The sequence below is a fragment of the Luteitalea sp. TBR-22 genome (assembly GCF_016865485.1).
GTDB lineage: Bacteria > Acidobacteriota > Vicinamibacteria > Vicinamibacterales > Vicinamibacteraceae > Luteitalea.
Genome location: NZ_AP024452.1, coordinates 3,575,051 through 3,801,971, shown reverse-complemented (window position 1 = coordinate 3,801,971; position 226,921 = coordinate 3,575,051). Strand labels below are relative to the sequence as shown.

The 226,921-nt window shown below is 70.6% G+C and carries 215 protein-coding genes and 2 tRNA genes (2 of these 217 cut by a window edge); 131 read left to right on the top strand and 86 right to left on the bottom strand.

What is annotated here, in order from left to right; translation table 11 throughout:
- From TBR22_RS15925 to TBR22_RS26940, 3 genes are all read right to left on the bottom strand, one after another.
- Positions 1–639, bottom strand: the 5' portion of a protein-coding gene (locus TBR22_RS15925; protein WP_239488836.1) for a site-specific integrase. Its footprint begins 312 nt before the window's first position; only the first 639 of its 951 coding nucleotides appear in the window; the start codon lies at positions 637–639; its stop codon lies beyond the left edge, outside the window.
- 198 nt (positions 640–837) lie between these two features.
- Complete coding sequence (locus TBR22_RS15920) at positions 838–1,035, bottom strand: hypothetical protein (RefSeq protein WP_239488835.1); 198 nt, start codon at positions 1,033–1,035, stop codon at positions 838–840.
- Positions 1,032–1,238 (bottom strand): ribbon-helix-helix protein, CopG family, encoded by a 207-nt coding sequence (locus TBR22_RS26940; RefSeq protein WP_370651349.1) that lies wholly within the window; start codon positions 1,236–1,238, stop codon positions 1,032–1,034. The genes TBR22_RS15920 and TBR22_RS26940 overlap by 4 nt, the downstream gene beginning before the upstream one ends.
- Before the next feature lie 180 nt (positions 1,239–1,418).
- Here TBR22_RS26940 and TBR22_RS15915 point away from each other — a divergent pair, with 180 nt between their 5' ends.
- The 3 genes from TBR22_RS15915 (at position 1,419) to TBR22_RS15905 (ending at position 3,116) form a co-directional block, all read left to right on the top strand.
- Positions 1,419–2,147 carry a hypothetical protein gene (locus tag TBR22_RS15915; RefSeq protein WP_239488834.1) on the top strand — a complete coding sequence of 243 codons (729 nt, stop codon included), beginning with the start codon at positions 1,419–1,421 and terminating at the stop codon, positions 2,145–2,147.
- Between the two features lie 8 nt (positions 2,148–2,155).
- Entirely contained in the window at positions 2,156–2,545 is a 390-nt protein-coding gene (locus TBR22_RS15910; protein WP_239488833.1) for a hypothetical protein, read from the top strand.
- Between the two features lie 205 nt (positions 2,546–2,750).
- A complete protein-coding gene (locus TBR22_RS15905) occupies positions 2,751–3,116 on the top strand; it encodes a hypothetical protein (RefSeq protein ID WP_239488832.1) in 366 nt (121 codons plus the stop codon).
- Between the two features lie 27 nt (positions 3,117–3,143).
- On the opposite strand, the gene TBR22_RS15900 is transcribed toward TBR22_RS15905, so the two are convergent.
- The 8 genes from TBR22_RS15900 to TBR22_RS15865 all read right to left on the bottom strand — a co-directional run bounded on the left by TBR22_RS15900 (position 3,144) and on the right by TBR22_RS15865 (position 12,656).
- Positions 3,144–4,889 (bottom strand): terminase large subunit domain-containing protein, encoded by a 1,746-nt coding sequence (locus TBR22_RS15900; RefSeq protein ID WP_239488831.1) that lies wholly within the window; start codon positions 4,887–4,889, stop codon positions 3,144–3,146.
- The gene (locus TBR22_RS15895) at positions 4,886–5,389 is read right to left on the bottom strand and encodes a hypothetical protein (protein ID WP_239488830.1); all 504 of its coding nucleotides are present in this window, start codon (positions 5,387–5,389) and stop codon (positions 4,886–4,888) included. The genes TBR22_RS15900 and TBR22_RS15895 overlap by 4 nt, the downstream gene beginning before the upstream one ends.
- A gap of 2 nt (positions 5,390–5,391) precedes the next feature.
- Positions 5,392–6,381: a hypothetical protein gene (locus tag TBR22_RS15890; RefSeq protein WP_239488829.1), complete on the bottom strand. Its 990-nt coding sequence runs from the start codon at positions 6,379–6,381 to the stop codon at positions 5,392–5,394.
- Positions 6,382–6,448: 67 nt separating this feature from the next.
- Entirely contained in the window at positions 6,449–7,963 is a 1,515-nt protein-coding gene (locus TBR22_RS15885) for a hypothetical protein (protein WP_239488828.1), read from the bottom strand.
- A gap of 622 nt (positions 7,964–8,585) precedes the next feature.
- Positions 8,586–10,808, bottom strand: coding sequence for a VapE domain-containing protein (locus TBR22_RS15880; RefSeq protein WP_239488827.1), 2,223 nt, complete (start codon positions 10,806–10,808; stop codon positions 8,586–8,588).
- Entirely contained in the window at positions 10,805–12,148 is a 1,344-nt protein-coding gene (locus tag TBR22_RS15875) for a DEAD/DEAH box helicase (RefSeq protein WP_239488826.1), read from the bottom strand. Before TBR22_RS15875 ends, TBR22_RS15880 begins: the two co-directional genes overlap by 4 nt.
- Positions 12,145–12,339 (bottom strand): hypothetical protein, encoded by a 195-nt coding sequence (locus tag TBR22_RS15870; RefSeq protein ID WP_239488825.1) that lies wholly within the window; start codon positions 12,337–12,339, stop codon positions 12,145–12,147. The genes TBR22_RS15875 and TBR22_RS15870 overlap by 4 nt, the downstream gene beginning before the upstream one ends.
- 83 nt (positions 12,340–12,422) lie before the next feature.
- Positions 12,423–12,656: a helix-turn-helix domain-containing protein gene (locus TBR22_RS15865; RefSeq protein WP_239488824.1), complete on the bottom strand. Its 234-nt coding sequence runs from the start codon at positions 12,654–12,656 to the stop codon at positions 12,423–12,425.
- A 287-nt stretch (positions 12,657–12,943) separates the two neighbouring features.
- On the opposite strand from TBR22_RS15865, the gene TBR22_RS15860 reads away from it, so the two are divergent.
- Positions 12,944–13,513 (top strand): hypothetical protein, encoded by a 570-nt coding sequence (locus TBR22_RS15860; RefSeq protein ID WP_239488823.1) that lies wholly within the window; start codon positions 12,944–12,946, stop codon positions 13,511–13,513.
- Positions 13,514–14,036: 523 nt separating this feature from the next.
- On the opposite strand, the gene TBR22_RS15855 is transcribed toward TBR22_RS15860, so the two are convergent.
- Both TBR22_RS15855 and TBR22_RS15850 read right to left on the bottom strand, forming a co-directional pair.
- Positions 14,037–14,657 (bottom strand): PEP-CTERM sorting domain-containing protein, encoded by a 621-nt coding sequence (locus TBR22_RS15855; protein ID WP_239488822.1) that lies wholly within the window; start codon positions 14,655–14,657, stop codon positions 14,037–14,039.
- A 466-nt stretch (positions 14,658–15,123) separates the two neighbouring features.
- The gene (locus TBR22_RS15850) at positions 15,124–15,363 is read right to left on the bottom strand and encodes a hypothetical protein (protein WP_239488821.1); all 240 of its coding nucleotides are present in this window, start codon (positions 15,361–15,363) and stop codon (positions 15,124–15,126) included.
- A 198-nt stretch (positions 15,364–15,561) separates the two neighbouring features.
- Here TBR22_RS15850 and TBR22_RS15845 point away from each other — a divergent pair, with 198 nt between their 5' ends.
- Together TBR22_RS15845 and TBR22_RS15840 are read left to right on the top strand one after the other, a co-directional pair.
- On the top strand, positions 15,562–16,827 hold the full coding sequence (locus TBR22_RS15845) for a response regulator (RefSeq protein WP_239488820.1): 1,266 nt from the start codon (positions 15,562–15,564) through the stop codon (positions 16,825–16,827).
- A gap of 150 nt (positions 16,828–16,977) precedes the next feature.
- On the top strand, positions 16,978–17,223 hold the full coding sequence (locus TBR22_RS15840) for a hypothetical protein (RefSeq protein ID WP_239488819.1): 246 nt from the start codon (positions 16,978–16,980) through the stop codon (positions 17,221–17,223).
- A gap of 66 nt (positions 17,224–17,289) precedes the next feature.
- Here the strand turns inward: TBR22_RS15840 and TBR22_RS15835 are convergent, their stop codons facing one another.
- Both TBR22_RS15835 and TBR22_RS15830 read right to left on the bottom strand, forming a co-directional pair.
- A complete protein-coding gene (locus tag TBR22_RS15835) occupies positions 17,290–17,520 on the bottom strand; it encodes a hypothetical protein (protein WP_239488818.1) in 231 nt (76 codons plus the stop codon).
- A complete protein-coding gene (locus TBR22_RS15830; RefSeq protein WP_239488817.1) occupies positions 17,514–17,831 on the bottom strand; it encodes a hypothetical protein in 318 nt (105 codons plus the stop codon). The genes TBR22_RS15835 and TBR22_RS15830 overlap by 7 nt, the downstream gene beginning before the upstream one ends.
- A gap of 171 nt (positions 17,832–18,002) precedes the next feature.
- Here TBR22_RS15830 and malQ point away from each other — a divergent pair, with 171 nt between their 5' ends.
- A complete protein-coding gene (gene malQ / locus TBR22_RS15825; RefSeq protein ID WP_239488816.1) occupies positions 18,003–19,616 on the top strand; it encodes a 4-alpha-glucanotransferase in 1,614 nt (537 codons plus the stop codon).
- A gap of 10 nt (positions 19,617–19,626) precedes the next feature.
- Here the strand turns inward: malQ and TBR22_RS15820 are convergent, their stop codons facing one another.
- Positions 19,627–20,652, bottom strand: a complete 1,026-nt coding sequence (locus tag TBR22_RS15820) for a hypothetical protein (protein WP_239488815.1) — start codon at positions 20,650–20,652, stop codon at positions 19,627–19,629.
- Positions 20,653–20,840: 188 nt separating this feature from the next.
- Here TBR22_RS15820 and TBR22_RS15815 point away from each other — a divergent pair, with 188 nt between their 5' ends.
- From TBR22_RS15815 to ftcD, 4 genes are all read left to right on the top strand, one after another.
- A complete protein-coding gene (locus TBR22_RS15815; protein ID WP_239488814.1) occupies positions 20,841–21,107 on the top strand; it encodes a hypothetical protein in 267 nt (88 codons plus the stop codon).
- Positions 21,108–21,194: 87 nt separating this feature from the next.
- Positions 21,195–22,001, top strand: coding sequence for a YdiY family protein (locus TBR22_RS15810; RefSeq protein WP_239488813.1), 807 nt, complete (start codon positions 21,195–21,197; stop codon positions 21,999–22,001).
- 15 nt (positions 22,002–22,016) lie between these two features.
- Positions 22,017–22,448, top strand: a complete 432-nt coding sequence (mscL, locus tag TBR22_RS15805) for a large conductance mechanosensitive channel protein MscL (protein ID WP_239488812.1) — start codon at positions 22,017–22,019, stop codon at positions 22,446–22,448.
- Positions 22,441–23,490: a glutamate formimidoyltransferase gene (gene ftcD, locus TBR22_RS15800; protein WP_239488811.1), complete on the top strand. Its 1,050-nt coding sequence runs from the start codon at positions 22,441–22,443 to the stop codon at positions 23,488–23,490. Before mscL ends, ftcD begins: the two co-directional genes overlap by 8 nt.
- Positions 23,491–23,532: 42 nt before the next feature.
- Here ftcD and hutH read toward each other — a convergent pair whose 3' ends face one another.
- Together hutH and TBR22_RS15790 are read right to left on the bottom strand one after the other, a co-directional pair.
- On the bottom strand, positions 23,533–25,050 hold the full coding sequence (gene hutH, locus TBR22_RS15795) for a histidine ammonia-lyase (RefSeq protein ID WP_239488810.1): 1,518 nt from the start codon (positions 25,048–25,050) through the stop codon (positions 23,533–23,535).
- A gap of 115 nt (positions 25,051–25,165) precedes the next feature.
- A complete protein-coding gene (locus TBR22_RS15790; RefSeq protein WP_239488809.1) occupies positions 25,166–27,400 on the bottom strand; it encodes a DPP IV N-terminal domain-containing protein in 2,235 nt (744 codons plus the stop codon).
- 95 nt (positions 27,401–27,495) lie between these two features.
- Between TBR22_RS15790 and TBR22_RS15785 the strand changes: the two genes are divergently transcribed.
- The 9 genes from TBR22_RS15785 to TBR22_RS15745 all read left to right on the top strand — a co-directional run bounded on the left by TBR22_RS15785 (position 27,496) and on the right by TBR22_RS15745 (position 35,632).
- Positions 27,496–29,289 carry a TonB-dependent siderophore receptor gene (locus TBR22_RS15785; protein ID WP_239488808.1) on the top strand — a complete coding sequence of 598 codons (1,794 nt, stop codon included), beginning with the start codon at positions 27,496–27,498 and terminating at the stop codon, positions 29,287–29,289.
- Positions 29,290–29,413: 124 nt separating this feature from the next.
- Positions 29,414–29,665 carry a hypothetical protein gene (locus TBR22_RS15780; protein WP_239488807.1) on the top strand — a complete coding sequence of 84 codons (252 nt, stop codon included), beginning with the start codon at positions 29,414–29,416 and terminating at the stop codon, positions 29,663–29,665.
- Between the two features lies 1 nt (position 29,666).
- Positions 29,667–30,362, top strand: a complete 696-nt coding sequence (locus TBR22_RS15775; protein WP_239488806.1) for an arylesterase — start codon at positions 29,667–29,669, stop codon at positions 30,360–30,362.
- A complete protein-coding gene (locus TBR22_RS15770; RefSeq protein ID WP_239488805.1) occupies positions 30,359–31,090 on the top strand; it encodes an ABC transporter ATP-binding protein in 732 nt (243 codons plus the stop codon). The genes TBR22_RS15775 and TBR22_RS15770 overlap by 4 nt, the downstream gene beginning before the upstream one ends.
- Before the next feature lie 3 nt (positions 31,091–31,093).
- Positions 31,094–33,634, top strand: coding sequence for an ABC transporter permease (locus TBR22_RS15765; protein ID WP_239488804.1), 2,541 nt, complete (start codon positions 31,094–31,096; stop codon positions 33,632–33,634).
- An 86-nt stretch (positions 33,635–33,720) separates the two neighbouring features.
- Positions 33,721–34,059, top strand: a complete 339-nt coding sequence (locus TBR22_RS15760) for a TraR/DksA family transcriptional regulator (RefSeq protein ID WP_239488803.1) — start codon at positions 33,721–33,723, stop codon at positions 34,057–34,059.
- The gene (locus TBR22_RS15755; protein WP_239488802.1) at positions 34,056–34,544 is read left to right on the top strand and encodes a hypothetical protein; all 489 of its coding nucleotides are present in this window, start codon (positions 34,056–34,058) and stop codon (positions 34,542–34,544) included. The genes TBR22_RS15760 and TBR22_RS15755 overlap by 4 nt, the downstream gene beginning before the upstream one ends.
- On the top strand, positions 34,532–35,005 hold the full coding sequence (folK, locus tag TBR22_RS15750; RefSeq protein WP_239488801.1) for a 2-amino-4-hydroxy-6-hydroxymethyldihydropteridine diphosphokinase: 474 nt from the start codon (positions 34,532–34,534) through the stop codon (positions 35,003–35,005). The genes TBR22_RS15755 and folK overlap by 13 nt, the downstream gene beginning before the upstream one ends.
- A 138-nt stretch (positions 35,006–35,143) precedes the next feature.
- The gene (locus tag TBR22_RS15745) at positions 35,144–35,632 is read left to right on the top strand and encodes a hypothetical protein (RefSeq protein WP_239488800.1); all 489 of its coding nucleotides are present in this window, start codon (positions 35,144–35,146) and stop codon (positions 35,630–35,632) included.
- A gap of 260 nt (positions 35,633–35,892) precedes the next feature.
- Here the strand turns inward: TBR22_RS15745 and TBR22_RS15740 are convergent, their stop codons facing one another.
- The 7 genes from TBR22_RS15740 to TBR22_RS15710 all read right to left on the bottom strand — a co-directional run bounded on the left by TBR22_RS15740 (position 35,893) and on the right by TBR22_RS15710 (position 45,257).
- Positions 35,893–39,036: an efflux RND transporter permease subunit gene (locus TBR22_RS15740; protein WP_239488799.1), complete on the bottom strand. Its 3,144-nt coding sequence runs from the start codon at positions 39,034–39,036 to the stop codon at positions 35,893–35,895.
- A gap of 39 nt (positions 39,037–39,075) precedes the next feature.
- Complete coding sequence (locus TBR22_RS15735) at positions 39,076–40,362, bottom strand: efflux RND transporter periplasmic adaptor subunit (RefSeq protein WP_239488798.1); 1,287 nt, start codon at positions 40,360–40,362, stop codon at positions 39,076–39,078.
- Positions 40,362–42,110 (bottom strand): TolC family protein, encoded by a 1,749-nt coding sequence (locus tag TBR22_RS15730; RefSeq protein ID WP_239488797.1) that lies wholly within the window; start codon positions 42,108–42,110, stop codon positions 40,362–40,364. Before TBR22_RS15730 ends, TBR22_RS15735 begins: the two co-directional genes overlap by 1 nt.
- A 56-nt stretch (positions 42,111–42,166) precedes the next feature.
- Entirely contained in the window at positions 42,167–42,631 is a 465-nt protein-coding gene (locus TBR22_RS15725; protein ID WP_239488796.1) for a Spy/CpxP family protein refolding chaperone, read from the bottom strand.
- 48 nt (positions 42,632–42,679) lie between these two features.
- Positions 42,680–43,894 carry a 4-hydroxy-3-methylbut-2-enyl diphosphate reductase gene (locus TBR22_RS15720; RefSeq protein WP_239488795.1) on the bottom strand — a complete coding sequence of 405 codons (1,215 nt, stop codon included), beginning with the start codon at positions 43,892–43,894 and terminating at the stop codon, positions 42,680–42,682.
- A 92-nt stretch (positions 43,895–43,986) separates the two neighbouring features.
- Positions 43,987–44,604: a hypothetical protein gene (locus TBR22_RS15715; protein WP_239488794.1), complete on the bottom strand. Its 618-nt coding sequence runs from the start codon at positions 44,602–44,604 to the stop codon at positions 43,987–43,989.
- Positions 44,604–45,257: an RNA polymerase sigma factor gene (locus tag TBR22_RS15710; RefSeq protein ID WP_239488793.1), complete on the bottom strand. Its 654-nt coding sequence runs from the start codon at positions 45,255–45,257 to the stop codon at positions 44,604–44,606. Before TBR22_RS15710 ends, TBR22_RS15715 begins: the two co-directional genes overlap by 1 nt.
- A gap of 109 nt (positions 45,258–45,366) precedes the next feature.
- Between TBR22_RS15710 and TBR22_RS15705 the strand changes: the two genes are divergently transcribed.
- Both TBR22_RS15705 and TBR22_RS15700 read left to right on the top strand, forming a co-directional pair.
- A complete protein-coding gene (locus TBR22_RS15705; protein ID WP_370651533.1) occupies positions 45,367–46,071 on the top strand; it encodes a DUF4159 domain-containing protein in 705 nt (234 codons plus the stop codon).
- A gap of 127 nt (positions 46,072–46,198) precedes the next feature.
- On the top strand, positions 46,199–46,894 hold the full coding sequence (locus TBR22_RS15700; RefSeq protein ID WP_239488791.1) for an HAD family hydrolase: 696 nt from the start codon (positions 46,199–46,201) through the stop codon (positions 46,892–46,894).
- Between the two features lie 130 nt (positions 46,895–47,024).
- Here the strand turns inward: TBR22_RS15700 and TBR22_RS15695 are convergent, their stop codons facing one another.
- Positions 47,025–48,056 (bottom strand): SpoIID/LytB domain-containing protein, encoded by a 1,032-nt coding sequence (locus tag TBR22_RS15695; RefSeq protein WP_239488790.1) that lies wholly within the window; start codon positions 48,054–48,056, stop codon positions 47,025–47,027.
- 218 nt (positions 48,057–48,274) lie between these two features.
- Here TBR22_RS15695 and TBR22_RS15690 point away from each other — a divergent pair, with 218 nt between their 5' ends.
- From TBR22_RS15690 to TBR22_RS15655, 8 genes are all read left to right on the top strand, one after another.
- On the top strand, positions 48,275–49,705 hold the full coding sequence (locus tag TBR22_RS15690; RefSeq protein ID WP_239488789.1) for a sigma-54 dependent transcriptional regulator: 1,431 nt from the start codon (positions 48,275–48,277) through the stop codon (positions 49,703–49,705).
- Positions 49,705–50,787: an HD domain-containing phosphohydrolase gene (locus tag TBR22_RS15685; protein ID WP_239488788.1), complete on the top strand. Its 1,083-nt coding sequence runs from the start codon at positions 49,705–49,707 to the stop codon at positions 50,785–50,787. The genes TBR22_RS15690 and TBR22_RS15685 overlap by 1 nt, the downstream gene beginning before the upstream one ends.
- A gap of 122 nt (positions 50,788–50,909) precedes the next feature.
- On the top strand, positions 50,910–52,343 hold the full coding sequence (gene gatB, locus TBR22_RS15680) for an Asp-tRNA(Asn)/Glu-tRNA(Gln) amidotransferase subunit GatB (protein WP_370651532.1): 1,434 nt from the start codon (positions 50,910–50,912) through the stop codon (positions 52,341–52,343).
- Positions 52,312–54,765 (top strand): DUF3108 domain-containing protein, encoded by a 2,454-nt coding sequence (locus TBR22_RS15675; protein ID WP_239488786.1) that lies wholly within the window; start codon positions 52,312–52,314, stop codon positions 54,763–54,765. Before gatB ends, TBR22_RS15675 begins: the two co-directional genes overlap by 32 nt.
- Complete coding sequence (gene ftsE / locus TBR22_RS15670) at positions 54,762–55,430, top strand: cell division ATP-binding protein FtsE (RefSeq protein WP_239488785.1); 669 nt, start codon at positions 54,762–54,764, stop codon at positions 55,428–55,430. The genes TBR22_RS15675 and ftsE overlap by 4 nt, the downstream gene beginning before the upstream one ends.
- Entirely contained in the window at positions 55,427–56,347 is a 921-nt protein-coding gene (locus TBR22_RS15665) for an ABC transporter permease (protein WP_239488784.1), read from the top strand. Before ftsE ends, TBR22_RS15665 begins: the two co-directional genes overlap by 4 nt.
- A 31-nt stretch (positions 56,348–56,378) precedes the next feature.
- Positions 56,379–56,669, top strand: coding sequence for a hypothetical protein (locus tag TBR22_RS15660; protein ID WP_239488783.1), 291 nt, complete (start codon positions 56,379–56,381; stop codon positions 56,667–56,669).
- Positions 56,669–57,970, top strand: a complete 1,302-nt coding sequence (locus tag TBR22_RS15655) for a glycerate kinase (protein WP_239488782.1) — start codon at positions 56,669–56,671, stop codon at positions 57,968–57,970. Before TBR22_RS15660 ends, TBR22_RS15655 begins: the two co-directional genes overlap by 1 nt.
- A gap of 224 nt (positions 57,971–58,194) precedes the next feature.
- Here TBR22_RS15655 and TBR22_RS15650 read toward each other — a convergent pair whose 3' ends face one another.
- The 4 genes from TBR22_RS15650 to TBR22_RS15635 form a co-directional block, all read right to left on the bottom strand.
- The gene (locus TBR22_RS15650; protein WP_239488781.1) at positions 58,195–58,653 is read right to left on the bottom strand and encodes a hypothetical protein; all 459 of its coding nucleotides are present in this window, start codon (positions 58,651–58,653) and stop codon (positions 58,195–58,197) included.
- A 316-nt stretch (positions 58,654–58,969) separates the two neighbouring features.
- On the bottom strand, positions 58,970–59,659 hold the full coding sequence (locus tag TBR22_RS15645; RefSeq protein WP_239488780.1) for a hypothetical protein: 690 nt from the start codon (positions 59,657–59,659) through the stop codon (positions 58,970–58,972).
- Complete coding sequence (locus TBR22_RS15640; protein WP_239488779.1) at positions 59,656–60,360, bottom strand: hypothetical protein; 705 nt, start codon at positions 60,358–60,360, stop codon at positions 59,656–59,658. The genes TBR22_RS15645 and TBR22_RS15640 overlap by 4 nt, the downstream gene beginning before the upstream one ends.
- A 130-nt stretch (positions 60,361–60,490) precedes the next feature.
- Positions 60,491–61,048 (bottom strand): RNA polymerase sigma factor, encoded by a 558-nt coding sequence (locus tag TBR22_RS15635; RefSeq protein ID WP_239488778.1) that lies wholly within the window; start codon positions 61,046–61,048, stop codon positions 60,491–60,493.
- A gap of 52 nt (positions 61,049–61,100) precedes the next feature.
- On the opposite strand from TBR22_RS15635, the gene rnr reads away from it, so the two are divergent.
- Both rnr and selB read left to right on the top strand, forming a co-directional pair.
- Positions 61,101–63,365 carry a ribonuclease R gene (gene rnr, locus TBR22_RS15630; protein ID WP_239488777.1) on the top strand — a complete coding sequence of 755 codons (2,265 nt, stop codon included), beginning with the start codon at positions 61,101–61,103 and terminating at the stop codon, positions 63,363–63,365.
- Entirely contained in the window at positions 63,365–65,254 is a 1,890-nt protein-coding gene (gene selB, locus TBR22_RS15625) for a selenocysteine-specific translation elongation factor (RefSeq protein WP_239488776.1), read from the top strand. Before rnr ends, selB begins: the two co-directional genes overlap by 1 nt.
- Position 65,255: 1 nt before the next feature.
- Here the strand turns inward: selB and tatA are convergent, their stop codons facing one another.
- Positions 65,256–65,429 carry a twin-arginine translocase TatA/TatE family subunit gene (gene tatA / locus TBR22_RS15620; protein WP_239488775.1) on the bottom strand — a complete coding sequence of 58 codons (174 nt, stop codon included), beginning with the start codon at positions 65,427–65,429 and terminating at the stop codon, positions 65,256–65,258.
- Positions 65,430–65,459: 30 nt separating this feature from the next.
- Here tatA and TBR22_RS15615 point away from each other — a divergent pair, with 30 nt between their 5' ends.
- Positions 65,460–66,335: a VWA domain-containing protein gene (locus tag TBR22_RS15615; protein ID WP_239488774.1), complete on the top strand. Its 876-nt coding sequence runs from the start codon at positions 65,460–65,462 to the stop codon at positions 66,333–66,335.
- Positions 66,336–66,484: 149 nt separating this feature from the next.
- Positions 66,485–67,408: an energy transducer TonB gene (locus TBR22_RS15610; RefSeq protein WP_239488773.1), complete on the top strand. Its 924-nt coding sequence runs from the start codon at positions 66,485–66,487 to the stop codon at positions 67,406–67,408.
- A gap of 234 nt (positions 67,409–67,642) precedes the next feature.
- On the opposite strand, the gene groL is transcribed toward TBR22_RS15610, so the two are convergent.
- The 4 genes from groL to TBR22_RS15590 form a co-directional block, all read right to left on the bottom strand.
- On the bottom strand, positions 67,643–69,265 hold the full coding sequence (gene groL / locus TBR22_RS15605; RefSeq protein ID WP_239488772.1) for a chaperonin GroEL: 1,623 nt from the start codon (positions 69,263–69,265) through the stop codon (positions 67,643–67,645).
- A gap of 18 nt (positions 69,266–69,283) precedes the next feature.
- Complete coding sequence (gene groES, locus TBR22_RS15600) at positions 69,284–69,571, bottom strand: co-chaperone GroES (RefSeq protein WP_239488771.1); 288 nt, start codon at positions 69,569–69,571, stop codon at positions 69,284–69,286.
- Between the two features lie 304 nt (positions 69,572–69,875).
- Positions 69,876–70,082 (bottom strand): helix-turn-helix domain-containing protein, encoded by a 207-nt coding sequence (locus TBR22_RS15595; RefSeq protein WP_239488770.1) that lies wholly within the window; start codon positions 70,080–70,082, stop codon positions 69,876–69,878.
- 15 nt (positions 70,083–70,097) lie between these two features.
- The gene (locus TBR22_RS15590) at positions 70,098–71,006 is read right to left on the bottom strand and encodes a phosphoribosylaminoimidazolesuccinocarboxamide synthase (protein WP_239488769.1); all 909 of its coding nucleotides are present in this window, start codon (positions 71,004–71,006) and stop codon (positions 70,098–70,100) included.
- Positions 71,007–71,269: 263 nt separating this feature from the next.
- Here TBR22_RS15590 and TBR22_RS15585 point away from each other — a divergent pair, with 263 nt between their 5' ends.
- On the top strand, positions 71,270–74,416 hold the full coding sequence (locus TBR22_RS15585) for a TonB-dependent receptor (protein WP_239488768.1): 3,147 nt from the start codon (positions 71,270–71,272) through the stop codon (positions 74,414–74,416).
- A 144-nt stretch (positions 74,417–74,560) separates the two neighbouring features.
- Here TBR22_RS15585 and TBR22_RS15580 read toward each other — a convergent pair whose 3' ends face one another.
- Positions 74,561–75,643: a DUF4097 domain-containing protein gene (locus tag TBR22_RS15580; protein WP_239488767.1), complete on the bottom strand. Its 1,083-nt coding sequence runs from the start codon at positions 75,641–75,643 to the stop codon at positions 74,561–74,563.
- A 77-nt stretch (positions 75,644–75,720) separates the two neighbouring features.
- Here TBR22_RS15580 and TBR22_RS15575 point away from each other — a divergent pair, with 77 nt between their 5' ends.
- From TBR22_RS15575 to TBR22_RS15450, 26 genes are all read left to right on the top strand, one after another.
- The gene (locus tag TBR22_RS15575) at positions 75,721–76,776 is read left to right on the top strand and encodes a lysylphosphatidylglycerol synthase transmembrane domain-containing protein (RefSeq protein ID WP_239488766.1); all 1,056 of its coding nucleotides are present in this window, start codon (positions 75,721–75,723) and stop codon (positions 76,774–76,776) included.
- Positions 76,773–77,231, top strand: a complete 459-nt coding sequence (gene nrdR / locus TBR22_RS15570; protein WP_239488765.1) for a transcriptional regulator NrdR — start codon at positions 76,773–76,775, stop codon at positions 77,229–77,231. The genes TBR22_RS15575 and nrdR overlap by 4 nt, the downstream gene beginning before the upstream one ends.
- A 2-nt stretch (positions 77,232–77,233) precedes the next feature.
- The gene (locus TBR22_RS15565; protein ID WP_239488764.1) at positions 77,234–77,767 is read left to right on the top strand and encodes a DUF4390 domain-containing protein; all 534 of its coding nucleotides are present in this window, start codon (positions 77,234–77,236) and stop codon (positions 77,765–77,767) included.
- A gap of 1 nt (position 77,768) precedes the next feature.
- On the top strand, positions 77,769–80,081 hold the full coding sequence (locus TBR22_RS15560) for an ATP-binding protein (RefSeq protein WP_239488763.1): 2,313 nt from the start codon (positions 77,769–77,771) through the stop codon (positions 80,079–80,081).
- A 2-nt stretch (positions 80,082–80,083) separates the two neighbouring features.
- Positions 80,084–81,496, top strand: coding sequence for a sigma-54 dependent transcriptional regulator (locus TBR22_RS15555; RefSeq protein ID WP_239488762.1), 1,413 nt, complete (start codon positions 80,084–80,086; stop codon positions 81,494–81,496).
- 23 nt (positions 81,497–81,519) lie between these two features.
- Positions 81,520–82,395: an RDD family protein gene (locus TBR22_RS15550; RefSeq protein WP_239488761.1), complete on the top strand. Its 876-nt coding sequence runs from the start codon at positions 81,520–81,522 to the stop codon at positions 82,393–82,395.
- Positions 82,396–82,406: 11 nt separating this feature from the next.
- Positions 82,407–82,889: a phosphatidylglycerophosphatase A gene (locus TBR22_RS15545; RefSeq protein ID WP_239488760.1), complete on the top strand. Its 483-nt coding sequence runs from the start codon at positions 82,407–82,409 to the stop codon at positions 82,887–82,889.
- Positions 82,886–84,175: a competence/damage-inducible protein A gene (locus TBR22_RS15540; RefSeq protein WP_239488759.1), complete on the top strand. Its 1,290-nt coding sequence runs from the start codon at positions 82,886–82,888 to the stop codon at positions 84,173–84,175. Before TBR22_RS15545 ends, TBR22_RS15540 begins: the two co-directional genes overlap by 4 nt.
- Before the next feature lie 22 nt (positions 84,176–84,197).
- Entirely contained in the window at positions 84,198–84,794 is a 597-nt protein-coding gene (gene plsY, locus TBR22_RS15535; protein ID WP_239488758.1) for a glycerol-3-phosphate 1-O-acyltransferase PlsY, read from the top strand.
- On the top strand, positions 84,791–85,786 hold the full coding sequence (locus tag TBR22_RS15530) for an NAD(P)H-dependent glycerol-3-phosphate dehydrogenase (RefSeq protein WP_239488757.1): 996 nt from the start codon (positions 84,791–84,793) through the stop codon (positions 85,784–85,786). The genes plsY and TBR22_RS15530 overlap by 4 nt, the downstream gene beginning before the upstream one ends.
- 156 nt (positions 85,787–85,942) lie before the next feature.
- Positions 85,943–86,869, top strand: coding sequence for a signal recognition particle-docking protein FtsY (gene ftsY, locus TBR22_RS15525; protein WP_239488756.1), 927 nt, complete (start codon positions 85,943–85,945; stop codon positions 86,867–86,869).
- Positions 86,863–87,966, top strand: a complete 1,104-nt coding sequence (gene ribD, locus TBR22_RS15520; RefSeq protein WP_239488755.1) for a bifunctional diaminohydroxyphosphoribosylaminopyrimidine deaminase/5-amino-6-(5-phosphoribosylamino)uracil reductase RibD — start codon at positions 86,863–86,865, stop codon at positions 87,964–87,966. Before ftsY ends, ribD begins: the two co-directional genes overlap by 7 nt.
- A complete protein-coding gene (locus TBR22_RS15515) occupies positions 87,929–88,546 on the top strand; it encodes a riboflavin synthase (RefSeq protein WP_239488754.1) in 618 nt (205 codons plus the stop codon). The genes ribD and TBR22_RS15515 overlap by 38 nt, the downstream gene beginning before the upstream one ends.
- The gene (locus TBR22_RS15510) at positions 88,543–89,787 is read left to right on the top strand and encodes a bifunctional 3,4-dihydroxy-2-butanone-4-phosphate synthase/GTP cyclohydrolase II (RefSeq protein ID WP_239488753.1); all 1,245 of its coding nucleotides are present in this window, start codon (positions 88,543–88,545) and stop codon (positions 89,785–89,787) included. Before TBR22_RS15515 ends, TBR22_RS15510 begins: the two co-directional genes overlap by 4 nt.
- A 216-nt stretch (positions 89,788–90,003) precedes the next feature.
- Positions 90,004–91,380, top strand: a complete 1,377-nt coding sequence (gene ffh / locus TBR22_RS15505) for a signal recognition particle protein (protein WP_239488752.1) — start codon at positions 90,004–90,006, stop codon at positions 91,378–91,380.
- A 44-nt stretch (positions 91,381–91,424) separates the two neighbouring features.
- Positions 91,425–91,694, top strand: a complete 270-nt coding sequence (rpsP, locus tag TBR22_RS15500; RefSeq protein ID WP_239488751.1) for a 30S ribosomal protein S16 — start codon at positions 91,425–91,427, stop codon at positions 91,692–91,694.
- Positions 91,695–91,949, top strand: coding sequence for a KH domain-containing protein (locus TBR22_RS15495; protein WP_239488750.1), 255 nt, complete (start codon positions 91,695–91,697; stop codon positions 91,947–91,949).
- A gap of 2 nt (positions 91,950–91,951) precedes the next feature.
- Positions 91,952–92,617 carry a ribosome maturation factor RimM gene (rimM, locus tag TBR22_RS15490; RefSeq protein WP_239488749.1) on the top strand — a complete coding sequence of 222 codons (666 nt, stop codon included), beginning with the start codon at positions 91,952–91,954 and terminating at the stop codon, positions 92,615–92,617.
- A complete protein-coding gene (gene trmD / locus TBR22_RS15485; protein ID WP_370651348.1) occupies positions 92,523–93,272 on the top strand; it encodes a tRNA (guanosine(37)-N1)-methyltransferase TrmD in 750 nt (249 codons plus the stop codon). Before rimM ends, trmD begins: the two co-directional genes overlap by 95 nt.
- Positions 93,272–93,631, top strand: a complete 360-nt coding sequence (gene rplS, locus TBR22_RS15480) for a 50S ribosomal protein L19 (protein WP_239488747.1) — start codon at positions 93,272–93,274, stop codon at positions 93,629–93,631. Before trmD ends, rplS begins: the two co-directional genes overlap by 1 nt.
- A gap of 121 nt (positions 93,632–93,752) precedes the next feature.
- A complete protein-coding gene (locus TBR22_RS15475; protein WP_239488746.1) occupies positions 93,753–94,421 on the top strand; it encodes a ribonuclease HII in 669 nt (222 codons plus the stop codon).
- Complete coding sequence (locus tag TBR22_RS15470; protein WP_239488745.1) at positions 94,421–97,558, top strand: tetratricopeptide repeat protein; 3,138 nt, start codon at positions 94,421–94,423, stop codon at positions 97,556–97,558. Before TBR22_RS15475 ends, TBR22_RS15470 begins: the two co-directional genes overlap by 1 nt.
- Before the next feature lie 20 nt (positions 97,559–97,578).
- Entirely contained in the window at positions 97,579–97,809 is a 231-nt protein-coding gene (locus TBR22_RS15465; RefSeq protein WP_239488744.1) for a hypothetical protein, read from the top strand.
- 3 nt (positions 97,810–97,812) lie between these two features.
- Positions 97,813–98,478, top strand: coding sequence for a thiamine phosphate synthase (locus tag TBR22_RS15460; protein ID WP_239488743.1), 666 nt, complete (start codon positions 97,813–97,815; stop codon positions 98,476–98,478).
- Entirely contained in the window at positions 98,475–99,293 is an 819-nt protein-coding gene (locus TBR22_RS15455; RefSeq protein ID WP_239488742.1) for a helix-turn-helix domain-containing protein, read from the top strand. The genes TBR22_RS15460 and TBR22_RS15455 overlap by 4 nt, the downstream gene beginning before the upstream one ends.
- An 8-nt stretch (positions 99,294–99,301) precedes the next feature.
- On the top strand, positions 99,302–100,150 hold the full coding sequence (locus tag TBR22_RS15450; protein WP_239488741.1) for a hypothetical protein: 849 nt from the start codon (positions 99,302–99,304) through the stop codon (positions 100,148–100,150).
- A 21-nt stretch (positions 100,151–100,171) separates the two neighbouring features.
- Here TBR22_RS15450 and TBR22_RS15445 read toward each other — a convergent pair whose 3' ends face one another.
- Complete coding sequence (locus TBR22_RS15445; protein ID WP_239488740.1) at positions 100,172–100,390, bottom strand: hypothetical protein; 219 nt, start codon at positions 100,388–100,390, stop codon at positions 100,172–100,174.
- Positions 100,387–102,126, bottom strand: coding sequence for a DNA polymerase/3'-5' exonuclease PolX (gene polX, locus TBR22_RS15440; RefSeq protein WP_239488739.1), 1,740 nt, complete (start codon positions 102,124–102,126; stop codon positions 100,387–100,389). The genes TBR22_RS15445 and polX overlap by 4 nt, the downstream gene beginning before the upstream one ends.
- A 50-nt stretch (positions 102,127–102,176) precedes the next feature.
- Here polX and nagZ point away from each other — a divergent pair, with 50 nt between their 5' ends.
- From nagZ to murA, 7 genes are read left to right on the top strand one after another with little or no spacing between them, the layout of a single operon-like run.
- Positions 102,177–103,271, top strand: a complete 1,095-nt coding sequence (nagZ, locus tag TBR22_RS15435) for a beta-N-acetylhexosaminidase (protein ID WP_239488738.1) — start codon at positions 102,177–102,179, stop codon at positions 103,269–103,271.
- Positions 103,271–104,209 carry an LD-carboxypeptidase gene (locus TBR22_RS15430; protein WP_239488737.1) on the top strand — a complete coding sequence of 313 codons (939 nt, stop codon included), beginning with the start codon at positions 103,271–103,273 and terminating at the stop codon, positions 104,207–104,209. The genes nagZ and TBR22_RS15430 overlap by 1 nt, the downstream gene beginning before the upstream one ends.
- Before the next feature lie 11 nt (positions 104,210–104,220).
- Positions 104,221–105,621, top strand: a complete 1,401-nt coding sequence (gene mpl / locus TBR22_RS15425) for a UDP-N-acetylmuramate:L-alanyl-gamma-D-glutamyl-meso-diaminopimelate ligase (protein ID WP_239488736.1) — start codon at positions 104,221–104,223, stop codon at positions 105,619–105,621.
- A complete protein-coding gene (gene pxpB / locus TBR22_RS15420) occupies positions 105,618–106,274 on the top strand; it encodes a 5-oxoprolinase subunit PxpB (RefSeq protein WP_239488735.1) in 657 nt (218 codons plus the stop codon). The genes mpl and pxpB overlap by 4 nt, the downstream gene beginning before the upstream one ends.
- Positions 106,267–107,163: a biotin-dependent carboxyltransferase family protein gene (locus TBR22_RS15415; RefSeq protein ID WP_239488734.1), complete on the top strand. Its 897-nt coding sequence runs from the start codon at positions 106,267–106,269 to the stop codon at positions 107,161–107,163. The genes pxpB and TBR22_RS15415 overlap by 8 nt, the downstream gene beginning before the upstream one ends.
- A complete protein-coding gene (gene murB / locus TBR22_RS15410; RefSeq protein WP_239488733.1) occupies positions 107,148–108,134 on the top strand; it encodes a UDP-N-acetylmuramate dehydrogenase in 987 nt (328 codons plus the stop codon). The genes TBR22_RS15415 and murB overlap by 16 nt, the downstream gene beginning before the upstream one ends.
- A gap of 1 nt (position 108,135) precedes the next feature.
- Positions 108,136–109,389: a UDP-N-acetylglucosamine 1-carboxyvinyltransferase gene (murA, locus tag TBR22_RS15405; protein WP_239488732.1), complete on the top strand. Its 1,254-nt coding sequence runs from the start codon at positions 108,136–108,138 to the stop codon at positions 109,387–109,389.
- Between the two features lie 47 nt (positions 109,390–109,436).
- Here the strand turns inward: murA and TBR22_RS15400 are convergent, their stop codons facing one another.
- The 4 genes from TBR22_RS15400 to TBR22_RS15385 all read right to left on the bottom strand — a co-directional run bounded on the left by TBR22_RS15400 (position 109,437) and on the right by TBR22_RS15385 (position 113,925).
- Positions 109,437–111,323 carry a secretin N-terminal domain-containing protein gene (locus TBR22_RS15400; RefSeq protein ID WP_239488731.1) on the bottom strand — a complete coding sequence of 629 codons (1,887 nt, stop codon included), beginning with the start codon at positions 111,321–111,323 and terminating at the stop codon, positions 109,437–109,439.
- The gene (gene lolA / locus TBR22_RS15395; protein ID WP_239488730.1) at positions 111,304–111,966 is read right to left on the bottom strand and encodes an outer membrane lipoprotein chaperone LolA; all 663 of its coding nucleotides are present in this window, start codon (positions 111,964–111,966) and stop codon (positions 111,304–111,306) included. Before lolA ends, TBR22_RS15400 begins: the two co-directional genes overlap by 20 nt.
- Before the next feature lie 21 nt (positions 111,967–111,987).
- Complete coding sequence (locus TBR22_RS15390; RefSeq protein WP_239488729.1) at positions 111,988–113,487, bottom strand: PHP domain-containing protein; 1,500 nt, start codon at positions 113,485–113,487, stop codon at positions 111,988–111,990.
- A gap of 213 nt (positions 113,488–113,700) precedes the next feature.
- Positions 113,701–113,925 carry a zinc ribbon domain-containing protein gene (locus TBR22_RS15385; protein WP_239488728.1) on the bottom strand — a complete coding sequence of 75 codons (225 nt, stop codon included), beginning with the start codon at positions 113,923–113,925 and terminating at the stop codon, positions 113,701–113,703.
- Between the two features lie 238 nt (positions 113,926–114,163).
- Here TBR22_RS15385 and TBR22_RS15380 point away from each other — a divergent pair.
- From TBR22_RS15380 to TBR22_RS15365, 4 genes are all read left to right on the top strand, one after another.
- Positions 114,164–114,239, top strand: a tRNA-Ala gene (locus TBR22_RS15380).
- A gap of 275 nt (positions 114,240–114,514) precedes the next feature.
- Positions 114,515–115,165, top strand: a complete 651-nt coding sequence (locus tag TBR22_RS15375; protein WP_239488727.1) for a PEP-CTERM sorting domain-containing protein — start codon at positions 114,515–114,517, stop codon at positions 115,163–115,165.
- Between the two features lie 225 nt (positions 115,166–115,390).
- Complete coding sequence (locus tag TBR22_RS15370; RefSeq protein WP_239488726.1) at positions 115,391–116,008, top strand: hypothetical protein; 618 nt, start codon at positions 115,391–115,393, stop codon at positions 116,006–116,008.
- A gap of 135 nt (positions 116,009–116,143) precedes the next feature.
- Positions 116,144–117,229: a 6-phosphofructokinase gene (locus TBR22_RS15365; protein WP_239488725.1), complete on the top strand. Its 1,086-nt coding sequence runs from the start codon at positions 116,144–116,146 to the stop codon at positions 117,227–117,229.
- Between the two features lie 145 nt (positions 117,230–117,374).
- Here TBR22_RS15365 and TBR22_RS15360 read toward each other — a convergent pair whose 3' ends face one another.
- From TBR22_RS15360 to rplM, 7 genes are all read right to left on the bottom strand, one after another.
- Positions 117,375–118,391 (bottom strand): asparaginase, encoded by a 1,017-nt coding sequence (locus TBR22_RS15360; RefSeq protein ID WP_239488724.1) that lies wholly within the window; start codon positions 118,389–118,391, stop codon positions 117,375–117,377.
- Entirely contained in the window at positions 118,388–118,957 is a 570-nt protein-coding gene (frr, locus tag TBR22_RS15355; RefSeq protein ID WP_239488723.1) for a ribosome recycling factor, read from the bottom strand. The genes TBR22_RS15360 and frr overlap by 4 nt, the downstream gene beginning before the upstream one ends.
- A 22-nt stretch (positions 118,958–118,979) precedes the next feature.
- A complete protein-coding gene (pyrH, locus tag TBR22_RS15350) occupies positions 118,980–119,699 on the bottom strand; it encodes a UMP kinase (protein WP_239488722.1) in 720 nt (239 codons plus the stop codon).
- A gap of 230 nt (positions 119,700–119,929) precedes the next feature.
- Positions 119,930–120,790, bottom strand: a complete 861-nt coding sequence (gene tsf, locus TBR22_RS15345) for a translation elongation factor Ts (protein WP_239488721.1) — start codon at positions 120,788–120,790, stop codon at positions 119,930–119,932.
- Between the two features lie 126 nt (positions 120,791–120,916).
- Positions 120,917–121,747: a 30S ribosomal protein S2 gene (rpsB, locus tag TBR22_RS15340; protein ID WP_370651347.1), complete on the bottom strand. Its 831-nt coding sequence runs from the start codon at positions 121,745–121,747 to the stop codon at positions 120,917–120,919.
- A 115-nt stretch (positions 121,748–121,862) separates the two neighbouring features.
- Positions 121,863–122,255, bottom strand: a complete 393-nt coding sequence (gene rpsI, locus TBR22_RS15335) for a 30S ribosomal protein S9 (protein ID WP_239488720.1) — start codon at positions 122,253–122,255, stop codon at positions 121,863–121,865.
- 5 nt (positions 122,256–122,260) lie between these two features.
- A complete protein-coding gene (gene rplM, locus TBR22_RS15330; RefSeq protein WP_239488719.1) occupies positions 122,261–122,692 on the bottom strand; it encodes a 50S ribosomal protein L13 in 432 nt (143 codons plus the stop codon).
- Positions 122,693–123,110: 418 nt separating this feature from the next.
- Between rplM and pilM the strand changes: the two genes are divergently transcribed.
- The 14 genes from pilM to TBR22_RS15260 all read left to right on the top strand — a co-directional run bounded on the left by pilM (position 123,111) and on the right by TBR22_RS15260 (position 137,274).
- Positions 123,111–124,172, top strand: a complete 1,062-nt coding sequence (gene pilM / locus TBR22_RS15325) for a type IV pilus biogenesis protein PilM (protein ID WP_239488718.1) — start codon at positions 123,111–123,113, stop codon at positions 124,170–124,172.
- Positions 124,169–124,804, top strand: a complete 636-nt coding sequence (locus tag TBR22_RS15320; RefSeq protein ID WP_239488717.1) for a PilN domain-containing protein — start codon at positions 124,169–124,171, stop codon at positions 124,802–124,804. Before pilM ends, TBR22_RS15320 begins: the two co-directional genes overlap by 4 nt.
- A gap of 10 nt (positions 124,805–124,814) precedes the next feature.
- Positions 124,815–125,447 carry a type 4a pilus biogenesis protein PilO gene (locus TBR22_RS15315; RefSeq protein ID WP_239488716.1) on the top strand — a complete coding sequence of 211 codons (633 nt, stop codon included), beginning with the start codon at positions 124,815–124,817 and terminating at the stop codon, positions 125,445–125,447.
- 9 nt (positions 125,448–125,456) lie between these two features.
- Positions 125,457–125,966, top strand: a complete 510-nt coding sequence (locus tag TBR22_RS15310) for a pilus assembly protein PilP (RefSeq protein WP_239488715.1) — start codon at positions 125,457–125,459, stop codon at positions 125,964–125,966.
- Complete coding sequence (gene pilQ, locus TBR22_RS15305) at positions 125,963–128,041, top strand: type IV pilus secretin family protein (RefSeq protein WP_239488714.1); 2,079 nt, start codon at positions 125,963–125,965, stop codon at positions 128,039–128,041. Before TBR22_RS15310 ends, pilQ begins: the two co-directional genes overlap by 4 nt.
- Positions 128,038–128,661 (top strand): hypothetical protein, encoded by a 624-nt coding sequence (locus tag TBR22_RS15300; RefSeq protein ID WP_239488713.1) that lies wholly within the window; start codon positions 128,038–128,040, stop codon positions 128,659–128,661. The genes pilQ and TBR22_RS15300 overlap by 4 nt, the downstream gene beginning before the upstream one ends.
- 13 nt (positions 128,662–128,674) lie before the next feature.
- Positions 128,675–129,457: a PKD domain-containing protein gene (locus tag TBR22_RS15295; RefSeq protein ID WP_239488712.1), complete on the top strand. Its 783-nt coding sequence runs from the start codon at positions 128,675–128,677 to the stop codon at positions 129,455–129,457.
- A 28-nt stretch (positions 129,458–129,485) separates the two neighbouring features.
- Positions 129,486–130,991 carry a tetratricopeptide repeat protein gene (locus TBR22_RS15290; protein ID WP_239488711.1) on the top strand — a complete coding sequence of 502 codons (1,506 nt, stop codon included), beginning with the start codon at positions 129,486–129,488 and terminating at the stop codon, positions 130,989–130,991.
- A 32-nt stretch (positions 130,992–131,023) separates the two neighbouring features.
- Positions 131,024–132,184: a Xaa-Pro peptidase family protein gene (locus tag TBR22_RS15285; RefSeq protein WP_239488710.1), complete on the top strand. Its 1,161-nt coding sequence runs from the start codon at positions 131,024–131,026 to the stop codon at positions 132,182–132,184.
- Positions 132,185–132,186: 2 nt separating this feature from the next.
- Positions 132,187–132,666: an acetyl-CoA carboxylase biotin carboxyl carrier protein gene (accB, locus tag TBR22_RS15280; RefSeq protein WP_239488709.1), complete on the top strand. Its 480-nt coding sequence runs from the start codon at positions 132,187–132,189 to the stop codon at positions 132,664–132,666.
- Between the two features lie 14 nt (positions 132,667–132,680).
- A complete protein-coding gene (gene accC, locus TBR22_RS15275; protein WP_239488708.1) occupies positions 132,681–134,039 on the top strand; it encodes an acetyl-CoA carboxylase biotin carboxylase subunit in 1,359 nt (452 codons plus the stop codon).
- A 6-nt stretch (positions 134,040–134,045) separates the two neighbouring features.
- Positions 134,046–134,720: a thiamine phosphate synthase gene (gene thiE / locus TBR22_RS15270; protein WP_239488707.1), complete on the top strand. Its 675-nt coding sequence runs from the start codon at positions 134,046–134,048 to the stop codon at positions 134,718–134,720.
- A 147-nt stretch (positions 134,721–134,867) separates the two neighbouring features.
- Complete coding sequence (locus tag TBR22_RS15265) at positions 134,868–136,346, top strand: amino acid permease (protein WP_239488706.1); 1,479 nt, start codon at positions 134,868–134,870, stop codon at positions 136,344–136,346.
- A 1-nt stretch (position 136,347) separates the two neighbouring features.
- A complete protein-coding gene (locus TBR22_RS15260) occupies positions 136,348–137,274 on the top strand; it encodes a bifunctional 5,10-methylenetetrahydrofolate dehydrogenase/5,10-methenyltetrahydrofolate cyclohydrolase (protein WP_239488705.1) in 927 nt (308 codons plus the stop codon).
- A gap of 71 nt (positions 137,275–137,345) precedes the next feature.
- Here TBR22_RS15260 and coaE read toward each other — a convergent pair whose 3' ends face one another.
- The 7 genes from coaE to kdsB are packed head-to-tail and all read right to left on the bottom strand — an operon-like array spanning position 137,346 to position 144,008.
- Positions 137,346–137,984 (bottom strand): dephospho-CoA kinase, encoded by a 639-nt coding sequence (gene coaE, locus TBR22_RS15255; protein WP_239488704.1) that lies wholly within the window; start codon positions 137,982–137,984, stop codon positions 137,346–137,348.
- Complete coding sequence (locus TBR22_RS15250; RefSeq protein WP_239488703.1) at positions 137,977–139,203, bottom strand: tetratricopeptide repeat protein; 1,227 nt, start codon at positions 139,201–139,203, stop codon at positions 137,977–137,979. The genes coaE and TBR22_RS15250 overlap by 8 nt, the downstream gene beginning before the upstream one ends.
- Entirely contained in the window at positions 139,200–139,748 is a 549-nt protein-coding gene (locus TBR22_RS15245) for an HAD family hydrolase (RefSeq protein WP_239488702.1), read from the bottom strand. The genes TBR22_RS15250 and TBR22_RS15245 overlap by 4 nt, the downstream gene beginning before the upstream one ends.
- Positions 139,748–140,740, bottom strand: a complete 993-nt coding sequence (locus TBR22_RS15240) for an SIS domain-containing protein (protein ID WP_239488701.1) — start codon at positions 140,738–140,740, stop codon at positions 139,748–139,750. Before TBR22_RS15240 ends, TBR22_RS15245 begins: the two co-directional genes overlap by 1 nt.
- 5 nt (positions 140,741–140,745) lie before the next feature.
- Positions 140,746–141,561: a 3-deoxy-8-phosphooctulonate synthase gene (gene kdsA / locus TBR22_RS15235; RefSeq protein WP_239488700.1), complete on the bottom strand. Its 816-nt coding sequence runs from the start codon at positions 141,559–141,561 to the stop codon at positions 140,746–140,748.
- Positions 141,562–141,612: 51 nt separating this feature from the next.
- Positions 141,613–143,271 carry a CTP synthase gene (locus TBR22_RS15230; RefSeq protein WP_239488699.1) on the bottom strand — a complete coding sequence of 553 codons (1,659 nt, stop codon included), beginning with the start codon at positions 143,269–143,271 and terminating at the stop codon, positions 141,613–141,615.
- Between the two features lie 8 nt (positions 143,272–143,279).
- Positions 143,280–144,008: a 3-deoxy-manno-octulosonate cytidylyltransferase gene (kdsB, locus tag TBR22_RS15225; protein WP_370651531.1), complete on the bottom strand. Its 729-nt coding sequence runs from the start codon at positions 144,006–144,008 to the stop codon at positions 143,280–143,282.
- Between the two features lie 122 nt (positions 144,009–144,130).
- On the opposite strand from kdsB, the gene TBR22_RS15220 reads away from it, so the two are divergent.
- The 3 genes from TBR22_RS15220 (at position 144,131) to mdh (ending at position 147,185) form a co-directional block, all read left to right on the top strand.
- The gene (locus TBR22_RS15220) at positions 144,131–144,652 is read left to right on the top strand and encodes a hypothetical protein (RefSeq protein ID WP_239488697.1); all 522 of its coding nucleotides are present in this window, start codon (positions 144,131–144,133) and stop codon (positions 144,650–144,652) included.
- 193 nt (positions 144,653–144,845) lie between these two features.
- Entirely contained in the window at positions 144,846–146,093 is a 1,248-nt protein-coding gene (gene icd / locus TBR22_RS15215; protein WP_239488696.1) for an NADP-dependent isocitrate dehydrogenase, read from the top strand.
- A 165-nt stretch (positions 146,094–146,258) separates the two neighbouring features.
- Entirely contained in the window at positions 146,259–147,185 is a 927-nt protein-coding gene (gene mdh, locus TBR22_RS15210; RefSeq protein WP_239488695.1) for a malate dehydrogenase, read from the top strand.
- A 79-nt stretch (positions 147,186–147,264) separates the two neighbouring features.
- Here the strand turns inward: mdh and fabF are convergent, their stop codons facing one another.
- The 5 genes from fabF to TBR22_RS15185 all read right to left on the bottom strand — a co-directional run bounded on the left by fabF (position 147,265) and on the right by TBR22_RS15185 (position 152,641).
- Positions 147,265–148,500: a beta-ketoacyl-ACP synthase II gene (fabF, locus tag TBR22_RS15205; RefSeq protein ID WP_239488694.1), complete on the bottom strand. Its 1,236-nt coding sequence runs from the start codon at positions 148,498–148,500 to the stop codon at positions 147,265–147,267.
- Positions 148,497–148,979, bottom strand: a complete 483-nt coding sequence (locus TBR22_RS15200) for a helix-turn-helix domain-containing protein (RefSeq protein ID WP_239488693.1) — start codon at positions 148,977–148,979, stop codon at positions 148,497–148,499. Before TBR22_RS15200 ends, fabF begins: the two co-directional genes overlap by 4 nt.
- A gap of 210 nt (positions 148,980–149,189) precedes the next feature.
- Positions 149,190–149,939, bottom strand: coding sequence for a succinate dehydrogenase/fumarate reductase iron-sulfur subunit (locus TBR22_RS15195; protein WP_370651530.1), 750 nt, complete (start codon positions 149,937–149,939; stop codon positions 149,190–149,192).
- 110 nt (positions 149,940–150,049) lie between these two features.
- Complete coding sequence (locus tag TBR22_RS15190) at positions 150,050–151,963, bottom strand: fumarate reductase/succinate dehydrogenase flavoprotein subunit (protein WP_239488691.1); 1,914 nt, start codon at positions 151,961–151,963, stop codon at positions 150,050–150,052.
- A 9-nt stretch (positions 151,964–151,972) separates the two neighbouring features.
- Complete coding sequence (locus TBR22_RS15185; RefSeq protein WP_239488690.1) at positions 151,973–152,641, bottom strand: succinate dehydrogenase cytochrome b subunit; 669 nt, start codon at positions 152,639–152,641, stop codon at positions 151,973–151,975.
- Between the two features lie 311 nt (positions 152,642–152,952).
- Between TBR22_RS15185 and sucC the strand changes: the two genes are divergently transcribed.
- From sucC to dcd, 7 genes are all read left to right on the top strand, one after another.
- Positions 152,953–154,113 carry an ADP-forming succinate--CoA ligase subunit beta gene (gene sucC, locus TBR22_RS15180; protein ID WP_239488689.1) on the top strand — a complete coding sequence of 387 codons (1,161 nt, stop codon included), beginning with the start codon at positions 152,953–152,955 and terminating at the stop codon, positions 154,111–154,113.
- Between the two features lie 18 nt (positions 154,114–154,131).
- Complete coding sequence (gene sucD, locus TBR22_RS15175) at positions 154,132–154,998, top strand: succinate--CoA ligase subunit alpha (RefSeq protein ID WP_239488688.1); 867 nt, start codon at positions 154,132–154,134, stop codon at positions 154,996–154,998.
- A 146-nt stretch (positions 154,999–155,144) separates the two neighbouring features.
- Positions 155,145–157,034, top strand: coding sequence for a 2-oxoacid:acceptor oxidoreductase subunit alpha (locus TBR22_RS15170; protein ID WP_239488687.1), 1,890 nt, complete (start codon positions 155,145–155,147; stop codon positions 157,032–157,034).
- Positions 157,035–157,036: 2 nt separating this feature from the next.
- Positions 157,037–158,083, top strand: coding sequence for a 2-oxoacid:ferredoxin oxidoreductase subunit beta (locus TBR22_RS15165; protein WP_239488686.1), 1,047 nt, complete (start codon positions 157,037–157,039; stop codon positions 158,081–158,083).
- Positions 158,084–158,233: 150 nt separating this feature from the next.
- Positions 158,234–158,644, top strand: a complete 411-nt coding sequence (ndk, locus tag TBR22_RS15160; RefSeq protein WP_239488685.1) for a nucleoside-diphosphate kinase — start codon at positions 158,234–158,236, stop codon at positions 158,642–158,644.
- Between the two features lie 15 nt (positions 158,645–158,659).
- Positions 158,660–158,854, top strand: a complete 195-nt coding sequence (locus tag TBR22_RS15155) for a DUF2905 domain-containing protein (protein WP_239488684.1) — start codon at positions 158,660–158,662, stop codon at positions 158,852–158,854.
- Positions 158,855–158,870: 16 nt separating this feature from the next.
- A complete protein-coding gene (gene dcd / locus TBR22_RS15150) occupies positions 158,871–159,425 on the top strand; it encodes a dCTP deaminase (RefSeq protein ID WP_239488683.1) in 555 nt (184 codons plus the stop codon).
- A gap of 103 nt (positions 159,426–159,528) precedes the next feature.
- Here dcd and TBR22_RS15145 read toward each other — a convergent pair whose 3' ends face one another.
- The 3 genes from TBR22_RS15145 to TBR22_RS15135 form a co-directional block, all read right to left on the bottom strand.
- Positions 159,529–163,059, bottom strand: coding sequence for a TonB-dependent receptor (locus tag TBR22_RS15145; protein ID WP_239488682.1), 3,531 nt, complete (start codon positions 163,057–163,059; stop codon positions 159,529–159,531).
- Between the two features lie 285 nt (positions 163,060–163,344).
- Positions 163,345–164,022: a hypothetical protein gene (locus tag TBR22_RS15140; RefSeq protein ID WP_239488681.1), complete on the bottom strand. Its 678-nt coding sequence runs from the start codon at positions 164,020–164,022 to the stop codon at positions 163,345–163,347.
- A gap of 61 nt (positions 164,023–164,083) precedes the next feature.
- Positions 164,084–165,451, bottom strand: a complete 1,368-nt coding sequence (locus tag TBR22_RS15135; RefSeq protein WP_239488680.1) for a cystathionine beta-synthase — start codon at positions 165,449–165,451, stop codon at positions 164,084–164,086.
- A 94-nt stretch (positions 165,452–165,545) separates the two neighbouring features.
- Here TBR22_RS15135 and TBR22_RS15130 point away from each other — a divergent pair, with 94 nt between their 5' ends.
- Positions 165,546–166,184: a DedA family protein gene (locus TBR22_RS15130; protein ID WP_239488679.1), complete on the top strand. Its 639-nt coding sequence runs from the start codon at positions 165,546–165,548 to the stop codon at positions 166,182–166,184.
- Between the two features lie 22 nt (positions 166,185–166,206).
- Positions 166,207–166,896 carry a DUF2959 family protein gene (locus TBR22_RS15125; RefSeq protein ID WP_239488678.1) on the top strand — a complete coding sequence of 230 codons (690 nt, stop codon included), beginning with the start codon at positions 166,207–166,209 and terminating at the stop codon, positions 166,894–166,896.
- A 37-nt stretch (positions 166,897–166,933) separates the two neighbouring features.
- Here the strand turns inward: TBR22_RS15125 and TBR22_RS15120 are convergent, their stop codons facing one another.
- The 3 genes from TBR22_RS15120 to TBR22_RS15110 form a co-directional block, all read right to left on the bottom strand.
- The gene (locus tag TBR22_RS15120; RefSeq protein ID WP_370651346.1) at positions 166,934–167,725 is read right to left on the bottom strand and encodes an SDR family NAD(P)-dependent oxidoreductase; all 792 of its coding nucleotides are present in this window, start codon (positions 167,723–167,725) and stop codon (positions 166,934–166,936) included.
- Between the two features lie 116 nt (positions 167,726–167,841).
- The gene (locus TBR22_RS15115) at positions 167,842–168,354 is read right to left on the bottom strand and encodes a DUF1569 domain-containing protein (RefSeq protein WP_239488676.1); all 513 of its coding nucleotides are present in this window, start codon (positions 168,352–168,354) and stop codon (positions 167,842–167,844) included.
- A complete protein-coding gene (locus TBR22_RS15110; protein ID WP_239488675.1) occupies positions 168,351–169,781 on the bottom strand; it encodes a hypothetical protein in 1,431 nt (476 codons plus the stop codon). The genes TBR22_RS15115 and TBR22_RS15110 overlap by 4 nt, the downstream gene beginning before the upstream one ends.
- Before the next feature lie 58 nt (positions 169,782–169,839).
- On the opposite strand from TBR22_RS15110, the gene TBR22_RS15105 reads away from it, so the two are divergent.
- Genes TBR22_RS15105 through TBR22_RS15095 form a run of 3 tightly spaced genes read left to right on the top strand, consistent with a single transcriptional unit; the run spans position 169,840 to position 172,933 of the window.
- Positions 169,840–170,829: a Gfo/Idh/MocA family protein gene (locus TBR22_RS15105; protein ID WP_239488674.1), complete on the top strand. Its 990-nt coding sequence runs from the start codon at positions 169,840–169,842 to the stop codon at positions 170,827–170,829.
- A complete protein-coding gene (locus TBR22_RS15100) occupies positions 170,826–172,415 on the top strand; it encodes an FAD-dependent oxidoreductase (protein WP_239488673.1) in 1,590 nt (529 codons plus the stop codon). Before TBR22_RS15105 ends, TBR22_RS15100 begins: the two co-directional genes overlap by 4 nt.
- Positions 172,412–172,933: a VOC family protein gene (locus TBR22_RS15095; RefSeq protein WP_239488672.1), complete on the top strand. Its 522-nt coding sequence runs from the start codon at positions 172,412–172,414 to the stop codon at positions 172,931–172,933. The genes TBR22_RS15100 and TBR22_RS15095 overlap by 4 nt, the downstream gene beginning before the upstream one ends.
- A 93-nt stretch (positions 172,934–173,026) precedes the next feature.
- On the opposite strand, the gene TBR22_RS15090 is transcribed toward TBR22_RS15095, so the two are convergent.
- Positions 173,027–174,580 carry a reprolysin-like metallopeptidase gene (locus tag TBR22_RS15090; protein ID WP_239488671.1) on the bottom strand — a complete coding sequence of 518 codons (1,554 nt, stop codon included), beginning with the start codon at positions 174,578–174,580 and terminating at the stop codon, positions 173,027–173,029.
- Positions 174,581–174,862: 282 nt separating this feature from the next.
- On the opposite strand from TBR22_RS15090, the gene TBR22_RS15085 reads away from it, so the two are divergent.
- Genes TBR22_RS15085 through TBR22_RS15075 form a run of 3 tightly spaced genes read left to right on the top strand, consistent with a single transcriptional unit; the run spans position 174,863 to position 176,120 of the window.
- Positions 174,863–175,333 (top strand): EVE domain-containing protein, encoded by a 471-nt coding sequence (locus TBR22_RS15085; protein ID WP_239488670.1) that lies wholly within the window; start codon positions 174,863–174,865, stop codon positions 175,331–175,333.
- A 32-nt stretch (positions 175,334–175,365) separates the two neighbouring features.
- Entirely contained in the window at positions 175,366–175,839 is a 474-nt protein-coding gene (locus TBR22_RS15080) for a hypothetical protein (protein WP_239488669.1), read from the top strand.
- The gene (locus TBR22_RS15075; protein WP_239488668.1) at positions 175,836–176,120 is read left to right on the top strand and encodes a hypothetical protein; all 285 of its coding nucleotides are present in this window, start codon (positions 175,836–175,838) and stop codon (positions 176,118–176,120) included. The genes TBR22_RS15080 and TBR22_RS15075 overlap by 4 nt, the downstream gene beginning before the upstream one ends.
- Here TBR22_RS15075 and TBR22_RS15070 read toward each other — a convergent pair.
- The 4 genes from TBR22_RS15070 to TBR22_RS15055 form a co-directional block, all read right to left on the bottom strand.
- Positions 176,086–178,575 carry an ATP-binding protein gene (locus TBR22_RS15070; RefSeq protein WP_239488667.1) on the bottom strand — a complete coding sequence of 830 codons (2,490 nt, stop codon included), beginning with the start codon at positions 178,573–178,575 and terminating at the stop codon, positions 176,086–176,088. The genes TBR22_RS15075 and TBR22_RS15070 overlap by 35 nt on opposite strands.
- Before the next feature lie 427 nt (positions 178,576–179,002).
- Positions 179,003–180,601, bottom strand: a complete 1,599-nt coding sequence (locus TBR22_RS15065; protein WP_239488666.1) for an ABC-F family ATP-binding cassette domain-containing protein — start codon at positions 180,599–180,601, stop codon at positions 179,003–179,005.
- 87 nt (positions 180,602–180,688) lie between these two features.
- Positions 180,689–180,952, bottom strand: coding sequence for an anti-sigma factor (locus tag TBR22_RS15060; RefSeq protein WP_239488665.1), 264 nt, complete (start codon positions 180,950–180,952; stop codon positions 180,689–180,691).
- A complete protein-coding gene (locus TBR22_RS15055; protein WP_239488664.1) occupies positions 180,949–181,551 on the bottom strand; it encodes an RNA polymerase sigma factor in 603 nt (200 codons plus the stop codon). The genes TBR22_RS15060 and TBR22_RS15055 overlap by 4 nt, the downstream gene beginning before the upstream one ends.
- A 7-nt stretch (positions 181,552–181,558) precedes the next feature.
- Between TBR22_RS15055 and TBR22_RS15050 the strand changes: the two genes are divergently transcribed.
- The 4 genes from TBR22_RS15050 (at position 181,559) to TBR22_RS15035 (ending at position 187,557) form a co-directional block, all read left to right on the top strand.
- Positions 181,559–182,893: a TolC family protein gene (locus tag TBR22_RS15050; protein WP_239488663.1), complete on the top strand. Its 1,335-nt coding sequence runs from the start codon at positions 181,559–181,561 to the stop codon at positions 182,891–182,893.
- Between the two features lie 161 nt (positions 182,894–183,054).
- A complete protein-coding gene (locus TBR22_RS15045; RefSeq protein ID WP_239488662.1) occupies positions 183,055–184,110 on the top strand; it encodes an efflux RND transporter periplasmic adaptor subunit in 1,056 nt (351 codons plus the stop codon).
- Positions 184,110–187,301: an efflux RND transporter permease subunit gene (locus TBR22_RS15040; RefSeq protein WP_239488661.1), complete on the top strand. Its 3,192-nt coding sequence runs from the start codon at positions 184,110–184,112 to the stop codon at positions 187,299–187,301. Before TBR22_RS15045 ends, TBR22_RS15040 begins: the two co-directional genes overlap by 1 nt.
- Positions 187,302–187,347: 46 nt before the next feature.
- A complete protein-coding gene (locus TBR22_RS15035) occupies positions 187,348–187,557 on the top strand; it encodes a DUF2892 domain-containing protein (RefSeq protein WP_239488660.1) in 210 nt (69 codons plus the stop codon).
- Between the two features lie 6 nt (positions 187,558–187,563).
- Here the strand turns inward: TBR22_RS15035 and TBR22_RS15030 are convergent, their stop codons facing one another.
- Positions 187,564–189,063, bottom strand: a complete 1,500-nt coding sequence (locus TBR22_RS15030; RefSeq protein WP_239488659.1) for a fibronectin type III domain-containing protein — start codon at positions 189,061–189,063, stop codon at positions 187,564–187,566.
- Positions 189,064–189,090: 27 nt separating this feature from the next.
- On the bottom strand, positions 189,091–190,290 hold the full coding sequence (locus tag TBR22_RS15025; protein ID WP_239488658.1) for a hypothetical protein: 1,200 nt from the start codon (positions 190,288–190,290) through the stop codon (positions 189,091–189,093).
- 150 nt (positions 190,291–190,440) lie between these two features.
- Here TBR22_RS15025 and TBR22_RS15020 point away from each other — a divergent pair, with 150 nt between their 5' ends.
- The 5 genes from TBR22_RS15020 to TBR22_RS15000 all read left to right on the top strand — a co-directional run bounded on the left by TBR22_RS15020 (position 190,441) and on the right by TBR22_RS15000 (position 197,381).
- Positions 190,441–190,881: a DUF3617 family protein gene (locus tag TBR22_RS15020; protein ID WP_239488657.1), complete on the top strand. Its 441-nt coding sequence runs from the start codon at positions 190,441–190,443 to the stop codon at positions 190,879–190,881.
- Between the two features lie 9 nt (positions 190,882–190,890).
- Positions 190,891–191,754 carry a PIG-L deacetylase family protein gene (locus tag TBR22_RS15015; RefSeq protein ID WP_239488656.1) on the top strand — a complete coding sequence of 288 codons (864 nt, stop codon included), beginning with the start codon at positions 190,891–190,893 and terminating at the stop codon, positions 191,752–191,754.
- A 222-nt stretch (positions 191,755–191,976) separates the two neighbouring features.
- Positions 191,977–193,383, top strand: a complete 1,407-nt coding sequence (locus tag TBR22_RS15010; RefSeq protein ID WP_239488655.1) for a hypothetical protein — start codon at positions 191,977–191,979, stop codon at positions 193,381–193,383.
- On the top strand, positions 193,380–194,246 hold the full coding sequence (locus TBR22_RS15005) for a PIG-L deacetylase family protein (protein ID WP_239488654.1): 867 nt from the start codon (positions 193,380–193,382) through the stop codon (positions 194,244–194,246). Before TBR22_RS15010 ends, TBR22_RS15005 begins: the two co-directional genes overlap by 4 nt.
- Positions 194,247–194,387: 141 nt before the next feature.
- Entirely contained in the window at positions 194,388–197,381 is a 2,994-nt protein-coding gene (locus tag TBR22_RS15000; protein WP_239488653.1) for an ATP-binding protein, read from the top strand.
- A 9-nt stretch (positions 197,382–197,390) separates the two neighbouring features.
- On the opposite strand, the gene TBR22_RS14995 is transcribed toward TBR22_RS15000, so the two are convergent.
- The gene (locus tag TBR22_RS14995; protein WP_239488652.1) at positions 197,391–199,154 is read right to left on the bottom strand and encodes a hypothetical protein; all 1,764 of its coding nucleotides are present in this window, start codon (positions 199,152–199,154) and stop codon (positions 197,391–197,393) included.
- Between the two features lie 157 nt (positions 199,155–199,311).
- On the opposite strand from TBR22_RS14995, the gene TBR22_RS14990 reads away from it, so the two are divergent.
- The gene (locus tag TBR22_RS14990; protein ID WP_239488651.1) at positions 199,312–200,235 is read left to right on the top strand and encodes an alpha/beta hydrolase; all 924 of its coding nucleotides are present in this window, start codon (positions 199,312–199,314) and stop codon (positions 200,233–200,235) included.
- A gap of 94 nt (positions 200,236–200,329) precedes the next feature.
- On the opposite strand, the gene TBR22_RS14985 is transcribed toward TBR22_RS14990, so the two are convergent.
- Positions 200,330–201,700, bottom strand: a complete 1,371-nt coding sequence (locus tag TBR22_RS14985) for a cell wall metabolism sensor histidine kinase WalK (RefSeq protein WP_239488650.1) — start codon at positions 201,698–201,700, stop codon at positions 200,330–200,332.
- The gene (locus TBR22_RS14980; protein ID WP_239488649.1) at positions 201,697–202,386 is read right to left on the bottom strand and encodes a response regulator transcription factor; all 690 of its coding nucleotides are present in this window, start codon (positions 202,384–202,386) and stop codon (positions 201,697–201,699) included. The genes TBR22_RS14985 and TBR22_RS14980 overlap by 4 nt, the downstream gene beginning before the upstream one ends.
- Positions 202,387–202,477: 91 nt before the next feature.
- Here TBR22_RS14980 and TBR22_RS14975 point away from each other — a divergent pair, with 91 nt between their 5' ends.
- Genes TBR22_RS14975 through TBR22_RS14965 form a run of 3 tightly spaced genes read left to right on the top strand, consistent with a single transcriptional unit; the run spans position 202,478 to position 204,320 of the window.
- Complete coding sequence (locus TBR22_RS14975) at positions 202,478–203,230, top strand: YHYH protein (RefSeq protein WP_239488648.1); 753 nt, start codon at positions 202,478–202,480, stop codon at positions 203,228–203,230.
- Positions 203,227–203,658, top strand: coding sequence for a toxin-antitoxin system YwqK family antitoxin (locus tag TBR22_RS14970; protein ID WP_239488647.1), 432 nt, complete (start codon positions 203,227–203,229; stop codon positions 203,656–203,658). Before TBR22_RS14975 ends, TBR22_RS14970 begins: the two co-directional genes overlap by 4 nt.
- Positions 203,655–204,320: an SCO family protein gene (locus TBR22_RS14965; protein ID WP_239488646.1), complete on the top strand. Its 666-nt coding sequence runs from the start codon at positions 203,655–203,657 to the stop codon at positions 204,318–204,320. Before TBR22_RS14970 ends, TBR22_RS14965 begins: the two co-directional genes overlap by 4 nt.
- Here the strand turns inward: TBR22_RS14965 and TBR22_RS14960 are convergent.
- Both TBR22_RS14960 and TBR22_RS14955 read right to left on the bottom strand, forming a co-directional pair.
- On the bottom strand, positions 204,317–205,270 hold the full coding sequence (locus TBR22_RS14960) for an L-threonylcarbamoyladenylate synthase (RefSeq protein ID WP_239488645.1): 954 nt from the start codon (positions 205,268–205,270) through the stop codon (positions 204,317–204,319). The two genes, TBR22_RS14965 and TBR22_RS14960, sit on opposite strands and share 4 nt — an antisense overlap.
- A gap of 49 nt (positions 205,271–205,319) precedes the next feature.
- Positions 205,320–206,879: an FAD-dependent oxidoreductase gene (locus TBR22_RS14955; protein WP_239488644.1), complete on the bottom strand. Its 1,560-nt coding sequence runs from the start codon at positions 206,877–206,879 to the stop codon at positions 205,320–205,322.
- Positions 206,880–206,966: 87 nt separating this feature from the next.
- Here TBR22_RS14955 and TBR22_RS14950 point away from each other — a divergent pair, with 87 nt between their 5' ends.
- Positions 206,967–207,947: a hypothetical protein gene (locus TBR22_RS14950; RefSeq protein ID WP_239488643.1), complete on the top strand. Its 981-nt coding sequence runs from the start codon at positions 206,967–206,969 to the stop codon at positions 207,945–207,947.
- A 9-nt stretch (positions 207,948–207,956) separates the two neighbouring features.
- On the opposite strand, the gene TBR22_RS14945 is transcribed toward TBR22_RS14950, so the two are convergent.
- Positions 207,957–209,360: a Gfo/Idh/MocA family protein gene (locus TBR22_RS14945; RefSeq protein WP_239488642.1), complete on the bottom strand. Its 1,404-nt coding sequence runs from the start codon at positions 209,358–209,360 to the stop codon at positions 207,957–207,959.
- A gap of 156 nt (positions 209,361–209,516) precedes the next feature.
- On the opposite strand from TBR22_RS14945, the gene TBR22_RS14940 reads away from it, so the two are divergent.
- Positions 209,517–210,026, top strand: coding sequence for a hypothetical protein (locus TBR22_RS14940; RefSeq protein ID WP_239488641.1), 510 nt, complete (start codon positions 209,517–209,519; stop codon positions 210,024–210,026).
- A gap of 105 nt (positions 210,027–210,131) precedes the next feature.
- On the opposite strand, the gene TBR22_RS14935 is transcribed toward TBR22_RS14940, so the two are convergent.
- Together TBR22_RS14935 and TBR22_RS14930 are read right to left on the bottom strand one after the other, a co-directional pair.
- Complete coding sequence (locus tag TBR22_RS14935; protein WP_239488640.1) at positions 210,132–210,719, bottom strand: hypothetical protein; 588 nt, start codon at positions 210,717–210,719, stop codon at positions 210,132–210,134.
- Between the two features lie 34 nt (positions 210,720–210,753).
- Complete coding sequence (locus TBR22_RS14930) at positions 210,754–211,632, bottom strand: alpha/beta hydrolase (RefSeq protein ID WP_239488639.1); 879 nt, start codon at positions 211,630–211,632, stop codon at positions 210,754–210,756.
- An 87-nt stretch (positions 211,633–211,719) separates the two neighbouring features.
- Between TBR22_RS14930 and TBR22_RS14925 the strand changes: the two genes are divergently transcribed.
- The 6 genes from TBR22_RS14925 (at position 211,720) to TBR22_RS14900 (ending at position 217,421) form a co-directional block, all read left to right on the top strand.
- Positions 211,720–212,991: a hypothetical protein gene (locus TBR22_RS14925; RefSeq protein ID WP_239488638.1), complete on the top strand. Its 1,272-nt coding sequence runs from the start codon at positions 211,720–211,722 to the stop codon at positions 212,989–212,991.
- 143 nt (positions 212,992–213,134) lie between these two features.
- Positions 213,135–214,049 (top strand): sulfite exporter TauE/SafE family protein, encoded by a 915-nt coding sequence (locus TBR22_RS14920; protein ID WP_239488637.1) that lies wholly within the window; start codon positions 213,135–213,137, stop codon positions 214,047–214,049.
- A 107-nt stretch (positions 214,050–214,156) separates the two neighbouring features.
- Complete coding sequence (locus TBR22_RS14915; RefSeq protein ID WP_239488636.1) at positions 214,157–214,864, top strand: hypothetical protein; 708 nt, start codon at positions 214,157–214,159, stop codon at positions 214,862–214,864.
- Positions 214,864–215,262, top strand: a complete 399-nt coding sequence (locus tag TBR22_RS14910; protein ID WP_239488635.1) for a hypothetical protein — start codon at positions 214,864–214,866, stop codon at positions 215,260–215,262. Before TBR22_RS14915 ends, TBR22_RS14910 begins: the two co-directional genes overlap by 1 nt.
- A 253-nt stretch (positions 215,263–215,515) precedes the next feature.
- The gene (locus tag TBR22_RS14905) at positions 215,516–216,322 is read left to right on the top strand and encodes a S8 family serine peptidase (RefSeq protein ID WP_239488634.1); all 807 of its coding nucleotides are present in this window, start codon (positions 215,516–215,518) and stop codon (positions 216,320–216,322) included.
- A 46-nt stretch (positions 216,323–216,368) separates the two neighbouring features.
- On the top strand, positions 216,369–217,421 hold the full coding sequence (locus TBR22_RS14900) for a hypothetical protein (RefSeq protein WP_239488633.1): 1,053 nt from the start codon (positions 216,369–216,371) through the stop codon (positions 217,419–217,421).
- Positions 217,422–217,647: 226 nt separating this feature from the next.
- Here the strand turns inward: TBR22_RS14900 and TBR22_RS14895 are convergent.
- Both TBR22_RS14895 and TBR22_RS14890 read right to left on the bottom strand, forming a co-directional pair.
- Positions 217,648–217,724, bottom strand: a tRNA-Met gene (locus TBR22_RS14895).
- Between the two features lie 84 nt (positions 217,725–217,808).
- Entirely contained in the window at positions 217,809–218,213 is a 405-nt protein-coding gene (locus TBR22_RS14890; protein ID WP_239488632.1) for a septum formation initiator family protein, read from the bottom strand.
- Positions 218,214–218,221: 8 nt separating this feature from the next.
- Here TBR22_RS14890 and cutA point away from each other — a divergent pair, with 8 nt between their 5' ends.
- Positions 218,222–218,602, top strand: coding sequence for a divalent-cation tolerance protein CutA (cutA, locus tag TBR22_RS14885; RefSeq protein WP_239488631.1), 381 nt, complete (start codon positions 218,222–218,224; stop codon positions 218,600–218,602).
- Positions 218,603–218,722: 120 nt separating this feature from the next.
- Here the strand turns inward: cutA and TBR22_RS14880 are convergent, their stop codons facing one another.
- Positions 218,723–219,883, bottom strand: coding sequence for a PLP-dependent aspartate aminotransferase family protein (locus TBR22_RS14880; RefSeq protein ID WP_239488630.1), 1,161 nt, complete (start codon positions 219,881–219,883; stop codon positions 218,723–218,725).
- A 98-nt stretch (positions 219,884–219,981) separates the two neighbouring features.
- Between TBR22_RS14880 and TBR22_RS14875 the strand changes: the two genes are divergently transcribed.
- The gene (locus TBR22_RS14875; RefSeq protein WP_239488629.1) at positions 219,982–222,132 is read left to right on the top strand and encodes a SpoIIE family protein phosphatase; all 2,151 of its coding nucleotides are present in this window, start codon (positions 219,982–219,984) and stop codon (positions 222,130–222,132) included.
- Positions 222,129–223,112 carry a ribonuclease III gene (gene rnc / locus TBR22_RS14870; protein WP_239488628.1) on the top strand — a complete coding sequence of 328 codons (984 nt, stop codon included), beginning with the start codon at positions 222,129–222,131 and terminating at the stop codon, positions 223,110–223,112. The genes TBR22_RS14875 and rnc overlap by 4 nt, the downstream gene beginning before the upstream one ends.
- On the opposite strand, the gene TBR22_RS14865 is transcribed toward rnc, so the two are convergent.
- Positions 223,080–224,189: a hypothetical protein gene (locus TBR22_RS14865; protein ID WP_239488627.1), complete on the bottom strand. Its 1,110-nt coding sequence runs from the start codon at positions 224,187–224,189 to the stop codon at positions 223,080–223,082. The genes rnc and TBR22_RS14865 overlap by 33 nt on opposite strands.
- Before the next feature lie 154 nt (positions 224,190–224,343).
- Here TBR22_RS14865 and TBR22_RS14860 point away from each other — a divergent pair, with 154 nt between their 5' ends.
- The 3 genes in view from TBR22_RS14860 to TBR22_RS14850 are tightly spaced (at most 3 nt apart) and all read left to right on the top strand, a layout consistent with a single transcriptional unit that may run on beyond the window.
- The gene (locus tag TBR22_RS14860; RefSeq protein ID WP_239488626.1) at positions 224,344–225,657 is read left to right on the top strand and encodes an adenylosuccinate synthase; all 1,314 of its coding nucleotides are present in this window, start codon (positions 224,344–224,346) and stop codon (positions 225,655–225,657) included.
- Position 225,658: 1 nt separating this feature from the next.
- Positions 225,659–226,645 carry an ABC transporter ATP-binding protein gene (locus TBR22_RS14855; RefSeq protein ID WP_239488625.1) on the top strand — a complete coding sequence of 329 codons (987 nt, stop codon included), beginning with the start codon at positions 225,659–225,661 and terminating at the stop codon, positions 226,643–226,645.
- Between the two features lie 3 nt (positions 226,646–226,648).
- Positions 226,649–226,921, top strand: partial view of an ABC transporter permease gene (locus TBR22_RS14850; RefSeq protein WP_239488624.1) — the start only. The gene runs 765 nt beyond the window's last position; 273 of the gene's 1,038 nt are visible here — the first part of the coding sequence; its start codon is at positions 226,649–226,651; the stop codon falls past the right edge of the window.

Below are 226,921 nucleotides of genomic sequence, written 5' to 3'. Positions count from 1 at the left end.
GCATAGCACGCCCTTACGTTGCAGGCGGTCGGCCTCGGCGCGCTGGTCTTCCAGCACCTTCCGCAGTTCCGGCAGCACATCAAAGGGGAACGTCCGGCCCTCGTCGTTCTTCGTGGCGCCGACATCGAGCCGGACCGTGCCGGCCTGCCAGTCCACCTGTCGCCATTCGAGCGGGCGGACCTCCGAGGGCACCCGCCAGCCGGTGCAGTAGGCAAACGTGACGAGCGGGCGGATCTCCTCGGGCAGGTGCGCCCGGACGGACTCGAACTGGTCGCGCTCGAAGAACCCGGTGCGGACGTTCCGCTCGCGCAGCATCGGGACGTGCGGCACCTGCTGCACCTTGCCGGCCTGCAGGGCCAGGCGTAGGCCTCGCTTGAGGATCGCCAGTTCCCGATTGACCGTCGCGGCCTTCGCGCCGGGAATGGCCTCGGCGGTCTCGTCGCCTTCGTCGGCCCGGACTTCGGCCTGACGCTTCGCCACGTAGGCGCGCAGGTCCGCGGTCGTCAGGCTACTGACCCGGCGCCCACCGAACGCCGGCTTGAGATGCAGCTTCCATCGGCGCTCGACCTCGGCCCGCGTCCGCTTGCCGTTCGCGACGTAGTCGTTGATCACGTCCTGCACAATGTCGTCGACGAGCACCCGGTGCATCGACGGCGACACGGCGATCCCCTTGGCGACGTCGCCCTCGCGGAGCTTGAGGAGGCGTGCGGCGTCCTGCTTCAACTTGCTGCCCGACGACTCCTCGAACCGGCGCCCATCGCGGTTGTAGCGGATCCACCAGATCCGGCCTCGCAGTTTCAGTTCACCCATGATGCGTTCCCATCCTCGTGGTGGGCGTCAGTGCAGAGTCCCGCGCTCGATGGCGCGCTCGATCAGGAGCGTCAAGGTCTCGCTCATCTCGTCCAGGCGGCGCGCGATGGTGTCGACGTTCGTTCCCTTGCGGAGGTCCTTGGCCAGGTGCGGCAAGGTCGCAGCCACGCGCGACAACTGCTGAGCCTCTGGACCGCTAAAGGTGACGTGCTTCGGGGCGCTCATCTGGTGCGCTCCCCGCGCGTCTGCCATGGGCGAGTGCTCTTCAGTGCTGCTGAACCATGGCGGTGGTACGACCGCACCCACTTGATTAGCGCTTCGCGGATCTGTTCGGAGACGGTGGCGCCCGTCTCATTCCTTATCGCTTCGAGTTCAGCGAGCAGATCCGGATCGATCCGGAAATTAACCAACTTCTTTGCCGTTCGCATTCCGAAGTGTAAAGACAATTGTCTTTACATTCAAGCCGGATCAACGTTGCTGGGTAGGGCTACCTACTTCATTGGCACCATCGAGGGGCGACACTTGAAGAAACGGGTGCGTGACGCCGATGAGTGGCTAGACAGGCGGCAGCGGCCGGGCTATCGTCTACCGGTTCCCTCTACTAGAAGATGACGGCCTACAGAACGCGCTCTAATCCTGCCGGGGCGTATTGGGCCCAACGCCACGTTGGGGCACGGGCTGCGCTGAATCTGCGGTTCGGCGGCATCGATGACGATATCGAGCGGATCTTCCTCGGCCTTCGCGGGCGAGAACTGGGCCTCCTGCTAGCCCGCTATGCGGAGCGTCACGGCCAGAGCGCGGCGCAGTACGCGAGAGCGACCCTGCCGAAGTGGAGAACCGGAGCGGTGAAGCTCAGTGGTCAGACGGCCGCGCGCCTGCTTGACTTGGTGCCGCCCTACCTTGATTTCGAGCTGCGCTTCAAGCTCATCAAGAAGCTTCGCGATGCCCGGCTCCAGAAATTGGAGTTGTATGTCACCTGCACACCTGAAGACTGGCGTGCCATCGTGCGTCCAGCTGTCGCCCAAGTGATCGAGCATTACCGTTCCCAGGAACTGCCCTCCGATGTCAGGAACACGGCCACGTGGCTTGCCGACAACGACTCCAAAGCCGCACAGCAACTGCTGACCCGCGCTGCTGAAGAGCAAGCGCAGATTCGCACCAGCCTCCTAGAGGCTGAGTTCCAGCGCATGCAGGCCTTTGTCGCCGCCCATGAGGGGCGTCGCGTCAACGTGATGCACGTTATCGAACTACCTGTTGGGCGGGTGCATGTCGGATTGCGAAGCAGGCGCCGTCCAGGGCTTGCCGGTGTATGGGACGCCATCGCGGACTTCTTTTAGTGAGAGACATGGCAAACAAGAACGAACAGGATCTGACGTCTTTGGTTCCGAACGCGCCTCAGGCCAAGAGGGCGAACCTAATGGACAAGGATGTCAAGGCGATCTCGACCAGTGACAGCCACGCATTCGGCAAACAGGTCAGGAACGAACAGCTGGCTCTTGACGTGGCTGCGAAGCAGTCGGATCAGAAGTTCGCCGACAGTACGCGGGACATGGCGCGCGACGTCCAGATGGTGCGCGGCCTGGAAGCGGCCACCAAAGGCGACTACACGGTCAACTCTGAGTACCACACCGCCAGTGGTAGGACGACGGTTACTGTCAGAAAGAACAGCAATACCGCCGCGATGGTCATTGCGGTGATTGTTGGAATCGTGATTCTGTTCCTGTTGAACCGCTGACGTCGTGGCCCGCGTTGCGATTGACCCGGCCGGCGCGAAACTGATGCGATACCTCGCGTTGGCAATCGGAATTGCCGTTCTGGCCAGTGCGGCAATGCGCTTCGTTGCTGCACCCACTGCACCCGTAACGCCCCAAGTGCCCACTGCACAGGGAGGGCCGACTCAACAGCCTCAGGGGTCGCCAGTCGCTCAGGTCCCCACCGCCATGACGGCTTTGCTGCTTCCAACTCTTGAGCTGTGCGTTTCGGTAGATGACTTGGAAGCGCGATGGAGTAAGGCACTGGCGAAGGAACTGCGTGGCGAGCAGGAGTTCCAGATCGAAGGCGGTCGCATCGATGTCGTCACTCCTCGATTTGCAATCGAGGTGGACTTCCTTCGAAAGTGGCACGAGGGGATCGGTCAGGCATTGCACTATGCCTCCTCGACTGGAAAGCTCCCGATGGTCGCCCTAATACTGCCGGAGTCGGCACAGTCGATTTCCGCCTCGACGCTTGAAACATTGAGCCTGATTGAGCGTCTCGCGAGTGAGCAACGCATTCGGCTGCTGCTGCTCAGTCCTCGCAATTGCTAAAGCGGACTGCCACAGTCTGCCGCCCGGTCAGCCGTACCCTTCGAGTCGCTGCACGCACCGCTCCATCCGTCTCGCAGCCACGAACGTGCTCGGTTTCATGTAGCGCGCGGTGAACGTGCGCAGGTCGGTCCGCTCGATGTCGCGCCGGTCCTCGTCGGTCGCGGCGGCGTCGAGTTGCCGACGGCGCCACGCCTGGAACTGCGCCTCGCTGGCGACACGGGCCGGGCAGGTATAGCACCCGTCGCCCATCAGTTCGCCACGGCCCCCGAACAGGAAGCATTCGCGCAGCGCGTGCGGGTTGCCTCTTGGCCGGGCCGCTTCCTGGCACACGGTCATCGACGGCATGACGGGCACGCCGATCTGCCCGTGCGCGCCGCCGGCGGCCAGTTGGAGCGCGACGGCGAGGTCGTCATGCTGCGCGGCGCCGCGGCCCTTGCCGGATTGGAACCGGACCAACGTGCGCGACCCGCGCGTGCGGATGTCCTCGGCCTGTAGGCTTTCCAACTGGACGCGCAGGTCGGTGGCCGCCGGCGGGATCGTGATCAACCGGTCGGCGAACAGGGCCTTGAGTTGCGTGGCCGCGGCATCGAGTTGGTGCGGGCCGAACGTCACCAGTTCGCACGGGATGTCGGCGCGCTGGAACCGTTCGACCATGTGCAGCGACTGCCAGGAGTCGGCGCGCAGCACCTTGAGCCGGTACGTCTTCGCCAGCGCGATCACGTCCTGCTCGACGGCATGGAGGCTCACACGCTGCGACGGTGTCGGCACCCACTGCCGGACCACGTCCACCACAAACCGGGTCTGCGCGTCCACATGGCCGATCACGAAGGCCGCCCAATCGCGACTCACGCCGAGGTCGAGGCCGGCATAGTACGTCTGCCGCGGATCCGGCGCGCCGTCGGTGGTGTGCGCTTTGATGGCGTCGAGGATCTCGTCTGGGGCAAGGAACGGATCCTCCGCAATGGCCGGCAGGTTCTGAATCAGCCGGCGGAACTGCGACGGGCGCAACATGCGCCGCTGCGACTCGACGTACTTCTCGGTGATCCACGGCACCTCGCGCCAGGCGTCCGGTCCCGACAGGTGCAACGCATACAGGTGCGGATCGTCGCCCTTGGCGACGCGCTGCATGAGGTCGTACCAGGGCACGCCCTCGCGCTGCTGTGAGAGCAGGCCCGCATAGGACGCGTACACGGTCAACGGCGAGTTGCGGGCCGGACTGACGGCCAGACTTTCCAGAATTTCAGCCGACGCGCCCTCGATTCCCCACGCCTCATCGAAGCACACCAGTGTGTGGTTGGTGCCGTGCAGGCCCTTGATATCGCGGGGCACCGCGCGCAGGACATGCTCGATCTGGAACAAACCGCCGGTACGCTCCTCGCGGACCTCCTCGCGATACACGATCTCGGACCGCAGCACCTGGCACATTTGCGACAGCAACGGATCACGCTCGACGATGCGCTTGCAGGTCTGGAACGTCACGTCGCGGGCCTGCGCGAGGTCGTTGGCAACGAGGATTACCTCGCGGTCGTGCGGATTGAGATCGTCGGCGATCAGGCCCCACAGCAGCAGCACCGCGCAGCTTGAGGACTTGCCGGCCTTCTTCGGCAGACTGATCACGATCTCGCGGAACTGGCGTTGCCCGGTCTCGTCGCGCTGATCGACCGCGTCGAACATGGCGGCCTGCGCCGGGTACAGCTTCATGCGCGCCAGTCGGCCACGCTGCGTCGGGTCGGGCAGGCGCACGAACCGATCAATGAACTCTCGTGGCGTCATGCGTCCTCCGGATCGGGCGCCCGATAGTCGGCCAGCGACGGCAGGACCGGCCGGCGGGGGAGCGCGTCCCGTCCGGCCTTCGGCAGGCCGAGGGCCTGCGCAATGCGCGTCTGCCGCTCGGTGAGCCGGATGTAACTGTCGAGGCACCGCTTCGTCTTGCCGGTGGCGGTCAACGGGCCGGCGCCGTCCATCAGCTTGTCGAACATGCACGCCACCAGGCCGTCGAGTTCACAGAACCGGCGGACGAGGCCGCGCTGCGCCAGCGTGACCTCGAACCCTTGCCGGCGTTGCAGTTCCGCCTCCATGTCGACGCACGCGTCGGCCAGGGCCTGCGTCACGCCGGCCTTCATGAGCAGGGCCTCGCGCTGGCGATCCCGTGCGCGCAACAAGCCGGCATACGCGCCGGTCTTCAGCGAGGCCGTGTTGCCCTTCTGGAACTGCGTGCGCTTGCCGATGCTCGGGTCGAACGGGCGCGCGGGGCCGGTGGGCGTGTCGCGCATGGTCAGCCGCGCCCCTGTGACGGCGCCGCCAGCAGACGGGCCTGCCGCACGTCGGCGAGTACCGGTCGCCAGGCCTCGCGCGCGGCGGTCCGCACGTCCCGCAGCGTCGTCGTGATCTGTTCGGCCAGGGCGGGCGGGATGATGGGCTGGTCCATCGGGACGCCGGCCCGCTCGGCCACCGTGATCTGCCGCAGCAGCCGGCGGGCCTGTTGGGTGTAGGCCTGCCACGCGTCTGCCGTCGCGCGTTCGGCCTCGCGGACGTGCGGCGGGATGCGGCCCTCGACGGCGTCGTGGAAGGCCTGCGCGAGGGCCTGCAGGCGCTTGGCGTCCTCCGGGCGGCCTTGCGCCTTGGCGACGCCGGCATCGGCCCGCAGCGCGGCCAGACGGTCGCCGAGCAGGTCCTGCGCCCGCTGCCGCGCGTGCGCATTCGGGTTCGTCGTCAGGTGCCGCAGCAGCACCTCGGGCGCCGCATCGGCGGGCACGTCCAACGCGGCGAGGATCCGCTGCTGCGTGTCGAGCAGTTGCTGCGTCGTCGGGTCGGCACCCGGCGCGGGCGGTGGAATCGGCACCTGGCGCCGTCGGGTGTACGCGGCGTCGAGGGCGCGCGTGCCTTCGTGCAGCGCGGCGACGACCTGCGTCTTGACTTCCGCCATGCGTGCCGCGCGTCGTTCGGCGACCTCCCGCGACAGCGCGACGCGGGCCTTGGTGCGCATGTCGTCCAGCTTGACGGACGCGGCCCCGCGGAAGTCCTGCAGGTGCTGCGTGACCCGTCGCCCGACTTCGTGCTCGATGGTCTCGGGCGGGACCGCGGCCAGGTCGGCCAGCGCGGCGGCGGTCAGACTCACCACGTTGGAGAACGCCTCGGCGTGCGGCAGGTCAGCATCGGCCGGCAGGGTCGGCCCGAACCCGGCCAGGTGGTCGATCACGTCGGGCGCGTACGTCGGCGGGATGGGCGCCGTCTCGGGCGTCCGGAAGATGTCAGCGGTCAGCATGTCGTCTCCAGTCAGCAGGGGCGGGCCGGCCGGCGTCGTCGCATCGGTCCGGCCCGGTGTGGATGTGTCAGGCGATCTCACGGGCAGATGGCGCATTGGTCGCGCGCGTCAGCCGGTCGGCCAGGGCCTGCCGGTTCGCCAGGCGCATCTCCTCCGCGGTCGGGATCGCGTCCACCTCGGCCGTGATGGCCTCGCGCTGGTCCTCACTCAGGCCGGGCAGGAGCTTCTCGACGAGGCGGGCGCTGTGCTCACGCCGGAACGTGCGGGACTCGCCGAGCGGCAAGGCCAGCGCGGCCTGTGACTGCGCAAGCACGACCGAGAAGTCGTCCATCTCGAACGACGCCGGCCACACGATCTCCAAGCCGGCGCGGTCCCATTCGGCCTGCCAGCGCTCCGGGCCGTACGTCCCGCGGAACCAGAGTTGCGCCAGGGTCAGTTCCGCGCGCTGCAGTTCGTCGGCGTACCCGCCGAGCACGGTCTCGAAGTCAGCCCGCTTCAGCCGGCGCGCCTCGGCCGATTCCGCCTCGCGACTGTCCTGGTCGTATGGCGTGGCGGTCAGCCGGCAGATGTGCCGGATCAACTGCGCGATCACGTCCATGTACGCCGTGACGTTCTTGACGTCCGCGCTGATGTACGCGGCGGGCTGCGTGCTGAACAGGACCGACGTGGTGCCGGCCGACTGGCCGAGCAGAGCCTGCGCCTGTTCCAGCGTCGTGGACGGGCCGCCCTCCGACGACGTGCCCAACGGGACGTTGAGGATGGAGAACGTCTGCTTGCGCAGCAGTTCCCGGACCTCGCTGGTCAGGTTGTACAGGTCGATGTAGAGCATCGGGTCGTACAACGCGGACTGGCCGATCACGGCGTGGCCGGCCCGACGATGCGCGTAGATCGGGACGACAGGCAGCGCACCGAACCCGTGATCGACCTCCACCAGCGAGGCCGGTTCGAGGACATCGCCGGACACGAACCGGCGCGCACCGGTGGGGCGGACCTGCGTCACCAGGCGCAGCGTGCTCTGTGCGGACTGGCCGAACTCGGCGCGCGGGACGGCCTCCTCCAACTGGACGCCGGACAAGGCGCCGGTCTCGTCGGTCAACCAGTCCGTAACGCTCAACGGGTCGAACGTGTGCAACCGAAGCGGCGCCCGGTCCGCACCGGTCGGGCCGTCGTCGGCCGCCCTGTCGATCACGCTGAAGACGTGCCCGAAGATGAGCGCGGACCGGTACGCCTCGCGCAGGTACTCGGTCATGGGCTGGCCGGCCCCGGTCACGTCGCGCACCCATGCCAGGTACGGGTGCCCCTCGACGCGGCACCGACGGACCGGCCCCTGCCGGAACAGCGCGGCCAGCTTCGTCTCGACGATCAGGGTCGCCAGGAAGTCGTACCGCGCGAGTCGCTTCCGTTCGAGCAGCTTGGGCGTCGGGATGCGCGGCGTCTCGGCGTCGTGATCCTTCCACTCGCGCGGATGCGGGATCAGGTAGTCGCCGGACAGGAACCCGCCGGACCCGTCGGCCACGTCGGCCAGTTGCTGCCAGCGCGTGCGGAACAGGGAGTAGTCGGGATGGGTGCTCACGTCGGTCACGGGGGAAGTCTCCTCAGTTCAGTCGGGGAAGGGCTGCGCCTGTCGGGCCGTTGCAGGGCCTCGGCGCCGATAGCGGTTCAGCAGAACGGGCACGGCGGCCAAGTGCGAGGCCCGGCCGCGGCGCCGGATCGGCAGGGCGGTCATGGGACAGCCGTGGGACAGTCCCGTCAGAATGTGCGGAATTTGGGCGGAAAATGCGGGGCAGACGCTGGTACAGGGATTCTTTATCCCGTGCGCCTGCCCGGTCGTCGGGTCGGCCGGCGTCGACGAGTCATGGGGAAGCCAACGACTCGACGTGCATGTCGGGCTGGTACACGCACGGGTCGCCGATGTGCCGGGCGGGATGGCGCCAGGGCGTGGGCCTCGATAGGCGCATTCCAAGCATTCCAACCATCCATTCCGAGCACTTCGCGAAAACAGGCCGGAATTGTCACCATTCCAAGCGTGGCAAGCATTCCGGGCATTCCCTATAGGGCTATAGCGTGTAGTCCCTGCTGTCCCTGTCCTGCCCGTGCTTTCGTACCGTTCCCTTATAGGAATGCTTGGAATGCTTGGAATGGTTGGAACATTGAGCAAATCCATCGATCCGCTTGGCACGGCGGTTGGAATGCTTGGAATGGGATTACTCCGCATCGGCCGCTCCTGTCCGGACCCAGCAGCGCACCCACTGCCCGTCCACGCGGGCCTTGCCCTTCGCGGTGAACCCGTGTCGCTGGACGATGGCGGCGACCCGGTCGGCCGCGCGGTTATCGCGGTGACTGGCCTCCATCTTCAATGCGTCCCAGATCGCGCTCACGGCGACCCGGTCCGGCCGGGTGATGCCGTCGCCTTCGAGCAAGGGCGCGAGGACTTCTTCCCAAGGGTCAGCTGCGCGTCGGCCTTCCTGCTCGGCGGTCGCGGCGTCCCACAGCGTGGCGTCCAGGCGGATGGATGCCCCGGCGGCCTCGCGGGCGGCGGCCTCGGCCCACAACTGATCGCGATCCCGCGCGAGGGCGTCGAGGTCGAACGTGCCGACGGTGACGGGCCAGAACCTGCGGGCGCCGGTCGGATCCTTCAAGTAGGCCGTCCTGGCGTTGGTCGTCCCGACGAGGATGAACTGCCGCGGGACGGTCGTCGGCAGGCGGCCATAGGCGAGGCGCACCGGCCCGTCCACCTGGCGACTGAGGAAGGCCTTCAACGCCTCCGTTTCACGGCCTCGGTGGCCGTGCAGTTCGGCGGCCTCGATCAGCCACCGGCCGGTGGTGCGTTCGATCACCAGTTTGCTGTCGACGCCGAGCGGCAAGTCGTCACTGAACCAGTCCTCGCGCGGGCACAGCGCACGCAGGCCGGACGACTTGCCGGTGCCCTGCGTCGCCTCTAGGATCAGCAGTTCATCGAACTTCGAGCCGGGCTGACGGACACGACGGACTGCGGCGATCAACGGCAAGGCCCCGACGGCCCGCACGTACGGTGTGTCGGCGGCGCCGGCATACGTCACCAGCCACCGGTCCAACCGCGGCGTCCCGTCCCATGCGAGGGCGTCCAGGTACTGCCGCACGGGATGGATGGGCGACGCGTCGGCCTCGGTGACCAACACGGTCCGCAACGTGTCCTTGGACGGCCTGAACCCGAAGGCGTCGTCGAGCCGCACCCAGAGGCGATCTACGTCGGCGTCTTCGAGCGGGACACCATGCAGGCAGGCCTGCCGCTGGAACTGGTCGAACGTGAGGACCACGCCGAGTCGCGCGAGGCCTTGGCGGATGTTCTCCAAGTTGTTGGGCACGATCAGGCCCTTGGCATCGCGCACCCATGCATACGTCTCGTCGACGTTGGCGGTCGCCTTGGCGGCCTTCGTGCGCGAGACCTTCGTGGCCGGCGTGCCGTAGCCCTGCGCTGCCAGGGCGAGCGTCGCCGCGTGGAAGTCGCCGGCATGTTCAAGGTGCGCGTACGCGCCGAACAGGCTGTAGCTCTCGCCGGCTTGGAACGGCGCCGCGCTGGCGCTGAAGACGTGTAGCCGGTTGGTGCCGGTCGCGTTGATCGTGGCCGAGCAGAACCGCACCTTGCCGGGACGGGTCCACTCCTGCACGTCGCCGCGGGTGCGGAAGTGGCGCCAGCCGTGCCGCTCCAGCAACTCAGCCCATGACCCGCGGGCGTTGTAGTCGTCGCCGGGCCGGTCCTTCGACTGGTCGGTCGTGGCGCCACGGATGGGGCGGGGACCGGCCTCGCGGGCGGGCCGCTCGTCGAACTGGCGCGCCAAGCAGCACAGGGCGTCGTACTCGTCGGCGGTGATCGTGGCGAGGGACTCGACGCCTCCGCACAGACTGACGTACGGCTGGCCGGTCTCATGGACGCCACCGAACGACGGCGCCAGCACGGCGTGTGTGGGCTGCTCGATGAGCGTCAGGCCCTTGCCCGTGCCGACTCGCGCGGCGAACACGTCGTCCTTGAACGGCACGTCCGCCGGCACGCGGAACAGCACGCGGCGCCCTCCGCCCGGTGTGGCATCGAGGTAGCCGTTGCAGACGCGGCTGACCACGTCGGCCAGGCCGGCGTCCAGCGCGGCGTCCACGTACCGGTCGAAGATCTCCGGACCATCGAAGTCGAAGGCCCGCAGGCCAGGACTGGCCGGCCCGCAGAGCACGCCGACGCCGTGCGGGTGCTTGTCCACGAACCACGCGCGCAGTTCCTTGTCGGTCGGCGGCTGCGTCTTGAAGGGCGTCCAGACCTCCAGCGCCGGCCGCTTGCTGGCGTCGTTCTTGACGGGCACCGGGACGAACCCGGCGGCCCGCAGGGCACGTGCCTTTGAGCACACGCCGTCGAGGGTCGGCTGCGCATCGGGACGGACAGGGCCGGCGGGTGCGTTCATGCCGCCTCCCGGTACAGGCGGGTGCGTGAGCGGTACGCGGCGACCAGCGCGGGCACCTGCGCGTCGAGGATGTCGACAACAACGGCCTCGGACTTGCCCGGCGCCGGGCGTACGACACGGCCGACGGCCTGCAACGTGCGCGGGCCGCCGGCAAACGGCGTCGCCATGACCAACACGGACCAGCCGGGCGCGTCGACGCCCTCACCGAGCACGCCCGTCGTCGCAATCGTCACGCGGGCGCCATTGCGAACCGCGGCCATGCCGGCGGCCCGGTCCGCGGCGGACTGTTCGCCGTGCAGGACGACGGGCGCAAGGTCGGCCAGGCGGGCGCCGAGTTCGCGGACGTGATCGATCCGGTCACTGAGCACCACGGCCTGGACGCCTGCGCCGAGACGCTGCCGGACTTCACGCTCGATCAGGTCGTTGCGATCCTCGTCGGCGACGAGCGCGGAGATCATGTTCGACCAGTCGCTCGAACTCTCCAGCGGGTACCAGAAGCCGGACGTCACCACGTCGAAGCGCGGCGCGACGGTGGCGCCGGCCTCGCGCACCTCGGCCGGCGTCACGCGTGCCGTGACCGGGCCGAGGTAGTCGTGGATCACGAAGTCCAACCCGTCCTTGCGAAACGGCGTCGCGGTGAACCCGTACTTGTACCGGGCCGGGAACTGGTCGATCACATGCGCCCACTGCCGGGCGGGCGCGTGGTGCGCCTCGTCGACGGCGACGAACCCGAACAGTGGCGCAAGCTCGTGCAAGGGGCGGCGGGCCAATGTCTGGACGGACGCCACGGTGATCTCGCGAATGTCGTTCCTCCCGCTCGCCAGTGCGCCGGCCTCGACGCCGAGCCAGGCGCGGCACCGTTCGCGCGTCTGCGTCACCAACTCGCGGGTGTGCACGACGATCAGGCTCGGCGTCCTCAGTCGGGCAACTGCGGACAACAAGAGGTTGGTCTTGCCGCTGCCGGTGGGCATCTCACACACACCCGTCGGCGCCGCGAGCAGAGCCTCCAAGGCCTGATCCTGATAGCCACGCAGCCGGCCCGGCGCACACGCGACGCTGAGCGGCGGGCAGACGGTCCGGTCCTCGACGGTGTAGGGCACGCGGTGCCGGCGCAGCACGTCGACCAGGCGCCGGCCCACGCCGCGCGGGACCGACAGGCCGCCGGGAACGTGCGTCCACGTCGTGATCCTGGCGTCGGTACCGCCGGTGTACAGGCCGAGGCGTTCGCGCCGGTCGAACTCCGGGTTGGCGGACGTACACAGCCGCATCACGTCGAGTTCGACCTCGACGGGCGCGCCGAGGAGCGCGATGCGGGCGCCGACGATCAGGCGAGCGCTCACGAGCGGACCTCGCGACGCTTGGCGTCGAGTCGGGCCTGGATGTCCTCGCGACGTTCCTGCAGGTCGGCGAGTTCGGCATGGAGAGCACGCTCGCGACGCGCGAGGCTATCGAGTTCGGCGACGAGGTCGCCCTCGATGATCTCGTCCCATACAGCATCAGTTAGAGCGTGGTAACGTTCTGAAGTTGCCATGAGGCCCCCTTCACGGGCTTGGCACTGACGGCGGTCTCCGCTTTCCCGAGCGGGCCGCCGTTTTTTCGTCGGTGGCGAGGGCGTCAGACGACCGACCGCTCGATGAGGCGGTCGAGGTCGTCGCGGCGCAGCCAATAGCGGCTACCCAGTTGCACGGCCGGCAACTTCCCGCGGAGCACGAGATCGCGGAGGCTGTTGGCCGGCGGGCCGTACTCGGTGGACGCCTGCGCGAACGTCAGCAAGCGCTGGCCGGGCCGGGCGGCCTTGGGCCTGCGGTCAGCCTGACGCCTCGGAGGCTGTTGGGTGTGCTCGTTCATGGCGGTTTCCATCGTGAGATTTGGCAGGCGGAGCCGTCATACCGGCCCGGTGATTACGAGCCGCACGACAGGTACGAGAGCCATAGAAACACGCCGGTATGTCACGAGAAATAGAACGTGACAAACTATGTGCAATGGCTGTCACGCGAGGATTGCGACATCACCAAGTACGGGTGTTTCGGGATGTGCCAGGGCGCGAGGAGTACCGCGGTGATCGGGCGTTCCACGACGGTGCTCCTCGTGAACCAGAGAAGGAGAGGGCACGGCGCCTGCCGCGCATCGAGGTCGTGGAGCACTGGCTGGAACAGGTGATCGGCGACTGGCGTGTGGCCTACCGCGTCGGCCTCAGTCAGGCGACGGACACGGCGACGCCAGAGGTGGTGATCTCCGAGATCCGCGTGTTCCCGGCCGTCGAGCAGGACGGGGAGGAGCGCTTACCAGGCGAGTGGAATGGGTCGTGGAACGGGGCCGCGCAGGCGGTAGGCGTCCCGACTGGTGGCATCACCGCGGCACTGCTACGCGCCATCCCCGTCCGAGCAGCTGGCGCCACGGCGCGTTTGCAGCGCTCGATCTCGCACCTGTTCCACGGCCTGGACGCTTGGGACGTGCCACAGCCGCGGAGGCGCACCCGGCGCCCCTCACCGGGCCGGCCAGGTACGTTCAGCGCGAAGCAACAGGCGTGGATCTACCGGCGGGTCGAGGAACTGCGCAGGGCAGGGGAGCACGCGTATGCGGAGCGCATCGCCGTCGAACTGAAGCTAGTCGGCCCGAGCGCATCGCCCGAGGAGCGCGGCCGGGCGGCCAGTCTGATCCGGCAGGTCTACCGTCGGAGCAAGGGCAGGGCGAGGTCGGCGTGACTGTCCCACTGTCCCACCGACTGTCCCACTGCGCCCGTTCTCGAGCGCGTTCCTCGTATTCCTCGTAAGTTGACGCACACGCAGAAATGGCCGGAAAACCCGCGATCATTGGGTATTCCGGCCATTCGCGTGATCCGCTGATTCGGACTTAAAATCCCTTGATCCGTAAGGATCGTGCGGGTTCGATTCCCGCTCCCGGCACCACACTCACTTCGTTCGCGCTCGTACCGGGCCTGGGCCTCAGGCGCACGGCTCCGGCCGCGGGCCTCGCCGTCGCGCTCGGTCCCCGCTCCCGGCACCATTGGAATCATCCAGTTACGGAGCTAATGGAGCACGCGCTGGCGACAGCACAGCCGCCAGCGCTACCCGTAGCGCTGGCACTATTCCGCTACACCACGTCGCGGGTCGTCACCGCGGTTTCGGTCCGAACTCGCTTGCTGCGGCCGAAACCGAGCGTGACGGCCAGGGCAGCACCGCGCCAGTACTCCCCACCCCACGCCCGCGGGCCGACACCCGTCCAGAACTACGCGGTCCTCCGTGAGCGCCGACCACCGAGCGCGGCGAAAGCAAGACCGAGCAGGGTCAGAGAGCCGGGTTCGGGGACGGAAGCGACGCGGGCGAACGTGCTGGTCGTTCTTCGTTCAAAGGCGCTATAGCCTCCGATCGGGTTCTGGATCTGGTCAGAGCCAGTCCTGAGCAACCATACGTAGAAGCCTCCAGGGCCGGGCGGGGGGGTGAGGACTTGGAACTGCGCATTCCCAGTCGACAACGACAACTCTGTTGCAGTGGCGACGACCCCAATGGTGTTCAGGGAATCGATGAACGCGTTCGTGGGCGTGAAAAGAGTGGGGGTGACGCCGTTCGTCACGGTCAAGGAGAAGTCAGTGAAGTTGGCTGAAGTCACAGCCCCAATCGTGCCGTCGGTGGTAAGGGTTCCGGAAATGGACACCCCTCCAATGCTGTCATTGACGGAATAGACGATCGGAGCCGCGTGCGCCGCCATCGGACCCGCAAACAGCGCCACTGCCAACAAACTCAGAAACTTCAATCTCATGTCTTGCCCTTCGTTGCGGATTCCCCGCGCGAACGGCGAGGGGTGGAAGCCAGGGCTGCGGAGAAGCAGGCCGTGGCCGGACAGCACCATCGTGGACTCCCGCGGTCGACCGAGCCGAGAACACACGCGAAGCTGTGCAATTGCAGTGCCGACGTGGTGGCATCCTGCAAAATGGCAAGAAACGGAATGAACTCTGCAATTCGAGCACAGAGCCCAGGTTCCACACGCCGGATGAGTCAGTGCTGATGGCGACTAAAGATCCCGAAATCGGTCCAGCAACAGGTGGCTCCATGCCGCGTCTCGCCTCCTTGTAGACCCTTCAGCCGTCGGTTCAAGCTGGCCTTCAGGTCGCGGTGGTACGCGCGCGGACCCGCACGAACTGCAGAACGTCTTCGACGATCCAGCGCACCAGGGCATGAAGGCGCAGCTGCTGTCGCGGCTCCTCGACTGGCTGGTGTGCACGGCCGAGCGCGCCCTGCCCCCGGTTCCTGGCACGCGCGTGTAAGCGCGCAGCGGCAGATTCGGTCAGCGGGGCCCCAGGCGGGGCGACGCGGACCTATCGTCGCCAGGTCGTGGCATGGTCGTCCGCAGCGCCTTCCTCGGCGCTGGGGTCGATGTCTTCGTGGATCGCCTCGGTGTCGGCGCCGATGGCGGCCACCTCGGCCGCGATGGCGTCGATCTTCCGCGTCGTCAGGGCCTGCAGGATCACCAGCGCCCAGATGCCCGCGGCGATCACGCCCAGCAGCACCCTCGTCCACCGGTCCGGCCCCGCGCCCTGCGTGTGCTCATCTGCCATGTGTCGCGCACAAGCGTAGCCCAGGCTGCGCGCAACGAAGGCCTGATCGGGGCGGCGCTGGCCCCCGAATCTGGCGGGCCAGGCCACCGGCGGCGGGATAACTAAAGTTGGTACGTCGGTGGCCGACTACCAGAGTGTGCCATTTCGCTACACTCGCCGCACGTCGGCCCTGCCCTCGTTCCTGTCGGTGCGCGCCTGATGCGGGCGCTGCTGGTCGACGACGAGCCGACCGTCTGCCTGCTCCTCGGTCGCATCCTGGCGCGCGATTTCGATTGCGTCGCGACCCCGGCCGCCAACGGCCTCGAGGCCCTCGACCTGCTGTCGCGCCACGCGTACGACTTCATGGTCCTCGACCTGCTCATGCCGGTGATGGACGGCCTCGAGGCGCTGCGCGCCATACGCGCCGACCAGCGACTGCGGGAGTTGCCGATCATGGTCATGTCCACGGTGCGCGAGGAACTGCGCGTGCGCGAGGCCATCGACCTGGGCATCGGCACCTACCTCACCAAGCCCCTGCGGCCGACCGACGTCGCCCTGCGGCTGCAGCGCTTCGTTGGCGGACTCGGGCGTCCAGCACTCGCGCCGCGGCAGTGTGCCGGCATCACTCCGGGCAGCCGCATCCTCGTGGTGGACGGTGACCGGGACTTCCGTCACTTCGCGCACGGCGTGCTCGCGCACTCGCACCTGGTGTCCTCGGCGATGAGTGGCGCGCAGGGACTGCGCCTCTGCCTGGAACTCCGTCCGGCACTCGTGCTGCTCGGCGAGGGCCTCGGCGCCATCCCCGCGGCTGCCTTCCTCGAGAAGCTGCGGGCCATCCCCGAGATCGCCGGAACGCCGGTCATCGCCATCCGCGCCGGGCGCGACGCCGCGCCCCTGGCCGCCGACGGCCTGATGATGCGGACCTTCATCCCCGACGCCTTCCTCCAGCAGTTCACCCGACTGACGGCCGACGAGCCCCCGACCGTGCGCTGGCTGCGGTCGCGTCCGTGGTTGCGCCCGCGCCTCATCACCTCCACGGAACAGGTGCTGGGGATGATGCTGGGACTCGAGGTGCTGGCGCAGGAAGCGTCCGAGCCCCCTGCCATGGACCGGATCGGCGTGGCGGTCCCGATCGTGGTGGCCGGCGCCGACCTCGACCTGCGCGTCGGCATTCGTGCCACGCTGCCCGTCGCGCGCCTGCTGGCCACACGCCTGTTGCAGGCCGAGGAGGCCAGCGACGATGACGCGCGGTCGGCGCTCGAGGAACTGGCCAACATGCTCGGCGGTCGAGTGCTCGAGGCGTTGCGCGGGGAAGGCGACGACGCGCGGCTGGGCTTGCCCGATGTCCTGCCAGGACACGCGGCAGCGCCGGGGACCGTGATCACCGTGACGTTCGCGTCAGTAGATGGTGACTTCACCTTCGACGTCGTCTGCCTGGCCATCGACGAGGTCGCGAGCGTGCCTGCGCTTCCAGCTGTACCGTGAGTGATTACGTACGCATCAGTCGGCGTCGTCGCCGGCGCTGGCCCCGCGCCGTGTCGGTGTCACGCACTTTTTGCACTCTTAACATCGAAAGTGCGGCATCCTCGCAGGGCCAGCTCCTGCGGCGCGCGTCCCCCTCGCGCCACGCGGACCATGAACCTCGAACCTCGCCTGCTCGTGTCCTGGATCCGGGATGTCCTCATCGCCTACGCGGGCGGCCTCGTGCTCGGCGCGCCGCTTGCCCTGCTGGGCGTGTGGGTGACGGGGCGCGAGAGCACGGCCACGGTGAGCCTGCTCACCGCCATGGGCGTGCTGCTGGTCGGCTTGCGACGGCGGCGATCGTCGTTGCCCACGGCACCCGTCGTGGTGAGGCCGGTGGCGCAGCGCCGCGTGGCCTGACGTCGCTCCTGGCACCCGCGTCGGCGCGCGATCGCTTCGGCGCGTGCCGTCCGGACCGACGCCCCGTCAGCGGACGAGGCGAAGCGGAGCGCCCTGGAGCGCGGGCACCGTGACGAGCGCCGGATGGGCGTCGCGACAGGCGCGCGCCACGCGAGACACTTCGCGACGGTCCTCCTGGTTCAACCCCGCGAAGCAGTTGAGCAACTGTCGCGCCTGCGGGTCGGCCTGCAGCAGCAGGAGCAGGCGTTCGTCCTCGTCGGTGATGAACGAGGGCATGCGCGATGGCCTGGTCACCATGTGTCCGACCCTCCTTCCACGTACATCGTCGAGACGACCGTGGCGACGGCGACTGCCGTCGCGCCGATGAAGGCAATCGTCTCGTGTTCCTGTCGCAGCGTGTCGAAATGCCCGGGCAGCAGCATCGCCGCGGCGAGCCACACGAGCCCGCCCGTGAGGAAGGCGCTGCCCGCCACGCGTGTGCTGTCGTACCAGTCCTGCTCCGGGCGGTCGAGCTGTTTGCTGCCGGGGCCGAGCGGCCCGTCGGGAGAGACCTTGCCCGCGATCATCGGGACCGCCGCCAGGATGAGCACGATGGGACCGATGACCATGGCAGGTAGCCGGGAGGGCGACGGCCCTCCACCGGCACCCATGTCATCGGCCGGTCCCCGGCAGGGCATGAGGTCGGCAGTCTCGTCTGCCGCGAGGCGTGGTCCGCCAATGACCAGCCCGGTCGCCAGCCCCGCGCCCGTCTCGTCCATTCCCGTGCGCCATACTGCTCCATGGCCTCGTCACGCGTCAGCGGCCTGCTGCTGCATCCGACCTCGTTGCCCTCGCGCTACGGTATCGGCGATCTCGGGCCCGCCGCGCATGCGTTCCTCGACGCATTGGTCACCGCCGGACAACAGGTGTGGCAGGTCCTGCCGCTCGGTCCGACCGGCTACGGCGACTCGCCGTACCAGTGCTTCTCGGCGATGGCCGGCAACCCGCTGCTGGTCAGTCCGGAGCGCCTGTTCGCCGAGGGCTGGCTCACGGCCGACGACCTGGCGCCGCTCGCCGCGCTTCCCACCGAGGTCGCCGACTTCGATCGCCTGATCGCTCCCCGCCGGGCGATGCTCGACGCCGCCTGCTCGGGTTTCCGCCGGCAGGCCACGCCAGCACAGCGCGCCGACTTCGAAGCCTTCCGCGACGCCGAAGCCTGGTGGCTCGACGACTTCGCGACCTTCATGGCACTCAAGGACGCGCACGGCCTTCGGTCGTGGACGACGTGGCCGGCTCCGCTGCGCGACCGCGAGCCACGGGCGCTGGCCGCCGCCCGGCAGGTGCATGCCGGCGTCATCGAGGCGCACGCCTTCGCACAGTGGCAGTTCTGCTCGCAGTGGCAGGCGTTGCGCGCGGCCGCGACGGCGCGCGGCATCGCGATCATGGGCGACATGCCGATCTTCGTCGCCCACGACAGCGCCGACGTGTGGGCGCGACCCGACCTGTTCGACCTGCGCCCCGACGGCATGCCGCGGGTCGTCGCCGGCGTGCCACCCGACTACTTCAGCGCGACGGGGCAGTTGTGGGGCAACCCGCTCTACCGCTGGGATCGCATGGCCGACGAAGGCTTCGCGTGGTGGGTGGCCCGCGTGCGCTCGACCCTCGGGCTTGTCGACCGCGTGCGGCTCGACCACTTCCGCGGCTTCGTCGCGTATTGGGAGGTCGATGGGGCGGCGCCGACGGCGATGCACGGCACGTGGCGTCGCGGTCCCGGTCCGGCCCTGTTCGATGCGCTCGCGGCCGCGCTCGGCCCGCTGCCGATCGTGGCCGAGAACCTCGGCTTCATCACGCCCGACGTCGAGGCCCTGCGCACCGGCTTCGGCTTGCCCGGCATGGCCATCCTGCAGTTCGCCTTCGGCACCGATCCGCAGGCGCCCGACTTCCTGCCGCACAACTACACACCCGACCGGGTGGCCTACACGGGCACCCACGACAACGACACCATGCTCGGCTGGGCGCGGGGCGGCGCCGGCGACAGCACCCGCTCGGTGGAGGACGCACGGCGTGAGCGCGGCTACGCCGAGGCCTACCTGAACGCGGGAGACGAAGGCCTGCACTGGGCGGCGATCCGCGCCGTGCAGGCCTCGGTGGCCAGCACGGCCATCGTCCCGGTGCAGGACGTGCTGGGGCTCGGCAGCGAGAGTCGCATGAACGTCCCGGGGCGGCCGTCGGGCAACTGGCGGTGGCGGATGGCGCCCGGCGCACTCACTCCGGCGCACCTGGAAGCCTTGCGGGATCTCGCGGACCTGTATGGTCGTCTTCCGAGTGGGCAGGCCCGCTGGGCGTCCGGGCCCCGGGAGGAGCAGGCCCCCGACTCCTCCCGCGAGGCCGAGCGGCAGGAGCAGCCCTCCTGACGCGCGACGTTCACTCCGGCTGTCGCCACGCGCTCGACCGGACGCGGTCGGGAATGCCCTGACCGGGTTCGCAACGCCCGGCGGGGCGGAGGAGCAGCAACTCCGGGGCGTCGCCCTCGGGGGCGAGGAAGAGGCCGAAGTTGGCAAAGGTCGGTCGGTACAACTCGAGGAGCCAGGTCGGCCCGCGCGACGTGTGGACGATGACGTGCGGCACGGCGCGCACCACGCTGTCGAGCAGGCACGAGGTGACCGTGCGCTCGACCAGCGTCAGGTCCAGCGCGCCATCCGACCCGCGACGCGCCCAGCCGGCCATGTAGCTGACTTCGTCGCACCATTGCAGGTTGCTCGGCCCGCGGCGCGGATATCGTCGCTCCATCTCGACGAAGTAGATGCGGTCGCCGTGACGACCGGGGCCTTCGTGGATCGACAGCGCCGTCACCGGCATGCCGTCGCGCGCCTCGGCGCTCACCGAGGGCGTGTACCTGCCGAAGAAGTCGCCGGCGAGCATGAGCCGTTCCTGCTGGTTGAAGGGCCGCTGCAGCGCGTCGAGCAGGGTCGCCGCTTCGGGGCTGCCCGGGGCCACCTCGCGCGGGAGTTCGATGGAGGCATCCCCGCCGGTGACGGCGACGGCGTGCTTCGGGGTGCGGAAGCCGTCGGGCAGGCGCAGCAGGGGGCGTGCCGCGGCGCGGCTGTGCAACACGACCTGCTGTTGGCAGTACCAGGGCACCCACGTGATGCGGTCCATCCGGAACGTCCGCGGGGTCTCGCCGGGCACGAACAGCGTCCATGCGGTGGGGGCGGACGGCAGGCCCCACCAGGCGAGCGGGCAGTCCTCGAGACGCACGGGCACTTCCGCTTCCTTGGCGGGTCCCGGCCACGGGGTGCGCCAGCGGCCGCGGTCGTGGGTGGCCACCGGCAGCACGATGCCGTCGTCGCGGACGACGGCGACGGTGAAGGTCGACGGGGCTTGCGCGGCTGCGACCAGTGGCGCAGCCGACAGGGCCAGGGTCAGGACGGAGGCAAGTCGCCTGGGCATCAGCGATCCCGGCAGGGCGGCGCGGTCATCGTAGCACCGGCTGATCCACCAAAGTCCAGTGTCGGCCCGTGTGGTGGCGTTGCTAGAGTTCGTGGAGCGCGTCGTTCGGGCGTTGCGTACAATGGGAGGCTGGCTCGGCCGGGCACGTGCACGGCGGGCCCACACTTTCCGAGCGAGGACGTCCCGACATGAACGCGCAAATCGGCATGGACATCAACGAGCGAGCCCGCCGGGCCCTGACCCGCGTGCCTGCCTCGATCAAGGTCACCGACGAGATGGTCGCCGACGTGGCCGATGCGCTGCGCGGGGCGGTCCGGGCGGCGTACCAGAACGCGTCCAACATCGCGACCAGCCGCACGTACGAGGGCGTCGGCCTGGAGGAGGCGAAGGTCCGCCGGGCCGAGGCGCAGGCGCTGGCCAGGCAGTACGACAAGCTGGCCGACGAGAGCCGCTAGTCCCACCAGGGGCCGTCGGGCCCGGGACACGCGCTTGCCGGCCGGCGATGCACCGCGGGCACCGCCCGCGAAAGGACGGAACGCAGCGTGTCCAACGAGTTGTGCGTGGAGGTGCGCCGGGTGGTGCTCGGCGCGGCGATGGTGATTGGCCTGTCGGTGCCGCCGGTGCTGGCCCAGGCGCCGGCCCCGGCGCCTGCCCAGGCACCCTGTCCCTGCCAGGAGCCGCCCCCGCCGCCGCCCCCGGTCTGGACAGGGTCGATCGGCGCCGGTCTGGCGTTGACGCAGGGCAACAAGGACACGTCGAACTTCAACCTGTCGTTCGACGTCAAGCGCGACCCGAAGACCAGGACGATCTTCAAGGCCGACGGCCTCTACATCCTCGCCACCGAGGACGGCACCGAGAACGTCGACCGCGGACTGGTGAACGGGCGCGTCGAGCACATGGTCTCGGACCGCGCCTACGTGTTCGGGCAGGTCTCCTTCGTCCGCGACCGCTTCAAGGACATCGACTACCTCGTCGCCCCGACGGCCGGCCTCGGCTATCGCGTCATCAAGAGCGACCGCACGGCGCTCGACGTCGACGGCAGCGTCGGCATGGTGTTCGAGAAGAACACCGGCCTGGAGCTCGAGACCGACGGCGCGGTCACCTTCGGCGAGAAGTTCTCGCACAAGATCTCGTCGGGCGCTTCGTTCACCCAGGGCTTCACGGCGCTGTGGAAGATGAACGACTTCAACGACGCGCTCTACACCTTCAGCGCCGGCATCGCCGCGTCGATCACCACGCGCACGCAGTTGAAGCTGGAGTTCCAGGACATCTACAAGACCCGGCCCACGGGCCTGCTCGTCGAGAAGAACGACATCGCGTTCATCACCGCCTTCGTGTACAAGTTCTGACGGGACGGCACTCCGATGCTCAAGGAATTCAAGGAATTCATCGCCCGCGGCAACGTCGTCGACCTCGCGGTCGGCGTGATCATCGGCGGCGCGTTCGGCGCGATCACCAAGTCGGTGGTCGACGACCTCGTCATGCCGGTGCTCGGCCTCATCGTCGGCAAGGTGGACTTCGCCAACCTGTTCGTCACGCTGAGCCCGGGCAAGCTGACCGCCCCGGCGGCGACGCTGGCCGAGGCCAAGGCCGCCGGCGCGGTGACGCTCAACTACGGCCAGTTCATCAACCTCGTCCTGAACTTCTTCCTGATCGCGTTCGCGGTCTTCCTGCTGGTCAAGTTCGTCAACCGCGTACGTGCCCAACTGGTCGGCGCCACCGCCGAGCCGCCGACCAGCGAGGACGTGCTGCTGCTGCGCGAGATCCGCGACGAGCTGAAGAAGGGCCGTGCCTGACGATCCGATCGTCGAGTGCGTGCCGAACGTCTCCGAGGGCCGCGATCGAGCCGTGATCGCGGCCCTTGCCGCATCGATCCGGACCGTCCCCTCCGTGCGCCTGCTGCACGTCGACCCGGGCCACGACGCACACCGGACGGTGTTCACCTTTGCCGGCCCGCCCGAGGCCGTCGCCGACGGGGCCATCGCGCTCGGTCACGCCGTGGCGGCGCACGTCGACATGCGCCGGCAGCACGGCGCCCACCCGCGCGTCGGCGCGCTCGACGTCTGTCCCTTCGTGCCGGTGCGCGGCGTATCGCTGGCGCGCTGCGCCGCACTCGCCCGTCGCGTCGGCGCGACGCTGGCCCACGACCTCGACGTCCCCGTGTTCATGTACGAGGCCGCCGCCTTCGACCCGTCGCGACGGGCGCTGCCCCTGCTGCGCCGCGGCGAGTACGAGGGGCTGTCGGGCAAGCTCGCCGATCCGGCCTTCGTGCCCGACTTCGGCCCGGCCCGCCCGCACCCGCGGCTCGGGGCGGCCATCATCGGTGCGCGGCCGTTCCTCATCGCCTGGAACCTGTCGCTCGACACGGCGGACGTGTCGGTGGCCCGGGCGATCGCCGCGCAGGTACGCGAATCGGGCCGGGTGACCCTCGACGCCGACGGCAGGCCGGTGCGTCAGCCTGGCCGGTTGCGCGCGGTGCGAGCCGTGGGTTGGGGCATGCCCGCCTACGGGCACGCCCAGGTTTCGCTCAACGTCCTCGACTTCCGCGTCACGCCGCTGCACGTGGCCTACCGCGCCGTCGCCGAACAGGCGGCGGTCGTCGGCGCACGGGTGATCGGGTCGGAGTTGATCGGGCTCGTGCCGCTCGAGGCGTTGCGCGAGGCCGGCCGTGCGAGCATCGGCGCCGCCGCCGGCACGCTGCCGGACGCGGCCCTGGTGGACGCGGCCATCGAGGCATTGGGGCTCGGGGCCGTCACCGCGTTCGACCCGTCCACGCGCGTCCTGGAATGGGCGCTTCAGGGGCAGGGCGCGGCGCCTCACCGGGCCGTCGACCGATGACCGCCAGTCGCCCGACGGCGGTCCTGGTGGGGACACGCCGCCCTACCGGTGTGCCGCGAAGGCGCCGTCCTCGATCAGGCCGACGATGGCCTCGATGTCGGCGGTGAGTGGCCGATCGGCCACGAGCGGTGGCACCACCGCCCGGATCCTGGCGAGGGCGGCTTCCACCCGGTCACCGGAGCGCAGCGGCCGGTGACCCTCGATGCCCTGCGCGGCGCAGAGCAGCTCGATTGCCACCACGGTCCGCGTCAGCTGCATCGCCCGGCGGGCCTTGGCCGCCGCCCGTGGCCCGAACGAGTTGTAGTCCTCGATGCCTGCCGACGTCGGCACGTTGATCACCGAGGCCGGCATGCTCAGCCCGGCCAGTTCGTTGCAGCACGCCGCCGCGGTGTACTGCGCCACCATCAGCCCCGAGTTCAGGCCCGGCGCGGGGCTCAGGTAGGGCGGCAGCCCGCTCTCCGGATCCCGCGCCGACAGCAGGAAGAACACGCGCTGCTGCGCGATGCCCGCCACGTGGGTGAGCGCCATCGTCAGCACGTCGAGGGGGAGCGCGATGGGCATGCCGTGGAAGTTGCCGGCCGACACCAGCGAAGGCGCCCCGCCGTCGGCGTCGAGACCGACGAGCAGCGGGTTGTCGGTGACGGCGCCGAGCTCCCGCTCGACCGCTGCCCTGACGTACGCGATCGCATCGAGCGCGGCGCCCAGGACGACGGGCGCGCAGCGGTAGGAGTACGGGTCCTGCACGCGACTGTCGTCGAGGCGGTGGCTCTCGACGATCTCGGTACCGCGCAGCCAGTCGCGGAGGTGGGCAGCAACGGCCTCCTGCCCGGGTTGGCCGCGCAGGGCATGCACGCGCCGGTCGAGGAAGGCGTCGGTGGCCCGCACCGCGTCGATGGCCATGGCGCATGCGCCGACGGCCGCGGGCCACAGCGCGTCCCACTCCTCGAGCAGCAGTGCGGCTTCCGCCGCCATCAGGTGCGTGCCGTTGATCAGCGCCAGGCCTTCCTTGGCCTCGAGCACCAGTGGCGCCAGTCCGGCGCGAGCGAGCGCTTCGGCGGCCGGCCCGCCCTCGACCTCGCCCTCGCCGATCACGACACGCGCGATTGCCGCCAGCGGTGCGAGATCGCCGGAGGCCCCGACGCTGCCGATCGACGGCACGATGGGCGTGATGCGATGGGCGAGGCAGCCGAGGAGTTGCTCGACGAGCTCGGGGCGCACACCCGAGGCGCCGCGCGCCAGCGAGGCGGCGAGCAGCAGCATGGTGGCGCGCACGGTCGGCGTCGGCAGGCGGTCGCCGGTGCCGGCGGCATGCGATCTGACGAGGTTGCGCTGCAGATCCCGCAGCCGATCGGTGGCGATGCGCGTCCGCGCCAGCGATCCGAAGCCCGTGTTCACCCCATAGTGCGCCTCGCCATCGTCGAGCAGGCGCTCGAGCGCGACGCGCGAGGCCACCAGGCGTGTCCGCGCCGCCGGCGCCAGCGTCACCGCCGCCCGCCCGTGGGCGACCGCCTCCACCTGCGCGGGGGTGAGAGGCGAGCCGTCGAGGAGGACATCAGTCATGGCTTGACGCCGAACGCCGAACGCCTGATGGCAGCATGCTTACTGAGCCCTGAGCCCTGAGCCCTGAGCCCTGAGCCCTGAGCCCTGAGCCCACAGCCGCGAGCCGTGAGCCGTCCTAGTGCGTGCCCGCGGCGGCTTTGGTGGTCGGCGCTGCAGGCGGCGTCGGCAGCTTGCCGCCGAGCAGGGTGCGCACCCAGAAGTCGTGGCCCTCGCGGGCCGAGTGCTTGCGCTGGCTGGCTTGCAGCCCGTGCCGTGAATCGGGGTACAGCATCAGCTCGAACGGCTTGTCGTGCTCGGTGAGCCAGTCGATCACCTGCATGGAGTTCTGCATGTGCACGTTGTCGTCGATGGTGCCGTGCGAGAGCCGCAGGCCGCCCCGATACTTCTCGATGTGCGTCAGCACGGCGCCCTGCTTGTAGCCCTCGGGGTTGTCGATCGGCCGGTCCATGTAGCGCTCGGTGTAGACCGAGTCGTACAGCTGCCAGTCGGAGACCGGCGCGCTGGCCAGGCCGTAGTCGAACGCGGGCGCGCCGCTGGTCAGGGCCATCAACGTGGTGTAGCCGCCGTAGCTGCCGCCGGTGATGCCGATGCGGTCCCTGGCGACGAACGGCTGCGCGCGCAGCCACTCGGCGGCCTTGCCGTAGTCGTGCATCTCCCACTTGCCCAGCGCGCGGTGCATCAGGGCGACGCCCTTCTTGCCGTGGTGCCCGCTGCCGCGGTGGTCGACCGCCATCCAGATCACGCCGCGCTGCGCCCAGTAGTGCGCCGCCGTCGACTGCCACGCGTTGCGCACCGTGCCGGCATCGGGGCCGCCGTAGATGCTGATGATGACCGGGTAGGTCTTCTTGCGATCGAAGTCGGGGGGCAGCACCCACAGTGCCGGGAGGTCGTAGCCGTCGCCCGACGGGATGGTGAACACTTCCGTCCTGCCCCACGCGTAGGTGGCCGCAGCCTCGCCACGCGCCGCGCCCACCTGCCGCACCACCGACCCGTCGGTGCGGTACAGCGTCATCACGCTCGGCTCCGACACGCTCGACCTGGTCACCAGAACGTGCCGGCCGTCCGGCGCGACGCGCGCCTGCAGGGTGCCGGGCCCCTTGACGATGGCCTCGCTGCCCGAGCCGTCGAGCCGCACGCGGCGCACTTCGGTGTTCCACGTCTCGCCGATCGTGCCGGGTTGCGCCAGCACGTAGGCCACGCCGGCCGCCTCGTCGACGTGCAGGATGGAGCGCACGCGCCACGCGCCACTGGTCAGCTGTCGCTTGCGCGTCCCGTCAGGGCCGTGCAGGTACAGGTGGTCCCAGCCGTCGGCGTCGCTGCGCACGAGCAGGTCGCCGTCGGCCAGCGTCGTGAGGTCCTCGTACCAGCTGACCCACGACGGCTGCGTCTCCTCCAACACCGTCGTCACCGCGCCGGTCCTCGGGTCGCCGTGCAGCACCCGGATGGTGTCCTGCTCGCGGTTCATCCACTGCACGAACACCTTCTGGCTGTCGCGGGTCCACGACAGCCAGGCCAGGTAGTGATCGGCCTTCGGCGGGAACTGCATCCACGTCGTCGGGCCGCCCGTGGCCGCGACCACGCCGACCTGCACCCACGGATTGGGATCGCCCGCCTTGGGATAGCGCTGCGTCTCGAGGCGACCGTGCTGCCCGTCGGCCCAGTAGATCGGGAACACCGGCACCGGTGCGTCGTCGAAGCGCAGGAACGCCAGTCGCGTGCTGTCGGGCGACCACCAGTAGGCGCGATAGGCCGTGGCGCGGCCGAGGATTTCCTCCATGTAGACCCAGGAGGCGTAGCCGTTGCGGACGGTGTCGCTGCCGTCGTTGGTGAGTTGGCGCTCGAGCCGCGCGGCCAGGTCGTATGTGTAGAGATTGCCGGCGCGGGTATAGGCCACCTGCTTGCCGTCGGGCGACAGGGTCGGGTTCTCCTCGGGTGCCGCGGTCTGCGTGAGCCGGCGGGCGCTGCGGCCGGCCACGTCGATCGCCCAGAGGTCGCCACCCGCCAGGTGGATGCGCACGCTGCCGTCGGCGCTGCGGGCGGCTGCCGGGCCGGTGGCGATGCCCTTCGGGGCGATGTCGACCAGCGCCGCGGGATCCTCGTGCAGCGTGGCCGTGCCGTCGACCGCTCGCACCTTCCAGACCTTGCCCTCGCGCGTCTCGAGCCAGTGCTCGGCGTCGAGCCAGCCCGTCACCGCCGGCAGGGCCTGCAGGCCGGCCTGGCCACCGAAACGGCCCGCGCCGCCGAAGGCCTCGTCATAGGTGAACCATTGCTTGCCCTTGACCTGGGCCTGCGCCGCGAGCGGCACGACGAGGGAGGCGACGAGCAGGGCAGGGACGGCGCGACGCAGCATCGGGCAGGACCTTTCGTGGGCTGGCCGGCGCGCGTGAAGACCGGACCGGGCCAAAAGGCTGAGTGTAGCGCAGGGGCAACGCTACAATCGGAAGAGTGAGATCCGTTGCCGCCGTGCTGGTGGTGCTCGGCGCTGCGGGAGCGACCGGGGCCCTGGCCCAGACACCTGCCCCCGCCTCTCCCGTGCCGGCCCTCGACGAACGGGTGGTGGTCACCGGCACCGCCGCCCCGGTCTCGGCCGGCGCCGTCGGCCGGACGCTCGCCATCGTCACCGCCGACGACCTGCAGCGGTTGCCCGTGGCCTCGGTCACCGACGCGCTCCGCCTGCTGCCCGGCGTGTGGGTGCGTCAGCGCGGGCCGTTCGGCTCGCAGACCGACATCAGCATCCGCGGCGCGTCGTTCGGCCAGACGCTGGTCCTGATCGACGGCGTGCGTGTGAACGATCCCCAGACCGGCCACCACAACGGCGACCTGCCGGTCGCGCTCGAAGACATCGCGCGCATCGAGTTGCTCGCCGGCGCGGGTTCGTCGCTGCACGGCGCCGACGCCGTGGGCGGCGTCATCAACATCATCACCAGACGCGAAGCCTCGGCGCCGACCGCCCGGCTGGCCGCCGGCCAGTACGACCTGGTGCAGGGGGCGGTCGCGTGGCGCCCGGCGACCATGGGGGTGTTCCAGGGGGCGAGCGCCTCGGTGGATCGGTCGTCGGGGTTCGCGCCGGCGCGCGACTTCGTCCACCAGCAGGTGCGGGCCGATTTCCGCTTCGGCCGCACCACGCTGGCGGTCTCGCATCTGGACAAGGACTTCGGCGCGGCCGGCTACTACGGCCCGGCGCCGTCGCAGGAATGGACGACCCAGACGCTGGTGGCCGCCCGCCACCAGCGCCCGCTCACCGGGGCCTGGTCGGTGACCGGCGACGCCTGGTACCGGACGCACGGCGACGAGTTCCTCTACGACCCGCGCGTCCTCGGCGCGCGCGCCAACGAGCACCGCACGCACGTCGTCGGTGGCGGCCTGCGCGTCGGCGGGCGTCTCTCGTCGTCGCTGCGCCTGACGACCGGCGTCGAGGCCACCGGCGACTGGCTCCGGTCGTGGTCGCTCGGCGACCGTGAAGAGGCCCGGGTGAGCGGCTTCGGCGAACTGGAGGCCCGCGTCGGGCGTCTTCTCCTGTACCCGAGCGCGCGCGTCGACGCCTACACGACGTTCGGCTCGGCCTTCAGTCCGTCGCTGGCCGTGGCCCTGCCGGTCAGGCCGCGGGTCAAGTGGCGGGCCAGCGTGGGCAAGGCCTTCCGCGTGCCGACCTTCACCGAGCGCTTCTACACCGACCCCAACCACCGCGCCAACGAGGCGCTGCGGCCCGAGCAGGGCTGGACGGCGGATACGGGCCTGGACACGTACCTCGGTGGGACCTGGGTGGCCACGGTCACCGGCTTCGTGAGGCGCGAGCGCGACGTGATCGACTGGGTGCGGCCCGACGCGACGGTGCGGTGGCGCACCGAGAACATCCGCGATGTCCGCAGCCATGGCTTCGAGGCGTTCGCGCGGGGCCAGGCGGGGCCCCTGGCGCTCGGCGCGCAGTACACGTTCACCCGGGTCGAGACCGATCGGCTCGCCGGGCTGTCGAAGTACGTGGACGACTATGCGCCGCACGGTGTCGGCGGCGACGTGAGCCTGGCGCTGCCGTGGCGCCTGTCGACCGCCGCCCGGCTCGAGCACCGGCGCCCGTACGGTCGCGAGGCGTGGACCACGGTCGACCTGCGTGTCTCGCGCCCGATCCGGCGCGTGACGGCATTCGTCGAGATGGCCAACGTCGGCGATGCGCAGTATCAGGAGATCCGCGGCGTGGCGATGCCGGGCCGATGGGCGAGGGCGGGCATCACGGTGAAGTGATCGGCAATTTGACATTTGAGATTTGAAATACGCGCGCGCCTGCTTCGCCTGGCGCGGCGAAGGCCGGAGGCCAAGCCGCCAGGAATTTCAGATTTCAGATTTCAAATCGCGGGGGAACGAACCAATGGCTCGAGGCTGGGAAAGCAAGTCGGTCGAGGACCAGCAGGACGCCGCGGCCGCCCGGCGGGCGACGGCGGAGAAGCCGTCCCTGTCGGACGACGAGGCGGCCAGGCGCCAGCGACTCGACGCGTTGCGCCTGTCGCGGGCCCGCGTGCTTGCCGACCTGCAGCGTGCCTGCCGGCCCGAGCATCGCGGCATGCTCGAGCAGGCGCTGGCCGACATCGACGCGCGCATCATCGCGGCGCAGGAGGCCTAGCGTGCGGCGTCGCGCCTTCCTCGGGCTGTCCCTCGTCGCGCTGGCCGCCGGGTGCGCGCGTGAGGCCGCGCCCGAACGCACCGCCGAGGCGCCGGCCGCCCCGCCGTCGGCGGCGCCGCCGCCGACCGCCTCCCGCCCGCGCGTCGTCGCGCTCGGCGACAGCCTCACCGCCGGCCTCGGCCTCACCCCCGAGCAGGCCTGGCCGACGCTGGTGCAGCAGAAGATCGACAAGGCCGGCCTCGACGTCGAGGTGGTCAACGCGGGCGTCTCGGGCGACACGACAGCGGGCGGCCTCCGTCGCCTCGACTGGGCCCTCGACGGCGACGTGCGCGTCCTCGTCCTCGAACTCGGCGCCAACGACGGGCTCCGCGGCCTGCCGGTGGGGCAGATGAAGGAGAACCTGTCGCAGATGATCCGCACGGCTCAGGCGCGCCACATCAGCGTGCTGCTCTGCGGCATGGAAGCGCCGCCCAACTTCGGTCCGGCGTACACGCGCGAGTTCAGGCAGGCGTTCCGCGATCTGGCCGACGAGCACGACGTCGCCTTCCTGCCGTTCTTCCTCGACGGCGTCGCCGGCAACGCCGGGCTCAACCAGGCCGACGGCATCCATCCCAACGAGGAGGGCACGCGGCGCGTGGCCGATCTCGTGTGGCGCGCGCTGCAGCCGCTGCTGACCCGCGCCCTGGCAACCTCATGATCGAACTGCGTGGCGTGTCGAAGACGGTGGACAGCGGCGGCTCGCCGCTGACCATCCTCCATCCCCTGGATCTCACCATTCCGGCTGGCCGCACCCTGGCCATCGTCGGCCCCTCGGGCAGCGGCAAGAGCACGCTGCTCGGCCTGATGGCCGGCCTCGACGCGCCGTCGACCGGGGAGATCGTCATCGACGGCACGACGATCACGACGCTCGGCGAGGACGCGCTCGCCCGCCTCCGCGGCCGGCTGATCGGCTTCGTGTTCCAGTTCTTCCACCTGATGCCGTCGCTCACCGCCTTCGAGAACGTGCTGGTGCCGATGGAACTGGCCGGCGTGCGCGATGCCCATGCCCGCGCGACCCGCCTGCTGCACGAGGTCGGCCTCGATGCGCGGGTGCACCACTATCCCTCGCAGCTCTCCGGCGGCGAGCAGCAGCGGGTCGCCCTGGCGCGGGCGCTGGCCAACGAACCGAAGGTGCTCCTGGCCGACGAGCCGACGGGGAACCTCGACTCGGCCAACGGCCAGCACGTCGTGGACCTGTTGCTCGACGTCAACCGCGCGCGTGGGACGACGCTGGTGCTGGTCACGCACGACCGGGAACTCGCCGCGCGCGCCGACGTGCAGATCGTCATGCGCGACGGACGCGTCGTCGAGCGGATCGAACGGGAGGATGGCCGGGCTGCCCTGGTGGGTGCCGGCACGTCCGCGCATCCGGGCGAGGGGCGCTGACCCGTGTTCACCCTCCGCATGGTGTGGCGCGAACTGCGCGCCGCCTGGGGCCGGCTGCTGTTCTTCTTCCTGTGCGTGGCGATCGGCGTCGGCGCGATCGCGGCACTGCGCTCGGTGATCCAGAACGTCCGCGAGGCGCTCGTCCGCGAGGCGCGGACGCTGACCGCCGCCGATGTCGTCTTCTCCACCAACCGACCCTGGCCGGCCGACGTGCGCGCCAAGATCGACGCCGCCATCGCGGCCGCGCCCGTCCGGCAACGCGTCGAGGTGGTCGAGCTGGCCACGATGGTGCGGCCGGCCGACGAGACCAAGCCCGTCGCCCGCATGGCCGAGCTGCAGGCCGTCGATCCGGGCTACCCGCTCTACGGCGAACTCGCGCTGCGCGATCAGCGATTCTCGCCGGCGTTGCTCGAGGGGCGCGGCGCGCTCGTGCGGCCGGAACTGCTCGTGCAACTGGACATCGCGGTCGGCGACCAGGTGCGGATCGGCGACGGCACCTTCACGATCCGCGGCCTGATCGAGCGGGAGCCGGGCCGCCGCGCCGGCATGTTCAGCCTCGGACCCCGCGTGATCATCGCGCGGTCGGCGCTCCAGGACACGGGGCTGCTCCAGTACGGCGCCCGGGCGCGATTCGCGATCCTCATGAAGGTCGACGAGGCGGGCATCTCGCCGCTGGTGGAGCGCGTGCAGGAGCAGTTCAAGGGCACCTTCGTCTCCGCCCGCTCCTACCGGTCCACCGAGGATCGCCTCGGTGAGGACCTGCGCGTCGCCGAGAACTACCTGAGCCTCATCGGCTTCGTCATGGTCGTGCTCGGCGGCATCGGCGTGTGGAGCGTGACGCGCGTCTTCATCGGGCAGCGCATCCGCAGCATCGCGGTCATGAAGTGCCTCGGCGCCACCAGCCGTCAGATTCTCGGCATCTACGTCGCCCAGGTCGCGACGCTCGGGCTGCTGGGAAGCCTGCTCGGCCTCGCGCTCGGTGGCGTGGCGCTGCGGTTCATGCCCGGCGGACTCTTCGGCCTCGACAGGCTGGAGGCCCGGCTGACGCCAGAGGCCTCGCTGCAGGCGGTCGCCGTCGGCGTGCTCGTGTCGCTGCTGTTCGCGCTGGTGCCCCTGCTCGAGGTGCGCCGCGTCCGGCCGCTGTGGTTGCTTCGCGACGAGTCCGCGCGCACGTCGCTCGGTGGTCGCTTCAGGCGGATCGACTGGGCCCAGTGGGCGACCGTCGTGGCCGTGGGCGTCGCGCTCGCGCTGGTCGCGTCGTGGCAGGCGGCGTCGCTGAAGGCGGGCCTCATCGTGTCGATCGGCCTGCTGGCGGTCACGGGGGTGCTGTTTGCCACCTCGGCGGCCGTCGTGCGGCTCGTCCGGCCACTGCGACGGTCGCGCGTGTTCGCCCTGCGCCACGCCGTGCTCAGCCTGGCTCGCCCCGGCAACCAGACGCGCGTCATCCTGCTGGCCGTCGGCCTCGGCGCGTTCTTCATCCTCGGCGTCCGGCTCGTGCAGGGCTCGCTGCTGCAGCAGTTCTCGCTCGACCTCAGGCCCGATGCGCCCGACATGTTCCTGCTCGACGTGCAGCGCGACCAGGTGGCCGACGTCGAACGCGTCGTCGCCGCGACGCGCGGCGCGCGAGGACTCCGATTGATCCCGGTGCTGCGGGCGCGGGTGACCGGGGTGCGCGGCGCCTCGTCGTCGCTCGACGGGGTGGAGGGCGTGTCTGGCCGGCAGGGACTCGGCCGCGAGTTCGTGATCACCTACCGCGACGGGCTCGAGGCCAACGAAACGCTGGTCGATGGCGGGGCGCTCTGGCCGTCGACGCCCGCCGGGATGCCCGAGGTGTCGATCGAGGAGTCGCTGCGCCGCAACGCCGGCCTGCAGATGGGCGACGTCATCCGCTTCGACGTGCTCGGCCGCGTCATCGAGGCCAGGGTCACCTCCGTGCGCAACGTCGACTGGAACGACGTCCGCTCGGGCGGGTTCATGTTCGTGTTCCGTCCGGGCGTGCTCGAGAAGGCGCCCCACGGGTTCATGGGCGTGCTGCGCGGCCCGGAGACGCCCGAAGCGCGGGCGCGACTGCAGCGCGACCTCGTGGCCGCGCATGGCAACGTCTCGGCCGTCGACGTGCGCGAGGTCGTGCGCGCCGCGCAGGGCATCCTCCAGAACGTGTCCCTGGCGATCTCGGCGGTGGGCGGGCTGGCGCTCTTCAGCGGCGTGCTGATCGTCGTCGGCTCGGTGGCCATGACCCGGTTCCAGCGGCTCTACGAGTCGGCCATCCTGAAGACGCTCGGCGCCACGCCGCGCACCATCACGGCCATGGTCGCGCTCGAGTATCTCGGCCTCGGCGCCCTCGGCGGCGTGGTCGGGGCGCTGGGCGCGTTGGCGCTGAGCTGGGCGGCCTCCCGGTACCTGTTCGACATGCCGTGGCGGCCCGCAACCGGCACCGTCGCGCTGGGAATTCTGCTGACCGCGCTGCTCGTGGGGGTGGTGGGAATCCTGGCCAGCCTCGACGTGGTGCGCAAGCGGCCCCTCGCCGTCCTCCGGGCCGAATAGCCTGCCGGCCGCCGACTGCCGACGGCCGGCTCGGAGGTGCTAACATTCCCCGATTAGCTTCCTGCCGGGAGGCTGGCAGGAGGGGAGTGCCCACCGTGGATATGTCGGAGTTCCAGGAAGCCCTGCTGCGCAAGAAGCGCGAGTTGATCGCCGGGGAGGGCCTCAAGCCCATCGGCTCCATGATGGGGAACAGCCGCCAGGGCGACATGGCCGACCAGGCCGAGGGCATCAACGAGGTGCACATCGCCCTCAAGCTCCGGTCGACCGACGCCAAGATCATGCAGGCCATCGAGGAAGCCCTCGAGCGCATCGATCGCGGCACGTACGGCGTCTGCCGCGACTGCGGCGAGATGATCTCGGCCGCGCGGCTCAGGGCGATTCCCTGGACGCGGGTGTGCATCACCTGCAAGGAGAAACAGAAGTGAAGGCCGCTGCCACCCTGTCGCTGTTGCAGGACCTCTACCGCGAGCGCCTGGCCCTGTTCGACCGCCACGTCAAGGGCGCGCAGGCCGTCGCCGACTACGAGTTCAACAACACGTACCAGAACGTGGTCGGCCGCGACGAGCACCACCTCCAGTGGGTGCGGGCCGCGATTGCCGACCTCGGCGGGACCGCGGACGACAGCATCACGCCGCTCTCGCTGCCCGACGGCAAGGGCAAGAAGCGTGAGGCCGCCGTCATCGAAGACGACGCGCGGCAGCAGCAGGCGTTCATCGACAAGTGGACGCCGAAGGTCGCGGCGATGACCCACGCGCGCCACCGGACCATGCTCAACCTCATGCTCGGCGAGATGCGCGAGCACCAGCGCTTCTTCGCCTACGCGGTCGAGGGGCGTGACGACCTGCTCGGCCGCCGCATGGCCGGCGCGAGCACCGGTGACGGCGTGATGGCCGTCCGGTGGGTGGAGTAGCGCGCGTACCCGTCGCGATTGCCCTGGGGAGCAACCTCGGCGATCGCGACGCGAGGCTCGACGAGGCGGAGGACCGCCTCGCCGCGCTGCTGAGCGGAGCGGTGGCGTCCGCCCGCTACGAGACCGAACCGGTCGGGAGTCTCCCCGACACCCCCCTCTACCTGAACGAAGTCGTCGTCGGCACCACGCTGCTGGCCCCACGCGCGCTGCTCGACGCCCTGCACGGGATCGAGCAGGATGCCGGCCGGGAACGGCCGTTCGTCAACGCCCCGCGGACGCTCGACCTCGACCTCATCCTCTACGGCGATTTCGTGATCGACGAGCCCGGGTTGCACGTGCCGCACCCGCGGTTCCGCGAGCGCGTCTTCGTCCTGCAGCCGCTGGCGGAGGTCGCCGGTGACTGGGTCGACCCCGTGTCGGGGCTGACGGTGCGCGACCTCCACGCACGACTCGACGCCTGAGCATCGAAGCGACGCACGTTCGTGCCGTCGATCGCTCAAGGGCAGGCAGGGTTTCCGTCTGCAGACGCACGGCACGTTCACGCTGGTCTACCATGCGCGGTTGCCCGCGCACTGGACACCGTTCATCGAGGAGAACTCATGAGACCACGCGGGATCTTCCTGGCAGCGTTCTTTCTCGTCTGCTACGGCACGGGGGCGGCCTTCATCGAGAGCTTCGTCAACTATGCGAGCTGGCACCTGATTGGCGCTGGCGAGTTCGTGGCGTACCACCAGTTCATCTCGCCCCGCGTGCTGGCGTTCCTCGTGCTTCCACTGCTGCTCGGCACCGCGTTCACGGCCCTCATGCTGTGGTCACGACCCGCGGCGATCCCGGCATGGTCGGTATGGGCTGCGCTGGCGACGCAGGCCGTCGTGTGGATCTCCACCGTCACGATCCAGGTGCCGATCCAGTTCCAGCTGAGCGAGCACGGGCGGTCCATCGAGCTCCTCGATCGCCTGATCACGACCAACTTCTGGCTGCGCCGGATTCCGTACGGGGTCTGCGCCGCACTGTTCCTCTGGATGGCTGCGCGCGTCATGCGGACGAGCGAGCAGGGGCTTGCCACTGGCGGGAGCCGCGCGTCGTAACGCACGAGTGCGACGCCTGAGCGCCCTGTGCGATGAGCTTCGACTCACCGGGTCGGTGCGGCGAACCGCGTCCCACGATGACCAGGCCCGCCCTTGATTGCCGGGGCATCCGTCACCGCGACGATCGATGCCGACGTGGCCGATGAGGTGGCTGGCAATACGAAGGGCCCGCTGGCTGCCAGCGGGCCCTTCGTGTACATCCTAGACGTCTCCGGGCTGGCCCTTGGGCTCGCGCCCTGGGGCTGCTGCGCGCCTGCCGCCTAGTTGCCGACCTTCAGGTTCGCGGTCGCCTCGGCGGGCGCGACCTTCGGGGCGCGGCGCAGTCCCTTGAGGCCCTGCTCGAACAGCGTGTAGACCGTCGGCACGAAGATCAGCGTGATGAGCGTCGAGGCCATGAGGCCGCCGATCACCACGCGGGCCAGCGGTGCCTGCAGTTCGGCGCCCTCGCCGATCTCGAAGGCCATCGGCACCAGGCCCAGGATCGTCGTCAGGGTGGTCATGATGATCGGGCGCAGGCGCGTCCGACCGGCGGTCACCGCTGCCTCGAACAACTCCATGCCGTCGCGGTGCCGCAGCGTCGAGGTGTAGTCCACCAGCAGGATGGCGTTGGACACGACGATGCCGGCCAGCATGATGACCCCGATGTAGGCCTGCAGGCTGAACGTGGTCCCGGTCAGCAGGAGCGCCCCGACCACGCCGATGGTGGCCAGCGGGATCGAGAACATGATGATGAACGGGTCGCGGAACGACTCGTACTGCGAGGCCATCACTGCATAGACCAGGATCACGGCGAGGAGCAGCAGGTACTTCAGCTGCGTGAAGGCCTTGATCTGCTCCTCGAGCTCGGCGCCGAAGCCGACCTGGAAGTCGCTGGGCACGTCGAGTTCGGGGAGCCGCTTCTCGACGTTGGCGACCGCTTCCGAGAGGCTCACCTCGAGCTCGGCGTTGACGCGCACGATGCGCTCCTGGTTCTTGCGTTCGATCTCCACCGGGCTGTTCTCCGGCTCCACCGTCAGCAGGCTGCGGGCGGGCACCACGCGGTTGCCAGGGGCGCTCACGAGCACGTCGCCCACGTCGGAGATCTGCGAGCGGTCCTCCTGCCGGAGGCGCACGACGATCGGGTACTCCTGGCCGCGCTCGCGGTAGTACGCCGCCTGCGTGCCGGCCACGTTGGTGCGCAGCGTGTCGGCCACGCCGGTCACGCTGAGCCCGAAGATGGCGGCCTTGTCGCGATCGACGCGCACGGCGAGTTCGGGGCGCCCGTCCTGGCGACCCCGCCGCACGTCGGCGATGCCAGGCACGGTGCGCAGCAGTGCCTCGGACTGGTTGACCAGTCGCTGGGCGTCGTCGAAGTCGTAGCCGCGGATCTCGAGCGAGAGGCGCGCGTCCTGGTTGCCGCCGAGGATGCGGTTCAGCTGGGAGCCGCCCGAGGCGCGCGAGCGCGCGATGACGCCGGGAATGCCCTGCAGCTGGCGGCGCAAATCCTGCGCGATCTGCTCGTTGGAGCGAGTGCGCTCGGCCTTCGGCTTGAGCTGGATCGTGAGGTCGCCGCGGTGCGTGCTCGCGCCGCCCATGAAGCCGCCGCCGCCGCCCTGCGAGATGATGGTCACCATCTCGGGCACGGCCTTGCGGATCTTGTCCTCGATCTCGATGATCGCGGCCTGCGTCTGCTCGACGCGCGTGCCGACCGGCAGCTCGATGTCGACGCGGACCTCGCCCTCGTCGGTCTGCGGCATCAGCTCGAACTTCAGGTACGGGAACAGGAACACCGACAGGGCGAACACCGACGCGCCGAAGGCGAGCACCGTCGGCCGGTGCCGCAGCGCGAGGCCGAGGAACCTCGCGTAGCGGTTGTCGAGGGCGTCGAGGGCGTTGCCGCTCTTGGTGAACAGCCAGCCGGTGATCCCGGTGCGCTCCTTCTCCGCGTCGTGGGCCGTCATCAGCAGCGAGCACAGCACGGGCACGAGGGTGACGGCGACGAAGAGCGACATCAGCAGCGAGAAGACCACCACCACCGAGAGCTGCTTGAACAGCACGCTCGAGAAGCCGGTGAGGAAGAACAGCGGCACGAACACGGCGATGTGGGTGAGCGTCGAGGCGAGGATGGCGCTCCAGATCTCCTCGCTGCCCTCGATGGCCGCCTGCTTCACGGGCTTGCCCATCTCGAGGTGGCGCTGCGTGTTCTCGAGCACGACGATCGAGGCGTCGACGATCATGCCGACGCCGAGCGCCAGGCCGCCGAAGGTCATCGTGTTCAGCGTGTAGCCGCCGAAGAACAGCAGCGCGAACGTGCCGATGATCGAGATCGGGATCGACGTGCAGATGATCAGCGTCGAGCGCCAGCTGCGCAGGAACACGAAGATGATGATGATGACCAGCACCGAGCCGAGCATCACGGCCTCGCGCACCGAGGCGATCGACTGCTCGATGAACACCGCGCTGTCGTTGGAGACCGTGAGCTGCACGCCGGGCACCTCGCGGTTGATGCGGGTGACTTCGCGGTGCACCGCTTCCGAGATGGCCACCGTGTTCTCGCCCGACTGCTTGGTCACGCGCATCTGGACGCCCGGCTTGCCGTTGACGCGCGTGAACTGGCGGAAGTCCTCGGTGCCGTCGCGCACCTCGGCGATGTCGCGCATGTAGACGGGCACGCCGTCGCGCGTCAGCACGACCAGGTTGCGGATCTCGTCGAGGTCGTTGAACTGGCCCGGGCTGCGAACCAGGTAGGTGAGCGACCCTTCGTTGATCTCGCCGACCGGGATGTTCTGGTTCTCGGTGCGCAGCACGCGCACGATCTGGTCGACGGGCAACCCGAGCGCGGTGATCTTCTCCTTCGAGAGATCGACCCGGATCTGGCGCCGCAGGCCGCCCTGCACGGTGACCGCCGCGACGCCGTTGACCCGTTCGAGCCGCGGCGACAGGATGCGCTCGGCCATCTCGCGCAACTGCACCTGGTTCATGTCGCCCTCGGCCGAGACGGCGATCGTCATGATCGGCCAGGACGAGGAGTCGAACTTGAAGATGATCGGCGGGTCGGCGTCCTCCGGCAGGCGACCGCGGATGCGGTCGATGCGGCTCCGGAGGTCGTCGGCCGCCTCGCCGAGGTCGGTGCCCCAGACGAAGTTGAGGCGGACCGTGCTGCTGCCCTCCGACGAGGTCGAGCTCAGCTGGTCGAGCCCGGCCACCGCGCTCACCGTCTGCTCGATGGGGCGCGTGATCGTCTCCTCGATCTCGCGGGGACCCACGCCGGGATACCCGACGCGGACCGTGAGGCTCGGGAAGGTGAGGTCGGGCAGCAGGTCGACCGGCAACTGGACCAGCGAGATCGCGCCGAGCAGCACGATGACGGCGCTGATCATGAACATCGTGACCGGGCGCTCGATGGCTGTACGAGGAATGCTCATGGACGTCGTCTTCTTCGGAACCGTGAACGTGTGAACGAACTACCGCGCCGACGCGGACTTGGGCGTGCCGGCGCCCGCGGCAGGCGCGCCGCCGCGCGGGCCACCGGGGCCGGCCTGGCCGGCAGGCCCCCGGCCGCCGCCAGGACCGCGGCCCGCGCCCGCGAGCAGCACCTTGGCGCCGTCGCGCAGGCCCGTGGCGCCGGTGGTGACGACCTCGTCGCCCTCATTCAGACCATCGGTGACCTCGATCCGGTCCGGCTCCTCGAGGCCGAACTCGACCCCGCGGAACACCGCCTGACCCTTCTGCACCAGGAAGACGCCGCGCTGGCCCTGCGAGGTGACGATCGCCGACTTCGGGATGACCAGCGCATCGTCCTTGTTGGCGCTGATGAGGCGCACCCGGGCGTACATGCCGGGCTTGAGGCGGCCGGTCGGGTTGGGAATCTCGACCTCCATCTCCGCGGTGCGCGTCGCCGGGTCGAGCACCGGGGCGACGCGGGCCACGCGGCCCGAGAACGTCTCGCCGGGATAGGCATCGACGGTGACCGCCGCGCCCGCCCCGACGCTGACCTTGCGCAGGTCGCGCTCCACCAGGTTCACCACCAGGCGGACGATGGAGATGTCGACCACCGAGAGCAACTGCACGTTCTGCGTCACGAAGGCGCCCGGATCCACCAGGCGCTTGGCGACAAAGCCCGTCACCGGCGAGTTGACCGTCGTGTTGGACAGGTTGATGCGGAGCTCCTCGCGGCGCGAGGAGGCCGCGGCCAACTGCGCCTGCGCGAGGTCCAGCTGGGCCTGCGCGGCCTGGTAGCGCGCCTCGGCGTCGTCGAGCGACTGGCGGGGCAGGAGCTGCCGGTCGAAGAGGCTCTTGTTGCGATCGAGGTTGGTCTTGGCAAACGACAGGTCGGCCTCGCGTTGGCGGATGGTCGCGCGGGCGACCTCGTAGGACGCGTCCGATTGTCGCAACTGCTCGCGGATCTCCTGGTCCTCGACCTTGGCCAGCACCTGACCCTTGCTCACCGCGTCGCCGATGCGCACGTTGATGCTCTGCAGGCGGCCCTGCGCGCGCGGGACGACGTCGACCGTCGCGGCGCCCACGAGGCTGCCGACGACCTCGACGTAGGCCTGCAGCGAGGCGCGCGTGACCTTGGCGAGCTCGACGGTCATCGGCGGCTGCGCCATGCCCATGCCGGGGCCGCCGGCCTTGGCCTGGCCGCCACCGGGGCCCGCCTTGCCAGCCGCGCCGTCCGTGCTGCCGCCGCAGGCGACCATCCCGATGCTCGTGACGACCACGAGCGCGACTGCGACCGCCCACTTCCGCATCACTGACCTCCGCTCCCAGGGATGCCCGTGTTGCCGCCGGCGCCGCCCGTGTTCGTACCCGTGTTGGTGGTGGTGTTGCCCCCGGTGCCCGTCGCGTTCCCCGCGCCGGCGGTGGTGATGACCGTCACGCCGGTGCGGCCCGAGGTCAGCTGCGACCGCTCGAAGTCGACGAGCGACTTCTGATAGTCGAGGGCGGCGCGCAGCAGCGCGTTCTCGGCGGTGAGCAGGTCGCGCTGCGCCTGCACCACGAAGTAGTTGGTCGAGAGGCCGACGTCGAACTTGCTCTGCTCGGCCTCGAGGCGCTTCTGGGAGAGCTCACGGGCGACCCGCGCCGCCTCGACCCGCTTCAGGTTGGCGTCGACCTGCAGGCGGGCGTTGGTGACCTCGGCCGCGATCTGCAACTCCAGGCTGCGAATCTGCGTGAGGCTCTGCTCGAGTCCGATCCTGGCGCGCTCGTACTGCGCCGCTTGCGGGTTGGGCCCGATCGGGTAGCTGATCTGCACCTGTGCGGTCCACGTGGGGTACTCGCGCTGCCACATCAGGTCGAGCGCATCCACATAGCCGCCCGGGATGGTCTCGATGATCGGACCGCCGGTGCCTTGCCGGATGATGCGCGTGCCGCCGATGCCCTGGCCGCCGTAGTTGGCCACCAGGTTGGCCGACATCAGCCGCTGGTTCTTCAGCAGCGCCAGGTTCGCGTCGGTGATCTCGAGGTTGCGGCGCCGCTCGGTCAGGTCGGTGCGGCTGGACAACGCGTTCTTCAGCGCTTCCTCGATCGACACGGGTTGCTCGGTGAGCGTCGGGCGGTCGACGGGGTTGAGGCGCGAGGTCCACAGCGGGTCGCTCGTGCCCGACACGATCAGCCGCTTCAGCGTCAGCTCCGCGGTCTCGAGCTGCGCCTGCAGCGACGCCAGCGTCTGGCGCCGCGAGGCCGCCTCGGCCTCGGCCTGCACCACGTCGATCGGCGCCAGCGTGCCGACCTCCACGCGCACCTTGTTGTCCTCGACCAGTTTCTCGGCCAGCGCCAGCGAGCGCTGCGCCACGTCGACCACCTCGCGCGCGAAGACGAGGTCCCAGTACGCGTTGCGCACCTGCGCCAGCGTGTTGGTGACCGTCGTGCGCACCTGCACGTCCGACAGCTCGCGGTTGATCTGCGTGATGCGGATCTGCGTGCGGGTCGCGTCGGTGGACCGCCCGCGGATCAGCGGCTGCACGACCTGCGCGCTGAGCAGGGTGTTGTACTGCGGGTTGAAGGTGACAAAGGCGTTGTTGTTGTCGTTCCGGCGGTTGTTGAACGTCACCTGGTACGACCCACCCCACCAGGGCAGTGACTGCTGCAGCCCGAAGTTCCAGGTGAACTGGTCGTTCTTGACCCGCGCGCCGCCCACCAGCTGGCTGGTCGGCAGCTGGTAGGTGCTGTTGAAGCCGACCAGCGAGGTCGCCGTCGGGTTGAAGTTGGCCCGGAGGGCCTTCAGGCTGAAGTCGAAGGCGGTCGGGTTGAGGCGCTCGACCGCGATGTCGAGGTTCTTCTCGAGGGCAATCGCCACCGCCTCCTCGATCGTGAGCTTCAGCTCGTCGGGCGCGGCGGGGCTCGCGGCGCCCGGTTGGCCGGTGCCGACCATCCGCAGCAACTCGGCCACGCGGGCATCCGACACCGGGGCCGAGCGGTCCTGCGCCAGCGCCGGGACCGGCGCCAGGCCGGCGGCCACGGCGACCAGCGCCGCAGCCAGGTACATCACTGATCTCACCAACGATCCTCCCTGCCGACCCCTGTGGTCGGCGGCGTGCTCGTTCCCCTGGCCCGTCACTCGCGCGGCCGGGAGGGGGGCTGCGGCGCGGTCGCCTCGGCCGCCCGCGCCTGTTCCCGCTCGAATGCCTCCAGCTTCACCCGTTGCTCGGGCGACAGCAGCCGGTGCATCCGGTACAGCATCAACGTCCGTGTCTTGGCCAGCGCGCTCCGGGCCGCCTCGACCCGATCGATGGTCCGCACGACGACCGCTTCGTCGTCGCTGGACTCGGCGAGCAACCGTGACAGCGTCGCTTCCTGCTTCTCCAGTTCCGCCTTCTCGGCGCGCAACTCGTCGCGGACCGACTGGAAAATCCGTTCGATCTCCGCCGTCTGGGCGTCGGTCAATCCCACCCGGGCCTTGCAGACCGGGTTCTGCCACCACTTCGAGGGCCGTTGGCCCTCGGAGGTCCCCGCGAGGCTCGGGCCCAGGCTCATCGCCAGGGCCACCAGACACGCGGCTCCCGTCACCAGCATCCTCATGAGCACACCTTCCCCGTCCTCCGGGTACGGCCGCCGGACGGCGGCCGTTTACCTGACGGCGGGCGCCGCCGCGGCGAAGGCCGCGAGGCGTTCCACGACCATCCCGATGATGTTGTTCGGCGTGGACGCGCCGGCCGTGAGGCCGATGCGCACCGGACCGGTGGCCGGGAGCCACCCTTCGGTAGTGATTTCGGCGACCGGCACCGCGGGGCGGTCGGTCAGCGGGACCGGGCGATGACGCACCTGCGACGGGCTCAGGAGGCCGTCGACGTCGGCGATGTGGAACGTGGGGACGCGCTCGGCGCAGATGCGCGCGAGGTTGCAGGTGTTGCTGCTGTTGTACCCGCCGACCACCACCATCACGTCGAGACGCTCGGTGTCGAGCAGCGACAGCACGGCGTCCTGGCGCTCCTGGGTGGCCGAGCAGATGGTGTCGAAGGCGCGATAGCGCTCGGCGAGCGCCTCGACGCCGTACCGGTCGGCCATCGCGTCGCGGAGCATGTCCGCGATCTCCAGCGACTCCGACATCAGCATCGTCGTCTGGTTGGCCAGGCCGATGCGGCCCAGATCCCGATCGGGATCGAAGCCGGCCGACACCGCCTTGCCGAACCGCGCCAGGAAGGCCTCGCGGTCGCCGCCGTGGCGGATGTAGCTGCACACCTCGTTGGCCTCGCCCTTGTCGAGCACCACCAGGTACGTGCCGCCGGGGAACTTCAGCGCCTGGCTCGCAGTGGCCTGCGTCTCCTCGTGCTTGACCTTGCCGTGGATCACCGCCGTGAAGCCCTCGCGGGCATAGCGCGTGACGTTCTTCCACACGTTGAGGACCGAACCGCACGTGGTGTCGACCAGCGTGCAGCCCCGCTCCTGCAGCCGCGCCAGTTCGTGCACCGTCACCCCGAAGGCCGGGATGATCACCACATCGCCCGGCCCGAGGTCGGGCGACGGCTCGCCCGGGTCGCTCAGGAAGCGGATGCCCGCCGTGCGGAGCTTCTGGTTGACGTGCGGGTTGTGGATGATCTCGCCGGTCAGGAAGACGCGCTGGTCGGTGAACCGCTTGCGCGCCTGGTACGCGTAGTCGACCGCCCGGTCCACGCCGTAGCAGAAGCCGAATTCGCGGGCCAGGTGAATCGTCAGCCGGCCCTGTTCGAAGCGGAAGTCGCTGGCCCGGATCTGCTCGACGACGTCGCTGTGATAGTCACGCGCGAGTTCGCCCTTGACGGCGTCCTTGAGGTCGAGGCCTTTCCGGAAGATGAGTGGTTGCACCAACACCCAAGTATAAAGGGCAAAAAGGGCGACAGGGCAAAACGGCCAGAAAGGGCCGAAGGGGAATGGAATGGGGAACGGGCCGGGGGCCCCTACCGCTTCGCGCGGGCGCGGGCCTCGGCGATCCGGGGCGTCAGCTCGTCGAGCGCCCGGAATTCCTTGGTACGGCTGCGGGTGAGGGCGGCGTCGATCTCGACGAGCATCTGTTCGTCGGTCTCCTGCTGGACGCCGACGGGGACACTCCGGACCGTCGGAGCCTTGGCCGGCCAGGTCGGGCCCCGCCCGAGGGGACCCGGTCCCATGAGGCGGCCGGCGCCGATGCCGATCATCAGGCCGCAGGCGGCGGCCATGGCCACCCACCGCCGGTGCGGCTGGGTGGGCGCGGGACGATGGGGGGCGGCAGGGAAGGGCAGGACCTTGCCCGATTGGCCCTCGAGCCGGCGCAGGATCACGTCGTGTTGACGGTCGAGGCGTGCAGCGGAGATCCGTCCGTCGAGGTGGGCCACGACGTCCCGCCCGAGGTCGGCGCTCTCCTCGCGCACCACCTCGAGGCGCTGGGCGCACTCGTCGCAGCGCCGCACGTGGCGCAGGTACCGGGCGGCCAGGGCGTGCTCGCCGGTCGTCAGCAGGGCGTGCAGCTCCAGGAGCGACTCGTCACTCAGGTGGGGGCTATCCCAGCGGCCGAACCAGCGCATCGGGCGCGTCAGCATCACTCCTGATCCCGGTCGGGCGATTCGCCGAACGCGGGGTCCTCCGACAACAACGAACGCAAACGACGCAGGGCCCTGAACAAGTGCACCCGAATCGTCGTCTCGCGCAAGCCGGTCACTTCGCTCACTTCCCGCGTGCTCGCGCCCTCGATCTGGCTCAGCAGCACCACGGTCTTCTGTCGCTCGGGCAGCCGGGCGATGGCGTCCATCAACCGAGCGCCGCGCTCACGTCGCAGCGCCAGCGCCTCGGGCGTGCTGTCGCGAGGCGCCGCCAGTCGGTCGAGCGGACTGGAGTCCCCCAGGTCGTCGGCCGCCACCATCCAGCGCGCCCGGCGGCCCCGGGCCTTCACGCGATCGAGGCAGCAGTTGACGAGAATCCGCGTGAACCACACCTCGAAGGACCGGCCGTACTCGAAGTCACGCAGGTGCGTGTAGGCCTTCACGAACGCGTCCTGCACGGCCTCGTCGGCATCGGCCGACTCCCGGAGGTAGTACAACGCGATCCGCGTCGCCTTGCGCTGGTGCCGACGCACCAACTCGCCGTACAGCTCGCGGGCCGCGGCGCCCTCGCCGGCGGCCAGGTGTGCCTTCACGGCCGCGGCCAGCTCGATGTCGCCCGGTGTGCCCAGGGCCACCGATCCGGGTGGTCGCACGGCTGCCATCAGTGGGTACGCCCCCGACGGCCTCGCGCGTTTACCTGACTCGACATCGATGGCTCCACGCTACTACGGGCCAGCGGCGTTTTACAATCGCGCCGTGTCCGTGACGCGCCGGGAGTTCGTGACGCTGGCTTCTGCCGCTGCCGCCGCCGCCGTGTCGTGTGCCACGCCCCTGCGTGCCCAGCCGCGCCCGTCGGAGTTCGTGTTCGCCCGGCTCCGGTACGCCTCCGGAGACTGGGACTACAACCCGAAGGTCGCCGCCAATTTCCTCGACAGCGTGCTCCAGTACACCAGTATTCCCGTGTACCGCGACGAGGTGGTCATCCCGGCCGACGCTGCCGACCTGCCGGCCTTCCCGTTCCTGTTCATGACCGGCCACCTGCTGGTCCGCTTCAGCGCGCGGGAGCGTCGGGGCCTCCGGACCTTCGTCGAGCAGGGCGGGCTGCTGTTCTCCGACGACTGCAACCACGACGTCGATGGGCTCTACGCCCGCAGCTTCGAACAGGAGATGCGCGCCACGTTCGGTCCGGCCGGGGCGCTGCCGAAGCTGCCGGCGACCCATCCGCTGTACCGCTGCTTCTTCCGCTTCGACACGCCGCCGACGACGGCCCACGAGCTGAACGGTTGGGGCGACGACCTCGTCCACGACTACCTGCGGGGCCTCGAGCAGCATGGACGCCTCGGCGTGCTCTACAGCAACAAGGACTACGGCTGCGAATGGGACTACGACTGGAAGAACAAGCGCTTCCGCCGCGAGGACAACACCAAGCTGGCCGTCAACATCGCGGTCTACGCGATGACGTCGTGACCCGCCTTCGCCGGCCGGCTTCGGCGGGGCAGGCCCGTCTCCGGGGGCCGGCTTCGGCGGGGCAGGCCCGTCTGCGGGGGCCGGCTTCGGCGGGGCAGGCGGCGCGCCCCGGCGGCGGGGAGGGCGCGTGGGACCGGGCCTGACCCTCTTCATCGACGCCGACGACACCCTCTGGGAGAACAACATCTACTTCGACTCCGTGATCGGCCGCACGGCCACGCGGTTGGAGGAGTACGGCGTCGCGAGCGAGCGCACGCGCGAGGCGCTGATGGCGATCGAGCGGCAGCGCACCCGCGCCCACGGCTACGGGTCGGTGAACTTCGGCGCGTCGCTCGAGGTGCTGTGCGAGCACGTCGGCCTGGTGCACGCGCTCGAGGACCTGCGCCCGTTCCTGCGCGCCGAGATCGCGGCGTTGCGGCGCAAGCGGCTCGAACTGCTGCCCGACGTGCCCGACACGCTGGCCTACCTGCGGCGCCGTCACCGCGTGGTGCTCTTCACCAAGGGCAACCACGACGAGCAGTGGGACAAGGTGGTGCGGTCGGGCCTGCGCGACCACTTCCATCAGGTCGACGTCGTGCGCGAGAAGGACGCCGGCGCGTACCGGGACGCCGCGCGGCGCCTCGGTGTCCGGCCCGACCGCGCGTGGATGATCGGCAACAGCCCCAAGTCCGACATCCTGCCGGCGCGCGACGCCGGATTCGGCGCCGTGTTCGTGCCGCACCCGGGCACATGGGCGCTCGAACTCGCCGAGCTGCCGCCCGACAACCACGATGCGGGCATCCTGCGCGTCGAGACCTTCGCTCGCCTGCGGGAGGTGTTCTAGCGGCAGTGGGCAGTCGCCAGGGGGCGGGGCTCGGCTTCAGGCTTCAGGCTCAAGGCTCAAGGCTCAGAGAGCTTTCTGAGTGGTTTCTGAGTCCTGAGCCCTGAGCCCTGAGCCCTGAGCCGTTCGGCGTTTACGTTCCGCCCAACCGCGACAGGTCCACCCCCGCGTAGTACGCGCCGAGCACCTGCGCCACCGTCTGGCCGGCCCGCAACCGTCCGAGGAGCCCGACCTGGCACAGGCCGACCCCATGGCCCGAGCCGCGCCCGGTGAACACCAGCGCCGTGCCGTGGCGCGCGACCTCGAACCGCGTGCTCCGCAGGCTGCGGACTCCCGCCGCGGCGATGACCGCCAGCCGGAAGTCCTCGGCGGTGACCACGGGGGACCGCGCCCCCGAGAGCACGAGTTCGACGACCCGCCCACCGGCATCGCGGCGCAGCACCTGCACGCCGTCCAGGCGGTCGCCGACCTCGGTGCGCGGGCGACGATTCAGGGCCGCGCGCACCGCCTCGAGCTCGAGGCGACTGCTCCAGTCACCCGACTGCTCGCGCACGCAGTACGGGTCCTCCACACCGCGCAGGTAAGGCGCGCCGGCGGTCCGCCAGACTTCCACCGCCGCACTCGTGTGGCCGCCGCAGTGGGCGTGGAACACGGCTTCGATGGGGCGTCCCGCCGAGGAGAGGTACTGGCCCCGCGTCCGCGTCACCGCCGCGTCCACCTCGGAGGCCCAGCGGCTGCGTCGCCACTGGTCGCGCACGTACACCTGGCAGTGGGTCGTGGAGCAGAGGTCGAACCCCTCGGCGGCGTGCCGTCCTCGTACCGCCAGGGCATAGGTCCGCGCGACGATCGCCTGCGCCGCGTAGGCCTGCCCGGCGAGGGAGCCGTCCTGGGGGGCCACGGCAATCTCGCCGACCACGACGTCCCGTACGTACGCCTCGAGCGGCACGGCTTCCACCTGTCCGGTTCCGCGCGCCCCGGTTTCGATCCGCAGCACCAGATCGCCGGACGGCGGCAGGACCGGCGCCGGCGGGGGTGGGGTGGTCGGCACGCCGGTGCCGGGCCGGGCGACCGGCGGCGGGGTCGGCCGCGGCGGCTGTTGCCGGCTCGCGCACGAGGCCACCAGGGCCGCGACGGCGGCCACGAACAGCCGTGAGGCGAATCGCACGCGGCGATCTTCCCACGGACCGTCTTCGCCCTCCGGTCCCGGGGGAGGGAGGCGCGTCGCCCAAGCGCCGCCCACATCCGGGTGCTTCGCCAGTGCGGCATCCGGCATCGCGCATTGCGCACGTCGGGCGGCCCGTGCCTCGCCCGTGTGCGCCTCGTGTGTCGCTTTGGTTCAAGGCCCGTGCGCCCGGGTCGATTGAGCAGGTAGAGAACGGCCGAATGAGCACGCCTGCCCTGCTGGTCATCCACCCCCCCAGTTCGACCCGCGACCTCCTGCTCGACGCAGCGGCCCGGGCGGGGTTCGCCGTGCATGTCAGCGACACCGGCGCCGAGGGCCTGAGCGCCTTCCGCCAGCGGCCGCCCGATGCGGCCATCGTCTCGCTGGATCAGGCCGACATCGACGGCCTGGGGCTGCTCACCAGCCTCCGCGAGGAAGCGCCGGACCTGTCGCTGATGCTGGTCACGGCCTGCGCGTCGGTCGAGTCGGCCGTGGCTGCCATCCGGCTGGGCGTTCATCAGTACCTGCGGGAGCCCATCGACGTCGACAAGGTGCGCCGGTTGCTGGCCGACCAGTACGACGATGCCCTGCGGCGCCGTGTGCGGCTGTTCCCGGCGGAGCGGTCGCCCGGGGTCACGTTCCACGGCATGATCGGCCGCTCGGTGCCGATGCAGAAGCTGTTCCGCGTGCTGCGGACGGTGGCGCCGCACGTGCGCACCGCCCTGGTCAGCGGCGAGACCGGCACAGGCAAGGAACTGGTCGCCCGCGCGCTGCACCAACTCGGGCCGCGTGCCGACCGCCGCTTCGTCGTCATCAACTGCTCGGCGGTGGTGGAGACGCTCTTCGAGAGCGAGCTGTTCGGGCACGTCCGCGGCGCCTTCCCCGGCGCCACCGACTCCAAGCCCGGGTTGTTCGAACTGGCCGATGGCGGCACGCTCTTCCTCGACGAGGTCGCGGAACTGCCTGCCGGCGTGCAGGCCAGGCTGCTGCGCACCATCGAGTTCGGCGAGGTCCATCGCGTCGGCTCGCTCGAGCCGCGCAAGGTGGACGTGACGGTCATCGCCGCCACCAACCGTGATCTCGAGGGCGAATGCGACGCCGGCCGCTTCCGGCGCGACCTCTTCTACCGGCTCAACGTCGTCGACATCCATGTCCCGCCGCTGCGCGATCGGCGCGACGACATCGTGTACCTCGCCAACGCGTTCATGCGCGCCACGGCGACCCGTCTGGCCAAGCCGCTGTCGGGCCTGACCTCGGGCGCCGAGCGGTTGCTGCGGGAGGCCGACTGGTACGGCAACGTGCGCGAACTGCGCAATGTGCTGGAGCGCGCCTGCCTGATGGCCGAGGGGCGCCTGGTCGGTGAGCTCGACGTCAAGGGCAGCCTGCCGCCACCCCGGACGTCGCCGCCGGTCCACGCCTGGCCCGTGGCGCCGATACCCCCGGCCGCGGGTCGCGTCTCGCCCGCGCCCGACGCGGTCGGTCCGTTGTCGGACGTGGAACGCGAGCACATCATGCGTGCCCTGCAACGCGCCGACGGCAACAAGAAGAAGGCCGCCACGCTGCTCGGCCTCAGCCGACGAGCGCTCTACCGCAAGCTCGAACGCCTCGATCTCGGCGTCACCATCGCGCGACGCGGCAAGGGGGCGGCATGATGGCGCGGCTCGAACCGGAACAGCCCCTCGACGTGCTGACGGGCGGCGGGAGCCTCGACGAGCCCACGCCCGTGCTCGTGGTCGACGATGACGAGGGGGTGCGGGAGGTGCTGTCGGCGTGGGTCGAGGCCGACGGGTGCCGTCCGGTGGCCGTCGACGGCGCCGAGCAGGCGCTGGCCGTCGCCGCCTCGCGCGGCATCGCCGTGGCGTTCTGCGACGTGCAGATGCCCGGACGCGACGGCTTCTGGTTCCTCGAGCAGGTGCAGCAGCAGCACCCGGACATGGCCGTGGTGCTGGTGACCGGAATCCACGACGTCGACTGGGCCCTGCGCGGCCTGCAGCAGGGCGTCGTCGACTACCTGCTGAAGCCGTTCGACCAGCGCAGCCTGTCGCGGGCGCTCGAGAACGGCATGCGGCACCACCGCTTGCGGCGTGCCGACCGCCTGCTGCGGGAGCAGCGCGCATCGGAGCTCGGCGCGCGGCACCGCCGCTTGATCGAGGCCCTGTCGCGGCTGGAGATCGGCACGACGGCGCAGGTCGAGGCGGCGCTCGACCTGGTGGCGTTCCGAAGCGACCTGTGGCGCGAGCACAGCCACCGGGTGCGGCGGCTGGCCGTGGCCCTGGCCTCCACGCTGCGCCTCCAGGCCTCGCAGGTGGAGGCCCTCGGACAGGCAGCGCTCCTGCACGAACTCGGGCGACTGGTGCTGCCCGACGGGCTCCTGAGCAAGACCGGCGAGCTGACCGCAGAGGAGCGTGCGCTGTGGCGCCGCGTGCCCGACCTCGGCGCATCGATTCTCGAGGCCATCCCCGCGCTCCGCCCGGCGGCCGGGATCATCAGATCGCGCTTCGAGGAGTACGCGGGCGGCGGCTATCCGCGGCAGCTCTCGGGGGACGAGATCCCGATGACCAGCCGCGTGCTGGCGGTCGCCGACTCGTTCGATGCGATGCGATCGCCACGCCCGTTCCGCGACTCGTTGACGCACGATCAGGCGATCAGCGAGCTCGTGCGGGGCAGCGGGACGCAGTTCGACCCCGACGTCGTCCGCACCTTCACGCGGATGCCGGGCCTCGGAGAACGCTAGCGCGATAGCCGACGTGGCTGCCGGCTCCCTGCGGCCGCGCGACCCTGCGGCGCCCGGCCCCCAGCCCGCAGCACCCGGCACCCGGATACAATCCCTGCGTGCCGACCGCGACACCCGCGCGCGTGCACTTCGAGCCGGTGATCGGGCTCGAGGTCCACGCCCAGCTCCAGACCCGCACCAAGATCTTCTGCGGCTGTACCCCGGCCTTCGGGGCGCCGCCCAACACCCACACCTGCCCGGTGTGCCTGGGCATGCCCGGCGCGCTGCCCGTGCTGAACGCCGACGCGGTCGACAAGGCCATCGCGGCGGCCCTCGCGCTCGGGTGCACCGTTCACGAGGTCTCGGAGTTCGCGCGCAAGAACTACTTCTACCCGGATCTGCCGAAGGGCTACCAGATCTCGCAGTTCGACCGGCCGATCGCCACCGGTGGCCACGTCGACCTCGAGGTGGACGGCGAGGCGGTGCGCGTCGGCATCACGCGCATCCACATGGAGGAGGACGCCGGCAAGTCGCTGCACGAGGGGACGGGCGACCCGAACCTCACCGGCATCGACCTCAATCGTGCCGGCACGCCGCTCATCGAGATCGTGTCGGAGCCCGACCTGCGCACGGCGGCGGCCGCGGCCGCGTACTTCACGCACATCCGCGACGTGCTGGTGGCGATCGGCGTCAACGACGGCAACCTCGAGGAGGGCAGCCTGCGGTGCGACGCCAACGTCTCGGTGCGTCCCGTCGGCCAGGCGGCGTTCGGCACCAAGGTCGAGATCAAGAACGTCAACTCGTTCCGGTTCCTGCAGAAGGCCATCGAGTACGAGATCGCGCGACAGTCGGCGGTGATCGCCGAGGGCGGCACGATCACGCAGGAGACGCGCCTGTTCGACCCTGACTCGGGGCGGACGTTCTCGATGCGGAGCAAGGAAGAGGCGCACGACTACCGCTACTTCCCGGAGCCGGACCTGCCGCTGCTGGTGCTGGCGCCGGGCCAGGTCGACCGCGTCCGCGCGTCGCTGCCCGAACTGCCGCACGCGCGCCGCGCCCGGTTCGTCGATCAGTACGGGCTGCCGGCCTACGACGCGGGCGTGCTCACCCAGGATGTCGCCGTTGCCGCCTACTTCGAGCAGGTGGCCGCCGCGGCGCCGGCCAAGCTCGCCTCCAACTGGGTGATGGGCGAGGTGCTCCGGAAGCTCAAGGACGAGAACGTGGCGATCGGCGATGCGCCGGTGCCGGCTGGACGGCTCGCCGAGCTGATTCGTCTGGTCGACGAGGGCACCATCAGCAGCGCCGCGGCCAAGCAGGTCTTCGAGGCGATGTGGACCAGCGGCGAGGCGGCCCCGGTGATCGTCGAGCGCGAGGGCCTGAAGCAGGTGGGCGACGAATCGGCGCTGCTGGCGCACATCGCGACGGTGATCGCGGCCAATCCCGACGCCGTGGCCAGCTACAAGGCCGGCCGCGTGCAGGCCATCGGCGCGCTGGTGGGGCAGGTGATGAAGCTCACGCGTGGCACGGCCAACCCGAAAGTGGTGCATGCCCTCCTCCAGCGTCAGCTCGACGCCTGACACGGGGCGCCCGGGCTGGCGAGAGCGCGGCGTGGCGCTCGCGCTGTACGCCCTGGCGGCGGTCGTCGCGACGTGGCCACTCGCGTGGCGCCCGCGCACGCTTTTGGGGGCGCCGCAGGGCGCCGGCGATCCGTACCTGAACCTGTTCACGCTCGGGTGGGACCTGCGGCAGTTGTTCGCATCGCCCGGGTCCTGGCTCGACGGGCGCGTGTTCGACGCGCCGATCTTCCATCCCGCCCGGCAGGCGCTCGCGTTCACCGATCACCTGCTGCTGCAGGCCCTGCTGGTGTCGCCGGTCTATGCGGTGTGGCGCGACCCGCTGCTCTGCTACAACGTCGTGTTCATCGCGTCGATTGCCGCCAGCGCGTGGGCGATGTGGTGGTACCTCCGCCAGGTGCTCGACGATGGGATGGGGCCGCTGGTGGGCGGGATCGCGTGGGGATTCTGCGCGTACCGCTTCTCGCACGTGCTGCACCTGCAACTGCAGGCGCTCTACTTCCTGCCGCTCGCGTTCGGCGCGCTGCACCGGGTGGTGGCGCGTCGGCGCTGGCAGGACGGCGCGTGGCTCGGGCTCTGGTACGGTCTCGGCGCCCTGTCCTCGGTGTACTACGCGGTGATCGGCCTCGTGGCGCTCGCGATCGGCGGGCTTGCGCTCGTGGCCGGCGCCGGGCGCGTGTCGCTCGGGCGGCTGCTCGCGCCGCTGCTGGTGGGCGGCGTCGTGGCGACTGCGCTGGTGGGGCCGGTGCTCGTGCCATACCTGCAGGTGCAGCAGCGTGAAGGCTTCGTCCGCACCATGGACGAGGCGAGTCGTCACGCCGCGACGCCGCTGAGCCTGGTGAGCGAGCCGCCGTGGCGGCCCGTGGCGCTGGCGCCGATCGGCCGCACCGAGGAGGATGGCCTGCATCCCGGCTGGGGCGCGTCGCTGCTGGCGTTGCTCGCGGTCGCGGCCCTGGCGCGCTCCCGTCGCCAGCCGCTGCTGTGGACATGGGCGGCAGTGGCGCTGGCCGGCGTGGTGCTCGCGCTCGGCCCCGACGGCGTACGTCCCGTGTATGCGTTCGCGCACCGCTGGGTCTTCGGCTTCCAGGGCGTGCGTGCGCCGGCCCGCTTCGGCGTGCTGCTGGCCTTCGGCGTCGCCGCCGCAGCGGGCTTCGCGGTGACGTGGTGGCGGCGCGAGACGCGTTCGACACTGCGGCCGCTCGTGCTCGGCCTCGCGGCGATCGTGGTCGTCGAGGGCCTGGCGTGGCGCATCCCGTACGTGCCTGCGCCCTCGCTGGTCACGCCGGTGAGCGCCTGGTTGCGCGATGCCGACGGGCCAGGTCCGGTGGCGTTCCTTCCACAGCCAGAGGACCGCGCCGCCACGCCGCTGATGCTCGGCACGCTCGTGCACGGGCGGCCGATCGTCAACGGCTACAGCGGGCAGCGCCCGGCCTTTGCGGGGGCCGTCGCCGGTGCGCTCGCGACGTTCCCATCGGCCGACGCGATCTGGACCCTGCACGACCTCGGCGTCCGTTTCGTCGTGGCGGGGCAGGACGGCCTGCAGGACGCCTGGCCGCTCACGCGTCGCGCACGCGTGCCCGGTGACGAGGGCCACGACGAGGTGATCTACGAACTCGCCGACGAGGCGACGCTCCTGGCCGCGGTGGGCGCGCCGGCCACCGTCGCGGCGCCCGCACCGGGAACTCCCGGCTTCGCGCCGGGGGAGGTGAGCCGCTACGACGTGTTCTGGGACGGCGCTGGCACGCAGGTGTCGGCCGGCACGATCGAGATTGCCGTGCTGTCGGCCAGTGGCGCCGACGTGCGGCTGCCGCGGTGGCTGCCGCAGGCCGATCGCGCCCGGATCCGCTACGAAGCGCGCGTGTCGCTCGAGACCGCGCCGTGGGTGGCCCGGTTCTTCGAGGCCAGGGACGTGTTCCGCACCTACACCGACGACCAGTTCCGGCCCATCGTCCACCTGCGCGAGATCCGCGAGGGCCGCCGGCAGGTGGACCAGTCCGTCTACCACGATGGCGCCGGCGGCGTGGTCCGCGTGGTGCCGCCGGAGGCGGCCTCGGTCGACGCCGGACCCGGGTTCCGCGCGCCGACCGATGCCCGCGATCCGATTGCCGCGTTGCTGCTGGTGCGCACGCTCGCCCTCGCCGCGGGCGCCGAGGTCGCCGTGCCGGTCAACGACATGGGCCGCAACCTGACGCTGCAGTCGGGACCGCTGCAGGCCGAGACGATCGAGTGGCGGGGCCAGCGCGTGCCGGCCCTGCACATGCGCCCGGCACTGGTGCAGCGCGTGCAGCGGCGCGCGCCGCCGGCCATCGACCTCTGGCTGAGCGCCGACGAGCGGCGCCTGCCGCTGCGCATCGACGTCGCGGCCGGCTTCGGCCGCGTGCGCGTCGAACTGATCGAGTCCCGCCCCGGAGCGCCACGCACGTGATCACGCTGTCGGCAGTCACCAAGTCGTACGGGCCGGACGCCGACGCGTTGCGCGACGTCTCGCTGGAGATCGGCAAGGGCGAGTTCGTGTGCCTGGCAGGGCCGAGCGGCGCCGGCAAGTCGACGCTGCTCCGGTTGCTGCTGCGCGAGGAGGTCGCCTCCTCGGGGCAGGTGCTGGTCGCGGGCACCGACCTGGCGACCCTCGGGCGCGAGGCTCGACAGGCCTATCGCCGCACCGTGGGCTTCGTGTTCCAGGACTTCCGGCTGCTGCCCGAGCGGACGATCTTCGAGAACGTCGCGACGGTGGCGCGCGTGATGGGGCAGTCGCGGGCGCACCAGTGGCGCCGCGCCTCGGCGCTCCTCCAGCAGGTGGGCCTGCAGCACCGCATGGAGTCGTTCCCGTTGCAGTTGTCGGGCGGCGAGCAGCAGCGGGTGGCCATCGCGCGTGCGCTCATGAACGAGCCGGCCATCCTGCTGGCCGACGAGCCGACCGGCAACCTCGATCGGGCGTTGTCGCTCGAGGTGATGGACGTGTTCCGCGCCATCAACGCGTCGGGCACCACGGTGGTGATGGCCACCCACGACCAGGACATCATCGACTACGTGAATCGCCGCGTCGTGCAGCTCGACCGCGGGCAGGTGGTCGGCGACCGGAGGCCGGCATGAGCGCGCGTCGCCACGAGGACGCCAACCCCGTCGGGTTCGTCCGGTACTGCCTCGACGAGGCGTGGATCGCCATCCGGCGCCGCTGGCGCGTGGCGCTGCTCTCCACGGCGCTGATCGCCGCGGCCGTGTTCGTCGTCGGCGCGGCACTCGGCGCGTCGGAGGCGCTGCGCGACGTCACCACGCGCATGACGCAGGCCGCCGAACTCTCGGTCTACCTGGCGCGCGAGGCCTCGACGACCGAGCGCGACGCGGCGGCGCAGCTGACGCGCGCCGATGCGGCCGTGGCGTCGGCGGAGGTCCTCGACGAGGCGCAGGCGACCGCGCGGGTGACCGCGGACTTCCCCGACCTTGCCGACGTGATCACCGCGCTGCCCGAGCGGCCCTTCGGGGCGGTCGTCGAGGCCCGCCTCGCGCCGACGGCCACCGAGGCACAGGTGGAGGCGCTCGTCGCGCGGTTGCGTGCGGCGCCCGGCGTCGAGGACGTGATCTACGACCGCGAGGTGTTGCGCCGCGTGCTCGTCACGGTGACGACCGTGCGGCGGGTCGTGACGGCGCTCGCCACGCTGCTCGCCATCGCCGCGTTCGCCGCGGTCGCGGCCGTGCTGCGGCTCGGGTACTACGCGCGACGCGAGGAGATCGCCGTGCTCGGGCTGATCGGGGCGCCGACACGCGCCATCAGCGGGCCCTTCGTGGCCGAGGGCCTGCTGCAGGCGGCCACCGGAACGGCGGTGGCATTCGTGCTGCTGCGCGTCGCGGTGTGGGCGGTACTGCAGGGGCCGGCGGCGGCCTGGGCGCGCGCCCTGGAGGTGACCGCCGCGCCGTTCCTGTCGTGGCAGTACCTGCTTACGCTTGCATCGGTCGCCATTCTGGCCGGTGGGCTCGCCGGGTGGGTGGGCTCGCGGCAGGTCGATCGTTGACACCTCACGCGGCCGGTGGATAGAGTGGGAAGTGTCACTCCGACACACCCCGACCGACGTGGAACAGATCCTTCGTGTGTCCAGGCTCGCGGAGTTCTATCGCGAGGAACTCCAGCGCTGCCATCATCAGCTGGAGCGTCAGCGTGACTGCTACTCGCAGGCCACGGTGCAGGGCGTCGAGGTCGCGCTCGACCGCGTGATGGACCAGCTCGAGGTGCTCTGCCGTCAGGGCCGCGCCGATCAGGTGGTGAGCGGCATCCTCGATTCCTTCAGCCACGTCGCCGCCGCACGGGCCTGGGTGGACGGCCGCTGCCTCCACTGATGCTGCCGTCGCGCGCGCGCGACGATCTGGCGGCGATCACCGCGGCCGCGCTCGCGTCCGTTTCCGCCTCCACGCTGCTGCGTCGCGCGCTCGCTGGCGCCGACGCGCCTGTCGCCGCTGGCCGTCCGTACACGCTCGTGGCCGCCGGCAAGGCGTCAGCCGCCATGCTCGAGCGCTGGTACGCGCTCGTGCCCGAACTCCCGATGCGAGCCATCGGCGTGGGCACCCACGACCGCCAGCGCGTCCCCGATGACGTGGAGTGGTACACCGGCGGGCACCCGACCCCCACCGCCGAGAGCGTCGCGGCGGCCGACGCCGTCCTGGCCGCGGTCCGTGCGGTGCCGGCCGAGGGGCGCCTCGTGGTGCTGCTGTCGGGCGGGGCATCGTCGCTCCTGTGTCGGCCCGTCGAGGGCGTCACGCTCGGCGAGAAACAGCAGGTCACCCGCGCGCTGATGCACGACGGCCGCGCCATCGACGAGCTCAACTGCGTGCGCAAGCACCTGTCGCGCATCAAGGGCGGACGCCTCGCGGCGGCCTGCGCGGGCGAGACGGTGACGCTGGCGATCTCGGACGTGGTCGCGCCGCTCGAGGACGATCCCAGCGTCATCGGGTCGGGGCCGACCGTGCCCGATCCGTCGACCTTCGCCGACGCCTGGCGCATCGTCGACGGGGTGGCGGCGCGCGACAGCGTGCCGGCCTCGGTGCGCGCCTGGCTGCAGCGTGGTGTCCGGGGCGAGGTGCCAGAATCGCCCAAGCCCGGCGACGAGTCGATGCGGCGCAGTCGCTACACGCTGATTGGCACGCGCCACATGGCGATGGCCGGTGCTGCCGAGGATGCGCGACGCCGCGGCTACGACGTCGTGGTGCTGGCGCCGCCGGTGCTCGGCGAGGCGCGCCACGCGGGGGCCTCGCACGTTGCCGCGGTGCTCGGGGCCGCGGATGGTCGAACGGCACCCGTGTGCGTGATCAGCAGCGGCGAGACGACGGTGACGGTGACGGGGAAGGGGCGCGGCGGCCGCAACCAGGAGTTCGTGGCGGGGGCGTTCGACGCGCTGTCACGGGCCCCCCGTCCGATGCTGCTCGCCAGTGTCGGCACCGACGGCATCGACGGCCCCACCGATGCGGCCGGCGCCTGGGCCGACCCGCACACGCAGTCGACGGCCGACGCGCTCGGCGTGCGTGTCGACCGGTACCTCGCCGACAACGATGCGTACGAGTTGCATCGTCGGCTCGGCACTCTCACACGCACGGGGCCGACCGACACCAACGTGGGAGATCTCCAGGTCGCGCTCGTGTACTGACGCGACCTCTGGTCGGCCTTCGGCATTGGGCCTTCGGCCTTCGTGCGCCGAGGTAGGGCGCGGTCTCCGACCGCGCCGTTGGTTCTCTGGTCTCGTGCCGTAGGTGCCGTAGGCGTCGACCTCGGTCGACGCTCCAAGGCTCAGTTCCCAAGGCCCAAGGCCCAATTCCCAAGGCCCAATTCCCAAGGCCCAAGGCCCAAGGCCCAAGGCCCAAGGCCGTCGGATTACGGTTCCGGCGTCGCCCGATACACCTCACCCAACAGGTTCGCGGCCTGCGCGGCCTTGTCGTCGGCCTGGGCTTCAGGGCGAGGCGTGGCCGGATCAGCGGTGGGCGCCGTGGGCATGCTCGGGGCGAGCGACAACGCCTCCTGCAGCAGGGCCCGCGCCTGGTCCACCTTGCCGCTCTCGGTGGGCGGCAGGTCGCGCTGGCTGTTGGCCTTGAAGGCGTCGAGCAACCGCATGGCTTCCTCGACGTGCGTGCGGGCGTTGCCGTAATTGCTGCGGGCGAGCGCGATGCGCGCGTCCTGCGTGCGCGCGCGGGCCTCGGACAGCCGCAGGCGCAACATCGCGCGGTTGGCCTGGTGCTGCGCCGGATACGCCTGGTAGTACCCGAACAGGAACCCGATGAGCGCGGCCACCACGGCCGTGCCCGCGAAGTACGCCGCCAGACGTCCCTTGGTCATGGGCGACAGGGTAATACGGCTCAAGGCTCGGAAGGACGGCTCAAGGCTCAGGGCTCAGGGCTCAAGGCTCAGAGAGCTTGCCCATGGCTCACGGCTCGCGGCTTCCGACTGACGGCATTGCAGGCGTAGGCGTCGACATTCATGTCGACGCGCCAGCGGCAGCCCGTTCGTAGCCGTCGCGCTCGCGCGACGGGCAGTCATCCTCCCGCGAGATGCAGTTGTCGATGAGGCGGGGGACCGCCGGCCATGGCCGGCGGCTACGGATGGTCGTCGGGCGACAGCGGGCGGTGCCCGGTGGCCGGTGCCCGCTGCCCGGTTACTTCAGAATCTCCGCCTTCACCTCGACGGTCACGGTGCGGTCGGTGGCGGCATCCGCAGAGCGGGCGACCACCGTGGGTGTGCCTGGGGTCAACAGCGCCGTCACGGTTTCCACGATGTTCACCTGAGAGGGGCGAGGTGCGCTCTGAAGGCGCTCGGCCTCGTTGGTCGCGGCGAACCCCTTCGGAAGCTCCGGCGCCATGATCGCCATGCTCGAGTAGTTGAATCGGAGTTCCAGCAACACGCGCTGCTCGGGTGTCACCGTCACGGTGGCGTCCACGTTCAGCGGAAGGTCGCGCGTGTTGCCCGTGTAGACGGGCACGGTCGTGATCGCCCGCACTCCTCCCGATCGGCCGTCGGCGACAACCATCGCCACGACCTTCTTGACCGGCGCCGACGTGCCGCTCTGCTCGGTGATCGTCACGTCCACCTTCACGTTGCGCGTCGGCAGCGGGCGCCTCTCCGCGGACGGGGGCGGCGCCGGAGGCGGAACCGGCATATCGAACTTCTCCCCTCCCTGCGGTGGCTGGGCCGGCTGCGGCGCGCGCGGCGGCGCGGGCTGTGCCGCCTGCGGTGTGTCGGGCACGTTCACGTACATCATGGCCGGGGGGGCCAAATGCGGAGCGTCCTGCGCGAGGACGGGCGTGCCGAGGGCGGTGATCAGCAGAACGAGTGACAGCGTCTTCATGGCTTCTCCTGTTCGTCCACCGGCGCGACGACGATCGGCGCCAGGGTGATGTCCGTAACGGTGATGTCTTCCAGCGCCGCGACCGGCGCGATCTCGATGGGGGCCGGCGCGATCGGCTCGAGCTCGATCGGCGGCAGCCCCGATGGCACCGGCACCCACGCCATCTGCGGCGCCGCCACGCTTCCGGCGCCCGCCGTCCTCCCGGTGCCCGGTGCCCGCCGCCCGGTGCCCGGTGATGCCCCGGTGCCCGCTGCCCGGTGCCCGGTGCCCGCCGTTGCCCCGGTGCCCGCTGCCCGAAGCCCGGAGCCCGGCGTGCTGCGCCCGACTCCCGACTCCCGACTCCCGACTCCCGGCCTCAGGCTGGCCCACTCCTCGAACGCGTCCATCCCCCAATAGGCCTGCGGCGGCAGCACGGGGCGATCGACCTCCTGCGGCGTGCCCCACGCCGGCGCGCTGGCCACCTCGACGCCCGGCATGGCGACCGACAGCCTGCCGACCTGCCACGTCGCACCCAGCGCCACGAGTACCGTGGCCGCGACCGGTAGCACCCACCGGGGCTTCAGGTAGCCCGCAGGCTGCAGCCCGTCGCCTGCCGCGGAACCCGTTCGCGCCAGCACGCGCGCCACGTGGTCGGCCGGCGGTTCCGGCCGGGCCAGCGCCTCGAGGGCGGCGTCGATGCGTTCGTCGTCGTGTGCGTTCATCGTGTCCTGTGCGCCGAGCTGTCCGTCGACCTGAAGGTCGACGGCTACGAACCGACGTGTCCTTCCGAAGGCCGACGGCCGACTTGTCCGCCGTAGCCTCGGCGGAGGCGGAATCACGAAGGCCGTCTTCCTACCGTCCCATTCGCTCGCGCAGCATGCGCCGCGCGTCGCTCACGCGCCACTTCAGCGTGCCCACCGGAATCCCCAGCAGCGCCGCGGCCTCCGCGTAAGGCACGTCCTGCGTCGCCACCAGCAGCAGCGCGTCGCGGTGGGCCCGGGGCAGCCCCTTCACCAGCCGCTTGAGGCGCCCGCGCGCCTCGTCGTCCAGCAGCGCCCGCTCGGCATCGGGTTGGTCGCCTTCCAGATCCAGCTCCGGACCTTCCTCCTCGTCCCGGGCCACGCCGATCCGCAGCATCCGCATCCAGCCGACCATCCCGCGACGACGATCGAGGGCCTTGCGCCAGGCGATGGCGACGACCCACGTCCGGAACGCCGCCTGCCCCCGGAAGTCCCCGAGCGCCTTCCACGCCGAGATCCACGCCTCCTGCGCCGCGTCGTCGGCCTCCTCGTGCGAGAGCAGCGCCGCGTGGGCCGCCCGGAACACGGCCCCGTGGTGCCGCTGCACGAGCGCGGCCCAGGCGTCCTGGCTTCCGCCCTGCGCGCGGGCCACGAGGTCCTCGTCGGTCACCGAGCCTGTAGACTGACCCCGTGAGGTCCCGGTTGGAAAAGTTGGCGAGGCCATGACACCAGACGAGTTGCTGCAGCGAATCCGCGAGCGCGTGACGCACCCCTCCACCGTCAAGGACCTGATGCGGGTGCTCAAGCTGCCCAAGTCCGAGGCCCCGGGCGTGCGGCGGGCCCTCAAGACGCTGGTCGATCGCGGCGCGCTGATTGAAACACGCGGACGCCACTTCGGCGTGCCCGAGTTGATGGACCTCGCCCCGGGGCGCATCACGGTCCACCCGAACGGCTTCGCCTTCGTGAAGCTCGACCGGCCGATCGACGAGGTCACCGGCGACATCTACGTGGCCGGCCACAACCTCCACGACGCCATGCACGGCGACCGCGTCCTGGTGCGGGTGGAGCACCACGGGCGCGACGGCCGTGCCGAGGGCCGCATCGTCCGCATCCTCGAGCGCGGCGCGTCGACCACGGTGGGCCGCTTCGACAAGGACGAGCACGGGCTGCTGTTCGTGACGCCCTTCGACAAGCGGCTGCTGATGGACGTGCAGATCCCGGCCGGCGACGAACTGGCCGCGCAGCCGGGGCAGATGGTGGTCGTCGAGATCCTGCGCTGGCCGATCCACGGCCGGCCGGCACTCGGGCGGGTCGTCGAGATCATCGGCTCGCTCGACACGCCGGGCGTCGACACGCAGATCATCATCCGCAAGCACGGCATCCCCGACCGCCACTCCGAGGAGAGCATCGCGGAGGCCAGCCGGCTCGGCGTCGAGATCGACCCGAAGGACATCGAGGGGCGCACCGACTTCCGGGGCGACGTCGTCGTCACGATCGACGGCGAGACGGCCCGCGACTTCGACGACGCGGTGTCGGTGGAGCGGCTGGCGAACGGCAACTACCTGCTCAAGGTGCACATCGCCGACGTCGCGCACTACGTTCACGAGGGCAGCGCGCTGGATCGCGAGGCCGCCGAGCGCGCGACCTCGGTGTACTTCCCGGAACGGGCCGTCCACATGTTCCCGGAGGAGCTGGCCACGGGGCTCTGCAGCCTGCGTCCGCACGTCGACCGTCTCGTGCAATCGGCGGTGATGGAGATCGACGCGCGCGGGCGGGTGGTCGACGCGACGCTGCACGACGGAGTGATCGTCAGCCGCGCGCGCATGACCTACAACGAGGTGCACGCGGTCCTCGAGGGCGACCAGGAGCAGCGCGAGAAGTACCGCGAGCTGGTGCCGCACTTCGAGCGGATGCGCGAGCTGTTCGCGATCCTCAACCAGCGACGCTACCGGCGCGGGTCGATCGACTTCGACCTGCCCGAGGCCAAGATCGTGCTCGACGAGGAAGGGCAGATCGAGAACATCCTGGTCGCCGAGCGCAACGTCGCCCACCGGATCATCGAGGAGTTCATGCTGGTGGCCAACGAGACGGTGGCTGCCTTCCTCGAGGCCCACGACGTGCCGACGCTGTACCGCATCCACGAGGCACCCGACCTGCTCAAGGTGGAGCAGTTCGAGGAGTTCGTCTCGACGCTCGGCTACTCGCTGGCCGCGCCGATGAACCACGTCAAGCCACGGCACTTCCAGAAGCTGGTCGAGCAGCTGCGCGGCAAGCCCGAGGAGCGGCCCATCGCGACGCTGATGCTGCGCACGATGCAGAAGGCGCGCTACGACACGTCCTGCCTCGGGCACTTCGGGCTGGCCGCCGACGCCTACGCGCACTTCACCTCGCCGATCCGGCGGTACCCCGATCTGATCGTCCACCGCACCCTGCGCGAGTACCGGCACGGCAAGCTCACCGACCAGCTCCACGAGGAGCGCGTCGAGGAACTGCCCGAGCTGGCCCGGCACACCTCGGAGATGGAGCGCCGCGCCGACGAGGCCGAGAACGAGCTCGTCGCCTGGAAGAAGGTGCGCTTCATGGCCGACAAGGTCGGCGAGGAGTACGACGGGTTCATCACCGGCGTCGCCCCGTTCGGCATGTTCGTCCAGCTGGTGGAGCACTACGTCGAGGGCCTGGTGCACATCTCGACGCTCGCCGACGACTACTATCGCTACCTCGAGCGCGTGCACCAGCTGCGCGGCGAGCACACCCACCGCGTGTTCCGGCTCGGCGATCCGGTCCGCGTGCAGGTGCTGCGGGTGGACCAGGAGCGTCGCCAGGTCGATCTCGGCGTCGTCGAGGTGCTCGACAGGGTGCGCGCCTCCGAGCGCCATCGCGGCGCGCGGACCAGCCGGGCCACGCCCAAGAGCGGGGCGCGCGTCGCCAAGGGCCGCCCCGGCAAGCGCGAGCGCGCGATCAAGAAGGCCGCCCGCGGCCGCAAGTGATGCACCTCACGATCGCCACCGCGGGACACATCGACCACGGCAAGAGCGCGCTCGTCGAGGCGCTCACGGGCACGCACCCGGATCGGCTGCCGGAGGAGAAGGCGCGCGGCATCAGCATCGAGCTCGGCTTCGCCCACGCTACGGTCGACGACGTGGTGCTGTCGTTTGTCGACGTGCCCGGACACGAGCGGTTCGTGCGGACGATGCTCGGCGGCATCGGCGGCATCGACGCCGTGTTGCTGGTGGTGGCCGCCGACGAGTCCGTGATGCCCCAGACGCGCGAGCACCTCGCCATCTGCGGGCTGCTCGACGTGCCCGGTGGCGTCATCGCGCTGACCAAGTGCGACGTCGCCGACGACACGATGCAGGCGGTTGCCGAAGACGACGTGCGGGAACTCGTCGAGGGCACGGCGCTGTCGCGCGCGCCGATCGTCCGCGTGTCGGCCCGCACCGGGCAGGGCATCGCCGCGTTGCGCACGGCGCTGCTGGCGGCCGCCGCCTCGCGGAGGACGCGCGAGCGGGACGTGCCGCCGCGCCTGCCGGTGGATCGCGTCTTCAGCGTGAAGGGCTTCGGCACGGTGGTCACGGGCACGCTCTGGACGGGCTCGATGGCGATCGACGCGTCGCTGCGCGCGTGGCCGTCGGGGCGATCGCTGCGCGTACGCGGACTGCAGGTGCACGGCGCCGCGGCGCCGCTGGCCGAGGCGGGGCAGCGCGTCGCGGTCAACCTGGCCGGCGTGTCGGTCGACGAGGTCTCCCGTGGCGACGTGCTCGTCGGCGAGGGCGTGGTCGTGCCGACGCGGCGCCTGTCGGTCGACCTGCGGGTGCTCCCCGACGTCCCACCCCTGCGGCACGGCACGCGAGTCCATGTGCACCTCAGCACGGCCGCGGTGCTGGCGCGCGTGCTGTTGCCGGCGCCGGCCGACGGCCAGGCCGGGCGCGTCATCGCACCGGGCGCGTCCGCGGCAGCGATGCTCCGGCTGGAGGGGACGCTCGCGGCGCGGCGAGGCGACCGGCTCGTGCTGCGCTCGTATTCGCCCGTCTCGACGATCGCCGGGGCGGTGGTCGTCGACCCGGCACCGCCGCTTCGTGCTCGGCTGGTGGGGACCTCGCCGGCGACCGACGACCTCGACCTGTCGGCCATGGTGGCGGCGCGCGTCGCGGAGGCTGGCGCATCGGGATGCGTGGCGGCAGACCTGCCGGCCCGCTGCGCGGCGACCGTTGCGGCGACCGCGAAGGCGCTGTCGGAGCTCGAGGGCGCCGGTCGGGTGGTGCGCGCCGGTGACCGGTGGGTGTCCACGGGCGTGGTCCGCGAGGTGCGCGATGCCGTGCTGGCGCGCCTCGACGCCGACGCGGCGGCCGACCCGATGGCCGGCGGTGTCCCGCGCGCGGCGCTGCGTCAGGCGTTCGGACGGCGGACCCGGCCAGAGGTGGTGGACCTGGTGCTCGACGCGCTGGCGCGCGAGGGCCTGGTGACCGGCGACGAGCGCGTGCGGCGCACCAGCGGTGGCGCGGCGCGCGAGGCGGTGGACGTGCGGGTGCTCGCTCGCCTCGACGGCGCGGGCACCGTCGGCGCGTCGCTGGCCGAACTGGAGACGGCCGAGGGGCTCGACCGGAAGGTGCTGGCGGCGGTGCTGGCGCGGCTGGTCAAGGCGCGCGACGTGGAACGGGTGGCCGACCAGTACATCGCGTCGAGGCACCTGGCGGCGCTGGTGGCAGACCTGCGGGCCCTGCGCGACGCCGGGGCGGCGCCGTCAGTGGTGGAGGTGGGCTGGTTCAAGGACCGCTACGGCCTGACGCGCCGCACGGCGATCCCCCTGCTGGAGTGGCTCGATCGCACGCGCGTGACCCGGCGGACGGGCGAGGCGCGCGTGCTGATCGCCGGCTAGGCTACTCGTCCTTGCCCGACGCGCCTTCCTTGGTGGCTTCCTTGAAGTTGCGGATGCCCTTGCCGATGCCGCGACCGATCTCCGGCAGGCGCGTGGCCCCGAAGATCAGCACGATGATGAAGAGGATGATGATCAGTTCGGGGATGCCGATAGGTCCGAGGCCCAGCGCGATCATGACGATCTCCTTGAAGAACAGCGAATCTCCGTGATTCTACCATTCGCCCAACGCGCATTCCGTCCGATCGCGCTGATCTCCCTGCTGGCCAGCGTTACAGTTCTGACAGGTTCGGCCCGCCAGTTCTCCGCGCGCACCGACCTGGTGGAGGTCTACGCCACCGTCACCGACGAGGAGGGACGTTTCGTCACGGACCTGCGCCGCGAGGAGTTCACGGTCCTCGAGGACGGTGTGCCCCAGGCCATCTCGACGTTTGCCGACGGCGACCAGCCCGTGTCGATCGCGCTGGCGATCGATCGCAGCGCGAGCATGGACGGCGGGCGGCTCGAGGCTGCACAGCGGGCCGGGCGGGAGATGCTGCTGGAACTGGGTGCGCAGGACAAGGCCATGCTGGTGGCGATCGGCTCGGAGGTCGAAGTGTCCGTGCCGCTCACCGACGACCGGCGCGCGGTGGACGCGGCGCTGCAGGCCCTCGACCCGTGGGGCTCCACGGCGCTGCACGACGCCATCGTCACGGCCTTCGACGCCATCGAGCGTGCGCCCGGGCGGCGCGCGCTCGTGCTGGTGTCCGACGGCCGCGAGCGGCACAGCCGGCGGTCGGCCGACGACGTCCTGGCGCGCGTCAGGGCGAGCGATGTGCTGGCCTATCCCGTGGTGCTCGAGCGCGAGAAGACGACCCTGTTCGCGCAGGTGGCGGCGATGACGGGCGGTCAGGCCCTGCGCGTCGCGCGACCGCGCGAACTGCCGGCGGTGCTGCGTCGGATCGCCACCGAGTTGCGCCATCAGTACCTGCTCGGCTACCAGCCGGCGAGGCCGCAGGTGGCCGGCGAGTATCGGGCCATCGAGGTACGGGTCGGTCGTCGCGACCACCGTGTCCGCGCCCGGGCGGGCTACATTGCCCGCTGAGGCGGCCGAAGCCGCAGTTTCAAGCGTCTAAGTCTGGAGGTGCGCCGACGCGGACACAGGAGCGACGACCCTCGCAACTCCTGCGCACGAGTTGCGGCCATCGCAAGAGTGCTGACAGAATGAACGCGTTCTCTCGCAATCGCCCGGATATGTCTGACGCGTCCGCCGTCCCACCCCCCGACCACGAGCATCACGGGTCGCTCATGCTGCCGACCGGCGGCCATCCGACGATCGACCTCGAGTTCGGTCAGGGACGGCAGCGGATCAGCGGCGCGGCGGTGGCGTCGGCCATTGCACACGTCGGCTTCGCCCTCCTGCTGTTCCTCGGCATCCGTGCGGTGCCGGCCGGCCAGGCCGTCGTCGAGCAGAAGCCGGACGACAGCGAGATCAAGCTCGTGTTCCTTGCCGAACCGGGCCCGGGTGGCGGCGGTGGCGGTGGTGGCAACCGGAGCCCCGAACCGCCGCGGCGGATGGAGTTGCCGGGCCGCGACAAGATGTCGGTCCCGGTGGCCCCGAAGGTGAACATCGAACCGCCGAAGGTCGACCCGCCGAAGGACCCCGATCCGCCGCCTCCCGTGCCGCAGATGAACATCCCGGTGCAGAGCCTGGCCTCGGGGCAGAACGCCATCGCCGGTGTCATCGACCGCACGGCGGTCCCCGGTGGCACGTCCCAGGGATCGGGCACGGGCGGTGGTGCCGGGACGGGGACCGGCACGGGCGTCGGGTCAGGGCAGGGCAGCGGGCTCGGTCCCGGCTACGGCGGGGGCACTGGAGGCGGCGCGTATCGCCCCGGCTCCGGCGTCACCTCGCCGACGCTCATCTCGCAGGTGAAGCCGCAGTACACCACCGAGGCGATGCGCGCCAAGATTCAGGGCCGCGTGCTGCTCGAGGTGGTGGTGATGCCCGACGGCCGCGCCGGCGACATCCGCGTCATCCGCTCGCTCGATCGCACCTTCGGTCTCGACGAGGAAGCCATCAAGGCGATGCGCCTGTGGCGCTTCCGCCCCGGCACCCGCCAGGGCGTCGCCGTCCCGGTGCTGGTGACCGTGGAGATGGATTTCAACCTGCGCTAGGGCGGGAGTCGGGAATCGGGAATCGGGAGTCGGGAATCGGGAGTCGGGAGTCGGGAGTTGTCGACCCTCGCCGCAGAACGAACAAGGGCCCGCCGGATCGCTCCGACGGGCCCGTTTCGCACCACACGAAAAGCTGGGCGCCTTCGAGAGGCGCCCTGGTTCGGGCCGGTTCCTGAGACCCGGCCCGACCTGCCTGACCCGGTGCCCGGTCGCCCGGAGCCCGGAGCCCGGCGCTTAGTACATCCCGCCGCCGCCCTGGGGCATCGGCTCGGGCTTCTTCTCCTCGGGGATGTCGCACACCATCGCTTCGGTGGTGAGCAGCAGCCCGGCGATCGAGGCGGCGTTCTGGAGCGCCGTGCGGACCACCTTGACCGGGTCGATGACGCCGGCCGCGATCAGGTCCTCGAACTTCTCGGCGCCGGCGTTGTAGCCGAACTCCACCGTGTCGTTCTCCTTGACGCGCTGCACGATGATCGTGCCTTCCTGGCCCGCGTTGGTCGCGATCCAGCGCATCGGCTCCTCGATGGCGCGCTTGATGATGCTGACGCCGACCTGCTGGTCGTGCGTGTCGAGCTTGAGGCCCTCGAGGGCCTTGCCGGCGCGAATCAGGGCCACGCCGCCGCCGGGCACGATGCCCTCCTCGACAGCCGCCTTGGTCGCGTGCATCGCGTCCTCGACGCGCGCCTTCTTCTCCTTCATCTCGGTCTCGGTGGCCGCACCGACCTTGATGACGGCGACGCCGCCCACGAGCTTCGCCAGGCGCTCCTGGAGCTTCTCGCGGTCGTAGTCGGAGGTGGTGTCCTCGACCTGCGTGCGGATCTGCTTGACGCGGCCCTCGATGGCGGCGGCAGCGCCGGCGCCCTCGACGATCGTCGTGTTGTCCTTGTCGATCGTGACCTTCTTGGCGCGGCCCAGATCCTCGAGCTTGACGTTCTCGAGCTTGATGCCGAGGTCCTCGGTCAGCGCGCGGCCGCCCGTCAGGATCGCGATGTCCTCGAGCATGGCCTTGCGGCGGTCACCGAAGCCCGGGGCCTTGACGGCCGCGGCCTGCAGCGTGCCACGCAGCTTGTTGACCACGAGGGTGGCCAGCGCCTCGCCCTCGATGTCCTCGGCGATGATCAGCAGCGGACGGCCGCCACGGGCCACCTGCTCGAGCACCGGGAGGAGGTCCTTCATCGACGAGATCTTCTTCTCGTGGATCAGGATGACCGGGTTCTCGAGGACCACTTCCATGCGGTCCGGGTCGGTCACGAAGTAGGGCGAGAGGTAGCCGCGGTCGAACTGCATGCCCTCGACGACCTCGAGCGAGGTCTCCATGGACTTGGCTTCCTCGACCGTGATCACGCCGTCCTTGCCGACCTTCTCCATCGCTTCCGCGATGATCGTGCCGATCGTGCTGTCGCTGTTGGCCGAGATGGTGCCGACCTGGGCGATGGCGTTGCCGCTCACCGGCTTGGCGAACGACTTGAGCTGCTCGATCACGACCTCGACGGCCTTGTCGATGCCGCGCTTGACCTCCATCGGGTTGGCGCCGGCCACGACGTTCTTGGCGCCCTCGCGGTAGATGGCCTGCGCGAGCACGGTCGCGGTGGTGGTGCCGTCGCCGGCGATGTCGCTGGTCTTGCTCGCGACCTCACGCACCATCTGCGCGCCCATGTTCTCGAGCGGATCCTTGAGCTCGATCTCCTTGGCGACGGTGACGCCGTCCTTGGTGATCGTCGGCGAACCGAACTTCTTGTCGAGGACGACGTTGCGTCCCTTGGGACCGAGGGTCACCTTGACCGCGTCGGCGAGGTGGTTGACGCCGCGAAGGATTGCCTGACGCGAGTCCGCACCGTAGACGATTTGCTTGGCCATGTTTGTGTGATCCTCCCCTTACGCCATCACCGCGAGGACTTCGTCCTCACGCATGATCAGGTATTCCTTGCCGTCGACCTTGATCTCCTGGCCCGAGTACTTGCCGAAGAGAATCGTGTCGCCCTGCTTCACGTCGAGGGGCGACACCTTGCCGTCGTCCTTGACCTTGCCCTTGCCCACGGCGACCACCTTCCCTTGCTGCGGCTTCTCCTTGGCCGAGTCGGGGATGATGATGCCGTTGACCTGCTGCTCGCCTTCCTCGATGCGTTCGACGATCAGGCGATCGTGTAGCGGTCGGAGGTTCATGGTGTGCACTCCACTCCTGAAGAGATGTGACGGCGGGCCCGCAGGCCCCCCTGAAGACTGTCGACTGGTCCACTGCGACTTAGCAGTCGTGGTGGACGACTGCCAAGTATAGCTCGCCGGTGTTGGCAGTCAAGAGGGGGGAGTGCTAATTCGGCATTCGGCCCTGGGCCTTCGGCACTCACAAGGCCGCGATGCCGGGAATGCCGGGAATGCCGGGAATGCAGGGACGGTCGGTGGGTAGGCCCGCTGTCCGCCCCTCGACTCCGCTCGGGGTGGCCTGAGCCGTGAGCCCTGAGCCTCGAGCCTATTTCAGCTTGTACTCAGCGACCTTGCGGGCGAGGGTGTTGCGGTGCAGGCCGGTGAGGGCGGCGCAGCGGGTGAGGCTGCCGTCGGTGGCCTTGAGCGCGTGCTCGAGGAAGCGGCGCTCGAACTCGCGGGCGGCGTCGGCGTAGTGGATGCCCTTGTCGACCATTTCGGCGACGAGGCGATCGATCTCCCGGTGCATCACCATGCCGGCTCCAGAGCCTCAGGCCAGGTCGGCGCCGGTGAGCCGGCGGAAGGCGTCGAGGTACTTCTCCCGGGTGCGTTCCACCACGTCCGTCGGCAGGGACGGCACCGGGGGCTGCTTGTTCCAGGCGATGCGCTCGAGGTACTCGCGCACGAACTGCTTGTCGAAACTGGGCTGCGGCCCCCCCGGGGCGTACTGGTCGGCCGGCCAGAAGCGCGACGAGTCCGGCGTCAGCACCTCGTCGATGAGGATCACGCGGTCCTGGCCGCCCTCCTCGACGAGTCCGAACTCGAACTTGGTGTCGGCCACGAGGATGCCGCGCGAGGCGGCGTGCGCGGCTCCCGCCGTGTAGAGGGCGAGGGTCAGCGCCTTCACCCGGCCGAACACCTCGTCGCCGAGGATGGCCGCGGCCTGCGCCTCCGAGATGTTCTCGTCGTGGCCGGACTCGGCCTTGGTCGCCGGCGTGAAGATGGGGGTCGGCAGACGGTCGCACTGCCGGAGGCCAGCCGGGAGCGGGTGTCCGCAGATCGCGCCGGTGGCCTGGTAGTCCTTCCACCCCGACCCCTCGAGGTAGCCGCGGGCCACGCACTCGACCGGCAGGGGCCTGGTGCGCCGCACCAGCATCGACCGACCGGCCAGGACGGCGGCGGCGCGCCGCGCGCCTGCCGGAAAATCGGCAACGTCGGTCGATACCACGTGGTGGGGCGTGACGTGCGCCAGGTGGCGGAACCAGAAGGCCGACAACTGCGTGAGGATGCGTCCCTTGTCCGGGATGCCCGACCCCAGCACGTGATCGAAGGCCGAGATGCGGTCGGTCGCGACGATCAACAGGTGATCGGCGTCGGCCTCGAAGACGTCGCGCACCTTGCCGCGGCGCAGCAGCGGCAGGTCGACATCGGTGGTCTCGAGCAGGGGAGTGTGCGACACGCGAGCAGGGGGAAAGCGCCGGGGAGCGGCAGAGGCGGACCTAGGATAGCGCGATTCCGGGGCAGCGATCGGCGGTCCCGCCGCCCCCGCGTGCGCCCGCCGGGCGTCGGTCCCCCCAATCATCACGAAATCATCAGATCCCGGGCATCGCCAGTGGAGTCATAAATGAGATGTCGGGGTGGATGCCGACATCTCTGTGCCGCCTCCCGGCGGCGTGCATTTGCGGGGCGGCGCCCCGCTTTTCAGGAGGCTCGATGTCGAGAATGCGTGCTGGACGCCTGGCACTGGTGTGCCTGGCGATGCTCGCGTGTGCCTTGCCCGCATGGGCGCAATTGACACGCGGAATCATTTCGGGGACGGCCACCGACAGCAGCGGCGGGGTGCTCCCCGGTGTGGTGGTGACGGTCACCAACCAGGCGACGGGGGCGGTCCGTACGGCGGTCACGTCCGATTCGGGTGTCTACCGGGCGCCGGCGCTCGAGCCTGGCGTCTACCAGGTCCGGGCGGAACTCCAGGGCTTCAAGACCTACCAGGTCGACGGCATCCAGGTCGCTTCCGGCCAGGAGGTCACCCTCAACCCGTCGCTCGCCGTCGGCGGGCTCCAGGAGGCCGTCCAGGTCACCTCGGACACGGCCGGTGTGACCCTCAACCGGACCAACGCGACCGTCGGCATGACCATGACGTCGCGGCAGGTGGTCGAGTTGCCGATCTCGCCGACCCGCGACATCACGCGAGTCGCGCTCCTGTCGCCCAATGTCGTGTCGGGCCCCGGCGCCGAGGGGATCTCGGCCAACGGGCAGCGCACCCGCAACAACAACTTCATGATCGACGGGTCGGACAACAACGACGCGAGCGTGACGATCGCCACCACGCCGGTCCCGCCCGAGGCGGTGCAGGAGATCGCGGTCCAGACCAACCCCTACAACGTCGAGTACGGACGGAGCTCGGGGGCGCAGTTCAACGCGATCACCCGCTCGGGCACCAACGCCTTCCGCGGCGACGTGTTCGACTACTACGCCAACAGCAAGTACAACGCGCGCAGCAACGTCGAGAAGCGCACCGGGTTCGAGGACCCCGCGGGCTTCACCCGCCACCAGGTGGGCGGCGGCATCGGCGGCCCCATCGCGCGCAACAAGTTGTTCTTCTTCGGCCTGTTCCAGGCCGACATCCGGCGCGAGGACGGCGGTCCGGGCACCACGGCCAACATCCCGACGCCGGCCGGCTACGCCACGCTGCAGGGCGTGCCGCTGCGCGCCGGCCAGAGCGCCGCGAGCCGCGCGGCCGCGCTCAACGGCATGAGCTTCCTGCAGGAGGTCTATGCGGGGAACCCGGTCTTCACCAACGTCCGCACGACGTCGGTCAATGGCGTGCCGGTGGAGATCGGTCAGGTGAACCTGCCCATCCAGCAGAATCGCGACGCGTACAACACCATCGGTCGCGTGGACTGGACGATGACGCAGAACGACACGCTGACGGGGCGCTTCATCTCTGACCGTCCGACGACGCAGAACTCGACGAGCAACCTGCAGTTCGGCAGCCGCTTCGCCGCCGAGTCGGTCACCAAGGACAGCAACCTGGCGCTGAGCCACACGCGGGTGATCAACCCGACGACGCTGAACGAGGCGCGGTTCTCCTACATCCGCCGCGACCTGTCGTTCCCCGAGGCCGACCCGGTCACGCCGACCACGACGATCACCGGCTTCTTCACGATCGGCGGGCTGGCCAACTTCCCGCAGGGCCGCATCCAGAACTCGTTCCAGTTCCAGGACGTGTTCTCGGCCCAGCGCGGCCGGCACTCGCTGAAGTTCGGCGCCGACATCCGCTACCTGCAGCTGGACAACCAGGCGGCCTTCGACTCCAAGGGCACCTACTCGTTCAACAACCTGCAGGACTACGTGAACAACTTCGCGTTCTTCTTCCAGCAGGCGCAGCAGACGGCGAGCTTCGACGCCCGCCAGACGCAGTTGTTCTTCTTCGCGCAGGACGACTTCAGGATCACCCCGAACCTCACGCTCAATCTCGGCCTGCGCTACGAGAACAGCTCGGTGCCGCTCGGCTTCTTCGGCGCCGAGGACCAGGAGTCGCTCAACGCGCTGGTGCCGGGGCCGGTGCAGCGCGACAACAACAACTGGGCGCCCCGCGTCGGGTTCGCCTGGTCGCCGACGCCGCAGGGCGGCTTCCTGAAGTCGCTGGTCGGGGGTGAGGGCCAGAGCGTCGTGCGCGGCGGCTACGGCATCGGCTACGACGTGCTGTTCTACAACATCCTGACGGTCAACGCGTCCAACTACCCGCGCGTCGTGGTGCCGCGCGTCGACCAGGTGTTCGACGCCTACCCGAACCTGCTGCCGGTGGGCGGCAGCGCGGTGTTCAACCCGCTGGCCACCTACGTGAACACGCCGGTGGATGCGCAGTACCCGCGCAGCAACTACTGGTCGCTGTCGTTCGCGCGCGAGTTCAACGGATCCACGAGCCTGGAGTTCGGCTACAACGGCAGCCTGAGCCGCAACGGCATCAACCAGCTGCAGGCCAACCCCGGCGTGCTCACCGATGCCCAGGCGGCGCTCGTGCGGCAGACGCTCAACGCGGCTGCCATCCCGAGCACGCAGGCGCGCCGCGTGTTCCCGCAGTACGGCCCCCGCGTGCTCATCGCGACGACGGCGGAGGGCAACTACCACTCGGCCTACGTGAGCTTCAACCGTCGGCTGACCCGTGGCCTGCAGTTCCGCGCCAACTACACGTTCAGCCGGAACATGAGCAACAACGACGAGTCGCTCGGCGTCGCCGCGATCACCGCCGGTTCGCCGCAGATCCCGCAGGACTTCAACGACATCGATGCCGAATGGAGCCTGTCGGCCTTCGACCGCACGCACCGCATCGTGGCCACCTGGCTCTACGAGACGCCGGCCGTCGGCAACGCGTTCGTCCGCCAGTTGACCGGTGGCTGGCAGTTGGCCGGCGCCTACGTCGGGCAGTCCGGCCAGCCGTTCACGATCCTCACGGGCGTGGATACCAACGGCAACGGCGCGGGCGGCGACCGTCCCAACTTCGATCCGTCGGGCACGCTGACGCCCGACCCGGACACGGGCAACCTCCGCACCTTCACGACGTCGGGCATGTTCCTGGTGCCCAACGGCACCAATGGCCTGCCGCTGGCCAACAGCCTCGGCAACGGCAACCTCGGTCGCAACACCCTGCGTGCGCCGGCCTGGTTCAACTGGGACGTGAGCGTCGGCCGTCGGTTCCGGCTGTGGTCGTCGCACAGCGTCTTCGTGCGCCTCGACCTCTACAACGCGTTCAACCAGGACAACTACGGCGTCCCGGTCAACAGCATGAGCAACCCGGCGTTCGGCACCAACACGAACAACTGGGGCAACCGCTCGGCCCTCATGAGCGCGCGCTACAGCTTCTGAGGTGACTCGGGCAATTTGAAATTGGACATGTGAAATTCAAGGGGGCGCGCGGCTCTCGCCGCGTCGCCCCCCGGGATGCCCCAAGCGTGCGCAGGCCGAAGGCCGCGCCGCCTGCCATTTCAAATTTCGAGTCTCAAATTGCCGCTACGTGCCCGAGCGGCCGCGCACCCGCATCGTGCCGCGCTCGAGGGTGAGCTTCACCAGCGGCCCGCCGCCATTGACGGCGGTCGTCACCGACTGCTTCGTCCCGGCAACCGTCGGCGTCAGGCCGTCGGGCACCCGCAGGTCGCCGTCGGTGACCGCGACCTCCAGGTTCACCCCGCCCGTCCGCGGCAGCGTCACGTCCACGTCGTCGTCCTTGACGGCGATCGTGACCGGGACAGGAGTGTCGATCTCGGCGTCCACGGTCAGCCGCGTCGCGTCGATCGCCAGGGCGTGCGCCAGCTGACGCAGCGCGATGGTGCCGCCGTCGCCGGTGATGCGCACCGGGCCGCCCGTGCCGCGGATGTCCATCCGCGCGTAGTCTTCCTTGATGGTGATCGGCCCGGCCGCATCGATGATGTCGATGCCCGTGCGCTCGGAGTCCAGCGTCACCGACGCGGGCCGCTCGAGGCGAACGCGGCCGCTCTCGGTCTTCAACTGCAGGACCGTCCCATCGCCGAATTCGGCTCGCCCGCTCTCGTACCGGCCGGTGACCGGCCCGGTGAGGCCCTCCACCCGGAGATCGCCGGCGTAGTCCTTGAGATCGAGGCCGGCCACCCCCCGCACTTCGGCCGACATCCGGGTGTCGCCGAGGCGCACCTTCAGGCGCCTCGGCACGTCGATCCGCAGTTCGAGCCGCAGGCGGCGGCCCCGCACGTCGTGCCCGAACCGCACCCGCGCCTCGGGGCCCGCGCTCTCGAGGGCGATGGTGAGGGCCTTCTCCTGCTTGTCGAGGTCCTCGGCGTCCAGGCCCCCCAGGGTCGCGTCGAGGCGCACCAGGATGTCGGGACGGTCGGTGCCCTCGACCACCACGGGGCCCGGCACGCCGGTCAGGTCGAGAACGGCGACCTCGGCGCCCGGCACGAGGGTCGCCGTCCGGGCCACCGTCCGCCTGGCCTGCGGGCCGTGGAACTGGGCCTTCGCCATGTCCATCAGCCGCCCGAGTGAGAAGCCGGGCGCATCGGCCGGGGCGGCCGGAGCCGTGACCTGGTACACGCCCACACCCAGGAGGACAAAGACCACCACCAGTAGCAGTTCGCGCTTTCCCATAGCCTCGGAAACCCAACCTATAGTACAGTCCCGCCCGAACAGCCCAACGGCGCATGACGGGCTACCTCAAGCACGTACTCATCCTGCTCGTCACCGTGGCGCTCCTCGCGCTCTTCCTGCGGCAGGCCGACCTGACGGCCGTCGGGCGGGAGTTGACGCGTGCCCATCCCGGTGGGGTGGTGCTCGCGATGCTGGCCTCGGTGGCCACCTTCGTCTTCCGCACGATCCGCTGGCAGTACCTGTTGCAGCCGACCGGTCACGTGCCCTTCGCTCCCGCCCTGCGCGCCACCATCATCGGGTTCGGCGCCAACGCGATGTTGCCCGGGCGAGTCGGCGAGGTCATCCGTCCGTACCTGCTCGCCCGGAAGGTCGACCTGGACCCGACGGCGACCTTTGCCACCATCGTGCTCGAGCGTGCGCTCGACATGATCACGCTGCTGGTGCTGTTCGCCCTGTCGGTGGCGCTGCTGGACCCGGCCTTTGCTGTCAATGACGGCAAAATGCTCCATGCAGTTCAGTTCGGCGGCCTGATGGCCGCCCTCGCGGCGCTCGGCGGCCTGGGTGTGGCGTTCGTGTTCGCCGGCCATGCCGAGCGGGTCGGCCTGATCACCGAGCGCCTCACCCGGCGACTGCCGGCCCGCGCCAGTCAGCTGGCGGTCAAGGGGGTGAGTGCCTTCGGTCGCGGTTTCAGCGTGCTGCGCTCCCCGCAGGCCCTTGCGCTCGCGCTGGTCCATTCGCTGGGGGTCTGGCTGTCCATCGCCCTGACCACCTGGGCCATGGCCGGCGCCTTCGAGCTCGACTTCCCCTTTCCCGGCACCTTCACCGTGCTGATGTTCATGGCGGTCGGCGTCTCCGTGCCCACGCCGGGCGGGGTGGGCGCCTTCCACGAATCGGTGCGGCTCGCCCTGACCTCGCTCTACGCGGCCGACAACGACCGCGCCGTCGCCTACGCCGTCGCCCTGCACGCGCTGTCGTTCATCCCGGTCTCGCTGCTGACGCTCTACTTCGTGGCCCGCGAGGGCCTGACGCTGCGGCGGATCGAGGACATCACCCGCACCGGCCTGCCCCCAGGGGCGGCGCCGCTCGCCGAGGGGAGCCAGGCCGGATGAAATGTCCGTATTGCGGCCACCTGCACGACAAGGTGGTAGATTCGCGCGAGAGCCGTGAGGGCGAGGTCATCCGCCGCCGGCGGGAATGCCTGGAGTGCGGCCGGCGGTTCACGTCGTACGAACGGGTGGACGAGATCCCGTACATGGTCGTCAAGAAGGACGGCCGGCGGGAACGATTCGATCGGCAGAAGCTGATCGCCGGGCTGCTCAAGGCCTGCGAGAAGCGGCCGGTCCGTGTCAATGCGCTCGAGGCCGTCGCCGACCGCGTGGAGGCGACGCTGCAGGAGCGCCCGGACAAGGAGATCAGCACCACCGAGATCGGTCAGCACGTCATGCAGGAACTCCGGCAGCTGGACAAGGTGGCCTACGTCCGCTTCGCGTCCGTCTACCGGCACTTCCGCGACATCGGCGAGTTCATGACCGAGCTCGAGGACCTGATCAAGTCGAAGGATTGACGATGCGGCTGCGACTGATGCTGCTGCTGGCCTGTGTGCTGGGCCTGGCCTCCACGGCCAGGGCCGACACGGCCGTGCGCGTGCAGACGGCCCTGCAGGACGGGGAAGTGCGGGTCAGCTTCCAGGTGACCGACGCGGTGTCGGACGCGGTGCGGGCGGCCATCCAGAGCGGGCTGCCCACCACCTTCGCCTACGACGTGGTGCTGCAGCAGCCCTCGCGCTGGTGGTTCGACCGCACCCTGGCGTACATGCGCCTGTCGGCCGTCGTCCGCTTCGACAACCTGACGCGTCGCTACCAGATCACGTTCATCGAGGACGGCCGCGTCGAGGAGGTCCGCACGACCGACGACGAGGCCAGGGCCGTCGAGTGGCTCACGCACTTCCACGGGCGGCGCCTGTCCTCGCACCGCCTCGAGCAGGGCGGCGAGTATCACGTGAGCGTGAAGGCGCAGACGCGTCCGCGCCTGCTCGGCTGGGCGTGGCCGTGGACGCCTGGCGCCGTGCTCGGCAGCGCGAGCTTCCGCTTCCGCCCGTGACGTGGCCATCTTCAACCTGACCGAGACGTCCGTCGCGCCCAAGGCGCTGCCGGCGCCGCAGGCGCCGCCCGTCGCCCGCACGCCCACCCCGCCGTCGCCGCCGCAGCGGCCGCTCCGCGACAACCCGATCTTCGTCCTGCTGGCCATCGGCCTGCTGGTGGCGGCGCTGGTGGCGCTGGTCACCCTCGCCGACCGGTCGACGGGGCTGTCGCCGGCGCTGCTCAGCGAGGTCGTGCTCTACGCGCTGGTCGCGGTGGACCTGACGATGCTCGGCGCGCTGGCCTTCGTGCTGGCGCGCAACGTCATCAAGCTGCTCGTCGAGCGTCGCCGGGCCCTGCCGTTCGCGCGGTTCCGCGCCAAGCTGGTGGCCGCGATGCTGGGGTTGGCCCTCGTGCCCGCCGTGCTGGTGCTCATCGTCGGCAGCGAGCTGATTCGCAACAGCGCCAGCCGCTGGTTCGCCCCGCCCATCGACGACGTGCTGGCGGCGGCGCGCGAGATCGCCAGCGACTACTACCAGGACACGCAGGTGCAGACCAGCCGGCAGGCCGTGCGCCTGGCCCGCCTGCTGTCGTCGGCCGGCATCGAGCGCGGCGACGTGGCCACCATCCGCGCCCGCGTCTCGCCGGAAGTCGCCTCGGGACGGTCCACCCTCGTCGAGGTCTACCGGATCGTCCCCGAGACCGACCCCCTGGAGGTGACGCCGCTCTTCGACGTCTCGGCGCCGACCGTGCCGCGCGACGTGCCGCGCGCCTCGGCCGATCGCCTGGCGGCGCGGGTCGCCGCCGGCAGTCCCGACACGCGCGTCATCGAGCCGCTCGGCAGCGGCGGAGAACTCGTGCGCTCGGCAGCGCTCGTCCGGCCACCCGACGCGATGGCGCCGGTCGGCGTGGTCATCGTCAGCGAGCACCTCTCGGGCAGTCTCGCGCAACACAGCCGCCGCATCGTCGAGGCCTACGAGGGCTACCAGCAGCTGCGCGTGCTGCGGCGACCGATCGAGGGCGTGTACCTGTCGTTCTTCCTGATGATGACGCTGTTCATCCTGGTGAGCGCGACGTGGCTGGGGCTGTACACGGCCAAGCGCATCACGCGACCGATCGGCCTGCTGGCCGCCGGGGCGCGCGAGATCGGGCAGGGCAACTTCGACTACCGCATCGAGCCGGAGACGGTCGACGAGTTCGGCCAGCTGGTCGAGGCCTTCAACACGATGGCCGGCGAGCTCGAACAGTCGCGCGCCGAGGTGCAGCGCAAGAGCCGCGAGGTCGAGGGGCGCAGTCGCTACATCGAGACCATCCTCAAGCGCATCGCGACCGGCGTCATCTCGCTCGACGCGCGCGGTCGCATCAACACGATGAACAGCGCCGCGGCGCGGCTGCTCGGCCTCGACCAGACCGCCGTCGGCCAGATGTTCGAGGACGTCTTCTCGCGCCCCGACCTGCGGCCGCTGCTGACCATCCCGCAGGCCGCGGCCCGCACGCGCGGCGGCACGGCCGGCCACGAGATCGCGCTGGTCCGCGACGGCCGGGACCTCCACCTGGCCGTGGCGGCGACGCCCCTGCGCGACGAGGGCAGCTCCGAAGGCACCGTGCTGGTGCTCGACGACGTGACGCCGCTCATCCGCGCCCAGCGGGTCTCGGCGTGGCGCGACGTGGCGCGTCGCCTGGCGCACGAGATCAAGAACCCGCTGACGCCGATCCAGCTCAGTGCCGAGCGCATCCGCCGCCACTTCACGGCCTCGCCGCCGCAGACCCGCGAGCTGGTCGACGAGTGCTCGACCAACATCATCGGCGCCGTCGAGTCGCTCAAGGGCCTGGTCGACGAGTTCTCGCAGTTTGCGCGCATGCCGGCGCCCAAGGCGGTGCCCTCCGACCTGCACGGGCTGCTCGACGAGGCGCTGGCGCTGTACACCGGCCTTCCGCACCTCACCGTCGAGCGGGAGTACGATCCCGCCATGCCGGTCATCCGGGTCGACCCCGAGCAGTTCAAGCGCGTGGTGATCAACCTGGTGGACAACGCGGTCGAGGCCCTGGCCTCGGCTGGCGGCGGCGTGCCGGCCACCGCCTCGGGCACCATCACCGTGCAGACCACGTGGGACGAGTCGCACCGCCTCGCGCGCCTCGTCGTCGCCGACGACGGGCCCGGGCTCGGCGAGGCCGACCGCAGCAAGCTGTTCCTGCCGTACTACTCGACCAAGGGCCGCGACAGCGGCCTCGGGCTCGCGATCGTGCGCCGCATCATCGTCGAGCACGGCGGGACCATCGAGGCGTCGGATCGTGCCCCGCACGGCGCCGCCTTCACCATGGAACTGCCGGCCTAGCCATGCGCCCGAGCGTCCTCATCGTCGACGACGAAGCCGGCGTGCGGTCGGCCCTGTCGGGCGTGCTGCGCGACGAGGGCTTCGAGGTCGAGGCCGTCCCGAGCGGCGAGGCCTGCCTGGAGATCGCCCCGGGGCGCCACTTCGACATCATCCTGCTCGACGTGTGGCTGCCCGGCATCGACGGGCTGGTCACCCTCTCACGCCTGCGCGATCGGCACGTCGACGCGGCGGTGGTGGTCATCTCGGGACACGGCAACATCGAGTCGGCGGTGCGCGCCGTGAAGATGGGCGCCTTCGACTTCGTGGAGAAGCCGCTCTCGATCGACAAGACGCTGCACGTGGTGCGCAACGCCCTCCGGCAGCGCCAGCTCGAGGAAGAGAACCGGGCGCTGCGCGAGCACGTCGACAAGCGGTTCGTGATGGTGGGGGAGAGCTACGTCATGCGGTCGCTGCGCGAGCAGATCGCGATGGCCGCGCCCACCAACGGCCGGGTGCTGATCTTCGGCGAGAACGGCACCGGCAAGGAACTGGTCGCGCGCAGCATCCACGCCCTGAGCCGACGCCGGAGCGGCCCGTTCGTCGAGGTCAACTGCGCCGCGATCCCCGAGGAGCTGATCGAGAGCGAGCTGTTCGGCCACGTGCGCGGGGCGTTCACCGGCGCGGTGTCGGACCGGCGCGGGCGCTTCGAGCTCGCCGACGAAGGCACGATCTTCCTCGACGAGGTCGCCGACATGACCCTGAAGACGCAGGCCAAGGTGCTGCGCGTGCTGCAGGAGCAGGTGGTCGATCCGGTCGGCGGCCACGACAGCGTGAAGGTCGACGTGCGGGTGCTCGCCGCGACCAACAAGGACCTTACCGCCGAGATCCGCGCGGGGCGCTTCCGCGAGGACCTGTTCTTCCGCCTCAACGTGATCCCGATCTTCGTGCCGCCGCTGCGCGAGCGCGAGGAGGACATCCCTCGCCTCATCGCGCACTTCATGCAGGAACTCTCGCGCGAGCACGGCCGGCGGCCGCGGCAGATTGCCCCCGAGGCGATGGACGTGCTCCGGCGCTACCCGTGGCCGGGCAACGTGCGCGAACTGCGCAACGTGGTGGAACGCCTGCTCATCATGGTCCCGGGCGAGATCGTCGAGCCCGTGCACCTGACCTTCCTCCAGGGCGTGCAGGTCGCCGACGGGTTGCCGGAGCTGGCCACCGGGCCGTCCCTGCCGTTGCACGAGGCGCGCGAGCGCTTCGAACGCGACTACATCGTGCGGACGCTGGCGGCACAGCAGGGCAACATCTCGCGCACCGCCGAGATCCTCGGCGTCGAGCGCAGCAACCTGTACCGCAAGATGAAGGCCTTCGGGATCGTGCCGGCGCGACGCGAGAACCGCGAGGGACCCGTGGCGCTCGAGACGCCCAACGTGGTATGACCACGCGACCGACGGATTGATCGATGCGCTGTCCGAAGTGCAGTTACCTGAGTTACGACGACGTGGAGCGGTGCCGCAATTGCGGCTACGACTTCTCGCTCGCCACCGCCCCGCGCGAGGCCGACCCGGTCACGCCCGAAGGGCCGCCGCGGGCGACCCGCGCGTGGGAGCCGTCGCGTCGTCGTCGGCCGCTCGCCCTCGATCCGTCGGCCGCCGCGGACGGCGCCCTCGACCTGCCGTTGTTCGAGGAGCCGACCATGCCCGAGCCGCCGCCGGTCGGCATCCCGCCGGCGGGTCCACCTCTGGCGGTGCGGCGCAAGCTGGAGCCGCCGCGCACGCCGCCGCGCGTCGAGACCCCGCCGCTCGACGACGATGACGCGGACGTCGCGGCGCCTCCCGCCTTCGCCTGGCCCGACGAGCCGACGATCGACGCCGGACCGGTCGTGGCCGACGAGGCGCCGGCCCCCCGCATCGCGCCCGTCGTTCAGGGCGACGGGCTCGGTCCGCGGATGCGCGCCGGGGCCATCGACGCGGCGATCCTGGTCGCCATCGACGTCCTCGTCGTGTGGCTCACGCTCCGGGTCGCAGGAGTGGGCGTCGACGAGTGGCGCCTGATCCCGCTCGTGCCGCTGGTCGGCTTCCTGTTCCTGCTCGACGTGGCCTACCAGGTGACGTTCGTCGCGGCCTCGGGACAGACGATCGGCAAGATGCTCACGCACCTGCGCGTCACCTACCACGACGACGCGCGCGTGCCGTTCGGCCATGCCGTGGTGCGCGGCGTGGCCCTCGTGCTCTGCGCCGCCCCCGTCGGCCTGGGCCTGTTGCCGCTGTTCCTCGACCCCGAGCGACGCGGCGCCCATGACCGCCTGGCCGGTACCCGTGTGGGGCCGGCGGCCTGAGGAGTCCCCTGGTGTCTTCTCGCGTGTCCCTGGCCGTGGCGACGGCCCTCGGCGTCGGCTACGTGCCGTTCGCCCCCGGTACCTTCGGTTCGCTGGCCGGCCTGGCCGTGTTCGTCGCGGTGCGAGCGGTCGCCGGGCGGCTCGGCATGCCCTGGCTCGACCTGGTGGCGATCGTCGTGGTCTACCTGCTCGGCGTGTGGGCGGCGACCGCGGCCGAGTCGCATTTCGGCCACATCGATCCGGGCCCGGTGGTCATCGACGAGGTCCTGGGGATGCTGGTGACGCTGGCGTGCGTGCCGGTGTCGGTGACCGGTGCCCTCGTCGGCTTCGTGCTGTTCCGCATCTTCGACGTCATCAAGCCGCCGCCGTGCAACCGGCTCGAGGCCCTGCCGGGCGGCTGGGGCGTGATGAGCGACGACCTGATGGCCGCGATCTATGCGTACGCGTGTGTCCAGGGCCTGGCGTGGGTCGCGCCGGCATGGATGCTCGCATGAGCCCCGCGGCGTTCGCGCGCGCCGAGACGATCGCCGTCGGCAGCGAGTTGCTGGCCCTCGGGCGCGTCGACACCAACTCCGGCCACATCGCCGCCAGGCTGGCCGCGCTCGGCATCGACGTCGTGGCGCGCAGCGTGGTGGGCGATCACGCCGGCCACCTCGAGCTCGCGGTCCGCACGGCGTTGCAGCGCGCCGATCTCGTGGTCCTCACCGGCGGCCTGGGCCCGACAGACGACGACCTGACGCGGCAAGCCGTGTCGGCGGCGCTCGGGCGGCCGATGCACGAGGACGCCGAGCAGTTGGCCCGCATCGCGGCGCGGTTCGCGGCGCGGGCGATCCCGATGCCGGCGCTCAACCGCCGGCAGGCGCTGCTCATCGAGGGCGCGCTGCGCCTCGACAACCCGAATGGCACCGCGCCGGGGCAGTGGATCGACGTCGGCGCCCAGGCGGTCGTGCTGCTGCCGGGGCCGCCCCGCGAGATGGCGCCGATGCTCGAACTGGTCGTCGACGGGCCGCTGGCGGCGCGGGCCGGCCGGGCCCGGACTTACACGCGCGGGCTGAAGGTGGCCGGACGCAGCGAGTCGGCGGTCGAGGCCACGCTGCTGCCGCTTTATGCCGAGTGGCGCACGCACACGCCGGCCATCGAGGCGACGATCCTCGCGGCGCTCGGGCGCATCGAACTGCACCTCTTCGTGCGCGGCGAGGAGGAAGCGCCGGCGGTTGCCGCCCTCGAGGCCGCCATCGCACAGGCCGCCGAGGCGCTCGGGCCGGCCGTCTACACGACGCGCGACGAGTCGCTCGAGGAACTGGCCGGTCGACTGCTGCGCGAGGCCGGGTGGCGGGTGGCGGTGGTGGAGTCGTGCACCGGTGGCATGCTCGGGGCCCGGATGACCGACGTGCCCGGCAGTTCGGCCTGGCTCGAGGGCGGGGTGATCACCTACAGCAACGCACTGAAGACGGAGCTGGCCGGCGTCCCCGCCCCGCTGATCGCCGAGCACGGCGCGGTGAGCGAACCGGTCGCCCGCGCCATGGCCGCCGGCGCGCGCACGCGCTGCCGCAGCGAGGTCGGCATCGGCATCACCGGCATCGCCGGCCCCGACGGTGGCACCGAGGCCAAGCCCGTGGGCACCGTGTTCATCGCCATCGAGACGCCGACCATCGCCGCCTGCCGGCAGGCCCGCTTCGTCGGTGACCGGGCGGTGGTACGCCAGCAGTCGGTGTCGGCGGCCCTCGACATGCTGCGGCTCGCGCTGACGGGCCACGATCCGGTCGGAGCGGTGCGCTGACGCGCCCCGACCTGCTGGGCTGATGCGTCCCGCGGACTTCGCACTCGTCGTGGCGATCGGCTTCCTGCTCGGGTCGATACCGTTCCCTTACCTGTTGACGCGCCGGCGCGGCGTCGACCTGCGCACCGTCGGGTCGGGCAACGTCGGCGCGACCAACGTGCTGCGCGTGTCCTCGCCAGCGACGGCCGTGACGGCGCTGGCGCTCGACGCCGGCAAGGGCGGCCTGGCGGTGTGGGTGGCGGCCGCGCTGACCCGCCAGCCGCCGCTGATGGTGTGCGCAGGCCTCGCGGCGATGCTCGGGCACGTCTATCCGCCGTGGCTCGGGTTCCGCGGCGGCAAGGGCCTCGCCACGACCGCAGGCGCCTTCGCCGTGCTGACGCCGGCGGCCACCGGCGTCGCGGCGGCGCTCTTCGTGCTGGTTGTGGCGTTCACGCGGCTGGTGTCGCTCGGCTCGGTGAGCGCCGTGGTGGCGCTGCCGCCACTGGCCGCGTGGTTCGGCGCCTCGACGCCGGTGATCTGGGGCGCCTGTGCGGCGTCGGCGTTCGTGGCGTTCCGGCACCGCAGCAACGTGCGCCGGCTGTGGCTCGGGACCGAGCGACGATTGGGGCAACGACTGTGACGACGACCGTGGTCGGCGCCGGTTCGTGGGGGACGGCGCTCGCGATGCACCTGGCGCGCGTCGGGCACGTCGTGCCGCTGTGCGCTCGCGATGCCGCCATGGCGGCCCGGATGGCGGCCACGCGCGAGAACGCCGAGTACCTGCCGGGACTCGTGCTGCCCGATGGCGTGGCGCCGACGCACGACGCGAGATCGGCGGTGGCCGGGGCCGCGATGATCGTCTGGGCCGTGCCGTCGCACGGCACGCGTGCCATGTTGCGCACGCTCGCGCCGCACATCCGTCCTGGCACGATCATCGTCAGTGCCACCAAGGGGCTCGAGCGCGGCGACTGGCTCCGCATGTCGCAGGTGATCGCGCAGGAACTGCCGACGGAGTGTCCGGTCGTGGTGCTCTCCGGACCGAGCTTCGCCGAAGAGGTCGCGCGCGAGCTGCCGACGGCCGTGGTCGCCGCTGCCACCGACGCCGAGGCCAGTCTCCACGTGCAGGAGGAGTTCCGCGGGCGCTTCTTCCGCCTGTACGCGACCGACGATGTCGTGGGCGTGGAGATCGGCGGGGCGTACAAGAACGTGATCGCGATCGCGGCAGGCGTGGTGGAGGGGCTGGGCCTCGGGCACAACGCGATGGCCGGCCTGGTGACGCGCGGGCTCGCCGAGATGACCCGCCTGGCCGTGGCCCTCGGCGGCCGCCAGGAGACGCTCGCCGGGCTGAGCGGACTCGGCGACCTGGTGCTCACGTGCACGGGCGCCGCAAGCCGGAACCATCACCTCGGCGTCGAGCTCGGCCGCGGCCGGCACCTGGCCGACATCCTCTCCGGGATGCGGATGGTGGCCGAGGGCGTCAACACTGCGGAAGGCATCCTGGCGCTCGGCGCCATGGCGGGCGTGGAACTGCCCATCGCCGAGCAGATGGCGCACGTCCTGGCGGGCCGCACCCACCCGATGGCCGCCACCGAGGCGCTGATGCTGCGCCCGCAGAAGCAGGAGCGGGCGTAGGAGAATTTCAGAATCTCAGAATTTCAGAATCTCGGAATTTCAGAATCGCAGGATTGCAGGGTTGCGCGACGTGGCGCCCGGCGCGGCGCCGCGATCTGTGGCGATGCCGATGAAATTCTGAAATTCCTGGAATTTTGAAATTGCTACACTCGCCGTGTGAGCTTTTTCGACCGGCTGAAGTCCAGCCTCCAGAAGACCAAGGACCAGCTGTTCGGGGCCTTCGAGAGCGCCCCGGCGCCCTCCACCACCACGGCGACCGCCGAGGCGCGGAGCCGTCGCATCGAGTCGATCGAGGCGCTCGAGGAGGCGCTGATCACGTGTGACGTCGGCGTGGCGGCCACCGATCGCATCGTCGAGAGCGTGCGCCGGAAGGCCAGGCGTGGCGACGACCTGCTGCCGATCGTGCGGCAGGAGATCCTGACGATCCTCGAGGGCGCGGCGCCGCCGCCGGTGTCCGGCGCGCACCCGAAGGTGGTGCTCATCGTCGGCGTGAACGGCACCGGCAAGACGACGTCGATTGGCAAGCTGGCCAACCTGCTGAAGCAGCAGGGGCAGAAGCCGCTGGTCTGCGCGGCCGACACCTTCCGCGCCGCTGCCGTCGAACAACTGGAGATCTGGACCAGGCGCGCGGACGTCGGTTTCGTGCGCGCGCAGCCCAACTCCGATCCGGCGGCGGTGGTCTTCGACGCGATTGCCGCGGCGCGGGCCCGTGGGCTCGACCCCGTGCTCGTGGACACGGCGGGGCGCCTTCACACGCGCGTCAACCTGATGAACGAGCTCGACAAGATCAAGCGCGTCGCGGCCCGGGAGGTCGAGGGCGCGCCGCACGAGGTGCTCCTCGTGCTCGATGCGACGGTCGGGCAGAACGGCGTGCAGCAGGCGCGCGAGTTCATGAAGGTGTCGGGCGTCAACGGCATCATCCTCACCAAGCTCGATGGCACCGCCAAGGGCGGGGTCGCGGTCGCGATCGCGCAGGATCTGCGGCTGCCGATTCGATACGTGGGCACCGGCGAGCAGATCGACGACCTCGTGCCGTTCGAGCCGCGCGAGTACGTCGACGCGCTGTTCGAACAGGCGTGGTAGACCTGCAGCACGTCGAGGGCGTGCTCCGGCCGGAGGACGCCCGCCTGATGGCCCGCGCGCTCTGGCATGCCGAGCGGGGCCGGGCGACGACGACCCCGAATCCGCTCGTCGGCGCCGTCCTCGTGGATGACGAGGGTGTCGTCGTGGCGGTCGGGCATCACCAGCGGGCCGGCGGGCCGCACGCCGAGATCGTCGCCCTGCAGCAGGCCGGTGCGCGCGCCGCCGGCACGACCCTGTACTGCACCCTCGAGCCCTGCAGCCACGTCGGCCGGACCGGTCCGTGCTGCGTCGCCGTCGCCGAGGCCGGCATCCGGCGCGTGGTGGTGGCCACCGGGGATCCGTTCCCGCAGGTGTCGGGGCGGGGTTTGGCCTACCTGCGTGCGCGGGGCATCGCCGTCACGGTCGGCGTGGGGCAGGCCGAGGCGCGCCGGCAGAACGCGCCGTTCTTCACCGCGGTCGAGCAGGGCCGGCCGTTCGTGCACCTCAAGGTGGCGATGAGCCTGGACGGCGCCGTGGCGGCGCGCGACGGCCAACGGACGACGATCACCGGGGCCGAGGCAGCACGGTGGACGCAGCGTCTGCGTGCACAGGTCGACGCGATTGCCGTCGGCGCGCGGACGGCGGCCATCGACGACCCGGTGCTCACGTGCCGCGACGTCTTCCGGCCCCGGCCCCTCACGCGCATCGTGTTCGATCGCCGCGCCGGGCTGTCGCCGGCATCGGCCCTGGCCTGCTCGGTCGACCAGGGGCCGGTGCTGGTGCTGGCCAGCGAGGGAGAGGCCGGCGGCGATCGGGTCGATCGGCTCCGCGCCCGCGGGGTCGAGGTCCTGGCCACCGACGGCACGGTTCCCGGCGCCCTGCGGGTGCTGGCCGCGCGGGGCGTCCACGCGCTGCTCGTCGAGGGGGGGCCGACCCTGCACGCCGCCTTCTGGGCGGCTGGGGTCGTCGACCGGGTGAGCGAACTGGTCGGCGATCGCGTCCTCGGCCCCGATGCCGTACGCTGGAAGGTGCCGGCCTGGCTGAACGGGTCGTCGCCTCGCACCGTGCCGCTCGGGCACGATGTCCTACGGGAAGCGGATGTTCACCGGATTGATTGAAGCCACCGGCAAGGTGCGCGGCCTGGCGCCGGTCCCGGGCGGTCAGCGCCTGACGATCGAGACCGATCTCGCGTCGAGCCTGGCCCTCGGCGACAGTGTCGCCACCAGCGGCGTGTGCCTGACCGTGGTGGCCCTCGAGCCCGGCGCGTGGAGCGCGGACGTCTCGCCCGAGACGCTGCGGGTGACGGCCCTGGGCAGCCTGGCGCCCGGATCCTTCGTCAACCTCGAGCGCCCGCTCGCGGTCGGCAGCCGCCTGGGGGGCCACTTCGTGCAGGGGCACGTGGACGGCACCGGCCGCGTCGAGGCCGTCAGGCCCGAGGGCGACTTCTACCGGGTCACGGTTTCGTACCCGGCGGCGCTGGCCGCATACTTCATCGAGAAGGGCTCGGTGGCCGTCGACGGGATCAGCCTCACCGTCGCGGCGCTGGCCGACCGCACCTTCGACGTGCAGATCATCCCCCACACCTGGACGGCCACGACCCTGCGTCACGCCGTGCCCGGCACGATCGTGAACCTCGAATGCGACATGGTGGGCAAGTACGTCCTGCGCAGCCTGTCGTTGGGAACCTCCCGCGCATGACGCCCGCCGACCTCCGCATCGCCAAGAGCGCCGCCCGTGGCCCGTTTGCCAGCATCGACGAGGCCATCGCCGCCTTCCGCAAGGGGCAGATGGTCATCGTCGTCGACGACGAGGACCGCGAGAACGAGGGCGACCTCACGATGGCGGCCGAGCACGTGACGCCTGAGGCCATCAACTTCATGGCCACCCACGGGCGCGGCTGGATCTGCCTGGCGATGACGCCCGAGCGGCTCGACGAGCTGGAGATTCCGTTGCAGGTGCAGGAGAACTCCTCGCGCCTCGGCACGGCGATGTGCGTCGGGATCGAGGCGAAGGTGAACACCTCGACGGGCATCTCCGCGCCCGATCGGGCCACCACCATCCGCGCCGCCATCGCGCCCGAGACGCGACCGTCCGATCTCGCGCGGCCGGGGCACATCATCCCGCTGCGGGCCAGGTCGGGCGGCGTGCTGGTGCGCACGGGGCACACCGAGGCGGCAGTCGACCTCGCGCGCGCCGCGGGGCTCGCGCCGGCCGGCGTCATCTGCGAGGTGATGCGCAAGGACGGCGAGATGGCCCGCGTCCCCGAACTGGCGAAGTTCGCGAAGAAGCACGGGCTGCTGCTCATCACCATCGCCGACCTGGTGCGCTATCGGCTGCGGCACGAGCGCCTGGTGCAGCCGGTGGCGACCGCCAGCCTGCCGACCGAGTACGGCGACTTCCAGGTGCACGCCTTCGACAGCCCGATGGGCGGCGAGACGCACGTCGCGCTGGTTCGGGGCGACATCGGCGACGGCACCGACGTGATGGTGCGGGTGCACTCGAGCTGCCTCACCGGCGACGTGTTCCACTCGGCCCGGTGCGACTGCGGCGCGCAGCTCGACACGGCCATGCGGCGCATCGCCGCCGAGGGCCGTGGCGTCCTGTTGTACCTCAACCAGGAAGGCCGCGGCATCGGCCTGGCGAACAAGATCCGCGCCTACGCGCTGCAGGATCAGGGGCTGGACACCGTCGAGGCCAACGAGAAGCTCGGCTTCAAGGCCGACCAGCGCGACTACGGGATCGGGGCCCAGATCCTGCGCCACATCGGCGTCAGATCGATGCGCCTGCTGACCAACAACCCGCGCAAGTTCGTCGGCCTCGAGGGCTACGGCCTCTCGGTCACCTCGACGCTGCCGCTGGAGATCCCGGCAGGCGAGCACACACTGAAGTACCTGAAGACCAAGAAGACCAAGCTCGGGCACACGCTCAAGGGTGTCTAGCCGCAGGTCTACTCGCCCTTGAGAATGCCGCGATGCCGGGAATGCCGGAATGTCGCGGCGTGGTCGGCCTTCCCAGGACCCGGTACCCGGTACCCGGTGCCCGGTGCCCGGTGCCCGGTGCCCGGTGCCCGGTGCCCGGTGCCCGGTGCCCGTGTAAATCGTGCTACACTCGGCGTTTGCCACAGGGCCGCTGCGCGGTCCGGGTGGACGTGTGTGATGTTCGACTCGCTCAGCAACCGCCTCCAGGACGTCTTTGCCAACCTCGGGAGAGAGGTGCGCCTGACGCCGGAGACGGTGGAAGTGGCCCTGCGGGAGATCCGCATGGCGCTGCTCGAGGCCGACGTCAACTTCAAGGTCGTCAAGGCGTTTGTCGACAAGGTGCGCGACCGCGCGGTGGATGCCGAGGTCCTCAAGAGCCTCAGCCCCGGGCAGCAGGTCGTGCGCATCGTGCGCGACGAGATGCTGGCGTTGTTCGGCGACACGCAGGGCGGCTTGCCGCCGGCGGGCGCCACGCCGCGCGTGATTCTGATGCTCGGGCTGCAGGGCTCGGGCAAGACCACCACCACCGGCAAGTTGGCCAGGTGGCTGGTGAAGCAGGGCAAGCACCCGATCGTCGTGTCCACGGACGTCCGTCGTCCGGCCGCGATCGAGCAGTTGAACCTGGTGGCGAAACAGGCCGGCGTGCGGGTGCACGATCCGGCGGGCAACCTCGACCCGGTCTCGCGTGCGGCTGGCGCGATGCAGGAGGCGCGGACGCTCGGGTTCGACACGGTCATCGTCGACACGGCGGGCCGGCTGCACATCGACGACGAGCTGATGGTGGAGCTCGAGGCGATCAAGGCGGCGGTGGTCCCGACCGACCAGTTGTACGTCGCCGATGCGATGACCGGGCAGGACGCCATCAAGAGCGCGGGCGAGTTCAACCGCCGCGTCGGCGTGACCGGTGTCGTGCTGTCGAAGATGGACGGCGACGCGCGCGGCGGCGCGGCGCTGTCGGTGGTGTCGGTGGTCGGCGTGCCGATCGCGTTCACGGGCAGTGGCGAGCGGCTGGAGGATCTCGAGCCGTTCCATCCCGATCGCGTCGTGTCGCGGGTGCTGGGCATGGGCGACGTGCTGTCGCTCATCGAGAAGGCCGAGTCGGTCGTCACGCAGGAAGACGCCGCGAAGCTCGAACAGAAGATCCTCGAGAACGACTTCACGCTCGAGGATTTCCGGGAGCAGCTCCAGACCATCAAGAAGATGGGGCCGCTCGAGAACCTGCTCGGCATGTTGCCGGGCATGGGGCAGGTGAAGCAGCAGTTGGCGGGGAAGGTCGACGGCAAGCAGATGGCGCACGTGGAGGCCATCATCCTGTCGATGACGCCCCGGGAGCGCCGGAACCATCAGCTCCTCAACGGCAGCCGTCGCAAGCGCATCGCGCGCGGCAGCGGCCGGTCGGTCGAGGAGGTCAATCGTCTCATCAAGCAGTTCCTCGAGATGAAGAAGATGATGAAGATGATGGGTGGGCTGGCGGGCGGGAAGGGTGGCGGCAAGCTGCGCAAGCAGTTCGGCATGATGAAGGCCGCCATGCAGGCGCAGCGCGGGCTGCGATAGGTAGGTCGGGCGCGGTCTCCGACCGCGCCGTAATGAGAGAGCACATGGTCACCATTCGGCTGCGCCGCCAGGGCGCCAAGAAGTCCCCGTACTACCGGATCGTCGTCACCGACGCGCGCAATGCGCGCGAGGGCGCGTTCGTCGAGATCCTCGGTCACTACAACCCGCGCCAGGCGCCGGAGACGTTCGTGATCGACCGCGAGCGCCTGAACTACTGGCTCGGTGTCGGCGCGCAGGCGTCCGACTCGGTGCGCACGCTGGTGAAGCGGCACCCGGCCGTCGAGGCCCCGGCCGCCGTCGAAGCGACGGCGTAGATGGGCGACGTACGCGCGCTCGTGGAGGTCGTCGCCCGTGCGCTGGCCGACGACCCTTCGCAGGTGACGGTCACCGAGGCCGAGCATCGTGGCGTGTCGGTGGTCGAGGTGTTCATGGCGCCGGGCGAACTCGGGCGCCTGATCGGGCGGCAGGGCCGCACCGCGCAGGCCCTGCGGACGCTGGCGCAGGCCACCGCCGACCGGGCCGGCCGCAAGGTGCAGGTCGAGTTCCGCGACGGCGCCCCGAACCGCTGACCGTGGGTGATCACGGCGAGGCACCGGGCGTGGCGCAGGGCAGCGCCTGGGAGGACATGATCCTCGTCGGGCGCATCACCCGGCCGCACGGGCTGCGCGGCGAAGTGCTGCTGCAGTCGGAGACGGACTTCCCGGAGCTGCGCTTTGCCGAGGGCGCCACGCTGCATGCGCGGCGTGGCAGCGAGGTGGTGACGGTCGAGATCGATCGATCCCGGTCGCATGCCGGCCGGCCGCTCGTGGGGTTCCGCGGGTACGACACGATCGAGGCCGTCGAGGCGCTGGGGCGCAGCGAGCTGCGGATTCCGGAGGCGGCGCTGGCGCCGCTGCCGGAGGGCGAGTACTACTGGTATCAGTACGTCGGCGCGCCGGTCAGGACCGAGGCGGGCGACGAGGTGGGCCAGGTGATTCGCGTCGAGCCGACCGGCGGGTCCGGGATGCTCGTGGTGCAGCGCGGCGCAGAGGAAGTGCAGGTCCCGCTCACCCCGGCGATGTGCCCGGTGCTGCGTCCGGACCTGATCGTGGTGCGGCCGCCCGAGGGGCTGCTGGACCTCAACACCCCGGGGCCGAAGCGGCGTGCGCATCGACATCGTGACCATCTTTCCCGCCATGGTGCGGGCCGGCCTGCAGGACGGCGTCCTGGGGCGGGGGGTGGCCAGCGGCCTGATTGACCTGCAGGTCCACGACCTGCGGGAGTTCACGACCGACCGCCACAAGGTGGTCGACGACACGCCGTTCGGCGGCGGCCCGGGCATGGTGCTCAAGCCCGAGCCGATCTTCCGGGCGGTGGAGCACCTGCGGGAGACCCGCGGCGCGCCGGATGCGGTGCTGCTGCCCTCGCCGCAGGGGCGCCGCTTCACGCAGGCGGTGGCCGAGGAGTACAGCCGTCGCACGCACCTGGTGTTGCTGTGCGGGCGGTACGAGGGAGTGGACGAGCGGGTGAGCGCGAGCCTGGTGACCGAGGAGGTCTCCATCGGCGACTACGTGCTCTCCGGCGGCGAACTGGCCGCGCTCGTCATCGTCGATGCCGTGGCGCGGTTGGTGCCCGGGGTCGTCGGGGATGCGGAGTCGGTGGTGCGCGACTCCTTCACGCGCGGGTTGCTTGACTACCCGCACTACACGCGGCCGGCGAGTTTCCGCGGCCTGGACGTACCCGCGGTGCTGCTGTCGGGGCACCACGGCGAGATCGACCGCTGGCGACGCCAGCAGGCGCTGCGACGCACGTACGAACGGCGACCGGACCTGCTGGTTGACGAGGCGCTGACCGACGAAGAGCGAACATGGCTGGCCGCCTGGACGGCCAGCGAGAGGAACGGAGCAGACTGATGACCCCCATCGAGACCATCGAAGCCGCCCAGCTCACCGAGCGCCCCGCGGTCAAGTCCGGCGACACCGTCCGCGTGCACGTGAAGGTGCGCGAGGGCGACAAGGAGCGCATCCAGGTCTTCGAGGGCCTCATCATCGGGATGCACCGCGGCAGCACGCGCGCGTCGATCACGGTGCGCAAGGTCTCGTTCGGCCAGGGCGTCGAGCGCATCTTCCCGCTGCACTCGCCGGTGATCGACAAGATCGAGGTCGTGCGCACCGCCAAGGTCCGTCGCGCCAAGCTGTACTTCCTGCGCAGCCTGCGCGGCAAGGCCGCCCGCATGAAGGAAGCGACCCGCAAGGTCACCCCGCAGGCCTAGTCGCGCCCTCGGGCCGCGTTCACGACCCACCGCAACAGGGCCGGACCCGGCGGCGGGTGGGGCAACGGGCCCTGCCGTCCGTGAGGCAGGGCCGGCCCTCCGCCCTTCGCGGCTCCCCGCCATGGCTGCGCGCCGTGCCCTCGGGCGTCCGACCGCCCGCCGCAACCTCGAGAACGCGCTCCGGCGCGCCGGGCACCTGTGCGTGGCCGGCGTCGACGAGGTCGGCCGGGGCTGCCTGGCCGGGCCGGTGACGGCGGCCGCCGTCATCCTCGACCCCGATCGGCCCATCGCGGGCCTGCGTGACTCCAAGCTCCTCAGTCCCGAGGCGCGGGAGCGCTTGCACGACCAGATTCTGGCCCGGGCCATCGCGTGGCGGGTCGTCTCGCGGTCGCCGGCCGACATCGACCGACTCAACATCCACAAGGCGTCGCTGGCCGCCATGCGGGAGGCAGTATTGGGTTTGGCTCCTGCGGCCGATTACGTGCTCGCGGACGGCTTTGCCATCCCCGGGCTCGACGTGCCTCACCAGGGGCTGGTCAAGGGCGACCAGCGGTGCGCCTGCATCGCGGCGGCCTCGATCGTCGCCAAGGTGACGCGCGACCGCCTGATGGTGGCCCTCGACCGTGAGGACCCGCGCTACGGGTACGTCAGGCACAAGGGCTACGCCACGGCGGAGCACCTGGCGGCGATCCGCGTGCACGGGCTGAGCGACGCGCACCGGCGGAGCTTTCGCCCCGCGACCCTGTTCGACCTGTTGATGGACGACGAGTTCGACGAGACCGACGGCTGATGAGCACGCGCGAGGAACTGACCCGTCAGGCCGAGAAGGCGCTGCGCCAGGGCCGGGTCGACGAGGCCATCGCCCACTACCAGGAACTGGCCTACCTCGAGCCGGTGGACTGGGGGCTCGTCAAGCAGTTGGCCGACCTGTTCGAGCGGGCCGGCCAGCGCGAGGCGGCCGCGCGGCAGTTCGCCCGCTGGGGCGATCACCTCTTCGTCGAGGGGTTCCACTCGAAGGCCGCTGCCCTCTACAAGAAGGTGCTCAAGCTCGAACCGGCCGACGAGCACGCCCTCTGGCAACTGGCCGAGGTGTCCCTCGAGCTCAAGCTGAAGGCCGATGCACGCGTCGCGTTCCAGCGCGTCGCCGACCTGCGGCAGCGCCGCGGTGACGCCGCCGGCGCCCTTGCCGCCCGCGAGCGGCTGTCGGCGATCGAGGCCGCCCCGGTGGGCCCGTCGGCCGCGCCGGTCCGCCCGCCCGCCTACGCCGCGCCGCCCGGAGCCCCGCCGTCGTCACCAGGTGCGCCACCTCTGCCGACCGGACCTCAGGCGTTCGTCCGTCCTGCCCGTCCCGGCCTGTGGGCAGGCAGCCCGGGCGCCCCGGACGACAGCGAATCCATCGCACCGCCGCCCGAGACCCAGGAGGCCCGGCTCGCTCGCCTGCGCCGCGACGCCGAGGCCGCCGACGCCTCGCATGCCCCCGACGCCGACCAGCGCTGGCAGGCGGTGCTCGACGCCGACCCCCAGGACGTGGCGGTTCGCCTGCGCCTCGTGCAGGCCGCGATGGATCGCGGCGACCTGCCGACGGCCGAGCGGCTCGGCGAGTCGCTCGACGCGGCCGAGGATCCGGCGCTCACCGCGCTGGTGGAACTGGCGTACCGCCGGGCCCGGCCTGATGCCCTCCAGCGACTCGTCGCGGGGCGCGTGCAGGCGGGGGCGCCGCCCGAGCACGTCCTGGCGCCTTGTATGTCACTGGCGGGTCGCCAGCCCGGCGCGGCGCGCGCCGTCCTGGCGGCGGCGGTCACGGCCTGGACCGCAGCAGGGCAGCCCGGGCACGCGGTGCTCGCCCTGGAGCATGGCGAGTCGCTCGGGCTGCTGACGACTGCGATGCACCTGCAGCGGGTCGAGATCTGCGTCGATGCCGGGTTGCCGGGCCTGTCGCGCGCCCAGCGCGGCCTGGCGCTCGCCTACGTGGCCGAACAGCGGTTCGCCGAGGCACGCGCCGTCGCCGAGGACCTGTTCGTCCGCGAGGCCGGAGAGGAGCCGCACCGCGCGCTGCTGCTCGACATCCTCGACCGCCAGGGCCACCCCGAACCGCATCGCGTGCTGGTGGACCTGCTCACGCCGCCGAGCGACTCGCTTGACGACACCGATGCGATGTTCGCTCCTGCAGCGCCAGTCGAGCCGGTCGCGCCTGCCTTCCCGACGTCGTCTCATCCCGACGATTACGGCTACCTGCCGCCACTGCGCATCCCGGAACCCGAGCAGCCCTCTGCACAGGAGGCGGCCTTTATCGACACCGGGGACTCGTCGATCGCCATGCTCGACGTCGATGCGCTGCTGGCGGCAGACGCTGCCGCGACTGCCGGCGCCACGCCCGCGTCCTGGAGCGACGCGCCAGAGGTGCCTGCCCCGTCGATCGAGACAGATGGGTTCGGAGATGACGGCGGGCTGCCGAGCGACGACGCGAGCATCGAGGCGGATTCGGCGCTCGGGGGCGCGCTGGAGTCGGCCAGCGACGAGCCGCCGCAGCCGTCGGCCGGCGAGCCGAGCCCGATCGAGAGCGTCGAGCTGCAGGATCAGGTAGGCCCGGCCCAGGTTCCCGGCACTGCCGCTGCTGCCGGTGCCATGTTCGACTGGGCCTCGATTCTCGGGCGCGACGTCGACAGTGCTGCAATCGCGCCGCCTCCGGCGGCCGCGCCACCCCCCATGCCCCTTGTCGCCGCTCCCGCGCCGCCGGTCGAGGACGAGGTGCCTCCGGTCGTGGCGCCGCCCGCGCCGGCCGAACTGCGGGCGCCTGTCGCGCCGCCGGCCCCACTCGAGCCGCCTGCGCCACGGGCTGTGGACACGTCGCCATTTGCCCGGCTGAGCGAACTGCAGCCGGCTCTCGACGACGATGCTCCGCTGCAACCGTCGTTTGCGATGCCCTCGACGTGGCTGTCCGATTCGACCGGCCCGCAGGCGCGGCCGCGCGAACGCAACCCCGAGGACGACTACCTGTTCGCCGAGGAACTCCCGGCCCGATGGGAGCGCTCGCGGCTCGGGATTCCCTCGCCGGCTCTCGCCAAGGACTCGCAGCCCGAGGCACAGCGCGATGCGGCCAGCGATCGGCCGGGTGGACCGGACGAGCCATCCGGTGGCGTGGTACCGGTCGTCGTGGACCCCATGGGTTCGACCGGCGCGGGTGGTGCCGCGGGCGACGAGGTGATGTCCGAGACGTCAGGCCGCCCTGGGCCGACCGACGAGCCGTCCGACGAGCCCGCTGCTGACGCGACGCCGGTGGTCGAGGAGGAGGTGGACCTCACGCAACTCCTCGAGGAACTGCGCCAGTTCGACACCGTGCTGCCCGACCCGGCACCGCGGCCGAGCCCCGATGCCGTGGTCACGCAGGGGGCGCTGCCCGTGCCAGCCCCGGAGCGCGTGTCCCCGCTGGCCGAGGAGGCGCATCACGACGAGCCGTTGCTGCCGGAACCGTCGCCCCCCTCGCCCCACGAGGGGATGACGGAACTCGACGCCGTCTTCGACGATCTGCAGCGCCATGCCGACGATCGCAGCGTTGCCGAGCAGCAGGTCGCGGCCGGACGGGTCTTCCTCGCGGCGGGCCTCGCCTCCGAGGCAGCGCGGGCGTTCGAGCGGGCCTCGCTCGAGCCGAGGTCGCGCTTTGCGGCCTCCCTGGCGCTGGCCGAGCTGCACCGGTCGCGCGGCCAGTTGCAGGAGGCCGTCTCGTGGTACGAGCAGGCCGCCATGGCGCCGGTGCCCGATGCTGCGGTCAAGCGCCCGGTGCTGTACGATCTGGCCGAGTCGCTCGAGGCGATCGGTGAGACCGACCGCGCCGTGGGCGTGTTGCTGGACCTGCTGTCCCAGGTCGAGGACTATCGTGATGCGCGCGCGCGGCTCGATCGGCTGCTGCGCGTCGATGCCGGAGGCTAGTCGTTTCCCTGTTCAGTCGCGTGCTGCTGGCCCTGTACCTCCTCGAGGCGGGTCTGCTGCTGATCCTGGCGCCGTGGACGCAGTTCTGGGACCGCAATTACTTCGCGGCCCTGGCGCCGTCGGTGGCGTCGTGGCTGACGCATCCGTACGTGCGCGGGGCGGTGTCTGGCGTCGGCATCGTCAGCGTGGCGGGCGCGCTGATCGAGATCGGCATGATGCTGTCGCGCGGCGCGGCGACGCCGCGCGCGTGAGCCATGTGGGCGCCGCGTACGCTGGCGATTACGCATCGGCCGCGCCTCGGGGGCCGTGGTCCCGACGACGAGCAGCGTCGCCTCGTCCGGTTCGCGGCGGCGATGGCTGCAGCGGGTGTCGACGCGGTGCAGGTGCGCGCGCATGACTGGCAGGACGCGCGACTGTTGTCGGGCGCGCGTCAGGCGGTTGCGGCGCTGCAGGGCTCGGCCTGTCGCCTGCTCGTGAACGAGCGGGCGCACGTGGCCCTCGCGGCCGGCGCGCACGGCGTCCACCTGCGCAGCACGGGCGTCGCCGCGCGTCGCTTGCGGTGCGTGGTGCCGCGAGGCTGGATCATCGGGCGGTCGGTGCACGCCAGTGATGCGGCCACCGAGGTCGACGAGGCGGACTACGCCCTGTTCGGCACGGTGTTCCCGTCGGGGTCGAAACCGTCGGGCGCGCCGGTGGCGGGCGTCGATGCGCTGGCCGCCTGGGCCGCGCGGACTCGCGTGCCCGTCGTGGCCGTCGGCGGCGTCAGCCTCGCGCGTTGCCCGACGGCGCGAGCCGCCGGGGCGAGGGGAGTGGCAGGCATCGAGGTGTTCGCCGACGCCTGGGAGCGGGGCGGGGACGCGCTGGCGGCGCTGGTCCGGGAGGTTCACGCGGTGTTTCAAGACGGGGAGCGCGCACAGTGACGGTCGGCGAGCGGTTGCGGGAGGCGCGGGAGCGCCAGAAGGTCACGCTGCACGCGATTGCAGAGAAGACCAACATCTCGGTGCGCTTCCTCGATGCCATCGAGAAGAACCAGTACGACAAGCTGCCCGGCGGCATCTTCACGCGCGGCTTCATCCGCTCGTACGCGTCGCTGGTGGGCCTGGACCCGGATGCGGCCGTCGCGCAGTTCCTGGCCGACGAACCGGGCCAACGCGACGAGCCGATCGACGAGGTCGTGTCGGTCGAGTCCGACGGCGTCGGCGTCGGCAGGATCCTGCTCGGCGGCCTGGCCGCCATCGCGCTCGCGCTCGTCCTGGCCTACCTGTTCAAGCCCGAGTGGCTCGGTCTGCGTGCGGCGGGCGCGTCGCCGCAGGACGCCGCGGCCCCCGCCGTCACGCCGGCCGCCGCCGCGCCGGAGCCGCTGACGTCCGGGCCGGCGCCGATCGCCACCGAGCCGGCCGCGCCGGCGCCCGCCGCCACGACGACGCTGGCCGTGGCGCCGGAAGCCACACCGGCGCCGGAAGCGCCCAAGGCGCCCCTGCGCCTCGTGGTCACCCCGAAGGGGCGCTGCTGGGTGCAGGTGTCGGCCGACGGCACCGTGCGGGTGGCGCGCGAGATCGCCAGCGGCGAGTCGGTGACCGTCGACGCGAGCGAGCGCCTGCAGATCGTCGTCGGCGACGCCGGCAGCTTCGCCTACGAACTGAACGGCCGACCGGGCAAGGCGCTCGGCGCCGCCGGTCGGGTGGCGCGCGCCACGATCCTGCCGTCGACGGCCACGCAGTTCCAGGAACCCTAGGGCGGCGCGTGTTCCTCGGGGTCGCCTCACCCCTCGTCGAGGTCTTCCTCAAGGATGGCGTGCCGCGCGACGTGCGGACGCTGGCCGCCCGCGGCCTCGCGACCACCGACGCGCTCGACCGACTGGCCCTGCTCGCCCTGCTCACGAGCGATCCCGACCCCGACGTCGCGGCGCTGGCCTCGGCCACCATCGACGCGCTACCCGCCCACGCCGTCGACGACTTCTTCACGCGCGCCGACCCGCCGGCGCCGCTGCGTGCGTGGTTCCTCGCCCGGCGCGGTCCCGCGCCGGCGCCGCCGCCCACGCCCGGGTACGAGGCCCCGCCGCCCGTGCCCGACGCGGCGGCGTCAGAGGGAATCCACCTGTCGGCGTCCAGCGAGGCCGACGCCGGAGTCGAGGCCGACGACGCGATCCTGGAGGGCGAGTTCCCCGACGACGAGGAGGAAGTCCACCAGTTGCTGACCTCGCTGCCGGTGCCGGAGAAGATCAAGCTGGCAACGCTGGGACGGCGCGAGCAGCGGGCGATTCTCGTCCGGGATCCGAACCGGATCGTCGCGTCGGCGGTGCTCGCGAGCCCGAAGCTCACCGACACGGAAGTGGAGAACTTCGCGCGCATGCAGAACGTGTCCGACGAGGTGCTCCGCATCATCGGCACGAGCCGGAACTGGACGAAGAACTACACCGTCGTGGCGGCGCTCGTGAAGAACCCGCGCACGCCGACCGCCGTGTCGCTGCCGCTGCTGATGCGGCTGGTCGAACGCGACATCAAGGGCCTTTCGGTCGACCGCAACGTGCCCGAGAGCGTGCGCATCGCGGCACGCAAGCAACTGGCGGTGATGCAGTCGCGGAAGGAGTGACTGACGTTTGACGTGTGACGTCTAACGTTTGACGTTCTTCTTCTTGCCGCCGCCGGCCGGGCGGCCGGGACTCCATTCGCGGCGCATCTCGGCGATGCCCTCCATGAACACGGCGGCCTTCTCGCGGTCTTCCTCGGCCGTCAACTGCTTGAAGAGGTCGATCGCCGCGACGAAGTCGTCCTGGATCGTGGCCTGCGTCGCGTTGAAATAGAGCGCGCGCAGTTGCTCGAGGGCGGTCATGGCTGGCTCCGGTGTCGGCGCAGCGAGGCGCGGAGGGCGTCCAACGGCAGGCAGGTCAGCACGTCCTCGGGCGTGAGCCACGCCCGGCGTGCGGTGAAGGTGGCCCAGTGCAGGTGCTCGAACCCGCCCACGCCGTGCGCGTCGCTCGAAAGCACGATCCTGACGCCCCGGTCGCGCGCCAGCCGGGCGTGCGCGTCGTGCAGGTCGCGCCGGTGGGGCTGTCCGTTGATCTCGAGCGCCACGCCGAGCCGCGCGGCGGCCGCGATCACCGCCTCCACGTCGAGGGCCGACGCCTCGCGCCGCAGGAGCATGCGCCCGGTCGGATGGCCGAGGACGTCCACCCACGGGCACTCGAGCGCGCGCAGGACGCGCTCGGTCATGCGGGCAGGTTCCTGCGTGAGAGCCGAGTGCACCGAGGCCACGACGACGTCGAGCTGCGCGAGGCAGTCCTCGGCGAGGTCCATCGTGCCGTCCGGGCGGATGTCGCACTCGATGCCGGCCAGCAGGGTGATGCCGTCGAGCTCGTCGTTCAGCGCGCGGATCTCGGCGGCGTGCGCCAGGGCGCGTCGCTCGTCGAGGCCGTTGGCCATCGCCAGCGCCTGGCTGTGATCGGTGATGGCCAGGTAGGACAGGCCCGCGTCCCGCGCCGCGAGCGCCATGGCGCGGATGGTGTCCTTGCCGTCGGTGGCGGTGGTGTGGCAGTGCAGGTCGCCCCGCAGGTCGGCCCGCTCGACGAGCCCCGGCAAGCGGCCCTCGCGCGCCGCGTCGAACTCGCCGCGCTGCTCGCGCAGTTCCGGCGCGATCCACGGCAGGCCGAGCGCCTCGTAGATGCCGGCTTCGGTGTCGCCCGCGACCCGCGTGTCGTCCTCGAGGCGGAAGAGCCCGTACTCGTTCAGCTTGAGGCCCCTGCGCACGGCGCGATCGCGCAGTTCGATGTTGTGGGCCTTGCTGCCCGTGAAGTACTGCAGCGCGGCGCCGCGCGACTCGGCAGGCACCACCCGCAGGTCGGCTTGCAGGCCCTTGCCGAGGCGGACACTGCTCTTGGTCGGCCCCTGCCCGAGCACCCGTTCGACGCGCGCGAACGCGACGAAGTGATCCATCACCTCGGGCGGTGCGTCGGTGGCGAGCACGTCGAGGTCGCCACAGGTCTCGGCCCCCCGACGAAGGCTGCCGACGAGGTCGAACGTCGCGCCGGGGCAGGCCGCACGCAGGTGCGCCAGCAGCGCCGCCGCCTGTTGCCAGACCTCGGAGGCCAGGTAGCGTCCGGCGAAGGCCTGGTGATCCTCGATGGCCTTGCGCAGCGCCGCTTCCTTGCCGGGCCCCATGCCCTTGACGGCTCGCACCGCGCCAGAGGCGAGGGCCTGCTTCAGGTCGTCCACCGACCCGACGCCGATCTCCTTGTAGAGCAGCGCAGCCGTCTTCGGGCCGACGCCCTGCAGGCGCAGCACGTCGAGGAGACCGGCGGGAAACTCGGCGGCGAGTTCCCGGTGGTACGTCGAGCCGCCCGTCTCGACCAGTTCGCTGATGCGGGCCGCGATGTCCTTGCCGATGCCGGGCAGGGCGCGCAGGTCGGCCGGTGCGAGACCAGCGACCCGCTCGCCGGTGTCGCGCACGACCTGCGACGCGTTGCGATACGCGCGGACCTTGAAGGGGTTCTCGCCCTTGATCTCGAGCAGGTCGCCGATCTCGGCGAGGACGCGGGCGATGGCGACGTTTTCCACGGCAGGTCGAGGCACGGGAGGGCGCGTCCCGGACGCAGGATCCCGGCCATTATAATGACGGCGTCATGAGCCGCGAGCGACGCCGCGAGGTCGGCCAGCTGATGTTCGCCGGGTTCCGCGGGCACTCGATCCCCGTCGAACTCCGATCGCTGGCCCGCGAGTTCGACATCGGCGGCGTCGTCCTCTTCGCCCGCAACGTGGCCGAGCCGGCACAGGTCGCCGAGCTGGCGCGCGAGGCGCAGGAGCTGTCCACCTCGGGCCCGGTCTGGGTCGCCATCGACCAGGAGGGCGGGCGTGTGCAGCGCGTCAAGGCGCCACTCACGATCTGGCCGCCGCCCGCGACGCTCGGCCGCGCCGACGACGTCGATCTGACGCGCCGCTTCGGTCGCGCCCTCGCACGGGAACTGCGCGCGATGGGCATCACGTTCGACTTCGCGCCGGTGCTCGACGTACTGACGCGCAAGGACAACCCGGCGATCGGTGACCGCGCGATCTCCGACGACGCGGCGCGCGTGGCGCGCCACGGGGTCGCGTTCATCGAGGCCCTGCAGCGCGAAGGGCTGCCGTCGTGCGCCAAGCACTTCCCGGGGCACGGTGAGGCCTCGGTGGACTCGCACGAGGACCTGCCGATCGTCGACCTGCCGCCCGACCGCCTCGAGCACGTCGAGTGGGTGCCGTTCCGCGCCGCCTTCGAGGCCGGCGTCGCGGCGGTCATGTCGTGCCACCTGTTGGTGCCGAGCCTCGACGAGCAGAACCCGGCGACGTTGTCGCGCGAGGTGATCACCGGGCGCCTGCGTGGCCAACTCGGGTTCGGCGGCCTCGTGCTGACCGACGACATGGACATGAAGGCGATCTCGTTGCGCATGGAACCGGGCGAGGCGGCCGCGCGCGCGGTGGTTGCCGGTTGCGATGGCGTCCTGCAGTGCGGTGGCGATCACGACCGCGTGGCCGCTGCGCTCGAGGGCCTCGTGCGCGCCGTCGAGGACGAGTCCATCACCTTCACGCGCCTCGACGACGCACTCGGGCGGCACAAGGCCCTGAAGGCGCGGTACCTCTCGGAGGAGGCGCGTCGCCGTGCCCCCGCCGCGCCGACCCTGCGCGAGGTGATCGGCTCGGCCGAGCACGCACTGGTGGCCGAGCAGATGCGGCACTTCGCGTGATGCCGACGCGGCCCTTCCTGCGGCCACGGGCCCTGCGTCGGGGCGACCGGATCGCGTTGCTGGCCCTGGCGAGTCGGCCCCGCACGCAAGACGTGGCGGCGGGAGCCGAAGAGTTGCGCCGCCTGGGCTTCGAACCGGTGCTCTCCAGTCTGCCGCAGGGGGGCGCGCCCTACGTGGCCGGATCGGCCGTCGAGCGCGCGTCGGCGTTGCGCGCGCACCTGCACGACTCCCGGATCGCTGCGGTGATGGCGCTGCGCGGCGGCTATGGATCCGCGCAGGTGCTGCCTCACCTCGACCTGGCCGACGTCCGGGCCGCGCGCAAGCTGATCATCGGCTACAGCGACATCACGTCCTTGCTCGACACGTTCACGGGGCACGCCGGACTGGTGACCGTCCACGGGCCGATGCTCGAGGGGCGGCTTGCGCTCGGGCCCACCGCGTACGACCGCGACGGTTTCCTCCGCGTCGTCACGCAGCCCGAGCCGTTCGGCGCCGTTGCGGCCGACGGCGCCCACGTCGTGCGACCAGGTGCGGCGTGCGGCATCCTGCGAGGCGGAACCCTGACGCAGATCGCGGCGCTGCTCGGGACACCATGGGCGTGGTCCGCCGCCGAGGACACGCTGCTCTTCCTCGACGACGTCAACGAGCGTCCGTATCGGCTGGACCGGATGCTCTGGCAGCTTCGGCATGCGGGCGTGCTCGATCACGTCCGGGGCGTCATCGTCAACGAGTTGCCCGGCTGCGACGAGCCGGGCGGAACGGTCACGGCGGTGGACGCCGTGCGCGAGGCGCTCACGGACTTCGACGGCCCGGTCGTTGCGGGCATCCGCAGCGGGCACACGGCCGGCGCCATGCTGACGCTGCCGTTCGGCGTGCAAGCGACACTCGAGGCCCGGGACGAGCCGCGGCTGGTCATCGACGAGCCGGCCGTCACGTAAGGGGAACTGACGTGCACATCCACCTGATCGGCGTGGCGGGCACCGCGATGGCGACGCTCGCGGCGATGCTGCAGCGGCGCGGCCACCGCGTGACCGGCTCGGATGCCGGCGTGTACCCGCCGATGAGCGACTTCCTGCGCGCCGAGGCCATCGAGGTCCACGAGGGATACGCCGCCGAGCACGTCGATCCCTCGGCCGACCTCGTGGTGGTGGGCAACGCGATCTCGCGCGGCAACCCCGAGCTCGAGGCGGTGCTCGCGCGCCGGCAGCGCTACTGCTCGCTGCCCGAGCGCATCCGCGACGAGTTCCTCTGGGAGCGTCATCCCATCGTCGTCAGCGGCACGCACGGCAAGACCACCACGACGAGCCTGGTAGCCTGGGTCCTCACCCACGCCGGGCTCGATCCGTCGCTGCTGGTGGGCGGCATCGCCGCGAACTTCGAGGCCAGCTACAGGCTCGGGCACGGCCGCGACTTCGTGATCGAGGGCGACGAGTACGACAGCGCGTTCTTCGACAAGACCGCCAAGTTCCTCAAGTACGTGCCGCACACGGTCATCGTCAACAACGTCGAGTTCGATCACGCCGACATCTACGCCGATCTCGAGGCCATCGTCACCGCGTTCACGCGGTTGCTGCGCCTGGTGCCGTCGAACGGTCGCGTCCTGCTCGGCGCCGACGACCCGGTGGCCGCGTCGCTGCGCCGCTCGGCATACGGGCAGGTGGAGACCTTCGGGCTGACGGCCGGCGCCGACTGGCAGGCGCGCGCGCTGCGGCCGTCGGCAACGGCGACCACCTTCGAGGTGGTCAGGCGCGGTGAGGTGCTGGGCGATGCGACCGTGCCGATGACCGGCGAGCACAACGTGCGCAACGCGCTCGCGGCGCTCGCCGTCGCCGCGACGCGAGGCGTGCCGTTCGCGCTGGCTGCCGAGGGGATGTCGCGGTTCGCCGGCGTCAAGCGTCGGATGGAACTGCGGGGCACGGCGCGCGGTGTCTCGGTGTACGACGACTTCGCTCACCACCCGACGGCGATTGCCGAGACGCTGCGGGGCGTGCGGCGCGCCCATCCCGGCGCGCGCATCTGGGCCGTCTTCGAGCCGCGGTCGGCATCGAGTTGTCGACGTGTGTTCCAGGACGCCTTCGCCGGGGCCTTCGGCGATGCCGACGAGGTGGTGATTGCCTCGGCCTACCGCACGAACCTGCCGCCCGAGGAACGACTGTCGGTGCCCGGACTGGTGGACGCCCTGCTCGCCTCAGGCCGGCGGGCTCGCCACATCGACGGCACCGCGCACATCATCGCGACCGTCGCGCAGGAGGCCCGCGAGGGCGACCTCGTGGTGGTCATGTCCAACGGCGGCTTCGACGACATCCACGCGCGGCTGCTCGAGGCGCTTGGCGCCGGGCCTCAGGGGTGAGCGAGCACTGGCAACTGGCGTTCGTCGGTGACAGCGCGCTGGCGGTGCGCGTGCTCGACGAGTCGCCCCTCGACGCCAACGCGCGCGTGCACGTGCTGGCCGACGCGGTGCGGGCCGCCGCGATCGTCGGTGTGCGGGACGTGGTGCCCGGCATGCGCGACCTCGTGGTGCACCTCGACCCCCGCCGATGTGACGTCGGCCTGGTCGAGCGCGCCCTGGCGCGTGCTGCCACGTCGGCCATCCCGACCTCGACCCCGTCGGCGACCAGTGAGTTCGTGGTGACCTTCGGCGGCGCGGCCGGGCCCGACCTCGACGACGTCGCCCGCGCATGCGGGCTGCCCGCGGCCGATGTCGTGCGCCGGCTCACGCGTGCGGATCTGGTGGTGCACTTCGTGGGCTTCCTGCCCGGGTTCCCGTACCTCGGGCCGCTCGATGCCGGGCTGCGTCTTCCGCGTCGACAGACCCCGCGAGCGTGCGTGCCGGCTGGCTCGGTGGCGATCGCGGGCGAGTACGTCGGCATCTATCCGTGGGAAAGTCCGGGGGGATGGCACCTGGTCGGCCGGACCGACGGTGCCCTCTTCGATCCGGCGCGCGTCCCGCCGGCGGTCCTTGCGCCCGGGATGCGCGTGCGCCTCGTCGACGCCGATGCCTGACGCGCTGCAACTGACGCGCGCCGGCCTGCACACCACCCTGCAGGACGAGGGGCGCTGGGGCCTGCAGCACCTCGGGGTGCCCGTGGGAGGGGCACTCGACCTGCCGGCGCTGCATCGCGCCAATGCGCTGGTCGGCAACGCGGCCGGCGAGGCAGCGCTCGAGATCACGCTGGTCGGCGGCACGTACCGCGCCGTCGGTCCGCTGCAGGCGGCCGTCACCGGCGCGCCGTTCGCCCTCACCGTCGACGGGCGAGCCGTGCCGATGGAGACGCGGTTCGGGATCGCCGATGGCGGTGTGCTGGCGTTCGGCGCGCGGCGTGCCGGCGCGCGCGCCTACCTGGCCGTGCGCGGCGGCTTCGACGTGCCGCTCGTGCTCGGGAGTCGCAGCGCCTGGCCCCTGCTGCCACGCCGGGGCGCGCTGGCCGATGGCTCGCGACTCGCGGTCGCGTCGCGCATGATTGGCGCGCCGCGTTCCGACGTGGCGCCTTCGCCGGCGCCGTCTCCGGTGCTCCGCGTCCTCCCGGGACCCGACGTCGAGCATGCCTCCCACGCCTACGCTGCCCTCTGCGCCGGTACCTACCGCGTCGCCTCGTCGGCCACACGGATGGCCTGCCCGCTCGAAGGGCCGCCGGTCGCGCTCGCGATGCCGCAGCGTTCGTCGTCGGGCACCGTGACCGGAGCCGTGCAGGTGCTGCCGTCGGGGGCGCCCGTGCTCCTGCTGGCCGAGCGGCAGACCACGGGCGGGTATCCGGTCGTCGCCGTGGTGATCACCGCCGACCTGCCGCATGTCGCCCAGCGTGCTCCCGGCGACGAGGTCCGCTTCGCGCCGACCACGCGTGCCGAGGCGATGCGGGCCCTTCTGGCCATGGAACCATGGAGGTGGACGTGACGCGAGAGCAGCGGGCCGCGGTGGTGGCCGCCCTGCGGAAGTCCCTGACGGCCGGGCAGGTAGAGGTCGACGTACCATTGGCGCGTCTCACGACGATGCGGGTGGGTGGTCCGGCGGAGGTACTGGTGACGGTGGCTACCGCCGCCGACGCGGTGGCTACGGCGGCGATTGCACGCGCCCACGATCTTCCGATCACCGTGCTGGGTGGGGGCTCCAACGTGCTGGTGGCCGACCGCGGCGCGCGCGGCATCGTGTTGCGCATGCACGGCGGGGAGGTGCGGGCCGAGGGCGACGATGGCGTGCGCGCGGATGCGGGCGTGACGATCAACGGCCTGGTCCGGTGGATGGTCGGCCGCGGGCTCGCTGGCCTCGAGTCGTGGGCGGGCACGCCCGGCACGGTCGGGGGCGCCATCTGCGGCAACGCCCATTTCCAGGGCCGCCTGATCAGCGAGCACGTGCGGGAGGTCCGCCTGCTGCAGCCGTCGGGCGCGGTCGTCGACGTGCCGGCGGCCGACATGGCCTTCGGGTACGACCGCAGCCGACTGCAGCATTCCGGCGAGGTCGCGCTGTCGGTGGTGTTCGACGTCGCGCCCGGCGCCGCCCCGGAGCAGTTGCGGCTCGTGGCGCGCGAGTCGCTGGCGTTCAGGAAGCGCACCCAGCCCCTGCACCAGGCCAGCGCGGGCTGCATCTTCCAGAACCCGGGGCCGGAGGCGCCGGTGCCCGACGGGGTGCCCCGGTCGGCGGGAGCGTTGATCGACAAGGCGGGCCTCAAGGGCGAGCAGGCCGGTGGGGCGCAGGTCTCGCCGCTTCACGCCAACTTCATCGTCGCCCGGCCCGGCGCGACGGCCGCCGACATCCGCGGCCTCGTGGAGCGCTGCCGCGACGCCGTGCACGCCGGCACCGGCGTCAGGCTCGAGGAAGAGATCGTGTACCTCGGCGACTGGGCCGATTCATCGGAAAGGCATCGCTGACATGTCCGTGCTGCGCATAGAGGGTGGACGACCGCTCGAGGGCATCGTCACGGTGGAGGGCAACAAGAACGCGGCGCTGCCGCTGATCGTCGCATCGTTGCTGACGACCGAGCCGGTCACGCTGCACAACGTGCCGCGCATCGGCGACGTCGAGGTGCTTCTCGACCTGCTCGAGGGACTGGGCAGCACGGTCGAGGGCCGCGGCACCGGCACGCTGGTGCTGCGCGGCCCCGAGCGGCCGGGCACCGAGCCCGACCCGCGCCTGGTCGGTCGCGTCCGTGCGTCCGTGTTGCTGCTCGGCCCGCTGCTGGCGCGCCGGGGACGCGTACAACTGGCGCCCCCGGGCGGAGATTTCCCGTCGCGCCGGACGATTGCCACGCACGAGCAGGCGCTCGCCGCGCTGGGCGCCCGTCGCGTGGGCGGCGGGGCGCACGCCTTCGAGGCGCCCGACGGCCTGGTCGGGGCCTCGTTTTACATGGACGAGGCGTCGGTCACGGCCACCGAACTGGCGCTGCTGGCGGCGGCGACCGCCACGGGCACGAGCGACATCCGCCACGTCGCGACGGAGCCACACGTGGTCGAGTTGTGCCAGTTGCTCATCGCCATGGGCGCGCAGATCGAGGGCGCAGGCACCTCGCGGCTGAGGATCCATGGCGTGTCGAGGTTGCACGGCGCCGTCCACACGCTGCGCGGCGACTACATCGAGGCCGGGACATGGGCCGTGGTCGGCGCGGTGACGCGCGGCAGCCTCGACGTGCGCGGCGCCGAGGCCGAGGACATGGAGCCGATCGTGTCCGTGCTCAGGCGGATGCAGGTGCCCTGCACCGTCGACGGCGGTCGCGTCCAGGTCAGGCCGGGGCGGTGCGTGGGCATGGGCCGCCTGGTCACCGGCCTGTGGCCTGCATTCCCGAGCGACATGGTCAGCCTGTTCACGGTGCTGGCCACGCAGGCCGAGGGCCGCACACTGATTCACGACTGGATGTACGAACTGCGCCTGTTCGCGCTCGAGCAACTGAGCGGCATGCGAGCCGACATCTTCCTGTGCGACTCGCACCGGATGGTGGTGACCGGACCGACACCCTTGCGCGGACGACAACTCGACACGCGTGATCTGCGATCCGGGATGGCGCTGATTGCCGCCGGGTTGGCGGCCGAAGGCGAGAGCGTGGTCGGCCCGCTCGAAACCGTCGAACGCGGCTACGCGCAGGTCGTCGAGCGACTCGCCGCGCTCGGCGCGCAGGTCGCGCGTGAGTGACGCCGAACGCCGAATGCCGAACCTGAAGCGTCCGGCGTCAGACGTCGTCAGCGTGGCGGCGTCGTCGTCGGCGGGACCGGCGTCGGGCGCGGCGCCGGCAAGGTGCGCTGCTCGGGAATCGCCGGTAGTTGCGGGAACTGCGCGCCGGGCCCGTCGCCGTCGGGCGGGGCCGCCGCGGGCTGCGACGGGCGCAAGGGCAGGGGCGTGACGGTCGGCGGCACGTCGAAGCCGCCCGAGGCCGGGCCGCCGCTGCGGCCGGCGAGGAACGGACGCAGGTCGTCCTCGTCGAGGTCGAGCACGCGGATGATCCGCGGCGTCAGCATCAGCACCACGTCGGTCTGCTGGGTCTCGCGCTCGTTGCTCGCGAAGATCTTGCCGACCACCGGGATGTCGCTGAGGCCGGGGATGCCCTTGAGCACCGTGCGTTCGTTGTCGCGGATCAAGCCGGCCAGCAGGTTGGTCTCGCCGTCGCGCAGCCGAATCGTCGTCGTGATCGACCGGGTGCCGAACGTCGGCAGTCCCGAGTAGCCGGTGCCTGACAGGCTGCTCACCTCGATCTTCACCGCCAGCGTCACGTCGTCGTTGTGATGGGTGCGCGGCGTGATGTCGATGTTCACGCCGACGTTGCGGTAGGTGAACGACGTGATGGGCTGCTGGTTCACGCCACCGGTCGCGATCGGCGCGAAGGTGACCTGCGGCACCGGCACTTCCTCGCCGAACTTGGCCTGGGCCGGCAGGCCGTCCGACGTACGCAGCTGTGGATTGGCCAGCGTGCGCGTGTCGCTGTCCTGCTTGAGCAGGCGGTAGTAGAGGCCCGGCAGGTTCGTGAAGAAGATGTCGCCCTTGCCCAGGTTGGTCAGCTGTTCGAGCGTCAGGCCGCCCTCCTGGTTGATGTCCACCTGGCCGCCGATACCGACGCCATCGGTGCCCGGCGAGAGGATCTGGATGCCGTACTGCTTGAAGCGGGTGCGGTCGATCTCGAGCAGTTCGACGTCGATGACCACCTCGGCGCGGGCCTTGTCGATGGCCGCAATCAGCCGCGAGGCTGCCTCGATGCGCTCCGGCGTGTCCTTGATCGAGATGGCGTTGGTCGCGGTGATGGGGGAGAGGCGCCGCGCGTCGACGACGATGCGCAGCAGGTCGAGCGTCTCCTTGAGGTCCGCGTTGCTCAGGTAGAACGTGCGGATGACCTCTTCCTCGTATTCGCGTCGCTTGGCTGCCGTGTCGGGCACGACGGTGACGGTGCGCGGGGCGGTCGTGCGCCAGAACGTGCCGGTGGCCCGGCCGATCGCGTCGAGCGCCGTCGGGAGCGTCGCGCCGCGCAGGTCGATCGACAGCGGCACGCTGCGGAACTGGGGGTCGAACACGACGCTGATGTCGGCAAATCGCGCCAGCGACGTCAGCACGTCGCGGCTGCCGGCGTCGCGGAAGACCAGCGAGTCGGGCACCGTGACGTCGGGCAGGTCGCGACCCTGCGGCGGCAGGGCCCGCGCGCGACTGATCAGCGACTCCAGTTGCGTGGTGCCTTCCTTGCGCACCGCCATCTTGGTCCGCAGCGCGGTCCGCATCTCGCGGACGGCGCCCTCGGCGTCGCCGTTGGCGGGATTGAGCTCGAGCGCCAGCTGGAACTCGACGAGCGCCTCCTCGTACTTGCCCGCGCCCGAGAGTCGGCGGCCCTTCGCGTAGTGCGCGGCCGAGGCGCGCAGCTTCGCTCGCTTCAATGCGGTGGTGACTTCCCGGTTGTCGGGGTCGGCCACCGCCGCCTGCGTGTAGGCGACGATTGCCTGATCGAAGTCCTCGCGCTGCTCGGCCAACTCCCCGACCTTGTAGGGCTTGGGCGCGCTGGCACAGGCGGTCGCCAGGACGAGAACGGCCACCGCGACCAGGCGCGCCCCGGGCAGGCGCCGCCGCGACTCACTCCTGCGTGACGACATCGACGCCCTTCGGCATGGAGAAGCGGAACTTGCCCTCGGCCACGCCGACATTCTCGCGCAGATTGGTGAAGCTGAACGTGGAAGTGCCTCCCTGGCCGTCGACGACGATCAACTGGCGCATCACGAAGGTCGTCGCGTCGACCACCAGCGTGAGGGTCTCGTACTCGGGCTCCTTGCGCACCGGCCGCAGCTTCAGGGCGCGGGTGCCGACCATCGGAGCCTGGACTTCCTCGACGGTGAAGTCGCGCAGGAGGTCGCCGCGGCCCGCCAGAAAGAGGATCGGCGTCGGCACCCGTCCGGCTTCGGGCATGGCGCTCACGCGCACCTGCCGATCGGCGGGCACGTAGAAGTACATCCGCATGCCGTCGGCGACGAACAGCTTCTTCTCCGGCGCTTCGTAGTCCCACCGCATCCGGCCCGGCTTCCGGATGGCCACTGTCCCCCGCTCGACGGTGCGCCGTTTCAGGGCCCCGCCCACGTACGACTGCTCGAAGGCAGCCGTGAAGTCCTTCACCTGCTGATAGTGCGCCTGGATGGAGCGGGCGAGTGCGTCACCCGTTCCCTGCGCCAGTACCTCGGCAGGACCGGCGATCGTCGCGAGGCCCAGGCAGGCGGCCGACAGGAAGAAGCGTCTCGTGTGCATGGTCGTGTCCCGTGCGCCGCCTCAGCGGCGGCCCGTTCGCTTGGCGGCCACGAACGCCCGGATGGCGTCGACGTTGCCCGTGTTGAGCACCTGCGCCCTGGTCAGCCCGGCGCGCCGGGCCAACCCGACGCCGAACCGCATCTGCCGCCCGAGCCGCTCGGCCATGTGGCAGTCGCTGTCCACGAGGATCGGCGCGCCGATCGACGCGGCGAGCTCGGCCAGCGGCGCGTCCAGGTCGAGGTGGCCCGGGGCGCCGTCGATCTCGACCGCCGTCCCCGTGCGCGCGGCCTCTTCGAACAGACGCGCGAAGGCCAGGGCGTAGCCGGGTTGTCGCCCGGGCGACCGGTTGGCGGGATGGGTGATCACGTTCACGAGCGGATGGGCCAGGACCCGTTCGTAGCGTTGCAGGATGCGCGCCGGCGAGTGGCCGAAGCTCTCGTGCATCGAGGCCAGCACGATGTCGAGGCGTTCGAGCACGGAATCGGGGACGTCGAGGCTGCCGTCCTCCTGGATGTCGCACTCGATGCCCTGCAGGATGGTGATGTCGGGGACCAGCGCCCGCACTGCGGCGATCTCTTCGGCTTGCTCGGCGAGCCGTTCCAGGCTCAGCACCCGCGACGCGCGCGACGTCGGGGAATGATCGGTGATCGCCATGTAGCGATAGCCGAGCGCTCGTGCGGCGTGCACCATGCCGGCCACGCTGTCGCGGCCGTCGCTGTACACCGTGTGCATGTGCAGGTCGCCGCGGATGTCCGCCACTTCGATCAGGGTCGGCAGGTTCCCGGCGTCGGCGGTGGCCAGGATGTCGGGGCGGCCGCGCAACTCCACGGGCACCAGGGGCAACCCCAGCCTCTCGTACACGGCGGCCTCGTCGACGACGGGCACCGCGGCATCGCCCTCGAGTAGCGCATCGCGCGACAGCGTGAAGCCGCGCGCGGTGGCCCGTGCGGCAAGGGCGCGGACGTGCAGGCGCGGCCCCGTGTACCAGAGCAGGCTCGTCGGCGCCGCATCGGGAGTCGTCGCGTGCACGACGATCGGCTCCGGGTCGGCGGCCAGGGCGACCCCACGCGACCCGGCCACGACCAGTACCTCGCGTGGCAACGTGTCCACCACGCGTCGCACCCAGCCCTCCGGGTCGGCGGTCACGGCCAGGACGGCCACGTCAGGGCTCAGCGGGTCGGTCCGCCTGAGTCCGCCGAGCAGGTGCCATGCCTCCGGGGCGCCAGCGGCCGCCGCCAGCTCCTTGCGGGCCTGCTTGGCCTGCATCCACGCGCGTCCCAGCGGCACGTGTCCCTCGTCGGCGTCGGGCGGGATGAGCGCGTCGACCAGCTCGTCGGGCAGGTGGCGGGCCAGGTCGGCGTCCAGGAGGAGATCCTCGTCGGCGACCCGGTGGCGCAGGGGATGCTGCCCGTGGCGGATCAAGGCGCGCGCGCCGGCCGGGAGCCGGCGGTGCAGGAGCGCGATCTCGTCGTGGTCGATGCGGCGCAGCCGCTCGAGCAACTCCGCGTCGCGGGCGGTCAACAGGCCCTGGGAGTCGAGCGAGCGGCGGATGAGGCTCCACGGCGTGCGCGACTGATGGTCGGCGATGCGCCGGATCGCGGTCGAGACGCGGGCCCAGTGAGCGGCGTCGTGGGTGCGCCCGAGCGCGCGCGACAGGCCGGCCAGGTGGTCGAGCGCATCGGCGACGGCGACGGCAGAGCGGCGGCGGAGGTGGAACAGGGCTCGGCTCCGGGCTCAGTGCATGCGGCAGCTGCCGGGACCACGCGGGTCGCCGCAACTGCCGCAGGCACCCGGGGCGGCGGCGACCGCCGAACCGCCCGCATGTGCTGCGAAGGTCGAGATCTGCTTGCGGAGCTCGGGGTGCTCACAGGCCGGGCACAGCTCGGGCTGCTTGCCGTTCAGGACGATGGCTTCGAAGCGGTGGCCGCAGTGGTCGCAGCGGTATTCGAAGATGGGCACGGTAGGGGCATTATAGAAATGCCGAATGCCGAATGCCTAATGCAGGATGCCGAATGCCTAATGCAGGCCCAAGGCCCAAGGCCCAAGGCCCAAGGCCCAAGGCCCAAGGCCCAAGGCCCAAGGCCCAAGGCCCAAGGCCCAAGGCCCCCTCGAGTGTGCTACACTCTGCGTTCGGTCGAGGCGCGGTGACGCTGCCTGAGGCCGACGCGGCCCCGCCCGGGGCCGCTCGACAGGGAGTGGGCGGCTAGCTCAGCTGGGAGAGCGCCGCGTTCGCAACGCGGAGGTCGGGAGTTCGAGCCTCCTGCCGTCCACCAAATCTCCTCATGACGCCGCACGAGCCACTGGCCGGTGCGGCGTTCGTCGTTTCTGCCCGTCGACAGGGCCGGTAGGTTCGCGGCGCCGGCCGGCTCGCCGTCGGGCTGCCGCGTGCGCTTCCGCTTACCTGACCTGCATGGCCGGCTCGCGCGGTGATGCCGTCTGCATCACACCGGGAGGCCGGCGTGCAGGCTGCGGGCGCAGTGGTCATCGGCACGTGCATTGCTCCTTCTGGACCGGGCCTGTTCCAGGCCCAGGAGGTGGACACACGTCGATGCTTCGTCTACTCACCCCCGCGCTGTGCACGGGCGCCCTGATGTTCGGCATGGCAACCCAGGCCGACGCTGCGCTGCTGTTCCTGGCGGCACCCAACTTCGTCCAACCCGACGAGAACCTGCTCTTCAACGGTGACGGGCTGTTGAGTGGCCCCGGCCTGATGGTGCAGGGGGCGACCAACCAGACCGCAACGATCTTCAACCTGACGGGCACGGTCGACCTGGTGACGCCGGCCGCGGGGCAGGCGCGCGTCGAGGACGAAGCCGGCACCGGATTCGACCGCTTGCTTGTCGATGCGCTCGACCCGGCCCTGTACTTCACCGAGTTCGAGGCGAACCTCAACGCGGGCGCCGATGGGGTGGCCACCATCAAGGCCCTCAGCGCGCTCGGGGAGACCTACACCTTCCAGTTCGGCGTCAACGCCGGTGGACAGAACTTCTTCGGGATCAAGGCGACCGAAGGCGATGCCATCGACACGGTGCTGATCCTCACCAACGGGGCGCTGCAGGACGTTCGGCAAATCCGGCTCGGCGGCGTCGGCCCCAGGGACGGTGGCGACACGGGGGGAGGCGACGTGCCGGAACCCACGTCTCTCATGCTGGTCGGCGGGGCGCTCCTCGCCATGACGGCATCGAGGCGTCGCGGGTAGGCGGCCATGGCGCCTCAGGGACCAACTGGCCGGTCCCTGGGGCGCGATCGCCGGTCGAGGTGTCGCCGTCAGGTCGCACCTCGACCGGCATGCGTCACTCCCGAGGCCCCGGCCTGCCGCCCGGAGAGGCCAACGGCGCTGGCACGCGCCTTGGTGCAAGGAGGGCAGGCAGCCTCTCGGGACGTGGATGACGTGTCCCGAGCCTTGAGCCGCCGAGGAGGCCAGATGTCGTTCCTTCCCCGCATCGTCGCACCCCGTGCCCTGCCCGCTGTGGCCATGCTGCTCGTCGCAGGCGCCTGCGCCCCCGCACCGTCGGCCACGACGACCATGCCGCCGCCGACAACGGCCGCGGCGTCGTCCCCGGTGCTCCTGTCCTGCCCGACCGGGCAGCAGCCGCTCCTCCGACAGGTGGTCGTTGGCAACACCCTCGTCCCGCAGGTCGAGTGCGTGACGGCCCCCGGCCCGGCGGTGCAGGCGGCGCTCGCGCCGGCGCCCGGGGCGGCGGCGCCGCCCGCCTATGCGCCCATGGTGGTTCCTGCGGCGGCTCCGATGGCCGTGGCACCCGCCCCCGTCGCCTGGTCGAGTGATCCGCGTCCCGCCCCGGTGCGGACCGTCGTGCGCCGTCCGGCAGCGCGCCGGGTCGTGTACGACGACGTGGAGGAGATCCAGCGGCCGTCGCGGCGTTCGTGGCAGAAGAGCGCGCTCATCATCGGCTCGGCGGCAGGTGTCGGGGCCGGCGTGGGCGCAGCCACCGGCGGCAAGAAGGGCGCGCTCATCGGCGCGGCGGTCGGTGGTGGCGCGGCGACCCTCTGGGATCAGGTGACGCGTCGCCAGCCGCGTTGAGGCGGCACGCACGGTCGGCTCTGTCATGGGGCGCGCTCCCGGCGGGGCGCGCCCGGTTTGCGTTTATACTTCAGCAGTCTTCCGTGTGCGCGAGCGCCGGATTTCCCGATCACTCCAGAGGATAGACGTCTTCGTATGAGCAAGGTCCGTCGGATTGGTGTACTCACCGGTGGCGGGGATGCCCCCGGCCTGAACGCGGTCATCCGCGCCGTGGTCAAGTCGTCGTACAACCACGGCATCGAGTGCCTCGGCCTCGAGAACAGCTTCGATGGGCTGCTCGAGACCAACCGCCACACCGTGCTCACGCCGCGCAACGTGACGGGCATCCTGCGCCTCGGCGGCACGATCCTCGGCACGGTCAACCGCGGCAACCCGTTCCTCAAGCCGATCGAGACCTCCGACGGCCCGCGCGACTACGCGGAGCGCTGCATGGAGATGTTCCACAAGCTGAAGATCGACGGCGTGGTCGTCATCGGCGGCGATGGGACGCTCTCCATCGCGCACGAGTTCAACAAGAAGGGGATGCCGATCATCGGCGTGCCCAAGACGATCGACAACGACATCGTCGGCACGACCAACTGCTTCGGCTTCGACACGGCGGTCACCTTCGCCACCGACGCCATCGATCGCCTCCACACGACCGCGCAGGCGCACCAGCGCGTCATGGTCGTCGAGGTGATGGGCCGGTACGCCGGCTGGATCGCGCTCTACTCGGGCGTGGCCGGCGGTGCCGACGTGATCATGATCCCGGAGATTCCGTACGACATCGAGACCGTCGCGCGGCGAATCAAGGAGCGTGATTCCTTCGGCGCCAAGTTCAGCATCGTGGTGGTCGCCGAGGGCGCCGTGCCCAAGGGCGGCAAGGTGTCGCTCGTCAAGGCGGCCGACGGCGGCTACGTGGAGCGGCTCGGTGGCGTCGGGCACCGCATCGCGGCGGAACTCGAGAAGCTCACCGGCAAGGAGACGCGCACGGTGGTGCTCGGGCACCTGCAGCGCGGCGGGTCGCCCACCAGCTTCGATCGCATGCTCGCCACGCGCTTCGGCGCGATGGCCGTCGAACTGCTGATGAAGGGCGAGAGCGACCGCATGGTCGCCTTCCACCCGCCCGAAATCGGGTCGGTGCCCCTGGCCGACGTCGGCGGCAAGATGCGCCTCGTCCCGGCCGACGGCGACGTCGTCCGCACCGCCAAGTCGCTCGGGATCAGCTTCGGGGACGAGTAGGCTCAGGGCTCACGCCTCAGGGCTCAGAAACACCACGGGCGCCCCCTCACCGGGGCGCCCGTTTTCGTCGTCCTTGCCGTGCAGAATGCTCTCTGAGCCTTGAGCCTTGAGCCCTGAGCCCTGAGCCCTGAGCCCTGGGCCCGCGTCACGCCATCGGGTCATCGAAAATCGCGCGCAGCGCCTCGTGATCGTGCGTGTGGCCCAGCGCCAGCATCAGCTTGATGCGCGCCTTCACGCCACTGAGGCGGCCGGCGAAGATGAGTCCCAGGTCGCGCAGGCCGCGGCCACCGCCCTCGTAACCGTAGCGCTCGCGCACGCTCCCGGCGCCGCAGCGCGAGGTCAGCACCACCGGCAGGCCGGCCCGCACCGCCGCGGCCAGGTCGTCGAGCATCGCGGGCGGCACGTTGCCGCGTCCCAGCGCCTCGATCACCAGGCCCTTGGCGCCACTGGCCAAAGAGCAGCGCACGAAGCGCCCGTCGGCGCCCGCCGCGACCTTGATGAGGTCCACGTCGGGCTCGAGTCGTCGCACCCGCAGCAGCCCATCGGCCTCCGGGTCGCTCCAGGCCCGCTCACGTGGCGTGTCGCGCAGGTAGCGCACCACGCCGGCATCGACGACGCCCACCGGGCCGAACTCGCGGGACTGGAACGACGCCGCGGCCTCGGTGTGCACCTTCTCGACCTCCCGAGCCGACAGGATCTGCTCGTTCATGGCCACCATCACGCCGCGCCCACGCGAGTCGGCGGCGCCGGCGACCTGGACGGCGTGCACGAGGTTGGCCGGCCCGTCCCAGCTCGGCTCGGACATCGTGCGAATCGCCCCGACCAGCACCACCGGCTTGTCGGTGCGCAACGCGATGTCGAGGAAGTACGCGGTCTCCTCGAGCGTGTCGGTACCGTGCGTGACGACGACGCCGTCGATGTCGGGACGTTCGAGCCAGGCGGCGACGCGGCGGGCCAGTCGCCACATGTGTTCGGGAGTGACGTGCGGGCCGGGGAGCTGCGAGACGTCCTCGAGCTCGATGTCGGCGACGTCGGCCAGCTGCGGGACGTGCGCGAGGATGTCGTCGCCGCGCATGGCCGGGACGGCCGATCCCGATCGCGCGTCGATGCGCATCGAGATCGTGCCGCCGGTGAAGAGGATGGCGACGGTGGGGCGGGTCACACCGTGAGGAGTTCCTGGTCCTTCTTCTTCTGCAGGTCGTCGATCAGGTGCACGTGCTGGTCGGTCATCTTCTGCACCTCGTCGAGCCCGCGGCGCTCGTCGTCCTCGGAGATGGCCGAGTCCTTGAGCAGCTTCTTCAGGCGGTCGTTGGCGTCGCGACGCACCTGGCGCACCCCATTGCGGGCTTCCTCGGCCAGCTTGTGGATCACCTTGGTGAGTTCCTTGCGGCGCTCCTCGGTCAGGGCGGGGAGGGGGATGCGCACGACCTTGCCGTCGTTGGCGGGGTTGAGCCCGAGGTTGGCGGCGCGGATCGCCTTCTCGATCGCGCCCATCAGGCTCTGATCGAAGGGCTGCGCGACGATCAGCGTCGACTCTGGCACCGACAGCTGCGCCACCTGGTTGAGCGGCATCGAGGTGCCGTAGGCTTCGACGTGCACGTTGTCGAGCAGCGCCGTCGAGGCGCGACCGGTGCGCACGCCCGTCATCTCGCGCTTGAGGTGATCGACCACCGCGCCCATGCGCTTGCGCGACTCGTCGTACAGCGACTTCAGATCCGAGACGTCCATCGTCGTGTGTCCTGCTCCGTGTTCAGGCCGTGACCAGCGAGCCCACCGGCTCGCCCATGATCGCGCGGCGCATGCTGCCGCGTGCGTTCAGGTCGAGCACCACGATGGGCATCTTGTTGTCCATGCAGAGGGAGATCGCCGTCGCGTCCATCACCTGCAGCCCCTGCTCGAGGACCTGCAGGTAGGTGATGCGATCGTACCGGGTGGCAGTGGGGTCCTTCTTGGGGTCGGCGGTGTAGATGCCGTCGACCTTGGTCGCCTTCATGATGACGTCGGCCTTGACCTCCATCGCGCGCAGCGCGGCAGCCGTGTCGGTCGTGAAGTACGGGTTGCCGGTGCCGGCGGCAAACACCACCACGCGACCCTTCTCGAGGTGGCGGATGGCACGGCGTCGGATGAAGGGCTCGGCCACCGCGCGCATCTCGATGGCGGTCAGCACCCGCGTCGGCACGCCGTGGTGCTCGAGGCCGTCCTGCAGCGCGAGGCCGTTCATCACCGTCGCGAGCATGCCCATGTAGTCGGCGGTCGCGCGATCCATGCCGCGGGCGCTGCCGGCCATGCCGCGGAAGATGTTGCCGCCACCGATGACGATCGCGACCTGGACGCCGATGGCGCGGATCTCGGCCACGTCCTCGGCGATGCGAGTGACCACGGCGGGGTCGACACCATAGCCCTGGTCACCCATGAGTGCTTCGCCGGACAGCTTGAGAAGGACGCGGGAGTACGCGGGACGTGACGACATGCCGGGCGAGATTATAACCGCGCAGACGCACGACGGGCGGCAGGGGAGCGCTCGGTGGTGACGACGGGCTCACGGCTCAGGGCTCAAGGCTCAGAGAGCATCCAGCACGCTGACTGCTCAGCACTCGAGGCTTGGAGCGCAACCCGCGAGACACCAAACGCAGAACGGGCGCCCCGGTGAGGAGGCGCCCGTGGTGTTTCTGAGCCCTGAGCCTTGAGCCCTGAGCCTGCTTACGCCTGGCTCGCCTCGCCGACCTTGAAGCGCGCGAAGCCCTTGATGGCCACCGGCGCGCCGATGGCCTTCGAGACGGCCTCGACGGCCTGCGACACCTTCACCTTCGGGTCGCGGATCGTGGGCTGGTCCACCAGGCACACCTGCTCGTAGAACGCGCCGAGCTTGCCCTCGATGATCTTCTCGATCACGTTGGCCGGCTTGCCGGACTCGGCCATCTGCGCGCGGTAGATCTCCTTCTCCTTCTCCACGTCGGCCGCCGGCACCTCGGCGCGCGTCGTGTAGGCCGGGGCGGCGGCGGCGATGTGCATCGCGAGCTCGTTCACGAACGCCTTGAAGGCTTCGTGCTGCGTCGCCTCGCCCTTCGCGCCGTCGATCTGCACCAGCACGCCGATCTTGCCGCCCATGTGGCTGTAGCTGCCCACGTAGTCGGCGCTCAGCTTCGCGGTGCGCGGCACGGCCATGTTCTCGCCGACCTTGGCGATCTCGGCCGTGATGCGCTGCCCGATCGGGCCGTCGGCGGCCACCAGCGCGGCATGCGGCTGGTCGCTCGTGAACACCGTGTTCGTGATCTCCTCGACGAGGGCCTTGAAGCCGTCGTTGCGGGCCACGAAGTCGGTCTCGCAGTTCACCTCGGCGAGGACGCCGAGCGTGCGGTCGTCGTTGAGGCGGATGCCGACCACGCCCTCCGACGCGACGCGGCCGGCGCGCTTGGCGGCCTGCGCGAGTCCGCGCTTGCGGAGGTACTCGATCGCGGCCTCGACGTCGCCGTTGCTCTCGGTGAGCGCCGTCTTGCACTCCATCATGCCCGCGCCGGTACGCTCGCGCAGGTTCTTGACCATCTCAGCGGTGATTGCCATCGGTGTGGATTCCAGGAAGAGGACGAAGAGTGGAGCGCCGGCAGGCGCCCCGGCAGACACACGAAACGCCGGCCGAGACTGCGGTCGGCCGGCGTTCGGACACAGCGCCGCGACGGGCGGCCTCGATTACACCGAGGCCGGCGTGGCGGGTTCGGACTTGGGGGCGGCGACGCGAGGCGCCTGCCGCTGCTGGGCGCGCAGGGGCTCGCCGGACTTGCCGACGGCCTCGCCATCGGGTCCGACCACCACGGGCGCCTCGGCCTGCGCCGACTCGCGGACGCCACGGCCCGCGATCACCGCGTCGGCGATGCGCGAGGCGAAGAGGCGGATGGCGCGGAGCGCGTCGTCGTTGCCCGGCACCGCGAAGTTCACCTGATCCGGATCGCAGTTGGTGTCGACGATGCCGATGACCGGGATCTTCAGCTTGCGGGCCTCGTCCACGGCGATCTGCTCGTGCTTGGTGTCGACGATGAACACCGCGTCGGGCAGGCGATCCATGTGACGGATGCCGTCGAGGTTCTTCTGGAGCTTGCGCTTCTCCTTCTCGAGCCGCGCGATCTCCTTCTTCGACAGCATGTCGTAGCGGCCGTCGGTCTCCATGGCCTCGAGGTCGCGCAGGCGCGCCAGCGAGCGCTGGATGGTGGAGAAGTTGGTGAGGAGGCCGCCGAGCCACCGCTGGTTGACGTGGTACATGCCACAGCGGGCGGCTTCCTCGGCAATCGCTTCCTGCGCCTGCCGCTTGGTGCCGACAAACAGCAGCGTCCGGCCCTCGCTGGCCAGCTGCATCACGAACTGCTCGGCGTCGCGGAACAGGCGCGCGGTCTTGCCGAGGTCGATGATGTAGATGCCATTGCGCTCGCCGAAGATGTACGGCTTCATCTTCGGGTTCCAGCGCTTGGTCTGGTGGCCGAAGTGCACACCAGCCTCGAGCAGGTCTTTGACAGCGATCGGGGTCAAGCTTCCTCCAACACCTTCTCGGACGCCTCTTGCGTCCCATGTCGTTACGTTCCGGGCGGATGGCCCGGACTCGCTTCCTGCGCCGGGAGCGACGGCGTCGCTCCCGGGTCCTGCACTAGCGCTTGCTGAACTGGAAGCGCTTGCGCGCGCCAGCCAGGCCGTACTTCTTGCGTTCCTTGGCGCGCTGGTCGCGCGTCAGCAGGCCGGCCTTCTTCAGGCGCCCGCGCAGCTCTGCGTTGTACAGGCAGAGCGCCCGCGCGATGCCCAGGCGCAGCGCGCCGGCCATGCCCGAGATGCCGCCACCGGCGGTCGTCGCGACCACGTCGAACTTGTCGAGGGTCTCGGTCAGCACGAGCGGCGAGCGGACCTGCAGGCGCAGCGACTCGGTGTTGACCGCGTCGGCAATCGGCTTGTGGTTGATCGTGATCTGGCCGGAGCCAGGGCGCAGGAAAACACGAGCCGTCGAGGACTTGCGACGCCCGGTGCCGTAGTACTGGATGACTGCCACGGTGGTTACTCGACCTCGAGGGACTGGGGCTTCTGCGCCGCGTGCGGATGGTCGGCGCGCTCGTAGACGTTCAGCTTCCGGTACATCTGGTCGCCCATCTTCGTCTTGGGGAGCATCCCGCGGATGGCTTCCTCCATCAGGCGCGCCGGGCGACGCTTCCGAAGGTCCTTGGCGCGCTCTTCACGCAACCCACCTTCGTAACCGGAGTGATACCGGTACAGCTTCTGTTCTTCCTTCTGCCCGGTCAGCACGGCCTGGCCCGCGTTGACCACGACGACGTGATCACCGCAGTCGATGTACGGCGTGTAGGTCGGCTTGTGCTTGCCCTGCAGGACCTTGGCGGCCAGGCTGGCCACCCGCCCGAGCGACTGGCCTGCCGCATCGATGACGTGCCAGCGTCGCTCGATGGACTTGGCGCTCGGAATGAACGTGCTCATGATGACCCTTTTGCTCCTTGCTGACACACAGCAAAAGGAGAGGATACGCGCCTCATGCGAGGGCTGTCAACAACTTCGCGGTGAGGCGGCGTCGCCGCCGCCCCGAACCCTGGTACGCGGGCCCACGCCCGCCCCACCGCCAGACTTTCCAACCCCTGACGATACCACCTCTTCAGTAGGCCCCGGCGGCTGACTGCCCTTGGGTAGCCGATGGTCGCTACGCCGGCACCCCCTGTCACAAAACTGCCAGCCTACCGACGACCTCCGCGTGCGGATTCGGCCACGGTGGAGCAATTTGGGCGACTGCCGATTGCATTTCTGGTTGGCACCGCCCTTGCCTCTCTGTGTGGCGGTTACGAACCTGCCGTCGGGCATGACGCCAGCGGTGGGAGTTCCCGGATTCACAGGTGAGGTCGGCGTGCTGTTCCGCAAACAGAAACCCGTCGTCGGGCTGGACATCGGGTCGAGCGCCATCAAGGCGGTCGAGCTCAAGGCCTCGGGCAAGGGCTGGAAGGTGGTCGCCTTCGGCGTCGAGCCGTTGCCGCCCGACACCATCGTCGACGGCGCGATCATCGACGGCACCGCCGTCGCCGACGCGATCCGTCGCCTGTTCGACCGCCTCGGCATCAAGAACAAGGAGGTCGCCGCCTCCCTGTCCGGCAACGCCGTCATCGTCAAGAAGATCACGCTGCCGGCGATGACCGACGCCGAACTGTCGACCTCCATCACCTGGGAGGCCGAGCAGTACATCCCATTCGACATCCAGGACGTCAACCTGGACTACCAGGTGCTGAGCCGGCCGCCCAAGGCCGCCGCCGGCGCCACCATGGACGTCCTCCTGGTGGCCGCCAAGAAGGAGACGATCGCCGACTACACCGGCGTGATCGCGCAGGCCGGCAAGCTGCCGGCCATCGTCGACGTCGATGCCTTCGCGCTGCAGAACGCCTACGAAGCCAACTACGGCACCCGCGATGCGATCGTCGCCCTGCTCAACATCGGGGCCAGCGCCATCAACATCAACATCGTCCGCGGCGACCAGTCGCTGTTCACCCGCGACGTGCCGATCGGCGGTAACGCCTACACCGAGGCCCTGCAGAAGGACTTCCAGATCGCGCAGGAAAGCGCCGACCTGCTCAAGCGCGGTTATCCGGCCGACGGCCTCGACCCGACGCAGACCGGCCCGAGCCTCCAGATGGTGACCGAGGCCGTGCTGCTCGAGGTGCAGAAGACGCTCGACTTCTTCCGCGGCACCACCGGGGCCGACCACATCGACCTGCTCATGGTGACCGGCGGGGCCTCGCAGGTCGCCGGCCTCGTGGAAGCCCTGCAGGAACGCCTCGGATACCCGGTCGAGTTGCTCGACCCGTTCAAGACCGTCAGCTTCGACGCCGCCAAATTCGGCGTGCCCGTGCTGTCGGAGGCTGCTGCCGCCGCCACGGTGGCCGTTGGCCTCGCCCTCCGAAGGAAGGGGGACCGATGATTCGCGTCAACCTCCTCGCCAGCGAACAGCAGCGGACCGCCGCGCCCGCGTTCTCCGGTCTGAGCGCCAACAAGGTCCACATCCTCGGGGCTGCGCTGGTCGCCCTGTGCGTGGCCGCTGCCGGCTACCGGCACCTCGACCTGCAGGCGCAGCAGAGCAATGCCGACCGCCAGCTGGCCGCGGCGCGCGCCGAAGAGCAGCGGCTCAAGGCCGTCACCGAGGAACTCGCGCGGTTCGAGGCCCAGACGGCGCTGTTGCAGCAGCGCGTCGCCTTGATCGAGCAGCTCCGCAAGGGCCAGCGCTCGCCGGTGACCCTGCTGGACCAGGTCAGCAGGCAGCTGCCCGACCGCCTGTGGCTCACGACCCTCAACCAGGCGGGCGCCGACGTCACGCTCGAGGGCCGCACGACCACGCTCACCGCGCTGTCGGACCTGATCGGGAACCTCGAGAACTCCGGCGTGTTCAGCCGCCCCGTCGAGATCGTCAGCAGCGAGATCGAGAGCGGGCGCGGGCAGGCCGACCTGATGAAGTTCACCGTGCGCGCCACGTTCCCGATGGGCGACATCGAGCCGCCCGCCGACGCGGCGCCCGCTCGCCCTGGCGCCGCTGCCCGGCCGCCGGTCGGTCGCTGAGGAGCCTGCCATGGAACTCGGACTGAACAAGTTGCCGTGGTGGGGCCAGCTGGCCCTGTACGTGGTGCTCGGCGCCGGACTCGTCGCGACGCACCACTACATGTACGCCGTGGACATGGAAGCCAAGGTGGCCCGCACGCACGCCCAGCGCCGGACGATCGAGACCGGCATCGCCCGCGCTCGTGTGGAGGAGCGACGCCTGCCGGAGTTCCGCTCGCGCATCGCGGAGCTGAACGCACGGCTCGCCGCACTGCGCAACGTGCTGCCGGAGCAGAAGGACGTGGGCGATCTCCTGCGCCGCATCCAGACGCTCGCGACCCAGTCCAACCTGACCATCCGCGGCTTCAAGCCGCAGCCGGTGGCGCAGCGGCAGCAGCACGCCGAATGGCCCATCTCGTTGCAGCTCGAGGGCACGTACCACGACCTCGGCGCCTTCTTCGACAAGGTCAGCCGGATGCCGCGCATCATCAACATCTCCGGCATCAACATCAAGGCGCACGCGACCACCGAGCCATCGCCGGCCACCGTGGACGCGCAGTGCACCGTCACCACGTTCGTCCTCATGGAAGCGCCGGCGCCCGGCGCCCGGCCCGGGGCGCGCCCGGCTGGCGCCGGCGCCCGTCCGCCCGTTGCAGCGCGCTGAGGTGTCGTCATGCTGCTGAAACTGACCTGCCGCGTCGTGCTGTTGTCGGTCGCGATCGCCGTGCCGGGCTTTGCCCAGGCCGCCGGCACGACCACCAGGACTCCCGCCACTCCCGTGACCGCGCCGAAGGGGACCGCGCCTGCAGCCAAGGCGCCGGCCGCCCCCGAGGACCGGGCCGGCTACGACCCGGCGGGGCGCCGCGACCCGTTCGTGAGCCTCATGTCGCGCGGCGAGTCCAGGCTGCCGATGGCCGGGCGACCCTCCGGCGTGCGCGGCCTGCTGATCGGCGAGCTGAGCGTGCGCGGCGTCCTGCGCACCAACGGGGCGCTGCTGGCCATCGTGCAGGCCCCCGACAACAAGACCTACACCCTCCACCCCGGCGACACGCTCTACGACGGCACCGTCAAGGTCGTGGGCGCCGACGCCGTCGTCTTCCTGCAGCGGGTCGAGGATCCGCTGTCTCCCGTGAAGCAGCGGGAGATCCGCAAGTCCCTGAGAAACACAGAGGAGTTCCGATGATGCGCCCGCGCACGCCGATCCTCGCAGCCCTCACGGCGGTCCTCGTCGCCGGCGTCCCCTCACGGGCGCTGGTGGCGGCCGTCCCCGTGACGCCTCGCGAGGTCTTGCAGCTGGTCCAGGATGGACAGCGCCTGCTCATCGACACGCCAGGTGGCGTGTCTTCGGCACCGGCCGCGAGGCCGGCCGGTCAGGCCGCCGACCCGGAGGCCGCACGCACGCTGACCGCCGTGCGGGCCACCCGGGAGGACGGCGACGTGCTGGTCACCCTCGAGGGTGACGGCAAGCTCGCGGCCACCGCCGTGCAGGTGCCCGACGCGACACCGGCACGCCTGGTGCTCGACTTCGCCGGCGTCGCCCACAAGGTGGCCGCCACCACGCCCGTCAACGCCGGGCTGGTGCGGCGCGTGCGCGTCGCACGCAACAGTGCCACGCCGCTGGTGACGCGCGTCGTGATCGACCTGTCGGGCACCTTCCTCTACAAGGTGCGGCCGGCCGCCGACCAGCGTTCGCTGGTCGTGACGATCGGTAACCCGTCGCAGCGCGCCCGTCGCGACGACGAGGCACTGAGCCGCGCATTCGGCGCAGCGCCGGCGCCGGCGGTCACGCGGGCGGCGACGCGTCCGGCGACACCCGCTCCGACCCCGGGTCCCGCCCCGACCCCGGCCCCGGTCGCTGCCAGCGCCAAGGTCGCCGAGGCGCCGCCGCCCGCCGCGCCGCGTCCCGCCGTCCGACGGACGACGACGCCGGCGCCGGTGCCGTCGGCACAGGTGGCCACCGAGCCGCCCGCCGTGACGACGACGCAGGCGATGAGCGGTGGCAAGTACACGGGCCATCCGATCTCGCTCGACTTCCAGGGCGTGGACCTGCGCGCCGTGCTCCGCACGTTTGCCGAGGTCACGGGCCTGAACCTGGTGATTGACCCCGGCGTCAAGGGCGTGGTCGACGTGACGCTGCGCGACGTGCCGTGGGACCAGGCGCTCGAGATGATCCTGCGCGCCAACCAGCTGGCCTACAGCGTCGACGGCACCATCGTCCGCATCGCCCCGATGGCGACCTTCTCGACCGAGGCGGCCGATCGCCGCAAGCAGGCCGAGGAGCGCCTGCGCGAGCTGGCGGTCTCCAAGAAGGAGTACCGCACGGTGCGCCTCTCCTACGCCAACGCGAAGGACGTCGCCCAGCTGGTGGCCAAGACCGGCCTCACCACGTACGGCGAGGTGCAGGTCGACGAGAACACCAACACGCTGATCCTGTTCGACATCCCCGACGGCATCACCAAGGCGCAGCAGCTGCTCGGCGAACTCGATCGGCCGCAGGCGCAGGTGGAGATCGAGGCGCGGATCGTGCGCACCACCAAGAGCGCGGCGCGCGAGCTCGGGCTGCTCTGGGGCTTCGGGGGCAAGGCGACCCCCGAGCTGGGCAACACGTTGCCGCTCGCGTTCCCGAACTCGGTGGTGGCCGGCGGCGTGGCCGGCTCGGTCAACACCGCCGCCGACAACGCCTTCCTCAAGCTCGGGAGCATCAACGGCGCCTTCAACCTCGACGTGGCGCTGTCGGCCCTCGAGACCCAGGGGCGCGTGAGCATCATGCTGCGGCCTCGCGTGGTCACCCAGAACAACGTCAAGGCGACGATCACGCGCGGCCAGGAGATTCCCTACACGACGCTGCAGACGCCGGCCGGCGGCGATGGCGTCAACGTGATCCAGCCGGTGCCGCAGGTGCAGTTCAAGACGGCTGCGCTCACCCTGAACGTGACCCCGCGCATCACCGAGGCCAACACGGTGATCCTCGACGTCGACGTCGACAACGGCTCGCCGGGCCAGGTCGAGGCCAACGGCAACCGATCCATCAACACCCAGCGCGTCACCACGCGCGTGCTCGTCGCCGACCAGGGAACCACGGTCATCGGCGGCATCAACGAAGCCGTCACCCAGTTCACCGAGGACCGGACGCCGGGCCTCTACAAGGTGCCGCTCATCGGCCGTCTCTTCCGCCGCGACTCGTCGACCGACGACGAGGGCGAACTGCTCATCTTCATCACGCCGCGCATCCTGCGGGACGGAGGACCCGTCAAATGAGACTCTCGCGATACCTCTCGCAGCGTGGGCGGGCGCGCACGACGCGCGCCGCGGCCCTCGGCCTGCTGCTCGCCGCCACTGCACTGGCCGGCGGCTGCAGCAGCACCGTCACGACGGGGCAGGGCTCGTCCTACCTCGTGATCCAGCGGCTCGAAGGCGCCTCCGGCGCCGAGAGCGGCACCTACACCTCCGTGCTGCGGTCCGACGTGCTCACCAAGGGGAGCATCTTCGAGGACAACGGCCGCGTGACGATGTCGCTGGCGATGAAGGACGTCGCCACCGGGCCGACGACCAACAACCTGATCACGCTCAATCGCTACCGGGTCGAGTTCCGCCGCACCGACGGCCGCAACACGCCCGGCGAGGACGTCCCCTACGCCTTCGAGGGCGCCATCACCGGCACGATCGGCGAGTCGGCGTCGAGCATCGGGTTCTCGCTGGTGCGAGCCCAGGCCAAGCTCGAGAAGCCGCTGGTCACCCTGGTGGGCATCCGCGGCGGCGCCTTGATCATCTCGACGATTGCCGACGTCACGTTCTTCGGCAAGGACCAGACCGGCCGCGACGCGACCGTGACCGGCTCCATCAGCGTCAACTTCGCCGACTGGGCGGACCCCGAGTAAGCCAGGTGCAGCCATGATGACCGCACGACGTTCCTCGCTTCTGCTGCTTGCCCTGGCAGGCCTGTGGGTCTCGACGGCCTGCACGTCCAAGCCCGACATCCCGAAGGCGACCGGCCCCTCCGAACTCGGCCTGTCCCTGCAGGTGCTGGCCTCGCCCGACGTCCTGAACACCGATGGCATGTCGACGTCGCAGATCACCGTCACCGCGCGCGGGCCCAACAGCGAGCCCAAGGCCGGCGTGCCCCTGCGCGCCGACATCCGCGTCAACGGCGCCATCGTCGACCTCGGCAGCCTGTCGTCCAAGCAGCTGAGCACCGGCGGCGACGGGCGCGCCACCGTGGTGTACACCGCGCCTCCCGGCGGGCTGAGCGGCAACGCCGACCGCGGCAACGTCGTGCAGGTCGCCTTCTCGCCCCTCAGCGGCGACTACGCCAACGCGGTGGAGCGCGCCGTCAGCATCCGTCTGGTGCCGCTCGGGACGATCGTCTTCCCCGGCCAGCCGATCGCCAACTTCTCCTGGAGACCCACCGAGCCGTATGCCATGGACGAAGTGACGCTGGACGCCGGGCTGTCGAAGGACTGCCCGCTCAACGCGACCGCGCCGTCCGACTGCTACGACTCGCCGACGCTGCAGTACGAGTGGAACATGGACGATCGCGGCATCATCCTGCAGGGCCGCGTCATCAAGTACCAGTTCCCGCAGCGCGGGGACTACTTCGTGAAGCTCACCGTCACCAACGCGCTGGGCAACAAGGTCTCGGTGACCAAGCAGATCGACGTGCTCGCGCGCCCGTAGCCCGCGAGCCAGCCAGGAACGCCGCGTCATGCCGACGGGGAACCCGCTCGAACAGCTCCGGCGCCGCATGCAGTCGCATGCGACGCCGGCCGCCTTTGCCGCCCTCGCGGAGGAACATCGCCGCGCGGGACGCCTCGACGAGGCCATCGCGGTGTGCCGCGACGGCCTGGCGCGCTATCCCGCCTACGTGTCGGCGCGCGTGACCCTCGGGCGCGCGCTTCTCGACACCGGCGACCTGGCGGGTGCGCTCGAGGAACTCGAGCAGGCCGTGGCGCAGGCCCCGGACAACTTCGCCGCCGTCCGGGCGCTGCAGGCCGCGCACGCTGCGGCAGGCGCCGCACCGCCGCCGCCGCCCTCGGCCGACCTCGTCCTGCACGCGCCGACGACCGACGACACGGCCGACATCGCCGGCGATCTCCTGGCCCGCGCGATGGGCACGGGCGTGGACGGGCCGCAGGAGTTCGGACTCGGGCCCGACTGGTCGCTGCCGGAACCGCCGCCGATCCCGGACGCGGCCCCTCCGCTGCCGCACCCTCCGGCCTCCGAACAGGCGGACACGGCGGTCGCCGTCGCCCACGGCGACGCGCCGACGATGTGCTTCACGCCGCCCCATGTGCAGGGCGAGGAGCCGGCCGGCATCTGGCCGGTGCCGGCCCCTCCGCTCACCAGCGACCCGGTCACCGACGCCGCGCCCGTCTTCTCGTGGGCCCTGGATCCGCCCGCCGGGGAACACCCCGAGAGCGACGGGGGGCAGGCCGCGGTGTCGCAGATGCCGCCGGCGAGCATCTGGGACGCCCCGACCATCGACGCGCCCCTGGCCAGCCTCCTGCCATCGGCCATCGACGAGGCTGCCGTGGCCGCGCCTGCTGCATCGACGCCAATGTCGGACGCCGATGCCGGGGTCGAGGCCGCTGCGCCGATCGAGGCCACGCCGGTCGATCCGCCGCCTTCGGGCTTCTGGAGCGACTTCGGCGATGTCGGCACCGGCGCCAGTGATCCGGTGCCGTTCTCGGGGTGGGGCGAGCTGCCCATCCCGGAGTCCGACGCGTCTCCCGCAGGCGCCTCATGGGGCGACGATGCCGCCGGGGCGTGGGCATCGCAGGACGGCCCCTCGGCGGCCTGGACGCTGCCAGGAGCCGACGAGGTGTCCACGACGCCGTTCCAGGACGTGCTGGGCCAGGAGGTGGAGCGGCCGGTGCCGGCATCGTTCGCCGAGCGCGAGGCCACGGGTGTCGATCCCGTGCCCTTCGGCGACGCCACCGAGCCCGACCCGTCCGCGACGCCGTGGCAGGGTACCCTGGCGTCGGCCCTCGAAGAGGTCTTCACGCGCGCCGGCACCGCGCCCGGCGCGTCGCTGGAGCCACCGACGAGCGAGGTCACGGCTGTCCGCATGGCGATGGCCGACCTGGCCGTGGAAGCGGCCATCGAGGACGCCGCGCAGCCCGACACGGCGCCGGCGCTGGCCTCGCTCGAGCAGTTGCTGGCCAACGTCCGGGCCCGCCGCGCCTCGCTGTTCACCGGCTTGCCGTCGTAGGCGCCTCCCGTCCGGGACTACACTGGGGCGCCGTGCGCGCCCCGGACCCCCTGCCGCCCTTCGACTTCCGCAATCGGCTGGCCCGTGCCACGGCCGCCCTGCGGGCGGCGCAGGCCGACCTGCTCGTCGTCTCGCACCTGCCGAACCTCCGGTATCTCTCGGGGCTCGAGGCGACCGCTGGCGCCGGTGTCCTGACCGCCGACGGCCACCTCCACCTGCTGGTCGATCCCCGCTACGAAGCGGCAGCCGCGGTTCGGGCCGCCGAGGTCGGCGCCGACCTGCTGACCCCCGTCCACACCGCCGACACTCCCACGCCCGCGTGGATCGCCCGCCACTGCGTCTTCCTGGGCGCCCGTCGGCTGGTGGTGGAGAGCCGTGCGTTGTCGCTCCACGACGCGCGGCAGATGCAGTCGGCGCTGGAGGCGGCAGGGTGGGGCGGCGAGTTGGTCGAGACCCCGCTCGACGTGGTGGAAGGCCTGCGGCGCGTCAAGGATCCGGTCGAACTGGCGCTCCTGCGGGAGGGCGGTGCCCGCCTCTCGGACGCGGCCCGGTCCATCCTTGCCGACCGGGTGGCCCGGCCCGGACGGACGGAACTCGAGGTGGCGGCCGAGATCGACGCAAGGGTCCGTGCAGTCGGGTTTTCGCGGGCCGCGTTCGACACGATCGTGGCCAGCGGGCCCCGCAGCGCCTTCCCGCACGCCCGCCCGACCGCCCGCCGCCTCGAGGCCGGCGATGTGGTGGTGCTGGACTTCGGGGGCGTGTACGGCGGATACTGCGTCGATTTGACCCGGACCGTGAGTCTGGGGCACCCTTCGTCCGAGGTCGACCGCCAGTACCACGCGGTCCGCGCGGCGCAGCAGGCCGGATGCGCCGCGGTTGGCCCGGGCGTGCTGCCGGCCCACGTGGACCGGGCAGCCCGGCAGGTGCTCGAGGCTGCAGGCCTCGGGGAGACATTCGGACACGGCACGGGACACGGCCTCGGCCTCGAAGTACACGAGGCCCCGCGGTTGGCGCGCCCTCGGCCGGAAGACGCTGCCCAGCCCCCCCTCGAGGCTGGCGTGGCCTGCACCATCGAACCGGGGGCATACGTGACAGGCCGCGCCGGCATCCGCATCGAGGACGATGTCGTGGTGACGGTGGACGGACACGAATCGATCACCGACGTGCCCCTCGGCTGGCCGACCGCACACTGACGATGACACTCGACGAAATCAAGCAGATCCTCGACCTGGTCCGTGAACACGAGCTCTCCGAGTTCGAGCTGGAACAGGAAGGCGTCAAGCTGCGGGTCCGCAAGAAGGGCCAGGACGCCCCCGCCGTGGTCGTGGGTCCCGGCCACTCGATCCCCATGCCCGTCATGGCGCCCGGCCTGCTCGCCGCCCCGGCACCCCCGGAGGCGTCGGCGCCCGAGGTGACCGAGACCGAGGGCGTCGAGCTCGCGGTGGTGAAGTCGCCGATCGTCGGCACGTTCTACCGCGCGCCCGAGCCCACCGCGTCGCCCTTCGTCAACGTCGGCGACACGGTGCGCAAGAACCAGGTCCTGTGCCTGATCGAGGCCATGAAGCTGATGAACGAGATCGTCTCGGAGTACGACGGCGAGATCGTGCAGATCTTCGTCGAGAACGGCCAGCCCGTGCAGTACGGCGAGCGGCTGTTCGCCGTGCGCGCGCGCTAGACAGGGACGATCGCGTGTTCAAGAAGATTCTGATTGCCAACCGCGGCGAGATCGCGCTGCGGGTGATCTGCGCGTGCCGCGAGATGGGGATCAAGACGGTCGCCGTCTTCAGCGAGGCCGACGAGCACAGCCTCCACGTGCGCTTCGCCGACGAGGCGGTGTGCATCGGGCCGGCCCGCAGCAGCGAGAGCTACCTGCACGTGCCCGCCATCATCAGCGCCGCCGAGATCACCGGCGCCGATGCCATCCACCCGGGCTACGGCTTCCTCTCCGAGAGCGCCTACCTCGCCGAGGTGTGCGAGGCCTGCCACATCAAGTTCATCGGGCCGAGCCCGTCGGTCATCCGGCTGATGGGCGAGAAGTCGCGGGCCCGCCGCGCGATGAAGAAGGCGGGCGTGAGCACGCTGCCCGGCAGCGAGGGACCGGTCGAGAGCGACGAGGAGGCGCAGAAGGTCGCCGCCGAACTCGGGTACCCGGTCATCATCAAGGCCAGCAACGGTGGCGGCGGGCGCGGCATGCGCATCGTCCGCTCGGGCGACGAACTCCTGCAGGCGCTGCGCACGGCGCAACGCGAGGCGCAGGCCGCCTTCGGCATCGGCGACGTCTACCTCGAGAAGTACCTCGAGGCGCCCCGCCACATCGAGGTCCAGATCCTCGGTGACGAGCACGGCAACGTGGTGCACCTCGGCGAGCGCGAATGCTCGGTGCAGCGTCGGCACCAGAAGCTGATCGAGGAAGCGCCCTCGGCGGTGATCACCGAGAAGCAGCGCAAGGCCCTCGGCAAGATGGTGGTCGATGCCGCGAAGGCCGTCGGCTACGCCAGCGCCGGCACGTTCGAGTTCCTCATGGACGCGCACAACAACCTGTACTTCATCGAGGCGAACACCCGCCTGCAGGTGGAGCACGGCGTCACGGAACTGGTCACCGGCATCGACATCGTCAAGGAGCAGATCCGCGTCGCCGCCGGCGAACGGCTCTCGTTCACGCAGGACGACGTGAAGATCAGCGGTCACGCGATCGAGTGCCGCATCAACGCCGAGAACCCGAACACGTTCGCGCCGAGCCCCGGCCGCGTCGATGCGTTCTGCCTTCCCGGCGGACCCGGCATCCGCGTCGACACGTTCATCCACGCGGAGGCGACCGTGCCGCCCAACTACGACTCGCTGGTGGCCAAGCTGATGTCGTACGGCCGGACGCGCGAGGAGGCGATCGCGCGGATGCGCCGCGCCCTCGAGATGACGGTGGTGGAGGGCATCCACACCTCCGTGCCGATGCACCTGCGCATCCTCGCCGACGAGGACTTCCAGCAGGCGCGCATCTCGACCGCGTTCATGGATCGATTCCTGGCGCCACCCACGCCGCCACCGGCGTAGGCCGCGATGGCCACCGCGCACGCCGCGCCGCGACGGGCCTTCCCGTCGCGGCTGTATGCCATCGCCGACGCCGACGTCGCGGCGAGCGCCGGGTGGACCGTGCCCGACCTGGCCGAGGCCTTCCTCGACGCCGGCGTGCGCGTCATCCAGATTCGCGCCAAGGAGGCCGCCGCGCGCGACGTCCTCGGGTGGCTCGACCGGCTGGCGCCGCGGGCCGGCGAGGCCTGGATCCTCACCAACGATCGCGTCGATCTCGCCCTGGTGGCGGGCACGCGGCACGTCCACCTCGGACAGGACGACCTGCCCGTCGCGGATGCGCGCGCGCTGCTCGGCGAGGCGGCGATCATCGGCCTCTCGACGCACACGGTCGCCCAGGTCGACGAGGCGGGCGCCCTGCCGCTCGACTACGTGGCCGTCGGGCCGGTCTTCGGCACGGCGACCAAGGCCACAGGGTACGCGGCAGTGGGGACGGCCCTGATCACCGAGGCGCGTCGCCGGCTCGACGCGCAGGACGGGAGCCGCGGCCTGCCGCTGGTCGCCATCGGCGGCATCACCCTGGCGCGCGCGCCGCAGGTGATCGAGGCCGGCGCCTCGGCCGTGGTGGTGATCAGCGACCTCGTGCAGGGCGGCAACCCGCGCGGCCGGGCCAGCGAGTACCTGCGGGCGTTGGGCGAAATCTGACGGCGACGCCGTCGGCGCGGGTGGTCCTTGCGAGGCGGTGCGCCGACCCCGGGGTGGGCTCGACTCAGCCGGGTATAATGCGGCGCTGACGCTTGCCATCACCCCAGTGCGCTCCGCGCCTTGGGCTCACCATCCGGGGGAAACCGCTTGGCCAGTACTCTGTTCCGTACCAAGTCCATCGACCGCCTGCTCGTCGAAGGCGCTGCCACGGGAGAAGGCACGCTGAAGCGCACGCTGGGCTCGGGCGCGCTCATCGCGCTCGGGATCGGGGCGATCATCGGCGCCGGCCTGTTCGTGCGCACCGCGGCCGCGATCGCGGACCGGGCGGGTCCGTCGGTGACGATCGCCTTTCTCGTGGCCGCCCTCGGGTGCGCCTTCGCGGGCCTCTGCTACGCGGAGTTCGCGTCGATGATCCCGATCGCCGGCAGCGCCTACACCTACTCGTACGCGACGATGGGCGAGCTGGTGGCGTGGATCATCGGCTGGGACCTGATCCTGGAGTACGCCGTCGGCGCGGCGACGGTCGCGATCGCCTGGAGCGAGTACCTGAACAAGGTGCTCGAGTTCGTCGGGTTACAGATACCGTACGCGTGGTGTCATTCGCCGTTCCAGGTCGACGCGGTCACGGGCGCCCACGGCATCCTGAACGTGCCCGCCGTCTTCGTCCTGTCGGCGCTGACGGCGCTGCTGGTGCGCGGCACGCAGGAGTCGGCCTGGGTGAACAACCTGATCGTGATCACGAAGGTCTCGATCGTGCTGCTGGTGATCGTGCTCGGCTGGGGCTTCATCAACCCGGCCAACCACACGCCGTACATCCCGGCGGCGTCGCTCTACACGACGCCCGAGGGCATCACGCACAACTACGGCGGCGTCATGGGGATCCTCGGGGCAGCGGGCGTGGTCTTCTTCGCCTACATCGGCTTCGACGCGGTATCGACGGCGGCGCAGGAAGCCAAGAACCCGAAGCGCGACATGCCGATCGGCATCCTCGGCTCGCTGGTGATCTGCTCGGTGCTGTACGTGCTGTTCGCGCACGTGCTGAGCGGCATCGCCACGGTGCAGGACTTCCGCAGCACCGGTCGCGAGGCGTCGGTGGCCTTCGCGATCACCAAGTACATGACGGGCTACGGGTGGCTCGCCAAGTTCGTCACCGTCGCCATCCTCGCCGGCTTCTCGTCGGTGATCCTGGTGATGCTCCTCGGGCAGTCGCGGGTGTTCTACTCGATGAGCAAGGACGGCCTGGTGCCGAAGTTCTTCTCCGATCTGCACCCGACCCACAAGACGCCGCACAAGTCGAACTGGTTCTTCTTCGTCTTCACGGCGCTGTTTGCCGCCTTCGTGCCCGGCGACATCGTCGGCGAGATGACCAGCATCGGCACGTTGTTCGCCTTCATGCTGGTGTGCGCGGGTGTGTGGATCATGCGCGTCAAGCGGCCCGACATCCCGCGTGGCTTCACGGTGCCGGCCGTGCCGCTGGTGGCGGTGCTCGGCATCCTCACGTGCGGCGCCATGGTGTACGGGCTGGGGTGGACCAACTGGATCCGGCTCGGTGCCTGGCTGGCCATCGGCCTGGTCATCTACTTCGGGTACGGCAAGCAGCACAGCCACCTGAACGCGGGAGCATGACGTGGCGGCGGTGACGCTGGACGGGGCGGCGCTCGCACGCCGCATGCGAGAGGACCTGCAACCGGAGGTGGCCGCCTTCACGGCGCGGGCCGGGCGACCGCCCGGCCTGGCGCTCGTGCTGGTGGGGGACGACCCGGCCTCGCACGTCTACGTCGGCAGCAAGCGCACCCACGGCGCCGAGGTGGGCTTCCGCGTCGACCTCCACCAGCGGCCCGCCGACACGTCGCTGGAGGAGGTGCTCGCGCTGGTCCGCGACCTCAACGCCGCCCCGGACATCGACGGCATCCTCGTCCAGTCGCCGCTGCCATCGGCGATGGGGGCCGACGCCGCGCGTCGCGTGTTCGAGACGATCGATCCCGCCAAGGACGTTGACGGTTTCACGGCCGAGAACGTCGGGCGGCTCGTGCAGAACCGCGAGGGGCTGGTGGCCTGCACGCCGGCCGGCATCATCGAGCTGCTCGAGCGGCAGGGCATCGCCATCGCCGGCAAGCGGGCCGTCGTCATCGGCCGCAGCGACATCGTCGGCAAGCCGATGGCGCTGCTGTTGCTGCACCGGCACGCCACGGTGACGATCGCGCACTCGAGGACGCCGGACCTGCCGGCCGTGTGCCGCGAGGCCGACATCCTGGTCGCGGCGATCGGCCGCGCCGGGTTCGTGACGCCCGACTTCGTCAAGCCCGGCGCCGCGGTGATCGACGTCGGCATGAACGCGGTGACGAGCGAGGCCGACGTCATCGGCTTCTTCGGCGCCGACTCGAAGCGGCACGAGGCCTGGCGCAAGCGGGGGAGCGTGCTGATGGGCGACGTGCACCCCGCCGTCGCCGACGTGGCCGGCGCGTTGACCCCCGTGCCTGGAGGCGTCGGGCCGCTCACCATCGCGATGCTGATGCGCAACACGCTGACCGCGGCCGAGCGCCGCGTGCGGTAAGGGCGGAGCGGGCGACGGTCGACCTGAAGGTCGACCGCCACGAATCGCGATCTGTTCGTGGGCGTCGACCTTCAGGTCGACGCTCGGCTTTCCCCTGATGCTCGTGCGTGCAACCGCGCCACAAGCGCGTCCACCTGCGCGTCGGTATCGTCGAACGTGCCGTCGGTGATCACCACCTCGTCGGCGGCCTTCACCTTCTCGGCAATCGGCCACTGCGCCGCGAGACGCACGTCGGCAGCCTCGGCCGACAACCCGTCGCGCGCCATCAGGCGCTCGCGCTGCCGCGCCGGATCGCAGGCGACGACCACCACCACGTCGAAGTCGGCGGTGCGGCCCGTCTCGAACAACAGCGGGATGTCGGCGATCGCCGGGCCGCGGTAGCCCTGGCGCGCGAGTTGCCGCTGCCAGGCGTCGATGCGGCGGCGGACCTCGGGGTGGATGATGCCTTCGAGATCGGCGCGGGCGGCCGCATCGGCGAAGACGATCGCGCCGAGCCTGGCGCGGTCGAGGGCGCCGCCATCGGTGAGCACCTCGCGCCCGAACCGCGCGACCACCGCCCGCAGGCCATCGGTGCCGGGGGCCACGGCCTCGCGCGCCAGCCGATCGGCGTCGATGGTGGGGAGGCCTGCCTCGGCGAGGCGTCGCGTCACGTAGGACTTGCCGGTGGCGATGCCGCCGGTCAGCCCGACGCGCAGCACGCCATCAGGCATCGGTGTCCTCGGTGGGCCGCGCCGGCGCGAGCCGGTCCTCGACGAACGAGTTCCACTCGTGGCAGTGCGGGCACCGCCAGATCAGCTCCTTGCTGCGGTAGCGGCAGCGCAGGCAGATGTGCGGATCCCTGTAGAACACGGCGTCGCGGCTGTGCGCGACGTAGCGATCGACGGCCCCGGGGTCGAGGTGCAGGGCCAGCAGGATGTCCCACGCCATCTGGTGGGCCAGCAGCGCGTGCGGGTTGATCGCCAGTGCCGCCAGCGCCATCTGCAGCGCGTCGTCGGGGCGGCCGGCGCGGAGCATGTGCCGGGCCAGGGCGAGGCGGGCGCGCCAGTCCTGCGGGTGATCGGTCGCGATCCGGCGGAACAGGTGCTCGAAGGCCTCGGCGCGGCCCGCCGCGGTGTAGGCGTCGCCGAGGCGCTCGGCCACCAGGTGGGCCCGCGTCGGCATCGACGCCACGAGGCGTTCCCAGATCTCGACGGCGCCGGCCATGTCGCCGGCATCGCGCCGCACGTCGCCGAGGTTCAGGTACGCCGGCACCACTTCCGCATCGAGCTCGATGGCCTGCTCGAAGTGGCGGCGCGCCGCCGGCAGGTCCTGGCGCGAGAGCGCCTGCATGCCCAGTTCGTTCTCCAGGAATGCCTGGATCTGCAGGTGTCGCCTGGTCTGCTGCTCGGGCTCGTCCTCCCGGGCCAGCTCACGCCGCACGCGATAGGCCTCCGCCCACTGGTTCTGGTCCTCGTACAGCTTCTGCAACTGCAGCAGCGCGTGCTCGTTGCTCGGGTCGAGGCGCAGCACCTCGCCGAAGGCCTCGTGGGCGCGGTCGACGAACCCGCCGCGCGTGAAGTCGAGGCCGAGGCAGAGCAGGGCATAGGTGTGTTCGAGCTTGCTGATGCGCGGCCGCTGCAGGATCTGCTGGTGGATCTGGATCGCGCGGCCCACGAGGCCCTTCTCGCGATAGAGATTGCCGAGGATCATGTGGATCTCGACCGCGTCCTCGTCGACGCGCGCCGCCTGGCTCAGCTCCTCGATGGCGTGATCGAGCTGGTTGGCCACCAGGAAGTTGAGGCCCTGGATGTAGTGCGGCGACTGGCGCGCCTTGCGGCGGTCGATCCAGCGGCCTTCGTGCAGCTTGTAGCGCTCCCACGCCTTGCCCGAGGCCAGGCCGAGGAGGAATGCGACGAGCGCGGAGAGGAGGGGCAGGTAGTCGGCTATCACGGGCGTCGGTCGGCGTCGGCGTCGATGAGCGCGTCCCAGCGCCCCTGCGCACGCAGGATGTCCTCGATGAGGGAGCGCGCCGCGCCCCGGCCTCCGGGGCACGGACTCACGACGTGGGCGGCAGCCCGCACTTCGGGCACCGCGTCGGCCGGGCAGGCCGCCAGGCCCACCCGCCGCATCACCGGCAGGTCTACCACATCGTCGCCCATGTACGCGATGGAGTCGACCGACCAGCCGTGCGCGGCCACCAGGTCGTCGAGCGCGGCCGCCTTGTCGGCGACGCCCTGCCGCACCGGGTCGAGCCCCAGTTGCCTGGCGCGGTGCAGGGTGGAGGCCGAGTGCCGCGCCGAGATGACCCCCACCACCAGCCCGGCACGCCGGGCGATGACGATGCCGGCGCCGTCCTTGATGTCGAAGCGCTTGCTCTCGCTGCCGTCGGCGTGGACGTACACGCCCCCGTCGGTGAGCACGCCATCGACGTCGAACAGCAGCACGCGGATGTTCCGCGCCCGGGCCGTCACGTCCGGCGAGGCCTGCGTCGACATCAGAACAACTCCGTTCGCCACAGGTCGTGGATGTGCAGGACGCCGGTGGGGCGCCCGTCGGCGCCCACCACCGGCACCGACGTGATGCGCCGCGCCTCCATCACCTGGAGCGCCTCGGCGGCGAGCACGTCGCCGGCGATCGTCACGGGCCGCGGCGTCATGATCTCGCGGGCGGTCCGGCGCGCCACGTCGGCCTCGCGCATCATCAGGCGGCGCAGGTCGCCGTCGGTGATGATGCCCACCAGCCGCCCCGCCTCGTCGACCACGCAGGTCATGCCGAGCCCCTTGCGGCTCATCTCGTAGATCACCTCGCGCAGCGGCGTCGCCTCGGGCACCGACGGCATCGTCTCGCCGGCGTGCATCAACTGCGACACCCGCATCAGCCGCTTGCCGAGCGAGCCGCCCGGGTGCCGGTACGCGAAGTCGTCGGCGCGGAAGCCCTTCTCGGTCAGCAGCACCATGGCGAGGGCATCGCCGAGCGCGAGCGCCGCGGTGGTGCTCGCCGTCGGCGCGAGGTTCAGCGGGCAGGCCTCTTCGTCGACGCCGCAATCGAGGTGGACGTCGGCCAGTTGCGCCAGCGTCGACTGCGGGGCGCCGGTCATGCCGATCAGGCGCGCCCCGAGCCGCTTGACGATCTCGACCAGCCGCACGACCTCCGCCGTCTCGCCGCCATAGGACAACGCCACCACGACGTCGCCCTCGGTCACCACCCCGAGGTCGCCGTGCAGGGCCTCGGCCGGGTGCAGGAAGAAGGCGGGCGTGCCCGTGCTCGCCAGGGTGGCGGCGATCTTCCGGCAGATCAGGCCGGACTTGCCCATGCCGGTGACGATGACGCGCCCCCGGCAGGCCGCCAGCAGTCGCACCGCATCGATGAAGCGCCCGTCGAGGCGCGCCACCAGCCCCTCGACCGCGTTGGCCTCGATGCGCAGCACGCGGGCCGCCAGGTCCAGCGAGCGATGCGTGGATGCGCCGGACTCGGGTATCGCCGTCATGGCCCTCAGGCGCGCGACGCCGCGTGCACGCGCAGCAGCCGGTTGAGGAGCGCGGGCAACCGGTCGACGCGCAGCGCGTTCTCGGCGTCCGACCTGGCCCGCGCCGGGTCCTCGTGCACTTCCATGAACACGCCGTCGACGCCGGCCGCGACGCCGGCGCAGGCCATCGTCTCGATGTAGGCGGCCTGGCCTGCGGTGCGGCCGTCGCCGGCGCCCGGCAGCTGCAGGCTGTGGGTCACGTCGTAGATGACCGGCGCCCCGAGCGCGCGCAGCTGCGGGAAGGCGCGCATGTCCACCACGAGGTTGTGGTACCCGAACGACGTGCCCCGCTCGGTGAGCAGCACGCGCGCGTTGCCCGACTCGCGCACCTTCTCCAGCGGGTACTTCATGTCGTCGGGCGCCAGGAACTGGCCCTTCTTGATGTTGACGACCGCCCCGGTCCTGGCCGCTGCCACCAGCAGGTCCGTCTGTCGGCACAGGAAGGCCGGAATCTGCAGCACGTCGGCCACCTCGGCGACGGGTGCGGCCTGGGACGGCTCGTGGATGTCGGTGAGGATGGGGAGGCCGACCTCTTCCTTCACCCGCGCCAGGGTCTTCAGGCCGGCGGCGAGGCCGGGTCCGCGAAACGACGCGAGCGAGGTGCGGTTGGCCTTGTCGAAGGAGGCCTTGAAGATGAGTGGCATCCCCGCCACCCGCGCGATCGACGCGAGGATGTGGGCGAGGTCGAGCGCATGCGCGTCACTCTCGATGACGCACGGGCCGGCCACCAGCACCAACTGGCCGGTCCCGAACGTCACCGGCCCGACGTGAACCGGTTGCACCCCGACATTATAGGGTGACGACACGCCGCGGCGCAGTGCCCGGCCGGACGCTCAGGCGAGCGTCTCGGCGGGCGCGGCGGCGCGCCGCGCGGCCAGCGCGTGCTGGTGCGTGGCCTCCACGAAGCCGGCAAACAGCGGGTGGGGCTTCAGGGGCTTCGACTTGAACTCGGGGTGGAACTGCACCGCGATGAACCACGGGTGGGTGGGCAGTTCCACCATCTCGACGAACTTGCCGTCGAGCGAGCGGCCGACGATCTCGAGGCCCTTCTCCGTGATCGCCGGCTCGTAGAGGCAATTGAACTCGTAGCGGTGCCGATGCCGCTCGTGGATCACGTCGGCGCCATAGAGTCGGTGCGAGAGCGAGCCCGGCTTCAACTGGCACGCATACGAGCCAAGCCGCATCGTCCCCCCGAGGTCGTCGACCCCGAGCAGGTCGCGCAACTTGTAGATGACCTTGTCGGTCGTGTCGGGCGCCACCTCCGTGCTGTCGGCGTCGACGATGCCGCACACGTTCCGGGCGTACTCGACGGTTGCCCACTGGAAGCCGTAGCAGATCCCGAAGAACGGGATGTTGCGCTGGCGGGCCACCTCGACCGCCTTCATCATCCCGCGCGTGCCGCGGTTGCCGAAGCCGCCCGGGACGAGGATGCCGTCGGCGCCGTCGAGTTCGTGCTCGCCGCCTTCCACCTCGAGGGCCTCGGCCTCGATCCACTTGATGTTGACCTTCAGCCGGTGCTTGAAGCCGCCGTGGAACAGCGCCTCGGTGAGGCTCTTGTACGAGTCCTCGAGGCCGACGTACTTGCCGACGACGTGGATCGTCACTTCGTCCTGCGGGTGCCGGATCCTGTCGAGCAGTTCTTCCCATTGCCCGGCGGGGCGCGGCGTGTCGGGCAGCGACAACTGCTTGAGGACGATGTGGTCGATGCCTTCCTCGGCCAGCGCCAGGGGCACCTCGTAGACGCTCGACACGTCGCGCGCGGTGATCACGGCGTCCTCGTTGACGTCGCAGAACAGCGCGATCTTCCGCTTGATGTCGCGCGGCAGCGTGCGATCGGTGCGGCACAGCAGGATGTCGGGCTGGATGCCGATCGATCGCAGGTCGCGCACGCTGTGCTGGGTCGGCTTGGTCTTCAACTCACCGGCCGTGCTCACGTGCGGCACGAGCGTGAGGTGGATGTAGAGCGTGTTCTCGCGGCCGACATCCTGGCGGAACTGGCGGATCGCCTCGAGGAAGGGCAGGCTCTCGATGTCGCCCACCGTGCCGCCGATCTCGACCAGCACCACGTCGACGCCGTCCGACACGGCGAGGATGCTCTCCTTGATCGCGTTGGTGATGTGCGGGATGACCTGGACGGTGGCGCCGAGGTAGTCGCCGCGACGCTCACGCTGGATCACCGAGAGATAGATCTTGCCGGTCGTCCAGTTGGAGTTCCTCGAGGCGACCGTGTTGGTGAAGCGCTCGTAGTGCCCGAGGTCGAGGTCGCCTTCGGTCCCGTCGTCGGTCACGTACACCTCGCCGTGCTGGTACGGCGACATCGTCCCGGGATCGACGTTGATGTACGGGTCGAACTTCTGCATCGTGACCTTGTAGCCGTGGTCCTCGAGCAGGGCGCCGATCGAGGCGGCCGCGAGGCCCTTGCCCAGCGAGGACACCACGCCACCGGTGACGAAGATGTACTTGACGGGCTTGTGCGGCGGCGAAGTCTGCATGGTGGGCATCAGGATGTGGCGGGCGTCGCGAGCAGGCGACGCACCCGTTCGAGGTCGTCCGGGGTGTCCACGCCGAGCGCCTCGTGTCGCGACTCGACGGTCATGATCGCGTACCCGTGCTCGAGGGCACGCAGTTGCTCGAGCGACTCGCTCAGCTCGAGGGGCGTCGGCGGGAGCGCCGCGAACGCCAGCAGGAAGTCGCGGCGGTACACGTACAGCCCGACGTGCTTGTACCAGGTCACCGGCGTGCCGGGATCGCGCAGGAACGGCACGGCGGCGCGCGTGAAGTAGAGCGCACGCCCTCGCAGGTCGGTCACGACCTTCACCACGGCCGGGCTCGCGATCTCGGCCGGGTCGGTGATGCGGTAGCGCACCGTGCTCATCACCAGCGACGGATCGTCGAGGCACGCCTGCACGGCATCGTCGATCATCGCCGGCGCGAGGGTGGGCTCGTCGCCCTGGACGTTGACGATGAGCGCGTCGGCCAGTTGCGCCGCCACTTCGGCCACGCGCTCGCTGCCCGTGCGGTGGTCGGGCGAGGTCATCACGACCTCGCCGCCGAAGGCCCGCACGGCCTCGAACACCCGCAGGTCGTCGGTGGCGACGATCACGCGCGACAAGGCGCGGGCCTCGCTCGCCCGACGATAGACGTGCTCGATCATCGGCCGACCATGGATGTCGGCGAGGGGCTTGCCAGGGAGTCGCGTCGAAGAGAATCGTGCCGGGATGACGGCCACAGCCGTCGCAGGTGCCTTGGGGATGGAGCCGGCACTGTGCAGCACGCGGAATTCTAGCACGCGCGGCGGCAGGCGCCGGCGCGAACCCGACGGTCGTGCGCGCCCGCTGCTAGCATGTAGCCATGTCGCGCTCGGTGCTGGCCGCGGTGCTCCTGGCGGTCGCCGCGGCGGCCTGGGTCTGGCTGGTGCCGCCAGCGCTGGCGCCATGGCCGCCCGCCGCCGCACGCGTCGCCGAGGTGCCGGCCCCGGCGGTGGTGCCGACGGTGCACCTGCCGCGCCTGGCGGCCGAGCCGCCGGCCGGCCCGCGCGCACCCGAGCAGGGGCGCAATCCCTTCCTGCCCGCCGCCGTGCCGCCGCGGCCCGATCGCGCGCCATCGCTCGACACCCGGCCGGTCGCGCCACCGGAGGCCGTGATGCCATCCGCCCCGGCCTACCCCCGTCTCGACCTGATCGGCGTGGCCGAGGCGCGCGAGGGCGCTGGCATGGTACGCATCGCCGTCATTGCCGGGCCGCGCGGCGTGCATCACGCGCGGCCGGGTGACCTGCTCGAGCAGGTCTACCGGGTGGAGCGGGTGACCCCGACGGGCGCCGACGTGCGCCTCCTGCCCGAGGACCGGGTGGTGCATCTCGGGCTTCGCCCGTGAGGCGTATAATCGATGGGCTCGGGATGTGCGCGGACGGGCCACGCACCAACTTGGTGCAAGACGCTCGCATGCACGTTGTCGGCGCGAGTTACACCCTGTTCACACGGGCTTTTGAACAGGGTTTTCCACAGCTTCTGTGAATATCGTCTGACGAGCCACAGGGGCGTGACCTAAACCTCTCGGACCACCATCCATGCCGCAGTTCACGCACCTCACCGCGCCCACCGAGGGCGCGCCCGTCACCCGGCAAGGCAACTCCCTGGTCGTGCCGGATCGTCCCATCCTCCCGTTCATCGAAGGCGACGGCATCGGCCCCGACATCTGGCGGGCCAGCGTGCGTGTGTTCGACGCGGCCGTGCAGAAGGCCTACGGGGGCAAGCGCCAGGTGGTCTGGTTCGAGGTCCTCGCCGGCGAGAAGGCCTTCAACACCGTCAACGAGTGGCTGCCTGCCGACACGCTCACCGCGTTCCGCGAGTACCTGGTCGGCATCAAGGGCCCGCTCACCACGCCGGTCGGCGGCGGCATCCGCTCGCTGAACGTGGCGCTGCGCCAGGAACTCGATCTCTACACCTGCCTCCGGCCGGTGCGGTACTTCCAGGGCATGGAGACGCCGGTCAAGCGTCCCGACCTGGTCGACATGGTGATCTTCCGCGAGAACACCGAGGACATCTACGCCGGCATCGAGTTCGCCGAAGGCACGCCGGAAGTGGAGACGCTCAAGGGCCTCCTCAAGCAGGCGTTCCCGAAGCCGTACGGCAAGATCCGCTTCCCCGACACGGTGGGCCTGGGCATCAAGCCGGTGTCGCGCGAGGGCACCGAGCGCCTGGTGCGCGCCGCCATCGAGTACGCGATCGCCAACAAGCGCAAGAGCGTCACGCTCGTGCACAAGGGCAACATCATGAAGTTCACGGAAGGCGCCTTCCGTGACTGGGGCTACGAGCTCGCCAAGCGCGAGTTCGGCGCCGTGGAGCTCGATGGCGGGCCGTGGTGCACGCTGCCCAACGGCATCGTCATCAAGGACGCCATCGCCGACGCGTTCCTGCAGCAGATCCTGACGCGCCCGGCCGAGTACGACGTCATCGCCACGCTCAACCTCAATGGCGACTACATCTCCGACGCGCTGGCCGCACAGGTCGGCGGCATCGGCATCGCCCCCGGCGGCAACATCAACTACGTCACCGGCCACGCCGTGTTCGAGGCCACCCACGGCACCGCGCCCAAGTACGCCAATCAGGACAAGGTGAACCCCGGTTCCGTGATCCTGTCGGGCGAGATGATGTTCCGCTTCCTCGGCTGGGGCGAGGCGGCCGACCTGATCGTCAAGGGCCTCGAGAACGCCATCGCCGCCAAGACCGTCACCTACGATCTCGCGCGCCTCATCGCAGGCTCGACCGAGCTCTCGTGCTCGGCCTTCGGCGACGCGGTCATCAGCCACATGTAGCAGCGGCTTCGCCGCCGCGAGACGGGAATCGGGAAGCGGGAATCGGGAATCGCCGAGGCATGCGCGGTTCCGACTCCCGACTCCCGACTCCCCATTCCCGGCGCCGGGACCGTGTTCGTTGCCGACGGCCAACGGCCGGCGGCTGTCCATCAGGAGTCAACCAGAATGAACCGCAAAGTGACCGTCGTCGGCGGGGCCGGCAACGTTGGCGCCACGGTGGCGCGTTCGATCGCCAACCGCGAACTGGCCGATGTCGTCATCATCGACATCGCCGACACCAAGGCGCAGGGCATCGCGCTCGACATCCTGCAGACCTGCCCGGTCGAGGGCAGCGACACCCGCGTCGTCGGCGGCAGCGACTACGCCCTGTCGGCCGGGTCGGACGTCGTCGTCATCACGTCGGGCGTGCCGCGCAAGCCGGGCATGAGCCGCGACGACCTGCTGTCGGTCAACTACAAGATCATGCAGGACGTCACGGCCAACGTGATGAAGCACTCGCCCGACGCGATCATCATCGTCGTGGCCAACCCGCTCGACGCGATGGCGCAGGCCGTCTATCGCCTCAGCGGCCTGCCGCGCGAGCGCGTGATCGGCATGGCCGGCGTGCTCGACTCGGCCCGCATGCGCGCCTTCATCGCCACCGAGCTCAGCGTGTCGGTGGAGAACGTGCACGCCTTCGTGCTCGGCGGCCACGGCGACACGATGGTGCCGCTGCCGCGCTACTCGACGGTGGCGGGGATCCCCATCACCGAACTGCTGCCCGAGGATCGCATCAAGGCGATCTGCGATCGGACCGCCAACGGCGGCGCCGAAATCACCAAGCTGGTGGGCACGAGCGCGTGGTACGCGCCGGGCCAGTCGTCGGCACGCATGGTCGAGGCCATCCTGAAGGACAAGAAGCTCATCGAGCCCTGCTCGGTGTTTCTCACCGGCGAGTACGGGGTCAACGACCAGTTCCTCGGCGTGCCCGTGAAGCTCGGCGCCAAGGGCGTGGAGCAGGTCATCGAGATCACGCTGCAGGACGATGAGAAGGCCGCGCTGATGAAGTCGGCGGCCGCGGTGAAGGAACTCACGACGGTCATCGGCGTGTAAGCGCGCCTGCCGGCCTCGGCCTGCACGTCACGCGATGGACAGGGGCGGTTCCGGGCACTCCCGGAGCCGCCCCTGTTGTTCATGCCCGCGCGAAGATCAGTGACGCGTTGGTGCCCCCGAACCCGAACGAGTTGGTGATCGCGCAGGTCATCGGGCGCGGCTGCGCGACGTGCGGCACGAGGTCGAGTGGCACCTCCAGGTCGCAGCGATCGAGGTTGATGGTCGGCGGCGCGACCTGATCCCGCAGCGCCAGGACCGTCAGGCCCGCCTCGAGCGCGCCGGCACCGCCGAGCAGGTGGCCGGTCATCGACTTGGTCGAACTCACCGCCAGTGACGCCGCGTGTCCACCGAAGACGCCGGCGATGGCCATCGCCTCGGCCCGGTCGCCGAGCGGCGTGGACGTCGCGTGCGCGTTGACGTAGCCGATCGCCTCCGGCCGAAGCCCCGCGTCGTCGAGGGCCGCTCGCATCGCGCGGGCGACGCCGTTGCCGTCAGGCGGTGGCGCGGTGACGTGATGCGCGTCGCCGCTCATGCCGTAGCCCACCAGTTCGGCCAGGACGGTGGCCCCGCGCCGTGCGGCGGCCTCCGCCTCCTCGAGCACGAGCACGCCGGCCCCTTCTCCGACCACGAAGCCGTCACGGTCGGCGTCCCACGGCCGGCTGGCGCGCGCCGGGTCGTCGTTGCGCTGCGAGAGCGCGCGCATGGCCGCGAATCCGGCAATGCCCAGCGGCGAGATCGCGGCCTCGGCGCCGCCGCAGATCATGGCGTCGGCCTGTCCGTGCTGGATCAGCCGGTAGGCGTCGCCTACGGCATGCGCCCCGGTCGTGCAGGCAGTGGCGACGGCGGTGTTGGGGCCTCGCGCGCCGAATCGCATCGAGACCTGGCCGGCCGCCAGGTTGACGATGGCCGACAGGATGAAGAAGGGCGACACCCGATCCGGACCGCGTTCGAGCAACGTCCGGTGCTCGCGTTCGATCACCTCGAACCCGCCGATGCCGCTGCCGATCGACACGCCGACGCGGTCGCGCGTCGCCTCGTCGATGACCAGGCCGCTCTGGTCCACGGCCATGTGGGCGGCGGCGATCGCGAACTGGATGAAGCGCGCGCACTTCTTGAGTTCCTTGCGCTCGATCCACTGCAGCGGGTCGAAGCCCTTCACCTCGGCGGCGAAGCGGGTCGAGTGGGCGCTGGCGTCGAACAGCGTGATCGGCGCCACGCCCGCCCGACCTTGCAGCGCGGCCTGCCACGTGGCCTCGGTGCCGACGCCGAGCGGCGACACGAGACCGATGCCGGTGACGACGACGCGGCGGGTCATGCGCCGACTCCGAGTCGCGCGCGCAGCCAATCGGGGGCCTGCGGACCTGCCGCGATGCGATGGGTCCGCGGCGTGATCGGATGGCCGGTGCCCGCCTCGACCAGGATCGGCTCCACCTGACGTCCGGTCGCCCGGTCTTTCACGACCACGGCGGCGCCCTCGGGCGCGAAGTGGCGGTTGCCCCAGGCGAGCAGGGCGATGAGCACCGGCCGGAAATCGTGGCCGACCTCGGTCAGGACGTATTCGTGGCGCACCGGGCGTGTCGAGTAGCCGCGGCGTTCGAACAGGCCAGCCGCGACCAGCCCGTTGAGCCGGCGGGTGAGCGTGGTGGGCGCGATGGGCAGCGCGCGCTGGAAGTCGTCGAACCGCGAGGCCCCGAGGAAGGCCTCACGAAGGATCAGGATGCTCCACCACTCGCCGACCCGGTCGAGGCTGCGGGCGATGGGGCAGGGCATGTCGGCAAAACTGCGGGCGCGCACGAGGGTTCCTCCGCTCGACAGCGTAGCGCACTGACTATCATCATGCAAGTAACAGCGCAGTCATCGCATGGGCCCCGGCCTTCGCGGTCGGGGAGCAATGACGAAGGGCGACCCGGAAGTCCAGGTCGCCCTTGTGTGTCGTGCGCGTGTGCGCGGGGGCCAGGCACCCCGTCCGCCCTGGCGCGCCAGCGTGTGCCGGCGGCGGGCCGATTACCTCACGCCCGTGAGCGAGGCCTTCAGGTAGTCGCGGTTCATCTTCGCGATGTTGGTGATCCTGATTTCCTTCGGGCACACGGCTTCGCACTCGCCCTCGTTGGAGCAGGCGCCGAAGCCCTCGATGTCCATCTGCTCGACCATCCGGATCGTGCGTCGGGTCTTCTCGGCCTGGCCCTGGGGCAGCAGGTTGAGGTGCGCGAGCTTGGCCGAGGTGAACAGTGCCGCCGATGCGTTCTTGCAGGCCGCCACGCACGCGCCGCACTGGATGCAGGCGGCGGCGTCGAAGGCCTCGTCGGCAATCGTCTTGGGCACCGGGATGGCGTTGGCGTCGGGCGCCGCCCCGACGTTCATCGAGACGTAGCCGCCGGCGCGCACCACCCGGTCGAGCGCGCTGCGATCGACCACGAGGTCCTTGACGACGGGGAAGGCGGCGGCGCGCCACGGCTCGATCGTGATGGTGTCGCCGTTGCGGAACCGGCGCATGTGCAACTGGCACACCGTGGTGCCCGGGTCGGGGCCGTGGGCGACGCCGTTCACCATGCACCCGCACGTGCCGCAGATGCCCTCACGGCAGTCGGAGTCGAAGGCAATCGGCTCCTCGCCCCGCTTGATGAGGCCCTCGTTGACGACGTCGAGCATCTCGAGGAACGACATGTCCGGCGAGATGTTCTCCGCCTTGTACTCGACGAGCCGCCCGGGCGTCGCGGGATTGGGCTGGCGCCAGACGCGCAGTGTCAGATTCAGTGCACCCATCGTGTTCTCATCCCTCGCGGGTCGTAGCCGCCGACCTTCAGGTCGGCGGGCAGCAGAGGACCCCAGTCGGCCGCGGCTCGCGTCGACCTGAAGGTCGACGCCTACTTGTAGCTACGCTGTGACGGCTTGACGTACTCGAACGTCAGCGGCTCCACGTGGCGCACCGGCGACTTGCCGACGCCGGTGAACTCCCAGGCGGCCGCGTGCGCGAACTGCTCGTCGTTGCGCTGCGCCTCGTTGTCGGGCGTCTGGAACTCCTCGCGGAAGTGCCCGCCGCACGATTCCTCGCGGGTCAGCGCGTCGAGCGCCAGCAACTCCGCGAACTCGAGGTAGTCGGCGACGCGGCCGGCGTACTCGAGGTTCTTGTTCATGTTGTTCGGCTCGCCCGGCACCGACACGTTCTGCCAGAACTCCTCGCGGAGCCTGGGGATCTCGGTCAGCGCCTTCTTCAGGCCGTCGGCGGTGCGCGACATGCCGACGTAGTCCCACACCACGTGCCCGAGCTGCCGGTGCAGTTCGCGCGGCGTCTTGCTGCCCTTGACCGACAGCAGGCGCGTGATCTGCGACTGCGCGTTGTGGGCGGCCTCGGCGAAGGCGTCGTGGTCGGTGGTCACCTTCTTCAGCGACGTGTTCGCGAGGTAGTGGCTGAGCGTGTACGGGATGACGAAGTAGCCGTCGGCCAGCCCCTGCATCAGCGCGCTCGCGCCGAGACGGTTGGCGCCGTGGTCGGAGAAGTTCGCCTCGCCGAGCACGTGCAGGCCCGGGATGGTCGACATGAGGTTGTAGTCCACCCACAGGCCACCCATCGTGTAGTGCACCGCGGGGTAGATCCGCATCGGCACCTCGTACGGGTTGTCGTCGGTGATCTTCTGGTACATGTCGAACAGGTTGCCGTACCGCTGCTTGATCACGTCCTTGCCGAGCCGGTTGATCGAGTCGGCGAAGTCGAGGTACACCGACAACCCGGTGTCGCCGACGCCGCGGCCCTCGTCGCACACGAACTTGGCAGCGCGCGAGGCGACGTCGCGCGGCACGAGGTTGCCGAAGCTCGGGTACCGCCGCTCGAGGTAGTAGTCGCGCTCGGCCTCGGGAATCTGCTGCGGCGGCCGCTTGTCGCCCGGATTCTTCGGCACCCACACGCGCCCGTCGTTGCGCAGGCTCTCGCTCATGAGCGTGAGCTTGCTCTGGTGGTCGCCCGACACCGGGATGCAGGTGGGGTGGATCTGGGTGAAGCACGGGTTGGCGAACAGCGCCCCGCGCTTGTGGGCGCGCCAGGCCGCCGTCACGTTGCTGTTCACCGCGTTGGTGGACAGGTAGTACACCGTGCCGTACCCGCCGGTGGCGAGCAGCACCGCGTCGCCAGCCCACTTCTCCAGCTCGCCGGTCACCAGGTTGCGGGTGATGATCCCGCGGGCCTGCCCGTCGACGATGACCACGTCGAGCATCTCGCGCTGGGGCATCAGCTTGACCGTGCCCGCGTCGACCTGCCGCATCATCGACTGGTAGGCGCCGATCAGCAGCTGCTGGCCCGTCTGGCCACGCGCGTAGAACGTGCGCGAGACCTGCGCGCCGCCGAACGAGCGGTTGTCGAGCAGCCCGCCGTACTCGCGCGCGAACGGCACCCCCTGCGCCACGCACTGGTCGATGATGTCGACGCTGACCTGCGCGAGGCGGTACACGTTGGCCTCGCGGGCCCGATAGTCGCCGCCCTTCACCGTGTCGTAGAACAGCCGGTAGATGCTGTCGCCGTCGTTGCGGTAGTTCTTCGCGGCGTTGATGCCGCCCTGCGCGGCGATCGAGTGGGCGCGGCGCGGGCTGTCGTGGATGCAGAAGGTGAGGACGTTGTAGCCGAGCTCACCGAGGGCCGCCGACGCCGAGGCGCCGGCCAGGCCCGTGCCCACGCAGAGGACGGTGAGCTTGCGGCGGTTGGCCGGGTTCACCAGCTTCGATTCGAACTTGTGACGATCCCACTTGCCTTCGATGGGACCACCAGGCACCTTGCTGTCGAGCGTCATCTCGGCGTCCTAGTGAGCGAAGAACATGAACAGCGGCAGCACTGCGAAGCCGCCGGCGATCACCACGGCGAGCACCCGGCCGGCGACCACCAGGGACCGGCCCCAGCGCTGGTTCGAGAGCCCGAGCGACTGCGCGGCGCTCGAGATGCCGTGGTTCAGGTGCATCCCGATGAGCCCCATCGCCACGACGTAGAACCCCACGTACAGCGGGTTCTGGTAGATCTCGGCGACCAGGCGGAACAGGTCGCGATGCCCCGTCGCCTCGTCGACGTACCAGGTCCCGAACTTGAAGGTCTTGATGTGGATGACCACGAAGACCAGGATGAACAGGCCGGTGAGCGCCATCGTCGTCGACGACCACGTCTTGCGGCTCGTGTGGCCCGCCCACTTCTTCTCCGCGTAGGCGGCAGGACGCGCCGCCGAGTTGCGGCGGTAGTTCAGCATCGTCTTGCCGGCGTGCAGGAAGAAGATGCCGACCAGCCCGGCCTCCACCAGGTAGAGGAGTGGCCCGAGCCCTTCCAGCTTGTGGGCGTAGGCGTTGAACGCCTCGGCGCCGACCAGCAGCGACAGGTTGCCGGCCAGGTGCCCGACCAGGAACCCGAAGAGCAGGAGGCCGGTGAGGCCGATGAGGATCTTGGACCCGACCGTGGACGAAAAGAACGTGGGGCGACTGGACATGTCAGACTCCGCAGCCCGACACGCCTGCACAGGCGTCCGGCTGCGTCGAGGAAGGCACTGAACTGTCGGATGACATCTGGCGTTGGGCGGCGACGCTGGTGGATGGGCATCCCCGTGAGGTGCGCGGCAGCCCGAACCCCCGGAATGGTATACCCGCCGGGTCCGGCGGGCAACGGGATCGCGCCCACGAGGCTTGACCATCCCCCATCGGGATGCTGATGATAGGGACGCTGCCGCGGTCCAGATCGATCCCGCGCACGCGGTCCGGCCCGTTCGTTCGCGCCACCGATCACCACGTCCAAGGATTCCCGGTGAAGATTCACGAGTATCAGGCAAAGGCCATCCTGGCCCGGCACGGCGTGCCGGTGCCCCGCGGGGAAGTCGCATTCTCGGTCGAGGAGGCGGGCGCCATCGCCCGGCGTCTCGGTGGGGGCGTGACCGTCGTCAAGGCCCAGATCCACGCAGGTGGCCGTGGCAAGGGTGGCGGCGTCAAGGTCGTCAAGGACGCGGCGGCCGCCGAGGAGATGGCCAAGCAGATCCTCGGCATGACCCTGGTGACCCACCAGACCGGCCCCGAGGGCCGCAAGGTCGAGCGCCTCCTGATCGAGGAGGGCGTCAAGATCGCCAAGGAGCTGTACCTCGGCCTCCTGGTCGACCGCGCCGCCGGCTGCCCCGTGTTGATGGCCAGCGCCGAGGGTGGCATGGACATCGAGGAGGTCGCCGAGAAGAACCCCGACGCCATCAAGAAGGTCGCCATCAGCCCGGTGACCGGCCTGACCGGGTTCCAGGCCCGCCAGCTCGCCTTCGGCATCGGCCTGGCGCCCGAGCACGTCAACAAGGCCGTCAAGGTGATGCAGCAGATCTACGAGGCCTTCGTCGCCACCGACGCCTCGCTGATCGAGATCAACCCGCTGATCGTCACCGAGGGCGGCGACGTCATCGCCCTCGACGCCAAGGTGACCTTCGACGACAACGCCCTCTACCGCCACCAGGACTTCCGCGACCTGCGCGACCTGGCCGAGGAAGACCCGCTCGAGATCGAGGCCAGCAAGTACTCGCTGAACTACATCCGCCTCGACGGCACGATCGGCTGCATGGTCAACGGCGCCGGCCTTGCCATGGCGACCATGGACATCATCAAGCTGGCCGGCGGGCAGCCGGCCAACTTCCTCGACGTCGGCGGCGGCGCCAACGCCGAGCAGATCAAGAACGCCTTCCGCATCCTGATGTCGGACAAGAACGTGAAGGCCGTGCTGATCAACATCTTCGGCGGCATCCTGCGCTGCGACGTCCTGGCCGAGGGCGTCATCGCCGCCGTCACGGACCTCGGCGTGCCGGTCCCGATCGTCATCCGCATGGAAGGCACCAACGTGGAGCAGGGCAAGGCCATGCTCCGTGAGAGCGGACTCAACTTCACCACCGCGGACACGATGGGCGAGGCGGCCGACAAGGTCGTCGCCCTGGCGCGCTAGAGGAACCCGGACACGACCATGGCCGTTCTGATCGACAAGTCGACCCGTCTCATCGTCCAGGGCCTCACCGGGCGCGAGGGCACCTTCCACGCCAAGGCCGCCGCGGCCTATGGCACCAACGTCGTCGGAGGCGTCACGCCCGGCAAGGGCGGCACCACCCACGAGGGCTTCCCGGTGTTCAACACCGTGGCCGACGCGGTCGCCAAGACCGGCGCCAACGCCTCGGTGATCTTCGTGCCGCCGCCGTTTGCCGCCGACGCCATCATGGAGGGCGCCGACGCCGGCCTCGAGCTGATCGTGTGCATCACCGAGGGCATCCCGGTGCTCGACACGATGAAGGCGCTCCACTTCATGAAGGGCAAGAAGAGCCGCCTAATCGGCCCCAACTGCCCGGGCCTGATCACGGCGGGGCAGGCCAAGGCCGGCATCATCCCCGGTCACATCTGCACCGAGGGCCGCGTCGGCATCGTGTCCAAGAGCGGCACGCTGACCTACGAGGCCATCCACCAGCTCACCAAGCTGGGCCTCGGCCAGACGACCTGCATCGGCATCGGTGGCGACCCGCTCATCGGCACCACCTTCATCGATGCCCTCGAGCTGTTCGCCAACGACGCGCAGACCGAGGCGGTGGTGATGATCGGCGAGATCGGCGGGTCGGCCGAGCAGGAAGCGGCCGCCTGGATCCAGGCCAACTTCAAGAAGCCGGTCGTCGGCTTCATCGCCGGCCAGACCGCGCCGCCGGGACGCCGCATGGGACACGCCGGCGCGATCATCTCCGGTGGCAAGGGCACGGCCGACGAGAAGATGGCGGCCCTGTCGGCCGCCGGCGTGACGGTGGTGAAGAGCCCGGCCGACATCGGCGCGGCGATCGCCAGCCGTCTCTAAGTGCCCTGAAATGTCGCGGATGTCGGAGGCCGGGGAATGCCGGCCTTCGGCCTCTCGGCCTTCCCGGCATTTGTTATGATGCCTCGGATGGGCACCTGCCACGCCGGTCGCGTGGCCGCGTGGCGTCCCACCTCGAGGCAGATAGAATGGCTTCCTCCGACCTGCTGGCCGCGCCAGCAGCCGTCTCGTCGCCCACCCGCGTCAACGACTTCAGCATCCAGGTCGCCACGGTCAATGGCTCGGGGAGCCAGACCGCCAACCTCGTCCTGCTCCGCTCCATCTTCCAGATGGGCGTGCCGGTCTCGGGCAAGAACCTCTTCCCGTCCAACATCGCCGGGCTGCCGACCTGGTACACCATCCGGGCCAACAAGGACGGCTACATCGCGCGCAAGAAGGAAATCGACCTCCTCGTCGCGATGAACCCCGAGACGGCGCACGAGGACGTCATGGCCCTCGAGCCGGGCTGCGCGGTGGTCTACGACGAGCCGCTCAAGCTCGACGCCCTGCGCGCCGACCTCGTGTTCTATCCGGTGCCGTTCGACAAGATCGTCGCCGAGGTGTGCCCCGACGCCCGCCTGCGCCGCCTCGTGCGCAACATGATCTACGACGGCATCCTGTCGCGCCTGCTCGACATCGACCTGGCCGAGATGGACAAGGCGCTGACCCGGCAGCTGAAGCGCAAGGCCAAGGCGCTCGCCCTCAACCAGGCGGCGCTGCAGGCCGGGTTCGCCTACGCCGACGCCACCTTCGCCGACCGTCCCGTGCCGCTCAAGGTGGCGCGGATGTCCGAGACGCAGGATCTGATCCTGATCGACGGCAACAGCGCCGCGGCGCTCGGCTGCCTGATGGCCGGCGTCACCGTCGTCGCCTGGTATCCGATCACGCCGTCCTCGTCGCTGTGCGAGACGCTGATCGACTACCTCCGCAAGTACCGCATGGACCCCGAGACCGGCAAGGCGACGTTCGCGGTCGTGCAGGCCGAGGACGAGATCGCGGCGCTCGGCATGGTGGTCGGCGCCTCGTGGGCCGGTGCGCGCTCGATGACGTCCACGTCGGGCCCCGGCATCTCGCTGATGGCGGAGTTCACGGGCCTGGCCTACTACGCCGAGTTGCCTGCGGTGATCTTCGACGTGCAACGCGTCGGCCCCTCGACGGGCCTGCCGACGCGCACCGCGCAAGGCGACATCGCGTTTGCGGCCGGCCTCTCGCACGGCGACACGCGGCACATCCTGCTGCTGCCGGCCTCGGTGAGCGAGGCGTACACGATGTCGATCGACGCGTTCGACCTCGCGGAGCGCTTCCAGACGCCCATCTTCGTCATGACCGACCTCGACCTCGGCATGAACACCTGGATGGCCGAGACGTTCCCGTACCCCGAGACGCCGCTCGACCGCGGCAAGGTGCTCACGCCCGAGACGCTGCAGGCGATCGGCGAGTGGGGCCGGTACAAGGACGTCGACGGCGACGGCATCCCGTACCGCACGCTGCCCGGCCAGGGGCCGGCCTTCTTCACGCGCGGGTCCGGGCACAACGCCAAGGCGCAGTACAGCGAGAAGCCCGACGACTACACCACCAACATCGATCGGCTGCTGCGCAAGTTCGAGACGGCGCGGGCGCACGTGCCGCAGCCCGAGCTCGACCAGCACGAGCGGGCGCGCATCGGCATCATCGCCTACGGCACGTCGCACTGGGCGATCGTCGAGAGCCGCGACCAGCTGCGCGCCGAGGCCGGCATCGAGACGTCGTACCTGCGCCTGCGCGCCTACCCGTTCACGCACCAGGTGGGCGAGTTCATCGACGCTCACGATCGCGTCTACGTGGTCGAGCAGAACCGCGACGGCCAGATGTTCGGCCTGCTGCGCCAGGAGCTCTCCGGATCGCAGATCAGCAAGCTGACCAGCGTCCGTCACTACAACGGGCTGCCCATCGACGCCCGTTCGGTCACCGAGGAGATCCGCGCCCACGAGGGGCGCATGGCCCTGCCGCCCGAGACGTCGCCCGAGGACGCCATCGTCGGGGCAGAGGAGGCCGTCTAGCCGTGTCCACTCCCGCCGTCCCGACGCCGCCCAAGAAGGTCAACCGCATCAACCTCGAGGCCGCCGCCTATCGCGGCGCCAAGACGACGCTGTGCGCCGGGTGCGGCCACAACGCCATCAGCGAGCGCATCATCGACGCGTTCTACGAGATGGGCGTCGAGCCGACGCGGGTGATGAAGTTCTCGGGCATCGGTTGCTCGAGCAAGAGCCCCGCGTACTTCCTCGGCACCGCGCACGGCTTCAACTCCGTGCACGGTCGCATGCCGTCGGTGGCCACCGGCGCGTTGCTGGCCAACAAGACGATGCTCGGCATCGGCGTGAGCGGCGACGGCGACACCGGCGCCATCGGCGTCGGGCAGTTCGTGCACCTGATGCGCCGCAACCTGCCCCTCATCTACATCGTCGAGGACAACGGCTGCTACGGGCTCACCAAGGGGCAGTTCTCGCCGACGGCCGACCTCGGGAGCACGCTCAAGAACGGCGTGGTCAACGACCTGCCGCCGATCGACCTCTGCGCCCTGGCCATCGAGCTCGGCGCGACGTTCGTGGCGCGATCGTTCTCGGGCGACAAGAAGCAGCTGCTGTCGATCCTGAAGGCGGCCATCGCGCACAAGGGCACCTGCCTCATCGACGTGATCTCGCCGTGCGTGACCTTCAACGACCACGAAGGCTCCACCAAGAGCTACGCGTACGCCAAGGAACACGACGAGGTCGTCAACGAGATCAGCTTCGTGCCGTTCTTCGAGGACATCTCGGTGGACTACGAGGAGGGCAGCGCGACGCCGGTGAAGATGCACGACGGCTCGACGCTCATCCTGCGCAAGCTGGAGTCGTCGCACAACCCCACCGACAAGCTCGAGGCGCGCCGCACGCTGCACGAGACCATGCGGCGCGGCGAGTTCGCGACCGGCATCATCTACATCGAGCCGGACGCGACCGACTTCCTCAGCCTGCTCAACACGGTGGACGAGCCGCTCGCCAGCCTCCCGATCTCGAGGACGCGCCCGCCCAGGTCGGTGCTCGACGAGGTCATGGAGAAGCACAAGTGACGTTTGACGTTTAACGTTTAGCGCCGAACGCCGAACGCCGAACGCCGAACGCCCGTCGACCTGAAGGTCGACGGCTACGCGCGCCGCCGTTCGGCGATTCCCGATTCCCAACTCCCGACTCCCGACTCCCGACTCCCGATTCCCGAACTCATGGAACGTACCTTCGCCATCATCAAACCCGACGCCGTCAAGAACGCCGTCATCGGCCGCATCCTTGCCCGCATCGAGCAGGAGGGCTTCCGCATCGTCGCGATGCGGCTCCAGCACCTCTCCAAGCGCGAAGCCGAGGGCTTCTACGCCGTGCACAAGGAGAAGCCCTTCTTCGGCGGGCTGACCGACTTCATGTCGTCGGGCCCCTGCGTGCTCCTGTGCCTCGAGGCACCGGACGCGATCAAGAAGTGGCGCACGCTGATGGGGGCGACCAACCCGGCCAACGCCGAGGAGGGCACGCTGCGCAAGGAGTTCGGCGCCTCCATCGACAACAACGCCACCCACGGGTCGGATGCGCCGGAGACGGCCGCGTTCGAGCTGGGCTACTTCTTCCGCGGCCTGGAACTGTAGCGACCCCTGCCCGCGATGGGACGTTCCCTCGTCGTCGTCGGACTGATCATCGCGGGCATCGGTGCGCTGATGATGCTGGGGGTGCCGCTCGGGCGGCTCCCCGGCGACATCGTCGTCTCGCGCGGGCGGGGCACCTTCTACTTCCCGATCGTCACCTCCATCGTCCTCAGCATCCTGCTGACGGTGCTGATGTCGCTGTTCCGGCGGTAGGCCGGCCGCTTCGCCTATGTCCATCAAGTCCGATCGCTGGATCCGTCGCATGGCCCTCGAACACGGCATGATCGAGCCGTTCGAGGACCGGCAGGTGCGCGAGGGCGTGGTGTCCTTCGGCCTGTCGTCGTACGGCTACGACATCCGCGTCGCCGACGAGTTCAAGGTCTTCACGAACATCAACAACACGGTGATCGATCCGAAGAACTTCGATCCCCGCAGCTTCGTGGACATCAGGACCGACGTCTGCATCGTGCCGCCGAACTCGTTCGCGCTGGCCCGCACGATCGAGTACTTCCGCATCCCGCGCGACGTGCTCACGGTGTGCCTCGGCAAGTCGACCTACGCCCGTTGCGGCATCATCGTCAACGTCACGCCGTTCGAGCCGGAATGGGAGGGCTACGTGACGCTGGAGATCAGCAACACGACGCCGCTGCCGGCCCGCATCTACGCCAACGAGGGCATCGCGCAGGTGCTGTTCTTCCAGGGCGACGAGCCCTGCGAAGTCTCCTACGCCGACAAGAAGGGGAAGTACCTCAAGCAGACCGGCGTCACGCTGCCGAAGCTGTGAGTCGGCCGTGAGGCGAGAAACACGAAGGGCCCGGGAACCCGGGCCCTTCGTCGTTTCAGGCTCAGGGCGGGGTGGGACACCCCGCCCTGCCGCAGTGGTGGCGCTACCAGATCAGGCGGAAGCCGAGCTGGATGAAGCGCTGGAAGTTCGACTGGCTGGTGACGTTCCGGTTGATCCGGCCGAAGTCGGCCGACGTCACCGTCTGGTTGTAGTCGCGCTCGTCGTACATCGGGCTGTTCAGCAGGTTGAACGCCTCGAGGCGGAACTGGAAGCGCAGCCGGTTGGTGATCTGCGTCGTCTTGGCGAGGTTCATGTCCACCTGCCAGTAGCCGGGGCGGCGGAACTCGTCGTAGCGGAACATCGCGGTCCGGCGCTGGAACGCCTCACGCACCAGGAAGTACGGCTGGGTGCAGCCGTAGGACTGCGACACCGACAGCAGGTCGTAGTTGCCGGTGGTCGCATTGCGCTGCGCGACGCAGGGCTTCACGCCGTAGATGAACTGGCCGTCCTTCTTGCCGGCCAGCGCGACGTCCTTGAGGTTGACACCCGGCGCGAGGTCGATGTTGCCGGGCATGTTCCACGGCTGGCCGGTCTGGTAGACGAAAGCCGGCGCCACCGACCAGCCGCCGAGCAGGTAGCCGAGGACGCTCTTCTCGCCGCGGTACCACGGCAGTTCCCACACGCCGGTGGCGACGACGCGGTGCTCGCGGTGCGAGTAGTACGGCCCCTCGTGCAGCAACCGCGAGACGTTGTCCACGAATGCGTCGCCGACGGTGCCACCCGACTGGTTGGCGCCCGTCTCGGTCCAGCGCGGCACGTACGTGTAGCCGACGTTGACGGTCACGCCCTTGGCCATGCGCTTGTTGGCGACGAACTGGAACGAGTCGTACTGCATCTTGCCGAGGTTCTGCTGGCTCTGGGTGATGCCGCCGAACGCGTTGTACGGCCGCGCCAGCTCGAAGCGCGACAGGTTGGCCGCGGTGAAGCGGTTGGTGCCCTCGAAGCCGGGGACGCCGAAGTACGGGTTCGGGATCTGCTGGTCACAGAACGTGCGGCTGCCGCCCAGCGTCACGTCGCAGCGGGCCTGGAACTCCGCGGAGGGCTCGTTGTACCCGCCCCAGTTGCCCTCGAGGTCGTAGCTCCGGCTGCCGGCGTACGTGACGTCGAGCGAGATGCGCCAGGGCAGCTCACGCTGGAAGCCGATCGAGAACTGGTGGACGTTGGGCACGATGAAGTCGGGGTTGACGAAGTTCGGGTTGCGCCCGAGGAACGTCAGCGCCCCGAGGGAGTTGCCCGGTGCGTCCTGGATGCCGCTCGGCCACGGGTTGGACAGGTTGTAGGTCGGCGTGCGGCCGCCGTCGTTGGACGCGATCAGCGGCGTGCTGTTGCTGAAGCCCGCGTTGTACCCCTGCGTCGTCGGGTTGAGGAAGAACTTGCCGTACCCGCCGCGGATGACCGTCTTGTCGTTGAGCGAGTAGGCGAAGCCGGCACGCGCCTGGTAGTTGTTCTTGTCGAGGCGGTACGGCTGTTCGGGCGCGCCGTTGACGCCCGCGAACGTGAGGCCGCCCATGACCTGCTGGCCCACCCGTGCCGACACCGGATTGACGATCGTCGGGTCGAACACGTAGTTCAGCATGTTGTTCTCTTCGCTGACGGCGCTGTTGTAGTCCCAGCGGAAGCCGAGGTTCAACGTCAGCTTGTCGGTGATCCGCCAGTCGTCCTGGACCCACGGCGCGACGTACATCCAGTTGTAGTGCGGCATGGGGTTCACGTCGACGTTGCCGCCACTCGGCGCGCCGAGCAGGAACGAGGCGAAGGCGTTGCCCTCCAGTACGCTCGTGCTGTTGAGGGTGCTGCGCGTGAACTGCCGCGTGAACGAGATGTTGCCGCCCGAGTTGTTGTAGTTCTCGTTGAAGACGTTGGTCGAACGCAGGTCGAGGCCGGCGCGGATGTTGTGCTTGCCGCGGGTCATCGAGATGTTCGGCTGCAGGGAGTAGTTGCGGTTGCGGTTCGGGCTCGAGCCGCGCGACAGCTGGACGTACTCCTCCATGTTGATCACGGGGAAGATGCCGTTGACGGCCTTGCTGGGCATCTGGCTCACGAGGCTCGACGGCCAGAACTCCGTGGAGTCGAAGCCGAGCGACTCCTCCGAGTAGCTCCACTCGAGGAAGTACGTGTAGCTGGCGCGCAGGTTGAACACGGTGCCGGCGCCGAAGATGTGCACCCAGTCACCGACCAGGGCACGGTTGGCGCGCCACAGCGGCAACTGGCCGTTCTGCGCCGGACCGCTCCGGATCGCCGTGGTGTTGCGGATCTCGTTGCGCTCGTTCTCGCCCCAGCGGAAGAACACGCGGTCGTTCGGGCTGAAGTTGTGGTCGACCTTGCCGACCCAGTTCCAGAACACGTCGCGGTTGAAGTGCTCGGGATAGTCCAGGTTGTTCTGCCACGGGGCCGCGCCGGCCAGCTGGTAGTTCGGCGTCGGGTAGTACTTCATGATCGCCCGCGCGGTCGGCGAGATGCGGTCGGCCGGGATGATGTTGCCGGGGAACGGATCGCGCGTCCACACGCCGTTGACGTCGCGGCCGGTGGCCGGGTCGTAGATGATGATCTGCCGCCCGTTCTGGTCGACCAGGCCGCTGAAGTCGCCGTTCTTGAACGCCTCGGTCGGCACCGTCGAGTTCAGGGGCGACGGCGTGCCCTCCCGGTACCGCTCGCCCGTGAACAGGAAGAACGTCTTGTTCTTCCAGATCGGCCCGTCGACGCTGAACCCGTACTGATCGATGTACTGGTCGGTCTTGGGCAGGTTGCGGGAGTTGAGGAGGAAGGAGTTGGCGGCGAGCGCCTTGCGCCGCATGTAGTCGTAGCCGACGCCGTGGAAGGAGTTGGTGCCCGACTTCAGCGACATGTTGACGACGCCGCCGGCGGTGCGGCCGTACTGCGCGTCGTAGGAGTTGACCGCGACCTTGAACTCCTGCACCGCCTCGGCGGGCGGCACGAACGCGATGTTGTTGCCGCCCTGGTTGGCGTTGTTGGGGGCGCCGTCGAGCAGGAACTCGTTGTTGCGGTTCTGGCCGCCGTTCATCGAGAAGTCGGCCAGCGCGCCGTTGTCGAACGGACGGAGGTAGATCGCCGCGCCGTTGTAGTTGACGCCGGCGACCAGCGTCGCCAGGGCCATCGGGCTGCGTGATTGCAACGGCAGCTCGGCGATGCGCGCGCTGTCGATGACCGTGCCGCGGCTGGCGTTGCTGGTCTCCAGCAACGGGCCTTCGCTGGTGACGGTGACCTCCTCGGTCATCGCGCCGACCTCGAGCTGCGCGTTGATCTCGGCCACCTGGCTCACCTGCAGGCGCAGGCCGTTGCTGGCGAACTTCTTGAAACCCGCCAGTTCCACCGTGACGTTGTACAGACCGGGCCGAAGGAAGGGCACGGTGTAGTCGCCCTGCTCGTTGGTCGTGGTCGAGGCGATTTCGTTCGTCTCGACGTTCTGCACGGACACCGTCGCACCCGGCAGGGCCGCGCCGCTACTGTCCAGCACCTGTCCCTTCACTGTCGCGCGGAACTCCTGCGCTGTCGCAGTGGGGGCGATCAGCGCCAGGATCGCGAGCAACAGGACCGTGTAAGTGGTTCTCCGCATTCGGTGCTCCTCCAGGTCGTCGGGCCTTCGCATCCGTCGTTCGGTGACGCCGAGCCTGCCACAAGCTAGCGCCATCCCGACCGCGTTCACGAGCGCGGGGACGTCGCTGGAGGGAGAGCGGAACTCGTCGTGGGGCGAAGCCTATTCAGCACCGGAGTCGTTGTCAACCGGGACGGCGGTCGGGCGTCTGCGCCGCGGCCCCGCCGCCCCTCGGGGCAACGGCGACGCGGCCTCGGGAACTGCGCAGGCTGCCGGGCGTGAATGGGGAGACGGGTCGGTGAAGGCTTACCGGAGTCGCCAGCCGAGGCCGACGCCGATCTCGTGGCGCCAGGCGCCATCGGAGTTGGTGGGCGTCGTCAGCTGCCCCGCGAGCAGGTACGAGGCGCGCCCCTCGATGCGGCGCGAGACGCGGAACAGCACGCCCACGGTGAACACCTGATCCCAGCCCGACCGCTCCTGCCACGAGAGCCCGTCGTTGAAGCCCGGGGGCGGCGAGGGGCGGAACTCGTACCGGATCGGGTCGTCGAAGTAGGACACGCCCCCGCCCACGAACGCGCGCACCGGGTGGGTCGGCTGGCCACCGAGATACGCCGCGGTGACGTGCCCGTGCCAGGCCGTACGCGCCGGGCGGACCAGCGTGAGCGCCGGGAGCGTCCCCCCGCCCCCGCCGTAGGCTGCGTCGAAGCCGGGCAGGCGGACGTACCCCACCTGCCCGGTCAGGAGCAGTCGATCGACGGGGCGCACGGACACGTAGGGACGCAGGTAGGGCCCCGGCGCGCCCTCGTCGGCGCGGTCACACGCCAGGACCGGGGTCGGGATGCCGTCGTAGCTGCCCGGGCAACTGATGCTGAGCAACGCGCCCACGACGAGCGGCGGGCCCGGAAGTGGTTGGGCCGCGACGGGCTGCGGGACGACGAGGATGGTACTGGTCAGGACGAGCCAGACGGCGACGCGGGGTGACATCTCACATTCCTCCGTTCGGGAATGCGAGAGCGGCCGCCGAACTGGCTCACGCCCTGCCGTCTCAGGCGGGCGTCTGTTCGCGCTCGAGCAGGAAGTGCAGCAAGTCGATGCGGGTCAGGATGGAAATCGGCCGCCGCGCCTCGTCCACCACGACCACCGCCGCGCTCTTGCGCAGGGATTCCTCCAGCGTCGAAATCGGCGTCTGTGCGCCGACCACCGGGACGTACCGGTTCATGACCTTCGAGACCAGCGCGTGCGCGGTGCCCTCGCCCGACCCGAGGAACGCCATCACATCGGCCTCCGAGACGATGCCGACGAGCACGCCCCCGGAGGTGACCGGCAGCTGCGAGATGCCACGATCCCGCATGACCTGCACGACCTGGGCGAGCGTCTGCGTGTCCTCGGCCAGGACGAGGGGCGGCCGCGCCCCCGCCTCGCCGGCGCAGATGTCGCCGACCCGCGCGTCGACCGTGCGCGTCTGGAAGAACCCGTTGTCGCGCATCCACTTGTCGTCGACGAACTTGGTCATGTAGTTGCGCACGCCGTCGGCCAGCAGCACGACGCAGTTCTGGCCGCGGCCGAGGCTCCCGGCCTTCTGCAGCGCGGCGTACATCGCCGAACCGGACGAGCCGCCGACCAGGAGGCCCTCCTCCCGGATGAGGCGACGCGCGAGCAGGAAGGACGGCTGGTCGGTCGTCTTGACCCACTCGTCGACGAGGGAGCGGTCGAGCACGTCGGGGATGAAGTCGTAGCCGATGCCCTCGACCTTGTACGTCGACACGTCGCTGCCGCCGCCGAGGATGGAGCCGACCGGGTCGACGCCGATGATCCGGCACGAGGGCCGCACTTCCTTCACCTTGCGCGCCACGCCGGTGATGGTTCCGCCGGTGCCAGCCGCGATGACGACCATGTCGACCGCGCCGTCGAGGTCGTCGAGAATCTCCTGCCCGGTCGTCTCGTAGTGCACCTGCGGGTTGGAGGGGTTGCCGTACTGATCGAGGATGTGCGCGTTGGGCAACTGCGACTGCAGGCGCCGGGCGACGCTGATGTGGCTCTCGGGCGAGTCGAAGGCCGCCTCGGTGGGCGTGCGGATGATCTCGGCGCCGAGCGCCTCGAGCACGACCTGCTTCTCGCGGCTCATCTTCTCGGGCATCGTGATGATGACCCGATAGCCGCGCACCGCGCCGGCCAGGGCGATCCCGATGCCGGTGTTGCCGCTCGTCGGCTCGATGAGCGTGTCGCCCGGCTTGATGCGGCCCGCCTTCTCTGCCGCGTCGACCATCGCCAGCCCGATCCGATCCTTGACCGAGCCACCCGGATTGAGGAACTCGCACTTCGCGTACAGGTTGCACTCGAGGTGCGCCCCGAGGCGGTTGAGCTTGATGAGCGGCGTGCGACCGATGGCGTCGAGGATGGAGTTGAGCAGCATGTGGGCGTCCGTGCGTCCATCGTACCGGAACCCGGGGCGCCGAGCCCGGCGCCTCCCGGCGATGGGGCAGGGGAGTTGCACGTCTTGCTCACCCATGGGCGGTTCCTGGATTCTGGACCTCATCAACTCGCTCGGCTATCCGGGCATCGCGCTCCTCATGTGCCTGGAGAATCTCTTTCCGCCGATCCCGTCGGAGCTGATCATGCCGCTGGCCGGCGCGCTGGCGACTCGAGGGAACCTGTCGCTGCCTGGCGTGGTCGTGGCGGGCACCGCGGGCTCGCTCGTCGGGCAAGCCGCCTGGTACTGGCTCGGGTGGCATGTGGGCGAGCGTCGGCTCCGGCAGCTCGTCGAGCGGCACGGCCGCTGGTTGACCCTGGCGCCCGGGGACATCGATCGCGCCAGAGACTGGCTGGTGCGCCACGGGGTGATCGCGCTCATGATCGGGCGGCTGGTCCCCACGGTCCGCACGTTGATCTCGTTGCCCGCCGGCCTGGCGCGCGTGCCGCCCTGGCGCTTCTTCCTCTACTCGGCCGTGGGAACCTCCGCATGGACCGGCGCGCTGGCGCTCGCCGGGTACGGCCTGCAAGCACGGTTCACGCGCGTCAACGACGTGCTCGGGCCCGCCTCCACGGCCATCGTCGCCTCGATGGTCGGCTGGTACCTCTGGCGCGTGGCGACGCATCGACAGGGCCGGGCCGCGACTCCAGCCAGCCATGACGCGACGACCCCCTGAAGGGCTCCGGTACACTGGCCGCATGGCCGTGTGGGAAGCGAAGCGAATGGGCGGGCCCGTGCTGCTGGCCGCCGCGCTCTGCCTGGCAGTGCTGCCACTGGCGGGATGCGATCGCCTGTATTACAAGGCGATGAAGAAGGTCGGCTTCGAGAAGCGCGACATCCTGGTCAAACGCGTCAAGGAAGCGCGCGAGTCGCAGGCCCGGGCCCAGCAGGACTTCAAGACGGCCATGGAGCGGCTCAAGGAGATCGTCGACGTCGAGGGCGGCGATCTCGAAGCGACCTACGATCGCCTGAACAAGGAACTCGAACGCAGCGAGGGGCGGGCCAGAGACGTGCGCGACCGCATCGAAGGCGTGCGCGGCGTGTCGAAGGACCTGTTCAAGGAGTGGCAGGACGAATTGGGGAAGTACTCGGACCGTGCCCTGCGCGCCGAGAGCGAGCGCGAGCTCCGCGAGACCCGCCGACGCACCGAGGCCCTGATCGCCTCGCTCGAGCGCGTCGAGAAGAAGATCGACCCGGTACTCAAGCCGCTGCGCGATCGCGTCCTGTTCCTCAAGCACAACCTCAATGCGCGTGCGCTCGGCGCGCTCTCGAAGGAACTGGTCGCGGTGTCCAGGGACGTCGATGCGCTGGTGGCCGACATGGCCAAGGCGATCGGCGAGGCCGACGCGTACCTGGCGACGATGGAGCAGGCGCAGCGGGCGAGTTGACGCTACCCCTCGATCGGCAGTTCCTTGTCTGCCAGTCTCACCACGCCGTGTAGCCGCCGTCCATCACGATGGCGGCGCCGGTGACGTACGACGAGGCGGGGCTGGCGAGGAAGACGGCGAGCGGACCGATCTCGGGCGGATTGCCGGGGCGTCCCATCGGGATGTGCTTGACGAAGGCCTCGATGACGTCGGGGCGCTTCTCGTTCCACTCGCGATTGACGTCGGTCATGAACAGCCCCGGGCAGATCGCGTTCACGGTGATGCCGTGCGGCGCCCAGTCGACGGCCGCGCAGCGGGTGAAGTGCACCACCGCCGCCTTCAACGTCTCGTAGTCACGGCCGCCGATGCCGCGGTTGGCGATGAGGCCACTGATCGACCCGATGTTGATGATGCGCCCCGGTCGCCCGTCGGCGATCATCGCCCCGCCGAAGATTCGGGTCGGCACGACCACGCTGTGCAGGTTGAGGTCGATCGAGGTGCGCCACGTCGACAGCGGCTCGTCCTGGATGGCGCCCGCCGTCACCCGGTTGCCGACGTTGTTGATGAGGATGTCGATCGGCCCCAGCGTGTCGCGGATGACGAGGCAGGCCGCCTCGCACGCCGCCGGGTCGGCCATGTCCACCAGGTGTGTCCAGGCCTGCCTGCCGCGCGCCCGGATGTCGGCAGCGGTGCGATCGAGGGTCTCCTGCGTGCGGCCGGTGATGACGACGTCGGCGCCGGCATCGGCGAGCGCGAGCGCCATCTCGCGGCCCAGGCCGCGACTGGCGCCCGACACCAACGCACGACGGCCGTCGAGGCGGAACAGGTCGAGGGTAGTCACGGCGCGCATCATAGCCGAACGTCGAACGCCGAACGCCGAACGCCGAACGCACGATGCCTACCGGTGCCCGCTGCCCGCCGGTGCGCGGTTTGCCCGGTGCCCGGTGCCCGTCCCCCCGCGCCGCGTCAGCGCCGGCGCGCGATCTGGCGCACGTGGTGACGCGTGTGGCTCCAGTGGAACCGACGCCACTGGTCGACGGTGAAGCCGCCGAGGATGGGGTGAGTGGCGACGCGTGCGGCAGGGGCGAACGCCGCCGCGCAGCGCACCGCTGCCTCGTCGAGGGCCTGCAGGCTGCGGCGCGCATACGCGAGGGCCTCGGCGCCCGCCATCCCCTCTGGCAACGTCATGGCCGGCGCCCTGGCCCCGGTGGGGAACCAGCCCACGTCGACGATCAGCCACGTGAAGAGACGCTGCCGCCATGCCGGCGCCGTGCCCTTCGGCGCGCCGTCGTGCACGCACTTGTCAAGGATGTACGCCGTGGCCGCGTAGGCCTTGCCCAGGTGCTCCAGGATCGCGGCGCGTGACCATCGTCCAGGGGCGCCGGTTTCCCAGTCCGACGACGTGAAGTCGCGGGTGGCCGAGTCGATCAGGTCAAGCGCGCGTTGCAGATGGGGATCGGTGAGCATGTCGCTGCTCACCGGACGCGCTCGGGCAGCGTCAGAGCCTCGTCGAGCAGGGCCCGCAGGTGTCGCAGGCGCGCCTGCCCGTCGGGTGGGTTGTGGTAGCCGATGCGTCGCTCCTCCGCGGTCAGGTCGGCGAAGTCCTTTGCCGGCTCGAACTGCGAGCCTTCGTGCCACTCGTTGAACGAGTTGACGTACGCGAGGAAGAAGCGCCGCGAGCCGTTGCTGGTCGTCGGCCTGGCCTGCAAGCCCGTGGTGGCCTCGAACGACTCGCCGATGCGCGCGAGCGCGCTCGCCTGTGCCGCCCGGCGAGCCGCCGAATCCGTCCAGTCGGGGTGCGCGCCACCGGGCTCGAACCCGAGCGGGCCGCCGTAGCAGGGGTCGACCTCCGGGGGCGGCGGGGGCTGGCGATCCGGGTACCTGTCGAACCCGGGGTTCACGTTGAAGGAGAAGACGAGGCCGACGTCGGTGGCATCCTGCGCGATGCGCGTCCACTGCGGCGGCGTGACGAAGTTGTCGTAGACGGCGAGGCCGTCGAAGCCGGCGGCGCCGGTGCGCCCCACGTCGAGCGAGTCGGCCAGCAACCACACCCGCGAGAAGTCGCGTCGCGTCGCCTCGCGCACCGCATCGGTCTGCCGACGCCAGTCGTCGTCGGACGTGTAGTCGGGCACCTGGAAAATCCGCCCGACGCAGTCCTGGACCTGGCTGGGAAGGATGGTGCGGAAGGACTTGAACACGGGCGCGACGCGGCCTCCGCCCTCGTCGAGCAGCAGGAACGCGTCCCAGCCCCGCTTGTCACCGTACTCGCGCAGCAGGTACAGCACGTCGTCGGCGTAGCTGCGCGAGCGGTCGTCGCGGTACGGCTCCATGTGGAAGGCCACCTTGATGTCGTGGTCGCGCATCACGTCCAGCACGCGCGGCACGGCCAGGTCGGTGTAGTCGCCGCGGCCCCACCAACTCAGGTTGATCGCGCCTGCCCCGGCCTCGGCGATCCAGCGGGCGTGCTGCTCGAGCACCCGCAGGTCGTACGTGTCGTACGGCCCCAGCCGCGGCATCGACGAGGCGGTGATGTCGGTCGGCGGCGTGTGGTCGGCATCGTTCCAGTGGAACCAGGGCTCGGTGTCGTACCAGGGGTAGTACTCGAACACGAATCGGCGACGGAGGTCGGGAAAGCGGGCCGCGAGCGTCGCGGCCGACGTGCCGGGGGCGGCCTGCGTCGCCCCGGCCCCGAGCGATGGCCCGACCGTGCCCGGCGAGGCAATCGACGAGGCGCCTCGCCAGTGGCGTGCCGGATCGGGCAGCCCCAGCCAGGCCCGCTCGGCGGGCGTGCGGGGCAGCAGGCCCCGGCGTGGCGCAGCGAGGCCGAGGCCCGGAACCGTGGGGAGCGCGGCCCCCGCCGCAGCGGCGGCCAGGCCGGCAAGGAAGGCGCGTCGGGAACGGGGCATGGCGTCCACGTTCCAGCGTACACTCGTTCGGATGCCCTCGGGTGGGGCATCCCGCCTGATGCCTCGTCCCGTCCACATCGCCTTCCTCGGGTGCGGATTCATCACCCGGGTCCACTGCGGGCACCTGCGCCGCCTCGGTCCAGAGGTGGCGGTGGGGTTCGCCAGTCGCGACCTGGCCAAGGCCGACGCGTACCGGCGGGATTTCGGCGGGTTCGCCGCCTGGGACGGGTACGAGGCAGCCATCGACGACCCGCGGGTCGACGCGGTGGTGATCGCCGTGCCGCCGCGCTACCACCTCGAGCTGACGCTCCGGGCGCTCGCCGCCGGGCGCCACGTGCTCGTGGAGAAGCCGGCGTTCCCCGCCATGGCCGACTACCTCACCGTGCTGGAGGCGCGCGATCGCGCCGGACGTGTGGTCATCGTCGGCGAGAACGATCACTACAAGCCGCTGGCCGTGACCCTCCGCCGCCTCCTCGCCGAGGGCCTGGTGGGGGACCTGGTGTTCGCGCACTTCACGACCATCGCGCACCGCCTCAAGGCGGCCGACGACTGGCGCAACGACGAGTCGATGGCCGGCGGCGACGCCTTCTTCGAGGAAGGCATCCACTGGCTGCACGTGGCGGGCAGCCTCGGCCCCACCATCGTCAGGGCGCACGGGTACCGGCCCGCGGTATCGCCAGAGGGGCCCGATCGTCGAGCCAAGAGCCTGCTCGTCTCGTTCACCTACGACTCCGGGGCCGTCGGTTCGCTGTACTACTCGCGGGAGGTGCCCTCGCTGTTGCGCGGCCTGCGGCTGTCGAAGCTGTTCGGCCGCGAGGGCGTGATCACGTTCGAGAGCAATGGCGGCTTCGTCGTGGCGCGTCGGCGCGGGCAGTTGCCGCGGCTCATCCTGCCAGGGTTCCGTGACATCCGCGGCTATCAGGCGATGTATCGCGACTTCGTCAACGGCATCCGTACCGGACAGCCGCCGGAGATGCGTCTCGAGCGGGCAATCGAGGATCAACAGCTGATGGACCAGATCATGGCGACCGCCGCGGAGGTCGCGTGAGCACCACGGAGGTGGCGGGCTACGACCTGGTGGTCGTCGGGTCGGGGGCCGGCGGCGGCACCCTCGCCCACGCGCTGGCCGGCCGCGGGCTGCGCATTCTCGTCCTGGAGCGCGGTCACGAGGTTCCGTCCGAGGCGGAGAACTGGGACCCGGCCGCGGTGTGGCAGGCGCTCCGTTACCGCGCGACGGAACGGTGGGTGGACGGCGCCGGTGAGGAGTTCCAGCCCTACACGCACTACAACGTCGGCGGCAACACGAAGTACTGGGGCAGCGTGCTGTATCGGCTGCGCCGCGAGGACTTCGGCGAGATCGTGCACCGCGACGGCGTGTCGCCGGCCTGGCCCATCACCTACGAGGAGCTGGCGCCGTGGTACGAGCGCGCCGAGCGCCTGTACCACGTGCACGGCGACGCCACGGCCGATCCCACCGAGCCACCCCGCGGCCCGTTCCCGCACGCGCCCGTGCCACATGCGCCGGCGATGGTGCGCGTGATCGAGGGCTTGCGTGCGCAGGGCCTGCACCCGTCGCCACTGCCGCTGGCGCTGGTCGATCCTGGCCTGCCGGGCGGCTGCCGCCTCTGCAACACGTGCAACTCGTTCCCGTGCCGGATCCACCGCAAGGGCGACGCGGATGTCTGCTGCGTCCGACCGGCGGTGCAGGCGGGCGTGACGTTGTGGACCGGGGCGCGGGTGACGCGGGTGCTGACCACCGCCGACGGCTCGCGGGTCACGGGCGTCGAGGTCGAACGCGACGGCCGGACACTGCGCGTCGAGGCGCCGCTGCTGGTGCTGGCCTGTGGCGCGGTCAACTCCGCGGCGTTGCTCCTGCGCTCGGCGACTGCCCGGCATCCGCGCGGACTCGCCAATTCGTCGGGCCTGGTCGGCCGCCGCTACATGGCGCACCTGGCGACGATGATGCAGGGGTTCCACCCGTTCCGGCCGAACGACACGGTGTTCCAGAAGACGGTGGCGATCAACGACTTCTACCTGCGCGGGCCCGGCGTGTCCTATCCACTCGGGCAGATCCAGTCGCAGGGCCGCACGCACGGCATCATGGCCAAGGTCGTCGGCGACACCTGGTTCCGTGGCACGGTCACCTGGATTCCGGTGTGGGCCTACGACGCATGGGTGGCCCGCGGCGTCGACTGGCTGGCGATGTCGGAGGACCTGCCGAGCGAGGACAATCGCGTCACGCTCACCGAGGACGGCCGGATCCGGCTCACGTACGCGCCCAACAACGTCGGCGCGCACGAGCAACTGGTCCGGGAGGCGACGCGCATGCTCAAGCGCCTCGGCTTCTGGAAGGTGATGACCGCATCGCACCGGGCCAAGAACACGACGCACCAGTGCGGGACGCTCGTCTTCGGCCGCGACCCGGCCCGCTCGGTGCTCGACACCTGGTGCCGCGCCCACGACCTGCCGAACCTCTACGTCGTCGACGGGTCGTTCTTTCCCTCGTCGGCGGCCGTCAATCCCGGCCTCACGATCATCGCGCAGGCCCTGCGCGTGGCCGATCACCTGCGGCGCACGGTGCTGCGCCTTCCGGAGGACGCCGCCACCGGCACGGCCGCGGCGCACAGCGCATGAAGGTCCAGTCGTTCAGCCACGTCGGGATCACCGTCTCCGACTTCAACCGCTTCGTGCAGTACTACTGGGACGTGTTCGGCTGCCCGCTCGTCGGCGTGTCGGAGGCTCCACCCGAGCGGGTACGCGCCTTCTTCGGCGTCGGGCGCGATCATCCCGCCCCGGCGTGCAAGATCGGCTGGATCCGCGTGCCCGGTGGCGCGACGCTCGAGATCTTCGGCTTCGAGCCGAAGCTGCCGCCGGAACGCATCCCGTGGAACAAGGTGGGGCAGACGCACTTCAGCTTCAACGTCCGCAACGTGCACAAGTGGCACGACTACCTGCGGGCCAAGGGCGTGGAGATCGTCACCACGCCGGAGCAGTCGCCGCGCGGGCACTGGTTCTTCTTCGTGCGCGACTTCGACGGCAACCTGATCGAGATGATCGACCTCAAGCACATGTACTACGTGCTCGGGTGGCTCGGGCCGCTCGGCGGCTGGCTGTTCCGTCGCGGCATGTACAAGGACTACTACGCGCGCTGAGTCGTCGCGCGACCCCGCCTGATGCACCGAAGGCCGGACCCGAGGGGCCCGGCCTTCTCCATGCCATTCCGCAGCGCCGGCGACCTGAGGCGGCTACTTCCGGCGATTCACCTTCGGCGCCGCCTGGCTGACGGCGATCTGCGTGCCCGCGATCGTGATGGTGGTGCTGCGCGCGCTGCTGCTGTTGGCCTGCGTGGTCACCGTCACCGTGCCGCTGCCGGTGCCGGCGCCGGTGCTCATGCCGACCCAGGTCACGGCCGCGTCGTTGGCGGTCGACCAGCTGCATCCCGCCGTGGCCGTTACCGTCACCGACTTGGAGCCGCCTGTCGAGGCGAACGACAGTGACGTCGTCGAGACCGAGTACGAGCAGGTGGGCGTGGTCGGCGTGGTCGGCGTCGTCGTGCCGCCGACGCTCTTGAAGGCGGCGACCGTCGCGATGTTGGCCGCCAGGGCGCGGGCGTTGTCCTGCGTGCTCGTGCCCATCACGCGGCCGTTGTAGTACAGCGTCGGGCTCGACAGGTAGGGCACCCGCGTCGCGCTGCCGTAGGACAGCAGCGTGCGGAAGGCGCCGGCCGGATCCTGGTAGCCGTACGCGTACGGCGTGGAGGCCGCGCTCGAGGCGTTGGCCGGGTCATGGTGCAGTCCCTGGTTGTGGCCCACTTCGTGTGCGAACGAGAGGTTGCTCACCGCGCACGAGCGATCCACCACATTGAAGGCGTAGGGTGCGTACGAGGTGGACACGGTCGTCATGATGCCGCCGTAGCCGCAGTAGCCGTTGTTCCGGTAGCCCTCGCCGAACAGGGTGACGATGTCGGCGCCGACCTCGTCGCGCTTCGCGTGCACGTCGTTGAGGTAGGCGTCGGTCGTGCCGCGCAGGTTGCTCAGGTCGGTGGTGATGCTGGCGGGGTTCTCGGTGTAATTGACCTGCCCGGCGTAGACCAGGTTGAGCACCGCGTTGACGCCGCTGTTGGCGTACACCAGGTTGGCGTTGTCGATGGAGGCCAGGGCCAGGCTGTTCATGGCCGCCGCGCCACCGGCGGCCAGTTCGGCGCTCGGCGTCCAGACGACCATCACGTCGACCTGCACGGGGGTGCCCGTCAGGGCATCGACCGTCGCCGGCCCGTCGGCGCCAGCCACCACCTGGTCACCCACGAAGTTGCCCGGATCCTCGAGAATCTCGAAGTTGATGCCCTCGAACTCGGGGTCGTCGGTCGGGAAGGCGGCCGAGTCGATTTCGGCGATGCTGTACTGACCGTCGGGCTCGAGGCCGATTTCGAAGACCCGGCCGTCGGCAAAGACGGTGCCCGTCATGACGCCGCGCGCCATGGCGAGGACCGCCTGCTCGCCGTTGTCGCCTCGGCCGATCCAGACGAGCTGGTCGGCGGCCGGCTGCTTGATGCGCGTCCGGGTGAGCACCGGCTGGACGTCGTCGAACAACCGCAGGCGCATCGTGGGGGCGTTGAGGGCGTTCAGGTTCAGGCGGGCCTTCCGTACCCGGCGGCTCGGGACGTCGCGACGCGAGGCGTTGGAGCCCCCCTGTGCAGCGACGAAGAGGTCCGGGGCGGACTGGGCCTGAACCGGCGTGGGAGCGACCGTCGTGACGACGGCGAGAAGGACAGCAGCAGCGAGGGCGAGCGATCGAGGCATGGTGATGGGCGTGTGCACAAAGGGGCGACACGCTGTCTCCCCGTGGTGCACGTGGCGATCCAAGTGCATTTCGCAATGGAATCAACAACTTGCGTGGATAATGCGTCGCTGCTCCCCCAACGTCGCGTCCTAAATCTGACGCCAGAATTACACTTTGGATCCCCAGCTCAACAAGTCAATTTGCCCATGGAATTACGAATGTCGTCGAATGGCTGACTTCGCACGCGCGACAATGTTTTTGGTCGGGCTTGAGCTAACCAAAATCAACTAGGTAGAGGTCAAATGGCATTACGGTATTGGCTGATGAAGGTGGAGCCTTCGGCCTACACGATCGACGATCTTGAAAGAGACGGCCGGACCAGTTGGGAGGGGGTGAGGAACTTCCAGGCCCGCAATCTCATGCGCGACGAGATGCAGGTCGGCGACAAGGTCCTCTTCTATGCGTCCAACGCGTCGCCGTCAGGGGTGACGGGGTTGGCCGAGGTCGTGCGGGCCGCCTATCCGGACCCGTCGGCGTGGACCAAGGGGCACGTGTACTTCGATCCGAAGAGCGACCCGGCCGCTCCGACCTGGTACATGGTCGACATCGGCTACGTGGCCACCTTCGAGACGACCATCGCGCTGGAGACGCTGAAGGCCACCCCGGGTCTCGAGCACATGATGGTCACCCGCAAGGGCAGTCGCCTCTCGGTGCAACCGGTCACGGCGGCCGAGTACGAGATCGTCGTGAAGCTGGGCCGCAAGCGGAAATGAGCGGGTGGCCCGAACCCTGCTAGGGTTCAGGCATGGCATTGCTGGACCGCCTCAGGGCGGAACTGGAGACAGGGGGCGCGCGCATGGCGGGCGCGCACGTGCGCGTCCGACTGCCGCTGAGGCAGGGCCTGATCGACGGACTGCTGGCGCACCTGCCCGGCGTGCCGGCAGGGCTGGCCGTCGCGCTCGGGCCGCAACTGCAGGTGCAGGTGCGGTATGGCGGGCTGCACGCCAACGCCCGCATCCGCCCGTCGGCGACGCTCCGGCCGCGTCCCGAACTGACCGTCGAGCTCGCCTCTCAACTGGTCGCCTGGGGCCTCCGCACAGTGGCCCTGCCGCCCTTCGTGCGCCTCGACGGGCGCCTTGTGCGGGTGGCGCTCGACCAAGGCCCGCTTCACGCGCTGGCGCCGCTGTGGCGCCACGTCCGATCCCTGACGTTCATCCCCACAACCGACGGCCTCGAAGTGGACCTCGAGGCGCGAGTCGACCCCGAGGCACCCCGATGAGCGAACGACGCCTTCTCGCCTGGCTGCAGCAGCAGGTGGCCGCCGGACTTCCAGCGATCGCCGGGACGCGGGTCACCGCGTCGGTGCCCTTGCAGGTGGCCCTCGTCAACGAGCTGATTGCGGAAGCGCTCGCTGACGCAACGACCGCCGCTCCACAGCGCGCTGCGGCGACGCCGACCGCCATCGACGCCACCGCGCTGTTGCGTCACGTCCGATCGGTGCGGGTGGAAGCCGCGCCCGGCGTGATCACGCTGGATGTCGCGCTGGCGATAGGCGAGTGACGACGGCGATCAGGCCTTCACGCGTGATGGGTTTGGGCAGGTGGGCCTGGAAGCCCGCCTCGAGCGCCCGCCGGCGATCGTCGTCGCGCACCAGTGCGGTCATGGCCACCGCGGGCGTGCGCGCCTGGCCGCTCGGAAGGGCACGCACGGCGCGGATGAACGCATACCCGTCCACGCCGGGCATCCCGACGTCGGCCACCAGCACGTCCGGGCGGTAGTCGCAGAGCACGGCGAGTCCTTCGTCGGCTGATTCGGCCGTGGCCACGTCGGCGCCGTGGCTGCGGAGGAACTGCGCGGCAATCTCGCGCGCGTCCTCATCGTCGTCGACGACCAGCACGCGGAGCGGCGCCTGCGCCGTCCTGAGCGGGGCCGCGAGACCGGACGGCGCCTCGGGCGCGGTGCCGGTGCCCGCGCTCGCCGGCGCGCGCAGGGCGGGCATGCACACGGTGAAGGTGGCGCCGAGTCCCTCGCCGCGGCTGTCGGCCCGCACCGTGCCGCCGTGCATCTCGACGATCTGCCGGACCAGGGCGAGGCCGATGCCCAGGCCGCTGTGCCGACGCGTCGTCGAGCCGTCGGCCTGCCGGAAGCGATCGAAGACATGCGGCAGGAAATGGGGGGCGATGCCGGCCCCCGTGTCGCTCACGCGGATGCAATGCTGAGCGCCTTGCGACACGACTTCGACCCGGACGGCCCCGCCGGGCTCGGTGAACTTGACCGCGTTGACGAGCAGGTTCCAGCAGACCTGCTGGAGCCGGTCGGGGTCGCCGTGCACGCGAGCGCCCTCGGCGGCCACGCACTGCAGGCGCAGACTGCGGGCCGCGGCGGCCGGCGTCACCGCGAGCACGGCGTCGTGCACGACCGAGGCGAGGTCCACCGTCTGGGGATCCAGCCGCAGCTTGCCGGCGCTCATCCGGCTCAGGTCGAGCAGATCGTCGATCAACTGCGTCTGCAACCGCGCGTTGCGCGCGATCGTCGCCAGCCCCGACTGCAGCGCCTCGGAGGACCGCGGTCCTGACTGGAGGATCTGCGCCCATCCCAGGATGGCGTTGAGCGGCGTCCGCAGTTCATGGGAGACGGTCCCGAGGAACTCGTCGCGCAGCAGGGTTGCCTGCTCGGCCTCCTGTCGCGCGGCGCGTTCCCGCGTCAGCAACTCCTCGCGCTCCTGCTCCACGCGCCACCTGTCGGTGACGTCCATGGTCACGCCGACCAGGCGCGTCAGCTGCCCGGTCGCGTCGAACACGCCCGTGCAGGTCTCGTCGAGATGCACCACGCGCCCGTCCGGCCTGACGAACCGGTAGGTGAGGCGCACGGTCGGCTGGCGGATGGACATCGGGCCGGTCGTCCGGGCGACGCGCGCCCGGTCGTCCTCGTGGACGTGCGCGAGGTAGGACTGCACGGTACCCCGGTCGGACAGGCCGGCCGGCAGGCCCAGGATCTCGGCGCATTCCGGCGTGCGTGTCACCGCGCCGGTCTCCAGGTCGACCTCGAAGCCGAACGAGCGCGCGGCCGCCAACGCGAGGTGCAGCCGGTGCTCGCGGTCGCGCAACGCGTCCTTCCCACGCCGCTCGTCGGCGACCACGGCGAGCACCAGACAGGTGAACGAGGCGGCCGTCACGAACTGCTGCAGCAGCACGTAGCGGACGTCGGGCTCGAAGCTGCTGCCGAGGACACCGACGCCCATGGTGGTGCCGGCCACGCCGATGAGGGTGGCGGGCAGCAGCGCCAGGGTGGCGCCCCGCACGCCGAAGGCCAGGCTGCTCCACAGCAGCACCGGGAATACCAACCACGTGCGGGCCAGCGCGGTCGGGGTACCGAAGAAGACCCAGGCGCTGACCGCCGACGTCGCGGCCACGCACGCCAGCAACCAGCCCCAGTCACGCCCGCGTCGTGGCCACGGCTGCCCCGCACCCCAGGCCAGCGCCAGCGACGTGACCACCAGCACCCCACCGATGCTGCCCATCCACCAACGCAGCCAGGTGGCGGCGTAGGCGCCCGACGCGACCTCGCCGACCGCCTCCATCGCGCTCACGCCGATGGTGGCGCCGACCGAGGCGGCGATCAGGCCGCCCACGGCCAGCCACAGTACGTCCCGCAGGCGGGTCAAGGCCGGGTCGAGGCGGCCCCAGCGTTCGATGGCGTACGCGCCGGCGTAGACCGCGGCCGTGTTGGCCAGCGCGATGGCCGGCATCAGCCACGGCGTGCGCGCCGTGCCCGCGAGCCAGAACGCGAGCAGGCGAGCCATGAAGATCGCGGGCCAGTAGCCACGGCCGAACAGGATCAGGGCGGCCAGCGCCGCGCCGACGCCCGGGAAGATGGGGGTGCCAGTCCGCCCGTCCGAGGCCCAGAAGGTGCTGAAGTGTGCCGTGACCAGATACACCACGCCCACGACGACAGTGAGGGCGCTGCCTCGGAGCAGGCGTGTCGCGACGGCGGGCGACGGTGTGAGGCGGGGCATCGGGTGGGGGAGCCCACCCGATGGTAGTGCAAGTGCGGCTCAGCCGCGCGGACCGCGTCCGCCGCCGGGACGGCTGCCGCTCGGCGGCGCGCCTCCGCCGGGGGGAGGGCCACTCGGCCGTTGGCCACCGCCCCCATGCGGGCCCATGCCGCTGGGCGGCATGCCGCCGCCAGGAGGCGGTCCGCTGGGGCGGGTGCCGCCCCCGCTCGGATTGCGAGGGCGTGTGCCCTGCGCGGCGGCGCCGCCGGCCATGCCCAGCAGGGCAGCAGCCGTCGAGGCACCGATCAGCAGTCGTCGCAGCGCGACACGGCGGCCCGGATTCTTCACGTCGGACATCAGGTCTCCTTCGGACAAGGCAGGTCGAGTCAGCTTAGGGCAGCTCGACTGGAGAAGACCCGTGAAGAATCTGTGACACCGACGAGCCCACTCAGGCGTGGGCGGCCGCGAACTCCTCGTACGTGCCCTTCCAGTCCTCGATCCCGTCCTTCGAGCAGGACCACACGCGTGTGCCGACCTCGTCGATCAGGTCCTCGTCGTGGGTCACGAGGAAGACCGTGCCCTCGTACTTCTGCAGCGCGACGTTCAGCGCGTTGATCGACTCGAGGTCGAGGTGGTTGGTCGGCTCGTCGAGCACGAGCACGTTCGGCTTCAGCAGCATCAGCCGGCAGAAGAGCAGCCGGGCCGTCTCGCCGCCCGACAACGCCGCCGTCGGCTTGTGGCCTTCCTCGCCGCTGAACAGCATCTGCCCAAGCAGGCCGTGGATGTCCTGCCGGTGCGCGTCGGGCGCGAAGGAGTGCAGCCACTCGACGGCCGTCGTGCCGTGCGGGATCGCGCCGGTGTGGTCCTGGGAGAAGTAGCCCACCGACACCTCGTGGCCCCAGCGGACGGTGCCCTCGTCGCGGCCGGCCGGGTCGCGGTCGACCCCGGGCGCGTCGGCGAGCAGGGCGCGCAGCAGCGTCGTCTTGCCGACGCCGTTGCGGCCGACGATCACGACCTTCTCGCCGCGGTTGACGATGGCCGTGAAGTCGCGCACGACCTCGAGGTCGCCATAGGCCTTCGACACGCCCTTGCACTCCAGCGCGAGCTTGCCCGACGGGCGCTCGATGCGGAAGTTGATGAACGGGCGCTGGATGTTGGACCGCGCGAGGTCGTTGGTCTGCAGGCGCTCGACTTCCTTCTTGCGCGACGTCACCTGGCTCGAGCGCGTGCCGGCCGAGAACCGCGCGATGAACTCGTTGAGCTGCGCGATCTTCTTCTCGCGCTGCGCGTTGTCGGCCTCGATCCGCGACCGGATCTGCGTCTTGGCGAGCACCATGTCGTCGTACCCGCCGGTGTAGGTGATGATCGTCTCGTAGTCGATGTCGGCGATGTGCGTGCAGACGGCGTTCAGGAAGTGCCGATCGTGCGAGATCACGATCAGCGATCCCTCGTACCGGACGAGGAAGTCCTTGAGCCAGTGGATCGAATCGAGGTCCAGGTGGTTGGTCGGCTCGTCCAGCAGGAGGGCCTGCGGGTGCCCGAACAGTGCCTGCGCCAGCAGCACGCGCACCTTCTGCCCGCCCTGCAGCTCGCGCATCTTCTTCTCGTGCAGCGCGTCGGGGATGTCGAGGCCCGCCAGCAGGATCGCCGCGTCGCTCTCCGCGCTGTAGCCGTCCTCCTCGCCGACGATGCCCTCGAGCTCGCCGAGGCGCATCCCGTCCTCGTCGGTCATGTCGTGCTTCTCGTAGAGCCGATCGCGCTCCTCGAGGGCCGACCACAGCCGCGCATTGCCCATGATGACGGTGTCGACGACGCGGAACTCGTCGAAGGCGAACTGGTCCTGGCGCAGGATGCCGAGCTTCTCCGGACGGACGACCGAGCCCTTCTGGGGCTGCAGCTCACCCGTGAGCAGCTTCATGAACGTCGACTTGCCGGCGCCGTTCGGGCCGGTGAGGCCGTAGCGCCGGCCTGCCGAGAAGGTCGTGGTGACGTCGTCGAAGAGGACCTTCGACCCGTACCGCATCGAGACGCCGTGGACTGCAATCATGGGAAGCCTCGCGGCACCTGCCGCAAACCTCTGATTGTAGCAGCCGCGGATCGGGGAGCGCTGATTCGGGGGCGCTGGCCGGGCAGTTCAGCCCTCGCCCTGCAGCAACGCCCGCACCCTCGCGAGCGCGTCGGCCTGGATGGCCGGTGGCAGGTCGCGCACCTCCTCGCTCCGACAGAGCGCGATGGCGCGGCGCAGGCTGGCAGCCATGCGACCGCAGCACTCGCAGGTGGCGAGGTGGGCGTCGAGCGCGGCCATCTGCTCCGGTCCCAGGTCGCCCTCGAGATAGGCCGACAGCTCGAGCAGTTGCTGCTGGCAGCGGGGCGACACCGCGCCCGGGTCGGTGCTCATGGCGTGGGCTCCAGGGCGGCGCGCAGGGCGACGCGCGCCCGGTGCAGGCGTTGCTTGACGTTGTCCTCGGAGATCTGCACGACCTCGGCGACCTCGCGGGTGGAAAGGCCCTCGAGGTCGCGCAGCACGATCACCTCCCGCTGCGGGCCGGGAAGGGTCAGGAGGGCCTTGCGCAACTGGGCCCGGCGGTCGGCGGCCTCGAGCGCGTCCTCGGGGTTCTCACCCGTGTCCGCCGGTTCGAGCACACGCGCGTCGTCGTGGGGCCCCGCGTCGTCGAGCGACAGCAGGTGGGCGGGCTCGGCGACCCGGCGGCGGCGATTGAGCAGGCAGGCGTTCCTGACGGTGCGGTACAGCCAGGCCTTGAAGGCGTTCGGGTCGCGGATGGCGCGGGCGTGCTTGTAGGTGCTGACCAGCGCCTCCTGCATCACGTCCTCGGTCTCGTCGGTCCGGCCGCAGACCATCACGCTGAACCGGTAGGCGGAGGCCTGCGCGCGCAGGAGCAGGCGCTCCATGGCCTCGGGGTCGCCCTCCGCGGCATCCCGGACCAACGCGGCGTAGTCGTCGGCCGGTGTCACGTTTGTCGCGGAAGCGGCATCCATGCCCCTGATGATACGTACGTCTTCGATTTCCGTCATCGGCGCGGTCCTGCTCGTCGTCGCGATGCCGGCAGCGCCCCTGCGGGCGCAGGCGCCCCTGACGCTGCGGGACGCCATCGCGCGGGCGCAGGCCGGCAACCCCGACGCCAGGATTGCGGCGCTCGCCGAGCAGGAAGCCGTCCACCGCGTCACCCAGGCGCGCGCCGGCTACCTGCCGCGGGTGGATGCGACCGAAGCCTGGCAGCGCGGCAATCAACCCGTATTCGTCTTCGGCTCGCTGCTCGCGCAGCGGCAGTTCACGGCCGCCGACTTCGCGCTCGAGGCCCTCAACCATCCCGATGCCGTCGACAACTTCCGGCTGGCCGTGGGCGCCGAGCAGTCGGTGTGGGATGGCGGGGCGACGCGCGCCCGGGTCCGCGCCGCCGAACTCGGCGTGCGGCTGGCGGCCTCGGGACGCCTCACGGCCACGCAGGCGCTCGCGGTCGCGGCGACCCAGGCCTTTGGACAGGTGCTGCAGGCCGAGGCCTCGCTGCAGGCGGCCCGGGCGGCGCTCGAGGCGGCCGACGGCGACCTGAAGCTGGCACGCGATCGCCGCGACGCCGGCCTGGTTACCGAGGCCGACGTGCTCGCCGTCGAGGTCCACCGGGCGGCGGTCGAAGAGGGCCGACTGCGCGCCACCCTGGCGGCCGATCTCGCGCGCGCCGACCTGAACCGCGTGATGGGAGAGCCGCTCGACGCCGCCTTCGTGCTCGCCCCCCTCGCGCCCTCGTCGGCCGCGCCCGTCGCGGACACGGCAGCCCTCGAGGCCGAGGCGCTCCGGCAGCGGCCCGAACTGCAGCAGGCGCGGCTGATGGTGGACCTGGCCGGCGCGCAGGTCGCCGAGGCGCGCGCCAGCTACATGCCGCAGGTCTTCGCGCAGGGCGGCTGGGAAGGCAACGGCGGTGCGTGGGCCGACCGCTCCGGCAGCTGGGGCGTCGGCGCCGGCGTGCGGATCAACCTGTTTCGCGGCATGGCCGACAAGGCGCGCATCGCGGAGGTCACGGAAGCCTCGCGGCGGCGGGCCCTGGAGCGCGAGCGGGCCGAGACCGGGGTGCGCCTCGAGGTCCGAGCCGCCGCGTCGCGCCTGACGTCGGCCCGGGCGCGAGAAGCCCTGGCGGCGACCGTCGTCGCGCAGGCCGCCGAGCGACAGCGCATCGTGCGCGACCGCTACGAGCAGGGGCTGGCCGACGTCACCGCCCTCCTGCGGGCCGCCGAGGCGGTGGTGCAGGCCCATGAACAACAGTTGCGCGCTCGCGTCGACGTGTCGGTGGAGTCGGCCGGCCTCGACCGCGCGCTCGGACGATAGCAATCATGTACAGCATCACTTACGGGAATCGGCAGTCGGGAGTCGGGAATCGACCCGCCCGCGCTGGGGCCGGCATCGCCCTCGTTGCGGGAGCCGCGCTTGTTGCAGGGGCGTGCGGCGGGAGTCACGACAGGCCGGGGACGGCAGAGAAGAAGGCGCCGGTGGCGGTATCGACGGTCACGGTCGCCAGGGCGCCGCACGCGGCGCTCGTCGAGGCAGGCGGGCTGGTGCAGGCTCGCACGACGGCCGTCGTCACCAGCCGGCTGATGGCGCCGGTGCGAGAGGTGCGCGTCCAGCCCGGCGATCGTGTCCGCGCCGGTCAGGTGCTCGTCGTGCTCGACGACCGCGACCTGGGCGCCACCGCACGCGGCGCCCAGTCGTCGGCGCTGGCGGCCGAGCAGGCCGTGACCGCCGGTAGCGCCGACCGTCGCGCCGCAGAGGCGGGCCTGGCGCTGGCCAGGGCGTCCTACGACCGCGTCGTCGCCCTGCACGGGCGCAAGTCGGCGACGACGCAGGAACTCGACCAGGCGACGGCGTCCTTCCGGGCCGCCGAGGCGCAGCTTGCCGCGATCGATGCGCGGATCCAGCAGGCGCAGGCCTCGCTGGCCAGCGCCCGGGCCGGGAGCGAGGCGGCGTCGGTGACCGCCGGCTTCGCGGTCGTGACGGCGCCGTTTGCCGGCGTCGTCGCCGAGAAACTCGTCGAGCCCGGCAACATGGCTGCGCCCGGCATGCCCCTGCTGCGGCTCGAGGACGACGGCGCGTTGAGGCTCGACGTCCGGGTGGACGCCTCCAGGGTGGCGGGCCTGACGGTGGGCCAGCAGGTCGACGTGGAGGTCGATGCGGCCTCGCCGGTGCTCCTGCGGGGCACCGTCAGCGAGGTCGCACGGGCCATGGATGCCGACGCGCGCGCCTACCTGCTCAAGATCGCCCTGCCCGGCGACGCGCGCCTGCGCTCCGGGATGTTCGGCCGGGTCCGCTTCGCAGGCGCTCCGGTCGCGGCGATGCTCGTCCCGTCTTCGGCGATCGTGCGCCACGGGCAGGTCACCTCCGTGTTCGTCGCCGACGGCGACGTGGCACGCCTGCGCATGGTCGTGGTCGGCCGGACCCTGCCGGAAGGCATCGAGGTGGTGACCGGTCTCGGTGATGGCGAGCGTGTCGTGTCCACGCCTCCCATCGGACTCACCGACGGCACGCCGCTGCGGGCGGGAGCGAAGTGATGGCGAGGCTGGGCACAGCGGGCCGCATCGCGGCCGCCTTCATCCACTCGAAGCTGACACCGCTGCTCATCGTCGCGTCGATGGCCCTCGGCCTGATGGCCGTGCTCGGGCTGCCGCGGGAAGAGGAGCCGCAGATCATCGTGCCGATGGTCGACGTGTTCGTCGACCTTCCCGGCGCGACACCCGCCGAGGTGGAGCAGCGCATCACCCGGCCGGTGGAGAAGCTGTTGTGGGAGATTCCGGGCGTCGAGTACGTCTACTCGACGTCGAGCCCCGGGCGGTCGATGGTCATCGTGCGCTTCAGGGTCGGCCAGAACCAGGAAGACGCGATGGTTCGGCTCAACCAGAAGCTGCACGCCAACATGGACCGGATCCCGCCAGGCGCGCAGGGCCCGCTCGTCAAGCTCCGCTCGATCGACGACGTGCCGATCCTCGGGATCACCCTGTGGTCCACCCGGTACGACGACCACCAGCTGCGCCTGCTCGCCGGGCAGCTGCACGATGCGATCAAGGAGGTGCCCGACGTGTCCGAGGTCGACATCCTCGGCGGTCGGCCCCGGGTCGCGACCGTCGAGATCGACCCGGCGCGCCTCGACGTGTACGGCATCGACCCGCTCATGGTCCGCAGTGCGGTCCAGGGCAACGCGCGTTCCTCCGCGCCCGGGCCGCTGGTCGGCGGTCAGGCCAGCACCCTCGAGGCCGGGGTCCGCCTCGAGACGGTGGAGCAGTTGCGCGACGTCGTGGTCGCCTCCCGTGCGGGTCGGCCGGTGCGGCTGTCGGACGTGGCGACGGTGTCGGACCGCGACGCCGATCCGGCGACGTACGTGCGCCACCACGTGCGCGGACAGGGCGCCGCCCCGGCCGTGACGATGGCCGTCGCCAAGCGTGCGGGCACCAACGCCACCTCCGTCGCGCGACACGTGCTCGCCAAGGTGGACGCCCTGAAGGGCACGCTGATTCCCGCCGACGTGCACGTCGAGATCACGAGGGATTACGGCGAGACCGCAGCCGAGAAGAGCAACGAACTGCTGTACCACATGGCCATCGCGGTCGTGTCGGTGTCGCTGCTCATCTGGCTGGCGCTCGGCCGGCGCGAGGCCCTGGTCGTGATGGTCGCCATCCCGGTCACCCTCGCGCTGACGCTGTTCATGTTCTACCTCTACGGGTACACGCTGAATCGCATCACGCTCTTCGCGTTGATCTTCTCGATCGGCATCCTGGTCGACGACGCGATCGTGGTGGTGGAGAACATGGTCCGGCACGCGCGCATGAGCACAGGCGCGTCCGACGGGCTGACTTCGATCGCGCTCCGCGCCGTCGACGAAGTGGGCAACCCGACGATCCTCGCCACCCTCACCGTCGTGGCCGCCATCCTGCCGATGGCCTTCGTCGGCGGGCTGATGGGGCCGTACATGCGACCGATTCCGGTCGGTGCGTCGGCGGCCATGGTGTTCTCGCTCATCGTCGCGTTCGTGGTGACGCCCTGGGCCGCGGTGCGCCTGCTGCATCCGGACGGCGGGCACCACGACGACCGCGAGGACGCGCTCACCCGGTGGTACCGCCGGGCGATGGGGCCGCTCATCGCCGACAGCCGGCGTCGCTGGGTGTTCCTCGGGGGCGTGGTGTTCCTGCTGCTGGCGGCGATGGCGCTGGTGCCGCTCAAGCTCGTCACGGTCAAGATGCTGCCGTTCGACAACAAGAGCGAATTCCAGGTCATCGTCGACATGCCCGAGGGCACCACCCTCGAGCAGACGGCCGCCGTCACCGCGCGTCTGGCGACGATGGCGCTCGAGGATCCGGCCGTCAAGGACGTGCAGGACTACGTCGGCACGGCGTCGCCCCACAACTTCAACGGGTTGGTGCGGCACTACTTCCTGCGCCAGGCGCCACACCTCGGCGACCTGCAGGTCAACCTGCTGCCCAAGCACGAGCGGGCCGAGCAGAGCCACCAGATCGCGCGGCGGATGCGCGAGCGATTGCTGCCGATTGCCAGGGCGGCCGGGGCGACCATCCAGGTGGCCGAGGTGCCCCCTGGGCCGCCGGTGCTGCAGACCCTCGTGGCCGAGATCTACGGACCGGACCTGAAGCGTCGCAACGAGGTCGCCACCAGGATCCGCGAGATCTTCCAGCGGACGCCGGGCGTGGTCGACACCGACTGGTACGTCGAGGATCCACAGCCCAAGCTGTCGCTGGTCGTCGACGAGGAGAAGGCGGCCGCGGCCGGCATCGCACCCGCGACGGTGGCTGGCCTGGTCCGCATGGCGGGCAGCGGCGAGTCGGCGGGCCTGCTGCACGACGACGCGTCTCGCGAGGACGTACCCGTGCTGCTGCGCCTGCCGCGCGAGCAGCGCCACGATCTCGAGGCCTTCCGGGCCCTGCGTCTCGCGGGAGCGCATCAGGTGTCGATCGGCGAGCTGACGCGGCTCGAGACCCGGACGGAGGACGTCAGCCTCTATCACAAGAACCTGCTGCCGGTGACCTACGTGACCGGCGACCTGGCTGGCGAGGACGAGAGCCCCGTCTACGCCATCATGCGGATGAACGAGGCGATTGCGAAGCTCACGCTGCCCGAGGGGCATGGCGTGGAGATCTTCAACGCCGTGCAGCCGGAGCAGACCGCCGTGCCGTCGATGAAGTGGGACGGCGAGTGGCACGTCACCATCGAGGTCTTCCGCGATCTCGGCCTGGCGTTCGGCGTCGTGCTGATCCTCATCTACATCCTGGTGGTCGGCTGGTTCGGCTCGTTCCAGACGCCGCTGCTGATCATGATCGCGATCCCGTTCTCGCTCGTCGGCATCCTGCCGGCGCACGCGGCCATGGGCGCGTTCTTCACCGCCACCTCGATGATCGGCTTCATCGCGGGTGCCGGGATCGTCGTCCGCAATTCGATCATCCTGGTGGACTTCATCGAACTGCGTGTCCGCGAGGGCATGCCGCTCGAGGAGGCCGTCGTGGATGCGGGGGCCGTACGGTTCCGGCCGATGGCGCTCACCGCAGCGGCCGTCATCGTCGGCGCCGGGGTGATCCTGTTCGACCCGATCTTCCAGGGACTCGCCGTCTCCCTGATGGCCGGCGAGGTCGCCTCGCTCCTGCTGTCACGAATGGCCGTGCCGGTCCTCTATTACATGGCGGCGAAGCGCCGGGCGGTCGTGCCGGCGCCCGCGGCGATCGCGCCGGTGGAGGCGCACTGACATCATGGCTTCACAGCAACCAACCCACGCACCACGTCCCCTCGACATGCACATCTGCCGGGACCGCACCTTCACCATCCATCGCGGGCTGCGAATGCTGGCGGGCGTGGTGGTGGTCACTTCGGTGCTGCTCGGGATGTTCGTGCACCGGAACTGGCTCTACCTGACGCTGTTTGCAGGCTTGAACCTCTTCCAGTCGTCGCTCACCAACTGGTGCCCCGCGGTACCGCTGCTGCGCAAGGGCGGCTGCCGCTGACGCGGCTCACGGGTTGCGGAGGAGCGCCGCCACCGCGATCGGCGCGATCGCGCCGTCGGTGATGGTGATGTACATCACCTGCAGGTCAGGGCTGCCCGTGGGCATCAGGAAGTGGTAGTCGTCGATGTAGCCCTCGGCGCGCGCGTCGAGCACCGAGCCGTCGGGCCACAGGAACACCACGTCGCGCGCGGCGTCCTGTGGTTCCCAGTCCTCGAAGTCCACCCGGTCGGGCGCACCCGTGAGCGCGCCGTCGGCGTAGATCAGCTTCTTCGGGCCGAGGAACGGCAGGTTCGACGTGGCGCGTCCTTCCTGGATCGACGGGTCGCCGTAGTAGAGCCGATAGCGGACGCCGCCAGCGTGCAGCGGGAACGCCGCCTGCGCGCTGGTGAACAGCTTGGGACATCCGTCCTCGCGATACTGCACGACCCAGCGCGTGCCGTCCCACACCGCGTAGCCATGGTTGTGTGAGGCCGGCGCGCAGCCCTCGACGCGATCGGTGGTGAACACCATGAACGTGCCGGCCGACAGATCCCAGTGCGGCGCGTCCATGGTCGGCCACGCGACCTTGAACTGGCGGGCGTTGCGGATGCGCGGGTTGCCCTCGACGTCGCCTTCGACGGCGATGGCCACCGTGGGGGCGCACCCGCCACCTGCCGCATAGTCGGCCGCCGTCTCGCACGTGCTGCCCGGGCCGGCATTGAAGTCGAGGCCGCGATAGCCGTCCTTGCTGTCGATCCACATGGCGCGCGTGCGCCCATCGGCGCCCTGTGCCTCGAAGAACAGCCGCACGAAGCCACCATCGGGGTGCGTCACCGGGACGCCCTGGCCGGTTGCCAGCGATGCCACCAGGGGCGTCGGCGCAGTCGGCGACAGGAGCCCGCTCGATCCCGCCCGGCTGCTGAACGACAGGAAGGTCTCCGGGACCGCCGGGTCGGCGCCACCGGCCGCCACCGCGGCCGCCAGGGACTGTCGGCGGTCACGCGGCATCGGTCCGTAGTACAGCTGCACCTGCCCGGCCACGTCGCCGGCGTCGGCGCCGAAGCGCGTGGCGCTGAGGCGTGCGTTGCCGTCGGCCACGATCGTCGTCAGGCGGTCGACCGTGTGCCCGGCGCCCACCAACTGCCAGTACTCGGTGGCGGTGGTGGCCTCCACTGCCGGCGAGGCCTCCCAGCGCGTGCACGCCTCGTCCTGGCATGCCAGCACCGTGACGACGTAGGTGGTGTCCGCCTTCAGCCCGGTCAGTGTGACGTCGGTCGCGTGAGCGGCCAGCGACACGCGGGGGCCGGTGCCCTGCACCGCCTCGCGCGCGACGACCACGAGGTGATCGGCGCGGTCAGGTCGTGCCCAGGACACGGCCAGGCGGCTGGAGGACGCCAGGGGCCGTTCCCCCACGGAGCTGCTGACGAGGGGGCCGACGATGACGTCGCGCGGAGGATCGCCCGCCCACGCGGGCGTCGCTCCCAGCAGCAGGACGATGGCAGCAGCGCTCGCGACACTCGGGTGCATGGAGGCTCCATGCCGGGGATACCTCGATCAACGGGCGTCAGCTCCCGGGCGAACGGCTGACGGCACGGACGCGCGCTCCCGACGGGTCTCGGGGAAGAAGCGCTCGGGCGCCTGCAGCATGGCGTCGTCGCCAGAGGATAGCGTGTGCGCAAAGAACGCGCGGACGAGTGCCCGCGTGATCTCGAGGCCGCGGAGCCCGTCGATCTGGCCCACCTTCATCCAGCGTTCCGCAGGCGTCGTCAGGAGGTCCTCGAAGAGTGCCGCGTCGGGGAAGTTCAGGTGGCGTGTCCCGGCGACACGGATGCGGAACGCAGCCGGCGACGCCGAGGACATCCGTGCCCAGTCGTCGGTGCGCCGACCCTCGCTCCTCTCCAGCCCCTCGCGGACGCGGTCACGATGCTCCGGGGACGGGAACGCCGGCGCCTCGTCGATCGTCGGTGACTCGGAGCTGATCAGGAGAAGGGGGCGCGTCGGCCGGATTTCGAGCACCGATCCCATCGGGTCGCCATCGAGGTTCACGGCGCTGCGGATGGTCGGCTCGCTGGCCGCCAGGACGTGCGCCATCGTCCCGCCGAGGGAGTGCCCGACGGCACCGAGTCGCGACAGATCGAGCCTGCCCCGGAGGGGGCTGCCCGAATCGGCATCGAGCGCGGGGATGCGTCGGGTCACGAAGCGCGCATCCTCGTGCACGTGCTGCTGGTCGGTCCCGATCGCCGCGCCGATGCCGAGCGTGCGTTCGACCTCACGCCCATCGGGGAACCGTACCAGGTCGGCGAACCCGGGCGATCCGAATCCCACGACGACGTAGCCGTGACTGGCGAGATCCTCGGCCAGCCCGCTGTAGTCGGTGGGAAGCCAGCCGAGTCCGGGCATGAGCAGCAGCACCGGGAAGCGGGTGGTTCCCGGCAGGAGGGGCGCATCGGTGCGCGCCGACACGTGGTACGCGCGCAGGGCGTCCACGAAGGGCCCGCCGAACCGCTTCCCGAGGCGCGACAGCCGTGCCTCGTTCCAGGGCGCGGGCAGCGGCAGTTCGGCGCTGGGCGTGCTGGAGCCCTCCGCGGGGTACCAGATCGTGACGGTGACCTCTCGCCGTCGGGCCGGGTCCACGGGGTCGGGCCGGCCGTCATCACGCCACGTCTCGAAACGCCGGCCGACGGCGTGTGGACCGGACGGCTGCAAGGAGGTGGCGGCCTGAGCGTCAGGCGAGCCCGCGGCCATGGTGAGCATGGCGAACAGGCGCAGGAGTGGGCCGAATCGGGAAAAGGTGAGTCGTGAACGGAACACGCCCCTAATGACGGAATCCCGAGCCGGCTCGTTCGCCCGTTCGTCCCGACAAGCCGCATCCGCCGGTGCCGGACGGGGGTAGACTGGCCAGCCATGCTCACATCCGCTTACCGCAAGTCAGGGGCTCGCGCATCGCTGGCGACGGTGTGCGTCGCGGGGTTCTCGTTGGTCGGCCTTGCCGCCGACTGGCCGGCGTTCACGCCGGGGCGTTGGCAGATCGACAGGACGATGGAGACGGGCGGGCGAACACCGGAAAAGGTGTCGCGCACCGAGTGCCTCGATCCCACCGCCGAGCACCGATCCCAGCGCGAGATCCTCACCAGGGCCGGTTGCCAGTTCTCGCCGGTGAGCCAGAGCGGAACGACGTACCGGTTCACGGCCACGTGCAAGATGGCGGGGACCACGTCGACCTCGACGTCGGTGCTCGAGGTGCGCAGCGCCGAGGCCTACACGATCATCATCGACTCGGTCACCAACGGCGCGAAGAGCCATGAGGTGTTGACGGCGCGGCGGCTGGGCGCCTGCGCGAAGTAGGAGGATTCGATGGCGACCACCCGTCGTGAGGTGCTTCGCCGGGCGGCGGTGGCCGTTGCCCTGCCGGTGCTCGGGACGCGTGCCGAGGCCCGTCCGCAGGCCACGCCACGCCCACGAACCATCCTGGCGATCGGCGCTCACTTCGACGATTGCGAGATCGGCGCCGGCGGCCTGATCCTCAAGGCGGTGCGTCGCGGGCACCGGGTCGTCGTCCTCAACCTGGTGGGTGACTACTCGACCTGGGACGTCACGAGGGGCCGCGAGGCCCGCATCCGTCAGCGCAGCGACGAGATCGCCCGGTCGATGGGCGTGGAGAAGCGCTACCTGTCGTTCGGCTACCAGCAGGTGGTCGACGACCTGGCCACCATCAAGGCGATCGCCGAGGTCGTTGTCGACGTCCGGCCCGACGTGACGCTGATGAACGATCGCGACGAGCGCGGCCGGGCCCCTGCCGATCACGCCGTGGCCGGCATCGTCGCCGAGAAGGCGGTGCGCAACGCGGCGACCATCCTCGGCGGGCTGACCGTGACGTACGGGCGCGAGATGTACGCCTACGAGGTCGATCCGCAACGCAGCTTCCCGGCAGACGTGTTCGTCGACGTCGGCGCCGAGATCGGCGACGTCGTCGAGATCGTCAACACGTTCCGCCAGCTGAACGCCGAGGCGCCGATCGCGAAGGATGCAGCGCGCGTCGACGCCAGGACCACGCTCCATCCGGGCGGACGCGAACTGGCGCTGACGCCGTGGGGCGAGATCAAGCTGAGCACGGCCCGGGTGCGCGGCCTGCAGGGCGGCGTGCGCTTCGCCGAGGCGTACCGAGCGCTGGACATGCCCGCCGTCGGGCGACGCGTGCTCGACGAGATCGCCGGCTGAAACGTGACGGCTGGCCACGCCGGGCGGCGCGGTGGCTCGCCGGCCGGCCACGCGCGGCGGCCGGCGCCGGTGGTATCGTGGTCCCGCGCACGCCGGGCTGACGGGCCCGTCGGCCTCCGCCGGCCCGCCGCGCCCGACTCGGGGCTCTCGTGCAGGCACCCACCCCGGGCCTGGAATGCGCCCGACTCCCGACTCCCGATTCCCGATTCCCGACTCCCGTCCATGGACACGCTCAACGGACTCCCTCTCGTCGCCCCCAAGGTCACGCCGGTGCTCGACCCGGCCTTCCGGCCCGCCGTGCTCGCGGTGCGCGCCTACCGGGCCCAGGTGGCCGCCGCCGGCGGCGGCGTGCCGGTGCGCCTCGCCATCGAGCAGGCCGATGGCTCCGTCTTCCGCTTCGACATTGCCGTGCTGCCGGCCTCGCATGCCGATGCCGCGGGCAATGCCGCGTTCGTCGAGCGCTTCGTGAAGTTCCTGCTCTGGTCGCGTGGCGGCTGGAAGGTGTACATCGACGGGCCCGCCGACCTGGCGGCGTCGCTCGAGGCCCATTACAGCGAGACGGCCACCGGGCGCTTCGATGCCGATCTGGTGGCGTTCCGGATGTTCGATCACCCGATTGAAGTGGTGCACACCAGCGACCTGCCGGCCGAGCGTTCGGTCACCCGGCCGCTGGGGCGGCACCTCGAGGGCAACCGCATCGGGTTCGACCTCGGCGGCAGCGATCGCAAGGTCGCCGCCGTGGTGAACGGGGAGGTGGTGTTCAGCGAGGAGACGGTGTGGGATCCCTACCACAAGCCCGATCCGCAGTACCACTTCGACGGGATCATGGACTCGCTGAAGAAGGCCGCGGAGCACCTGCCGCGCGTCGATGCCATCGGCGGCAGCGCAGCGGGCGTGTACGTCAACAACCGCGTCAAGGCCGGCTCGCTGTTCCGCGGCGTGCCGCAGGACCTGTTCGATGCGCGCGTGAAGGGCATCTTCTTCGAGGTGAAGAAGGCGTGGAACGACGTGCCGTTCGAGGTCGTCAACGACGGCGAGGTCACCGCCCTGGCCGGCTCGATGTCGCTCGGCAAGAACGCGATCCTGGGGATTGCGCTGGGCACGAGCACGGCGGCCGGCTACGTCACGCGCGACGGCAACATCACCTCGTGGCTGAACGAACTGGCGTTCGTGCCCGTCGCCTTCAATCCCGACGCGCCGGTCGACGAGTGGTCGGGTGACTTCGGGGTCGGCTCGCAGTACTTCTCGCAGCAGGCGGTGGGCCGCCTCGCGCCGGTGGCCGGCATCGAGACGCCCGCCGACATGGGCCTGCCCGAGAAGCTGAAGGTCGTCCAGAAGCTGCGCGCCGAGGGGCATGCCGGCGCGAAGCAGATCTACGAGACGCTGGGGACGTACCTCGGGTACGGCGTGGCGCACTTTGCCGACTTCTACGACATCGCGCACGTGCTCGTGCTCGGCCGCGTGACGTCGGGCCCCGGCGGCGACGACATCGTCAACGGCGCCCGCCATGTGCTGGAGGTCGAGTTCCCCGAGCTCGCCTCACGGATCACGTTCCACGTGCCCGACGAGAAGGACAAGCGGCACGGACAGGCCATTGCGGCCGCGAGCCTGCCGGAGGTGACGCGATGAGCGGGCCGACGCCGTACCACGATTTCGTCGCGGGGATCGCGCGGTCGATGCAGCAGGGCAAGCAGTTCCCGCTCGGCGGCTTCCCGATGCCGACGCACCCGCCGGTCGCCCCCGACGCGCCCCGCGCGCTCATCTTCTCGCCGCACCCCGACGACGAGTGCATCATCGGCGGGCTGGCGTTGCGCCTGCTGCGCGAGTCGGGCTATCGGGTCGTCAACGTGGCCGTGACGCAGGGCAGCAACAAGGCGCGGCAGCAGGGCCGCTGGGACGAGCTGGCGCTGGCCTGCGCGTACCTCGGCTTCGACCTCGTGCAGACCATCCCGGGCGGCCTCGAGAAGATCAACGCGAAGACGCGCGCCACCGATCCCGCGCACTGGGCGAGCTGTGTCGACGTGATCGCGCGCATCCTCGCCGAGCACCAGCCACGCGTCGTCTTCTTCCCGCACGAGACCGACTGGAACAGCTCGCACATCGGCACGTACCACCTGCTCGTCGACGCGCTGGCCAGGCAGGCTGCCGACTTCAGCTGCCACGTCGTCGAGACCGAGTTCTGGGGCGCGATGTCGACGCCGAACCTGATGGTGGAATCGAGCGTGCAGGACCTGGCCGACATGATGGCGGCCCTGTCGTTCCACGTCGGCGAGGTGCAGCGCAATCCGTATCACCTGCTCGTCCCGGCCTGGATGCAGGACAACGTGCGCCGCGGCGGCGAGGTGGTCGGCGGCCAGGGCGGCGCGGCGCCGGACTTCCCGTTCGCGACGATCTACCGCCTGCGCCGGTGGAACGACGGCGGCCTGCACTACACCTACGACGGCGGACGCATCCTCGCCGCCGGGGTCGATCCGGCGACGTTGTTCGGCTGAGTCGTCGGCCGGCAGGCAGGGGCCGGGCCTCCAGCTCCTGGCAGGCAGCGCATGGGCGCTGCCGCTCACGTTGCGGCGCGGGTCGCCGATTCCTTTCGAAGGTGCGTCCGGGGCCTTGCCGGGCGCTCCCTCGCTGTCTGCATGACTGCTGCACCTCTCCCTCATGACGAGGCCGAGCGACTCCGGGCGCTGGACCGGTACGCCATCCTCGACTCGCCACCCGAGGCCGACTTCGACGACCTCACGGCGATCGCCGCCGCGGTCTGCGGCACGCCGATCGCGCTGCTGTCGTTGGTCGACCGCGACCGCCAGTGGTTCAAGAGCCGGTACGGGCTCGACGTCGCCGAGACTGCACGGGAGCTGGCGTTCTGCGCCCACGCCATCCTGCAGGCAGACGTCTTCGAGGTCGCCGACGCACTCGAGGACCCGCGCTTTGCCGACAGCGCGCTGGTGAACGGCGCGCCGTTCATCCGGTCCTATGCCGGCATGCCGCTCGAGACCCCCGACGGCCAGCGGCTCGGCACGCTGTGCGTCATCGATCGCCAGCCACGAACGCTCACGCCGCTGCAGCACGACGTGCTGCGCCGACTGGCCCGGCAGGCCGTCGCGCAACTCGAGCTGCGGCGCACGTCCCGGCTGCTGCGCGACCAGTCCGACCACCTGCGGGCCCTCGCGTCGGTGGTGACGCGCACCAGCAACCCGGTCTCCATCACCGATGCCGATCGTCGGCTCACGTGGGTGAACCCGGCCTTCGAGGCGACCACCGGCTTCACTCTGGCCGAGGCGACCGGTCACCGGTTGTCCGACCTGCTGCGCTTCGAGGAACTCGATCCGGGGCAATGGAAGCAGGTGGGAGCGGCGCTCGATGCGAGGAAGCCGGTGCGCACCCGCCTGCTCTCGAGGCGTGCCGACGGGCAGCGATTCTGGGACGACGTGGACATCGCGCCGCTGTTCGACGAGACGCAGACCTTCGTCGGGTACTGCGCCATCCAGAGCGACGTGACGGCGCTGGTGCAGGCCGAGCAGGCGCAGCGCATCCAGCTGGCCCTGAGTCAGGCGGTCGCCGCCGTGCAGCAGGGCCTGATCGACGGGGCCGCGCTGGGCACCATCGTGGAGCGCGCCCTCGAGCGGGCGATGACCCTCCTCGGCGGTGCACAAGGCCTGGTGGCAGACGTGCACGGTGGCTACGGCGCCGAGCATCTCACGGCCCGCGCGCTGCTCAACTCCGCGTGGACGCCGGAAGAGCGCGATCGGCAACGTCAACGCCTCGAGGACGGCGTGCGGTGGCGCACGTTGCCGGGGCCCGTGCGGAGCGCGGTCGCCTCCGGACGCGCGACCAGGCTCGTGGGCGACGAGGCGCAGCGCGCCGCGGCCATCCTGCTCGAGTCGTCGGCGCCGACCTCGACGCTGGCCCTGCTCCCCGTCACCACCGGCGGCCGCACGCTGGCGTTGCTGGCGATCGCGAACCCCTGCGAGGACGTCGACGATCCGGGCACGCTGCTCGCGCCGCTGCTCGCCGTCGTCGGCGAGGCCATCACCAGCCACCGGCAGGCCGAGGCACGTCGGCTCAGCGAACAGGCCCTCGAGCAGGAGCGGCGCCGCCTGCGCCTGGCCCTCCTGGCCTCCAACGTCGGCGTCTTCGAACTCGACGTCGCGAGCGGCGAGTTGTCATGGGACTGGCGCATGTGGGACATGCACGGGGTCGAGCCGCGCACCACGGGGTGGACGCTGGCCGACTGGGTGAGCCTGCTGCATCCCGAGGACGCCGACCGGGCGATCGACGAGTTCGTCGCGACCTCGGACTCCGAGCGTCTCCTCGAGGCCCAGTACCGCATCGTGCGCCCGGACGGCTGCGTGCGTCACCTGCGCGCCAACGGGCAGGTGTTCGAGAGCGACGGCCGACGCGTCCTGCTCGGCGTGAACCTCGACGTCACCGGCGACGTGGAACTGCAGCACGAGCTCAACGACCAGCGCCTCAAGGCAGAATCGGCGACGGCTGCCAAGGCGCAGTTCCTCGCCACCATGAGTCACGAGATCCGCACGCCCATGAACGGCGTGCTCGGGATGCTCGAACTCCTGCTGCGCAGCGACCTCACGCCGGAGCAGCACGAGACGGCGACCATGGCCCACGTCTCGGCCAGCGCGCTGTTGCACATCCTGAACGACATCCTCGACCTCTCCAAGCTCGAGGCGCAGCAGGTCGTGCTCGAGACGATCGCGTTCGAGCCGTCCCGCCTCGTGGGCGACACGCTCGCCCTGCTCTCGCCACGCGCGCTGGAGAAGCACCTCACCCTGGCCTCGGAAGTGGATCCGGCGCTGCCGGCCTGGCTGGAGGCCGATCCGACGCGGATCCGCCAGGTATTGCTGAACCTGGTGGGCAACGCCATCAAGTTCACCGCCCGCGGCGACGTCCGCGTGCGTCTCCGCAGGGCCGACACGCATGACACCCTGCTGCGGGTGGAGGTCCAGGACAGCGGCGAGGGTATCTCGCCGGAGGTGCAGGCGCGGCTCTTCCAGCGCTTCGTGCAGGCCGACGCGTCGACGACGCGGCGGCACGGCGGCACGGGGCTGGGGCTGGCCATCTGTCGCCAATTGGTGGAGCTGATGGGCGGCGAGATCGGGGTCGAGAGCGTGCCTGGCGAGGGGAGTCTGTTCTGGTTCACCGTACCGGTGCGCGTGACGCAGGCACCGGCACGCCGCCTCGACGTGCAGCACGCGACTGCGCCCGTCGCACTCCAGCTGCCGCTGCGCATCCTCGTGGCCGAGGACAATCTGGTCAACCAGCGCCTGGTGCGCGCGTTCCTCGCGCCGGGGCGTCACGAGGTCGTCATGGTCGGCGATGGAGCGGCGGCCGTCGCCGCGCTCGACGAGGGGACCTACGACGTGGTGCTCATGGACGTGCAGATGCCCGGCATGGACGGGTTGCAGGCCACGGCGGCCATTCGCGCGCGGACCACGCCCGACCACGCAGTGCCCATCATCGCGCTCACGGCCAACGCGATGTCGGGCGATCGGGAACGCTACCTGGCCAGCGGCTTCACCGACTACGTCTCCAAGCCGATGACGATGCGCTCGCTGACCGAGGCGCTGGCCCGCGTGTGTGCCCGCGAAGGCGACGTGCGGCGCAGCGCCTGACGCCGCGCGTCACGGCGGCGTCGTGTCCTTCGTGAAGAGCGCATCGAGGCGGCCTGACGTCGCGATTGCGTCAAGGTGCGCCGCCACCCGGGCCATCGCCGCCGCGCGTGTCGCGTAGGTGACCAGGCGCACTTCGTCGCCGCCAGGGCTGTACGACACCTCGTAGACGACGCCTTCCACTTCGATGCGCGGCGTGTCGGCCGCCGACGCATCCGGATCGCGTCGCACGCCCCCCAGCTCGGTGAGCAGGATGTCGACGACGGCGTCGCGCAGCGGCCGGCCCCCCGGCGACAGCAGGTACGTCTGGTATCCGCCGTCCCGGGCCTCCGAGAGCGCTCCGCGGTACGGCAGCAGGGGAGCGTCGGGGCGCGCGTCGAGCACGTCGGCGCCCGCCTCCGATCGCACCCAGTGGAAGTGGTGCGCGAACCATGCCGGCGTGATGTCCAGCTCCGGCGTGCGGTAGCGCATCCGCGTGCGATCGATCGGCGTCACCGTGGTCGCGCCGGTGTCGAGTCGCAGCGTCGCGATGGCCGGTTCGGTGTCGTAGCCGTTGCCCGGGGCGAACCACGCCATCGTCCGCGCGTCGGGTGACAGCGCCAGCGGTGGGCGGTCCTGCTCGTGCATCGGCTCACTCGGCCAGCCGTGCGGCGACAGGGCCGGCGTGCGAGTGTCGAGCAGCATCGGCCCGACGACGTACACCCCCGGGTCGCGGAATGTCGTCGTGTCGAGCCACTGGCGTTGGGCGCGCGGCTCGCTGGTCGTCGCGCGGTCGAGTGCCAGGAGGTTCCAGGCCGGGGCGCTGGCGTCGCACGGCATCGGCGCGGCGCTTGCGGCCGCGGCGAGGAGGCGGCAGCCATCGTCGCCAGCAGCCAGGAGGGTCCAGGGCTCGCGGCTGACCAGGGCGACCCACGTCAGCGACTCGGCGCCCGGAACCGGCGCGCCGTTGCGTCGGACCCGGTACTCGCCGCTCACCTGCAGGTCCTCGCCCCGGAACCGCGTGAACCAGCGAGCGATGGTCTCGACGGTGAAAGGCCCCGCCTGCTGCGAACGGACGGGATCACTGCTGCGCAACACCCGGAAGCGGTATGCCGACGGTGCTGCACCTGCCCGGCCTGCCGACGCCGGGATGGCGATCCACGCACTCCACTGCCGGTCGCTCTGGCCGGGGCGGCGTGGCAGGGGCGGGAGCACGGATGCGAGGGGCGCGCCGGCGACGGTCACGTTGACGACAGGCGTGCCGCGCGAGGTGAAGATCGGCGCGACGCCCGGCACGACCCACGCCCCGTTCACCAGGTGCGCATCCTCGAGGAACAGCGGTCCGGCCTCCTCGCGGCGCACCGTCGAACCACTGAGCGTGCCGAGGCGGACCTCGCCGGCGCCGGCCTCGGCACGAGGCGCGGGCTGCCCGGCGGGCCACTGCAACTCGATGGCGAGCAAGAGCGTCTCGCCATCGATCTCGGGCGGAACGTCGGCCAGCAACCGGGCGGCCGACCCCACGGCTCCGGCCACCGTCAGCACCACGGCCGTCGCCAGGCCGAGCGCCTTCAGCGCCGTCATGCCGGGGATGGTGGCGACGCCTCGCGCCAGCGCCAGGCCGACCAGCGTTCCGGCGCCGCCGCTGAGCAGGGCAGTGAAGACGACGAAGAACCCCGACGCGCCCTCGCGCGAGGAGATGTGGTACCAGTCGACGCACAAGGCGGCGACGACACCACCGGCCAGCAGCGCAACGGCGCCGGCCAACAGCGCAACCAGCAGCGATGAGATCCAGGACATGAGGCATGCGGGCGTGCGCGCTGCCCAGCGGGCACGTCCCGTACTGTCAACGTGATCGAGGCGACAGGCGAACGGCCGAGCGTGCGGATGCGGACACTTCGTTCGGGAGCGGACGGTTTCGAACGCGGGAGCGTCGCGACTCGTCTTGGCCGCCATGATGAACTGGCTGACTCCCTGCCTCCTGTTGGCGCTCGTCGCCTGCCCCGCCGTGGCGCGCGAGGACGCGCCCTTCGATTACGACCCGTCGGCCGCCCTGCGGCTCCAATCCGCGCTGGTGCGGGAGGCCGAGGGCATCCGTACCTATGCCATCAGCTTCGACAGCCCTCGCGGCGGACGGGTGACGGGGAAGCTGTTCGTGCCGCCGGTTCCCGCCGGGCAGCGCCTCGCGGGCGTGGTGATGGCGCATGGTGCCCCCGGCAGCACGGAGCACATGGACCCACGCGCGCTGTTCGTGGCGCGCAAGGGCGCGGTCGTGATCGGCATCGACGCGGCGTTCGCGCGACGCGATCCTCGCGATCCGATCAGCTTCACGCCGCGAGATGCCGAGGAGCAGATTCAGACGATCGTGGACATGCGACGCGCGATCGATGTGCTGGTGGCGCGCCCCGACGTCGACCCGACCCGGATCGGCTTCATCGGCGGCAGTTACGGGGCGGCCATGGGCGGCATCCTCGCCGGGGTCGAGCCGCGCGTGCGCGCCTTCGTGCTGGCCGTGGGCGACGCGGGCTTCATCGCGCACTTCACGGCCTCAGGCGGAGGGTGGCTGCCGCCGGTCAGCGAACTGCCTGCCCTGCAACGCGAGGCCTGGCTGGCCGCGATGCGGCCAATCTCCGGCGAGGTGTTCTTTCCGCGCGCCGACGGGGCCCGGGTGCTGCTCCAGAACGGCCGGCTCGACGAGGCCGTGCTGCCGCACGTCGCCGCCGCGTTCCACGCGATCGCACCCGAGGGCACCGAGAAGCGCTGGTACGACGCCGGACATCGGCTGCCGCCGTCGCACTTTGCCGATCAGCTCGAGTTCCTGCACCGCCGCATCGGCACCGCCGCGCCGACGAAGGAAGATCTGGCGGGACCCTACAGGTGAATGCCGGGAATGCAGGGAATGCCGAGAATTCCGAGAATGCCGGAAGGGAGAAGGGAGAAGGGAGAAGGGAAGGAAGGGGAGGCCGGGACGGCGGTCACGCGTCGAGCGATCCGGTGATCGTCACGCGAAGACCGCCGTCGATCGGATGATCGAAGGCGAGCGTGAGGTCGAGCAGGCGCGCGGCGTCGGCGACGATCGCGAGGCCCAGGCCCTGCCCGTCCGGGCGCCGCGTGCGCGCGTCGGCGCCGCGTGAACGCGCCGTGAGCAGGGCGTCGAGGTCGTCGGCCGGGATGCCCGGGCCATCGTCGAGCACGGTGAGCGTGTAGCGGGCACGATCGCAATCGAGCACCACGGCCACGTGCCCGCCCGGGCGGTTGTACTGGATCGCGTTGTCAACGAGGTTGCCGAGCGCCTGCTCGAGCAGGGTGAGGTCGGTGATCGTCGTGACCGCTTCGGCAGGGACGCCGTGCTGCAACGTCACCTCACGGGCCCGCGCCAGGACGCCCAGGCGCACCACGACGCGCTCGACGAGCCCGACGAGGTCGACCGGGTGTCGCTCGACGGCCCGCGCGCCGTCGAGTCTCGCTGCGGCGCCGAGGTTGCGCAGCAGCGAGCCGAGATAGTGCGCCTCCTCCACGGCGTGCCTGACGCGTCGACGGGCCTGGTCGCCCAGGGCGGCGTCCGACTCCAGCGCGGCGAGATGTCCCTGCAGCGCGCTCAACGGGACCGCGATGTCGTGGGTCGTGTTGGCCACGAACTCGCGCAGTGTCTCGCCCCGTGCCTCGACGTCGAGCAGGTGAGCCCGGACACTCGCGCCCGCCGCGTTGAAGGCCGCGGCCAGGTCGGTGATCTCGTCGGTCCGGCCGCCCATGACAATGGGAGCGGCGTAGCGTCGTTGGGCCGAGGCATGGACCGCCGCCGTCAGGGCCTTCAGCCGTGTGAGCACCGGACCGGCGGCCAGCCACGTCGCGCCGAGGACACCCACCAGACTGACGGCGAGGGCTGCCAGCTGATCGCGCCTGACGCCCGGCCGCGGGCGCAGTCGGGCGACCGCGAACGCGCAGCGACGTCCGGTGGGGGCCGGGAAGGCGAGTGCGATGCCGGCGCCGGCGGGTGTCGGCCAGGTGCCCGACCACGTGCGGCCGGCTGCGAGGGCGTCGCGTTGGTCGTCCGTCAGCGCCGGAGCACTCGCGGCCAGAGGCGTGAACCGCGCATCGTAGCCGAGGAACTCCACGGCGGCGGGCCCCGGGGGGCCGCCAGGCGGCGCTGGCGGCGGCGCATCCTCGGGGCGGACACGCCCGCTCCCGCACACGTCTCCGCCGTCCTGCAGGCGCAGGCTGACCAGTCGCTGCACGGTGTCTTCCATGCCGCGGTGGCGCGCCCGGTCGGCGACGACGGTGAGCAACGCCGCCAGCGGGACCAGCACGCCCAGGCTCGTCACGGCCAGGCGGGTGCGGAGCGTCACGGCGCTGGCTCCGCAAGCCGGTAGCCGACGCCCCAGACCGTGCCGACGAGACGCCCGGCGGCACCCAGCTTCTTGCGCAGCCGCGACACGTGCACGTCCAGCGTGCGCTCGTCGCCGTCGCGTTCCGGATCCAGGGCCGACTGGACGAGGGCGGCGCGCGACACGGCGGCCCCGGGGCGCCGCGCCAGCGCGGCGAGGATGGCGAACTCCGCGCGCGTCAGGTCGACCGGGGTGCCCTCGACGGTGACGCGCCGCGTGTCGGGATCGACGCGTAGCGGTCCGAAGTCGATGGCGCGGCCGGCGTCGGCGAGGGCCGGGCGGCGGAGCCGGGCCCGCACGCGCGCGAGCAGTTCCTCCGGCCAGAACGGCTTGGCGAGGTAGTCGTCGGCGCCGAGCTCGAAGGCGCGCACCTTGTCGCGGGTGTCCTGCCGCGCGCTGAGCACCAGCACGGGCACCGGGTGGGCCCGCTCGCGAATCCGCTTGAGCACGTCGAGTCCGTGCGCCCCCGGCAGCATCAGGTCGAGCACCACGAGGCTGGCCGCGCCCAGGTCGTCGTCCTCCACGGCGTCGCCGCGCGTCCGCCACGTCACGTCGAAGCCGGCCGCCGCCAGGTTGTCGGCGACCTGCCGGCCCAGTCGGTCGTCGTCTTCCACGAGGAGGATGCGGGCGCGCACGGCGAGACTCACGATGGCGTCACCACCTTACGCAAATCTGAAGGTCCGCGCTTCAGGATTCCGCAAGGCGCCGCCCGTATGGTCCTGGCATGGAGGCACGCACATGCGATTGATTGGCATCACGGCCCTGGTGGTCCTGGCCACCGCCTGCAACTCGGGCTCCCCCACGGCGCCCACCACGTCGACGACGGCGAGCGCCTCGACGAGCGCCACCCCGGTCGCCGCCGGCGTCGACACACGCGGCATCTACGCGCAGTTCCAGTCGGCCGTCACGGTCGCGCAGTCGGGCACCACGGTCAGCCTGCGCTCCAACGGCGTGCCCGACCACGTGAGCCCCTACTGGGGTCGCGGGCACGCCATGTACGAGGCGCCGCACGCCGGCATGGTGATGGCCCCCAACCAGATCGCCACGCAGTCGCTGTCCATGCAGGTGGCTGCCTCGCCGGCCGTCGGCACCGCCTCGGACACACCCCTGGGCCCCATCGGCATCGCCGTCAACGGCGTGGCCATCTTCAACCAGTACGCGGCGGGGCGTTCGCCGCTCGCGCAGGAGATCCTGACGTTCGATCGGTTCAACGGCCACCCGCAGCAGACCGGCCAGTACCACTACCACGTCGAACCCCTCTGGCTCACGTCCAACCGCGGCGCCGACAGCCTGATCGGCGTGCTGCTCGATGGCTTCCCGGTGTACGGGCCTCGCGACCAGGACGGGTCGGTGCCGTCGGCGCTCGACAGCTGCAACGGACACACGCACGCGACGCGCGAGGTGCCGGCAGGCATCTACCACTATCACGTGGTGTCGGCCCCACCGTACATCTCGGGCTGCTTCCGCGGCGCCGCCGGGAGGCTGGGGTGATCGCGCGGAGCCTGCTGCTGGTGACCCTGGTCGTCCTGTCCCTCGAAACGCCCCCGGCACCGGCCCTCGGGGAGGTGGAGACCAGGTATGCCGACGGCACGCTGGCCTCGCGCGAGACCCTGAAGGGCGGCGTGCGCGAGGGCGTGGCACGCACCTGGTGGCCGAACGGACGGCTGCGCTCGCAGTCGACTCACCGCAACGGCGCGTACCACGGCGAGTACCGCACGTGGCGCAGCAATGGGCAGCCCTACGAGCTCCGGCACTACGTCGATGGCCGGGAGGAGGGCGTGCAGCAGTCCTGGGACGAGCAGGGACGGCTCTATCTCAATTACGAAGTGCGTGCCGGGCGACGGTACGGGTTCGTCAATGCCTACCCGTGCGCGCCGGGCACGATGACGGGAGCACCGGTCGCGAGGCCTCGATCATGACGACCAGAGGATTCGCAGCCCTCGCCATCGGCACGGCCGTGATCGCCGCACTGGTCCTGCCGGTTCACGGTGGGCCACCGCCGGCCGTCGATGCGCCGCTGCCGTACTACGACGAGGCGACCTTCACCCCGCACTGGTCGCCGGTGGCGCACCGGGTCGGGCCCTTCCGCCTGCAGGCACACACCGGCGCGCCGTTCACCGACGATGACGTGCGGGGGCAGGTGCACGTCGTGAGCTTCCTGTATACGCAGTGTCCCAACATCTGCCCGCGACTGATGGGCAGCCTGCGCACCGTCGCGGACCGCACGCGTGGCACGGGCCTGCGCGTCGTCGCGTACTCGGTGACGCCAGAAACGGACACGCCGGCGATCCTTGCCGCGTTCGCGTCCCGCAACCGCGCTGATGCCGACACGTGGACGTTCGTGACTGGCGCGCGCACCGAGATCTCGCGACTCGCGCGCGACCGCTACTTCGCGATGGACGCGCGTTCGCCGTCAGGAGAGGACGGCGCGCCACTGGTGCACTCGGAGAAGCTGCTCCTGGTCGACGGCGGCGGGCGCATCCGCGGGATCTACAACGGACTGCAGCCCGCGGAGCTGGATCACCTCGTCGAGGACGCGGCACTGCTGACGGGCGCGGGGGGCGATCGTCCACCGGGCTAACGGGCGGCCGCTCGCCGCAGGCGGTCGTGCACGGCCTGCCAGGCCGCACCGGCAGGCGGCTGCGCGACGAGGATGACGTCGGCTCCGGTGGCATCGAGTGCACGCAGATGCGCGTACAGTCGTCGACCGAACGCGTGCGCATCGGCATCGGCGTCGATTCCGGCGCTGACGCCCGAGAGAGCGCCCGCACCGGGAGCGAGGACGGCCACCTGCTCGCCGCGCGTCCTGTGCGCGTCGATGGCGCCGGCCAGCGATCCGGGCTCGACGATCTCGACGGGCGTCCGCGGTGCGTAGTGGGAGACGACGCTGCCAGGCACGCGCGGCACCTCGCCGGAGACCTCGCCGAGTCCACCCGCTGCGGACGCAATCTCCTCGGCCGTGATGCGCCCTGGCCTCAGTACCCGCGGCAGGTCGGTGGTGCAGTCGACGATGGTCGACTCCAGGCCGACGTCGCAGGGGCCGCCATCGAGCACGAGGGCGACTTCCTCGCCGAGATCGGCGCGCACGTGCGCGGCGGTGGTCGGGCTGACGCGGCCGTAACGATTGGCCGACGGCGCGGCGAGTCCGCCGTCGAAGGCCTGCAGCACGGCCTGCGCGACCGGGTGCGCGGGGACACGCAGCGCCACCGTGTCCTGCCCGCCGGTCACCTGGGGCAGCACGTGATCGGCCTTGGGAAGCACCAGGGTGAGGGGGCCGGGCCAGAAGCGGTGCGCCAGTGCGGCAGCCGCCGCTGTCCAGGTGCGGGTCCACGTGCGCGCCGCGTCGGCGTCGCGCACATGGACGATCACCGGGTGCGTGGCCGGTCGTCCCTTGATGGCGAAGATGCGGGCGACGGCTGCAGGATTGGAGGCGTCGCCGGCGAGCCCGTAGACCGTTTCGGTCGGCAGCCCGACGACGTGGCCGGCACGAAGGGCCGTGACGGCCGCGTGGATGTCCTCGGCGCGGACCATCGTTCGATGATACCCGGGTGGGACGAACCGGCCCGTGGGCCGGTCCGCGTCACACCAGGCCCTTCTTCACGTCGGCCAGGATGGCATTTGCGGCGGCGAGGCCCGAGAGGCAGGCGCCTTCCATGAAGCCCTGCCAGGAGTAGAACGAGTCGGTGTGCTCGCCTGCGAAGTGCAGGTGTCCCGCGCGCTGGCCCTCGTAGCCGGCGACGGTCGTGAACTGCCCGGGCCTGTAGCAGGTGTAGGAGCCCAGGGCCCACGGCGAGGTCGGCCACGGCGCGAGTGCCGCGCGGTACGCACGACCGTCGCGCGAGGCCGCTGCCGCCACCCCGGGCCACACGGTGTCGAGGTCGCCCAGCCATGCGCTGACCTGCGACTGGAGCCGGTCCACGCGCAGTTGCGCGCCACGAGGGCCGGAGGCGAAGTCGGTGAGGATCGCGCCGGCGCCGTGACGCGTCGGGTTGGTTTCCCACACCTGCTGCACGTTGGCCAGGTCGGTGTAGGCCGAGCCGTTGCCACCGTACTGCGTTGACCAGGGCGCGGAACCGAAGCCGACCATCGTCTTGGCGTTGGTGCCGTAGCCGAGGGTGTCGATGGCGTGCCGCTTCCCGTTCGACAGGCCCAGCGACGGATCGAGGTCGAGCGTGCGCAGGACGGAGAAGGGCAGCGTCACCACCACGACGTCGGCCGTGACCGGGGCGCCGCTCGCGAACCGGAGCTCGTAGTCGCCGAAGGCCGTGCGGCGCAGTCCTCGCAGGGCGCGCCCGTACTCGACGACGCCGCTGAAATCGGCCAGCAGTCCCTGGGCGATCCGGTCGTTGCCGTCGACCACGTGATAGCGCTCGTCGCTGAACACGCCCCAGGGTTGCCAATAGGAGCGGCGGTCGGCGTGGATGAACAGCAGCAGGTTCAGGCACGACTGCTGGCTCGCCGGCAGCCCGTACTCGCCCTCGTACGCGATGGTGATCAGCGCGCGGATCAGCGGCAGGTCCGCCGCCCGCGTCGCCAGGTAGGTGGCCAGGTCGGTGTTGTCGAGCGCGACGTCACCCGGCGTCGAGCTGAAGGCGGTCGGCGCTCCCGACGACGTCTTCATGTCCTCGCGCATCCGCGGCGCGAGCACACGGTACTCGGCGATGACCTCGTCCTCGGTGTAGTGCGTGCCGCCGAAGAAGAAGGTCTCCTCGCCGGGTTGCTTGCCCATGTCCTCCAGCGCCAGGCCGAACCGGTTGGCCAGGCCGAGCATGGTCTTGTGCTGCGTGTCGATCAACTCGCCGCCGAGCTCGGCGACCTGGCCGGGGAAGAAGCCCCGGAGGGATCGACATCGACCGCCGACGCGAGCCTGTCCCTCGTACACCACCGGCACGATGCCGCCCGACTGCAGGCGATCGGCGCAGAGCAGGCCCGCCAATCCGGCGCCGACGATGGCGACGCGTGGCGCCCCGGCCGCGCTCACCCGACCGCCGGCGGCAACAGCCGCCAGGGCCGCCGTATGCGCGAGGAAGGCACGGCGCGACGGTGACGGCGGGGTGACCGCGGGAGCCTGTGGCGTGGTGGGGGCGGCGGCGCGCATGACGCGCGCCAGGCGATTGAAGAGGGGGCTGCGTCCGGGCATGAGTTCGACAAGGGTAACGTCAGGGCCGGGCGCGACCGAACGGCCGCTCGCCGCCGGAGTGGCCGTGCCCGAGGGTAAGATGCGGCCATGCGCAGAACCGTGATCGGGCTGGTGGTGGCCCTGGCGGTCGCCTCGGCGATGCCAGCGCGTGCGGAGGTGACGGTGCAGCGGGTGGCGTGCCCCGGACAGGGACAGTGCGTGCGGATGACCAACGGAACGGTGGAGGTGCTGCTGGCCACCGAGATCGGCCCGCGCATCCTGCGCTACGGCTTCGTGGGAGGCGACAACCTCCTGGGCTGGGTGCCCGAGACGACGGTCAAGACGGCACTCGGCGACTGGAAGCCGTGGGGCGGGCACCGGCTGTGGGCCGGGCCCGAGCACATGCCCCGCAGCTACTCGCCCGACAACGCGCCGGTCGACGTCAAGGTCGAGGGCCGCACCGCCACGCTCACGCAGGACGTGGAGCCCCGGACCGGACTGCGCAAGGTGATGACGGTGACGCTGGCCGAGACCGGCTCGGGCGTGACCGTCGGCCACCGCCTCGAGAACACGTCGTTGTGGGACATCCAGGTCGCGCCCTGGGCGCTGACGATCATGAACGGCGGCGGCACGGTGATCCTGCCGCAGGAGCCGTATGCCAGCCACGACGACGCGCTGTTGCCGGTGCGGCAGGTGACGTTGTGGGCGTACACGGACCTGTCGGACCCGCGTTGGCAGATCGGGCCGAAGTTCCTGCGGCTGCACAACGACGCGGCGCGCCAGGGTTCCCAGAAGATCGGGATTGCCAACCACCAGAACTGGGCGGCGTACCACCGGGCCGGGCAGCTGTTCGTCAAGCGTTACGACTGGAAGGACGGGGCGACCTACCCTGACGGCGGCGTCAACACCGAGACCTACACCGCCGGCGCCTTCATCGAGCTCGAGACGCTCGGCGTGCTCGCCTCGCTGCCGCCGGGCGGATCGGCGGCGCACGAGGAGCGGTGGTTCCTGTTCAGGGACGTCGCGCAGCCGAAGGCCGACGACGATCTGGCGCGCGTGCTGGCGCCGTTGCTCGCCAGCACGCACTGAAGAGCCCCGCTACACCTGCGACGGCACTTCGAAGCCCTGGCGGTAGGCGGGGCGCCTCAACAGGGCGTCGGCGGCCGGCGCGCCGACGAACTGCTCCTTCGCGCCGTCGAACCGCAGCGCCTGCTCGGTGCGGTACGAGATGTTGGCCAGGTGGCACAGCGATGTCGACAGGTGCCCCTCGTGGATGTCGGCGTGCAGCTCGGCCTTGCGGTTCGCGCGCAGGGCCTCGATGAAATTGGCCCAGTGGTTGCCGTCGGGCGTGTCCGGCTTCGACCCGGCGATGGGCTCGCGGCTGCGTCCCTTGAACGCCCGCCAGGTGCCGCCGCTGATCTCCAGCCACCCGTCCTCGCCGAAGAACAGGTTGCCCACCTCCTGGCCCTGGCTGCCCTCGTGATTGGTGTAGCGGCCGCGCGTCTCCATCTCGAGCAGCGTGCCGTCGGCGTACTTGTAGGTCGCCGTCTGCGTGTTCGGCGTCTCCTGCGTGGTGCGATCGTGCCCGTAGGCCTCGACGTCGCCGTACACGCGTCTCCCCGGCGTCTGCGTCGCATCGTCGGTGCGGAAGCCGTAGATGCCGCCGGCCGAGTACACCGTCACCGGGTGCTCGTCCTTGCGCAGGCCCCAGCGCGCGATGTCGAGCTGGTGCGGTCCGGTGTTGCCCGTGTCGCCGTTGCCGGTGTTCCAGTACCAGTGCCAGTTGTAGTGGGTGCGCTTCTCGGCGTAGGGCTGCCACGCGGCCGGCCCGACCCACATGTCGTAATGGAACTCCGCCGGCGTCGGTCCCTCCTTGGCGACGCCATAGGAGTCGCGCGCCTTGAAGCAGAGTGCGCGCGCCATGTAGAGCTTGCCGATGCCGCCGCCGTGCAGGAACGCGATCGCCTCACGCACCGCGATGCCCGATCGGTTGTTGAGGCCCACCTGCACGAACCGGTCGTACTTGCGGGCGGCCTCGATCATCCGCCGGCCTTCCCAGATGTTGTGGGAGGCGGGCTTCTCGACGTACACGTGCTTGCCCGCCTGCACCGCCCAGATCATCGCCAGCGCGTGCCAGTGGTTGGGCACGACGATCGAGACGGCGTCGATGGTCTTGTCCTCGAACACCTTGCGCAGGTCCCACTGCGTCGTCGGCGTGATGCCGGACTTGCCGGACACGAGGGACACCGCGGGAGCCCAGAGGCGCTCGTCGACGTCGCACACGGTGCGGACGGCGACGTTGTGGCTGTCCTTCAGGCCGCACCAGGCGTTCAGGTGCACGGTGCCCTGGTTGCGGACGCCGATCACCGCGAGGTTGATGCGGTCGTTGGCGCCCTGGATGGCGGCGTAGGACTTCGCGCTCGTGCCGAGGCTGGCGATGGTGGCGCCGGCCGTGCCGAGGAGGCCCTGCTTGATGAACTGGCGACGAGGTGTGTGGGTCATGGGGCGACGCGCGGGATGCGCGGACGCGCGGAGTATAGATCGCGGGCGCCCTCGGGTGGGCGTCGCCACTCGCCGTGACGGGAGAGGGCGACGCCGACCCGGGCGATGAGCCGATCTCGCGGCGCCCGTCGCATTCGGTGGTGAAGGAGTTCACCGATGCTGCCGCGCGCTGTCCTGCTGTCCCTCCTGCTCCTGCTGTGTCCGCGGCTGACCCACGCCCAGTCCGCTGCGTCGCTTCCCGCGCCGCCACCGGCGCTCCTCGTGAGCGGCGGCTACGTGGCCTTCGCCGACGACGGGCGGATCGACCACGGGATGGGCGGCCTCGGCCTGGAGTGGCGGGCGATGCCTCACCTGGCCGCTAGCGGCGATCTGTCGTACATGGTCGGGCCGGGGAGCGACAGAGACCTGCTGTTGGCAGCGACCGTTCGGGCGAGCGTGCTCCGGTGGAGTCGCCCCGTGGTGCCGTACGCGCTGGTTGCGGCCGGCGCGCTGTGGCACAGCGCGCGCGTGTTCGGTGCCGACTACTCCGACGTCGGCATGCTCTTGCAGGTCGGTGGGGGCGTCCGTATCGCTGCGGGACGGCGCGTCTTCATCGCGCCCGAGTTCGCCATCGGCGGCCCGCCGCACATCCGCGCGACGCTCACGGTGGGCGTCACGCTGCGGTGAACGCCCTCGTGGCAACGCCGATCAGGACTGCCCGTCACGGCGCGGCGCGCCGCGCCCGGACGTCAGCGTCAGGGACGCGACGCTCACGCGCCGGCGCCGGTCGCCTCACTTCGGCCGGGCGGGGCTGATCATGATGTGGGCGCCTGGCGTGCCGGGGAACATCAGCCATGGCGCCCCGGGTGCCGGGGTGAGCGGCAGTCCGGTGGACTCGGCCGTCGCGCCGGGCGTGTAGATCACCCAGCGGGTGTAGCTGTTGGTGACCGTGCCGGCCGCCGCGTCGAAGCCGGTGCCCTGGACGATCGTCAGCAGCGTCGGCACCGCCGGCATCTTCAGCGTCCCGGCCTCGATCTCCTTGTAGCGGACGTCGCCGGCGGGGCCGCGGCCCTTCGAGCCGGCCGACGCGAGTTCGCGCCCGCGTGCCATGAACGGCTCGAGGTCCTTGTGGTAGCAGGCGACGGAGAACTCGGCGACCCCGGGGTCGTCGGCCAGGCAGACCAGCGAGCCGGTCCCGCGGCGGAGCGTGGTGTGCTTGCCCTGTGCGTCGAAGCCGATGACGGTCGCCGTCGCGCGCTGGTCGGCGGGGGCGGCCTGCACGGCACCGGCGATCTGGACGTCGGGCGACGGGATGGTGGCCGGCGTGGCGGGCGCCTGCGCGCCGAGGGCGAGGGTGGCGAGGATTGCGGCAGCTGTCATGGGGTCTCCTTGCCGCGGAGCATACACGAGACGCTCACCGCTGGAGCGCCTTGTCGACGAACGCGAACAGCTCGCTGGTGACCGGGTCGCCTGGCGTCCCGATGTCGTCGTTGATCCTGCCGTGCGTCGTGTCGCGACCGCTGACGATCGTCGCGGTGACACCGGCCGCCTCGAGGGCCGCCTTCATGCGGCGCGCCTGCGCGCCGGTGTCGGCGTTCTCGCTCACGTGCACGATGAGGAAGGGCGGGATGGCCTTGCCGGCGGCCACGTGCGTGACCGGCGAGAAGTCGCGATGCCTGGCCGGGTCGTTGCCGAACTTCTGGCGATGTCCGAACGTCGGCAGCGGCAGGCCGTGCACGCGGGCGCGGGTTTCGGCGACCTCGATGATCGCCCGGATGTCGAACGTGTCGGCATCGACGGGCACGCACCCCTTGATGAACGCCAGCGACTGGCCGGCCGCCTTCAGGCGCCGGTCGTCGACGCACATCAGGGCCGCGAGCTGGCCGCCCGACGAGTGGCCCATCACCAGCACGCGCGACGGGTCTCCGCCGTACTCGGCGACGTGCGCGCGGACCCAGGCCAGGGCCGTATGCACGTCCGACACGACGTCCTCCATCGGCGACCCGGGCAACAGCCGGTGGTTGATCGACACGAACACGAAGCCGCGCTCGGTGAAGGCCTTCGGCTTGGAGGCCACCAGGCCCTTGTGGCCGGTCTGCCAACCCCCGCCGTGGATCCAGAAGACGACCGGCAGGCCCCTGGCGCCGGCCGGTGCATGGATGTCGAGCACCTGCCGCGGATGGCCGCCGGCCACGTACGGCACGTCCTGCGCCACGGTGATCTGCGCCGACGCAGGTGCAGACGGGCAGATCAGGGCGACGAGAAGCACGGTGAAGGCGATGAGGATGCGCACGGGCGCGGAGCATACCACTCGTGCCGGGCTTCGGGAGGGCACCGGGTCACTCGGCCCGCCAGGCGGGATGCCCTATGATCCCGGCCCATGACTGCTGGTGAGGCCCTCCCTCGTCGCGTGCTGCCGCCCCTGCGTCGCTGGCTGGAACTGCTGGTCACGGCCGGCCTCATCGCCGGTGGCGCCTGGTACGTGTGGGACTGGTGGCGCAACCGTGGGTCCGAGCTGAACATCTCCTGCTTCGCCTACCGCGACATCAATCGCAACGGCATCTACGACACGGCCGACCGACCCTACGCGGGCCTCGAGGTCGCGTTGTTCCGGCCGCGGGGCGATGCCGTGGGCGCGGTGTCGAACATCTCCGGGTTCACCAACTTCCCGATGTCGGCCACCAAGTGGGCGGCGCCGATCAACGAGCCGGGCGCCTACCGCATCGAGGCGCGCCCGCCCAAGGGATGGGTCGTCACCTCACGCAACGGCGAGCAGGAGTTCTCGTTCAAGAGGCTCGACGGCTCACCGGCAGGCCTGGTGGCCGAGCGCACGCTCATCCCCGTCGGCATCGCTCCTGAACTGACCATCTCGGGCAGCGTGGCGGTCGATGGGGCACCGGTGACCATCAGGGCGTTGTCGCCCAGCGGCGATCTCGAGTATCCGAAGGTCGAGGCCTCGGGCGCGTTCACGTTTCCGGCCGAGGCGGGCGAGTGGCAGCTCACGTTCTCGCAGCGGGCCGCGCAGGTGGTGCGCCGCGTGACCGTGCGTGACTACGCGGTCGTGCTCTCGCGGGTCGTCGTCGGGGCGACCGCGCCCCCGTCGCGGACCGAGTCCCGGGTGGTCGACTTCGACACGCTGACGCCATCCGACACGCTCTACGAGGTGCCGCGCGGCTACGCCGGCCTCGACTGGTACAACTGGGTCGCGACGCACCAGAAGATGTACAAGTCCGACGGCATGATCAACGGCACCACCTCGTCGGAGTACTTCGCCTACAACAGCTCGGGGCACCCGGCCACGATCTCCCGCGCGCAGCCCTTCGACCTGGCGGGCACGCACATCGGCGTGGCCTGGCCCAACGCCGAGCGCTTCGACATCGAGGTCCGCGCGTGGCGGGGCACCGATCTGGCCTACACCGACAGGCTGCGCGGCCGGGTGGCCGGCCCCGTGTACTTCGACGCCGACTATCGCGGGATCACGCGCATCGAGATGCGCTCGCTGGGGTACTGGCAGGTCGTGCTCGACGACCTCATGTATCGCATCGACCCGACAGCGCCGGCCGCGGACGGGCCGGCGCCGGCAGGCGCGTCGGCTCGCCCCAGTGCGCCACCTGCGACCGCGGCGTCACGTCCGGCCGCGGCCGGCTCTTGAGCCTGTGGCGCACGGCCACATCGGCCGTGCCGGTGGCGGCGGAAGGCTGACATACATTGCTCTCGCGGCAGCGAATGCCGATAAGCTGTGTGGCGCGGCGGCCGCCTGCAGGGTGAGCCGGCATGGGCAATCAATGGTGATGCATGGGTGAAATGGTCCTGTATGGGCTCGCGGGCTTTGCGGCGTCCCTGGTCGATGGCGCATTGGGCATGGGCTTTGGTCCGACGAGCTCGAGCATCCTGCTGAGCACCGGGCTTGCGCCCACGGCGGTGTCGGCGTCGGTCAACATCGCCAAGGTCGCCACGGGAGCCGTCGGTGCCATCTCGCACTGGCGATTCCGCAACCTCGACCGGGAACTCGTGCTCCGCCTGGCGATCCCCGGGTGCGTCGGGGCGCTGATTGGCGTCACCGTCCTTTCGAACGTCAAGGGCTCGACCATCCGGCCGTATCTCGCGATGCTCCTGACCCTGGTGGGCGTCCGGATCCTGCTGCGCTTCTCGCGCCCCCTGCCGCCGAAGGTCAAGGACACGGTGCCCATCGAGGGCTCGACCAAGCGAGAGCTGATCTACGACAAGCGCGGCGTGCGGACCGCCGGGTTCCTGGGCGGGATCACCAACGGGATGATCGGTGCGTGGGGACCGGTGGTCACGCCCTTCCTGCTGCACCGCGGCGTGCGTCCGCGCTTCGCGATCGGCTCGGTCAACACGGCCGAAATCGCTGTGGCGTCGACGGCGGCGTTCTCGCTGATCGCCGCGGTCGGCAGCGGCGGTTTCAAGCCTTCGGTCATTGTCCCGATGCTGCTCGGTGGAGTCGTGGCGGCCCCGGTGGCGGCCTGGGCGACGCGTCGCATCCCGGCCCGCCTGATGGGCGTGTCGGTGGCCGGCCTGCTGCTGCTGACCAATGCCAAGGAACTGATCGCCTGGGCGGGCCTGCGGTCCGCCGCCGCCATCTATGGCGTGTACGGCGTCATCCTCGTCGCCGTCCTCATCGCCGCCCTCCGTCCCCATCCCGCGCCGCCGGCCGAGCCCACCGCGAGCGACGCGTCCTCGCCCAACTGAACGCGTCCGGTTCGTTGCCGCGGCAACGCCCGCCGCGGCGTGGCGTGCCGTAGCGCCCTCTGCCCATCACGCCGGAAGCCACAGCACCGGCGGCGGTCGACGCCGACGTGGCGCCGCGGCGGCGCGCCCTTGCGGTCCTGCGAGGCATCGACCCTGCCGATGCGCGCCCGGTCGTCGGCCGCCACGGTCAAAGGATTGCCTGGGAGGAGCGGCAGGAGAAGCGCTCGGTCGTCCGGTTGAATGGCGTGGTGCAGGGCACTGCGCACGACGAGATCGCGGCGATCCGCTTCAGCGCCAGCGGCGAGCGCTTCGCCTACGCGGCCAGGGACGGCAAGGTGTGGCAATTCGTCGTGGATGGCACGGCGTCGGCGGCCTACGAGGCGGTCGGTGGCCTGCAGTTCAGCGAGGACGGCCACCGCGTGGCGTTCAGCGCGAAGAGGGACGGCAAATGGCTTGTCGTGGTGGACGGAGTGTCGGGTCGGCCCTACGACGAAGTGGGTGCACCGATGCTCAGCGCGGATGGCAGTCGCGTCATCTACCCGGCCAAGCGAAACAGGAAGTGGGTCGTCGTCGAGAACGGGCAGGAGCGCGGACCGGAGGCGGACAAGATCTGGCTGGGGGAGTACCACGTGGGGAGGTACGTCATCACCGGCATGTCGTGGGCGTTCCCTGAACCGCGCTCGGAGGCTGGAGCCACTCCGCAGCCGCATCGTTACGCATACTACGTGCAGGCCAAGGACGGCTGGGTGCCCCCCGATTCGGCGACAACGGCGCCGTGTCCTACGTGGGTGTGTCCGGTGACACGCTCGTCCTGATGGCCGATGATGCGCGCGTGAAAGAGGTTGCCTGGAAAGGCGCCGACTGCACCGCCCTCAGCCTGGCTGGTGAGCATGCCGTGTTCGTGGCGAGTGACGGCGACAGCACGTACCGCGTCTTCGTGGACGGGCGCCAGGTGGCCGAGCACACGGCTCGGCGTCTGGACAATGTCCGGACGTCGCTGAGCGGTGAGACCGTTCACGTCGCCTACGACCTCACGCAGCGTGATGCCAGCGGCAAGGCGACCTCGGTCGTCGCGGTCGACGGCGCGGCAGGACCGGTCTACGACGAGATCCTCTCCGCGGGGATTCCGACCATCTCCGTGGAAGGCACGGTCACCTACGTCGCGCGGCGCGGTCGGCAGTTCGTACGCGTGACTCAGGTGCCCGAGACCTAGACACCGGGCGCGACGGGCCCGGGTTCCGGCCGGAACCCGGGACGCCCTCCTGCTGGCCAGCGTGAGCATCGCGCGTCGTGCTCGATCACGAACTCGAGAGCGACCACCAGCGCTGGCGGCACGGGCGCGACGCGACATGTCGCACGTGACGCCTCACGACTACGGCTCTTCCTGACGCCACATCAGGTGGTGACCGATAGCCGCAGTGCACGTCTGCGCGGACGATCGGGGGTGGTGCGAGACCCGTCCGGCCATGCCAACGCCCATCACTGCGCGCACGTCCGCTTCGCTGGTCCTCGACCTGGCGACCTATCTGACTGAGTGCTATGCCGCAGTTCCGCTCGTCACCGCAGCCCTGGCAGGGCTCCGCGAGCCTCCTCGGCGCCGCGGTGCAGGACTGCACCTCGGACTGATCGAGACGGCGCTGGATCCACGACTGGCGGACCTGTGCGGCGCATCCCTCATCGTCGCCAACTTCGCGGGAACCACGCACCCGGCTCGTGCGCTCGTCGACCACGGCACGTACTCCGCGTCCTTGCTGGTCGGACAGGGGCGCCGACACGTGCTCGGGCTCGTCCCGCGCGCCCACCTGTCGGTCGTGCTGGTTGCCGAGGGCTCCGGCGTCGCGCGACCGTCGGTCGTGGCCAGGGCGATCGACTGGCTGTCCACGCGCACCACGCTGGTGGCCTTGCCGCTTGGCACCACGGCGTGGGACGACGAACTCGCCGCCGGTATCGACCGTGCACACGCGCGGGGCGTGCGGGTGTTCGCGGCAGCCGGCAACCTTCACCCTCAGCCCATCCTGTTCCCGGCGCGCCACGCCGGCGCCATCGCGGTAGCCGCACTCGATGGCGCGGGGCGCCTCAGTGCCGACGGCTGCCGCTGGCCTGCGCTCGACCTGACCGCACCCGGTGTCGGGATCCCGGGCGCCATCGACGACGACCGTGCCGAGTGGCGGAGCGGTTCCTCGGTTGCGTGCGTCGTGGCGGCCGGCCTCCAGTGCCTTTGCGCGTCGTCCCGGTCGCCGCCAGCGTGCGTACCTGTCACGGCGGCGACATGACGTCTCCGCCGCGTCGCATCATCACCCCGCCAGCAGGAGGCATGTCATGCCAGGCATCATCGCGTCCAATACCGTCGACCTGACCCACCCGAAGGTCCGCGCCGTCGCCAAGCGGGTGCTCCATACGTTCCTCATCGCATCGGAACGGGCCGTCGCCAGCGAAGCCGAGCCCGCCACCTACAAGATCCCGTCACAGGCCAACAGCGCGGAGCAGATCTTCCGCTCCCGGTTCCTCGCTCTCGAGCCGAGCGTGCGCCAGGCCGCAACCGCACGCGTGATGCCACTCGTGAAGGCACCGAAGTCGACACGCGAACAGCACTTCGGCGATCTCGGCGGCCTCGACCTCCGACTCGCGACGCCCATCGTGGACGTCGTGAAGAACCTGCCATTCCCGGCGACACTGAAGTTCCCGATCGGCGAACTTCACGGCCTGCACGTGCCGACGGACCTGCTGCACGTGGGGCTGGTGCCGCAGCAATCGCTGCATCATCTGGAGATGCGCATCCACAAGGTCCGCTGCGTGGACGAGTGCAACCCGGAATGGGCCGGCGACGACGAGATCGCGCTCGGAGGCTCCGACACCGACGAGACCGGAGACACGCGCAAGCTGTCGGAGTTCCGCGTCGGCAACAGCTTCGACGACGGTGATGAGAAGGTCTACTCGCCGCCGAAGGTCTTCACGTCGTTCAACATGCTCGAAGGGTCCGAGTGGCCCAAGAGCTACTTCGTGACGATGGTGCTCGCCGAGAAGGACATGGGAGGGCTGGGCGACTTCCTCAACAAGCTGGTCGATGCCGTGAAGGGGCACCTGCTGGAGGCGCTGACGACAGCGGTCGGCGGCGCAATCGGTTCCGCGCTCGGGCCGCTCGGCGCGATCATCGGCGCGGCGCTCGGCTGGGTCGTGGGCAGGATCTTCGAGTGGCTCAAGTCGTGGTGGAGCGACGACGTGTTCCCGCCCCAGACGGTCTCGGTGACCCTCGACTCGCTCGCCTCGCGGTGGAGCGGCGGCGCGACCGACAGCCCGCAGTACGTCGCTCGGTTCGCCGCGCACGGCGGCACCTACGACGTGACGTACGACTGGCGGCTTGCCGCCGCCTAGCGGCGTGACGGGCGGGGAAGTGGCCTCCGCCCGTCCACCCCATTCCAGGCCGGGCCGGTTCCCGTCACAGGGCGACCGGCCCGTCTTGCGCCGGCGTGCTGACGTGACGCGATGCCCACGGAATCGCGAGGCCAGCGCGGCATGCGGGTTTCCGGACCGTGGCTGGGCAATACCCGGAAACGACAAAAGCCACGATTGCTCGTGGCTTTCAGCGGCTGTCCTGTATTGGTTGCGGGGGCGGGATTTGAACCCGCGACCTTTGGGTTATGAGCCCAACGAGCTACCAGGCTGCTCCACCCCGCGTCACCGATGTCTGGAAGCGACGGGCGCTCCCGAACAACTTCACCACCTTAGCATGCACGCCGCGATCGGTCAAACGCATTCCCGTCAGCGGCGGGCGGCCGTCGGCGGTGTCGAGCTGCCGGGCGCGGCCTGCTCGGGCGTGTCGCGCAGGATGATCAGCAACTCGCCGTCCTTGATCAGCCCGAGTTCCTCGCGCGCGAGTTCCTCGACCGCCGATTCGTCCTCGCGCAATCGGCGGATGTCGTCGGTGAGCGCGGCGTTCTGCGCGTGCAGGTCGTCGATGGAGGTCTGCAGCGTGCTCAGCACCTCGCGCTGCTGCATGTTGGCAAACACGCCGCGATCCCCGAACACGCCGTCGACGATGGCGAGCACGAGTACGATCCCGAGCGCGCCCCGCACCAGGCGTCGGCGCATCGCCGACACGGCCTGCCCGCCGGTCGCGCGACGCGACGTGGGACGGGATCCGCGCAGGGGTTCAGGAGCAGACATTACGAGCCATGAGGACGATACAGGATTCCGGATCGGCAGACAACGACGGATCGCACGACTCGACCGACGATCAGGTGGTGATCGCGCTGACCACGTGGCCCGACGAGGACGATGCCGTTGCCGCGGTCGCGCGACGGCTCGTCGAGGGCGGCCTGGCGGCCTGTGTCACGCGCCTGCCGCGGCACCGCGTCACCTACCGCTGGCAGGGGGCAATCGAGGAAGCCGAGGAGCACCAGTGGGTGATCAAGACGACGCGTCACGCCCTGCCGGCGTTGTGGGAGGCCGTCCGTGCCGCGCACCCGTACGAGACGCCGGAGTGGCTGGTGCTCGACGTGGCCGGCGGCAGTGACGCCTACCTGCAGTGGGTGAGGGCCAACACGTCAATCTGAAATTGGAGAATGTGAAATTCTCGAGCGCGGGTCTGCGGCACCGCGCCTTCAAGGCCTCTCGAGCGAGGGAAGGCCGTCAGGCCGAGCCGCCGAGCATTTCAAATTTCCGATTTCAAAGTGTCAGAGCACCGCCAGCGCCTGCTCCAGGTCGGCCTTGAGGTCGTCCACGTCCTCGATGCCCACCGAGAGGCGCACGAGGCTGTCGGTCACGCCCAACGCCGCGCGTCGCTCCGGCGGCACCGACGCGTGCGTCATCGACGCCGGGTGCGAGATCAGGCTCTCGACGCCGCCGAGGCTCTCGGCCAGCGCGAACAGCCTGGTCCGCTCGAGCACGGCTTGCGCGCGGGCCGGCGTCCCGGCGTCGAACGACACCATGCCCGTGTACCCGCGCATCTGGCGCTGCGCCAGCGCGTGCTGCGGGTGCGCCGGCAGGCCGGGGTAGTGCACGCGCGGCACCTTCGGGTGCGCCGCCAGGTACTCGGCAATGGCCTGGCCGTTGGCGTTGTGAGCCGCCATCCGCACCGCGAGCGTCTTGGTGCCGCGCAGGATCAGCCAGGAGTCGAAGGCGCTCAGGATGGCACCCGCCGCGTTCTGGTAGAACTTCAGCCACTCGGCGTGCGCGGCGTGCTTGACCACGACCATGCCGCCGACGCTGTCGGAGTGCCCGTTGAGGTACTTCGTCGTGCTGTGCAGGACGATGTCGGCGCCGACCAGCAGCGGTTGCTGGACGGCCGGGCTCGCGAAGGTGTTGTCGACCACCACCGTCACGTCGCCGTGCGCGTGGGCCGCTGCCGAGAGCGCGGCGATGTCGGCCAGGCGCAGCACCGGATTGGTCGGCGTCTCGAGGAACAGCATCCGCGTCCGGGCCGTGAACGCCTGCCGCGTCGCCTCCTCGTCGGAGGTGTCCACGTACGTGAAGTCGATCCCCGACTTGCGCAGCACGCGCTCGAACAATCGATACGTGCCACCGTACGTATTGTCTGTGACCACCACGTGATCGCCGGGCGAGAGCAACGACAGCACGGCGTTGATGGCGGCCATGCCCGAGGCCCAGCCGAAGCCGGCCGTCCCGCCCTCGAGCGCGGCGACGTTGGCCTCGATGGCCGCGCGCGTCGGGTTGCTCGTGCGTGCGTACTCATGCCCCTTGTGCCGCCCGAGGCCCTCCTGCACGTAGGTCGAGGTCTGGTAGAGCGGCGTGATGATGGCGCCGGTCGCCTCGTCGGGCGCCTGCCCGGCGTGGATGCAGAGGGTGGAGAAGCGGGCAGTGGGGTCGACGATCACGACAATCCTCTCGGGAAAGGCGAAAAGCGCGATGGTATCATTCGGCCACTGCTGGCCTGACGCGCACATGACCGTGCGCTGCGCGGGGCCGAGACCGCATGCCGCCTGACTCGCCCGGCTCGGTGCGCCTCGAAGCGCCCCCTGCGCACGACCTGCTGCCGCTGCCGTCGGCGCGCGCCCTGCTGTTGCAGCACTGGGCGGGCCGCGTCCTGCTCGCCGGCCTGCTCTCGCGCGTGCTGCTCGCAGTCGCCGGCCTGGCCACCGGACCAGCCGATACGCTGGAGACCCTGCGTCGCCTTGCGACGGCCGCCGTGATCGTCGGTGGCGCCGTCGTCCTGTGGCGCGTGAGCCGCGTGTTGCGGCAGCGCCTGCTCTGGCGCGTCCGCCGCAAGCTGATCCTGTCGTACTTCTTCATCGGGGTCGTGCCGGCCGCCCTGATCTTCCTGTTCTTCCTGATCGTCGGTGCGCTCACGCTGCTGAGCTTCAGCTCGTACCTCGTGAAGGAGAAGCTGGCCGACCTGCAGGCGCAGGGCCGCGTCTACGCCGACATGGCGGCCGTCGAGCTGCAGCAGACCCGCACGACCGCCGACGCGCGCGACCTGCTCAGGCGCAAGGTCGCGGCCGGCGCCCGCACGTACCCGGGCATCTCGATCGCGCTGCTGCCGATGAACGGCGAGGCGCGCGATGCGGCGATCACGGTCGGCGCCTGGGATCACGGCACGGCGCCCACCTCCATTCCGGAGTGGCTGGTGCGCCAGGGGCCGTCGGCAGTGGTCATCCCGGTGACCGAGGCCGCCGGCGTCGCGGCCGGCGCACGCCTGATCGTGCGCAGCGTGTCCTGGATCGGCGCGGCCGGTACCGCGCGCCGGGCCGTCGTCGTCGACCTGCCGCTCGACGACGCCGCGGCGGGCGTGATCCGGGAGGAGACCGGGATCCGTCTCGGCGGCCTCGCGCGGCCCATGAACGCCTCGAGCAGCGCGGATCCGTGCGCGGTGCCCGAAGGGCGCGAGATCCGCGTCGAGGCCTCACCGACGGTGCTCTCGTGGGTGAACTTCCTCGACGTGACCGACTGGAACAGCGGCGGCAGCTGCAAGCTGGGGCTGCAGATCCAGCCGAGCCTCGCGCACGTCTACCGCCGCATCACCGAGGCACAGGCGATCGGCGGCGGCATGTCCTTCGGCCAGCTGCTGCTCATCGTGCTGCTGATCATCGGCAGCCTGTTCCTGGTGATCCAGACGGTGGCCTTCGTGATGGGCGTGAGCCTGGCGCGATCGATCACCGGGTCGATCCACGAGCTGTTCGAGGGGACCCGCCGGGTGCAGGCCGAGGATCTCTCCCACCGCATCCGCGTGCGGACGCGCGACCAGTTCGGCGCGCTCGCCTCGTCGTTCAACTCGATGGTGGAGACCATCGAGGAACTGCTCGAGCAGAAGGTGGTCAAGGAGCGCCTGCAGCAGGAGCTGCAGATTGCGCGCGACATCCAGACGTCGCTGCTGCCCTCCGAGACGTTGCGTCGCGGCGACGTGACCCTGGCGGCGGCCTGCCGCCCGGCGCGCGAGATCGGCGGCGACTACTGCGACTTCTTCCCGCTGGACGAGGATCGCATCGGGCTGCTGGTGGCCGACGTCTCGGGCAAGGGCGCCTCGGCGGCGCTGTACATGGCGGAGCTGAAGGGGCTGATGCTCGCCTTGTCCAAGACGCACCAGTCGCCGCGCGCGCTGCTCGGCGAGGTCAATCGCGTGCTGTCGACCAACATGGGCCGCACCAGCTTCGTGACGATGACCTATGCGGTGCTCGACCTGCGGCAGCGCACGCTCACCCACGCGCGCGCCGGCCACACGCCGCTGATCCACCTGCGGGCGGGCGATGCCTTCCCGCGGACGCGCCTGCTGGCGCCCGAGGGACTGGTGCTCGGGGTCCGCATGGAGTCGGTGCGCGCCAGGTTCGAGGGCATGCTCAAGGAGCACACGCTCACGCTGGCGCCCGGCGACGTGCTCGTGATGTTCACCGATGGCATCAGCGAGGCGATGAACGGCGTCCGCGACCTGTACGGCGAGGACCGCCTCTGCCTGTGCGTCGAGGAGAATGCGGCCCTGGAACCCGACGCCCTGTGCGACGAGATCTTCGAGAGCGTCCGCGAGTTCGCCGATGGCGCCGAGCAGCACGACGACATGACCATGATCGTGCTGAAGGTGTCGGCCGACGCGGCGCCGATGGCCGTCGCTGGGGCGGCCGAGGCGGGCGCGTGACCAGGCGCGTCGTCGTCTGCACCACCCAGTCGGAGGCCGAGGCCGCGCTCGTCGTCGGCCTGCTCGAGGCCGAGGGGCTGTCGCCGGTCATCGAACGATCGCCGCTGCGCAGCGTGTTCCCGGTGCCCATCGCCTTCTTCGGGCAACTGCGCATCACGGTGCCCGCCGAGGAAGCGGAGGAGGCGTCGCGCCTGCTGCGTCGCTACGACGCCCCGCCGTCCCCGGGACCGAAGGTCGTGCCGCTGCGCGACGATCTCGGTCCGCTCGAGTCCGCGATCGGGTATCGCTTCCGCGATCGCGGCTACCTCGAGCAGGCGCTGACGCACCGCTCGCGTGCCCACGAGGACGGCAAGGGCGCCGAGTCCACCAACGAGTCGTTCGAGTTCCTCGGCGACGCGGTGCTCGGCTTCGTCATCGCCGATCTCGTCTTCGAGGAATACCCGCAGTCGGACGAGGGGCAGAAGAGCAAGATGAAGGCCTCGCTGGTGTCGTACACGGCGCTGGCGCGCGTCGCCGAGTCGATCGATCTCGGCACGCACCTGCGCCTGGGCCGCGGCGAGGAGAAGACCGGCGGCCGGCAGAAGCCCGTGCTGCTCGCCGACGCCTGCGAGGCGCTGATCGCCGCCGTCTACCTCGATGGGGGGCTTGCCGCCGCGCGGGCCCTGATCCTGCGCCTGCTCGCGCCGCTGCTCGAGGAGACGCGCGCCCGCGGGTTGAGCGTGGCCGGCGCCGGGGACTTCAAGTCGTCACTCCAGGAATACCTGCAGGCGCGGCGCCAGCCGCCGCCGGCATATCGCATCGTCGACCAGGCCGGTCCCGATCACGACAAGGTGTTCACGGTGGACGTGGCCGCGGCGGGACAGGTGCTCGCGCAGGCGTCCGGGCGCAGTCGCAAGGAGGCCGAGCAGCAGGCGGCGCGCCGCGCGCTCGAGGCGCTGCGGGAGGGCTCAGTCGATCTCGATGATGCCGCCCGGCGATGAGGCGGGGCGGGCGACGGCCACCGCCACGTCGGGCAGGGTCGCCAGACGCTCGAGGGCGAAGCGCTGCGTCTCGCGCGCCACGAGCGCATCGGACGGCGCGCCGGGCCCGTTGTTGAGTCGCACCCACAGCCGCAGCAACGGGTCGGTCACGGTGTACCGCTTGCGCTCGACGGTGAGCAGGTCCACGTCGAGCATCCACGACAGGTAGTCCTTGGTCGAGCCCGGGGTGCGGTTGAGGCGCTGCGCGATCTGCGTGAGCGTCAGTGGCTGCTGCTCCGACAGCACGTCGAGGATGGCGCGCAGGGCGCCGTAGCCGCGCGCCCGCTGCAGCCGCACTTCGTAGGACAGCCGCAGGCGCCGCTCGAGTGCGCTGCCGCAGAGCATCTGCTCGGTGAGCGCGCCGACCGGATCGGCCAGGCCGTGGCGCCGGGCCTCGCGGAGCGCGGCGCCCACCAGCACGGCGTAGCCGACGCGTCCGCCGGTCAGGGCGCGTACCTGCTGTCGCTCCAGCGGGTCGAGCCCGGCCAGCGCCTCGCCGTCGCGCTCGTCGTCGGCTGCGTCGTCGAGCAGCACCGGCGTGACGCGCGGCCACGCACCGGCCAGCTTGGTGCCCCGGTGTCTGAAGCGCGTCGCGAGCACGAAGCGGTTCTCGGAGGCGCCGAGCGCCGACCCCGTCTCGGCCATCAGCGTCTTGAGTCCGGGGAAGCTCTCGAAGGTCCGCAGGTCGAGTACCTCGTCGAGCAGGAAAGTGAAGGGGCGACCCGACGCGGCGCGGGCGCGGGTGAGGAGCACGAGGATTGCGGCGTACGCATCGCGCGGCGTGGCCAGCGACGCGGGCGCGGGCAGCGCCGGCCCGTCTTCGGCGACGCGCACGTGGCGCAGCAGCGAGCGGTAGCACTGCTCGGGCGTCGTGGCGAGGCGCTCGACGTCGAGATAGACGGGCGTCGTGTCGCCGTCGAGGCGCGCGAGCACCCCGTGCAGCGCATGCGTGCGCCCGGCACTGCACCCGCCGATCAACAGCGGGATGCCCGGTGTGGGCGAGGCAAGCACGGACAGCACGCGGTCGATCAGGGGCATGGGCGGAGGGACTAGAGCCTACGGAGCGGGGGAGGCACTGTCAACCTCCCGAGAGGGCATGCCCGGGTGGCGTGGGCGCACGGCGGTTTGCTAGGATGTCGTGTTCCGTAGTCGTGCCGTCGCACGACGAGTTCCCGTCGAAGACATTCCCGTCATGAACATTGCCGTGTTGGGTGCCCAGTGGGGTGATGAGGGCAAGGGCAAGATCGTCGACCTCCTCACGCCGAACTTCTCGTTCGTCACGCGCTACCAGGGCGGGCACAACGCCGGCCACACGGTGTACGTGAACGGGCGCAAGTTCATCCTGCGCCTGCTGCCCTCCGGCATCCTGCACCCCTCGGTGTCGTGTGTCATCGGCAACGGGCTCGTGGTCGACCCGCAGGCACTGTTTGCCGAGATCGACGAGATCACCGCGGCCGGCATCGACGTCACCGGCCGGCTGTTCGTCAGCAGCAAGGCGCACCTGATCCTGCCGTACCACAAGGAACTCGACGTCCTGTCGGAGGCCAAGCGCGGCGAGCGGAAGATCGGCACCACCTCGCGCGGCATCGGCCCGGCCTACGAGGACAAGATCGGCCGCCGCGGCATCCGCGTCGGCGACCTGTCCGATCGCGCATCGCGGCAGATGCTCGAGGACGCGGTCCGGCACAACGTCGAGGCGCGCAATCACCTGATTCCCGATGCGCACATGGACTGGCGCGAGGTGCTGGCCGGCCTCGACGCGATCTGGGTCCGCCTGCAGCCGTTCGTCACCGACGTCTCCGTGCTGCTCGACTCGGCCATCCGCGCCGGCAAGCGTGTGATGTTCGAGGGCGCGCAGGGCACGCTGCTCGACATCGACCACGGCACCTATCCGTACGTGACGTCGTCGAACGCGACCACCGGCGGCATCTGCACCGGCCTCGGGATCGGCCCCAAGCACATCACCGGCGTGATGGGCGTGGCCAAGGCCTACACCACGCGGGTCGGCGAGGGGCCGTTCCCGAGCGAACTGCTCGACGACATGGGGCAGAAGCTCCGCGACGGCGGCAGCGAGTACGGATCGGTGACCGGGCGTCCGCGCCGCTGCGGCTGGTTCGATGCGGTCGCCCTGCGCTATGCCGTGCGGGTCAACGGCCTCGATGCGCTCGCCATCACCAAGATGGACGTGCTCGACGGCTTCCCGTCGCTGCAGATCTGCACGGCGTACCGGGACCGCGAGACGGGCGAGACCATCGAGCACTTCCCGTCGGAGATCGGGCAGCTGGCGCGCTGCGAGCCGGTGTACCGCGAGGTGCCGGGGTGGACGGCGCCGACCGCCGGCGTCAAGCGCTTCGAGGACCTGCCCGCCGAGGCGCGCGCCTACATCGCCACGCTGGAGGAGGTGTGCGGCGTGCCCGTCGCGCTGATCTCCACCGGCTCCGATCGACTCGAGACCATCCTGCGCAGCGACTCGATCGCCGCGCGCTGGTTCACGCTGCCCGCCTGACATGGCCACCCTTCCCGCATCCGGCGCCTCCTCGCGGGTCGCCGCGCGGGAACTTGCCGACGAGCTGGTAGCGCTGCGCTGCCGCGGCCTCGTCAAGCGGTACGGCGCGGTGGTCGCCGTCGACGGCCTCGACCTCGAGGTCCGCACCGGCGAGTGCTTCGGCCTGCTCGGCCCCAACGGCGCCGGCAAGACCACCACCATCGAAATCCTCGAAGGTCTGACGACGCCCGACGCCGGCGACGTCGAGGTGCTCGGCATGCGCTGGGCCAGCGACGGCGATCGCCTCCGGCAGCGCCTCGGCATCCAGCTCCAGGAGACGCAGCTCAACGAGAAGCTGACCGCCACGGAGCTGCTGCGGTTGTTCCGCTCGTTCTACGCCCAGGGACCGACCGTCGACGCGCTGCTGGCCAGCGTCGGCCTCGAGTCCAAGCGCGACGCGTGGTACGGGAAGCTGTCGGGCGGGCAGAAGCAGCGCCTCGCCCTGGCCTGTGCGCTCGCCGGCGACCCGGACCTGCTGTTCCTCGACGAGCCCACGACGGGTCTGGACCCGCAGTCACGCCGCCAGCTGTGGGACCTGCTGGCCGCCTACAAGCAGCGCGGGCGGACCGTGCTCATCACCACGCACTACATGGACGAGGCGCAGGTGCTCTGCGACCGCGTCGCGATCGTCGACCAGGGCAAGGTGATCGCGCTCGGCACACCGCTCGAGCTCATCGCCTCGCTGGGCGCCGAGCACGTCGTGGAGTTCGCGCTCGCCGAGGACGCGGCGATGCCGACCCTCGAGGCGCTCGGCGGCCTGCCCGGCGTGCGGCGCGCCTCGCTGGCCGACGGCCGGGGCACGCTCATCGTCGCGCGCCTGCACGAGGCGCTGCCGGCGCTGCTGGCGCTGGTGGCCGACCCGGAGGCCTTCACGCTGCTGACGACCCACAGCGCGACACTCGAGGACGTGTTCGTCTCGCTCACCGGCCGCCACCTGAGGGATGTGTAAGCGATGTCGGCCTTGCGTGAACTGACCCTGTCGCGCTTCCGCGAGTTCCTGCGCGAACCCGAGGCGGTGTTCTGGGTGTTCGCCTTCCCGGTGATGCTGTCGTGTGCGCTCGGCCTGGCCTTTCGCAACCAGGGCACGCCCGACGTGCTGGTCGGCGTGCTGCATGCGCCGGCCACCGCGTCGACCGCGCCTGGCGTCGATGCCGTGCTCGGCAGGACGGCAGGCGTGCGCATGAAGGTGGTGTCGCGCGCCGAGGCCGATGTGGCCCTGCGCAAC

Coding starts and splice junctions, on each gene's coding strand:
- TBR22_RS15685 (WP_239488788.1), top strand. CDS start 49,705: ATGGCGCGGCTCGAACCGGAACAGCCCCTCGACGTGCTGACGGGCGGC.
- mscL (WP_239488812.1), top strand. CDS start 22,017: ATGCTCAAGGAATTCAAGGAATTCATCGCCCGCGGCAACGTCGTCGAC.
- TBR22_RS15815 (WP_239488814.1), top strand. CDS start 20,841: ATGAACGCGCAAATCGGCATGGACATCAACGAGCGAGCCCGCCGGGCC.
- nagZ (WP_239488738.1), top strand. CDS start 102,177: ATGAGCCGCGAGCGACGCCGCGAGGTCGGCCAGCTGATGTTCGCCGGG.
- TBR22_RS15550 (WP_239488761.1), top strand. CDS start 81,520: ATGCGCTGTCCGAAGTGCAGTTACCTGAGTTACGACGACGTGGAGCGG.
- TBR22_RS15850 (WP_239488821.1), bottom strand. CDS start 15,363: ATGGCAGATGAGCACACGCAGGGCGCGGGGCCGGACCGGTGGACGAGG.
- TBR22_RS14910 (WP_239488635.1), top strand. CDS start 214,864: ATGGCCGATGATGCGCGCGTGAAAGAGGTTGCCTGGAAAGGCGCCGAC.
- TBR22_RS15790 (WP_239488809.1), bottom strand. CDS start 27,400: ATGCTGCGTCGCGCCGTCCCTGCCCTGCTCGTCGCCTCCCTCGTCGTG.
- selB (WP_239488776.1), top strand. CDS start 63,365: ATGCACCTCACGATCGCCACCGCGGGACACATCGACCACGGCAAGAGC.
- TBR22_RS15865 (WP_239488824.1), bottom strand. CDS start 12,656: ATGAACGAGCACACCCAACAGCCTCCGAGGCGTCAGGCTGACCGCAGG.
- TBR22_RS14965 (WP_239488646.1), top strand. CDS start 203,655: ATGACGACCAGAGGATTCGCAGCCCTCGCCATCGGCACGGCCGTGATC.
- TBR22_RS15735 (WP_239488798.1), bottom strand. CDS start 40,362: ATGCGGAAGTGGGCGGTCGCAGTCGCGCTCGTGGTCGTCACGAGCATC.
- icd (WP_239488696.1), top strand. CDS start 144,846: ATGCCGCAGTTCACGCACCTCACCGCGCCCACCGAGGGCGCGCCCGTC.
- murB (WP_239488733.1), top strand. CDS start 107,148: ATGGAGGTGGACGTGACGCGAGAGCAGCGGGCCGCGGTGGTGGCCGCC.
- TBR22_RS15905 (WP_239488832.1), top strand. CDS start 2,751: ATGACGGCTTTGCTGCTTCCAACTCTTGAGCTGTGCGTTTCGGTAGAT.
- TBR22_RS15830 (WP_239488817.1), bottom strand. CDS start 17,831: ATGGTCATCGGTCCCATCGTGCTCATCCTGGCGGCGGTCCCGATGATC.
- TBR22_RS15650 (WP_239488781.1), bottom strand. CDS start 58,653: ATGACCAAGGGACGTCTGGCGGCGTACTTCGCGGGCACGGCCGTGGTG.
- TBR22_RS15515 (WP_239488754.1), top strand. CDS start 87,929: ATGTCCTACGGGAAGCGGATGTTCACCGGATTGATTGAAGCCACCGGC.
- TBR22_RS15475 (WP_239488746.1), top strand. CDS start 93,753: ATGGCTGCGCGCCGTGCCCTCGGGCGTCCGACCGCCCGCCGCAACCTC.
- TBR22_RS15840 (WP_239488819.1), top strand. CDS start 16,978: ATGAACCTCGAACCTCGCCTGCTCGTGTCCTGGATCCGGGATGTCCTC.
- TBR22_RS15890 (WP_239488829.1), bottom strand. CDS start 6,381: ATGCTGACCGCTGACATCTTCCGGACGCCCGAGACGGCGCCCATCCCG.
- TBR22_RS15310 (WP_239488715.1), top strand. CDS start 125,457: ATGCTGCTGAAACTGACCTGCCGCGTCGTGCTGTTGTCGGTCGCGATC.
- TBR22_RS15400 (WP_239488731.1), bottom strand. CDS start 111,323: ATGTCGTCACGCAGGAGTGAGTCGCGGCGGCGCCTGCCCGGGGCGCGC.
- TBR22_RS15715 (WP_239488794.1), bottom strand. CDS start 44,604: ATGCTGACGCGCCCGATGCGCTGGTTCGGCCGCTGGGATAGCCCCCAC.
- TBR22_RS15240 (WP_239488701.1), bottom strand. CDS start 140,740: ATGACGGCGATACCCGAGTCCGGCGCATCCACGCATCGCTCGCTGGAC.
- TBR22_RS15295 (WP_239488712.1), top strand. CDS start 128,675: ATGATGACCGCACGACGTTCCTCGCTTCTGCTGCTTGCCCTGGCAGGC.
- TBR22_RS15070 (WP_239488667.1), bottom strand. CDS start 178,575: ATGCCCCGCCTCACACCGTCGCCCGCCGTCGCGACACGCCTGCTCCGA.
- TBR22_RS15900 (WP_239488831.1), bottom strand. CDS start 4,889: ATGACGCCACGAGAGTTCATTGATCGGTTCGTGCGCCTGCCCGACCCG.
- TBR22_RS15030 (WP_239488659.1), bottom strand. CDS start 189,063: ATGCACCCGAGTGTCGCGAGCGCTGCTGCCATCGTCCTGCTGCTGGGA.
- TBR22_RS15445 (WP_239488740.1), bottom strand. CDS start 100,390: ATGACCGCCCTCGAGCAACTGCGCGCGCTCTATTTCAACGCGACGCAG.
- TBR22_RS15095 (WP_239488672.1), top strand. CDS start 172,412: ATGAAGGTCCAGTCGTTCAGCCACGTCGGGATCACCGTCTCCGACTTC.
- TBR22_RS14905 (WP_239488634.1), top strand. CDS start 215,516: ATGCCAACGCCCATCACTGCGCGCACGTCCGCTTCGCTGGTCCTCGAC.
- TBR22_RS14990 (WP_239488651.1), top strand. CDS start 199,312: ATGAACTGGCTGACTCCCTGCCTCCTGTTGGCGCTCGTCGCCTGCCCC.
- TBR22_RS15565 (WP_239488764.1), top strand. CDS start 77,234: ATGCGGCTGCGACTGATGCTGCTGCTGGCCTGTGTGCTGGGCCTGGCC.
- TBR22_RS15430 (WP_239488737.1), top strand. CDS start 103,271: ATGCCGACGCGGCCCTTCCTGCGGCCACGGGCCCTGCGTCGGGGCGAC.
- TBR22_RS15135 (WP_239488680.1), bottom strand. CDS start 165,451: ATGCTGCTCAACTCCATCCTCGACGCCATCGGTCGCACGCCGCTCATC.
- TBR22_RS14975 (WP_239488648.1), top strand. CDS start 202,478: ATGCGATTGATTGGCATCACGGCCCTGGTGGTCCTGGCCACCGCCTGC.
- TBR22_RS14900 (WP_239488633.1), top strand. CDS start 216,369: ATGCCAGGCATCATCGCGTCCAATACCGTCGACCTGACCCACCCGAAG.
- TBR22_RS14945 (WP_239488642.1), bottom strand. CDS start 209,360: ATGACCCACACACCTCGTCGCCAGTTCATCAAGCAGGGCCTCCTCGGC.
- rplS (WP_239488747.1), top strand. CDS start 93,272: ATGACCCCCATCGAGACCATCGAAGCCGCCCAGCTCACCGAGCGCCCC.
- TBR22_RS15460 (WP_239488743.1), top strand. CDS start 97,813: ATGTGGGCGCCGCGTACGCTGGCGATTACGCATCGGCCGCGCCTCGGG.
- TBR22_RS15855 (WP_239488822.1), bottom strand. CDS start 14,657: ATGGTGCTGTCCGGCCACGGCCTGCTTCTCCGCAGCCCTGGCTTCCAC.
- TBR22_RS15610 (WP_239488773.1), top strand. CDS start 66,485: ATGTCTGACGCGTCCGCCGTCCCACCCCCCGACCACGAGCATCACGGG.
- TBR22_RS15780 (WP_239488807.1), top strand. CDS start 29,414: ATGGCTCGAGGCTGGGAAAGCAAGTCGGTCGAGGACCAGCAGGACGCC.
- TBR22_RS15910 (WP_239488833.1), top strand. CDS start 2,156: ATGGCAAACAAGAACGAACAGGATCTGACGTCTTTGGTTCCGAACGCG.
- hutH (WP_239488810.1), bottom strand. CDS start 25,050: ATGACTGATGTCCTCCTCGACGGCTCGCCTCTCACCCCCGCGCAGGTG.
- TBR22_RS14920 (WP_239488637.1), top strand. CDS start 213,135: ATGGGTGAAATGGTCCTGTATGGGCTCGCGGGCTTTGCGGCGTCCCTG.
- TBR22_RS15120 (WP_370651346.1), bottom strand. CDS start 167,725: ATGCGCGCCGTGACTACCCTCGACCTGTTCCGCCTCGACGGCCGTCGT.
- TBR22_RS15105 (WP_239488674.1), top strand. CDS start 169,840: ATGCCTCGTCCCGTCCACATCGCCTTCCTCGGGTGCGGATTCATCACC.
- TBR22_RS15155 (WP_239488684.1), top strand. CDS start 158,660: ATGGGACGTTCCCTCGTCGTCGTCGGACTGATCATCGCGGGCATCGGT.
- murA (WP_239488732.1), top strand. CDS start 108,136: ATGTCCGTGCTGCGCATAGAGGGTGGACGACCGCTCGAGGGCATCGTC.
- TBR22_RS15085 (WP_239488670.1), top strand. CDS start 174,863: ATGGCATTACGGTATTGGCTGATGAAGGTGGAGCCTTCGGCCTACACG.
- TBR22_RS15880 (WP_239488827.1), bottom strand. CDS start 10,808: ATGAACGCACCCGCCGGCCCTGTCCGTCCCGATGCGCAGCCGACCCTC.
- pyrH (WP_239488722.1), bottom strand. CDS start 119,699: ATGTCGTCACGTCCCGCGTACTCCCGCGTCCTTCTCAAGCTGTCCGGC.
- TBR22_RS15370 (WP_239488726.1), top strand. CDS start 115,391: ATGTCGTTCCTTCCCCGCATCGTCGCACCCCGTGCCCTGCCCGCTGTG.
- coaE (WP_239488704.1), bottom strand. CDS start 137,984: ATGCCTGATGGCGTGCTGCGCGTCGGGCTGACCGGCGGCATCGCCACC.
- malQ (WP_239488816.1), top strand. CDS start 18,003: ATGGCCTCGTCACGCGTCAGCGGCCTGCTGCTGCATCCGACCTCGTTG.
- TBR22_RS15005 (WP_239488654.1), top strand. CDS start 193,380: ATGAGCGGGCCGACGCCGTACCACGATTTCGTCGCGGGGATCGCGCGG.
- lolA (WP_239488730.1), bottom strand. CDS start 111,966: ATGCACACGAGACGCTTCTTCCTGTCGGCCGCCTGCCTGGGCCTCGCG.
- rplM (WP_239488719.1), bottom strand. CDS start 122,692: ATGAGCACGTTCATTCCGAGCGCCAAGTCCATCGAGCGACGCTGGCAC.
- TBR22_RS15010 (WP_239488655.1), top strand. CDS start 191,977: ATGGACACGCTCAACGGACTCCCTCTCGTCGCCCCCAAGGTCACGCCG.
- TBR22_RS15540 (WP_239488759.1), top strand. CDS start 82,886: ATGAGCCCCGCGGCGTTCGCGCGCGCCGAGACGATCGCCGTCGGCAGC.
- ffh (WP_239488752.1), top strand. CDS start 90,004: ATGTTCGACTCGCTCAGCAACCGCCTCCAGGACGTCTTTGCCAACCTC.
- TBR22_RS15125 (WP_239488678.1), top strand. CDS start 166,207: ATGGCCGTGTGGGAAGCGAAGCGAATGGGCGGGCCCGTGCTGCTGGCC.
- TBR22_RS15820 (WP_239488815.1), bottom strand. CDS start 20,652: ATGCCCAGGCGACTTGCCTCCGTCCTGACCCTGGCCCTGTCGGCTGCG.
- TBR22_RS15835 (WP_239488818.1), bottom strand. CDS start 17,520: ATGGTGACCAGGCCATCGCGCATGCCCTCGTTCATCACCGACGAGGAC.
- cutA (WP_239488631.1), top strand. CDS start 218,222: ATGAGGACGATACAGGATTCCGGATCGGCAGACAACGACGGATCGCAC.
- TBR22_RS15575 (WP_239488766.1), top strand. CDS start 75,721: ATGACGGGCTACCTCAAGCACGTACTCATCCTGCTCGTCACCGTGGCG.
- TBR22_RS15075 (WP_239488668.1), top strand. CDS start 175,836: ATGAGCGAACGACGCCTTCTCGCCTGGCTGCAGCAGCAGGTGGCCGCC.
- TBR22_RS15365 (WP_239488725.1), top strand. CDS start 116,144: ATGAGCAAGGTCCGTCGGATTGGTGTACTCACCGGTGGCGGGGATGCC.
- TBR22_RS15230 (WP_239488699.1), bottom strand. CDS start 143,271: ATGCAGACTTCGCCGCCGCACAAGCCCGTCAAGTACATCTTCGTCACC.
- TBR22_RS14960 (WP_239488645.1), bottom strand. CDS start 205,270: ATGGTCCGCGCCGAGGACATCCACGCGGCCGTCACGGCCCTTCGTGCC.
- TBR22_RS14935 (WP_239488640.1), bottom strand. CDS start 210,719: ATGACAGCTGCCGCAATCCTCGCCACCCTCGCCCTCGGCGCGCAGGCG.
- TBR22_RS15300 (WP_239488713.1), top strand. CDS start 128,038: ATGAGACTCTCGCGATACCTCTCGCAGCGTGGGCGGGCGCGCACGACG.
- TBR22_RS14925 (WP_239488638.1), top strand. CDS start 211,720: ATGACTGCTGGTGAGGCCCTCCCTCGTCGCGTGCTGCCGCCCCTGCGT.
- TBR22_RS15145 (WP_239488682.1), bottom strand. CDS start 163,059: ATGCGGAGAACCACTTACACGGTCCTGTTGCTCGCGATCCTGGCGCTG.
- tatA (WP_239488775.1), bottom strand. CDS start 65,429: ATGATCGCGCTGGGCCTCGGACCTATCGGCATCCCCGAACTGATCATC.
- TBR22_RS14860 (WP_239488626.1), top strand. CDS start 224,344: ATGAACATTGCCGTGTTGGGTGCCCAGTGGGGTGATGAGGGCAAGGGC.
- TBR22_RS15245 (WP_239488702.1), bottom strand. CDS start 139,748: ATGTCGACGCAGGCCTCGCCGGACGTGACGGCCCGGGCGCGGAACATC.
- groES (WP_239488771.1), bottom strand. CDS start 69,571: ATGAACCTCCGACCGCTACACGATCGCCTGATCGTCGAACGCATCGAG.
- TBR22_RS15495 (WP_239488750.1), top strand. CDS start 91,695: ATGGGCGACGTACGCGCGCTCGTGGAGGTCGTCGCCCGTGCGCTGGCC.
- TBR22_RS15130 (WP_239488679.1), top strand. CDS start 165,546: ATGGGCGGTTCCTGGATTCTGGACCTCATCAACTCGCTCGGCTATCCG.
- TBR22_RS15065 (WP_239488666.1), bottom strand. CDS start 180,601: ATGATTGCAGTCCACGGCGTCTCGATGCGGTACGGGTCGAAGGTCCTC.
- rpsP (WP_239488751.1), top strand. CDS start 91,425: ATGGTCACCATTCGGCTGCGCCGCCAGGGCGCCAAGAAGTCCCCGTAC.
- TBR22_RS15055 (WP_239488664.1), bottom strand. CDS start 181,551: ATGGATGCCGCTTCCGCGACAAACGTGACACCGGCCGACGACTACGCC.
- TBR22_RS15110 (WP_239488675.1), bottom strand. CDS start 169,781: ATGCCCCGTTCCCGACGCGCCTTCCTTGCCGGCCTGGCCGCCGCTGCG.
- TBR22_RS15585 (WP_239488768.1), top strand. CDS start 71,270: ATGCGTGCTGGACGCCTGGCACTGGTGTGCCTGGCGATGCTCGCGTGT.
- TBR22_RS15020 (WP_239488657.1), top strand. CDS start 190,441: ATGCTCACATCCGCTTACCGCAAGTCAGGGGCTCGCGCATCGCTGGCG.
- TBR22_RS15675 (WP_239488786.1), top strand. CDS start 52,312: ATGCCCTCCTCCAGCGTCAGCTCGACGCCTGACACGGGGCGCCCGGGC.
- TBR22_RS15290 (WP_239488711.1), top strand. CDS start 129,486: ATGCCGACGGGGAACCCGCTCGAACAGCTCCGGCGCCGCATGCAGTCG.
- fabF (WP_239488694.1), bottom strand. CDS start 148,500: ATGACCCGCCGCGTCGTCGTCACCGGCATCGGTCTCGTGTCGCCGCTC.
- TBR22_RS14855 (WP_239488625.1), top strand. CDS start 225,659: ATGGCCACCCTTCCCGCATCCGGCGCCTCCTCGCGGGTCGCCGCGCGG.
- nrdR (WP_239488765.1), top strand. CDS start 76,773: ATGAAATGTCCGTATTGCGGCCACCTGCACGACAAGGTGGTAGATTCG.
- TBR22_RS15690 (WP_239488789.1), top strand. CDS start 48,275: ATGAGCACGCCTGCCCTGCTGGTCATCCACCCCCCCAGTTCGACCCGC.
- TBR22_RS14875 (WP_239488629.1), top strand. CDS start 219,982: ATGCCGCCTGACTCGCCCGGCTCGGTGCGCCTCGAAGCGCCCCCTGCG.
- TBR22_RS14890 (WP_239488632.1), bottom strand. CDS start 218,213: ATGTCTGCTCCTGAACCCCTGCGCGGATCCCGTCCCACGTCGCGTCGC.
- sucD (WP_239488688.1), top strand. CDS start 154,132: ATGGCCGTTCTGATCGACAAGTCGACCCGTCTCATCGTCCAGGGCCTC.
- TBR22_RS15190 (WP_239488691.1), bottom strand. CDS start 151,963: ATGACGCTCGACAGCAAGGTGCCTGGTGGTCCCATCGAAGGCAAGTGG.
- TBR22_RS15220 (WP_239488697.1), top strand. CDS start 144,131: ATGTCGCGCTCGGTGCTGGCCGCGGTGCTCCTGGCGGTCGCCGCGGCG.
- TBR22_RS15640 (WP_239488779.1), bottom strand. CDS start 60,360: ATGAACGCACACGACGACGAACGCATCGACGCCGCCCTCGAGGCGCTG.
- TBR22_RS15140 (WP_239488681.1), bottom strand. CDS start 164,022: ATGTCACCCCGCGTCGCCGTCTGGCTCGTCCTGACCAGTACCATCCTC.
- frr (WP_239488723.1), bottom strand. CDS start 118,957: ATGGACGTCTCGGATCTGAAGTCGCTGTACGACGAGTCGCGCAAGCGC.
- TBR22_RS15665 (WP_239488784.1), top strand. CDS start 55,427: ATGAGCGCGCGTCGCCACGAGGACGCCAACCCCGTCGGGTTCGTCCGG.
- TBR22_RS15770 (WP_239488805.1), top strand. CDS start 30,359: ATGATCGAACTGCGTGGCGTGTCGAAGACGGTGGACAGCGGCGGCTCG.
- TBR22_RS15555 (WP_239488762.1), top strand. CDS start 80,084: ATGCGCCCGAGCGTCCTCATCGTCGACGACGAAGCCGGCGTGCGGTCG.
- TBR22_RS15655 (WP_239488782.1), top strand. CDS start 56,669: ATGCTGCCGTCGCGCGCGCGCGACGATCTGGCGGCGATCACCGCGGCC.
- tsf (WP_239488721.1), bottom strand. CDS start 120,790: ATGGCAATCACCGCTGAGATGGTCAAGAACCTGCGCGAGCGTACCGGC.
- ndk (WP_239488685.1), top strand. CDS start 158,234: ATGGAACGTACCTTCGCCATCATCAAACCCGACGCCGTCAAGAACGCC.
- accB (WP_239488709.1), top strand. CDS start 132,187: ATGACACTCGACGAAATCAAGCAGATCCTCGACCTGGTCCGTGAACAC.
- TBR22_RS15320 (WP_239488717.1), top strand. CDS start 124,169: ATGATTCGCGTCAACCTCCTCGCCAGCGAACAGCAGCGGACCGCCGCG.
- TBR22_RS15015 (WP_239488656.1), top strand. CDS start 190,891: ATGGCGACCACCCGTCGTGAGGTGCTTCGCCGGGCGGCGGTGGCCGTT.
- TBR22_RS15845 (WP_239488820.1), top strand. CDS start 15,562: ATGCGGGCGCTGCTGGTCGACGACGAGCCGACCGTCTGCCTGCTCCTC.
- TBR22_RS14955 (WP_239488644.1), bottom strand. CDS start 206,879: ATGCCCGGACGCAGCCCCCTCTTCAATCGCCTGGCGCGCGTCATGCGC.
- TBR22_RS15740 (WP_239488799.1), bottom strand. CDS start 39,036: ATGAGCATTCCTCGTACAGCCATCGAGCGCCCGGTCACGATGTTCATG.
- TBR22_RS15375 (WP_239488727.1), top strand. CDS start 114,515: ATGCTTCGTCTACTCACCCCCGCGCTGTGCACGGGCGCCCTGATGTTC.
- TBR22_RS15050 (WP_239488663.1), top strand. CDS start 181,559: ATGATACGTACGTCTTCGATTTCCGTCATCGGCGCGGTCCTGCTCGTC.
- TBR22_RS14865 (WP_239488627.1), bottom strand. CDS start 224,189: ATGCCCCTGATCGACCGCGTGCTGTCCGTGCTTGCCTCGCCCACACCG.
- TBR22_RS15025 (WP_239488658.1), bottom strand. CDS start 190,290: ATGCTCACCATGGCCGCGGGCTCGCCTGACGCTCAGGCCGCCACCTCC.
- TBR22_RS15040 (WP_239488661.1), top strand. CDS start 184,110: ATGGCGAGGCTGGGCACAGCGGGCCGCATCGCGGCCGCCTTCATCCAC.
- TBR22_RS15920 (WP_239488835.1), bottom strand. CDS start 1,035: ATGAGCGCCCCGAAGCACGTCACCTTTAGCGGTCCAGAGGCTCAGCAG.
- mdh (WP_239488695.1), top strand. CDS start 146,259: ATGAACCGCAAAGTGACCGTCGTCGGCGGGGCCGGCAACGTTGGCGCC.
- TBR22_RS14995 (WP_239488652.1), bottom strand. CDS start 199,154: ATGTCCTGGATCTCATCGCTGCTGGTTGCGCTGTTGGCCGGCGCCGTT.
- TBR22_RS15510 (WP_239488753.1), top strand. CDS start 88,543: ATGACGCCCGCCGACCTCCGCATCGCCAAGAGCGCCGCCCGTGGCCCG.
- TBR22_RS15415 (WP_239488734.1), top strand. CDS start 106,267: ATGCCTGACGCGCTGCAACTGACGCGCGCCGGCCTGCACACCACCCTG.
- TBR22_RS15870 (WP_239488825.1), bottom strand. CDS start 12,339: ATGGCAACTTCAGAACGTTACCACGCTCTAACTGATGCTGTATGGGAC.
- TBR22_RS15035 (WP_239488660.1), top strand. CDS start 187,348: ATGCACATCTGCCGGGACCGCACCTTCACCATCCATCGCGGGCTGCGA.
- TBR22_RS14940 (WP_239488641.1), top strand. CDS start 209,517: ATGCTGCCGCGCGCTGTCCTGCTGTCCCTCCTGCTCCTGCTGTGTCCG.
- TBR22_RS15745 (WP_239488800.1), top strand. CDS start 35,144: ATGAGACCACGCGGGATCTTCCTGGCAGCGTTCTTTCTCGTCTGCTAC.
- TBR22_RS15185 (WP_239488690.1), bottom strand. CDS start 152,641: ATGTCCAGTCGCCCCACGTTCTTTTCGTCCACGGTCGGGTCCAAGATC.
- TBR22_RS15895 (WP_239488830.1), bottom strand. CDS start 5,389: ATGCGCGACACGCCCACCGGCCCCGCGCGCCCGTTCGACCCGAGCATC.
- TBR22_RS15315 (WP_239488716.1), top strand. CDS start 124,815: ATGGAACTCGGACTGAACAAGTTGCCGTGGTGGGGCCAGCTGGCCCTG.
- groL (WP_239488772.1), bottom strand. CDS start 69,265: ATGGCCAAGCAAATCGTCTACGGTGCGGACTCGCGTCAGGCAATCCTT.
- thiE (WP_239488707.1), top strand. CDS start 134,046: ATGGCCACCGCGCACGCCGCGCCGCGACGGGCCTTCCCGTCGCGGCTG.
- rnr (WP_239488777.1), top strand. CDS start 61,101: ATGACACCAGACGAGTTGCTGCAGCGAATCCGCGAGCGCGTGACGCAC.
- TBR22_RS14950 (WP_239488643.1), top strand. CDS start 206,967: ATGCGCAGAACCGTGATCGGGCTGGTGGTGGCCCTGGCGGTCGCCTCG.
- pilQ (WP_239488714.1), top strand. CDS start 125,963: ATGATGCGCCCGCGCACGCCGATCCTCGCAGCCCTCACGGCGGTCCTC.
- TBR22_RS15915 (WP_239488834.1), top strand. CDS start 1,419: ATGACGGCCTACAGAACGCGCTCTAATCCTGCCGGGGCGTATTGGGCC.
- TBR22_RS15080 (WP_239488669.1), top strand. CDS start 175,366: ATGGCATTGCTGGACCGCCTCAGGGCGGAACTGGAGACAGGGGGCGCG.
- TBR22_RS15725 (WP_239488796.1), bottom strand. CDS start 42,631: ATGAGGATGCTGGTGACGGGAGCCGCGTGTCTGGTGGCCCTGGCGATG.
- TBR22_RS15595 (WP_239488770.1), bottom strand. CDS start 70,082: ATGGTGATGCACCGGGAGATCGATCGCCTCGTCGCCGAAATGGTCGAC.
- plsY (WP_239488758.1), top strand. CDS start 84,198: ATGCGTCCCGCGGACTTCGCACTCGTCGTGGCGATCGGCTTCCTGCTC.
- TBR22_RS15060 (WP_239488665.1), bottom strand. CDS start 180,952: ATGAGCACCGACCCGGGCGCGGTGTCGCCCCGCTGCCAGCAGCAACTG.
- TBR22_RS15645 (WP_239488780.1), bottom strand. CDS start 59,659: ATGAAGACGCTGTCACTCGTTCTGCTGATCACCGCCCTCGGCACGCCC.
- TBR22_RS15470 (WP_239488745.1), top strand. CDS start 94,421: ATGAGCACGCGCGAGGAACTGACCCGTCAGGCCGAGAAGGCGCTGCGC.
- TBR22_RS15170 (WP_239488687.1), top strand. CDS start 155,145: ATGGCTTCCTCCGACCTGCTGGCCGCGCCAGCAGCCGTCTCGTCGCCC.
- TBR22_RS15090 (WP_239488671.1), bottom strand. CDS start 174,580: ATGCCTCGATCGCTCGCCCTCGCTGCTGCTGTCCTTCTCGCCGTCGTC.
- TBR22_RS15000 (WP_239488653.1), top strand. CDS start 194,388: ATGACTGCTGCACCTCTCCCTCATGACGAGGCCGAGCGACTCCGGGCG.
- TBR22_RS26940 (WP_370651349.1), bottom strand. CDS start 1,238: ATGCGAACGGCAAAGAAGTTGGTTAATTTCCGGATCGATCCGGATCTG.
- dcd (WP_239488683.1), top strand. CDS start 158,871: ATGTCCATCAAGTCCGATCGCTGGATCCGTCGCATGGCCCTCGAACAC.